The organism is Jannaschia sp. W003 (genome assembly GCF_025144335.1).
Classification (GTDB): domain Bacteria; phylum Pseudomonadota; class Alphaproteobacteria; order Rhodobacterales; family Rhodobacteraceae; genus Jannaschia.
Genome location: NZ_CP083539.1, coordinates 2,786,676 through 3,008,692, shown reverse-complemented (window position 1 = coordinate 3,008,692; position 222,017 = coordinate 2,786,676). Strand labels below are relative to the sequence as shown.

Genomic DNA, 222,017 nt, shown 5'->3' with positions numbered 1-222,017 from the left:
GCACGCTCGTCTCGGCCTCGTCGCTCGAGAAGGATCTCGGGATCGTGGGCAAGAACGACGTGGAGGCCGCCGCGAAGGTGGGCGCCGCGATCGCCGAGCGCGCGAAGGCGGCCGGCGTCGAGGACGTGTTCTTCGACCGCGGCGGCTTCCTGTTCCACGGCCGCGTCAAGGCGCTGGCCGAGGCGGCCCGCGAGGGCGGCCTGAAGTTCTGAACCCGGCAGGGGGCCGCGCGCGGCCCCCTCGATGGTCCGGGCCCCCGCGCGGGGCACCTGGGCTGACACAGACGGGGCGGGGACCACCCGCCCGACACGAGGAGATGCCGCATGGCAGGACGTGACGACAACCGCGGACGGGGCCGAGGCCGCGACCGCGACGAGAACCCGGAATTCGCCGACCGCCTGGTCGCCATCAACCGCGTGTCCAAGACCGTGAAGGGCGGCAAGCGCTTCGGTTTCGCCGCGCTCGTCGTCGTGGGCGACCAGAAGGGTCGCGTCGGCTTCGGCAAGGGCAAGGCCAAGGAGGTCCCCGAGGCCATCCGCAAGGCCACCGAGCAGGCCAAGCGCCAGATGATGCGCGTGCCCCTGAAGGACGGCCGCACGCTGCACCACGACATCGACGGCCGCCACGGCGCCGGCAAGGTCATCATGCGCACCGCCCCCGAGGGCACCGGAATCATCGCCGGCGGCCCGATGCGCGCCGTGTTCGAGATGCTGGGCATCAAGGACGTGGTCGCCAAGTCGATGGGCTCGCAGAACCCCTACAACATGATCCGCGCCACGCTCGACGGCCTCCGCAAGGAGCAGTCGCCGCGTTCGGTCGCGCAGCGCCGGGGCAAGAAGGTCGCCGACATCCTGCCCAAGGAGCTGGGCCCGAAGGTCGACGGCGAGCAGGCCCCCGTGGTCGAGGAGGCCTGATCCATGGCAACGATTCTCGTCAAGCAGGTCGGCTCGCCGATCCGCCGGCCCGCCGAGCAGCGCGCCACCCTCATCGGGCTGGGGCTCAACAAGATGCACCGTGTGCGCGAGCTGGAGGACACCCCCTCCGTACGCGGCATGATCAACAAGATCCCGCACCTCGTGGAGATCGTCGAGGAGCGCGGCTGACCTTGCCGCCCCCATGGACGAACGACATCGACGCCCCGGCCGTATCTGGCCGGGGCGTCGCTCGTTCGGGGGCATGGCGCGCGCGGTCATCCGATATCACTCGACAACGGCCCCGATCGGTGGGCTTCGGGGCACCATGACGGCCGACACCCTCTCCCCATCCCTCGCCGAACGCCGCTCGCTCGCGATCCAGCGCTACGAGATGATGGACGCCCCGCGCGAGAAGGAGTTCGACGACATCGCCCGGCTCGCCGGCGCGATCTGCGAGACGCCCGTCGCGCTCGTCACGCTGCTCGACACCGACCGGCAGTGGTTCGTGGCCGAGATCGGCGCGGGCTTCCGCGAGATGCCGGCGGGCGACTCGTTCTGCCAGCACGCGATCACCGCCGACGGCGTGGTGGAGATCCCCGACCTCGCCGCCGATCCGCGCACGCGGGACAACCCGCTGGTCCACGAGGGGCCGATGGTGCGCTTCTACGCCGGTGCCCCGCTGCGCACCGCGGACGGCGTCGCGATCGGCACGCTCTGCGTGCTCGACGTGGAGCCGCGCCGCCTGTCGGACCACCAGCGCGAGGCGCTGCGGGTGCTCGCCCGTCACGTCATGGCGCAGCTCGACCTGCGGCGGCAGCTCAAGCTGGCGGACACGCTGCGGGCCGAGGTCGATCACCGGGTCAAGAACTCGCTCGCCACGGTGGGCGCCTACACGCGCCTCAAGGCCCGCACGCTGCCCAAGGGCAACCCGACCCGCTTCGCGCTGTCGGAGGTCGAGCAGCGCATCGCCGCCGTGTCGATGGTGCACGAGGAGCTCTACCGCTCGGGCGGCGAGGGCAACATCGACCTCGACGCCTATCTCCGCCGATTCACCGAGCACCTCGCCCGCGTCGCCCCGCCGGGCATCGCCGTCGCGCCCGCGCTGCCGGGGCGCAGGCTTCCGGTGCCGTCGCGCGTGGCGGGCTCCGTCGGCGCGTTCGTGAACGAGGCGGTGAGCAACGCCTTCAAGCACGCCTTCCGGGACGGCGGCGGCCGCATCACCGTGAGCCTGCGCCCCATGCCCGCCGGCCGCTGGACCCTCGCGGTCGAGGACGACGGCGCGGGCATGGGCGACGAAGCGCGGACCACGGGCCTCGGAATGACGGTGATCGAGGCGACCGCGATGGAGCTGGGCACCAAGGTCGAGATGCGCACCGGCTCCGGGGGCACCACGCTCGCCGTGGTGCTGCCCGCCGCCTAGAGGCGCCCGATCACGAGGCAGCCGAGGGTGCGGCGCAGGGCGTCCGAGAGCTCTTCCACCGTCTCGGCGCCGACGAACAGCCCGCCCGTCCGGTCCGACAGGCACTTCGCCACCGTGTCGCCCGCGTAGCGCTGCTGGTCGGGGTTGTCCCAGGCGAAGAAGTCGCGCGCCGCGCGGAAGCCGATCACGTGGACCGTGAGGTCCGCCGCCTCGGCGGCCAGCCGGTCCGCGAGCGCGCAGGGGCGCCCGCCACAGGTCTCGTTGCCGTCGGTCACCAGCACCACGATGGCCGGCGCGCGGCGGTGGTCCATCGCCTCGGCCGCCGCCTCCACGGCCGCCGCGAGCGGCGTCAGCCCGGCGGGGACCAGCGCCTCCAGCTCCGCGCCCATGCGCGCCGCGGCGCGGGGCAGGGGGGCGAAGCGCAGGCTCACGCCGCCGCAGCTGTCCGCGCCGCCGGGGCCGTAGACGAACAGGCCGATGCGGCGCACCCGCTCCACGTCGGCCATGACCTCGGCCATGGCGCGCCGCGCCTCCTTGATGCGCGTGTTCGCCCCCGTCTCCATGGTGATCTCGCCCATCGAGGCGGAGCCGTCGAACACCACCATCGCATCCGTCGCGCAGTCCTGCGCCCGCGCGGGCAGGGCGGCGGCGAGGGCGGCGAGGACGAGGCGGCGCATGGGCCACGTTCGCGCGGGGCGGCGCGGGGATCAACCTTGCACGGGGCGCGCGGCGCGTGTAGGGCCGCGCGGTCCCCCGTCGGGGGGCGCACCACACCCATGCCGCGTCCGGTCCATTCGCTTCGGGGACCGCGTCCGGCCACAGGAGAAGCGAACATGATCCGTCTCAACGACCTGCGCGACAATCCCGGCGCCACCCACGCCCCCAAGCGCCGCGGCCGCGGCCCCGGCTCCGGCCTCGGCAAGACCGGCGGGCGCGGCATCAAGGGCCAGAAGTCCCGCTCCGGCGTCGCCATCAAGGGCTACGAGGGTGGCCAGATGCCGCTCTACCAGCGCCTGCCCAAGCGCGGCTTCAACAAGCCGAACCGCAAGGCCTACGCCGTGGTCAACCTGGGCAAGATCCAGGAGTTCATCGATGCCGGCAAGCTGGACGCGGCCAACGTCACCGAAGACGCACTCGTGGCCTCGGGCCTCGTGCGCCGCAAGCTCGACGGCATCCGCGTGCTGGGCAAGGGCGCGCTGACCGGCGCCGCCACGATCACCGTCACCGGGGCCTCCAAGGGCGCCCGCGAGGCGGTCGAGGGGGCCGGCGGCTCGCTCACCGTCACCGCGCCCGAGCGCGCCGAGGCGGCGACCGCCGAATGAGCCGAGGCGGCTCGCGCCGTTTGCGGTTGTGGCGCGCCCGCGCGCCGCATACCTAAACCCGGGTTTTCCGCGCGCCGTCCGGGTCCTTCCGGGCGGCGCGCGCACATCAGAGGGGGCCATCCATGGCATCCGCCGCAGAACAGATGGCCGCGAACATGAGCTGGGGCGCCTTCGGCAAGGCCAAGGAGCTGCGCGCCCGCATCCTGTTCACGATCGGCCTGCTGATCATCTACCGCATCGGCACCTACATTCCCGTGCCCGGCATCGACACGGTCGCCCTGCGCGACTTCGTGGAGCAGGCCGCCGCGGGCCTCGGGGGCGTGCTCAACGTCTTCACCGGCGGCGCCATCGGCCGCATGGGCGTCTTCGCCCTGGGCATCATGCCCTACATCTCTGCCTCCATCATCGTGCAGCTCATGACGGCCATGGTGCCGCAGCTCGAGCAGCTTAAGAAGGAGGGCGAGCAGGGCCGCAAGAAGATCAACCAGTACACCCGCTACGGCACCGTGGCGCTGGCGACCCTGCAGGCCTACGGCCTCGCCGTATCCCTGGAGTCGGGCGGCCTGGCGTCCGATCCGGGCTGGTTCTTCCGCGCCGCCTGCGTGATCACGCTGGTCGGCGGCACCATGTTCCTGATGTGGCTGGGCGAGCAGATCACCGCCCGCGGCATCGGCAACGGCATCTCGCTGATCATCTTCGTGGGCATCGTCGCCGAGCTTCCCGGCGCGCTCGCGCAGTTCTTCGAATCGGGCCGCACCGGCGCGCTCTCGACGGCCGTGATCCTGGGCGTCACGCTGATGCTGATCGCCACGCTGATCTTCGTGGTGTTCATGGAGCGCAGCCTGCGCAAAATCCACATCCAGTACCCGCGCCGGCAGGTGGGGATGAAGGTCTACGACGGCGGCTCTTCGCACCTGCCGATCAAGGTGAACCCGGCGGGCGTGATCCCGGCGATCTTCGCCTCGTCGTTGCTCTTGCTGCCCACCACCATCGCCACCTTCTCGGGCTCCGAGACCGGCCCGGTGATGGCGACGATCCTGGCCTACTTCGGCCCGGGCCAGCCGCTGTACCTGCTGTTCTTCGCGGGCATGGTGATCTTCTTCACCTACTTCTACACGCACAACGTGTCGTTCAAGACGGACGACGTGGCGGACAACCTCAAGAACCAGAACGGGTTCATCCCCGGCATCCGGCCCGGCAAGCGCACGGCCGACTACCTGGAATACGTGGTGAACCGCATCCTGGTCCTCGGCTCCGGCTACCTCGCGCTGGTGGTGCTGATCCCCGAGGTGGTGCGCAACGAGCTGGCGATCACGGCCTACTTCGGCGGCACCTCGATCCTGATCATCGTGTCGGTGGGGATGGACACCATCCAGCAGGTGCAGTCCCATCTGCTCGCGCACCAGTACGAAGGTCTGATCGAGAAATCGCAGCTTCGTGGTAAGCGCCGGGGCGCACGAAAGAAGGGGACCGCTCGTCGATGAACATCATTCTGCTTGGACCGCCCGGCGCGGGTAAGGGAACGCAGGCGCGCCGCCTGGTGGACGAGCGGGGGATGACGCAGCTCTCCACCGGCGACATGCTCCGGGCGGCCCGCACCTCGGGCACCGAGATGGGCGCGCGCGTGGCCGCGATCATGGACGCGGGCGAGTTGGTGACCGACGAGATCGTGATCGGCCTGATCGAGGAGCAGCTCGCCGGCGAGGCCGGGCAGGGCGGCGGCTTCATCTTCGACGGCTTCCCGCGCACGCTCGCCCAGGCCGACGCCCTGGGCGACCTACTCGATCGCCACGGCGTGGGGCTGGACGCGGCCGTGGAGATGCGCGTCGACGACCGCGCCCTCGTGGAGCGCATCGTGGCCCGCTCGACCTGCGGCAGCTGCGGCGAGGTCTACAACGACGTGACGCGCCCGATCCCCGCGGACGGGCGCTGCTCGAACTGCGGCGGCACCGAGTTCAAGCGTCGGGCCGACGACACCGCAGAGGCGCTGACCACGCGGCTCATGGAATACTACAAGAAGACCTCGCCGCTGATCGGCTACTACCACTGCAAGGGCAGCCTGCGGACGGTGGACGGGCTGGGCGAGATCGACGCGGTCGCGCAGGCTATCGCGGGCGTGCTGGAAGACAAGTCTTGACAGCCCCCGGGGGGCCTTGACCCTCCACGGAAAGCCTCATAGGTGACCCCACCGCCGGGAATCGCGAGGTTCCCGGCCGATCTCTTTTCGCCCCCGCCCCCGCGCGGGCGCGGTTGTGAAAAAAGGGCCTGGCATCACGGGCCCGCAACGAACAGGACGGACACTCTTGGCACGTATCGCTGGCGTCAACATCCCGACGGGTAAACGCGTTCCCGTCGCGCTCACCTATATCACGGGCATCGGCCCCTCCTCGGCCAAGCAGATCTGCGAGGCCGTGGGCGTCGACCAGACCCGCCGCGTCAACGAGCTGTCGGACCAGGAGGTCCTGCAGATCCGCGAGCACATCGACGCGAACTTCCAGGTCGAGGGCGACCTGCGCCGCGAGACGCAGATGAACATCAAGCGCCTGATGGACCTCGGTTGCTACCGCGGCCTGCGCCATCGCCGGAACCTTCCGGTGCGCGGCCAGCGCACGCACACCAACGCGCGCACGCGCAAAGGGCCTGCCAAGGCCATCGCCGGCAAGAAGAAGTAAGGACGCATCATGGCTCGTGACACCCGCCGCGGCGCGCCCAAGCGCAAGGAACGCAAGAACATCGCCACCGGGGTGGCGCATGTGAACTCGTCGTTCAACAACACCAAGATCCTGATCTCCGACGTCCAGGGCAACGCGATCGCGTGGTCCTCCGCCGGCACGATGGGCTTCAAGGGCTCGCGCAAGTCGACGCCCTACGCCGCCCAGATGGCCGCCGAGGACGCCGGCAAGAAGGCCCAGGAGCACGGCATGAAGTCGGTCGAGGTCGAGGTCCAGGGCCCCGGCTCGGGCCGCGAGAGCGCCCTGCGCGCCCTCGCCGCCCTCGGCCTGCAGATCTCCGCGATCCGCGACGTGACCCCGATCGCGCACAACGGCGTCCGCCCGCCCAAGCGTCGCCGGGTCTGATCCGCCACCCACGACCGAACCGGGGCCGCCACCGTGCGGCCCCGTGCCGCCGTTTGACACTACCTCGAGCGTTCCGCGCGCCGCCCCGCACGGAACAGGAATGGAGGGACAGGGCATGATCCACAAGAATTGGCAGGAACTGATCAAGCCGACGCAGCTTGACGTCCGCCCCGGCAACAACCCGGCCCGCCAGGCCACCGTCGTGGCCGAGCCCCTCGAGCGCGGCTTCGGCCTCACCCTCGGCAACGCCCTGCGCCGCGTGCTGCTCTCGTCGCTCCAGGGCGCCGCGATCACCTCCGTGCAGATCGACAACGTGCTCCACGAGTTCTCGTCCGTCTCGGGCGTGCGCGAGGACGTCACCGACATCGTGCTTAACCTCAAGGGCGTGGCCCTGAAGATGGAAGTGGAGGGGCCCAAGCGCCTCACCGTCCAGGCCAAGGGCCCGATGGTCGTCACCGCCGGCGACATCTCGGAGTCGTCGGGCATCGAGGTGCTCAACCGCGACCACGTGATCTGCCACCTCGACGACGGCGCCGACCTCTACATGGAGCTGACCGTCTCGATCGGCAAAGGCTACGTCGCCGCCGACAAGAACAAGCCCGAGGACGCGCCCATCGGCCTGATCCCGATCGACGCGATCTACTCGCCGGTCAAGAAGGTCTCCTACGAGGTGCAGCCCACCCGCGAGGGCCAGGTGCTGGACTACGACAAGCTGACCATGAAGGTGGAGACCGACGGCTCGGTGAGCCCGGACGACGCCGTGGCCTATGCCGCGCGCATCCTCCAGGACCAGCTGCAGGTGTTCGTGAACTTCGACGAGCCCGAGGCCGCCCGCTCCGGGGATGATGCCGACGACCTCGAGTTCAACCCGCTCCTCCTCAAGAAGGTGGACGAGCTGGAGCTGTCGGTGCGTTCGGCCAACTGCCTGAAGAACGACAACATCGTCTACATCGGCGACCTCATCCAGAAGACCGAGGCCGAGATGCTGCGCACGCCGAACTTCGGCCGCAAGTCCCTGAACGAGATCAAGGAAGTGCTCTCGGGCATGGGCCTGCACCTCGGCATGGACATCGTCGACTGGCCGCCCGACAACATCGAGGACCTGGCCAAGAAGTTCGAGGACAACTTCTGAGCTCCTGCGCCCCCCCCCTGCGGGGGGCGCGGCCAATGCCCGCGATGGCGGGGAACGACCGGGCATGACGCCCCAAGGTGAGGGTCCCGCCACGCAGGGGACCCCGGACAAAGCACAAGACGGAGAACCCCCATGCGCCACGCCCGCGGATACCGCCGCCTCAACCGCACCCACGAGCACCGCAAGTCCATGTTCAAGAACATGGCCGGCTCGCTCATCGTGCACGAACAGATCAAGACCACGCTGCCCAAGGCCAAGGAGCTGCGTCCGATCGTCGAGAAGATGATCACGCTCGCCCGCCGCGGCGACGTCCACGCCCGCCGCCTGCTGGCCTCGCGCCTTCACGACGACGCCGCCGTCGCCAAGCTGATGGACGTGCTCGGGCCCCGCTACGCGGACCGCCAGGGCGGCTACGTGCGCGTCCTGAAGGCCGGCTTCCGCTACGGCGACATGGCCCCCATGGCGATCATCGAGTTCGTGGACCGCGACGTCGACGCCAAGGGCGCCGGCGACCGGGCCCGCCTCGAGGCCGAGGACGCCGTCCTCGAGGACTGATCCGTCCGCACCCGATCCACGCCACCGCGAGGCCCCGCCGATCCCGGCGGGGCCTTTCGCGTTCCGCACCGGCGCAGGCACGGGCGCAAACCCCGGTGCAAACCTGCATGATCGACAAGGGGTTGGACCCGAAGCGCCGCCCGTTCATTAACTGTTAACCAGTCCCCGGTGTATTCGGCGCAACGCAGAGTTGATCCGACCGCGCCGATCCCATCGCCCGAGCAGGCCGAGACCGCATGTCCGAGAACCGCCAGCAGATGGACCGACTGCTCGCCGAGCTCCATGCGCTCGCGCCGGCCGGATACACCGCGGGCCTGCGCATCCGCTTCGGCACGCCGCTCTACCTTCGCAGCACCTACCCGCAGGCCTGGATGGACCGCTACGCCGCGCGCGGCTACGCGCGGCGCGACCCGATCGTGTTCTGGGGCGTCGGCAACACCGGCGTGATCCGCTGGTCCGAGATCGGCCTGCCCGACCCCTTCGGCATCTTCGCCGAGGCGCAGGCGCACGGGCTGGTCTTCGGCGCGGTCGCCGCCGTCGGGCGCGTCACCGCGCGCTCCGTGCTCGGCACGGCGCGGTCCGACCGCGAGCACACCGCCGAGGAGCTGGACGAGATCGGGCACCTCGCGCGCGCGCTCCACGAGACCGTGGAGGTGCCTCCCGCGCTGCCCCCCGGCGCGCTCGAGGCGCTGCGCCTCCTGGGCGAGCAGGGCGGCCCGCGCGGCATGGATCCCGAGGCGTTCGAGGCTCGGCTCGCCGACGCCCGCGCCCGGCTCGGAACCCGGACCTCGGACGAGGCCCTGAGGACGGCGAGGGAATACAGGCTCCTCTGACCTCCTTCCATCGCGAGACGGACCGGCTCCGGGTGCTCACCAGATCACCAGGCAAGAGAGGATATTGCCATGCAGACGACCACGCTCTCGTTCGACAACCTTCACAGCCACGGCTCGCTCTTCGCGGATCTGCTGCGCGCGCGGCACCGCACCTTTATCCAGGAGGCCCGCTGGGCCCTGCCCGAGGCGGGCGGCATGGAGTTCGACCAGTACGACACCCCCGCCAGCCGGTGGGTGGCCGTGCACGAGTTCGGCCGCATCCTCGCGGGCGTGCGCCTCACGCCCACGGTGCACCGCTGCGGCATCTACAGCTACATGATCCGCGACGCGCAGATGGGCCTGCTGCCCGACATCCCCGAGGACCTCCTGTTCGGCGAGGCCCCGGTCGCGCCGCACATCTGGGAGTCGAGCCGGGTCTTCGTGTGCAACGACGTGCCGGCGAACCTGCGGATGCGCGTGCAGATGCAGCTGATCGGCGAGATGGTGCGCTCGGCGCGCGAGCTGGGCGCCTCCGAGGTGATCGGGCTGATCCCCGCCGCCTCGCCGCGCCTCGCCCGGCGCGTGGGGCTGGACTGCCGCCCCGCGGGCCGGGTGATGGCGATGGACGGGGGCGAGAGCGTCTGCGTCACCATCTCCATGCAGACCAAGATGCACTGACCGGCCCGGGCCGTCGGGGCGGGGCGGCGCTGCGGGCTTTCCGCGGCGTCGCCTCCACCATATATGGTGGAAATGGCCGATCTGTTCGACAAGATGTCCCCCGGCGAGACCGGGGATGCGCCCGGCGCCGACGCGCCCCTCGCGGACCGCCTTAGGCCCGCCACGCTCGAGGAGGTGGTGGGGCAGTCGCACCTGCTCGGCCCCGACGGCGCGCTGACCGTGATGCTGCGCGGGCACCTGCCCTCGCTGGTGTTCTGGGGGCCGCCGGGCGTAGGCAAGACCACGATCGCGCGGCTGCTCGCGCAGCGCGTGGGCCTGCACTTCGTGCAGATCTCGGCGATCTTCTCGGGCGTGGCCGAGCTGCGGCAGGTGTTCGAGACCGCGCGCAACCGCCGCGCCAACGGGGCCGGCACGCTGCTCTTCGTCGACGAGATCCACCGCTTCAACAAGGCGCAGCAGGACGGCTTCCTGCCGCACCTCGAGGACGGCACCGTCACGCTGGTGGGCGCCACCACGGAGAACCCCTCGTTCGAGTTGAACGCCGCGCTCATGAGCCGGGTGCAGGTGCTGACCCTGCGCCGCCTCACGTTGCGCGACATGGAGCTGCTCTGCCAGCGGGCCGAGAAGGCGATGGGCCGGCGCCTGCCGCTGGACGGCCCGGCCCGCGAGGCGCTGCAGGAGATGGCCGACGGCGACGGCCGCGCGCTCCTGAACCTCGTCGAGCAGGTCGCCGCGTGGCGCGAGCGCGATCCCCTCGACCGCACCGCGCTGGCCGAGCGGCTGCAGCGGCGGGCGGCGCAGTACGACAAGTCGGGCGACCAGCACTTCAACCTCATCTCCGCGCTCCACAAGTCGGTGCGCGGCTCGGACCCGGACGCGGCCCTCTACTGGCTGGCCCGGATGCTCCGGGGCGGCGAGGACCCGCGCTACCTCGCGCGGCGCGTGACCCGGATGGCCGTCGAGGACATCGGGCTCGCGGACCCGCAGGCGCAGGGCATCTGCCTGCAGGCCTGGGAGACGTTCGAGCGGCTGGGCAGCCCCGAGGGCGAGCTGGCGATCGCGAACGCGGTGGTCTACCTCGCGCTCGCGCCCAAGTCGAACGCCGGGTACGCCGCCTACAAGTCGGCGCTGAAGGGCGCGGTCGCCACCGGCTCCGAGCCGCCGCCCAAGCACATCCTGAACGCGCCCACGCGGCTGATGAAGGACGAGGGCTACGGCGACGGCTACGCCTACGACCACGACGCGGCCGAAGGCTTCTCGGGGCAGAACTACTTTCCCGAGGGCATGAAGCGGCCCGTCTACTACATTCCCGTGGATCGGGGCTTCGAGCGGGAGCTGGGGCGGCGGCTGGACTGGTTCGTGGAGCAGCGGGCGAAGCGCGGGAAGGGATGACGGATCAGGCACTTGCGCCGGCTCGGCCGGGTTTCGCATGCGAAACCCCGCCGCGCCGGGACGGGCCGGGGAGGGGGGTGCCCCCCGTGCACCCCCCGTACACCCCCCGTGCATACGCCGGGGCGCCGGTCCGGGGGGGGGGCGGGCCGATGCCGGGACGCCGGGCGCGCGGGCGGGGCCGGCGCCCGCCCCCCGGTTGACACGGGCGGGGCAGGGGCAGATTTGGCGCCCCATGCTCGCTCCAACCCTCCAGGTCGCCCTCGGCGGCGCCGTCGGCGCCGCGCTGCGCTTCCAGCTCGGCCTCGCCCTCCTCCGGCCCGGCTTCCCGGTCGCCGTGCTCGCGGCCAACGTCCTCGGCTCGTTCCTCATGGGCCTCGCGGTCGTGTGGCTGGGGCAGCGGGGGCTCGCCGCGTGGCAGCCGCTGCTGATGACCGGGGTGCTGGGGGGCTTCACCACCTTCTCGGCCTTCTCGCTGGAGGCCTGGACGCTCTGGGAGCGGGGCGAGGCGGGGCAGGCGGCGCTATACGTGGCGCTCTCGGTGGCGCTGTCGATCGGCGCGCTGGCCTCGGGCGTCGCGCTCGCGAGGTCGGCGGCATGAGCGGGGTGCTGACGGTGCCCGTACGCGACGGCGAGGGCGGGCAGCGGCTGGACCGGTGGCTGAAGCGCCGCTTCCCGAAGCTGACGCAGGGCGCGATCGAGAAGATGTGCCGCCGCGGCGAGCTGCGCGTGGACGGGGGCCGCTGCAAGGCCAACACCCGCGTCGAGGACGGGCAGCAGGTGCGCGTGCCGCCCCTGCCGGACGCCCCCGATGCGGACCGCAAGCCGCGCCCGCGGCTGGCGGAGCGCGACGTGGAGCTGATGCGCTCGCTGGTGGTCTACGAGGACGACCACGTGATCGCGCTCAACAAGCCCGCGGGCCTGGCCGTGCAGGGCGGCTCGGGGCAGGCGCGGCACGTGGACGGCATGGCCGCGGCCCTGCAGGGGAGCCGCGAGGACCCGCCGCGCCTCGTGCACCGGCTCGACAAGGACACCTCGGGGCTGCTGCTGCTGGCGCGCGACCGGCGCACGGCGGCTTCGCTCGCCGAGGCGTTCCGCACCCGCGAGACGCGCAAGATCTACTGGGCCGTGGTAGCCGGCACGCCGAGCCCCCGCATGGGCACGGTGCGCTTCGGGCTGGTCAAGGCGGGCGGCTCCGACGAGCGGATGCGCGCGGTCCACCCCCGCGAGGTGGACGCGACCGAGGGCGCCAAGCGCGCCACCTCGGACTACGCGGTGCTGGACGATCTGGGGGGGCGCGCCGCCTGGGTGGCGCTGGTGCCCGTCACGGGGCGCACGCACCAGCTTCGCGTCCACATGGCGGAGATGGGCCACCCCATCGTGGGCGACGGCAAGTACGGCGGCCGCGGGCAGGAGAACCTGGGCGACGGCTGGGGCGCGATGCTGGGCGGCGAGATCAGCCGCAAGCTGCACCTCCACGCCCGCCACCTGTCGCTGACGCACCCCGCGACGGGGCGGCGGCTGCACCTCACGGCGCCGTTGCCGGAACATATGGCGCGCACATGGGATATGCTGGGGTGGCGGGCCGAGGACGTGCCCGCCGATCCGTTCGAGGACGCCGATGACTGAGCTTGCGATACTGGACGTCGACGGCACGCTGGTCGACAGCCTCGGGGTGATCCACGCGGCGATGTGCGGCGCGCTGCGCCACGTGGGCCGGCCCGCGCCGGCGGCGCGCAGCGTGAAGGTGCTGATCGGGCTGTCGGTGCCGCGCATGGTCGAGGCTCTGATGCCCTCGGGCTCCGAGGAGGAGTGGGACGAGGCCACGGGCGAGTTCCGCCTGCGCTACCGCGAGGGCGCCGACGAGCTGGGCGGTCTGGCGCCGCTGCGCGAGGGCGTGGGGGCGTTCCTGGACCAAATGGACGAGGCGGGCGTGGGGGTGGCGCTGGCCACCAGCCGCACGGAGGCCGGCGTGCACCGCCTGCTCGACGGGCACGGGCTGCGCGGGCGCTTCCGCTCGATCCAGTGCGGCGACATCCACCCCTCGAAGCCGCACCCCTCCGCGGTGCGCCGGGCGCTGGCCGACACCGGCGTCGCGCGCGGGCGGGCGGTGGTGGCGGGCGACACCTCCTACGACATGGAGATGGCGCGCGCGGCCAAGGTGCGGCCCTTCGGCGTGGGCTGGGGCTACCACGACGCCGCGGTGCTGCAGGCGGCCGGCGCGCGGGCCGTGGCCGCGGACTTCGACGCGCTGGCCGCGATGATCGTCGAGGCCGGCCGGTGAGCGAGTGGAAGGCGCGCCGGTTCTGGACCGCGGCCGGCGTGGAGCGGGTCGAGGGCGGCCACGCGGTGCGCCTCGACGGGCGGCCCGTGCGCTCGCCGCTGAAGTCCGAGCTGGTGGTGCCCTCGGAGGCGCTGGCCGCGGGGATCGCCGCGGAGTGGCAGGCACAGGGCGAGGTGATCGCGCCCCTGACGATGCCGCTGACGCGCGCTGCCAACGCGGCGATGGACAAGGTCGCGCCGCAGCACGGGGCGGTGGCGGACGAGCTGGCGGGCTACGGCGGCTCCGACCTCCTGTGCTACCGGGCCGAGGCGCCCGCGGCGCTGGTGGAGCGGCAGGCCGAGGCCTGGGATCCGATGCTCGACTGGGCGGCGGAGCGCCTCGGCGCGCGGCTGGTGGTGACGCGCGGCGTGATGCCGGTGGCGCAGCCCGCCAACGCGATCGAGGCCCTGCGCGCGCAGGTGCACCGCTATTCCGCGTGGGAGCTGACCGCGCTGAGCGAGTTCGTGACGCTGTCGGGCAGCCTCGTGCTCGGGCTCGCCGCGATCGAGGGCGCGCGCCCCGCCGAGGCGGTCTGGCCGCTCGGGCGGGTCGACGAGGAGTGGCAGGCCGAGCAGTGGGGCGCGGACGAGGAGGAGGCCGAGCGCGTGGCCCTCAAGCGCGCCGCGTTCCTGCAGGCGGACCGCTTCCTGGAGCTGCTGCGCGCGTCCTGAGGCTCGGGTGATTCCCCGCGCCGCGGGGGTTCCGCCGCGTCAATCGGCGCGCCGTTTCCCGTCGGCGGGGGAAGGCTTTGGCCCGTTCCCCCCGTTCATCCCTTGACCTCCCCGCCGCCTGTGCGTTTCTTCGCCCGCAGTGGATCGGGGCTCACCCGGTCCCACGGAACCAGCCCCCCGCAAGGGGGCGCGGCCCAGGTGCGGGAAACGCGCCGGGACCAACAGGAAGAGGTCTCTATGAACAAGTCCATCCTTCTCGGCACGATGGCCCTCGCCGGCCTCGCCGCCGCGGGCGCCTCGGCGGCCACGCTCGACGACGTCAAGGAGCGCGGCAAGCTGAACTGCGGCGTGACCACCGGCGTGCCCGGCTTCGCCGAGCCCAATGCCGACGGCGAGTGGCAGGGCTTCGACGTGGCCGTGTGCCGCGCCGTGGCCGCCGCCGTGCTGGGCGACCCGACCGCCGTGGAGTTCGTGCCCACCACCGGCAAGACGCGCTTCACCTCGCTCTCCTCGGGCGAGATCGACATGCTGGCGCGGAACACCACCTGGACCTTCAGCCGCGACACCGACCTGAAGTTCAACTTCACCGGCGTGAACTACTACGACGGCCAGGGCTTCATGGTCCCCGCCGACCTCGGCGTGTCCTCGGCCACCGAGCTCGACGGCGCCACGGTCTGCATCCAGACCGGCACCACCACCGAGCTGAACCTCGCGGACTACTTCCGCGTGAACGGCATGTCCTACGAGCCCGTGCCGATCGAGACCGGCGCCGAGGCCATCCAGCAGTACCTCGCGGGCGCCTGCGACGTATACACCACCGACCGTTCGGCGCTGGCCGCCCAGCGCGCCGGCTTCGAGACCCCCGACGACCACGTGCTGCTGCCCGAGGTCGTCTCCAAGGAGCCGCTCGGCCCGCTCGTGCGCCACGGCGACGACGACTGGTTCGACATCGTCCACTGGACGCTGATGGCCCTGATCGCCGCCGAGGAGTACGGCGTGACCTCCGAGAACGTCGAGGAGATGGCGTCGGCCGCGGGCGACAACCCCGAGGTGAACCGCCTGCTGGGCACCGAGGGCGAGCTGGGCGCGATGATCGGCCTCGAGAACGACTGGGCCAAGAAGGCGATCGCCGCCTCGGGCAACTACGGCGAGATCTTCGACGAGAACATCGGCGAGTCGACCCCGATCGGCCTCGCCCGTGGCCTGAACGCCCAGTACACCGACGGCGGCCTGATGTACGCCCCGCCGTTCCGGTAAGGCACACCAAGGCACGACTTCGGGCGCGGGGGGAGACCTCCGCGCCCTTTTGCGATAACGAGGACGGATACGCCCCGCACCGGGTCCAGACGGCCACGAAGGCCGTGCCGCGCGGGGGGCAACGGGGATGACACGATGGCGAGCATGAGCGATCCGCAGGGCGCGGATGGCCGGCCGGGGGGCTTCCGCCTCGGCCAGTTGATCAACGACACGCGATACCGCAGCTACACCTTCCAGATCGTCGCGCTCCTGGCGCTGATCGTCGCCTTCTCGTGGCTGGTGGCGAACCTCTTCGCCAACCTCTCGGCCCAGGGCCAGAACATCTCGTGGGACTTCCTGCTCTCGCCGGCGGGCTACGACATCAACCAGCAGCCGATCCCCTACGACAGCCAGGACACCCACCTGCGCGCCACCGTGATCGGGGCGATGAACACCATCATCGTCGCCTTCCTGGCCTGCCTCACCGCCACCGTCTTCGGCGTGATCGCGGGCGTCGCCCGCCTGTCGAAGAACTGGATCATCTCGAAGCTGATGGCCGTCTACGTGGAGATGTTCCGCAACATCCCCGTGCTGATCTGGATCCTCATCATCTTCACGGTCACCGCCAACATCTTCCCCCAGCCGCGCGACTTCCGCGGCGAGGAGGCCACCGCCTCCATGATCGGCGGGCTGGCCGCCGTCACCAACCGCGGCGTCTACGTGCCTGCCCCCTACTTCACGAACGGCATCGGCGCCCAGGAGATCGAGGCCGGCACCGAGATCACCATCGCCAACGGGGCCTCGGGCCTGAACTGGCTCGTGGTGCTCGGCGTGCTCGTCGGCTCGCTCATTGCGGCCCGCGCGCTGACGCGCTGGGCGGACCACAGGCAGGAGGCGACCGGCGTGCGGCCCGCCACCCTGTGGCCCCGGCTGGCGATCTGGATCGTGCCGATCGCCGTGACGCTCTGGGTGCTGGGCCTGCACTGGGACGTGCCCGAGCTGCGCGGCTTCAACTTCCAGGGCGGCCTGCTCGCCCGCAACTCGCTGATCGCGCTGTGGTTCGCGCTGTCGGTCTACACCGGCGCCTTCATCGCCGAGAACGTGCGCGCGGGCATCCTGGCCATCTCCAAGGGCCAGACCGAGGCCGCCGCCGCCCTCGGCCTGCGGCCGCGCCGGATCATGAACCTCGTGGTGCTGCCCCAGGCGCTGCGGGTCATCATCCCGCCGCTGATCTCGCAGTACCTCAACATCACCAAGAACACGTCGCTCGCCATCGCCGTGGGCTACATGGACCTGACCGGCACGCTGGGGGGCATCACGCTGAACCAGACCGGCCGGGCGCTGGAATGCGTGCTCCTGCTGATGCTGTTCTACCTGACGTTCAGCCTCGCGATCTCGGCGATCATGAACGTCTACAACAACTCCGTCCGCCTGAAGGAGCGTTGAAGTGAGCGACACGCACGCCCAATCCGTCGCCTTCGTGCGCCAGACCGTGATCCCGCCCGCGCCGCCGCCCGCCACCGAGGCCGGCGCCGTGAAGTGGGTGCGCGAGAACCTGTTCTCGACCTGGGCCAACGCGATCATGACCGTCCTCGGCGTGCTGATCGTGTTCTGGCTGCTCTCGGGCCTGATCCCCTGGATCGTGAACGGCACCTGGGAAGGCGAGAACATCCGCGACTGCCGCGAGATCCTGCAGGGCAACGGCGGCGGCTGCTTCGCCGTGATCGCCCAGCGGTGGGAGCAGTTCCTGTTCGGCTTCGCCTATCCCGAGGAGTTCTACTGGCGGCCGACGCTGGCCTTCGCGCTCCTCTTCGTGGCCGTGCCGCCCGCTCTCTTCCCGATGTTCCTGCCGCGCTGGACGCTCCTGGTCACCGCGCTCTACCCGTTCGTGGCCTACTGGCTGATCTGGGGCGGCTCGGCGCTCGGCCCGGTCGTGGCGGCGCTGGGGCTGATCGGCGGCTACTACGCCTTCGTCTCCGCCGAGCACCGTTTCGGCTTCTTCGCCGGCCTCGTCGCGGGCATCGTCGCCGCGGTCCTGATCTGGTGGATCGGCGGTGGGCTGGTCGAGGAGTTCGGCCGCCGGGTGCTGCGCCTCTCGCCCGTCGCCTCGCGAGACCTGGGTGGCTTCATGCTGAACCTGATCCTCGGCATCGTCTGCGTCTCGCTCTCGCTGCCCCTCGGCATCGCGCTGGCCCTCGGGCGCCAGTCGCGCCTGCCGTTCATCAAGGGCGTCTGCGTCATCTTCATCGAGTTCGTGCGGGGCGTGCCGCTCATCACGCTCCTGTTCGTCGCCAACGTGGTGCTGGCCTACTTCCTGCCGCCGGGCACCAACTTCGACCTGATCGTGCGGGTGGTGATCATGATCACCATGTTCTCGTCGGCCTACATCGCCGAGGTGATCCGGGGCGGCCTCGCGGCCCTGCCCAAGGGCCAGTACGAGGCGGCCGACTCCCTGGGCCTCGACTACGCCCAGGCGATGCAGCTCATCATCCTGCCGCAGGCGCTGAAGATCTCGATCCCCGGCATCGTCAACGTGGCGGTGGGCCTCTTCAAGGACACCACGCTGGTCTCGGTGATCTCGATGTTCGACCTCGTGGGCATGATCCGCGGGCCGATCCTGTCGTCCACCGACTGGGCGGGCGGCATCTACTGGGAGCCGTGGGCCTTCGCCTGCATCCTGTTCTTCGTCGTCTGCTACGGCATCTCGCAATACTCGCAGTGGCTCGAGCGCCAGCTGCGGACCGACCACCGCTAGGAGGTTCCCATGGCCGCTTTGGACACCAACCCCGCCGCGATGCAGGTGAGCGACGAGGTCGCCATCGAGATCCGCAACATGAACAAGTGGTACGGCTCGTTCCACGTGCTGCGCGACATCGACCTGACCGTGCAGCGCGGCGAGCGGATCGTGATCTGCGGGCCCTCGGGCTCGGGCAAGTCGACGCTGATCCGCTGCATCAACGCCCTCGAGGAGCACCAGCAGGGCTCGATCGTGGTGGACGGCACGCCGCTCTCGTCGGACCTCAAGAACATCGACAAGATCCGCTCCGAGGTCGGCATGTGCTTCCAGCACTTCAACCTGTTCCCGCATCTCACGATCATGGAGAACTGCACGCTCGCCCCGATCTGGGTGCGCAAGATCCCCAAGCGCGAGGCCGAGGAGACGGCCATGCACTTCCTGGAGAAGGTCAAGATCCCCGAGCAGGCCGACAAGTACCCCGGCCAGCTCTCGGGCGGCCAGCAGCAGCGCGTGGCGATCGCGCGCTCGCTTTGCATGCGGCCCCGGATCATGCTGTTCGACGAGCCGACCTCGGCGCTCGACCCGGAGATGATCAAGGAGGTGCTGGATACCATGATCCAGCTCGCCGAGGAGGGCATGACCATGCTTTGCGTGACCCACGAGATGGGCTTCGCGCGGCAGGTGGCGAACCGGGTGATCTTCATGGACGCCGGCCAGATCGTGGAGCAGAACGAGCCCGAGGCGTTCTTCAAGAACCCCCAGAACGAGCGCACCAAGCTGTTCCTGAGCCAGATCCTCGGGCATTGAGGCCCGGCGCGGGCGCGGGGACGCCCCCCGCGGCTACAGCAGCTTCGGCGCCGTGAAGGCGACCACGCGGCCCTCCCCCCACCGGGGAGGGCCGTCCCACGCCAGCACCGTGCAGGCGCCCGAGGGGTAGCGCGCGAAGGTGTCGCCGGTCGGCGCCTCGGCGGCGAGGCGGCGGGCGGCCGCGGCGATGCCCGGGTTGTGGGCGACCAGGAGCACGGTGCCCTCGGTGGGCAGGGCGGCGAGGATCGCTTCGGCGTCCGCGAGGTAGAGGTCGGGGCGCATCTCGGGCGCGAGGTCGAGGCCGAGCCCCTCGAAGGTCTCGCGCGTGCGCTGCGCGTCGGAGACCAGCGCGCGGTCGGGGCGGTGGCCCTCGCGGCGCATCCAGTTGCCCATCCGGCGGGCCGCCGCCACGCCGCGGTCGCTGAGCGGGCGCTCGTGATCCTCGGCGGCGCGGTCCCAGCTGCTCTTGCAGTGGCGGAGCAGGATTGCCTTCATGCGAAGTGCCTCATGTGGTGGGCCGATTGGGCGTCGGGGCGGGGCTGGGACAGGGGGCAGGCGCGGCGCGCGGCGCAGCCCCGGGCGAGGCAGTCGCCCTGCGGGCTGCCGAGCCACGCGCGGCAGGCGGCGACGTCGTAGCCCTCGCGCAGCGCGCCCACGGGGCAGGCGGTGCGGCAGGGGGCTGAGCAGTCCGTGCAGGGATCGGGGGCGGTGGTGGCGGCAAGGCCGGGGACCACGAGCGCGCCGCGGAAGCTGACGGTGAGGCCCTGCTCGGGGTGGACGAGCATGCCCACGGGCGAGAGGTGGCAGCCCGAGGCGAGCGCCCATCGGACGAAGGGGGCGGGGGGATCGCCGAACGGGAACCGGGCCTCGACGTCCAACTCGTCCGCCCACGCGCCGACGACCCGGGCGGACCAGCGGTCCACGGGGTCGGGGGCGCCCCATTCGGGGGATGCGGCCAGGGCGGACCAGAAGCGCGCGGGGTCGGGGCCGAGGAGGGCGATGCCGCCGGGGGCGACGCCGAGGAGTACGAGGGCGCGGGCGCGGGCGGCTGCGGCGAGGGTTTGTGCAAGGTCGCCCCGGGCTTGCGCCGGGGTCTTTGTCGTCGGTTGGGGGCGGTGGTGGGGTAGGGCGGGGTTGTTGAAGGTGCGCCCCTCGGCCGTCATGCCGCGCGCCGCCGGGGGCGGCGCGTTCGTCGCTTCGCTTGGTCCACTGGACCAACCGACCCCGTTCGCGGAACGGGGCCGCTCCTCACCCACCAGTATGACTCATGTGCCGGGACATGCGTCCCGAGACCTCCTGACGCGAGTAGTCGAAGTCGTGCCCCTTGGGCTTGCGCGCGATGGCGGCGCGGATGGCGTCCTCCAGCGGGCCGTCGTCCGCGCTCGCGCGCAGAGGGGCGCGCAGGTCGGCTTCGTCCTCCTGCCCGAGGCACATGAAGAGCTGGCCCGTGCAGGTCATCCGCACCCGGTTGCACGATTCGCAGAAGTTGTGCGTGAGCGGCGTGATGAACCCCACCTGCTGGCCCGTCTCCTCCAGCCGCACGTAGCGGGCGGGGCCGCCGGTGCGGTGGGCGAGGTCGGCGAGGGTGTAGCGCTCGGCCAGTCGCGCGCGCAGGTCCTCGAGCGGCCAGTACTGGTCGAGGCGCAGGGTGCCGCCCGTGCCGTCCGGCTCGCCGTCGCCCATGTCGCCCATGGGCATGACCTCGATGAAGGTGAGGTCCATGTCGCCGGCGCGACACCACTCCACGAGGTCGAACAGCTCGGATTCGTTGAAGCCCTTCAGCGCCACGGTGTTGATCTTGACCCTGAGGCCCGCCGCCTGCGCCGCCTCGATCCCGCGGCGCACCTTGTCGAGCGCGCCCCAGCGGGTGATCGCGCGGAACTTCGCCGGATCGAGCGTGTCGAGCGAGACGTTCACGCGCCGTACGCCGCAGTCGCGGAGCGGTTGCGCGAAGCGCTCGAGCTGGCTCCCGTTCGTGGTCAGCGTCAGCTCGTCGAGGCCGCCGCCCAGATACTGCGACATGCCCTCGAAGAAGCTCATGATGTTGCGGCGCACCAGCGGCTCTCCGCCGGTGATGCGCAGCTTGCGGACACCGAGGCGCACGAAGGCCGCGCACATGCGCTCCAGCTCTTCGAGCGTCAGCAGCTCCCGCTTGGGAAGGAACTGCATGTGCTCGGACATGCAGTAGGTGCAGCGGAAGTCGCAGCGGTCCGTCACCGAGACCCGCAGGTAGGTGATGGCGCGGGCGAAGGGGTCGATCAGCGGAGCATCCATTCCCCGAGCCTATGCCTCTGGCGCCATTGCCACAAGCGGGGCTGGAGGTCGGCGCCCGTCTCGCTAGAATGCGTCCCGCACCACCACCGGGATACCCTTCATGCGCATCGCACTCGTCGCCGCCTCCGCGGCCCTCCTGCTCGGCGCCTGCGCCGACACGTCGATCCTCCGCACCGGCGGCTCGGCCGCGCCGATCCGGCCCGTGCCCGAGGCCGCGCCCGCGCCCGCGACGCCGGCCCCGCCGCCCGCCTCCACCTCGTCGGTGCGCAACGTGCCCGCCGCCGGCACCACCGTGGTCGCCCCGCCGCGCGCCGTGACCTCCACCGTGGGCGCCTTGGACCGCGTGAGCGACGCCGAGAAGGCCGAGGCCAGGAACGAGGCCGCCACCGCGCCGGCCTCTGCGCTGGGCGCCGAGACGGTGTCGCTGGGCGATCCGGCCGATGCGGGCCTGTGGGTCAAGACCGGCCTCGTCTCCTCGGAGACCTCGGGCACCGTGACCGCCAGCTCGGGCGAGAAGATCGCCGTGACGCTGCGCCCGCTGGGCGGCGCGGGCGGCGCGCAGATCAGCCTGTCGGCGCTGCAGGGCCTCGGGCTTCCCCTCGCGGGGCTCCATCCCGTGACGCTCGCCCGGAAGTGATCGCGCCCACGATCCCCCGCCTCGCCCCCTGGGACGAGATGCGGGCGGCGTACCGTGCGCCCGTGCCCGAGCGGTTCAACATCGGCGCGGCCTGCCTGTTCGAGCGGGCCGCCGCCGAGCCGGACCGCCCGGCGGTGATCGACCTGAGCGGCGCGCGGCGGATCTGGACGTACGGCGACATGGGCCGCGCCGCCGAGGCGCTGGCCGCGCACCTCCATGCCGAAGGGGTGGGGCCGGGGGACCGGGTCGCGATCCTGCTGCCGCAGCGGGCCGAGGTTCTGGTGGCGCACTTCGCCGCCCACCGCCTCGGCGCCGTGTCGCTGCCGCTGTTCACGCTGTTCGGGCCGGAGGCGCTGGACTACCGCCTGCGCGACTCGGGCGCGGTGGCGATCGTGGCCGAGGCCGAGGGGCTGGCGAAGGTCGCGCCCCTCGACCTGCCCGCCTTGCGCGTCCGCCTCGACGTGGAGGCGCTGCCCGAGGGCGGCACGGTGCCGATAGCGGACACCGCCGCCGAAGACCCGGCGATGATGATCTACACCTCCGGCACCACGGGCGAGCCGAAGGGCGTGCTCCATGCCCACCGCTTCCTGCTGGGGCATCTGGCATGCGTCGAGACGGCGCTGGAGGGCTTTCCGCAGCCCGGCGACGTGGCGTGGACGCCCGCCGACTGGGCGTGGATCGGCGGGCTGATGGACCTGGCCGTGCCCGCGATGGCGTTCGGCGTGCCGCTGGTGGCGAAGCGCTTCGCGAAGTTCGACGCGGCCGAGGCCTACGCGCTGATGGCCGAGGAGCGGGTGACGGCGGCCTTTCTGCCGCCCACCGCGCTCAAGATGATGCGCCGCGCCTCCGCGCCCGACGGCCTATGCTTGCGCGCCGTGATGTCGGGCGGCGAGGCGCTGGGCGCGGACCTCCTGCAATGGGGCCGCGCGGCGCTGGGGGCACCGATCAACGAGATCTACGGGCAGACCGAGGTGAACCTCGTGATGGCGGCCTGCGCGGGCACGCAGGCGGTGGTGCCGGGCACGCTGGGCCGCGCGGTGCCCGGCGTCGAGGTCGAGGTGCAGGACGAGGCGGGGGGCGAGGTGCCCATGGGCGCGGTGGGCGAGATCTGCGTGCGCGGCTCCCTGGCGGCGTTCCTGCGCTACTGGCGCAAGCCCGAGGAGACGGCGGCCAAGTGGCGCGGGGGCTGGATCCGCACGGGCGACCTAGGCGAGCGGCTGGCGGGCGGGGTGATCCGCTACCACGCGCGGGGCGACGACGTGATCGCGTCCTCGGGCTACCGGGTCGGCCCCACCGAGATCGAGAGCTGCCTCGCCGCCCATCCCCGCGTGGTGATGGCGGCCGTGGTGGGCCTGCCGGACCCCGACCGGGGCGAGGCGATCACAGCCTTCGTTGTGGCCGAGGGCGCGACCGACGGGCTGGAGGCGGAGCTGATCGCCTGGGTGCGCGCGCGCCTGTCGCCGCACATGGCGCCGCGCGCGGTGCATTTCCGCGACGCGCTGCCGATGACGGCCACGGGCAAGGTGCAGCGGCGGGCGCTGCGGGGCGGGTGAGGCGTCGCGGCGCGGGAAGACCCGACCCGGCCGCGAACGCCCCCGTGCACGTGGGGGTACTTTTTGCCCGCCTCGGCGGCCGGGCCCGCGATCGCGCGGCGGGCGGCGGCGGCTGGCGCGGCCATCGGCCCCTCGGCCTGTTCCGCCCCCCAGCCTTCGCACGCAGATCCTAACGCGGGGTTAACGCCGCTCAGGCCGCCGGCATCCGCCGCTCCACGATCTCGGCCCACCACGAGCAGCCCGCGGGGATCGCGTCGTCCGTGAAGTCGTACTCGGGGTGGTGGACGGGGGCGGTGTCGCCGTTGCCCACGAGGATGTAGGCGCCGGGCCGCTCCTCAAGCATGAAGGCGAAGTCCTCGCCGCCCATCACCAGGGGCGCGTCGTCGCAGTCGCCCGAGACCGCGCGGGCGGCCTCGCGGGCGAACTCGGTGTGCTCGCCGTGGTTCACCATCACGGGGTAGTTGCGCTGGTAATCGACCGCGATCGTGCCGCCGAAGGTGGCGGCGACGCCCGCGGCGATCTCGGACAGGCGCCGCTCGGCGAGATCGCGCATCGCGGGGTCCATGGTGCGCACGGTGCCCTTGATGGTGGCCGCCTGGGGGATGACGTTGAACGCCTTGGACGAGGTCTCGAAGGCGGTGACCGAGACCACGATCTGCTTCACCGGGTCGGCGTTGCGCGACACGATGGACTGGAGCGCGGTGACGAGGTGCGCGCCCATCAGCGTGGTGTCCACGGTCTCCTGGGGCTTGGCGGCGTGGCCGCCCTTGCCCTCGAGCGCGATCTCGAACACGTCCGTGGCCGCGAAGAACGCGCCCTCGCGGATCGCGAAGGCGCCCACGGGGCGGCCGGGCCAGTTGTGCATCCCGTACACCTCCTGGATGCCCCAGCGGTCCATCATGCCGTCCTCGCACATCTCGCGGCCGCCGCCGCCGCCCTCCTCGGCGGGCTGGAAGATCACGACCACGGTGCCCGCGAAGTTGCGCGTCTCGGCGAGGTACTTGGCGGCGCCCAGGAGCATGGCGGTGTGCCCGTCGTGGCCGCAGGCGTGCATGGCGCCGGGGGTCTGGGAGGCGTGCTCGGCGCCCGTGGCCTCGTGGATCGGCAGGGCGTCCATGTCGGCGCGCAGGCCCACGACCTTGTCGCCCGCCTTGCCGCGGATCACGCCCACGACGCCGGTGCGGCCGATGCCCTCGACCACCTCGTCGCAGCCGAAGTCGCGCAGCTTCGCGGCGACCATCGCGGAGGTGCGGTGGGTGTCGAACAGGATCTCGGGGTTGCGGTGGATGTCGCGGCGCCACTCGGTGATCTCGGGCAGCATCTCGGCGAAGCGGTTGCGGACGGGCATGGCTGGTCTCCTTCGCGGGCATGAGTGGCGCGAGGAGGGGGGGCGGTGCAAGACGCCGCCCCCCGGGGGGCGCTATTGCGCCGCCTCGGCCCCTTTCGCGCCGTCGTTCGCGGCCCTGCGCTCCACGCGCACCGCCTCGCGCGAGCGGGGCGTCGCGTCCCCGGCCGCGGGCCAGCCCTCGCGCTGCCGGCCGCGCTGGCCGTCCACCGCCTCGGTCTGGTCGTGCCAGAGGGTCACCTGCGTCGGGAACGGCATGTCGATGCCGGCCTCCTCGTAGGCGGAGCAGACCGCCTGGATCACGTCCGAGAACACGTGGACCTGGTCCTTGCGGGGGCTCTTGGTCCACCAGCGGATGCGCACCACCTTGGCCGAATCCGCCAGCTCCCAGGCGAGCGCCTCGGGGCCGGGGTCGGCGAGCACGCCGGCCACGCCCTGCATGGCCTCCACGGCGATCCGGATCGCCTCGGCGAAGTCGTCGCCGTAGCCGATGCCGACGTCGTACTCCGAGCGGCGGGTCTCGAACGCGGTCTGCACCACCACCGGGTTGGTGTAGATGTCGGAGTTCGGGATCACCACGCGGCGGCCGTCGTAGGTGCGGATGAAGGTGGCGCGGGTCTCGATCTGCTCCACGGTGCCCTCGTGGCCGTGGGAGCTGATGATCTGGTCGCCCACTTCGAAGGGCTGGCGCACCAGGATCAGGATGCCGGCCAGCATGTTCTGCAGGATGTCCTTGAACGCGAAGCCGATCGCGACCGAGCCGATGCCGAGGCCCGCGATCAGGTCGCCGGGGCGCAAGGTGGGCACGACGATCGTGGCGGCCAGCAGGAAGCCCGCGATCCAGATGCCCCACTTCACGAGGCTGCCGCCGACCGAGCCGAGGTTCTGCCGGTCACGCGCCGCGGCGCCGCGTCGGATCGCCCAGGCGACCAGCCAGCCGAGGCCGACGAACAGCGCCAGCAGCACGAGGGCCACGGCGATGTTGGGCAGGAGGCGGAAGAAGCCGTCGAGCCAGGCGTCGAGCTTGTCGAAGATTAGCCCGGGATCGGCGTCGACCGCCTCCATCCCTTCCGCGCCCTCGTCCTCGGCGGGCAGCTCGGCGGCGGTGGCGTCGGTCTCGTCGGTCTGCGTCTCGTCTTCCATGCGGTCCCCCGGTGCGGCTCGGAGCACAACCGGGGGGCGGGGGAGGGGTTCCCGGCGGGGTTGCTTACGCGCGTGCCTTGTTCGGCGCGAGGCGCGAGCGGTGAGCCGAGGCCCCGGCGCAGGGCCGGGGCGCGGCACTCCGGGATCGACCCGCCCCCGGCCCTGCGCCGGGGCCCCGGGTCGCCGTGGGCGACACGTTGCAGAGCGAAGCGCCGGTGGAGGACAGGGGCCCCGGCGCACGGCCGGGGCGTGGGATATCGGGACCGACATGCCCCGGACCCGATCCGGGGCCTCCGGTTGCCGCGGCGATGCCGTTGCGGAGCGAAGCGCCAGCGGAACACACGGACCCCGGCGCAGGGCCGGAGCGCGGCGCCTCCTTACTCCGCCAGCGTCTCCACGGCCCGCCGCAGGAAGCGCTCGCCAGCCTCGAACTGCTCTACCGCGATCCACTCGTCGGGCTGGTGCGCCTGGGCGATGTCGCCCGGCCCGCAGACCACGGCCGAGTAGCCGCGCTCCTGGAACTGGCCCGCCTCGGTGCCGTAGGTCACGGTGTGCGTGCCGTTGTCGCCGGTGATGCGGCGCACGAGGCCCTCGGCGGTGCCCGACTCCTCGGGGGCCAGCGCCGGCACGCCCGCGCCGCGCTCCCACCGGACCCCGGCCTCGGGGCGGCGGGCCTTGAGCGCCGCATTCAGCTCCGCGAGGAACCGCTCCAGCGCCGCCGCGTGGCGCTCGAGGTCGTCGCCCGCGGGCACGCGGAAGCCGACGCTCAGGTGGCAGTCGCGCGCGGTGATGTTGTGCGCCGTGCCGCCCTGGATGGTGCCGACGTGGACCGTGGTGAAGGGCGGCTCGAACATCGCCGACACTGCGTTCGGCGCCTCTCCTTGGATCGCCGCGTTGCGGTCGTTGACCCAGGCCAGCACGTGCCCCGCCTCGTGGACCGCGGACACCCCCTCGGGCAGCTTCGAGGAGTGCACCTCGTAGCCGCGCAGGTGGATGCGGTAGATCACGGAGGCGTTGTGGCCCGTGACGGGGCGCAGCATCGTCGGCTCGCCGATGATGGCGGCCGCGGCGCGGGGCAGGTGGGCGGCCATCGCGTCGATCATGGGCGGGGCGCCGAGGCAGCCGACCTCCTCGTCGTAGCTCAGCGCGATCTGGAGCGGCCGCTTGAGGTCCAGCGACAGGGCGTGGGGCACCATGGCGAGGGCGAGCGCGTCGAACCCCTTCATGTCGCAGGTGCCGCGCCCGTAGAGCCGGCCGTCCGCCTCCGTCACCGCGAAGGGGTCGAAGCTCCAGTCCTGCCCGTCCACGGGCACCACGTCGGTGTGTCCCGACAGCACCAGCCCGCCCTCGGCCTCCGGCCCGACGTTGGCGTAGAGCGCGGCCTTCGTGCCGGTGGCGTCGGGCACCCGCACCGAGGCGACGCCGTGGCCGGCGAGGTAGTCCTCCACCCAGTCCACGAGGGCGAGGTTGGAGTCCCGGCTCACGGTGGGGAAGGCGACGAGGCGGTCGAGGATCTGGCGTGCGGATAGGCTCATGCGCCCGCGATGCGCCCGCTTTCCCGTCCGGTCAAGGCGGGCCGCGCCCTTGCGCCGGCGAGGGCTTGCGCCGCTGCGCGCCTCTGCTAGCGTTCCTGCAACGCCGCACGCGCAAGATGCGGCACGGACGCGGGCCGCGCCACTCGGCGGCCCGAAGGACAGGGAGCCGCGGATGCCGGAAGGCGCGCCCGCCGTGCTGGAGGTCAGGGGCCTGCGCACGGCCTTCTCGACCCGTGAGGGTTCGGTCTATGCCGTGAACGACGTCAGCTTCGACGTGAAACGCGGCGAGTTGCTCGGCGTTGTGGGCGAGAGCGGCTCCGGCAAGTCCGTCACCATGATGTCGCTCATCGGCCTCCTGCCCATGCCGCCCGCGCGGATCGAGGCAGGCGAGGTGCTGCTCGAGGGCGAGGACCTCCTCAAGGCCTCGCCGAAGCGCCTTCGCGAGGTGCGCGGCGGCGAGGTGGGCTTCGTGTTCCAGGACCCGATGACCTCGCTCAACCCCGTGTTCACCGTGGGCTTCCAGATCATGGAGCCGATCCGCCGGCACCTGGGCGCCTCGAAGCGCCAGGCCCGCGAGCGCGCCGTGGAGCTGCTGGAGCTGGTGGGCATCCCCGGCGCCCGCCAGCGCCTCGACGACTACCCCCACCAGTTCTCGGGCGGCATGCGCCAGCGGGTGATGATCGCCATCGCCCTCGCCTGCGACCCCAAGGTGCTGATCGCCGACGAGCCGACCACCGCGCTCGACGTCACCATCCAGGCCCAGATCCTGGAGCTGGTGCACAAGCTGCGCGACGAGCTGGGCATGTCGATCGTCTGGATCACCCACGACCTCGGGGTCGTGGCCCAGATCGCCGACCGCGTGCTGGTGATGTACGGCGGGCAGGTGGTCGAGAAGGCGCCCGTGCGCTCGCTCTTCCGCGACCCGCGCCACCCCTACACCCGCGCGCTCCTCAAGACGATTCCCTCCGTCACCGGCGAGCGGCAGCCCAAGCTGCAGGTGATCGAGGGCCAGCCCCCCATACTCGGCGACTTCCCCGAGGCCTGCCCGTTCCGCGACCGCTGCCCGCTGCGCTTCGAGCGCTGCGACCGCGAGAACCCCGCCCGCGAGATCGTCGCCCCGCGCCACGACGTGGCCTGCTTCCACCCCATCGCCCACACCGGCCGCGAGGGGGCGGCGGCATGAACGTGGTGAAGGACCGCACGCTGGTCGAGGTCCGCGACCTGAAGATGCACTTCCCCATACACGCCGGCCTCCTGCGCCGGCAGGTGGGCGCGGTGAAGGCGGTGGACGGCATCACCCTGAGCATCCGCGAGGGCGAGACGCTGGGGCTGGTGGGCGAGAGCGGGTGCGGCAAGTCCACCGCCGGCCGCGCCATCCTGCGCCTCTACGACATCACCGGCGGCGAGATCACCATCGACGGGCGCGAGATCGGCCACAGCTCGCAGTCGAGCCTCCGCCGGATGCGCCCCACCATGCAGATGGTGTTCCAGGACCCGCAGGCGTCCCTCAACCCCCGCATGACCGTGGCCGAGATCATCGGCGAGCCGCTGCGCGAGCACACGAAGCAGTCCAAGAAGCAGCGCCGCGAGCGCGTGCTGCACCTCATGGACCGCGTCGGCCTCAACCCCGCCTTCGCCGCGCGCTACCCCCACGAGTTCTCGGGAGGGCAGCGCCAGCGCATCGGCATCGCCCGCGCGCTGGCGCTGAACCCGAAGTTCATCGTCTGCGACGAGCCCATCGCCGCGCTCGACGTCTCTATCCAGGCCCAGGTGGTGAACCTCCTGGAGGAGCTGCAGGACGAGCTGGGCCTCACCTACCTCTTCATCTCCCACGATCTGTCGATGGTGCGCCACATCGCCGACCGGGTCGCCGTGATGTACCTCGGCAAGGTGGCCGAGCTGGCGCCGCGCGACGCGCTCTACGCCGAGCCGCTGCACCCCTACACCCAGGCGCTCCTGTCGGCCGTCCCCGAGCCGGACCCGATGCTGGCGGGCACCAAGCGCGAGCGCATCGTGCTCCAGGGCGACGTGCCCAGCCCCGCGAACCCGCCCGAGGGGTGCAACTTCTCGACCCGCTGCCCGAAGGTGATGGCGGTCTGCCGCCGCATCGACCCGGCCTTCCGCGAGGTGCAGCCCGGGCGCTTCGTCGCCTGCCACCTCCACGACCCCGAGCACGCGCCCCAGGGCGCGCCCGGGGTCACCCATACCGCGCCCGAGAACGCGGAAAACGCGCCGCAGAGCGCGACCGAGGCACGGGAACCTGTGCCGAGCACCCAACAAGGAGACACCAAATGAGACTCACCCACGCCCTTCTGGCGACGGCCGCGGCCTGCGTGCCGGCCTCGGCCTTCGCCGATGCCCACGAAGGCGAGCGCGGCCGCGACGGCCAGGTCAACATCATCTACTGGCAAGCGCCGTCCACGCTGAACCCGTTCCTGTCGGGCGGAACCAAGGACGTGGAGTCTGCCTCGCTCGTGCTCGAGCCCCTGGCGCGCTTCGACGAGACCGGCACCATCCAGCCGTGGCTCGTCACCGAGATCCCGACGGTCGACAACGGCGGCGTGGCCGAGGACCTCACCTCGATCACCTGGAAGCTGCGCGACGACGTCACCTGGTCGGACGGCACGCCCTTCACCTCCGCGGACGTGAAGTTCACCTACGAGTACTGCACCGACCCCGAGGGCGGCTGCGCGCAGATCACCAAGTTCGAGAGCGTCGAGTCGGTCGAGACGCCCGACGACTTCACCGTGGTGGTGAACTTCAAGGAGCCGACGCCCTATCCCTACACCGCCTTCACCGGCGGCGAGAGCCCGATCCTGCAGAAGGCGCAGTTCGAGCAGTGCAAGGGCGCCGCGGCCTCGACCTGCACCGAGCAGAACTTCAACCCGATCGGCACCGGGCCCTTCGTGGTCACCGAGTTCCGCACCAACGACGTGATCGCCTTCGAGGCGAACGAGAACTACCGCGAGGAGGGCAAGCCGGCCTTCGCCTCCGTGAACTTCAAGGGCGGCGGCGACGCCGACGCGGCTGGCCGCGCGGTCATGCAGACCGGCGAGTTCGACTACGCCTGGAACCTGCAGCTGGCGCCCGACGTGATCGCGCAGATGGAGGCGGGCGGCATGGGCGTGCCCGTGGCCGGCTTCGGCCCGCTGGTCGAGCGCATCATGCTCAACTGGACCAACCCCGACCCGTCGCTGCCCCCCGAGGAGCGCTCGGTCGTCCGTCCGCACCCGTTCCTGCAGGACCCGGCCGTCTACAAGGCGATGTCGATGGCGATCGACCGCCCGCTCCTGGTCGAGGTCGGCTACGGCCAGGCCGGCAAGGTCGGCTGCAACTGGGTGCCCGCCCCCGAGGCCTACGCCTCGACCTCGATCGACTGCTCCACGCAGGACCTCGAGGGCGCCAAGGCCATGCTCGAGGAGGCCGGCTGGGTCGACTCCAACGGCGACGGCGTGCGCGAGAAGGACGGCGTGGAGCTGCGCGTCCTCTACCAGACCTCGACCAACGCCGTGCGCCAGGACTTCCAGGCGCTCATCAAGGAGTGGTTCGAGGAGATCGGCATCGCGACCGAGCTTCGCAACGTGAACTCCTCGGTGTTCTTCGGCGGCGACGCCGGCAGCCCGGACACGTTCCAGAAGTTCTACGCCGACCTGGAGATGTACGCGAACACCTTCAACGGCACCGACCCGCAGGCGTATCTCGCCAACGGCCTGTGCGACAAGGCGCCGACGCCGGACACCCAGTGGCAGGGCGAGAACATCTCGCGCTTCTGCATGGAGGAGTACGACGCCCTGTGGAACGAGCTGTCGCGCACCGCCGACACCGCGGAGCGCCAGCGCATCGCCAAGGAGCTCAATGACATGATCGTGCTCAACGGCGGCATGATCCCCCTCGTGCACCGCGGCCGCCTCTCGGCCCACGCCAACTCGCTCGGCGGCGTGAAGCTGAACGTGTGGGACTCGGAGCTGTGGAACATCGCCGACTGGTACCGCCAGGGCGAGTGACCCCGCGCGCGGCGGGCCTCCGGGCCCGCCGCACCCGACACCGGGGCAGGGCGCACGCGCGCCCCGCCTCCACCAGACCGGACATGCCGATGCCCTCCGCGCCCACTCCCCTCACGGCCTCCGCGCCCGCGGCCCCCCGGGACGCGTGCCCGTGCTGACCTACACCTTCCGCCGCCTCGCCTTCGCGGTCCCCACGCTGCTGATCATCGCCGCCGCGATCTTCTTCCTGCTGGAGCTGGCGCCGGGCGATCCCATGGCCAACGTGCCCCTGACCGTTCCTTCCGAGGTCAAGGAGCAGATGCGCCAGGCCCTCGGCCTCGGCGAGCCGGCGCCCGTGCGCTTCATGCTCTGGATCCGCCAGTTCTTCTGGGTCGAGCCCCTCAACGTCGTGGACGCCCTGTTCGGCACGCAGTTCGCGGCCGGCGAGCTGCGTATCATCTCCTGGCAGAACCGCGCGCCCGTCTTCACCGCCATCGCCGAGCGTATCCCCCAGACCCTCTGGGTTGTCGGCACCTCCTACGTGGTCGCCATCCTGATCGCCGTGCCGATCGGCATCTACTCGGCCTACCGCCAGTACTCGCTGTTCGACCAGGCGGGCACGTTCATCACCATGGTGGGCTTCTCGGTGCCGCCCTTCTTCTCGGGCGTCCTCGTCATCATCATCTTCTCGGTGCAGCTCGGCTGGTTCCCGACCATCTACGACACCCGCCACGTGGTCGACGACTGGGACAGCTTCCTCGTGCAGGTCCGCCAGATGGTGCTGCCGGTGATGGTGCTGGCCCTCCAGATCACCTCGCAGCTGAGCCGCTTCATGCGCGCCTCCGTGCTCGACAACCTCAACCAGGACTACGTGCGCACGGCCCGCGCCAAGGGCCTCGTGGAGAGCCGCGTGATCCTCGTGCACGTCCTGCGCAACTCGCTCCTGCCGGTCGTCACCGTGATCGCACTGTACGTGCCGGCCATCTTCTCGGGCGCCATCATCACCGAGCAGATCTTCAAGGTGAACGGCATCGGCCAGCTCCTGATCACCGCGCTGCAGGCCAACGACTGGCCCATGGTGCAGACCCTGTCGTTCATCTTCGCCGTGCTGATCGTGGTCTCGAACTTGATCGCCGACCTGCTCTACGGCGTCCTCGACCCGCGGATCCGCTATGACTGACCCCCACGCCACCGATCCCCTGCCGCCGCCGGGCGGGGACGCCCGCGTCGTCGTCGCCTCGCACGAGCCCGGCCCCGAGATCATGTCCGTGCCCGTCGACCCCGGCGCCCGCTCCCAGTGGCGCGACGTGTGGGACCAGTTCCGCACCCACAAGGGAGCGCTGATCGGGGCGGGGGTGTTCCTCGCCATCTGCGCCGTGGTGGTGTTCGGCCCGTTCCTCTGGCCGCTCGACCCCACCGGCACGGACATCCGCGGCCGCAACCAGGGCAGCTCGCTCGCGCACCCCATGGGCACCGACCAGCTCGGCCGCGACATCTTCGCGCGCATGATGATGGGCGGGCGCATCAGCCTCGCCGTGGGCCTCACGGCCATGGCCCTGTCGATGCTGGTGGGCACGTTCCTCGGCGTGCTCGCCGGCTACTTCAAGGCCCTCGACGGCGCGCTCATGCGCCTCACGGACCTGTTCCTCGCCCTGCCGATCCTGCCGCTCCTCCTCGTCATGGTCGTCCTGTTCCGCGAGCCCCTCGCCGGCGCCTTCGGCATCGAGGCGGGCATCTTCATCCTCATGGTTTCCGCCATCGGCATCACCTCCTGGATGCAGACCGCGCGCATCGTGCGCGGCGACGTGCTTGCACTCAAGGAGCGCGAGTTCGTGCTCGCCGCCCGCTCCATCGGCACGCCCGCGCGCCGCGTGATCTCGCGCCACATGCTGCCCAACGTGCTCTCGCCAATTATGGTCTCGGCGACCCTGGGCATCGCGACGGCCATCATCACCGAGTCGACCCTGAGCTTCCTCGGCCTTGGCTTCCCGCCCGACTTCCCCACCTGGGGCCGCCTCCTGAACGACGGCGTGGCCTACCTGCAGCTCTACCCCATGCGCGCGGTCTGGCCGGGCCTCGCCATCAGCCTCGTGGTGCTGTCGATCAACTACGTGGGCGACGGCCTGCGCGACGCGCTGGACCCCCGCATCCGCGGGCGCTAGCCGAACAGTCAGAGGTCCGGCGGACCTTTGCCCGGCCAGCGCGCGGCCCCGCACCGGCGGGGCCGCCGGACGGGACGAAGGACTGCGCCGCGACGCGCATCGGCCCCGCGCACCGCAAAGCCCCCTCACACCCTCGTGCGCCCGGGGCGCGAAACCCTTCCCCCCGCCCATGCGCTTTCCCCCCGCACACCACCGAGGGAGACCGCACCGATGCTCACCCGACGCCGCTTCGCCCTGACGGCCGCCGCCGCTCTGTCCGCCACCGCCGCCCGCGCGCAGGTCACCGTGCCGCGCTACGACGTGCCGGCCGAGATGCTGCCCCGGCGCGTGCGCCTCGACACGGCCCTGCCGCCGGGCGAGGTCCACGTCTTTCCCGACAGCTTCCGCCTCTACTGGACGCAGGCGGACGGCACCGCGATCCGCTACTTCGTGGGCGTGGGCAAGCCGGGGCTCTACGAGGCGGGCCGCTTCTACGTGGGCGCCAAGAAGACCCTGCCGTCGTGGATGCCCACCCCCGGCATGATCGAGCGCGAGCCCGAGCTCTACGGCCCCTACGAGGGCGTGGGCCTGCCCGGTGCGCTCGACAACCCGCTCGGGGCGGCGGCGCTCTATCTCTTCGCGCCGGGGCGCGGCGACACCTTCCTGCGCATCCACGGCACCCACGAGCCGCACACCATCGGCACCGCCGTGTCGAACGGCTGCGCGCGGCTGGTGAACGACCAGATGATGGACCTCTACGCCCGGGTGCCGATGGACACGCCCGTCACGCTCCACCCGCGGCGGGGGTAGGGGAGGGGGCGTCACGCCACGGCCCTGCGCCGGGGTCCATGCCATCCGCCCGCACTCCGCTTCGCCACGAATATGCAAGCGCTGGCCAGAGGCCCCCGGTCAGGCCCGGGGCGTGACGGCCCGGACGAGGCGAGCCACGCCCCGCCCTCCGCGCCGGGGCCTCGGTCTCACATCCGCCAGCAGGCTCGTGAGCAGGGCGCTCCGACCGACGGCCGCGCTGTTGTCCTCATGCTCCGCCAGCGCCCCAGCGCGGGCGCTGGTGCGCCCGCGTTCGCGGCCCGATCGGTCCACTGGACCGACCGCCGGCCTTCGGCCGGACGGCCGCTCACCCCTCCCGCAACTTCTCCAGCCGCGCCATCAGGCTGGACGTGTCCCACCGTCCCCCGCCCATCGCCTGCACGTCCTTGTAGAACTGGTCCACCAGCGCCGTGCCGGGCAGGGGAGCGCCCACGTTCTCGGCCTCGCGCAGGCAGATCCCGAGGTCCTTGCGCATCCAGTCCACCGCGAAGCCGTGCTCGTACTCGCCCGCGAGCATGGTCTTGTGCCGGTTCACCATCTGCCACGAGCCAGCCGCGCCGCCCTGGATCACCTCGACCACCGCCTCGCCGTCCAGCCCGGCGGCCTTGGCGAAGGCCATGCCCTCGCTCAGGCCCTGCAGGAGCCCGGCGATGCAGATCTGGTTCACCATCTTCGTGAGCTGCCCCGCGCCCACGTCCCCCATGCGCCGGCAGGCCTTGGCGTAGGCCGCGATCACCGGCTCGGCGGCCGCATAGGCGTCCTCGGCCCCGCCGCACATCACCACGAGCTGCCCGTTCTCGGCGCCCGCCTGACCGCCCGAGACGGGGGCGTCCACGTATGCGATGCCGAGCGCCTCCGCTTCCGTGGCCAGCTCGCGCGTCACCTCGGCGCTGACCGTGGTGTGGTCCACGAAGATGGCGCCCCGCTCCATGCCCGCGAAGGCCCCGTCGTCCCCGAGGCAGACGCCCCGCAGGTCGTCGTCGTTGCCCACGCAGGCCATCACGAAGGCGGCACCCGCCGCCGCCTCGCGGGGCGTGGCGGCATGGGCGCCGCCGTGCTCGGCGGCCCAGCCTTCGGCCTTCGCGGCGGTGCGGTTGTACACCGTCACCGCGTGCCCCGCCTTCGCCAGATGCCCGGCCATCGGCCCGCCCATCACGCCAAGTCCCAGAAACGCGCACGCTGCCATGACGGCCTCCCTCTTTGCCTTCGTGTCCGCGCCCGTTAGACCGCCCGGATCGAGGCGAGGCAACGGGGACGATAGGCATGGAGCGACTGTTCCGCTGGACCTTCCGCATCGTGGTGGTGGGACTGATCGTGGCGGGCGCCGCGCTGGCGACGCTGCTGTGGCTCGCCTCGCGCAGCCTCCCCGATTACGAGCGCACCCTCGTGGTCTCGGGGCTGGAGGGCCGCACCGAGATCGTGCGCGACCTCCACGCGATCCCCCACGTCTTCGGCGAGAGCGACGCGGACGTGTTCTTCGGCATCGGCTACGCCCACGCGCAGGACCGCCTCTGGCAGATGACGCTGCTGCGCCGCACCGCGCAGGGCCGCCTGTCCGAGGTGTTCGGGCAGCGCACCCTGCGCACCGACGAGCTCCTGCGCCGCCTCGGCCTCTACCGCGCCGCGCGCCTGTCCGCCGAGGCGCAGGACCCCGAGACCGCCGCCATGCTCGAGGCCTACGCCGCCGGCGTGAACGCGCGCATCCGCTCCGTGAACGAGGACGCCGAGGGGCGGGGCGCGCCCGAGTACTTCCTGTTCCCGCCCGAGGTCGCCCCGTGGCAGCCCGCCGACTCGATCGCCATCGCCAAGCTCATGGCGCTCCAGCTCACCGGCGCCGCCGCCGAGGAGACCCTGCGCGCCCGCGCCTCGCTCGCCCTGTCCCCCGAGCGCCTGCGCGACCTCCACCCCGAGATCCCCGGCGACGGCACCGTGGTGCTGGCGGGCATGCGCGACATGTTCCCCACGCTGGACGCCCCCCGCCAGTGGGCCGCCGCCCCGCGCCCCGCACTCTGGCCCCTGGCCCCGCGCGGGCTGGCGGGCGCCTCGAACAGCTTCGCCGTGGCCGGCGACCGCTCCGCCTCCGGGGGCGCGCTCCTGGCCAACGACCCGCACCTCGGCCTCACCGCCCCCTCGATCTTCTACCTCGCGCGCCTCGAGCTCGAGACCGGCGGCGTGATCGGCGCCACGGTCCCCGGCATTCCCACGATCATGCTCGGCCGCACCGAGCGCCTCGGCTGGGGCCTCACCTCCACCTACCTCGACGACCAGGACATCCTGATCGAGCAGCTCGACCCCGACGACGCCGCCCGCTACCGCACCCCGGACGGCTTCGAGCCCTTCGAGACCGAGCGCTCCATCCTGCGCATCGCGGACGAGGCTCCCGTCACGCTCACGCTCCGCCGCACCCGCAACGGCCCCGTGCTGACCCCGGCCCAGTTCGACGTTGGCGCCGTCACGCCCCCCGGCCACGTCGCCGCCCTGTCCTGGACCGCGCTGTCCGAGGAGGACACCTCGCTGCGCGCCGCCCTCGGCCTCATGCGCGCGCAAAGCCTCGAGGACGCCCTCGACGCCGCCGCCCACGCCGTGGCCCCCGCCTTCAACCTCGCCGTCGCCGACGGCCGGCGCATCGCCATGACCGTGATGGGCCGCCAGCCCGACCGCGACCCCGCCCACCAGTCCGAGGGCCGCATCCCCGCGCCCGGCTGGATCGACGCCAACACCTGGCGCGGCCTGAAACCCGCCGACGCCAACCCCCGCTGGGTCGACCCCGAGGGCGGCCTCCTCGGCAACACCAACAACAAGCTGCTCGACGCGCCCTTCCCGGACCACATCACCTTCCACTGGGGCGACAGCCAGCGCGTCCTGCGCATGGAGGCGCTCATGCAGCAGCGCGAGATCCACACCCGCCAGAGCCTCGTGGACGCCCAGCTCGACACCGTCAGCCCCGCCGCCCGCGCGCTCCTGCCCCTCGTGGGACGCGACCTGTGGTTCACCGGCGAGGCCGCCGCGGAAGGAACCCCCGAGCGCCGCCGCCAGGTCGCCCTCGACCTCCTCGCCGCCTGGAACGGCGAGATGAGCGAGCACCTGCCCGAGCCGCTCATCTACGCCGCCTGGATGCGCGCCCTGCAGGACCGCCTCCTGCGCGACGACCTCGGCCCATTGGCCGCCGAGTACACCGCCCTCGAGCCCCTCTTCATCGAGCGCGTCTACCGCGACATCGACGGCGCCTCGGCCTGGTGCGACGTGATCCAGTCCACCGCGCAGGAGACCTGCACCGCCATCGCCCGCCTCGCCCTCGACGATGCCCTCCAGGACCTCGCCGAGCGCTTCGGCGCCCGGGTCGAGGGCTGGCGCTGGGGCGACGCCCACGAGGCCCGCCACGACCACCCCGTCCTGGGCGAGACCCCGTTCCTCGGCGGCCTCGTGAACATCCGCCAGAGCTCCTCGGGCGGCGACAACACCCTCCAGCGCGGCCGCACGGCGGGCACCGGCCCCGACCCCTTCGCGAACGTGCATGCGGCGGCCTACCGCGGCGTCTACGACTTCGCCGACCCCGAATCCTCGGTCTTCATCAGCTCGACGGGCCAGTCCGGCCACTTCCTGTCGCGCCACTACGACGACCTGGGCGTCCTGTGGCGCCGGGGCGAGTACATCCCGATGACGCTGGACCCGGAGCTGGCGCGGGCCGGGGCCGTGGGGGTGACGGTGCTGGTGCCGGGGTAGGGGGAAGCGGACGGCCCAGAGCTGCCGTTGAAGCGATACCGGGTATGCGGCGGCGCGGCCCGTCGAACCGGACTTTCGCTGCGCATGCGTCCTGCGGGTGCCGTCGGAGGTCAGGTGTGCGGAAAGAACGGACTCGAGCTACCGAGGCTCGATCGCTGGAAGAACACTCTTCACAGCGTTTGCTATGCCGCTTGAGCTATTTGCCGCAAGAACCCTGATAACCCACGATTCAAAGTTTTCCCTCCTGGTCCCTTTTAAAACTGACGCCAAAGTTGCGGTGATTCCTTTTTTGTTGTCGTAATAGCGCAGAAGTGCCGTCAAATCTTTCTGCTCTATAGCGGCCTTTATTTCTCGTGTTCGAGCTTCTACGACCTCAGAAACATCCAAATTTGCGGTGCGAGTATTGTAATCATGAATTAGCTCTTCACTTGATGTGGAGCCTGAGAAATCGAGCTTCTTCAGCATGCGATCAATACGCCTTTGACAATGACGGGCGACCACCTTGTCAATCTTTTCATCGCTATCGAGTAAGCCGAATATTCCGCTGGAAACATCATCGAGCTTCTTTTGCAAGTCAGTCCCAGTGAAGCCGTCAGATTTGGCAATCGCGGAGCAAACCACTGGAAGAGCTATAAGGTTCTCGATCTCCGATACAGGAATGACCTTAATTCCCAAATCTTCGAAATAAGCTACATCCTCATCGCTGTAGTCATCGCCATCCACGATACCAGAACATGTTACCCGGGTCAGACTTGCATTCGCACGCATTGAAACCACTGAATGGATGACTTCGGAGCAAGAAGACTTTGGAACAACTGTCCATTCTGGATAGCATGCGCGGTATATTGCGTAGTCAAGGCTATCATGCGTGCCCTCGACAAAAAGGATGGGGCGCCTGCTGCCCAGAATGAGTGTGACCAGCTCCTCTGGAAATCCGGTGTTCTCCGGAATCTCTTCAATCACCCAGTGGGGCTGAGGTGTAAAATCTCGAATGACATACTTTTTTGCTGATCGTGCAGCTGCGAAATCAAGGTCGTGAGTAATATATATAAATCCACAATCCCTCCGAGTGGCCTCTATTTCGTCCCATAGCTTCGCCATTATCGAACGATGAACGTGAAGCTCTGGTTCATCGACGATCAAGACTGTTCCTTCCGCTGCAACCAGTGCTTGACCTATCATGTAGAAGATTGCTCTCTCCCCATCACTCATATCGGAGGCGGGGTAGGCTTCACCAACGCCGCCGGCTGAAACTGTGATGTTATCCCCGGAGATGTGAAGTTGACGATGAGGAAGAAGGCGGTTCCAGATTTCGAGAAGCTTGTCGAACTTGGTAATTTCGAAGCTGTCTTCGCTTTGATCTGCGCCCGGCTTATGCCGATGATAGGCTTTCAAAGAGGTGTTAGACTGATCGGCAAAAAGCGCTTGGATGAGAAAATCGAAATCATTCAGCAGATGGGTCGCATCTTTACTGCCCCACCTGTGGCCGTGCCTATATTGCACGGTAGCATTGTTTGACGCGTTGCCGGTGTATCCAAATCGCAACCCGGAGAGCGCTTGCCTTTCGCTGATTTTTTGAACCTCAGGGTTCATCGAGAGTGCACGATGTGCGGACACGCGGTGTGCCGCATCTTCCAGTTTATTTTCGATATGAACTGTGAGACGCGTTTTTCCGCCACCGTTCGCGCCGACGAATATGACAGTCTCGCCTGGGTCGAACCTTACTGCGAGAGCTTCACCCAGGGTGGGAATAGTAAAATTGAAGGTCATAGTGCTCTGCGATTCGCTATTTTCTGGTACTGCTACCGAGGGCTTGGAGCCTTCACAACTGGCGCTGTTGCCTTTTTTATACCAGCGCACCGCTGTTTGACGATGCCAGTGCCGCGACGAGTCAATTCAGCGACAACCGGCAGCAAGCGATTGTCTTCTACTGGTCGTCCGCGAAAATGCAGATCGTGCGGCGATTCACTTCTGCCTTGGGCGTCTCAGGGTCCGCATACAGCTCAAAGCCGCCTTGCGGCGGTGCAGCGCCAAGTCCGAGTTCGGCGTGGTCTGAATGTCTGCTTCTTACCTGACAGCTTGGATGGCTCACTCCTGCGGCGAAGGTCGGCTGTCCGCCCCACCGCTCACCACCCCCTCACTCGAACTTCCACTCCTCCGGCACCTCCCCGCTCCCCGCCTTGTACGTGCGCCGTATCTTCCCGTACATCTCCTCGATCTCCTTGCCGTCGCGCGGGCGGGGCTTGTCCATCCAGTCCTCGCGGTAGCGCTCCAGCAGGTCCTCGTTCTCGATCAGACCCCCGAGCCGGCAGAGCATGAAGCTGCGCAGCACCCCGTTCATGCGCGGCCCGTACCCGTCGCCCATGGAGCGGAAGAAGCGCAGGACGTCCTCGTCCACGCGGATCGTCACCCGCCGCTTGCGCGCCGAGCGCCGGCGCCAGATCTCGGTCCACTCCTTGGGGAACCGCTCCTCGCGGGTGATCTTCGAGTGCATGTCCCACTCGAACCTCCACAGGATCTCCAGCATCTCGTTCAGGTGGTTCCGCTCGCGCTTCGTCGTCGCCATCGCCGTCCTCCGATCCGGAGCGGTTCTCGGCGCGCGCGGTTAACGGGGCGTGAACAGGGGGAGGCCGCGCGTCTGCACGGGGGGCGCACGGGGGGTGCACGGGGGGCGCCCCCCCTCGGGCGCTACTCCCAGCCCCGGGCCAGCAGCCCCGCCGCCTCGGGCGCGAAGTAGGTCAGCACGCCGTCGCACCCGGCCCGTTTGAAGGCTCCAAGTGCCTCCATCATAACCTTTTCCCCGTCGATCCACCCGTGCTGCGCCGCCGCCCGGATCATCGCGTACTCGCCCGACACCTGGTAGGCGAACACGGGGATGTTGAATTCCGCCTTCGCCCGCCGGCACAGATCGAGATACGGCATCCCCGGCTTCACCATCACCATGTCCGCGCCCTCGGAAATATCCCGCGAAATCATACGCATGGCCTCGTCCCCGTTCATCGGGTCGATCTGGTAGGTCTTCTTGTCGCCCGTGAGCGCGCCCGCCGCCCCCACCGCGTCCCGGAACGGCCCGTAGAACCCGCTCGCGAACTTCGCCGCGTAGCTCATGATCGCAACGTGCTGATATCCCTCGGCTTCCAGCGCCCCCCGGATCGCCGCCACCCGCCCGTCCATCATGTCCGACGGCCCCAGGACGTCCGCCCCCGCCTCGGCCTGCGCAAGGGCCTGTCTCACGAGCGCTTCCACGCTCTCGTCGTTGACCACCTCGCCCCCCCGCACGATGCCGTCGTGGCCCCGCGCGTTGTAGGGATCGAGCGCCACGTCGGTCATCACCAGCACGTCCGGGCAGGCGGCCTTGATCGCCCGCGTGGCGCGGTTCGAGAGGTTGTCCGGGTTCCACGCCTCCTCGCACCCGTCGGTCTTTAGCGCGGCGTCCGTGTAGGGGAACAGGCACACGGCGCGGATCCCGAGCGCCCGCGCGCCCTCCACCGCCTCCACGATCCGGTCCACGGAGCGGCGCACCACGCCGGGCATGGACGGCACCTCCTCGAGCACGCCCTCGCCGTCGCGCACGAACAGCGGCCAGATCAGGTCGTCGGCCGAGAGCCGCGTCTCGCGCACGAGCGCCCGCATGGCGGGGGTGCGGCGCAGGCGGCGCGGGCGGGCGGCGGGGAAGGGGGCCATGATGCGCTCCGGTCACATTCGCGCCCGTGGCTCGCACGGCCCGCGCGCGCCTTCAACCGCCCCACTTGCTCCCGCCCGTGCTCTCCGCGACAACCCCGCCCGGAGCGCGGGAGGCCCCTTGGATTTCTTCTTCATCGAGACGGCCTTCGAGGTCATCGACATGCGGTCGTTCTCGAACCTCTGGTTCTGGATCGCGCTGGCCGTGATGTGGTCCACCGCGTCCTACTGGGTGGTGGGCGTGCCGCTCGACCTCGTGCGCCGCGCCGCCAAGGGCGACCGCGCCGCGCTGGCGGACGCGCACCAGCTCGGCACGATCCACGCCCGCCGGCTGATCCACGTGGCCGCCGTGTCGGGGCTTCTGATGACCGGCTTCACCTTCTTCGTCCTCACCGCGCTGGCGCTGCTCGGCTTCCTCTACCGGGTGGAGTTCGCGCAGGCGGTGTTCCTCCTGCTGCTGCCCATGTCGCTCGTGGGCTGGCTCAACCTGCGCACCGCGCGCCGGGTCGCCACCGTGCCGCCGCCGCTCCTTCCGGGCCTGATGCTCGGGCACCGGCGGGTGGTGCAGGGGATCGGGGTGGTGTCGATCTTCGTGACCTCGATGTGGGGCATGTGGACCAACGTGAACGCGAACGTGCTCGGCGGCTGAGGGGCGGGGGCAGCGCGCGCGGTTGACACCGTGCCCCCTGCGGATACCTCCGCCCCCATGGATGACGCCCCCTCCGACCTCGCCACCGTGCCGCTGCCCGCGGGCCACATCCGCGCCGGCGGCGCCCCCGAGGGCTTCGACGCCCGCGCCGTGCTGCGCGAGCTGGAGCGCGGGCACCCCGTGGTCCACGTGGCGCGCGACGACAAGCGCATGGAAGCCATGGCCGCCGCGCTGCGCTTCTTCGCCCCCGGCACTACGACGCTGCGCCTGCCGGCCTGGGACTGCCTGCCCTACGACCGCGTCAGCCCCGCCGCCGACATCTCGGCCGAGCGCATGGCCACGCTCACCGCGCTGGCCCACGGGCTGGGCGGCAAGCTCGTCATCCTCACCACGCTGAACGCGGTCGCCCAGCGGGTGCCGGCGCGCGCGACCCTGAAGGGCGCGGGCTTCGCGGCCCGGCTGAACCAGCGCATCGACGAGGACGCGCTGCGTAGCTTCCTCGTGCGCATGGGCTTCACGCAGACGCCGACGGTCACCGAGCCGGGCGACTGGAGCCCCCGCGGCGGCATCATCGACATCTGGCCGCCCGGCCAGCCCGCGCCCGTCCGGCTCGACCTCTTCGGCGACACGCTGGACGGGCTGCGCCGCTTCGACGCCGCCACCCAGCGCACCACCGAGCAGCTCGACGCGATCGAGCTGGCGCCCGTCTCCGAGGTGCTGCTCGACGGCCCTGCGATCACGCGGTTCCGGCAGGCCTACCGCATCGAGTTCGGCGCCGCCGGCACCGACGATCCGCTCTACGAGGCGGTCAGCGCGGGCCGCAAGGCGCAAGGGGCGGAGCACTGGCTCAGCTTCTTCCACGAGACGCTGGAGACGCTGCCCGACTACCTGCCCGATGCCGCCTTCGTGCTCGACGACGGTGCGCTGGCCCAGCAGGCCGAGCGCTGGACGCAGATCGTGGACATGTACGAGAACCGGCGCGAGGCGCTGCGCTCGCGCGCCCGCGTGGACAGCGTCTACAAGCCCGCGCCGCCCCAGGGGCTGTACCTCTCGCCCGAGGCCTTCGAGGCCGCGCTGGCGAAGCGCCGCACGCTGCACCTCTCGCCCTTCGCCGCGGCCCCGGGGCCGGGCGTGGTGGATCTCGGCGGTCGGGTGGGCCGCTCCTTCGCGCCCGAGCGCCAGCGCGAGGACGTCTCGCTGTTCGGCGCGCTGGCCGAGCACATCGCCGCCCGCCGCGCCGAGGGCGCCGTCGTCATCGCCTCCTACTCGGGCGGCGCGCGCGAGCGGCTGGAGGGCCTGCTCGACGACCAGGGCGTCGCGGGCATGAAGCCCGTGCGACGCGCCGACGACGTCGCCAAGGGCGAGCTGGGCCTCGCGGTCTGGCCGTTGGAGCGGGGCTTCGAGGGGCCGCTCGGGAAGTCCCGTCTTACGGTCATCTCCGAGCAGGACGTGCTGGGCGAGCGGCTGATCCGCGGCCGCAAGCGCAAGCGCCGCGCCGAGAATTTCCTGACCGAGGCGCAGGGGCTGTCGGTGGGCGACCTCGTGGTCCACGTGGATCACGGCGTCGGCCGCTTCCTGGGGCTCGAGACCATCGAGGCGGCGGGCGCGCCGCACGAGTGCCTGGCGCTGGAGTACGCCGGCGGCGACCGCCTGTTCCTGCCCGTGGAGAACGTGGAGCTGCTCAGCCGCTACGGCCACGAGGAGGGGCTGCTCGACCGGCTCGGCGGCGGCGCGTGGCAGGCGCGCAAGGCCAAGCTCAAGGAGCGCATCCGCCAGGTCGCCGACCGCCTCATGCGCATCGCCGCCGAGCGCGCCCTGCGCCGCGCGCCCATCCTCGAGGCGCCCGCCGACATGTGGTCCGCTTTCGAGGCGCGCTTCCCCTACGAGGAGACCGATGACCAGCTCCAAGCCATCGAGGACGTGCGCGAGGGCCTGCGCTCGGGCCAGCCCATGGACCGGCTCGTGGTGGGCGACGTGGGCTTCGGCAAGACCGAGGTCGCCATGCGCGCCGCCTTCATCGCCGCCACCTCCGGCAAGCAGGTGGCCGTGATCGCGCCCACCACGCTGCTCGCCCGCCAGCACGCCAAGAGCTTCGCCGACCGCTTCCGCGGCTTCCCCCTCGTGGTGCGCCAGCTCTCGCGCTTCGTGTCCGCGAAGCAGGCCGCCGAGACGCGGGCGGGCATCCGGGAGGGCACCGTCGACATCGCCATCGGCACCCACGCGCTGCTGGCCAAGTCGGTGCAGTTCCACGACCTCGGCCTCCTCGTGATCGACGAGGAGCAGCGCTTCGGCGTGGGCCACAAGGAGCGCCTCAAGGAGATGCGCTCCGACGTCCACGTGCTGACCCTCTCGGCCACGCCGATCCCGCGCACCCTCCAGATGTCGCTCACGGGCGTGCGCGACCTCAGCGTGATCGGCACGCCGCCCGTGGACCGCCTCGCGATCCGCACCTACGTCTCGGAGTTCGACGGCGTCACCATCCGCGAGGCCCTCCTGCGCGAGCACTACCGCGGCGGCCAGAGCTTCGTGGTGGTCCCGAAGATCAGCGACCTGAGCGAGATGCAGGCCTTCCTGGAGGCGCAGGTGCCCGAGGTCAGCTTCGTGATCGCCCACGGGCAGCTCGCCGCGGGCGAGCTCGACGAGCGCATGAACGCCTTCTACGACGGCAAGTACGACGTGCTCCTGTCCACCACGATCATCGAGAGCGGCATCGACATCCCCACCGCCAACACCATGGTGATCTGGCGCGCCGACATGTTCGGGCTGGCCCAGCTCTACCAGATCCGGGGCCGGGTGGGGCGGTCGAAGACGCGTGCCTACGCCTACCTCACCACCAAGCCCCGCGCGAAGCTGACGCCCGCGGCCGAGAAGCGCCTGCGCGCGCTGGGCTCGATCGACGCGCTGGGCGCGGGCTTCAACATCGCCTCCCAGGACCTCGACATCCGGGGCGGCGGCAACATCGTGGGCGAGGAGCAGTCGGGCCAGAACGAGGTCGGGCACGAGCTCTACAACTCGATGCTGGAGGAGACGATCCGCAAGCTGAAGGCGGGCGACGCTGGGCTGGCGGACGCGCTGAGCGACGAGTGGTCGCCGCAGATCGCCCTCGGCGTCCCCGTCCTGATCCCCGAGGACTACGTGCCCGACCTCGACGTGCGCCTCGGCCTCTACCGGCGCCTGTCGGGGCTGGAGCGCAAGGTGGACCTGGAGGGCTTCGCCGCCGAGCTGATCGACCGCTTCGGCCCGCTCCCCCGCGAGGTGAACGTCCTGCTGCGCGTCGTGCGCATTAAGGCCATGTGCAAGCGCGCGGGCATCGAGAAGCTGAACGTCGGCGCCAAGGGCGCCACGGTTGAGTTCCACGGCAACCGCTTCGCCGACCCCGCGGGGCTGGTGGACTACCTGAAGTCTTGGAAGGGGGCGGCGCAGGTCAAAGGCGACCGCATCGTTATCAAGGCCGCCGCCGAGACCGAGGGCGAGCGCGTGAAGGGCGCCTTCGCCATCGCCCGCGATCTCGCGCGCGTGGCGCAGGGGGGAACCGCCGCCGCGGCGGGGGGTTGAGGCCCCGACCGGGGAGGGGCCGATGCTTGCGACGCTCGATGCGCGGGACGCCATCTACCTCGTGGTCGGTCTCGCCCTCTTCGCGCTGACCCTTCAACCCGCGCTGGGCAGCCGCCGCTGGTTCAACCTGCCCCTGTTCTACGTGCTGGCCGGAACACTGTTCGGCGGCATCGCGGTGATCCGCATCGACCCAGTGGCGGGCGGGCTGCAGGCCAAGGTGATCGAGCACGCCTCGGAGCTGATCGTGATCATCTCCCTGGCCGGCGCGGGGCTGGCCATCGACACCGTGGAATCGTGGCGCTCCTGGAACCCGACGTGGCGGCTGCTGCTGGTGACGATGCCGCTCACCATGGCGGCGGTGGCCTTCCTCGGCCACGCCTGGCTGGGGCTGACCCTGCCGGGCGCGCTGCTGCTGGCTGCCGCGCTCGCGCCCACGGACCCGGTCCTGGCCCGCTCCGTTCAGGTCTCGCCGCCCGGCCAGCGCGAGGAGCCGATGGAGGTCGCGCTCACCGCCGAAGCGGGGCTGAACGACGGGCTGGCCTTTCCGTTCGTTTACTTCGCCGTCCATGCCGCGGCCCTCGGCACGGGTGCCATGCTCGGCTCCGAGGCGTGGCTGTGGGACTGGATGTGGTTCGACCTGCTCTACCGCGTCGCGGCGGGCGTGGGCGTCGGCTTCCTCGTGGGGCGAGGCCTGTCCTGGGCGATCCTGTCGCGCTGGGGCGACGCCTCCACGGGGGCGTGGAACGCGGTGGTGGTGATCCTGGCCTCCACCATGCTGAGCTACGGCGCGGCCGAGGCGGTGGACGGCTACGGCTTCCTGGCCGTGTTCGTCGCCATGCGCTCGGGCCGCTCGCGCACCCGCGGCACCGAGGACGAGGGCTACGAGCGGTTCGCCCACCACGGCGCCGAGCAGCTCGAGGCGATCCTGCTCGCGGTGCTGCTGCTGTGGCTCGGCACGTTCATCGGCGGCGGCGCGCTGGCCGGGCTGCGCTGGCAGGAGGTGGCCTTCGCCTTGGCGCTCGTGCTGCTGATCCGGCCCGCCGCGGGGCTCGTGGCGCTGGTCGGCCTCGGGGGCGGGCTGAAGGGCAAGCGCAAGGTGGCGTTCTTCGGCATCCGCGGCATGGGCTCGGTGTTCTACATCGCCTACGCCCAGACCCACGCCGACTTCGTGTCGATCGACGCCGTGTGGCGCATCGCGGCCGTCACCATCGTGGCTTCGATCGTGATCCACGGCTACGCGGCGAACCTGCTGCTACCCGAGGACGAGCCGGACGAGGAGGTGCACCCCCACCGCCGCGGCGGGCGGCCCGGCGAGAACGGCTGACGAGCTACTCCCGCAGGCCCGCCGCCAGCCAGGATCCCACCGCCAGGAGCAGCGCCACGCCTGCCACGAGGGGCAGGGGCGTGCCGTCGAACATCAGCCCGATCGGCGTCGCCAGCACGATCGCCCCGAGGGTGGCCACGGCGCTGACGATCGAGGAGGCCGTGCCCGCCACGTGGCCCAGCGGCTCCATGGCGATGGCATTGAGGTTACCGATGGTCAGCCCGGCCAGCGCGAACGAGCCCACCTGCCACAGGAGGAACAGCGGGAAGCGCCCCGCCTCGGGGCCGAGGTGCCAGAGGGCCAGCACGACGAGGCTGAGCGCGAGGTGCGCCGCCAGCGCCCGGCGCAGCAGCCACAGCATGCCCAGCCGCTCCACCAGCTTGGCGTTCAGGAACGAGGCGCTGCCCGACACCAGCGCCACGGCGCCGAACCAAAGCGGGAACTCGTCGGCGCGCCCGAAGGTCGTCTCGTAGATCGGCTGCACCGACATGATGGTCGCGAAGAGCACCGAGAACACCACGCACTGCGCGGCCACGGCCCGGCGCACGTTCGGCAGCGACACCACCTCGCGCGCCGCCGCCATCTGCGGGCCGACCCGCAAGGAGCGCCTCCGCGCGGGCGCGAGCGTCTCGGGCTGGCGCAGGGCGAGCCAGAGGCTGGAGAGCGCCGAGAACAACACGAAGGACCAGAACACGCCGCGCCAGCCCGCGAGGGCGGCGATGCCGGCGCCGATGGAGGGCGCGATGGCGGGCACCAGCGTGAAGGTCATCATCACGAACGAGGCCACCCGCGCCATGCCGCGCCCGGCGTAGAGGTCGCGGATCATGGCCATCGCGGCCACGCGCGGGCCGGCCGCGCCGAGGCCCTGCAGCACCCGCGCCGCGACCACGCCCTCGAGCGTGGGCGCCACCGTGGCCAGCGCCGCGCCGAGGCAGTAAAGGGCCGCGCCCCCCAGCATCACCGCGCGCCGCCCCCAGGCGTCCGAGAGGGGACCGGCGAACAGCGTGCCCCCGCCCATGCCGAGCACGAAGCCCGACACCACGAGGCCCACGGCGTTCGGGGCACCGGGCGACAGCTCCGCCGCCATGGCGGGCAGGGCGGGCAGCATGGCGTCGATCGAGAAGGCGATGGTGGCGGCAAGCATCGCCATCAGCGCCACGAACTCCGGCATCGGCAACCGGCGCGCGGGCGCGTCCGTGAGGGCGGTCATGACGGGTCCGCGTCGTCCCGGACGCCCTGCTCGGCGAGCTGCCGCTGGAGGTCGTCGATGATGCCCTCCCAGCTCTCGGGGGGCTGCGCGCCCACCACCACGGCCTGGCTGGCGATCACGAAGGTCGGCACGCCGGTCACGCCGCGCGCGCGGGCGTGGGCGTCGCGGCCCCGGATGTCCTCGGCGTCGGCGTCCGAGGCGAGCAGGCGTTCCGTCATCGCGCGGTCCATGCCGCAACCCTCGGCCACGTCGAGCAGCACGCCATGGTCGCCGATGTCGCGTCCGGCCTCGAAGTAGGCGGCGAACAGCGCCTGCACCACGGGCGTCTGGCGTCCCTCCAGCCCGGCCCAGTGGATCAGGCGGTGGGCGTCGAGGGTGCTGGGCGTGCGCGCCATGCCGTCGAGGTTCAGCGACAGTCCGGCCTTTTCCGCGGCCTCGGCCACGGGGGCGTAGGCGCGCACCGCGCCCTCGCGCCCGCCGAACTTCCCTTCGAGGTAGGCACGCCGGTCCATGCCCTCGGGCGGCATGTCGGGGTTCAGCTGGAACGGGTGCCACTCTAGCGCGAAGGGGTGATCGGGGCGCGCCTCGAGGGCGCGGAACAGGTGGGCCTTGCCGATGTAGCACCAGGGGCAGATCGGGTCGGACAGGATGTCGAGCTTGAGCATGGGCGGCCTCGCGTGGCGAAGCGGCGAAGGTATGCTCCATCGCGGCGCGGCGAAACCCCCGCTTGCCCGCGGGCGGGCCGCCGTGCGAAGGGCGAGGGTCAGTTCCAGGTCCGAGGTCACGCATGACGACGATGGAGACGTTCGGCGCGGGCAAGCAGGATGCGCTCGCCCAGCTGGTCGACGAGGCGGAGTGGGTCTCGCTCGCGTCCACCGTGGGCGGCATGGGACGCTACGTGGTCGATCCGGCCGCGGGCGTGTGCCAGCTCGACACGGCGATGTCCTCGATCATCGGGACGGGCCCGGCGGGCACGCTGATGCCGCTCGAGGAGGCGCTGGGCAACGTGGCCGAGGCGGATGCGCCGCGGGTCCGCGCGGCGATCGAAGAGGCCGTGGGCGCGATCGGCGAGCCCGTGCGCGTCGAGTTCCAGTACGACCACCCCGACGGCCGGACGCTCAGCCTCGACAGTCACTTCCGCGCCGTGCGCGCCGGCGAGCGCACGCTGCTAGTGGGCCTGGCCCACGACGTCACCGACCTGCGCCGGGCGCGCGACACCTCGGAGATGCTGGCGCGCGAGATGGCGCACCGGCTCAAGAACGTGTTCGCGCTGGTGCAGGGCATGTTCAACATGGCCGCCCGCGGCGCCACCGACGTCGCCGCCCTGTCGGAGGGGTTCCGCGGCCGCCTGCAGGCGCTGGCGGCGGTGAACGCGCTGACCTTCGCGGGGCGCGAGCGGTCGGTCGCGCTCTCGGACCTCGTGGACGAGGTGCTGGGCCCGCTGGTGGAGGCCGGCCGCGTCGAGGTCCGCATCGAGCCGTTCGCGCTGAACGGCCCCGCGGCGCAGACCGTGGTGCTGGCGCTCAACGAATTGATGACCAACGCGGTGAAGCACGGCGCGCTGCGCGACGAGGGCGGCACGGTGCGCGTCGAGATCACGGTCGAGGGCCCCGACTTCGTGTTCCGCTGGCACGAGAACGCGACCCATCCCGTCGAGGCGCCCACGGGGCGCGGCGGCTTCGGGATGCGGGTGCTCCAGACCATGACCGTGGCGACCTTCGAGGGGCGCCCCACCTTCGACTGGCGCCCCGAGGGCCTGCGCTTCGAGTGCCACTGGAACGCCGCCGAGTTCAGCGACGTCTCCCTGGGCAAGCCGGGGAGCTGAGCCGCTAGCGCAGCTCCGCGCGGATCAGCTTGCCGTTCGGGTTGCGCGGCAGGCGCTCGCGCCGCAGCCACATGCGCGGCTGCTTGTAGCGCGCGAGGCGGGCCGCGGCGTGGGCGTCGGCGGCCGCCTGGTCGAGCGGCGGGCCGACGTAGTAGGCGGCGAGCACCGTCGCCCCGCCGTCGGTGCGAACCTCGCCCACCGCCACGTCCTCCACGGGCAGGCCCGCGAGCGCGGCCTCCACCTCCACGGGCGAGACCCGGTAGCCGCCGGGGTTGAGCATGGCGTCGGCGCGGCCCAGATGGCGGATCGCGCCGTCCCCGGCCTCCTCCACGAGATCGCCGGTGGGGAACCACTCGCCTTCGGGCGCCCGCGGCGCGCCGTCCTCCCAGTAGCCCAGCATCAGCCCGGGATCGCCGCGCCCGACCTCCAGGTGCCCGTCCCGCACCCGCGCCACGCGGCCCGGCTGGACGTGGCCGCTCCAGCCCTCGGGGGCGGGGCGGGCGGGGGAGCCGGACACGAAAGTGGAGCACTCCGACATGCCGAGCGCCTCGTGCACGTCCGTCCCCGTCGCCTCGCGCCAGGCCGCGCGCGTGGCCGGGGGCAGGGCCTCGCCGGCGCTGAGGCCGTGGCGCAGGGCGGGGAGGGGCGGGATCGCGCCGCGCAGGAGGCGGCGATAGACGCCGGGCGCGGCGGCAAAGATCGTCGCGCCGTGCTCGGCCATGAGGGTGGGCAGGGCCTCGGCGGCGGTATCAGGCGCGGGGATCAGCGCGGTGGCGCCGATGGCCCACGGGTCCAGGAGGCCCGTGCCCAGCGTGTAGGTCCAGTTGAACGCGCCCGCGTGGAGCATCCGGTCGCTCGCGCGCAGCCCGTACCAGCCCTCCCACATGGCGCGGCGCGCCAGCACGGCGCGGTGGGCGTGAGCCACGGCCTTCGGCGCGCCGCCCGAGCCGGAGGTGAACACGAGGTAGCCCAGCCGCTCGGCGTCGCCGCGCGGCCAATCCGCGAACGGCAGGGCGGGGCCGTCGAGGTCGGCCGCCTCCACGGCGCGCACGCCGGGCGGCAGGGCGATGCCCGGTTCGTGGACGGCAAGGGCAGGGGCGATGCGCTTGGCCATGGGGCCGATCTCGGCCTCGGTCAGCAGCGCCGAGGTTGGCACGGGCACCAGCCCCGCTGCGGCGCAGGCGAGGTGCGTGACGGGGAAGTCGGGCGAGTTGCCGAGGCGCAGCAGGACGCGCGCGCCCCCGGGCAGGCCGAGGGCCGCGAGCGCCCCGGCCCGCCGCTCCACCGCCCGGAGCAGCGCGCCGTGGGAGAGGCGCGGCCCGCCGCCGAGCACCTCCAGCGCGGGGTGGTCGGGACGCGCGCGCCCGGCATCGAGCACGTAGGCGGCGAGGTTGAAGCGGGCGGGGTCGCGTTCGGTCATGGGCCGAGAGGTGGCGCGCGGCGCGGGCGGGCGCAAGAACGGAAAACGGGCGCCCGAGGGCGCCCGTCCGGTCCCGTGAGCGGGTGGGATCAGTTCAGCGCGAGGTCGGTGATCTTCGGCGTCCAGGCGCCCTCGGGTGCCTCCGTGATCACCGGGTCCGAACCGCCCGCCAGCAGCGTGTCGACGGTGCGCTGGTAGTCGGCCTCGTCGAGCGCGCCGTTGGAGCCGGCGGTCAGCTTGGCGATCTCGCGCATCATGCGCTGCTGGTGCGCCTCGGTCTGCGCGCCGGTCTCGTCGTTCTCGAGCACGATGGCGGCCGCCTCGTCGGGGTTCTCCTCGGCGTACTTCCAGCCCTTCATCGAGGCGCGCACGAAGCGGACCATCTTGTCGGTGAACTCGGGGTCGGCGAGGTTCTCCTCCAGCACGTAGAGCCCGTCCTCGAGGGTGGCGACGCCCTGGTCCTCGTACTTAAAGGTCACCAGCTCGTCCTCGGAGACGCCCGCGTCCAGCACCTGACCGTACTCGTTGTAGGTCATGGTCGAGATGCAGTCCGCCTGGCGCTGCAGGAGCGGATCGACGTTGAAGCCCTGCTTGAGCACCTCGACGCCGTTCTCGTCCTTGCCGTCGGTCTCGAGCCCGAGCTGGGCCATCCAGGACAGGAACGGGAACTCGTTGCCGAAGAACCAGACGCCCAAGGTGCGGTTCGCGAGGTCCTCGGGGGACTCGATACCTACGTCGGCCCAGCAGGTGAGCTGCATGCCCGACGACTTGAAGGGCTGGGCGATGTTCACCAGCGGCAGGCCCTTCTCGCGCGCGGCGAGGGCGGCGGGCATCCACTCGACGGTCACATCCGCGCCGCCGCCCGCAATCACCTGCGTGGGCGCGATGTCGGGGCCGCCGGGCAGGATCGTGACGTCGAGGTTCTCCTCCTCGTAGAAGCCCTTGTCCTTGGCCACGTAGTAGCCTGCGAACTGGGCCTGCGTGACCCATTTGAGCTGGAGCGTGACCTCATCCATGTGCGCGTCCGCCATGGCGGCGGGGGCGGCCAGCGCCCCGAGGGCCAGCCCTGCGATCAGGTGTCTCATGTCGTCTCTCTCCCGGTTGTGGTGGCCCGTCTCTAGCGGCGGGCTCTCTGCGATGGATGCCAGAACGTCAGCCGCTTTTCGAGCGCGGCGATGGCGGCGTAGCTGAGCGAGCCCACGAGGGCGGCGGCCACGATCTCGGCCCAGACCATGGGCAGGTTCAAGCGCCCGACCTCGGTCGAGATGCGGAAGCCCATGCCGACGGTGGGGCTGCCGAAGAACTCGGCGACGATGGCGCCGATCAGGGCGAGCGTGGTGGCGATCTTGAGGCCGTTGAACACGAAGGGCAGCGCGGCGGGGATGCGGAGGTACCAGAGCGTCTGCGCGGTCGTGGCGGCATAGGTGTGCATCAGGTCGCGCTGCATCGCTCCGGTGTCGGCGAGGCCCGCGACGGCGTTCACGAGGACCGGGAAGAACACCATCACGACGACCACGGCGGCCTTCGACTCCCAGCCGAAGCCGAACCACATCACGAGGATCGGCGCGGTGCCCACGATCGGCAGGGCGGCCATGAAGTTGCCCACGGGCAGCAGCCCCCGGCGCAGGAAGTCGGAGCGCGCGACGAGGAGGGCGGCGCCGATGCCCGCGCCGCAGCCGATCAGCCAGCCGGACAGTGCGCCCTTGAGGACGGTCTGCACCACATCCTCCCACAGGGTGGGCAGGTTGAGGGCGACGGCCTCGGCGATCTGGGTGGGCGCGGGCAGGATCACCTCGGGCACCGCGAACAGACGCACGCCCGCCTCCCAGAGGATCAGCAGCGACAGGCCGAAGAGGGCGGGCGCGGCCCAGCGGCCGGGCCGGGTCCGCGCGAGGCGCACGTTTCCGGCCCAAAGCGCGGCCCAGAGGGCGAGGAGGCCGACGGCGCTCATCGGGCCAGCCCCATGCGGGCGAGGACCACACGCTCGATCAGCGAGAGCAATGCCACGAGGAGCGCCGCGACCAGGGCGGCGGCGAAGAGCGCGGACCAGATCTGCACGGTCTGCCCGTAGTAGCTGCCCGCCAGCAGCCGCGCGCCGAGGCCGCGCACGGCGCCGGTGGGCAGCTCGCCCACGATGGCGCCCACGAGGGCTGCCGCGACCGCGATCTTGAGCGAGGCGAAGAGGTAGGGGGCCGAGGCGGGCAGACGCAGGCTCACGAGGGTGCGCAGCTGGCTCGCGCTCCAGGTCCGCATGAGGTCGAGGTCGGCGGGCGAGGGCGCGCGCAGGCCCTTCACCATGCCCACCGTGACCGGGAAGAAGCTGAGATAGGCCGAGATCGCCGCCTTGGGCAGCAGGCCCTGCACCCCGATCGAGTTCAGGACCACGATGATCATGGGCGCGATGGCGAGGATCGGGATGGTCTGCGAGGCGATGGCCCAGGGCATCACGCTGAGGTCCATGACGCGGGAATGGACGATGCCGATGGCGAGCAGGATGCCCAAGCCGGAGCCGATGGCGAAGCCGAGCAGGGTGGGGGCGAGGGTGAGGCCCGCGTGGAACACGAGGCTGCGCTTCGAGGTCACCGGCAGGCCCACGGTCGAGGACCACAGCTCGGCCGCCACCTGATGGGGTGCGGGCAAGCGGGCGCGGTCCTGCGCGAAGGCGCGCGCCGTGGCCTCGGCGGGGTTGGCGAGGGCGATGGCGAGCCCGCCCATGGAGCGCCGCTCGGCGGCCGTCGCCGGGGTGACGGCGATGCCGGCGCGCTCGGCCTCGAGCACCGACTGCTGGGCGTTCATGGGGATGCAGGCGAGGTACCAGAGCGCGACGAGGCCGGCGACCACCACCAGCACGGGCACGAGGGTGTGGGTCATGGCCCGCACCCGCAGCGCCACGCGGCCCGAGCGGCCGATCCCCGCGGCGGGGGCGGAGAGCGGCGCGTCGGTCACCGGCTCCTCCAGCGGCGGATCAGGCGAACGGCGGAAACCACCGCCACCAGCAGCGCGAGCGCGTCCGTGACCGGGTTCCGCATCGCCGCGAAGCGCTCCGCAAACAGGAACACCGCGGCGGCCAGCAGCCCCAGAACGTCGCCGGCGGCGGAGCCCATGGCGCGGCTCATGCCGCCTCCATCCCCTCGCGCAGCCCTTCGCGGACGCGGTGGGCGACGGCGAGGAACTCGGGCGTGTCGCGGATGTCGAGGGGGCGCTCCGTCGGCAGCGGCGAGTCGATCACGTCGGTGATGCGCCCGGGGCGCGGGGACATGACCACGATCTTGGTGCTCAGGTACACCGCCTCGGGGATCGAGTGGGTTACGAAGAGGATGGTCTTCTGCGTGCGCGCCCAGAGCCGCAGCAACTCCTCGTTGAGGCGGTCGCGCACGATCTCGTCGAGGGCGCCGAAGGGCTCGTCCATCAGCAGGAGGTCGGCGTCGAAGCCGAGGGCCCGGGCGATCGAGGCGCGCTGCTGCATGCCGCCCGAGAGCTGCCAGGGATACTTGTTCTCGAAGCCCCCCAGCTCGACCAGCTCCAGCACCCGGCGCATCCGCTCGCGGCGCTCGGCCTTGGAGAAGCCCATGATCTCCAGCGGGAGCGTGACGTTCCGCCCGATGGTGCGCCACGGGTAGAGCCCGGCAGCCTGGAACACGTAGCCGTAGGCGCGCGCGCGGCGGGCCTCGTCGGGGGTCATGCCGTTGACCGCGAGGGTGCCGCCGGTGGGGGTCTCGAGGGCCGCCACGCAGCGCAGGAACGTGGTCTTGCCGCAGCCCGAGGGTCCGATGAAGGAGACGAACTCGCCGGGGGCCACGTCGAGGGAGACGTCGCGCAGTGCGTCGACGGGGCCGTCGCCGGTCTGGAAGGTGAGGTCGAGGGATTGGGCCGATACCACCGGGTTCACGTCTGCCATAGCTTACCTTCCGCGAACTCGATGCTGTTGCCCGCCGGGTCGCGCACGTAGATCGAGCGCGCGCCGTTCGGCCATGCGAAGTCGGCTTCGATGGCGACGCCCGACATCTCCAGCCGCGTGCGCCATTCGTCCAGCGCCGGCCCGTCCGCCCGGAAGCAAAGGTGACCCGGCCCCCGTGCCCCGTGGGGCGGGACCGGAAGCGCGCCCTCGCGCGGGGGCCGTTCGGTGGCGGCAGGGTCGAAGATCAGCACCACGCCCTCGCCGCAGCGGAAGAACACGTGCCGCCCCTCGACCTCCACAATTCGTTCCATCCCGAGCAGGCCGCCGTAGAAGCGCTTCGCGGCCGCGAGGTCGTCGGCATAGAGAGCGCTTTCAAGGACGGCTTCGGGGGGCACGGGATGCTCAAACCCCCGCCGGAATGTTCATCGGATCGCGCTCGATCTTCCTCGGCGTGTTCAGCGCCTTCCACCTCGACAGCGCCTTCGCCGCCGATGCGAACGGCGGCCGCCGAACGAATTTCCCCCGCCCCGGCTGGGGCTGCGAGTTCTGGCCCCAGGCCCAGATCACCTCGCCGCGGGACAGGGTGTAGCGGGGGGCGGCCTTCAGCTCCATGCCCTCGAACACGTTGTAGTCGATGATCGACTTCTGGGTGTTCACCGAGACGGTCCGGTGGATCGACGGATCCCAGACCACGATGTCGGCATGGCCGCCCACGGTGATGCTGCCCTTCATGGGGTAGATGTTCAGGATCTTGGCGATGTTGGTGGAGGTGACGGCCACGAACTCCTCGGGCGTCAGGCGCCCGGTCTCGACGCCCTGCGTCCAGAGCACGCCCATGCGCTCCTCCAGCCCGCCGGTGCCGTTGGGGATGCGGGTGAAGTCGTCGACCCCCATGCGCTTCTGCTCGTCCGAGAAGGCGGCGTGGTCGGTGGCGACCACCTGCAGCGAGCCCGAGGCAAGGCCGGCCCAGAGGGAGTCCTGGTGGTCCTTGGAGCGGAACGGCGGGCTCATCACCCGGCGCGCGGCGTACTGCCAGTCCTTGTCGAAATACTCGGTCTCGTCGAGCGTCAGGTGCTGGATCAGCGGCTCGCCGTAGACACGCATGCCCTTCTGGCGCGCGCGGCGGATCGCCTCGTGGGCCTGCTCGCAGGAGACGTGGACGATGTAGAGCGGCACGCCGGCGGCATCCGCGATCATGATGGCGCGGTTCGCGGCCTCGCCCTCGACCTCCGGAGGGCGCGAGTAGGCGTGGCCCTCGGGGCCGGTGATGCCGTCGGCGAGCAGCTGCTCCTGCTTGGCCGCCACGATGTCGCCGTTCTCGGCGTGGACCAGGGGCAGGGCGCCCAGCTCGGCGCAGCGGCGGAACGACGCGAACATCTCGTCGTCCTCGACCATCAGCGCGCCCTTGTAGGCCATAAAGTGCTTGAAGGTGTTGACGCCCCGCTCGCGCACCACGGTCTCCATCTCGGACCAGATGCGCTCGTTCCAGCCGGTGATCGCCATGTGGTAGGAGATGTCGGTGCAGATCTGCCGCTCGGACTTCCGGTCCCACGCATCCAGCGCGGACAGGAGCGAGCCGTCCTCGCCGGGCAGGCAGAAGTCGACCAGCATGGTGGTGCCCCCAGCGGCGGCGGCGAAGGTGCCGCTCTCGAAGGTCTCGGCCGCGGTGGTGCCCATGAAGGGCATCTCCAGGTGGGTGTGCGGGTCGATGCCGCCGGGCATGACGTAGGCGTCCGAGGCGTCGATGGTCTCGTCGCCGCGCAAGCCTTCGCCGATCTCGACGATGGTCTCGCCCTCGACGAGCACGTCGGCCTTCCACTGGCGGTCGGCGGTGACGATCGTGCCGTTCTTGATGACTTTGCTCATCCGAGCCCTCCTGTTCGCCCCCCGCCGGGGCCGTTCCGTGTTGCGATCGCGCCCCTAGCCGATGCAGTAGTGCCCGCCGTCGGGGCGGCGCACGGGGTAGAGCGTGCCGTCCAGCTCGTAGGCGTAGCACCCGTCGCGCTCACGCACGTCGGCCTGCGCCACGCCGCGGGGCAGCAGCGCATCGATGGCGAGGGGCAGGGGATAGTCGATGGGCACGTAGCCGGCCGGATCGAGCGGGCCGGACGGCGCCGGCACGCAGGCCGCGAGCGCGGCGGCGAGCGCGAGGCCCGCCGCCCCACGTCGCGGGGTCAGGCCGCGGCGCCGCGTTCGCACAGGGGCCGGCCGGGCGTCAGCTCCACCGGGAACTCCTGCCCTGACTGCCGGAAGTACCAGCAGCCGTCCCGCCGCAGCACGTCGCCGGACGGGACCGAGGCCGGCACGCGGCTCAGCACCACCTTCGGAACGGAGGTCCGCCCGGCCTCCACGCCGGAGGATCCCGCCGGCCCCGTCGGCGCCGGGGCGCCGCAAGCCGAGAGAAGGGCGAGCGCCGCGAGGGCGGGGAGGATTCGTGCTGTCATGGAAACGTCTCCGGTGGACCAGGCGCAGCAGCGCCGCGCAGAGGGTGGCAGGGCCGCGGATGCCGATCAACCGCGCGATCCTCAAGACACCACCTCGGCCGATTCCAGCACCGCGCCCAGCAGCACGTCGGTGCCCGCCTGCGCCCACTCCCGGCTGATCTCCTCGGCCTCGTTGTGGCTCAGGCCGTCGACGCAGGGGCACATGATCATGGCCGTGGGCGCGACCCGGTTGATCCAGCAGGCATCGTGGCCGGCGCCCGAGATGATGTCGCGGTGGGAGTGGCCCAGCCGCTCGGCCGCGGCGCGCACGGCGGCGACGCAGCCCTCGTCGAAGGCGACAGGGTCGAAGCCGCCGACCTTCTCCAGCTCGACCCCAAGGCCCATCTCGCCGCAGATGCGCTCGGCCTCCGCCTTCAGCCGCGCCTCCATGTCCTCGATCACCGCGAGGTCGGGCGAGCGGAAGTCGACCGTAAAGACGACTTTGCCCGGAATCACGTTGCGCGAGTTGGGGTGCACGTCGATGTGGCCCGCCGCGCCGACCGCGTGGGGGGCGTGGCTCAGCGCGATGGCGTTCACCGCCTCCAGGATGCGCGCCATGCCGAGGCCCGCGTCGCGGCGCATCGGCATCGGGGTGGAGCCGGTGTGGCTGTCCTTGCCGGTGACGGTCACCTGCGTCCACGACAGGCCCTGCCCGTGGGTCACGACGCCGATGTCGACGTCCTCGGCCTCCAGGATGGGCCCCTGCTCGATGTGCAGCTCGAACATGGCGTGGATGTCATCCCGGCGGGCGCCCACCTCCTCGGCGCCGCGCCAGCCGATGCGGTCTAGTTCGTCGCCGAAGCGTTTGCCTTCGGCGTCGGTGCGGTCCTCGCACCACCCTTGCGTGTGGACCCCGGCGAACACGCCCGAGGCCAGCATGGCGGGGGCGAAGCGAGTGCCCTCCTCGTTGGTCCAGTTGACCACCACGATGGGGCGGCGGGTCTTCACGTTCAGGTCGTTGAGGGTCCGCACGACCTCCAGCCCGCCGAGCACGCCGAGCACGCCGTCGTACTTGCCGCCCGTGGGCTGGGTGTCGAGGTGCGAGCCGACATAGACCGCCGGCAGGTCCTCGGTGCCCTCGCGGCGGGCGAACATGTTGCCGATGGCATCCACGCCCATGGTGCAGCCCGCGGCCTCGCACCAGCGTTGGAACAGGGCGCGGCCCTCGGAGTCGGCGTCGGTCAGGGTCTGGCGGTTGTTGCCGCCCGCCACGCCGGGGCCGATCTTCGCCATCTCCATGAGGCTGTCCCACAGCCGCTCGGCGTCGATCCGAAGGTTGCTCCCGTGCGCGCCGTCCATGCTGTTCCCCTCATATTTGACCGCTTGGTCAAATCGACGCTACCACGGGGCGGCATTCAGTCAACCGCCGCGCGCATCGCCGCGCACCGCGGGCTGGACGGGAGAGCCCGGGCAGGGAAGGATGGGGCCATGGACGACAGCGGCGGGGGCACTCGCATCCAGCGGCGCAACCGGGCGCGCATCCTCGACGCCGCCATCGAGGTGTTCGCGGCCGAGGGCTTTCGGGGCGCCACCCTCGACGGGCTGGCCAAGGCGGCCGGGCTGTCGAAGCCTAACCTCCTCTACTACTTCGCGTCCAAGGAGGCGGTGTACGTCGCCCTCCTCGACACGCTCCTCGACACTTGGCTCGATCCGCTGCGGGCACTGGATGCCGACGGCGAGCCGATGGCCGAGATGCTGGCCTACGTGCATCGCAAGCTGGAGCTCGCGCGCGACTACCCCCGCGAATCGCGCCTCTTCGCGGGCGAGATCCTGCGCGGCGCGCCGATGCTGGAGTCGGAGCTGCGCGACCTGCGGGCGATGGTCGACGAGAAGGCGGCCGTGATCGCGGGGTGGATGGAGGCGGGGCGCCTCGCGCGGCTCGACCCGCATCACCTCGTGTTCTCGATCTGGGCGCTGACGCAGCACTACGCAGATTTCGAGGCCCAGGTGCGCGCGGTGCTGGGCCGAAACCGCGACCCCTGGAGCGAGGCGGAGCAGGAGCTGGAGGTACATTTCCGGCGGGTGCTGGCGCCGTAGCGCCCAGCAGGCGGAACAAAGCCCGGAGTTTTCCGACCCTTGCCGTTCTCGGAACGGCGACAATCGCTTGCGGGCGCAATCGGGCCTCGATAATCAGGGGGAACGGCCCTACATCATGCTCGAGCGCGAGCCGAAGATCGGCGGTTCGGTCTTGATCCGCCCTCGACAACAGTGAGCTGCCCCATGAGACGTCTGCTGCCCGTGATCCTCGCATCGTTCGCCCTGCCGTCCGCGGCGGTGGCGGCGACGACCATGTCCGGCTCCTCCGACATCGTGTTCGTGGGCGCACCGGCGGGTGGGAACGCCGTCGGCGCCGCACCCGCCCGGGCGTCCGGAGTGGCAGGGTCCGCGAAGCGCGGCGGCGCGTCGTCCTCCTCGGTGGCGGGCCCCGTGGGCCGGACCGCCAGCCTGGGCGCCTCCGGCTCTGCGGGAGCGGGCGGAGGCCGCGGCGCGAGTGGTGGCGGTTCGGGCGGAGCGGGCGCTTCGGGTGGGGCCAACCCCGTGGCTGCGCTCGCCTCGAGCGGCGCCGGGACCGTCGGGACCATCGCTTCGGGCGGCGCGGGTTCGATCGGGGCGCTCGCTTCGGGTGGCGTCGCGCAGTCCCGTGCCAGCGATCCTGACAGCGACGGGCCCGTTGGCGGCGAGACCCCCTCCGATGTCGCGGGGGCAGGCAACGGCTCGGGTCTGACCGCGCCGGTCGACCTGCTCCTCGGTGGTCTCGCCGGCGGGCCGACCGCCGCCACGCCGAACCCGGCGGAGCTGGAAATCGGCTCGGCCGCCCCCCGCGACGCGGGCGTGCTGGCGCCGCTCCTGCAGCAGGTCGCCTTCGTCGGCGGCGATGCGGCAGCCGCGGACCCGGTGCAGGACGTGGTGCCCACCCCCGTGCCGATGCAGGCCGTGCTCGGCACGATGGACGACGCCGGGTTGTTCAAGGACGCGGGCTCGCTCTCGGCATCGGTCTCGCAGGCCTCGATCGTTGGCTTCTCGCCGGTTCCGCTGCCGGCGTCGGCGTTCCTGCTGCTCGGCGCGTTCGGCACGCTCCTCGTCGCGAGACGGCGCCGGACCGCCGCCACGGCCTGACACCAAAAGGCGCGAGGGACGGCCATGTGCCGTCCCCCACCGCCGGCGTCTACATCCGGCGCGCCTTCGCGCCCAGCTCCTCGGTGATTACCCGAAGCTCCGCCTCCAGCACCCGGTCCGAGAAGGCCGTGGGCGTGCGAAGAACTTGGCCCGCTTCCGCGTCGAGCACCCCGAAGGTCGCGCCGTCTATATCCGCGAACGTCTCCCCCATGATGCGCGCCACCGCGCCGGCCTGATCGCGGCGCAGGCGCGGCGCCTCGCGCCCGTAGACCGCGATCACGTCGAGCCGGCCATGGCGCCCCTCGATGGCGATCTCCGGTGCCACCTCGATCTCCAGCGCCCCGCCCGGCGCCCGCCACACGCCCGAGGGCGGCGGCACCATCCGGCCCCCCTGGCGGTCGAGCCAGTCGGCCACGCGCTCGAACACCTCGCCGTTGCGCCGGAGCATGGACTGGGTGGACGTCGCCTCGATCCCCTCCAGCGCCTCCCCGCGCCCGAGCCCCTCGATGGCGTAGGCACGCAGTGCGTCGCGGAACGGGGCGTAGAAGTCGAAGTCGCGGTGGCGGTGCCCGTCGAGCGATCGGAGCTGGTCGCCCACGTCGCGGGTGATCAGGCTGAGGAACGAGGAGAGCCGCAGCGTGAGACGGGGCCGCGGCTCGGGCGCGGGCCGGACGTGTCGCTGCTCGGGAGCGGAACGGGCCATGGAGTGAAAATAGGGGGCGGGACCCCCGCGTCGAGAGGTCGTCGTCCCGCCCCAGGGCAGGGCGGGCCGCGCGGCGGGTCCGTGCACGCTGCCCGAGGGATCGGGGCGAAAATCGACAGCGGAGCGGCGTCGTGGTAGGCTGACGCAGCGTCAACTACGGGTCGGCGCGATGGGGAGGACGATACCATGAAGATCAAGACGAGCCTAGTCGGCGCCTTCGCGTGCATTGCCGCTCCGCTCGCGTGGGCGGGGGAGATGACGGTCTCGGGCACCGGGCACGGCCAGGCCGACAACACCATGCACGCGGTCGCCGAGGGGCACATGCTCGTGGAGCTCCGCACGATCTACGACGATTTCCAGCTCGACGATCCCGCGAACCCGATGAACGGAATGACCGGACCGTGCTTCGGCGCGATGGAGGTGAAGGCCGGTGCCGTCGCGGGGGGCGGTCGCTGCCTCTACACCGACGCGGACGGCGACATGGTCAGCATGCAGTGGACGCCGAGCGGCCTCGGCGCGGACGGCGCGGTCACCGGCGACTGGTCGGTCACGGGCGGGACCGGCAAGTGGGTCGAGGCGAGCGGCAGCGGCGACTTCTCGTCGCTGACCGACCCGGGCACGGGACGGAACGTCAACACCGTCAGCGGGACGGTGACGCTGCCCTGACCGGGGCAGCCACGCCCGCCGGCGGGCGAACGCGGACGCGGCGCCCCCCTCCGAAGCGCCTCGCCTAGGCAAGTGGATCGCAGGTCGCCGGCCGGGGACCGGGCGGAACTACTCCGCGGCCACGCGCGTCGCCGGGTTGTTCGGGTGCGTGGTCCAGTCCGCCGGCTCGGCCTCCACGGTGCGGCCCGTGCGCGGGTCGACGGTGCCGGGCGCGAGGCGCTCCATGGTGATGCAGTCCTCCACGGGGCAGACGTCGACGCACAGGTTGCAGGCCACGCATTCGGCGTCGATCACCTCGAAGGTGCGGCCGGGGCCGACCCCGATGGCCTGGTGGCTGGTGTCCTCGCAGGCGGCGTAGCAGCGGCCGCACTTGATGCAGAGATCCTGGTCGATCCGTGCCTTGGTCACGTAGTTGAGATTGAGGTGCTTCCAGTCGGTGACGTTGGACACGGCGCGGCCGCGGAAGTCCTCGATTGAGGCATAGCCCTTCTCGTCCATGTATCGCTCGAGGCCCGCCGTCAGCTCCTTGATGATGCCGAATCCGTAGGTCATCGCCGCGGTGCAGACCTGCACGTTGCCGCACGACAGGGCGATGTACTCGGCCGCGTCGCGCCAGGTGGTCACGCCGCCGATGCCCGAGATGGGAAGGCCGCGCGTCTCCTCGGCGCGGGCGATCTCGGAGACCATGCTCAGGGCGATGGGCTTCACCGCCGGGCCGCAGTAGCCGCCGTGGGAGCCCTTGCCGTCGATGGTCGGCTCGGGCGCGAAGCTGTCGAGGTCCACGGAGGTGATCGAGTTGATCGTGTTGATCAGCGACACCGCATCCGCGCCCCCGCGCTTCGCCGCCGCGGCGGGCTTGCGGATGTCGGTGATGTTGGGGGTCAGCTTCACGATCACGGGCATGCGGGTGTACTGCTTGCACCAGCGGGCGACCATCTCGATGTACTCGGGCACCTGGCCCACCGCCGAGCCCATGCCGCGCTCGGACATGCCGTGCGGGCAGCCGAAGTTCAGCTCGATCCCGTCGGCGCCGGTCTCCTCGACGCGGGGCAGGATGGCGCGCCAGGCCTCCTCCTCGCAGGGCACCATGATCGAGGCGATCAGCGCTCGGTCGGGGTAGTCGCGCTTGACCGCCTTCATCTCGCGCAGGTTCACCTCCAGCGGGCGGTCGGTGATCAGCTCGATGTTGTTGAGGCCGAGCAGGCGGCGGTCGGCGCCGTGGATCGCGCCGTAGCGGGGGCCGTTGACGTTGACGACCGGCGGGCCCTCGGCCCCCAGCGTCTTCCAGACCACGCCGCCCCATCCGGCCTCGAAGGCGCGACGGACGTTGTACTCCTTGTCGGTGGGCGGCGCCGAGGCCAGCCAGAACGGATTGGGGGAGCGAATGCCCACGAAGTCGGCGGAAAGGTCGGCCATGGCGGTCTCCTCAGGCGGCGGCGATGGCGGCGCGGGGGGGCGCGGCCTCGGTGGCGGGGGGCGCCTCGTCGGGAACGAGGGCCAGCATGCGGATCAGGCGGCCCAGCTCCGGCAGCGTGGTCCAGTGGCGCGAGCGGAACGCGATGCGGGGGCGGGGCACCTCAGCGCCCTCCGCCCGAGGGCACGGGCATCCGATCATGGGGCGCCTGGCCATGAGGCGGGGCGTCGATGCCGCGCAGGGGCTCGCCGATCGCGGGGCGGTTGGCGGCCGGCCGGGCGCCGGTGAGCGCGGCGTGGATCGCCTCGGCGGCGTCGCGGCCTTGCGCCACCGCGGTGACGGTGAGGTCCTCGCCGCCCGCGGCGCAGTCGCCGCCCGCCCAGACGCCGTCGAGCGAGGTGCGGCCCGCGGCATCGACGGCGATCTTGCCGCCGTCGAGGGCGAGGCCTTCCACCGCCTCCAGCCGCTGGCCGATGGCGCGGAACATCTGGTCGGCGCGAACGGTGACGGTCTCGCCGGTGGCGGTCATGTCGGGGTTCAGCACGTCGAGCACCACGCCGCGCAGGCGCCCGCCCTCGGCCTCCAGCGCCTTCGGGGCCACGCCGAACATCAGGCGCACGCCGTGCGACGCGGCCAGATCCTGCTCCCAGCGGCTCGCGGGCATCTGGGCGCGGTCGCGGCGGTAGGCGATGGTCACGGTGTCGGCGCCGAGCAACTTGGACTGCACGGCCGCATCGACGGCCGTCATGCCGCCGCCGATCACCACGACGTGGCGGCCGATGGGCAGCTGCGTGAGGTCGTCCTGCTGGCGCAGGGCGGCGATGAAGTCGACGGCGTTCTCGGCGCCCGCGGCCTCCTCGCCCTCCAGCCCGAGGCGTCCGACCCCGGCGAGGCCGATCCCGAGGAACACCGCGTCGAAGTCCGCGCGAAGCTGCTGGAGCGTCAGCCCGTCTCCGATGGCGCGGCCCGTCTCCACGGCGATGCCCCCGATCTTGAGGAGCCAATCCACCTCGGCCTGCGCGTAGCCGTGGGGCGTCTTGTACTGGGCGATGCCGTACTCGTTGAGCCCGCCGGGCTTGGGCTTAGCGTCGTAGAGAGTGACGGCGTGCCCGTGCATCGCCAGCCGGTGCGCGGCGGCGAGGCCCGCGGGGCCGGCGCCGACCACGGCGATCCGCTTCCCGGTCTCGGGCGCGCGGGCGTAGGGGTGCTCGCCGCGTTCCATCATGGCGTCGGTGGCGTAGCGCTGGAGGCGGCCGATCTCGACCGGCTTGCCTTCCGCGGCCTCGCGCACGCAGGCCTCCTGGCACAGCGTCTCCACGGGGCAGACCCGGCCGCACATGCCGCCGAGGATGTTCTGGTCGAAGATGGTCTTGGCCGCCGCCTCGGGCTGGCCGGTCTGGATCTGGCGGATGAAGAGCGGGATGTCGATCGCCGTGGGGCAGGCGGTGACGCAGGGGGCGTCGAAGCAGAAGTAGCAGCGGTCCGCGGCCACGGCCGCCTCGTGGGGATCGAAGCGGGGATGGAGGTCGTCGAAGTTCCGCGCGAGGTCCTCCTCGCCCAGCCGCCCGGCCCGGATGCCGTCCAGTCGCATCGCCTCGGTCATGTCGCTCTCCCCGCGCTCCCGCTCCGATTGTGCTTGCCACAGTGCCACGATCCGATTTTTTATCAACTGGTAAAATTTCGGAGCGGAGAAGACCCATGCCCAAGGCTTACTGGATCGCCCACGTGACCGTGACGGACCCGGACCCCTACGCGCTCTACGCCAAGGGGGCGACGGCGGCGTTCGAGCGGTTCGGTGCCAGGGTGCTCGCCCGGGGCGGCGAGGTCGTGGGGCTCGAGGGCGAGAGCCGGCCCCGCAACGTGGTGATCGAGTTCCCCGACATGGCGACGGCGCGGGCTTGCTACGACAGCGAGGAGTACCAGGCCGCGCGCCGGCACCGGGAGGGGGCGGGGGACGCGCAAATCATGTTGCTGGAGGGGGTCTGACCCGGTCCGCCGGAGGCGGACGGATCGGTCCGGTGGACCGATCCGAGGGTCAGACGCGGAGGCACAAGCCGACGCTGGAGCAGGCCCGGTCCGCCGGAGGCGGACGGATCGGTCCAGTGGACCGATCCGAGGGTCAGACGCGGAGGCGCGAGCCGACGCCGGAGGGGCGGGGCTGCCGATCGAGCGACGCCACGCCCCGGACCCGATCCGGGGCCTCTGGCGTCCGCTAGTACTCCGTTCCGGAGCGGCGCCCTAGCGGATGACGGAGGCCCCGGCGCAGGGCCGGGGCGTGCGGGGTGGCGAGCGCGGCGCAGTCGGGCGATGCCGAGGGAGGATGGAGCGATCGCCGGCAAGTCCACGCCCCGGACCCGATCCGGGGCCTCGAGGCTCCGTTGGCGCTCCGCTCCGGAACGTCGTCGCTGCGGGTGACGGAGTCCCCGGCTCGGGGCCGGGGCGTGTGGGACGCGGAGAAAACGGAGCGCCTCGCTACCGCGTGATCGCATCCTCGCGCCGCTCGGGCAGGGGGTCCATCGTCAGCACCGGAACGGTCTGCTCCCCCACCACGTCGTGCCACGCGCCGTGGCGGGCGATGGGGTCGGCGGACGCGAGCGGCATCCGCATCATCAGCGCCGTGAGTCGGCGGGCGTAGGCGCGCTCGTAGGCAGCGAACTCGGTCACGGCCATGCGCGCGGCCAGCTTCGGCGAGTGGTACACCAGCCGCACCCGCCCCTCGCCGCCCTGGGTGCCCCACTGGGGCAGGAGCGGGCGCGTCACCGTCACGCGCTCGGGGGGCTGCTCCACGGGTGGCAGGTCGTGCGCCGCCGCGGGGGCGGCGAGCAGGGCGAGGATCCCGAGCGCGGCGCGCATCAGCGGTCGCGGCCCACGGGGGGCTCGGCCGTGCCGTCGTCGCCGAAGCGGCGGTCGTCGGACAGCGGGTCCTCGCCCTCGGGGATGTAGTCGCCCGACTCCAGCGCCGCGGCGTTATCGTGGGAGGGATCGGCGAAGGCGTCGGCGGGCATGGGGCCTTCAAGGAACTCGTGCAGGCGGCGCTGCACCATCTCCAGGTCGGTCTCGCCCTGCAGCGCGGCGATGCTCTTGGCCAGCGCGGCGGTGGAGCCGTCGGCGTCCTGCAAGTCGCCGTCCGTGAGGCCGGGATAGCGGCTCATCAGGGGGTCGCGGAAGGGCACCCAGTCTCGGGCGAAGTCCTGTCGGCTCATGTCTGCACTCCTTCGGCGGGCAACGTGTCGCCGGAACGGGGGGTTCCGGTCAAGCGAACATCGCCGCGAGGTCCACGGTGGAGGCCTGCCCGATGCTGTCCCCGTTCTCGGACAGGAAGGCGTCCGCCGCCCGCTCGCCCGCGGCGCGCAGCTGGTGGATCACCACCGCGGAGGGCACCACCTTCGTCGCCACCGAGAGCTGGCGCATCAGGGGATCGTCGGCGATCATGTGCACCAGCACGTCCTTCATGGCGCCCGCCGGCACGGTGCCCGCGCGCACGAGGCGCTGCACGAAGGCGATGGCGCGCAGCTCGCGCAGGAGCGAGGTGTTGAAGCTGATCTCGTTGATGCGGTTCTGGATGTCGCGCGCGGTGACGGGCAGCTCGGGACGCTCCAGCGGGTTGATGTTCACGATCAGCACGTCGCGCGGCAGGTCGGGCTCGAACAGCGGGAACAGCGCCGGGTTGCCGGTGTAGCCGCCGTCCCAGTAGTGCTCGCCGCCGATCTCCACGGCCGGAAACAGCGTGGGCAGGCAGGCCGATGCGAGGATGGCTTCGGGGGTGATCTCGGCGCCCGTGAAGAGGCGGATCTTGCCGGTCCGCACGTTGGTCGCCCCGACGAAGAGGCGGGGGCCGCGATCGGCGGCGCAGACGTCCTCGAAGCGCAGGCGCTCCACGAGACGGCGCAGGGCGTGCTCGCCCGCGGCCGGCGTGGCGTAGGGCGAGATCCCGCGCGAGACCATGTCGAACCACTGGTAGCCAGGCGAGCCCTCGATGGCGTAGGACACCGCGAGCGGAGAGAAGGCCTCCAGCCAAGGGGCGAGGCGCTCGTCGCGCAGCGCGCCGACCTCGCCCCAGAGCCAGTCGAGGTTCTCGCGCGCCGCCTCGCGCGAGCCGCGGGCGAGGCCGGCCTTCATCGCCGCGCCGTTCAGCGCCCCCGCGGAGGTGCCGGAGATCGCGGCGACGTCCACGCCATCGTCCCGCAGGAGGCGGTCGAGCACCCCCCAGGTGAAGGCACCGTGGGCGCCGCCGCCCTGGAGGGCGAGGTTGACGGAGGGGCGGCTCAAAGCGCCGTCCAGCCGCCGTCGACGCTGATCGTGGTGCCGGTGATCTGGGCGGCGTGCTCGGAGCACAGGAACAGGGCGGTCCCGCCGAGCTGGTCGGTGGTGGCGAACTCCTTGGACGGCTGGCGGGCGAGCAGCACCTCGCGCACCGCCGTGTCGCGGTCCATGCCGTACTTCTTCATGGTGTCCGGGATCTGGCTCTCGACCAGCGGGGTCATCACGTAGCCCGGGCAGATGGCGTTGGCGGTGATCGGCTCCTCGGCGGTCTCCAGCGCGATCACCTTGGTCAGGCCGACCACGCCGTGCTTTGCGGCCACGTAGGCGGACTTGAACGGCGAGGCGGTCAGCCCGTGGGCCGAGGCCACGTTGAGGACCCGGCCCCAGCCGGCCTCGCGCATCATCGGCACGGCCACGGCGGCGGTGTGGAAGGCCGAACTCATGTTGATCGCGATGATCGCGTCCCACTTCGCGGTGGGGAAGTCCTCGATGCCGGCCACGTGCTGGATGCCGGCGTTGTTCACCAGCACGTCGCAGCGGCCCGCCTTCTCGACCAGCGCGCGGGCGTCCTCGGCCTTCGACAGGTCGGCCTGGATGTAGCGCACTCTCGCCCCGGTTTCGGAGGCGAGGCTCTCGGCCAGCGCATGGTCCTCGTCGGTGTCGGTGAAGGAGTTCAGCACGACGTCGAGCCCGGCGGCGGCGAAGCTGCGGGCGATGCCCAGCCCGATGCCGGAGTTGGACCCGGTGACGATGGCGGTCTTGCCCCGGAGCGCGGCGTGTTCGGTCATGGCGGAGATCCTCGGAAGGGAATGGCAGTTGAATCCGCATTGCTATCTCGCATCCGCAGCATGAGTTCACCCCATTTTCTGCGGACCCGTCCCGATGAAGAGTGCCGTAGCGTCACGCGACTTCCAAGCAACCGAGCAGTTGACGGGAGTCGCGCATGGGGCGATTCGTTTCCGGTACCTCCCCCCTCGGGACGCGTATCCGAAGCGCTGCGACCGGAGCGCCGGTTCGGGGAAAAGTTCTGCCGCTGCCCATGCAACTGGCTGTAAAGCCAAAAAAAACGCCGGCACAAGGCCGGCGCTAAGTCATTGAGGCAGGTTTCATACAGGCAAGAAACCTATCGAGCAGTGCCTAGAGGTATAGACGTTCACGTCACGAAGTCCAAGCAAAAGTTTTGCAAGGCATTTTTGCGACGGATAGGGTCGGCGGCAGGAAACAAAGAGCAGGGAAACCCGAACATGTTCAATCATCTGCTGAGGGGTGCGGCGCTGGGCGCGGCGCTCGCGGGAGGGGCGCTCGCCGACAGTCACGGAATCGCCCTCTATGGCGAGCCGGCATTGCCTGCGGATTACGCGCACCTTCCCCACGTCAACCCCGATGCGCCGAAGGGCGGGCGCTTCGCGGACGGGCAGGTGGGCAGCTTCGACAGCCTCAATCCCCACATCCTCGCGGGCCGCGTGCCCTGGCAGCTGCGCTTCATCGCCTACGAGAGCCTCCTGGGCCGCTCCTACGACGAGCCGTTCACGCTCTACGGGGTGCTGGCCGAGGCGGTGGAGGTGGACGAGGACGCCACCGCGATCACCTTCACGCTCAACCCCGACGCGCGGTTCTCGGACGGCACGCCGATCACCGTGGACGACGTGATCTGGTCCTGGAACATCCTCGGGCAGGAGGGGGCGAACGGCCGCTACCGCTCGGCCTTCGACCGCGTCACCGCCGTGGAGCCGGTGGGCGAGCGCGGCGTGCGCTTCGAGATCGACGCGCCGGACCGGGAGCTCCTGATGACGCTCGGCCTGCGCCCTATCATGAAGAAGGCCCAGTGGGAGGGCCGCGAGGAGGCGTTCTTCAAGTCCGGCACCACCGAATGGCCGATCGCCTCGGCGCCCTACGAGATCACCGACGTCGACGCGGGCCGCTACGTGGAGCTCAGCCGCGACGAGGACTACTGGGGCGCGGACCTGCCGTTCCGCCGCGGCACGGACAATGTGGACACCATCCGCATGGAGTTCTTCGGCGACGCCACCGCCCATTTCGAGGCGTTCAAGGCCGGCGAGCTGACCACCATGCGCGAGACGAACGCGGCGAAGTGGGCGCGCGACTACGACTTCCCGGCGGTGCAGCGCGGCGACGTGGTGCTGTCCGAGATCCCGCACCAGCGTCCCTCGGGCATGACCGGTCTCGTGATGAACACCCGCCGCGCGCCGTTCGACGACTGGCGCGTGCGCCAAGCGCTGATCGAGGCGTTCAACTTCGAGTACATCAACGGCGTGCTCAACGACGGGGCCAACCCGCGCATCACGTCCTACTTCTCGAACTCGCCGCTCGGAATGGAGGCGGGGCCGGCCTCGGGCCGCGTGGCCGAATTGCTCGAGCCCTACGCCGACCAGCTCCTGCCTGGCACGCTCGAGGGCTACGAGCTGCCCGCGTCCGCGGGCGAGGCCTCGGACCGCGGCGGCCTGCGCCGCGCCACGAAGCTGCTCGAGGAGGCCGGCTACACCATCGGCGACGGCGGCCGCCTGCGCGACCCGGACGGCGCGGTGGTGACCTTCGAGATCCTGCTCAGCCAAGGATCGAGCGAGGTCCAGTCCGTGGTCGACATCTACACCGAGGCGCTGGAGCGCATCGGCATCGAGCCCACCGTCGCCACCGCCGACAGCGCACAGTACAAGGAGCGGCTGACGGACTACGACTTCGACATGACCTGGTACTCCTGGGGCCTGTCGCTGTCGCCGGGCACCGAGCAGCGGCTCTACTGGGGCGCGGACGGCGTGGAGACGCCGGGCTCGCGCAACATGATGGGCACGGACGACCCGGTCATCGAGGCGATGGTCGACGCCATGCTCCAGTCCGAGACGCGCGAGGACTACCTCGCGGCCGTGAAGGCGCTGGACCGCGTGCTGACGGCAGGCCGCTACGTGATCCCGGCCTGGCACAACCCGATCAGCTACATCGCCCACGACGCCGACTTCCGCTTCCGCGAGGACCGGCTGCCGATCTACGGCGACTGGATCGGCTTCCAGCCCGACGTATGGTGGTTCGCCGAGGAGTGATCGGCGCATGATCGCGAGGGGAGGGGGCGCCGGGCGGCGCCCCCTCTCATGTCCAGTGGTGCTGGTCGCCCCCCGGCAGCGCGGCGCGCGCTTCCAGCAGCGCCTCGGGGGGCAGGTCCTGGGCGGCGGCGGCGCCGATCACCCAGTCGTCGCGCCCGAGCACGAAGTCGAGCACGGCCCCGAGGAACTCCGGGTCCTCGGCCCGCGCGCCCATCTCGTTCGTGCCGATGCCGGTGCTGTGGGAGAACGCGTCGAGCAGCTCCTCGCCGGCGAGCCAGCCGAGCGCCCCGATCGCCACAACCTCCGCACGATCTCGCGCGATCATGACGTTCCCCCCTTCGCGAGTCGGTTACGATTTCTTAACCGTCTCGCATGGTATAACGGGCCCGCGCCACCCGGGAGACTTCGCCATGTCGGGCAGAATCCTCATCGTCGACGACGTCGCGACGAACCGCATCGTGATGAAGGTCAAGCTCGCGGCGGCGCGCTACGACGTGGTGCTCGCCTCCGACGGCGAGGAGGCGCTGCGGATCGCCCGCGCGGGCGGCGTGGACGTGATCATCATGGACGTGCTGATGCCCGGTGTCTCCGGGGCCGAGGTCTGCCGCCGTCTCCGCGCCGATCCCGCCACTGCCGCCGTGCCGGTGATCCTGATCACCGCCGTGAACGACGAGGCCTCGCGCCTCGACGGGCTCGAGGCCGGCGCCGACGAGTTCCTCGCCCGTCCCGTGGACGAGGTGGCGCTGCTGGCCCGCGTCCGCTCGCTCCTGCGCTCGCAGGAGGAGGAGCGGGAGTTCGGCGAGCGCGGCGGCCCCTGGCTCGGCGCCGAGTTCGGCTTCGATCCGCCGGCGCCCCTCGCCATGGGGGGCACCGCCGGCGGGGGGCTGGCCGAGGCGCCGGAGGCCTTCGCCCATCCGTGCGAGGACAAGGTCCTGGCGATCCGGCGCACGCCGGGACGGATCGCGGTGCTCTGCCACGACACGGACGAGGCGGGGGATCTCGTGGACGCGCTCGCCCCCGGCTTCGACGGCGCACCCCTCGCCATGGACCGCGACGGAGCGCTGGCGCTGCACGGCGACGCGGTTCCGGACGTGTTCGTGGTGGATGCCGACCTCGGCGGGCGCGGCGAGGGGCTGCGCCTCATGTCGGAGCTGCGCTCGCGCCACGCGACCCGCCGCGCGGCCTGCGTGATCGTGCTGCCCTGCTGCGACACGGAACGGGCCGCGACCGCGCTCGACCTCGGCGCCGCGGACGTGGCGCACCGGCCCGTGGTCCCGGCCGAGCTGTCCATGCGCCTGCGCACGCAGATCGCGCGCAAGCGGCGCGCCGACCGGATGCGGGCCTCGCTCGAGGAGGGGCTGCGGATGGCGGTGATCGATCCACTCACGGGGCTCTACAACCGGCGCTACGGGCTGCACCATCTCGACCGCGTCGCGACGCGGTGCCGAGGGCCCGAGGGGTCGGCCGGGGTGATCCTGCTGGACATCGACCACTTCAAGGCCGTGAACGACACCTACGGCCATCCCCGCGGCGACGAGGTGCTGGCCGCCGTCGCCGGCGCGCTGCGCGAGCAGCTGCGCGCCGAGGACCTCCTTTGCCGGATCGGCGGCGAGGAGTTCCTCGCCGTGCTGCCCGACGTCTCGCTGGAGCAGGCCCACGGCGTGGCCGAGCGGCTGCGGCGGGCGGTGGCCTCCACCTCGGTGCGCCTCGGCGACGGGCGGCGCCTCGCGGTGACGGTCTCGCTCGGGGTCACCACCGTCTCGGGTCCGGGCCCGGCTCCGGAGCGCGCGCTGGAGCGGGTGGACCGTGCGCTCTACGCGGCGAAGGCCGAAGGGCGGGACCGCATCAGCGTGGCGCTCGCCGGAGGGTGAACGCGGCCCCCTAGCGGGGCTGGCGGCGCGACAGGGCGGCCTCGACGCGGTCGGCGTAGGCGGCGCGGCGCTCGGGGTCCATCACCGCCACCACCTCGGCGAGCCGCTCGAAGCCGCGCGTCGCGAGCGCCCCCTGCAGCGACTGGCGCGCGTCCAGGGCGGCGCGGAAGGCGGCGGCGTCGAAGGGCTCGGCCCGGAGCGCGGCGAGCACCGCAAGTTCGCCCCGCGCGATCCGCCCCCGCGCCTCGCCGACCGGCCCGTCTCCGCGCAGCGCGTCGCGCAGCGCCTCGCGCGCTTCGGCATCCAGCCCGCGTGCGAGGGCGCCGATCTCGGGCGGCCCCCCGCGCGAACCCCGCGGCCCGTCCGGCCCACCGCGCCCCGGCGCGAGCCATGCTCCGACGAGCGCGCTCGCGACCAGGAGGTTCAGGGCGAGCGAGATCGCCAGGACCCACTTCCACCGCCGCCTCATTGCGCGTCCTCCGCAAGCGGGTCCCACCCGGCGAACACGTCCGCCAGGAGCAGGGTGCCGTCGTCGGCCGCCGTGGCCTCCGCGGTCTCGGCCCAGGGCGTGGGGGCCAGCACCAGCGAGGGGTTGGCGAGGCCGATCGCAAGGCCGCAGGCCGCCGCCAAGGGCAGGCCGGCGAGGCCCATGAGCTCGGGCAGGGCGAGGTGCCACCGGCGGCGCGGCGCAGGCGCGGGCGCGGTCTCCCGGGCGGCGTCCTCCAGGAGGCGGGCCCGGAACGCGGCGCCGAGCGGCACCTCGTCGGTGCCCAGCGCGGCCAGCGCGTCGTCGATCGAGCGATCATCCGTCATCGTGACCCAGCTCCTCCTTGCGCGGGGCGAGCAGCGCGGCGAGGCGCCGCTTGCCCCTGGCGACGAGGCTCTCCACGGCCTCGACGCCGATTCCCATCATGGCCCCGATCTCGGGGTTGGCGTAGCCCTCCACGTGCCGCAGCACCACCGCGTGGCGCTGGCGCTCGGGCAGGGCGGCCAGCGCGCCGCGCAGGGCGTCCTCGCGCTCGGCCCGCTCCAGTCCCGCCAGCGCCGAGGGCGCGGGATCGGGCGCCTCGGGCGCGGCCTCGAGTGGAGCCTCGCGGCGCAGGCGGCGCGCGCGGTCCACGGCGAGGTTCGAGGCCACGCGCCCGAGCCAGGTGCCCAGGCCGGCGGTGCCGTCCGCGTCCCACCGCCCGGCATGGCGCCAGAGCCGAAGGAACGCCTCCTGCACGATGTCCTCGGCCGCGGCGCGGTCGCCGCCGGTCATGCGCATCGTGAACGCCAGGAGGCGCGGGCCGAGCCGGTCCACGAGCTCGGCCGCAGCCGCCGCGTCGCCCGCAGCGGCCCGTGCGAGCAGCGCCGCTTCATCGTGCCTGTGATCCGGCATCCGCCCCCCGGGTGCGTGGGGGCGGCGGTGCCGCCCCCGGCTTCCTTAGCGGCGCGCGCCACGGTCGGTCCACTCCGACTCGGTGACGCGTCCGTCGCCGTCGGCGTCGAGCCGCTCGAACGCGGCGCCGTCCCGGCCGCCGCCGTCGCGCCCGCCGCCCCGGCGTCCGTCGCCCTTGCCGCCGCCGCGTCCGCGGTCGGGGCGGGCGTCCGCCAGCTCCTCGGCCGAGAGCGCGCCGTCGCCATCGGTGTCTGCCCGCTCGATGAGCCGGGTGGCCCGCTCGGCAACGCGCTCGCTGCCCATCGAGGCCAGCTCCTCGGCCGAGAGGCTGCCGTTGCCGTCCGCGTCGGCCGCGGCGAAGCGCTCGGCGATGGCGGCGTCGCGGGCGGCGCCGCGCTCGGCGTTGGTGACGCGGCCGTCGCCGTCGGCGTCCATCTCGGCCAGGCGGGCGGCGCGGAACGCCTCCATCTCGGCTTGGGTGATCGCGCCGTCGCCGTCGGCGTCGATCGCGGAGAACTCGGGCATCGCGCCGCGGCGGCCCTGGGCCTCGGCATCGAGGGTCGAGAGGCTCAGCGCCGCGGCGCCGGACAGCAGGGCGACGGTGAGGACGCGGTGAGTGAATCGCATGGGGTCGTCTCCAAATTCGGGGCCCGTCGTAGGCCGTTCGATGCCCCTCTCACGCCGGGCCCGCGCTGTTCCGTCGCTGTCCTTCGCAACTTTTTCGCCCGCCCCGCGCTGGTGGGGGACACCGACCGGAGGTAGCCTCGCGCCATGACCCATCCGTCCGACACCGACGCCCCCTCCGACCGCCCGCTGGGCCAGTCCCTCTGGCGCGGCTGGCGCCGCCGCTGCCCGCGCTGCGGCGAGGGGGCGATGATGCGGGGCTACCTGAAGGTCCGCGACGAATGCCCGGAATGCGGCGAGGCGCTGCACCACCACCGCGCCGACGACGGCCCGCCCTACCTGACGCTGCTGATCGTGGGCCACGTGGTCGGCCCGCTGATGCTGTGGGCCTACGTGCAGTGGGAGCCGTCGCCGCTGTGGTTCATCACGGCGTTCTCGGCGCTCTCGGTGGCCATGTCGCTGTGGTTCCTGCCGCGCCTCAAGGGCGTGATCGTGGCCGTGCAGTGGGCCAACCGCATGGGCGGCTTCGACCGCGGCGCCGAGGCGGAGCCCTACGAGGCATGACCACGATCCGCGACGCCGCGACCGTGATCCTGCTGCGCGAGGGGCCGGACGGCCCCGCGGTGCTGATGGGCCAGCGCGGGGCCTCGGCGGCGTTCATGCCCTCCAAGTACGTGTTCCCCGGCGGCGCGACCGAGCCGGGCGACGCGGAGGCGCGCTTCGCCCGGCCGCTCGCGGAAGCCTGCCGCGGCGCCCTCACCGACCGGGCCGGGACCGCGCCCGAGGCCGTCGCCGCGGCTGGGCTGCGCGAGCTGGCCGAAGAGACGGGGCAGGTGGTCGCGCGGCCCTGGAACGGCGACGGGCCGGGCTGCGCCTGGCCGGGCTTCGCGGGCCTCCTTCCGGACGCGGGCGCCCTGCGCTTCGTGTTCCGCGCGATCACCCCGCCAGGCCGCCCCCGCCGCTTCGACGCACGCTTCTTCCTCGCCGATGCCGGCAGCCTCGCCACCGATCCCGACGACTTCGGCGCCGCCGAGGACGAGCTGGCGCATCTCCACTGGGTGCCCTTGCGCGAGGCGCGGGCGCTCGACATGCCGTTCATCACCGAGGTGGTGCTCGCCGAGGTCGCCGCGATCCGCGAGGGCCGCGCGGCGCCGGGCGTGCCGTTCTTCGACAACCGCGGCGAGACCAGCGCCTTCCGCCGCTTGGGCGTCATGGACGCCTAGATCAGCAGCAGCGCCGCCACCGAGCCGCCCACCAGCGCCACGCCGGCCAGCTCGCGCGGGGTGCTGCGCTCGCCCAGCGCGATCCACGAAATGCCGAGCGAGAGCAGCAGCTCCACCTGGCCCACCGCGTTCACGAGGGCCGCCTGCTCCAGAGTGTAGGCGGTGAACCAGCCCAGCGAGCCCAGCATTGAGGTGGCCCCGATCGCGAGCGTGATGCGCCAGTCGCGCAGCACCCGCAGGAGGCCCTCGCGGTCGCGCCAGAGCAGCCACACCGCAAGCAGCGCAGTCTGCAGGAGGGTCACGAAGAACAGCGTGACGGCGGCGCGCAGCAGCGGCTCGGCCGCCTCCACGGCAAGCGAGGCGCCCCGGTAGGACACGCCGGATACGGCGAAGAACGCGCCCGAGCCGAGGCCGTAGAGCACGGCCGGGCTGCGCGCCGCCTCGCGCCACGCCACGCCCGCCGGCACCGACAGGAGCACCACGCCGCCCACGCCCACCGCCATCGCGGCGATCGCCGGGGCCGAGGGCAGCTCGCCGAGGAGCGCGAAGCCCACCGCCAGCGTCATCAGCACGGTGGTCTTCGAGAAGGCCATGCCCACCGCGAAGTTGCGCCGCGAGAACAACGCCACCACGCACATCGTCGCCAGAATCTGCGCCACGCCCCCCGCGGCGGCGTAGGGCCAGAAGCCCGCGCCCGTCGCGGGCAGGGCGCCGCCGCGCGCGTGGAACACGGCGAGCCCGGCGCCGAGCGCGAGGGGGGCGTAGAGGAAGCGCGCGAAGGTGGCCGCGGCGGGCCCCGCGCCGCGCAGGCTCAGGCGCCGCTGGAGGAAGAAGCGCAGCGCCTGCACCGTGGCGGCGAACAGCGTGGCGGCGACCCAGAGCGGCATGGCATCTCCGTGTCACGGCGAGCCGGGCGACGGAAGGGCGCGCGGGGGAAACGGTGGCGGTGGACCGGGTGCGGAGGGACCGAATCCGTGGACGCAGGCCGCATCGGCTGCCATGATCCTGCCACGATGTTGGTCCAACTCTGCCTCAAATGCCCCAAGTCGCCGTGAACATGCCGCAATCGCCCCGATCCACCATTGCCCGCCTCTGCACGCTGTGCGTCCGGCACCTCGCGCCGCGCAACCGCCGCGAGTGCGCGGCCATGGCCGCGGGGCTCGTGGCGCTGGCCCTCGGGCTGGGCGTCAGCCTGCCGGAAGGCCTGCGCACCTTCACCGCGCCGAGCACCGAGCAGCTGCGCGAGGTGGCGCTCGCGTCGGGCTGGCAGGGCTCGATCTGCCCCGACGGCTGGGCTGAGGCCCACGCGGCCACGCTCGACATGACCGAGTCCGAGATCTCCGCCTGGTACCTCGCCGAGAGCTTCCGCGCCTCGGACACGGAGGTGAGGCGCGGCGCGGCGGCGTTCTTCCGCAACCCGGGCGACTTCCGGGCCCGCAGCGGGCTGACGGCCACGGGCGCGCAGATCGCCCTGTGTATTGCCGAGTCCCGCCGGATGATCTGACCGCCCCGCACGGCGCCGGTTGACCGCCCCCGCGTCCCTGCCTCAAACCGCAGGGAAAGGGAGAGCGGCATGAGCGATGACGACGGGGCGCGCCAGGCGGCGCTGGACTACCACCGCTTCCCGAAGCCCGGAAAGCTGGAGATCCGCGCCACCAAGCCGCTGGAGAACGGCCGCGACCTCGCGCGCGCCTACTCGCCCGGCGTGGCCGATGCCTCGCTCGCGATCCGCGACGATCCGGGGGCGGCACGCGACTACACGGCGCGGGGCAACCTGGTCGCCGTGGTCTCGAACGGCACCGCCGTCCTTGGCCTCGGCGACATCGGTGCACTGGCCTCGAAGCCGGTGATGGAGGGCAAGGCGGTGCTCTTCAAGAAATTCGCCGGCATCGACTGCTTCGACATCGAGGTGGACGAGCGCGACCCCGAGAAGCTGGCCGCAATCGTCTGCGCCCTGGAGCCGACCTTCGGGGCGATCAACCTCGAGGACATCAAGGCGCCCGACTGCTTCGAGGTGGAGCGCATCTGCCGCGAGCGCATGGGCATCCCCGTGTTCCACGACGACCAGCACGGCACCGCCATCGTGGTGGGCGCGGCGGCGCTGAACGCCCTGCGCCTGACGGACCGCCGGTGGGAGGACATCAAGGTCGTCTCCACGGGCGGCGGGGCGGCCGGATTGGCCTGCCTCGACATGCTGCTCACCTTGGGCGTGCGCCGCGAGAACGTCTGGCTGTGCGACCTCCATGGCCTCGTCCACGAGGGGCGCGAGGTCGAGATGAACCCCAAGAAGGCGGCTTATGCCCAGCCCGGCGGGCCGCGGCAGCTGGGCGACGTGATCGAGGGGGCGGACCTCTTCCTCGGGCTGTCGGGGCCGGGCGTGCTGTCGGAAGCCCTGGTGGCGCAGATGGCGCCCCGGCCCATCATCTTCGCGCTCGCCAACCCGCGCCCCGAGATCGACCCCGTAGACGCGCGCCGCGCTGCGCCCGATGCCATCATCGCCACGGGCCGGTCGGACTTCCCGAACCAGGTCAACAACGTGCTGTGCTTCCCGTTCATCTTCCGCGGCGCCCTCGACGTGGGCGCGACCGAGATCAACGAGGCCATGAAGGTGGGCTGCGTGGAGGGCATCGCCGCGCTCGCCCGCGCCACTACCTCCGCCGAGGCCGCCGCCGCCTACCAGGGCGAGCAGCTGACCTTCGGGCCGGACTACCTGATCCCGAAGCCCTTCGACCCCCGCCTCATGGGCGTGGTAGCCTCGGCGGTGGCGAAGGCGGCGATGGAGTCGGGCGTGGCCGCGCGCCCCGTCGAGGACGTGGCCGCCTACAAGCGCCGGCTCGACCAGTCGGTGTTCCGCTCCGCCTTCGTGATGCGCCCCGTGTTCGAGGCCGCCGCCCAGGCCCAGCGCAGGATCGTGTTCGCGGAAGGCGAGGACGAGCGCGTCCTGCGCGCGGCGCAGGCGATCATGGAGGAGACCACGGACGTCCCCATCCTGATCGGCCGGCCGGACGTCATCGCCACCCGCGCCGCGCGCGCGGGCCTGATCCTGGAGCCCGGCGCCAACGTCGAGATCGTGAACCCCGAGAGCGATCCGCGCTACCGCGACTACTACGAGACCTACCACGCCCTCATGGCCCGCCGCGGCGTGGCGCGCGACCTTGCGCGCGCCGTCATGCGCACCAACTCGACGGCGATCGCCGCGGTGATGGTGGCGCGGGGCGAGGCGGACTCGATGATCTGCGGCACCTTCGGCCAGTTCCTGTGGCACCTGCGCTACGTGACCGATGTGCTAGGCCGCGACGGGCTGCACCCGGTGGGCGCGCTGTCGGTGATGCTGCAGGACCAGGGGCCGCTCTTCATCGCCGACACCCACGTCCATCAGGAGCCGACGCCCGAGCAGGTGGCCGAGACCGTGGTGGCCTCGGCCCGCCACGTGCGCCGCTTCGGGATCGAGCCGCAGGTGGCGCTGTGCTCGGGCTCGCAGTTCGGCAACCTCGACTCGCCCTCGGGCCGCTCGATGCGCGCGGCGATGGCGCTGCTCGACGCGCAGTCCGTGGACTTCCGCTACGAGGGCGAGATGAACCTCGACGCCGCCCTCGACCCCGAGCTGCGCGCGCGCTTCCTCGACGAGAGCCGGATCGAGGGGCCGGCCAACGTGCTGGTCTTCGCGTCCACGGACGCGGCGGGCGCCACGCGCAACGTGCTGAAGATGCGCGCGGGCGGGCTGGAGGTGGGGCCGGTGCTGATGGGCATGGGCAACAAGGCCCACATCGTGACGCCCTCGATCACGGCGCGGGGGCTCTTGAACATGGCCGCGCTCGCGGGGACGCCAGTGGCGCACTACGGTTAGCCCCGGGGGCTTCGCGCCCCCGGACCCCCGCGGAGTATTTTTGCCAAAGTGAAGAAGGCCCCCGATCCGCTGCACGGCGGACCGGGGCCGATGAAGCGAGGCTTCACCCTGGACGGCCATCGGCTCTCCAGCCTGTGCCGCAGGTCGGACGATGAGCACGAAAGATTAAGGCGCGGTGAACGCCCATTCATCCTGGCGTAAATACTCCGGGGTCCGGGGCAGCGCCCCGGCGCCGTCAGCCCCGCGGAACCTCCGCCCGGAACACCGTCCGCTGGTGCACCGCGTCCGGCCCGTCCACCAGCCGCAGCGTCCGCAGGTGCCCCCAGAGGCGCGCCAGCTCCGTGTCCTGGCACACGCCCGCCCCGCCGTGGAGCTGGATCGCCATGTCGCAGACCTCCAGCGCCACGCGCGGCACCAGCACCTTGGCGGCCGAGATGTAGGGCGCGGCGGCCTTCATGGCGCCGGTGCGGCGCTCGGCCTCGTCCATCTCCCACGCCGCGCGCAAGGTGGAGAGGCGGGCGGCGTCGATCTGGATGCGGGCCTCGGCGATGCGCTCGGCGTTGCCTCCCAAGGACAGGAGGTCCGAGCCGAAGGCCCGCCGCTCGCGGCCTCGCGCCACGGCGAGCGCCAGCGCCTTCTCGGCCATGCCGATCGCCCGCATGCAATGGTGGATGCGTCCCGGCCCGAGCCGGCCTTGCGCGATCTCGAAGCCGCGCCCCGGCCCGAGCAGCATCGCCTCGCCGGGCACCCGCACGTCCGTGTAGCGGATATGCATGTGGCCGTGCGGCGCCTCGTCGTCGCCGAACACGGTCAGCCCGCGCAGGATCTCCACGCCCGGCGTCTCGCGCGGGACCACGACCATGGAATGGCGCCCGTGGCGGGGGCCGTCCGGGTCGGTCACGCACATCACGATGTGCACCGCGCAGCGCGGGTCGCCCGCGCCCGTGGACCACCACTTCTCGCCGTTGAGCACCCAGCCGTCGCCGTCCGGCTCGCAGCGCATCGCGATGTTGGTGGCGTCCGAGGAGGCCACGTCCGGCTCGGTCATCAGGTAGGCCGAGCGGATGCGCCCCTCCATGAGGGGGCCGAGCCACCGCTCCTGCATCTCCTCGGTGCCGTAGCGGGCGAACACCTCCATGTTGCCGGTGTCGGGGGCGTTGCAGTTGAACACCTCGGGCGCGAGCCAGGAGCGTCCCATCTCCTCGGCGATCAGCCCGTAGTCCACGGTGTTGATGCCGGGGCCGCCGGGCAGGTGGGTGCGCCAGAGGTTCCACAGCCCCAACTCGCGCGCCTCGGCCTTCAAACTCTCGAGGATCTCGGTCTGGCGGTGCGAGTGCTTCCAGCGATCCCCGGCGGCGCCCGTCTCGCGGTGAAACTCGGCGTCGAGCGGCGCGATCCGCTCGCGCACCATCCGCCGCACTGCGTCGCGGATCGCGGCGCCCCGCTCGCTCGGTCCAAGGTTCATGGATGTCCTCCCTGTCGCGCGCACTCTTGCGGCCGGCGCGGGCGCACGCAACCCTGCCCCATGGACACCCGAATCCTCGAATGGCTCTCGGCCCGCCTCGACCGCCGCATCCGCGGCGCCGAGCGCTTCGGCACCGGGCAGTCGAACCCTACCTGGCGCCTCGACTCCGAGGGCGGCGCGCTGGTGCTGCGCGCCAAGCCCCCCGGCACGCTGCTGCCCCGCGCCCACGCCGTGGACCGTGAGTTCCGCGTTTTGCGCGCGCTCGAGGGGACGGACGTGCCCGTGCCCCGCGCGCTCCTGCTCGACGAGGAGGGCGGGCCGCTCGGCCGGGCGTTCTACGTCATGGAGCACGTCGAGGGCCGCATCTTCTGGGACCCGGCCCTGCCCGGGGAGGCGGACCGCACGGCGATCCTCGGCGCCACCGCCGACACGCTGGCGGCGCTCCACGCGATCGACCCCGAGGCGGTGGGCCTGGGCGACTACGGCCGGGCCGAGGGCTACTTCGCGCGCCAGACCGCGCTCTGGTCGAAGCAGTACGCGGCCTCGGTGGCCGAACCCGACGGCGCCATGACCGCACTGGGCGACTGGCTGGCGGCGCAGGCCCCCGAGGAGGCGGCGCCCGCGCTGGTGCACGGCGACTGGCGGCTCGACAACATGATCTTCGCCCCCGACGCCCCCCGGATCGCCGCCGTGCTCGACTGGGAGCTGTCGACGCTGGGCCACCCGCTGGCCGACCTCGCCTATCAGGTCATGCAGTGGAACCTGCCGCACGACTCGCCGCTCAGGGGCCTCAGCGGCGTGGACCGCGCCGCGGCGGGCCTGCCCTCGGACGCCGAGCACGTTGCGCGCTACGCCCGGCGGCGGGGCATCGAGGCGCCGGACCTGACGCCGTGGCTCGCGCTCGCCGCCTTCCGGCTGGCGGCGATCCTGGCGGGCGTGGGCGCGCGGGCCGCGGCGGGCAACGCGTCCAACCCCGAGCAGGGGCGGCGCTACGGCGCCATGGTACCCGAGGTGGTGCGGCTCGGCCTCGGCTGGACCCGCGTCTAGAGCGTGCGGCGCGGCGCGCCCCTCCGGTGGGCGAGGCGCGCCAGCACGTCCACGCCCATCTGCGCCATCAGCCCCAGCGTGTCGTTGGGCAGCCAGTTCTCGGCGATGCGTTCCGCCGCGTCCATGCGGTAGAAGTCCATGACCCGGAAACGGAGCGATCGCCCGGTCGCGGCGATGCCGAGATACTCGCCCCCGGTGTGCCGCAGCCCGACGTCGCCGCCGGTGGCGGCATAGGGCCCGTCCGAGAGGCGCACGAAGTGTCCCAGCCCCTCGGCCCCCGGAAAGGCGCGGCGGTAGGGGATCTGGTGGTGCGCGCGGAAGCCCTCGACCCCGCGCGCGGCCCCGATCGCGCCGCCCGCCCAGTAGGTGAACCCGTCGGCCCAGTGGCCCATGTCGATCTCGGCGACGTCCCGGCCTCGGAAGGTGTCCAGCCCCCGGTGCATCGCCAACACCTCCACCAGCGCGGCGCCGTCCTCGCCGGGCGCGGGCGCCATCCGCAGCCCGTCCTGCGTTCGCGGCGCGGGCCAGAAGCCCGGCGCGCCCAGCGGCGCGGCCATCGGCCACGCGCCGGTGCGGATCATCAGCCCCGCCAAGTCCCACACCAGCCACGAGGCGCGCACCCGGCCGCCCTCGATCCAGTGGGCCTCGCCGTAGTCCAGCGCCGCCACGCCGCCCGTGGGCGGGATGCCGGCGAGGGGCTCGCGGAAGGTGCCGACGTAGGAGCCGAGGCAGGCGACGAGGCGCGAAGGGCGCAGGTCGGTCCAGCGCGCGTCGGGGGCGTTGGCGCCTGCGAGGAAGATCGCGTCGCGGCGCTCGAGGTCGGGCAGGGCGCGGCGCAGCGCCTCCCAAGGGGCCGGATCGCCCCGCAGTCGTCCCCACGGGTGGCTCGCGTCGATCGCCACGTCGGGGGCCAGCACGCCGAGGTCGCCCCCCGCGAGGGCCTCCAGCGCATCGCGCGCCGCCCGCCGCTCCGCCTCGTCCATGCCGCCCCCTTGCATACGCATGCAACACGCTTGCCGCCGGCCGCGGGGCCTGTCTAGTCTCGCCGGAGCACAGGGGGACGCGATGGCCGGGATCCAGCTTAAGGGCGTCACGAAACGCTGGGGCGACTTCGTGGGTGTGCACGAGTTCGACCTCGACATCGCCGACCGCGAGTTCCTGGTCCTCCTCGGCCCGTCGGGCTGCGGCAAGACCACCACCATGCGCATGATCGCGGGGCTGGAGGAGCCGAGCTCGGGCGACATCGTGATCGGCGACCGTCGGGTCAACGACCTCGACCCCAAGGACCGCGACATCGCGATGGTGTTCCAGAGCTACGGGCTCTACCCGAACCTCACGGTCTACGAGAACATCCGGTTTCCGCTGAAGGTGCGGAAGGTGCCCAAGGCCGAGCACGACGAGCGCGTGCGCCGGGCCTCCGCGATGGTCGAGCTCGACGACTTCCTCCACCGCAAGCCCGCCGCGCTCTCGGGCGGGCAGCGCCAGCGGGTGGCGCTGGCGCGCGCCATCGTGCGCACGCCGCAGGTGTTCCTGATGGACGAGCCGCTGTCGAACCTCGACGCCAAGCTGCGGGTCTCGACGCGCGCCCAGATCAAGAACCTCTCCCACGAGCTGCAGGTCACCACGATCTACGTGACCCACGACCAGATCGAGGCCATGACGCTCGCCGACCGGGTGGTGGTGATGCGCGCGGGCGTCGTGCAGCAGGTGGGCACGCCCACCGCCATCTACGACCGCCCCGCCAACACCTTCGTGGCGGGCTTCATCGGCTCGCCGGCCATGAACCTCATAGAGGGCGTGGTGGAGGGCGGCACGTTCCGCTGCGCGGGCGCCGAGATCGCGGGCGTCGCGGCGCCCGAGGGGCCGGTGATCTGCGGCTTCCGCGCCGAGGACGCGAGCGTCTCGGAGACCGGCGCGGGGGAGCTGGCGGCGCCGGTCTACTCCATGGAGCTCCTGGGCGATTCCACTATGGTCACGGTGCGCGCGGGCGGCGGGCTGGTGGCGGTGAAGGCGGCCAAGGAGTTCCGGGCCGCGATCAAGGCGCCCTTCGCCGCCCACGTGCCGGCCGCGATCTGCCACTTCTTCGACGCCGCCACGGGCGAGCGGCTGGCGTGAGGCTGCCCATCGCGCAGGTGGATGCGTTCGCGCGCGGCCCCTTCACCGGCAACCCGGCCGCCGTGGTGGAGATGGACGCGTGGCTGCCCGACGCCACGCTCCTGGCCATCGCCGCCGAGAACAACCTCGCCGAGACCGCGTTCCTGCGGGGGCAGGGGGCTGAGCGCGACCTGCGCTGGTTCACGCCCGCGGTGGAGGTCGCGCTGTGCGGTCACGCCACGCTCGCCTCGGCCCACGTGGTGCTGGCCGACCCCGCGCTGGAGGAGGCGCGGTTCCGCACCCGCAAGGCGGGCACGCTGGTGGTGCGCCGCGACGGGGACGCGCTGCTGATGCGCCTGCCGCGCATCGCGGTAGCCCCGGTAGCGGCGCCCGAGGGGCTGGCCGCAGCGCTCGGCGCCGCGCCGCGCGAGGTGCTGCGCGGGCACTACGCCGCCGACGAATGGGACGAGGTGGCGGTGTTCGGCACGGAGGCGGAGGTGGCGGCGCTGGCGCCGGACTTTCGGGCGCTGAAGGTTCTCGGCGGAGGACAGGCGTCGCGCGGCGTGATCTGCACCGCGCCGGCGGAACGGGACGGGGACTTCGTGAGCCGCTATTTCGCGCCCGCCGCCGGCATCGACGAGGATCCGTTCACCGGGTCGGCGCACTGCCTGCTCGCCCCGTTCTGGGCCGGGCGGCTGGGGCGCGACGTGCTGGCCGCGCGGCAGATCTCGGCTCGCGTCGGATGGGCGGTGTGCCGGGTCGAGGCGGACGCCGTGATGCTGCGCGCCGAGGCGGTGACGTATCTGCGCGGCGAGATCGAGGTGCCGGGGTAGGGGGCGGGCAAGGCCGACGCGTCCCGGGCCTGACCCGGGATCTCTGGCCGCCCTCGGCGCTTCACTCCGCAGTGGCAGTGCGACGTCCGACGGAGGCTCCGGCTCAAGGCCGGGGCGTGGCCGGCGGGGTCGCCTCGTAGCGCAGCACCCCCGCCACGCCGCCGCCGCCGTCCGAGGGGTGGCGCCCGCCCTCCATCACCTCGACCGCGGCGAAGTCGAACGGCGACACCCCCTCCAGCACGGCAACGTTCACGCCCAGCTCACTCGGGTTCGAGCGGCGGCGGTGGTGGGTGTAGATGCCGCAGAGGCCACAGAACCAGTGCTCGGCCACGTGGGTGCCGAACTGGTAGAGGCGCAGGTGCTCGGCGCCCGCCACCACCTCCACCCCGTCCAGCGGCGCCGACACCGCGACCGCGCCGCGCATCCGGCACAGCGAGCAGTTGCACCGCCGCGCCGAGCGCAAGCCGTCCAGGAGGCGCACTCGCAGGCGCACGGCGCCGCAATGGCAGCGGGCGGGGTGGGGCGAGCGGATCTCGGGCATGCGGTCTCCGGCATGGACGCGGCGAGCGGCGCCGCTACCCTCGCACCCGAGTGCGGCACGGGGGAAGCACGGATGGAGACCCACGACATCCTCGTGGTCGGCGGCGGCGCGGCGGGCGCGACCCTGGCCGGTCAACTCTCGCGCACGCGCGACGTGGTGCTGCTGGAGGCGGGGCCGGGGGACCGGCACCCGCTGGTGTCGATGCCGTTCGGGCTGGTCTGGCTGATGGGCTCGCGCCGCGACTGGCGCTACCGCTCCGCGCCCCAAACCGCCTTGGGGGGCCGGAGGATCGCGATCCCGCGCGGGCGGATGCTGGGCGGCTCGGCCTCGATCAACTCCATGGTCTGGTTCCGGGGCCGGCGCGACGACTACGACGCCTGGGGGCCGGGCTGGGGGTGGGACGACGTCGCTCCCGCCTTCGAGGCCGTGGAGCGCGAGATGCGCCCCGGCCCGCTGCCCGACCCCCACCCCCTGGGCCGCGCGCTCGCCGGGGTCCACGGCGCGCCGCCCGACCCCGAGCGGGTCTCGTCGGGGCCGTTCCGGGTGAACATGGAGCGGGGACGCCGCCGCTCGCCGGTGCGGGCCTTCCTCGCCGGATCGCCCGCCCGCGTGGTCGCGAACGCCGAGGTCGCCGAGATCCTGGTCTCCCACGGCCGCGCCACCGGGGTGAGGCTCGCGGACGGGCGGCGGATCGGCGCCCGCGCGGGCGTGGTGCTCTGCGCGGGCGCGATCGGCTCGCCGACGCTGCTGCTGCGCGCGGGGCTGGGCGGGCCGGGGGTGGGGCGCAACCTGCACGACCACCCGGGCGTGATGGTGCATCACGAGGGACCGGGCTCGGGGCGGGGGCTGACGCTCGCGCAGATGCCCCTGTGGGCGGCGGCCCCCTTCGACTGGATGCTCCGGGGGCGCGGTCCGCTCGCCTCGAACACCGTGGAAGCAGGTGCCTTCCTCCCGCTGCGCCCCGGCGGCCCGCCCGAGGTGCAGGTGCACTTCCTGCCCTGCCGCGTCGGGCACGGCGCCCGCGCGATCGGCTGGGGCGCCGGATATTATGCGGATGTCTGCGTGATGCGGCCCCGCTCGCGCGGGCGCCTAACGCTCGACGCCGCCGGCGCCCCGGTGATCGACCTCGGCCTCCTCACGGACCCCGCCGACCGCAAGACGCTGCGCGCGGGCCTCCGCGCCCTGCGCCGCCTCCTCGCCACGGCCCCCTTCGGCCGCCGCCGCGCGCCCGAAGTCTGCCCCGGCCCGGAGGCCGAGGACGACGCCGCGCTCGACGCCCACATCGACGCCCGCGCCGGCACCGCCTATCACCCGGTCGGCACCTGCGCGCTGGGCGACGTCTGCGACCCGCGCCTGCGGGTGCGGGGCGTGGAGGGCCTTTGGGTCGCCGACGCCTCGGTGATGCCGCGCATCACCTCCGCCAACACCAACGCGCCCTCGATCATGATCGGATGGCGGGGCGCCCGCATCATCGAAGAGGACACCCGATGAAGGGATCGCGCCCCCCGCAGGCCGAGCTGACCCGCGACACCGACATGTCGAAGACCGCGGAGACGCGTCGCGTCATCGAGGGCATGGTCGACGGGCTGAACGACCACCGCATCGCCGACATGGGCGAGTTCTTCGCCGAGACCTTCCGCTGGATGGGCAACCGCGGCTGCGGCACCAAGACCGGGCTGGCCGAGTTCCAGCGCAACTGGCAGCGGCCCTTCCAGGCGGCCTTCGGCGACAAGGTCTGCATCGACGAGGCGCGGCTCTACATGGGCGAGTGGGCGGCCGCCTTCGGGCGCCAGGAGGCCACGCACCGGGGCCCGCTGTTCGGCATCCCGGCCACCGGCAAGCGCGTCACGATCCGCTACATGGACTTCTGGAAGGTCCAGGACGGGCGCATCCAGGACAACTGGGTGATGGTGGACCTCGCCGACGTGGCCGCGCAGCTCGGCGTGGACCTGTTCCGCGGCGAGGGCTGGGAGCGCTACGACCGCGGCGAGGCCGAGCCGCCCGAGGTGCCCGGCGCCTGAGCGGCCCCCCGCGGCGCGTCGATCACGGCGCGCACCGAGGCCGCGAGCGCGACCTGGCAGGCGGGCTTCGACAGGGCCATCGCGCCGGGAAAGCTGCGCTCCAGCTCGTTGCCGTCCGCGTGGCCGCTGTGGAACACCAGCGGCACGCCGCGCCGGGCCAGCGCCTCGGCCACCGGGAACACGTCGCCGTCGGGCAGGCGCACGTCCAGCACGGCGGCGTCGTGGGCGTCGTCTGCCTGCGCGAGGCCCTCGGCCACGGAGGCGGCCACGGCGACATGCGCGCCGAGGGACTCGAACTGGCTGCGAAGGCTCAGCGCGATCAGGAATTCGTCCTCCACCACGAGGATCCGGCGACCCTCAAGAACGTCCTGATCCATTCGATTCCTCTCCGGAGTATCCGCGGCGCGCTCCCCCGCGCCACACCCATGCATGGGGCGCGCCCGTGCCATCGTCAAGCCGCCGTTGCAATTTCGCAAGGGACGTCGCGCCTCATCCGAGGGCGAGGCCGACGATCACCGCCATCAGCCCCAGGGTGGAGAGCGCGAGCGCCGTGAGGTTCACCGCCACCAGCCGCCGGAGGCGCCGCTCCATGTCCGGGCCCGCGGCACCCTCGCGCCGGGCACGCGCGGCCACGGCCATGCAGTAGACCAGCCCGGCGAGGCCGAGCAGCGTGAGGAGGGCCCCGCCCCAGACGATCAGCTCCACCGTTCCCTCCGAGTTGCGTCCGGCGCGGGCGGGCGCTAACCCGCCCGCTCCAGGCAGGCAAGAGCAAGAGAGGGAGAGCCCCCGTGAGCGAGACCGCGACCGATCCCGACGCCTACGGCGTCACGGCCGACGAGCTGAAGCAGTTCATCGAGCGCGTGGAGCGCCTCGAGCAGGAGAAGACCGACATCGCCGAGGCGATCAAGGAGGTCTACGCCGAGGCCAAGGGCCGGGGCTACGACACCAAGGTGATGCGCAAGGTCATCTCCCTGCGCAAGCGCGAGCCCGACGACATCGCCGAGGAGGAGGCCATCCTCGACATGTACAAGGAAGCGCTTGGCATGCGCTGACGGGGCGGGGGGGGCGCCCCCTCTCCGCATTCCGCGCGGCGCGCGGTCCCCGTCAGGGACGCAGGAAGGTGATGCCCGGCAGCTCCTGTAGCGCCCGCACGTCGTCCTCGTAGGTCGCCGTGAGCTGCGCCACCAGCGCGTCGGTCCAGCCCGCGGTGGTGATCGGGGGCTCCACCACCTCCGGGTCCGCGTACTTGCCCAGGAACGCCGTCACCACCTTGCGCCAGGTGGAGCGCGTGCCGGGCGGGTTGTCGCGCAGGTAGGTGCGCAGGCGCCGCAGCCCCGGCTCCGTCATCACCCGCTCCAGGACCGCGTCGTCGCCGTCGAGCCGCTCCTCGACGCCCGACACCGCCTCAAGCACCGTGGGCAGCAGGAGGGGCAGGTCCTCGTTGCACCAGACCGTCAGCGGCACGTCGGGACAGGCGGCGCGGATGGAGCGGACCACGTCGGTCCAGCGCAGCCCCCCGAGGTCGTGGCCGCCCGTGAACTCCGCGAGGGTGCCCACAGTGGACGCCTCGAACACCGCGGGCACGAAGGTGGCGGGGTTGCGGATCGCCAGGAAGAACGCCGGCTCGTGGTCCGGGAAGAGGTCGCGCAGGAGGCGCGCGCGGGCGCCCGCGTCGCCGTAGAGCCGCCCCCCATCGAGCACCTTCGCGTAGATCCCGAGGAACGCCTCGTAGCTCAGCACCAGCCGCCGCGGGTCCGCGGCCTCGCCCAGCATCTCGACCAGCAGCTCGTCCTGCGCCTCGGAGGAGAAACCGCCGCCCCCGGCCGCCTGCGCGGCGCGGCGGATCGCGGGGCGGGCGCGGCGCGGCGGCGGCACGGCGACGCGGTGGCCGGACAGGATGCCCTCGTTGCGCTGCAGCGTCTCGAGGATCAGGTCCCCGTCGGTGCGGTGCGCCCCGAGATGGATGGCGATCTGCATGTGTCTCCTTCCCCTGTGTGCGGGCCTCCCACCGCGCCGGCGACGCATAGCCCGCTGGACAGGCGGCGGGCAATGACCTAGCCCCCGCCGCCATGTCCGACGGAAAGGCTCAGATACGCGGCGTGGCGGTGCCCTGGCCCGATCCGTGGTCGGTGGGCGCGGTCGTCGTCGCGGCCTTGGTGCTCGTCCCGATCCTGGCGGTCGCGGCCATGGCGCTGTTCCCCACTGAGAACCCCTGGCCCCACCTCGTCGCCACCACGCTGCCGCGCTACGCGGGCAACACCGTGCTGCTGATGGCCGGCACCGGCGCGCTGGCCGCCGCGGTGGGCACGGGCTGCGCGTGGCTGGTGGCGATGCACCGCTTTCCGGGGCGGGGCGCGCTGGCCTGGGCGCTGCTGCTGCCCCTCGGCGTGCCGGCCTACGTGTCGGCCTACGCGCTCGTGGACTTCCTGGACTACGCCGGCCCCGTGCAGACCGCGATGCGGGCGGCGTTCGGCTGGGTCGATGCCCGCGACTACTGGTTCCCGCCGGTACGCTCGCGCGGGGCGGCGGTGCTGGTGCTGGGCTTCGCGCTCTACCCTTACGTCTACCTCATGGCGCGCGCGGCCTTCGCGGAGCAGTCCGGCGCGGGGCTCGAGGTGGCGCGCGCGCTCGGGGCGGGGCCGTGGCGGCGCTTCGCGCGCGTCGGGCTGCCGCTCGCGCGCCCGGCGGTGGCGGCGGGCGTGGCCGTGGTGATGATGGAGACGGCGAACGACTTCGGCGTGGTCAGCTACTTCGGCGTGCAGACCCTCACCACGGGCATCTTCACGCTGTGGCTGCAGGCGGGCAACGCGGGCGGGGCGGCGCAGATCGCCTGCGTGATCCTGGTCGCCGTGGCGCTCCTGGCCCTCGTGGAGCGGGTCTCGCGCCGCCGCCGCCGCTTCTGGCAGACCGCGCGCGCGCAGCGGCCCCCGGTGCCGATGGCGCTTGAGGGGGCCGCCGCCTGGGCCGCCACCGTCGCCTGCGCCGTGCCCGTGGCGCTCGGCTTCGCGTTCCCGGTCGCGGTGATGGGCTGGCACGCGCTGGGCTCGGGCTGGCTGGCGCCGGGGCTGCTCGAGGCGCTCGGCAACACCGTGGGCGTGGCGGCGGCCGCCGCGGTCGTCACCACGGCGCTGGCGGTGTTCATGGTGCACGGCGTTCGCATGACCGGACGGGCCCTGCCGCGCGCGCTCCTGCCCGTCACCATGGTGGGCTACGCGGCGCCCGGGGCGGTGCTGGGACTGGGCGTGCTGGTGCCGCTGGCAGCCTTCGACAACCGGGTGGCGGACGGCGTTCTGGCCCTGACGGGGTGGGATCCGGGACTGATCCTGACGGGGTCGGCGGCGGCATTGGTCTATGCCTACGCGGTGCGGTTCTTCGCGATCGCGCAAGGATCGGTGGACGCCGCCCTAGGGCGCATCCCGCCGGCGTTGCCGATGGCGGCGCGCTCGCTGGGGCGGGGGCCGGGCGCGACGCTGCGCGCGGTCCACCTGCCGCTCATGCGGCGCTCGGTGCTGGTGGCGGCGCTCCTGGTGTTCGTGGACGTGACCAAGGAGCTGCCCGCGACGCTGCTGCTCAGGCCCTTCGGCTTCGACACCCTGGCCACCCGCGTGCACGACCAGGCCTCCCTGGAGCGGCTGGAGCAGGCCGCCCCGGCCGCCCTCGTGATCACGGCGGTGGGGCTGGTGGCGGTGCTGTTGCTCGCCCGCGCGGAGGGCGCTAGGGATGCTCCGGCGCCCCTATAGCTCAGCTGGTAGAGCACCTGATTTGTAATCAGGGGGTCGGGAGTTCGAGTCTCTCTGGGGGCACCGTCGCCGCGAAATCAGTGTTGAGGGTGCGCCCGTGCGGAGGGCGCCCCCCGTGCACCCCCCGTACGCCCCCCGTGCAGACGCCGGGCCGCCCCCTACTGCGCCGCGACCGCTTCGCGCGCGGGCTCGATGTTGTGGTTCACGCGGAAGAGGTTGTGCGGGTCGTAGCGGGCCTTCACGGCGCGCAGGCGCTCCATGTTCGCGCCGTAGGCCTCGGCGAGCCGGCCGGGCTCGTCGCCGGGCACGAAGTTCACGTAGACGCTGCCCGCCGAGAAGGGGGCCGTCGCGGCGTAGAGGTCGCGGGCCCACCGCAAGCAGGCCTTGTCCTTGGCCGGGTCCTCCCAGCGGGTGTGGACGTTCATGGTGAAGTGCGCGTTTCGCTGCGGGAAGGCGGTGGCGTCCGGGGCGACGCGGGCCATGGCGCCGCCCACGTGGGCGATGAAGATCTCGCAGGCCGGGTCGGGCAGATGGTCCACCGCGCCGAGGATGGCGTCGATGGCACCGTCCGAGAGGTCGGTGAAGTCGTGGCTCTTCCAGTAGTTCCGCGCGCCCGGCGTCAGCAGCGGATCGAAGGCCGCCTGCCAGCCCGCGAAGGGGTGGGGCGCGATCACGTCGGCGACGGGGTCGCCGAGGTTGCGGAGCGCGCGCATGGCCGCCTCGCCCTCGCGCATGTCGCCGGCGTAGCAGGCGGCGAGGATCAGCACCGGGCGGCCATGCCATGCCTCGGGCAGGAAGGGCAGGGGCGGGGCCCCGCGCATCACCGACCAGACGGTCAGCTCGTCGGGGGCCTCGCCGCAGATGCGGCGCACGGCGCGCAGGAGGTTCGGCGCATCCGCGATTGGATGGACCACGAGGCCCGACAGGACCTCGGGACCGACAGGGTGGGCGCGGAACTCGAACGAGGTGACCACGCCGAAGTTGCCGCCGCCGCCGCGGACCGCCCAGAAGAGGTCGGGGTTCTCGCGCTCGCTGGCGCGCAGGAGCCGGCCGTCGGCGGTGACGATGTCCACGGCGAGCAGGTTGTCCACCGTCAGGCCGTGCTTGCGGGTGATCCAGCCGAAGCCGCCGCCGAGCGTGAGGCCGGCGACGCCGGTGGTGGAGTTGATGCCTGTCGGCACGGCAAGGCCATAGAGCTGGGTCTCGCGGTCGAGGTCGCCCAGCAGGGCGCCGGGGTCGCACTGGACCACGCGCCGCTCGGAGTCGACGTGGACCGAGCGCATCTGCGACAGGTCGAGCAGGAGCGAGCCCTCCTCGCAGGCCAGCCCCGCGATCTGGTGGCCGCCGCCGCGCACGGCGATGCGCAGGTCGCCGTCGCGGGCGAAGCGCACGGCCGTCCGGATGTCGGCGGTGCCCAAGGCGCGGATCACGAGCCCCGGCCTGGGGTCGAACATCCCGTTCCACAGCGCGCGGGCCGCGTCGTAGCCGGCCTCGCCGGGGCGCAGCACGGCGCCGCGCAAGGTAGCGGCGAGGGCGTCGACCGCGTCGTCTCCGATCGCCGCGGTCCCGCCGTCGAGGGTGTTGAGGGTGATGGTCATGGTGCGTCCTCCCGGATCATGGGGCGAGGATGCGGGGCGCGGGTGCCTGCCGATAGTGCGGGGTCTGGACCCCGCGGTCCAGTTTCTGGACCGGAACGGCGGGGGCGGGATGTGGTAGAGTGCGGGCCGGGGGCCTTCGCCCCCCGGGGGACGGGCGATGCCGAATGCGGGCTACAAGCAGTTCTGTCCGGTCGCGATGGCGGCCGAGATCCTGTGCACGCGATGGACGGTGCTCGTGATCCGCGAGCTGATCGCCGGCTCCACGCGGTTCAACGACCTGCGCCGGGGGGTGCCGAAGATGTCGCGCACGCTGCTGGCACAGCGGCTGCGCGAGCTGGAGGAGCAGGGCATCGTCGCGCGGCGCGCGATCCCCGGCGACCGCATCCACAGCGAGTACCGGCTGACCGACGCGGGGCGCGACCTCCTGCCGGTCGTGGAGGCGTTCGGCCGGTGGGGGCAGAAGTGGGTGGAGTCGCGCATCTCGCTGCGCAACCTCGATCCGTCGCTCCTGATGTGGGACATGCGCCGCAACATCGACCCCGCGCCGCTGCCGCCGCGCCGCGCCGTGGTCCAGTTCCGCTACCCCGAGCTGCCGCCGGCGCAGCGCGACTTCTGGATGGTGGTGGAGCCGTCCGGCGAGGTGGACCTGTGCAGCGACGACCCGGGCTTCGAGGTGGACCTGATGGTGACCACGGACCTGCGCACCATGACGGCGATCTGGATGGGACTGACCACGGTGCGGGCGGAGCGCGCGCGCATCGCTTTCGACGGGGACGGCGCCATCGCGGCGCGCATGCAGACATGGCTGGGGCTGAGCCCGTTCGCGACGGCGGAGCGGGCAGCGTCGTAAGGCGCGGGTGGGTGACGCGGGGCGGCGCCCCGGCGCTGCGTTGGGGTATCGGCTTCCGGCCGGCGCCTCGGTCCGTCTCGATGGCGACGGGCTTTGGGCCAAGGCCCCGGCTCGGGGCCGGGGCGTGTCTCCGGTGTGGGCGTAAGCGCACGCTGTCGGACGTCATCCAACAGGGCCGCCGGCAGTGTCCGACTCCGCCCCGGCCTCGCGGCGGGGTCCCCGGTCGAAGGTCGCGCCTCCGTCGGGGGGCAGATGCGCGCGTGGCGGGCAGGGGCCCCGGCTCTGGGGGTGGGGCTCGTCCGTCAGTAGGTCGCGCGGCCCCCGCTCAGGTCGAAGGCGGCGCCGGTCGTGAAGCTGTTGGCGCGCGAGGCGGCGAAGGCGATGGTCTCGGCGGCCTCGTCGACCCGCAGGAACCGGCCGCGGGGGATCTTGGAGAGCATGTAGGCGATGTGCTCCTCGCTCATCTGCGCGAAGATGCGGGTGCGGGCGGCCGCCGGCGTGACGCAGTTCACGGCGACGTCCACGTCGGCGTGCTCCTTGGCGAGCGACTTGGTGAAGCCGATCACGCCGGCCTTCGAGGCCGAGTAGGCGGAGGCGTTGGGGTTGCCCTCCTTGCCGGCCACGGAGGCGACGTTGACGATGCGCCCGTAGCCGCGCGCGCGCATGCCGCCGACGACGGCGCGGTTGGTGTTGAAGGTGCCCGTGAGGTTCACGGCGATCACCTGCGCCCAGGCGGCGGGGTCGTATTCGTGGACGGGGGCGTTGGGGCCGGCGATGCCGGCGGCGTTGACGAGGACGTCGGCGGGGCCGAGGGCGGCCTCGGTGGCGGCGAGGGCGGCCTCGACACTCGCGAGGTCGGCGACGTCGCAGGGGAAGGCGCGGGCGCCGATGGCCTCGGCTGTCTGTCGCGCGAGGGCGAGGTCCATGTCCCAGAGGGCGACCCGGGCGCCCAGCTCCCGCAGGCGGCGGGCCACGGCCTCGCCGATGCCTTGCGCCCCGCCCGTGACCACCGCCACCTGATCCGTGAAGTCCATGCGCCGCCCTCCCCGGCGGAACCCTAGCGCGGGCGGGGATGGAGCGGAACCGCGCGGGCGCGGCGGGCGTAAGGTTGGCGAAGGAGGCCCAGCCATGACCCCCGCCCATTCCAACGCCCGGCCCTCGGCCGGCGACCGCGTGCCCCACGAGGTGCATCCCGACCGCTCCGACCTGCCGGGCGCGCGGCTGGCCAAGCTGGAGCGGCTCGCGAACAACCTCGACAGCCGGTACCGGGTGCCGGGCACCTCGATCCGGTTCGGGTGGGACTCGATCCTCGGCCTGCTGCCGGGGGTGGGCGACGTGGCCGCCCTCGGGCCGGCGGCCTACATCTGGCTGGAGGCGCACCGGCTGGGCGTGCCGGGGCGGGTGAAGGCGCGCATGGCGCTGAACACCGGGCTCGACTGGGCGGTGGGCTCGGTGCCGCTGGTCGGCGACCTGCTCGACGTCGGGATCAAGGCGAACCGGCGCAACGTCGCGCTGCTGCGCGCGCACCTGGAGCGGACCGGCGCGGTGCCCGCGGGCGGCGACAAGCCCGCCGACCTGTTCGACCCCTCGGCCTGACGCGGAATGCTCCGCAAGGTCCTCGCCGGGCTGGCCGCCGTGCTGGCCCTCGCCGCGCTCGCGGTCACGCTGCTGCCGCTGTCGCACTCCGCGGCGTGGTGGGTGCGGATGTGGGATTTTCCGCGTTATCACATCGCGCTCGCCGCCCTCGTGGCGCTGCTCCTGAGCCTCCTCCTGCCGCGGGGCGCGCGGGGCGTGTCGGTGCTGGCGATGCTGGGGGTGCTGGGCTGGCAGGGCTGGTGGATCTGGCCGCACACGCCGCTGGGCGCCGAGGAGGTGGCACTGGTGGAGGGGCAGGGGGTGCGGGCGGTCTCCCTCAATCTCCTGCAGGAGAACCGCGACCACGGCGCGGTGCTCGACTACCTGGAGCGCCACGACCCCGACCTCGTGCTCCTGATGGAGACCGACGCGGTGTGGGCCGAGGCGCTGGAGCCGTTCCTCGCGCGCTATCCCCACCGCGCGGAGCGGATCGCGGACGACTACTACGGCATGATCCTCGCCACGCGCCTGCCGGCGGACCGGATCGAGATGGCGTATCTGTCGGACGACGTGACCCCCGCCGGCGTGGCCGAGCTGAGCCACGAGGGGCGGCCCTTCACCTTCGTCGGCCTCCACCCGCGCCCACCGGTGCCCGACACCGACACCGATGAGCGCGACGAGCAGATAGCCAAGGCGGCGCTGCTCGCGCGGCGCGACGGGGTGCCCACGGTGGCGATGGGCGACTTCAACGACGTGTCCTGGTCGCGCACCGGCCAGCGGTTCCGCGAGCTGGGCGGCTACCACGACCCGCGCGCGGGGCGCGGCATCCTGGCCTCGTTCAGCGCCGAGAGCCGCATGATGCGCTTTCCGATCGACCACGGGCTGGTGACCGACGGCATCGCGCTGCACGGCTTCCGGATCGGCCCGGAGGTGGGGTCGGACCACTTCCCCGTCGAAATGCGCTTTTCGGTCGGGCGGGGGAACTGACCGCGGGGGAGGAACTGACCCACCCCCCCGGCGTTGACGCGGCAGCACAACCGGAGACCGCCCCATGTCCGACGCCCTGAGCTCCTCCCCGGATCGCGGCAAGCCCGCGCGCAAGGTCGACACCGGCCGGCCCGCGTCGAGCCGCCACGCCGACGAGCTGGAGCCGGGCCGGGGGCGCCATGCGGACGGCCCCACCAAGATCCCGATGCGGGGCTGGATCGACATCTTCAAGCGCGTGGTCGGCGAGATCGGCAAGGACCACGTCGGGCTGGTCGCCGCGGGCGTGGCCTTCTACGGGCTGCTCGCCATCTTCCCCGCCATCACCGCGCTGATGTCGATCGCAGGCCTCCTCTACGAGCCGTCGGAGCTGGTGAACTCGCTGGCCGGCGTGGCCGGGGTGGTGCCGCAGGACGTGGCGCAGATCGTGCTCGACCAGGCCGAGAAGGTTGCGGGCAGCCAGGAGGGCGGGCTCACCCTCGGCCTGATCCTCGGCCTCGGGCTGGCGCTCTGGTCGGCCTCGGCCGGTGTGGGCAGCCTGATCGAGGGCATCAACCTGGCCTACGACGAGCGCGAGACGCGCGGCTTCGTGAAGCTCAAGCTGATCACGCTGGGGCTGACGCTGCTGATGATCGTGGGCGTGATCGTGGCCGCGCTGCTGATCATCGCGGTGCCGGTGGTCCTCCAGTTCCTGGCCTTCGCGCCGGCGATGGAGACGGCGATCCAGCTCCTGAGCTACGTGCCGCTGGCGCTGATCGTGGTGACGGGCGTGGGCCTGCTCTACCGCTTCGGCCCGGCACGCGACCCGGCGAAGTGGCGCTGGCTGACGCCGGGGGCGCTGATCGCCTGCACGCTGTGGCTCGTGGCCTCGATCGGGTTCTCGATCTACGTCACCAACTTCGGATCGTACAACGAGACCTTCGGCTCCCTCGCGGGCGTCGTGGTCATGCTCATGTGGATGTGGATCTCGGCCTACGTGATCCTGATGGGGGCGGAATTGAACAGCGAGATCGAGGCGCAGACCGCGCGCGACACCACCACCGGACCGCGCGAGCCCATGGGCTACCGCGGCGCCGTCAAGGCCGACGAACTTGGCGCCGCGCAGTAGCGCCGGGGCCGCCGCCGAGGCGGCGAGCCACGTGGTTCACAACGCCGCGGATGCCGTGGCCGCCGAGCAGGCCGCCGCCGACGTGGTCCACGCGGTTCCCGGCGTGCCCGAGGGCGGCGTCGGCGCGCCGCCCGCAGCCTCGGCCGCGGCGCCCGAGAAGCGCACGCGCCATCCGCTGGCCGTGCCCGTCACCGGCATCTTCATCATCCTGCTGGTCCAGGCTCTGACCGTGGCGTCGGGGTTCCTCCTGCCCGTCACGGCCGCGGTGCTGGGCAGCCTCGTGCTGAACGGGCCCCGCCGGGGGCTGGAGCGGATCGGCATCCCCGCGCCGGTCACGGCGGCGGTGTTCACCACCTCGATCGGCGTGCTGCTGGCCATCGCCATCGCCATGCTGGCCGACCCGATCACCGAGTTCGTGAAGGACATCCCCACGCTGCTCGACGACGCCATGGACACGCTGACCGGTCCCGGCGGCCTTCTGGAGCCGTTCACCGAGGCCGCCGAGGCCACGCAGGAGGCGATGGGCAACGCCGCCGACCCGGCGCTGGCCGCCGCGCCCGGCGCGGTGCCCGGCGCCGCCCCGGCGGCGCCCGCGCCCGAGCCTGCGACGCCGGTGGAGGTGGTCGCCACGGGCGGCATCGCCACCACGCTCTTCGCCGCCGCGCCGGGCCTCCTGAGCCAGACCGTGTTCGCGATGTGCCTTCTGTTCTTCCTCGTGGCCTCGGGCGACCTGTTCATCCAGAAGGCCGTGCAGGTGGCCGACCGCTTCCAGGACAAGCGTGCCACGCTCAAGACCATCCGCACCATCGAGCGGGGCCTGGGCAACTACCTCGGCGCGATCGCCCTGATCAACGCCGGCCTCGGCGTGGCCATCGGCATCGCCATGTGGCTCTGGGGGCTGCCGAGCCCCTGGCTCCTGGGGATCATGGCCACGGTGCTGAACTTCATCCCCTTCGTGGGGGCGGTGGTGGGCGCGGGCGTGGCCGGGGTCACGGGTTTCGTCCACTACGCCGACCCGTGGTCCGCGTTGGGCGTCTTCGCCACCTACTACGCGCTGACCTCGTTCGAGGGGCAGTTCGTGACGCCCACGCTCGTGGGCCAGCGGCTGCGGCTCAACGTGGTGATGGTGTTCCTGTCGGTCGCCTTCTTCGCGTGGATCTGGTCGGTGGTGGGCATGATCGTCGCCGTGCCGATGCTGATCGTGGCCAAGGTCGTGTGCGACAGCATCCCGCGCTTCGCCAAGATCGGCCTGTTCCTGGGCGACGCCGAGGGCTTCATCCCCCGCGAGCGCGACGCGGGCGAGGAGGCGGCGAAGTAGGCGCCCGAGGCGCCCGGGGCGCTTGAAGCGGCGCCGGATGACGGTAGGGTACCCTCCAAGGGCCGCGCCACGGGAGGATGCGGCCCGCACAGGGAGAATCGCATGACCTACCGCTTCCGGGCGCTCCTCGCGGGCGCCGCCTTCTTCGTCGCCACCCCGGCCCTCGCCGTGGAGTGCATCGCCCCCGCCAACCCGGGCGGCGGCTGGGACTTCACCTGCCGCCAGATCGGCAAGATCATGACCGACATCGGCGCCGTGGACGGCCCCGTGCAGGTGACCAACATGGCCGGCGGCGGCGGCGGGCTGGCCTACCAGACCGTGGCCAACGAGCGCACCGACGACCCCGACCTGATCGTCGCCGCCAGCCAGGCCACCGCCACCCGCCTCGCCCAGAAGGCCTACGGCGAGTCCACGGCCGACCAGGTGCGCTTCGTGGGCGCCATCGGCGCCGATCCCGGCGTGATCGTGGTGGCCGCCGACAGCCCCTACCAGTCGCTGAACGACCTCGTGGAGGCGGTGAAGGCCGATCCCGGCTCGGTGGCCTTCGCGGGCGGCTCGGCGGCGGGCGGCTTCGATCACCTCAAGGTGCTGCAGGTGCTGCGCGCGGGCGGCTTCGACGACGTGCGGAGCGTGAAGTACATCGGCGTCGACGGCGGCGCGGACGCGATCACCCAGACCGTGGGCGGCTTCACCCAGGCGATGACCGGCGACATGAGCGAGATCGTGGGCTTCATCAAGGACGGGCAGGTGCGCGCCCTCGCCGTGCTCAGCGAGGAGCGGGTGCCGGGCTTCGACGACATCCCCACGGCCGTGGAGCAGGGCCTCGACGTGGTGGCCGTGAACTGGCGCGGCCTCTACGTGCCGAAGGACATCTCCGACGAGCGCTTCGCGGAGTGGGCCGAGAAGCTGCAGATGGTGGCCGACAGCGAGGAGTGGCAGGCGGCCATGGAGGCCAACGGCCTCGCCCCGTTCACCGTGGTGGGCGACGACTTCCAGGCGTTCATCGACGAGAACATCGCCGACACGGAAGCCCTGAGCCGCGAGATCGGCATCATCCAGTAGGCGGCAGCAAAGGGGGGCACGGCCATGACCCGTACGGGCGACCGCATCTTCGGCGTGGCCGTGATCCTCGGCGCGCTGGCCTTCGGGGCCAGCGCGCTGAGCCTTCCCGAGCCGTTCTTCTCGGACCCCCTCGGCCCCAAGGCGTTTCCGCTGATGGTGGCCGGGGTGAGCTTCCTGTGCGGGGCCGTGATGGCCCTGCGCCCCGATCCCGACCCCGACTGGCCGGGTCTCGGCACCCTGGGCAGCCTCGCGCTCGCCGCCGCGGTGCTGGTGGCCTACGCCTACGCCCTGAAGCCGCTTGGCTTCCTCGTGCCCACCGCCATCGCCGCGGGCATCCTGAGCTACCAGATCGAGCCGCGCCCCATCGGCGCCGTGCTCGCGGGGCTGGGCCTTTCGGCGGGCCTCTTCGTGCTGTTCCGCTACGTGCTGGGCCTCGGCCTCGTGCCCTTCCCGAACCTCTGACCGCCGGAGGGCACCGCGATGGACATCCTCTCGAACCTCGCCCTGGGCTTCTCGGTCGCGCTCAGCCCCTGGACGCTGATGCTGGCCGTGATCGGCTGCTTCATCGGCACCATCGTCGGGGCACTGCCGGGGCTGGGGCCGTCGAACGGCGTGGCGCTGCTGATCCCGATCACCTTCTCCATGGGGCTGGATGCGACGGCGGCGCTCGTGCTGCTGACGAGCGTCTACTACGGCGCGATGTACGGCGGGCGCATCTCGTCGATCCTCCTGAACATCCCCGGCGACGAGCCGGCCATGATGACCACGCTCGACGGCTACCCGATGGCCAAGGCCGGACGGGCCGGCGACGCGCTGGTGATCTCGGGCGTGGCCAGCTTCGTGGGCGCGCTCTTCGCCACCGTGGCCCTCCTCCTGATCGCGCCCGCGCTGGCGCGGGTCGCCTACCTTTTCGGCCCGGCCGAGTACTTCGCGCTCTACCTCCTGGCCTTCTCGACGCTGGGCGGGGTCGCCTCCAAGAACCAGGCCAAGGCGGCGCTGGCCTCCGCGATCGGCCTCGGCATCGCGATGATCGGCCTCGACAACTCCACCGGCATGGAGCGCTTCACCGGGGGCGAGCTGCACCTCGCCGACGGCGTGGACTTCCTGGTCGCCATCGTCGGCCTCTTCGCCGTGTCCGAGGTGTTCGTGTTCATCGAGAGCCACGGGCGCGGCTCGGCCATCGGCGTGAAGCTGGAGAAGGTGCGGATTCCCTGGGCCGACATCGCGGCCACCAAGTGGACCATGCTGCGCTCGAGCGTCGTGGGCTTCGTCGCGGGCGTGCTGCCGGGGGCGGGGGCGTCGCTGGGCTCGTTCCTGACCTACATGATGGAGAAGAGCATCGCGGGGCCGCGGGGCGGCTTCGGCACCGGGGTCGCGAAGGGCGTGGCCGCGCCGGAGGCGGGCAACAACGCCGCCGCCGGGGGCGCGCTGGTGCCCATGCTGACCCTGGGCGTGCCCGGATCGGGCACCACCGCCGTGCTGCTGGCCGTGCTGATGACCCTCAACATCACCCCCGGCCCGACGCTCTTCGCAGACCGGCCCGAGGTGGTCTGGGGCCTGATCGCCTCGCTGCTGATCGCCAACTTCGTGCTGCTGCTGATGAACGTGCCGATGGTGAAGGTGTTCGTGCGCGTCCTCTCGGTGCCGCCGGCGCTGCTGCTACCCGGCGTGATGATGGTCAGCTTCGTGGGCATCTACTCGCTGACGGGCAGCTACTTCGACCTCGTGCTGATGATCGGCTTCGGCGTCATGGGCTGGCTGTTCCGCAAGCTCGACATCCCCACCGTGCCCGTGATCCTCGGGATCCTCCTGGGCAACGCCATGGAGGACAACCTGCGCCGCGCCATGGTGCTGTCCGACGGCGAGGTCGGATTCCTGTTCTCCTCGCCCATCGCCATCGGCCTGTGGACGGCGGCCGTGCTGGGCTTCGTGGCGCCGCTGTTCCTGCGCCGCATCATCCGCAAGCCCGCGCGCCCCGAGGGCGGGGCCGAGGATCTGCCGGAGCCGACCCGTGCGGACTAGGGTGCTGGTGCCCGCGGGCGCGCTCGGCCTCGGCTGGGACGCGGGCGCGCTGGAGGGGGGGCTCGCGGCGGCACCCGACCTCATCGCCATCGACGGCGGGTCCACGGATTCCGGGCCGAGCTATCTCGGGCGGGGCGTGTCGAAGTACTCGCGCGGCCGCGTGAAGGCCGACTGGGCCGAGCTGGTCGCGGCGCGGGCGCGGCTGGGCGTGCCGCTGGTGATCGGCACGGCGGGCACCTGCGGCGCGGGTTCCGCGGTGGACTGGCTGGCGGAGATCACGCGCGAGATATTGGCCGAGACGGGCACGCGGGCGAAGGTCGCCCGGCTTTACTGCGACCGCGACCCCGCGGCGCTGGCCGAGGGCTGGGCCGACGCCCGCCCCCTGGACGGGGCGCCCCCGGTCGAAGCCGCCGACGTGGCCGCCTGCTCCAACGTGGTGGCGCTGGCGGGGGTGGAGCAGGTGGGGGCGGCGCTCGACACCGGGGCCGACATCGTGATCGCCGGGCGCACCACCGACACGGCGATCCTGGCGGCCCTGCCGATCATGCGCGGCGCGGACCCGGGGGCGGCGTGGCACGGCGCCAAGATCGCCGAGTGCGGGGCCCTGTGCACCTCGCACCCGTGGTCCGGGGCGATCCTGCTGGACGTGGACGAGCGGGGCTTCGAGATCGCGCCATGCCTCGCGGCGGCGCGGGCGACGCCGGAGTCGGTGGCGGCGCACATGCTCTACGAGAACAGCGATCCCATTCGGCTCCACGAGCCGGGCGGGCATCTCGACGTGTCGGCGGCGCGCTACGCGGCCCTCGACGACCGCCGCGTGCGGGTCGAGGGCGGGGTGTGGGTGCCGGGGCCCTACGGCGTGAAGCTGGAGGGCGCGCGGCGCACGGGGTTCGGGGCCGCGGCCCTGGCGCTGGTGCGCGACCCGGCGACGCTGCGGGGGCTGGACGCCTGGTGCGACTCGCTGATGGCCGAGGCGGTGCGGCGGCTCGGGGACCGGGCGGCGCGGCTGTCTCTCATGCGGATCGGGGTGGACGGGACGCTGGGGGCCTCGGAGCCCACGCCCGGGGCGCCCGTGGAGGCGGGCGTGATGCTCAAGGTGCTGGCACCCAGTCAGGACGAGGCGATGGAGGCGGCGCGGATCGTGAACCCGCTGCTGCTGCACCACTCCGTGGGGGAGGGGCCGATGCCGACCTTCTCGTTCCCGTTCTCGCCGCCCGAGATGGCGCTTGGCGAGCAGTTCGAGTTCGTGCTGCACCACGTCTGGCCGCAGGAGGACCCGATGGAGGGGTTCCGGCTGGAGGTGGAAGATGCCTGAGTTGGGTGAGCTGGCGCGGGTGCGCTCCAAGAACGCGGGGCCGTTCTGGCTGACGGTGGACCTGTTCTGCGCCGAAGGGGCCTACGAGCGGGTCGCGGCGATCCCGACGGAGGCCTTCGCGGCGCGGCTGGGGTGGGACGCGGGGAAGGTGCGGCGGTTCGACCTGCCGGCGCTCGGGGTGGTGAAGCTGTCGCTGCCGCGGCCCGTGGTCCAAGGGGCGTTCGAGGATCGGGACATGCACGGGGCCGCGTGGGGGGCGGCGCTGGAGGGGATGGTGGTTTGAGGACGTGACGGCCACGCCCCGGACGTGATTTGGGGCCTCTCGTGGCCGTCGGCATCATGGTCGTAGACGGAAGCGCGGGTGGATGGCGGAGGCCCCGGCGCAGGGCCGGGGCGTGTCGGGGCAGGACGCGACCGTACCGCTGCGAACCATCTATGCGGGGGGGGGGAGGTGGTGGGCGACCCTGGAATCGAACCAGGCGTGGCTCTCGCCGGCGGAGTTACAGTCCGCTGCCGCACCTTGCAGCACGTCGCCCAACGGGGGCCCGAATAGGGGGCGGGCGGCAGGGGGTCAAGCGGTGTTGTGGCGCGGCGGGGCGCGGGCGATAAGCGCCCATTCCAGCGGAGGCAGGGCATGGCGCAGAAGCCGAAATGGGTGGTCGGCAAGGAGCGCGAGCGGCGCGCCGCCGCGAACGCCACCGTGTGGCTGTTCGGCCTCCATGCGGTGCGCGACGCCTTGGAGAACCCCATGCGCGAGCGGCTGCGGCTGGTGGTCACGCGCAACGCGGCGGACCGTCTGGGCGACGCGGTGGCGCGCTCGGGTCTGGAGCCCGAGATCGCCGATCCGCGGCGCTTCCCGGTGCCGCTCGACCCCGGCTCGGTGCACCAGGGCGCCGCCCTGGAGGCGAAGCCGCTGGACTGGGGGCGGCTGGAGGACGTGGCGGACCCGGGCGGCGCGCGGCCCCCGCGGCTGGTGCTGCTGGACCGCGTGACCGACCCGCACAACGTGGGCGCCATCCTGCGCTCGGCGGAGGTGTTCGGCGCGCGGGCCGTGGTGGCGCCCTCGCGCCATGCGGCGCCCGAGACCGGAGCGCTGGCGAAGTCCGCTTCGGGGGCGCTGGAGCGGCAGCCCTACCTGCGGGTCGGCAACCTCGGCGACGCGATGGAGCGGCTGCGGGCGATGGGCTACGAGACCGTCGGGATGGACGGCGAGGCGCCCGAGACGCTGGACGAGGCCGCGCCGCAGGTGGCCGACCGGCCCGTGGCGCTGGTGCTCGGCGCGGAAGGCCCCGGCCTGCGCGAGCGCACGCGGGCCTTGTGCGACCGCATGGTGCGGATCGACCCGGCGGGGGCCTTCGGCAGCCTCAACGTCAGCAACGCCGCCGCGGTGGCGCTCCACGCGCTTCGCCGCTGACGGGGCGCGGATTCCCGCCACCCCCCCGCAGCCCTGCAACGACGCGCTTGCCGCCCGGAGTCCGACGTGGTCATCGGAGGCCGTGGCCCCTCCGGGGACGATGCGCGGCTTGCCGCGGGTCGGGAGGGGTCCGGGGAAACAAAAGAAAGAGCAGTATCGCCGGACGTCGGGCCGATGGGGGAATCGCGTAGCGCGAGGTCCCGGAGCACCGAACGGAACCGGACGCAATCCGTGCCCGAAGAAAAATTTCGGGACGCGGGAACCAACCGGGCGGGGCGCAGTTACCTCTTTGTCTGTGGAGAGACGGTCATTCGGAACCGCCGCCTCTCTGTTCACTGTCCCTCGTTCCGTACCTCGGGCCCGCGTCTTCATTGCCGCGGGCCTTTTTTTGCGCTCTGGGTGCGCCATGACCGCCGAAGACGCCCGGATCCTCGCGCTCCTGCGCCTGCCCGCCCGGGTGGCGATCGTGGGGGCCTCGCCCAACCCGGTGCGGGCCTCGCACTACGTGGGCACCTATCTCGCGCGGCGGGGCTACGCGGTGGAGGCGGTGAACCCGGGCCATGCGGGCACCGCGCTGTTTGGCCGCCCCTGCGCCGCCTCGCTGGCCGATCTGGCCGAGCCGCCCGACATCCTCGACCTGTTCCGGCGTGCCGACGCCGCGCCGGGCATCGTCGCCGAGGCGCTGGAGCGGTTTCCGGCGCTGCGCTGCGTCTGGTTGCAACTTGGCATCCGCAGCGCGGAGGCGGCCGGGATGTGCGCGGAGGCTGGCGTGGCCTTCGTGGAGGACCGGTGCCCCAAGATCGAGCTTCAGCGCCTCGGGGGCGAGCTCCGGCAGGGCGGGTTCAACACCGGGATGATCTCGTCGAAGCTGACGCGGTAGGGCGGTGCCCCGCCGGTGGGTCCGGCGGGGCGTCTCTTCAGCGCTCGTACTCGGGCAGGGCGTCGAGCTGCTCCTGGGTGGCGTCGATGTAGGCGCGCAGGCCGCCCTCGCCATCGAGGAAGGTCATCGCCTCCAGCGGGATCGCCACGTCGCGCTCGCCGAGGCCCAGGAAGCCGCCGATGCCGACGACGGCGAGCGAGGTCTCCAGCTGGTCCCCGCGGCTGTCGCCGGGGATGGTCCATTCGATGGTGCCAACCACCTCATCGGCGAGGTCGTAGACGTCGACGCCCTCGAGCTGCGGCAGGCGCAGGGTGTCGAACATCAGCGGCGTGTAGTCCTCGCGCTCGACGGCCGGCGCGTTGGGCAGGAGCGGCACGTCGCCGCGCGGCGCCTCGGCGGCGTTGTCCGCGACCACCACACCGTCGCCCTCGCGCTCGGCGTTGATCTCGGCGGCGGTCGGCTCGGGCTCGGTGGGGGCGTCGACCTCGGTGTCGACCTGGCCGTCGCGGATCACGGCGGTGGCGGGGGTGGCGGGGTTGTCGACCACGGTGCCCTCGTCGAGGTTGGGCAGGTTGGTCTCCGTGCCCTCCATGGTGCCGTCCGACAGGCCCGCGATGGCCGAGGGCTGGCTGCGGGTGTCCTCGGTGACGAGGTTCGGCGAGGACTGGGTGGTCATGCCCGAGCCCTCGTTGTCCACGTCGATCGTGCCCGCGGTGCGGCCCGCGAGGCTCTCGGTGGTGTCGAAGGGCGCCTCCTCGACCAGCTCGCGCTCGCCGCGCACGGCGAGCTGGGCGTCGGGGCCGCGGTCGAAGCCCTCAATGCGGCGGGCGTCGATCACGAGCGGGCGGCGGTCCACGCCGAGATAGCCGCCGGCGTCCACGATCACGGCGCGCAGGTGGCCTTCGGCGTTCACCACGACGCTCTCGATGGCGCCGATGGCGTCGTCCTCGGCGAGCTGGCCCGCCAGCAGGTCGGCCTGCGCCTCGGCAAGGTAGACGGGGCGGCCCACGAGGCGGCTCTCGGTGCGGACCTGGCCGTCGCCGTAGCCTTCGAGGAACGGCGAGGCGACGTGCTCGGCGGCGAGGGCGGGCAGGGCGGCGAGGACGAGCGCAGTGGTCGCGAGAAGCTGTCTCATGGGGCGGACTCCGGGGAGATGGGCGGCAGGGGATGCTGGCGGCGCAACGGGCGGGGCGGGGCGATGGTTCCCGCCCGCGCCGGCCCCCGGGGTCCCCGCGTCAGGCCGCCGGGCCGGTGCCCCGCGCGCGCTTCTCGGCCAGCCCCGACTGCGCCTCGCGGCGGCGCAGCTCGTCCCAGACCGCATCGGGGTGGACCCCGGCGGCGGCCAGCATGACCAGCATGTGGTAGAGCGCGTCGGCGACCTCGGAGGCGAGCGCGTCCCGGTCGCCGCGCACGGCCTCGATGATGGCCTCGACCGCCTCCTCGCCGAACTTCTCGGCGCACTTGGCCGGGCCCTTCGCGAGCAGCCTCGCTGTCCAGCTCTCCTCGGGGTCGGCGTCGCGCCGGGCCTCGATGCTGGTCCAGAGGCGGTCGAGGGGATGGGTCATGCGGGCCTCACGGGGATGCCGGCGGCGGCCATGTGGGCCTTGGCCTCGCCGATGGTGTGCTGGCCGAAGTGGAAGATCGAGGCGGCGAGCACCGCAGAGGCGTGGCCCTCGGTCACGCCTTCCACGAGGTGGTCGAGGGTGCCCACGCCTCCGGACGCGATCACCGGCACGTCCACGGCGTCGGCCACGGCGCGGGTCATGGCGAGGTTGAAGCCGGCGCGGGTGCCGTCGCGGTCCATCGAGGTCAGGAGGATCTCGCCCGCGCCCTTCGACGCGACCAACACGGCGAACTCCACCGCGTCGATGCCGGTGGGCTTGCGGCCGCCGTGGGTGAAGATCTCCCACCGGCCGGGCGCCACGGTCTTGGCGTCGATGGCGCAGACGATGCACTGGGCGCCGAAGCGGTCGGCGGAGCGGGCGAGCACGTCCGGATCGGCCACGGCCGCGGAGTTGAACGACACCTTGTCGGCGCCCGCGCGCAGGAGCGCGTCCACGTCCTCGGGGGTCCGCACGCCGCCGCCGATGGTGAGCGGCATGAAGCAGGCCTCGGCGGTGCGGGTGGCGAGGTCGTACATGGTGCCGCGGTTCTGGTGCGTAGCGTGGATGTCGAGGAAGCACAGCTCGTCGGCGCCCGCCGCATCGTAGGCGCGCGCGGCATCCACGGGATCGCCCGCGTCGCGCAGGCCCACGAAGTTGACGCCCTTCACCACGCGCCCGTCGGCCACGTCGAGGCAGGGGATGATGCGGGTCTTGAGCATGGGCGCGGCTTAGCCGGACGGGGGGGCGATGGGAAGGCGCGGGGGAACATCCCGCCGCGCCGCGCGTCGAGTCCCGAGCATAGCAGGAGATCCACCATGACCCGCACCCTCGCCGCCGCCACCGCGGCCCTCGCCATCCTCGCCGCGCCCGCGGTCGCCCAGAGCACCGTGGGCGAGGTGGTGGACGACACCATCGAGCGCATCCGCATGGAGCTGGACGATCTCGAGTCCGAGGCGTCCCCCGACGGCGTGGCCGAGACCATGGACCGCTTGGTGGCAGCCGTGGAGGAGGCCGGCGCCACGGTGTTCGCCCGCGTCGACCACGCGCAGGGGGCGCGGGACGTGGACATGGTGCTGCCGGAATCGCAGCTGCTGATCTTCGGCAACCCCCAGCTCGGCACGCCGGTGATGCAGGAGGACATCCTCGCGGGGCTCTACCTGCCGCTGCGCGTGCTGGTGCACGCCACGCCCGAGGGCAGTGTGCTGGTCTGGGAGGAGCCCGAGGAGCTGTTCGACGACCTCGAGGTGGACGACGATCTGGAGGCCATCGGCAAGATGGAGGACGCGCTGGAGATGCTGGCGAAGAAGGCCGCCGGGAGCTGACGCGCGGGGGGGCGCCGCGTCAGGCGTCCCCGTCCAGCATCCTGAGCGCCTCGGCGAGGTCGATGGCCCCGTCGTAGAGCGCGCGACCCGAGATGGCGCCCGCGATCGTGGCGCGGGCCTTCAGCGCGCGCAGGTCGTTCATCGACGAGACCCCGCCGCTCGCGATCACCGGGATCGAGACCGCGCGGGCGAGCGCGTCCGTGGCCTCGACGTTGGGGCCGCCCATGGCGCCGTCGCGGTCGATGTCGGTGTAGACGATGGCGGCCACGCCCGCGTCCTCGAAGCGGCGGGCGAGCTGGGTCGCGTCGACGTCCGTCTCCTCGGCCCAGCCGCGGGTGGCGACCTTGCCGCCCCGCGCGTCGATGCCTACGGCCACCTGGCCGGGGAAGGTCCGCGCGGCCTCGCGAACGAAGTCGGGATCCTCAACGGCGGCCGTCCCGAGGATCACGCGGCCGAGGCCCCGCTGGAGCCAGCCCTCCACGGTGGCCATGTCGCGGATGCCCCCGCCGAGCTGCGTGGGCACCGAGACCGCATGGAGGATCGCCTCGACCGCGTCGGCGTTCACGGGGCGCCCGGCGAAGGCGCCGTTCAGGTCCACGAGGTGGAGCCAGCGGCAGCCCGCGTCCTGGAACGCGCGGGCCTGGGCGGCGGGGTCGTCGTTGAACACCGTGGCGGCCTCCATCTCGCCGCGCAGGAGGCGCACGGCCTGGCCGTCCTTCAGGTCGATGGCGGGGTAGAGGATCATGGGCGCGGCTCCGTTGCTCGCGCGCGCTTTGGCCCATCGCGGCGCCGAGGAAAAGCGCCGCGTGCCGCTGCGTCGCGCTTGCGCGGTGCGCGGGCGGCGGCAGAGTGCCGGCACTTTGGGAGGAGTAACCGACATGAAACGCATCCTGACGGCCTTTGCGGCCCTCGTCCTGTCCGCCGGCGCGGCCCTGGCCGACCCCATCGAGGGCACCTGGCAGACCGAGGTCGACGACGGCTCCTACGCGCTGGTGAACGTGGTGCCCTGCGGCGCCGGCTTCTGCGGCGTGATCGCGCGCACCTTCAATAGCGCGGGCGAGTACGAGAGCCCCAACAAGGGCCGGCAGATCATCCGCGAGATGGTGGCGCAGGGCGGCGGCCGCTACGAGGGCCAGGTCTGGCGCCCGTCGAACGACAAGGTCTACGTCGGCAAGGTGGATCTCAGCGGCAACAGCATGGCCTTGCGCGGCTGCGTCGCCGGCGGCCTGCTCTGCGCGCGCCAGAACTGGACGCGCGTGCGCTGAGACGCGGACGGGGGCGGGACGGCCCGCCGCCCGCGCCCCCGGGGCGGCTGCCACATTGTGCCCGGGCGGATCACGCAATGGTCACGCCGCGGCCCCCCAGACGCACCGAATCGCATGATGGTTAAGGGCAACGGAACCTGTCCGATGGAGTCATCATGCAAGCGATCCGAGCCTTCCTCCTCGACGAGCACGGCGCCGTCACGGTCGACTTCGTTCCGCTCCTGAGCGTCTCCGTGGGCGCGACGCTGGCGGTGACCGGCGCGATCCGCGACGGGATCGAGGTGCAGGCGCTGGCGATCGACACCCAGCTCCAGTCCATCCGAATCGCCACCACGTTCGAGGAGTTCCGCGCGATGCGCGACCCGTTCGGCGCGACGCTCTCGGACAGCAAGGATGCGAGCTTCGAGGAAGATGCCGCCGAAGAGGGCGGGCCGGACGACGCGGGCGAGACGGACGACGGTGCGGAGACGGACACGGCCGGCGGCAACCCCGGCAACGACAAGGACGTCGGCAACGCGGGCGAGAACCCGAATGGGTCGGACGACTGGGGCGGCGGCTCGAACGGGATGTCGGACGCGGGCGGGTCGGACGGGTCCGATCCGGGATCGGACGACGCGGGCAGCTCCGGCGGCACGGGCAGCGGCAACCCCGGCAACGACAAGGACGTCGGCAAAGCGGGCGAGAACCCGAACGGATCGGACGACTGGGGCAGCGGCTCGAACGGAATGTCGGACGCAGGGGACGACGACACCAGCGGCGGATCCAACGGCAATTCCGGGAACAACGGAAACGGAAACGGCAACGGCAACAACGGTAACGGGAACAACGGCAACGGCAACGGCAAGAACAAGAGCTAGGCCGTCGATCGGCGGCGGGAGCCAGGGACCCGGCGGGCCCTGTCCACCGCCCGCGCGGCCCCGCCGAAGGCGCCCGGCGCGCGCCCTAGGGCCGCCAGCCGAGGAAGTTGGCGATGATGCGCAGGCCCGCGCGCTGGCTCTTCTCGGGGTGGAACTGCGTGCCGACCACGTTGCCCCGCGCGACCACGGCCGTGACGGCGCCGCCGTACTCCGCATGGGCCAGCCGGTCGGCCGGATCGTCCACCCGCATCGCATAGGAGTGGACGAAGTAGGCGTGATCGCCCGTCGCCACCCCTTCCAGCACGGGATGCGCGCGCTCCACCACCAGGTCGTTCCAGCCCATGTGCGGCACCTTCAGGCCCGGCGCGTCAATGCGGTCCACCGTGCCGGGCACCCAGCCGAAGCCCGGCGTGGTCTTGTGTTCGCGCCCGAGCGTGGCGAGCATCTGCATGCCCACGCAGATGCCGAGAAACGGCACCGCGCGGCGCTCCACCGCCTCGCGCAGCGCCTCCTCGATGCCGGGATTGCCAAGAAGCTCGCGGCGGCAGGCCGGAAAGGCGCCGTCGCCGGGCACCACGAGGCGGTCGGCCGCGGCGATGTCCTCGGGGCGCGAGGAGACCACGATCTGCGCTCCGCCCGTCTCGCGGGCCATGCGCTCGAAGGCCTTGGCGGCGGAGTGGAGGTTGCCGCTGGCCGCGTCGACGAGGACGCAGGCCACCCTAGAGCGCGCCCTTCGTGGAGGGCACCGCGTCGCCGGCCCGCGGATCGGGCTCCACGGCGGCGCGCAGGGCGCGGGCGACGGCCTTGAAGGCGGCCTCGGCGATGTGGTGGCCGTTCACGCCGCGCAGCACGTCCACGTGCAGCGTGATGCCGCCGTGGGTCGAGAGGGCCTGGAAGAACTCGCGCACGAGCTCGGCGTCGAAGGCGCCGATCTTGGCGTGGGGCAGGTCGAGGCCCCAGCCGAGCCACGGCCGGCCCGACAGGTCGAGCGCCGCGCGCACCAGCGCGTCGTCCATGGGCAGGTGGCATTCGCCGTAGCGGCGGATGCCGCGCTTGTCGCCCACGGCCTCCCGCAGGGCCTGGCCGAGCGCGATGCCGACGTCCTCCACGGTGTGGTGGTCGTCGATGTGCAGGTCGCCCTCGCAGGCGATCTCCATGTCGATCAGGGAGTGGCGGGCGAGCTGGTCGAGCATGTGGTCGAAGAAGCCCACGCCGGTGCGGCAGCGCGAGCGGCCAGTGCCGTCGAGCGCGATCTCCACGGTGATGTCGGTCTCGGCGGTGCGCCGCTCGATCCTGGCCGTTCGCATGGGCGGTCTCCTCGGGTCGGGGCGTCCTTAGGACACCGGACGATGGGGCGAAAGGCGGGCTGATCGTCCACAAAGTCGAAACGAAGGCTCCGAAAGTCATAATTTCTCTCAATTTGGACCGCACGGTTAACCCAAGCGCCGCCCACCACCCGCGCAACGGCGGATTCACACGAACGGATAGCCCTGCGGATGCCCGACCACTCGCTGCGTCTCTACTCCATCGACCCGTACGACGTGCTCTCGCGTCAGGACGGCGGGACGGCCGCGTGGACGGGGCCGGCCGTGGCCGACGTCCAGGCGACGGTGACGGACAACGCGGCGGGCGGCGAAGGGTCCGTGCTCACCGACGGCAACCGGGGCGAGACCGCCACCGTCGACGTCACCGTAGGCGGGATCGCCTACTCCGGCGTCAGCATCCAGGCCGAGGAAAGCTGGTCGCTGCGGGACACGGTGACGGGCGAGACGCTCACCGTCGTCACCTTCAACGTCGACGGGGGCGCGGAGTACCTGACCCTCGCCAGCGCGCCGTTGATCGAGGGCCGCACCTACCAGACGCTGGACTACGACAACTCGCCCAGCCTCGCCGAGGGCACGGGCTTCGCCTACGCGGACTACAACGACGGCACGGTCTCGGGCACCGCCGGCGACGACGTGATCGACCGCGGCTACGCCGGCGATCCCAACGGCGACCGGGTCGACGGCAACGACCTCTACACCACCGAGAAGGCGGAGCTGTCGTTCAAGTGGTCGCAGTACGCCGACGGCCAGAACCTCGCGGGCGGCGCCGTGCAGGTGGTGGACGGCGTGGAGGTCACGGTGACCTCCTCGGTGCCCGCCGGCTCCACCTTCACGGCCGACCGCAGCGAGACGACCTACACGCCGCCGGGCCAGCCGCACCCCACGAACTCCTCGGCGCGCTTCTACGCCAACGGCAACGCCACCGACACGCTGCTGCGGATCGACTTCGACAGCGCGGACCCCGCGGTCTCGACCGAGGTGCACAACGTGCGCTTCGTGCTCAACGACATCGACGGCGTGCAGGGCGGGGGCAACAACTTCCAGGACATCCTGACGGTCCGCGCCTTCGACGCCGAGGGCAACGAGGTCGCGGTCGCCTTCACGGTGCTGGGCAACGACTCGGTCTCGGGCAACACGATCACGGGCGCGATCGACAGCGACACGCCGGATCAGCCCGACGGCTCGGTGCTCGTGCAGATCGCGGGGCCGGTCACCGAGGTCACGATCGTCTACGACAACGGCGGCACCACGCAGCAGGCCGTCTTCCTGTCCGACATCTACTTCGACAGCGTGCAGACCCAGGGCAACGCCGACCGCATCGACGCGGGCGCGGGCAACGACTCGGTGTTCGCGGGCTCCGACGACGACACGGTGTTCGGCGGCACGGGCAACGACACGCTGCGCGGCGGCAGCGGGAACGACTCGCTGCTGGGCGGCGACGGGCGCGACTCGCTGGTCGGCGGCACCGGGGCCGACACCCTCGACGGCGGCGCGGACGCCGACACGCTCGAGGGCAACGAGGGCGCCGACCTCCTGCGCGGCGGCACCGGCGACGACAGCCTCTCGGGCGGCGGCGACGCGGACACGCTGGAGGGCGGCGACGGGGCCGACACGCTCGACGGGGGCACGGGCGCGGACGTGCTGCGGGGCGGGGAGGGGAACGACCGCCTGATCGGCGGCGGCGGCAACGACTCGCTGCAGGGCGACGCCGGGGCCGACACGCTTCTCGGCGGCGGCGGCAACGACACGCTCGATGGCGGCGACGGCGCGGACTCCCTGTCGGGCGACGCCGGTGCGGACCTGCTGATCGGCGGTGCGGGCGACGACACGCTGCTGGGCGGCTCCGAGGCCGACACCCTGCGCGGCGGCACGGGCGCCGACCGTCTGGACGGCGGCACGGGGGCGGACAGCCTCGCGGGCGAGGCCGGCAACGACACGCTGCTGGGCGGCGACGGCAACGACACGCTCGACGGCGGCACGGAGGCCGACAGCCTCGCGGGCGGGCTCGGCAACGACGTCCTGATCGGCGGCGCGGGCGACGACACCCTCGCGGGCGACGACGGCGACGACTCGCTCTGGGGCGGCACGGGAGCCGACCGCCTCGACGGCGGCGCGGGCGCGGACAGCATCTCGGGCGACGCCGGCAGCGACGTTCTGATCGGTGGCGTGGGCAACGACACGCTCGACGGCGGCGCGGATGCGGACAGTCTCGCGGGCGGGTTCGGCGACGACGTCCTGGTCGGCGGTGACGGCGACGACACCCTCGCGGGGGAGGACGGCGCGGATACCCTCGCGGGCGGCACCGGGGCCGACCGCCTGGACGGCGGCGCAGGTGCGGACAGCCTTGCGGGCGAGGCCGGCAACGACACGCTGCTGGGCGGCGACGGCAACGACACGCTCGACGGCGGCGCGGATGCGGACAGCCTCGCGGGCGGGCTCGGCGACGACGTCCTGATCGGCGGCGACGGCGACGATACCCTCGCGGGGGGCGACGGGGCCGACACGCTCTCGGGCGGCGCGGGCGGCGACTCCCTGTCGGGCGGTGCGGGCGCGGACAGCGTCGACGGCGGCGCGGGCGACGACACCGTCGACGTGGGCCGGGGCGACACCGCCACGGGCGGGGACGGCGACGACCTGTTCGTGATCGACGACGCCCAGGCGGGCACGGGGCCGATCCGCATCGTCGGCGGCGAGGGCGGCGAGACCCTCGGCGACACGCTCGACTTCCGCGGCAATTTCCAGCGGGGCTCGATCCGGTACGACGACACCGCCGACGCGGCCGGCGGCCTGTCGGGCACGGCGCGGCTGCTGGACGGCACGGAGGTCACGTTCAGCGAGATCGAGACGGTGATCTGCTTCGTGGAAGGGACGCGCATCGCGACCCCCGCGGGGCCGCGGCCCGTGGAGGACCTGCGCGAGGGCGACGCGGTGCTCACTCGCGACGGCCCGGCCCGGGTGCTCTGGCAGGGGTGCCGGCACGTGGCGGCGCGCCCCTGGCAGGCACCGGTGCGGATCCGGCGGGGGGCCTACGGGGCCTCTGCCGACCTGCTCGTCTCGCCGCAGCACCGCATCCTCGTGGGCGGCTGGCGCGCGCAGCTCCTCTTCGGCGACGCCGAGGTGCTGGCGCCCGCCCGGGCCCTGGTGGACGACCGGCACGTCACCTGGGACCGCCGCCCGGGGCACGTCGCCTACCACCACGTCGTCCTGCAGGGCGGACACGGCGTGCTCGACGCCCACGGGGTGGGGGCCGAGAGCCTGCTGCCCGGCGACGCGGCGCTGGAGAGCCTCGCGCCCCGCGCCCGCGCGCGCCTGCTGGAGTTGTGCCCCGGCCTGCGCGCCGGCGAGGGCGGCGTCCCGGCGCGGCCGATCCTGCGGACCCGCGACGCCCGCAGCCTCGCCGCCGCCTGAACGCCCTGCGGGGCACGTGCGGGCCATCTCGGTCGCTCGCGCGGGTGAGTGGGGCTTCGTCCGGATCATGCGCCCGCCGACGCGCGGCTGCCGCCAACGGAAAAGCCCCCCGGCCATCGCTGGCCGGGGGGCTTTTCCGTTGGAGCGGGCGAAGAGATTCGAACTCTCGACCCTTACCTTGGCAAGGTAATGCTCTACCCCTGAGCTACGCCCGCCCCGTTCGGTAGGGGCGAGATAGGCAAGGCGCTGGGGGGGTGCAAGAGGAAATTCGCGTGCGGCGGGGCGGTCGGACGGTTTCCCGCGGACACGCGCGGCTGCGCTCGTCCGCCTCTCCGGCCGGCCCCCCGGTGGGCCGGTCCCGAGCCGTGCGCGACGCGGCCGCATGGGAGGGAGGACGACGGGAAGGGGGCGCGGCATTCGAGGCCCCGCGCCCGTTCGGGTCGGTGCAGGCCGCTCGCATGGCGAGCCGGGACGGTGCGCCGATGCCGCGGTCGCGGCCTGCGGCCGCGGGGCGGAGGTCCAGTCCGTCCGGGCTTACCCGTCGGACTCGGGCGCGCTCTCCGCGTCGGACGCCACGCCGCTGATCTGGAAGTTGTCGAGCGCGTAGCTCTCGTTCTCGACATCCTCGTCGGCGGTGGAGCCGAAGCCGAAGGCGATGGAGTCGCCGGGGTCGTCCACGGAGATGGTGATCACGGTAATCGCGTCCTTCGCGGTGTCGTCGCCGCCGCCGCTCATGCCGCCGAAGTCCTCGTTCGAGGCCACGACGCGCGCCTCGACGGTGATGCCGGGCACGTTGGAGGAGGAGAACACCGGGTTGCCGTTGTAGGTGGTGACGCGGCCCACCTCGGCGCCGTTGATGTAGATCACCCCGTCCTCGCCATCGAGGCTGTCGAGCGAGAGCACGTCGAAGCGCAGGGTGGCGACCTTGACCCCCGAGCCCACGATGAAGTCGTGAGTCACGGACTCGCGCCCGCCCGAGCCGGCGATGGGCCCGAGCGCGAAGCCGAAGCCGTCGATGTCCACGGGCGAGGCGCCGGACCAGCGGCCGCCGTAGCCGCCGTCGAAGTCGTAGCCCACCGTGCCGGTCTCGCCCTCGCGGACGATCTCGCTCTCGGTCAGCTCCTCGGTCACGTCGTCGGCGAAGAACCCGAGCGCGGCGCCCACCTCGTCGTGCATCGCCACGGTGAGCGCCGTCACCAGGGCGCAGAGCACCACCCAGTCGACCGTCACGGCGCCGGACTCGTCGGCCCGGAAGTGGGAGGGGGAGGCGTGGGCGGGGCGGATGCGGAGGCGGGGGCGGCGCAGGGGAATCATCGACGGTCTCCGGGAGGCAATCCTTCCGGACCGTCCTGCCGGGACATTGCGGCATCCCGGCGCCGAGGAGGGGCCGGAGCGGTGGCATCGTCGCCGCACCCGGAACGGTGGCCCCGGGGGCTGGACCACCGTTTCCCAGACGGCGTCAGCCGAACTCGACGAGCAGGTCCTTGGCGTCGATCTGCGCGCCGGGGGCGACGTGCACCGCCTTGACGGTTCCGTCGCGCTCGGCGTGGAGGCCGGTCTCCATCTTCATGGCCTCGATGGTCAGCAGCATGTCGCCCTTGGCGACCTTGGCCCCCGCCTGCACCGCCACGCTCGCCACCACGCCGGGCATCGGTGCGCCGAGATGCGCGGGATTGCCAAGCTCGGCCTTGGGGCGCTTGGCCGCGCCGCCGCCGGCCTTGCGGTCGGGCACGCGGATCACGCGGGGCTGGCCGTTGAGTTCGAAGAACACGCGCGCCTCGCCGTCCTCCTGCGTCTCGCCCACGGCCTGCAGGCGGACGTTGAGCGTGACGCCCGGGTCGATCTCGGCCTCGATCTCGTCCATCGGCTCCATGCCGTAGAAGAACACCGGCGTGGGCAGGGCGCGCACGGGGCCGTAGGCCTGGTGGCGCAGGGCGTAGTCGGTGAAGACCTTCGGATACATGAGGTAGCCGTTCAGGTCCTCGTCATCGAGCGGCTCGCCGATCCTGGCCTCCGCCTCGGCGCGCACGGCCTCGAGGTCCACCGGCTTGAGGTGCTTGCCGGGGCGGTCGGCGAGGGGCTTCTCGCCCTTCAGGATCTTCCGCTGCAGCCCCTTGGGCCAGCCGCCCGGGGGCTGGCCCAGGCTGCCGCGCATCATGTCGATCACGGAGTCCGGGAACGAGACCTCCACGGCGGGGTCCTCGACCTCCTCCACCGTCAATCCTTGCGCCACCATCATCAGGGCCATGTCGCCCACGACCTTGGACGAGGGCGTGACCTTCACGATGTCGCCGAACATTCGATTCACGTCGGCGTACATCTGCGCCACCTCGTGCCAGCGCTCCTCGAGGCCCATGGAGCGGGCCTGCGCCTTGAGGTTGGTGAACTGCCCGCCGGGCATCTCGTGGAGGTACACCTCGGACGAGGGCGCCTGCATCCCGCTTTCAAAGGCCACGTACTGGGCGCGCACCGACTCCCAGTAGTCCGACATCCGCCGCACCGCGCCGATGTCGAGGCCCGGGTCGCGGGGCTGGCCCTTCAGGGCCTCGAGGATGGTGCCGAAGGTGGCCTGGCTGGTGTTGCCCGAGAAGGCGTCCATGGCGACATCCGCCGCGTCCACGCCAGCCTCGGCGGCGGCCAGGATCGAGGCGCAGGCGATGCCCGCCGTGTCGTGGGTGTGGAAGTGGACCGGGATGCCGACCTCGTCCTTCAGGGCGCGGATCAGCACGCGGGCCGAGGCGGGCTTGAGGAGGCCCGCCATGTCCTTGAGGCCGAGCACGTGGGCGCCCGCGGCCTCAAGCTCCCTCGCCATCGAGACGTAGTACTTCAGGTCGTACTTCGCGCGGTCCGGGTCGAGCACGTCGCCGGTGTAGCAGACCGTGCCCTCGCAGACCTTGCCGCTCTCGATCACGGCGTCCATGGCGACGCGCATGTTCTCGGTCCAGTTGAGGCTGTCGAACACGCGGAACACGTCGACGCCGGTCTCGGCGGCGCGGGCGACGAAGCTGCGCACCACGTTGTCGGGGTAGTTGGTGTAGCCCACCCCGTTCGAGGCCCGCAGCAGCATCTGGGTCAGCAGGTTGGGCATGGCCGCGCGCAGGTCGCGCAGGCGCTGCCAGGGGCATTCCTGCAGGAAGCGGTAGGCCACGTCGAAGGTGGCGCCGCCCCAGCACTCCACCGAGAACAGCTCGGGCAGGTTGGTGGCGTAGGCGGGCGCGGCGCGCACCATGTCGATCGAGCGCATCCGCGTCGCCAGAAGCGACTGGTGCCCGTCGCGCATGGTGGTGTCGGTCAGCAAGAGGCGTTCGCGGCCCAGCATCCACTCGGCCAGCCCCTCGGGGCCGGACGCCTCCAGGATCTGGCGGGTGCCGTCGGGGGGCGTCTCGCGCAGGCGCTCGGGCGCGCGGGGGGCGCGGATGTCGGCGGGCGGGCGCGGGCGCCCTTCGGTTTCGGGGTGCCCGTTCACGGTGACGTCGGCCACGTAGGTCAGCAGCTTCGTGGCCCGGTCGCGGCGGGGGCGGAAGTCGAACAGCTCGGGCGTCTCGTCGATGAACTTGGTGGTGTACTCGTAGGCCAGGAATTTCGGATGCTTGAGCAGGTTGATCACGAAGTCTATGTTCGTGGCCACGCCGCGGATGCGGAACTCGCGCAAGGCCCGGTCCATGCGGGCGATGGTGGCCTCGGGCGTCTTGGCCCAGGCGGTGACCTTGGTGAGCAGCGAGTCGTAGTAGCGCGTGATCACCGCGCCCGAGTAGGCGGTGCCGCCGTCGAGGCGTATGCCCATGCCGGTGGCGGAGCGGTAGGTGGTGATGCGGCCGTAGTCGGGGATGAAGTTGTTGGCCGGGTCCTCGGTGGTGACGCGGCACTGCATGGCGTGGCCGTCCAGCAGCACGTCGTACTGCGAGGCGACGCCGGTCGCCTCGGTCAGCGACTTGCCTTCCGCGATCAGGATCTGGGCGCGCACGATGTCGATGCCCGTGACCTCCTCGGTCACGGTGTGCTCGACCTGCACGCGGGGGTTCACCTCGATGAAGAAGAACTCGCCGGTGTCCATGTCCATCAGGAACTCGACCGTGCCGGCGCACTCGTAGCCCACGTGCTCGCAGATGCGCTTGCCCAGGGAGCAGAGCTGCTCGCGCTGGGCGGGCGAGAGGTAGGGGGCGGGCGCGCGCTCCACGACCTTCTGGTTGCGGCGCTGCACCGAGCAGTCGCGCTCCCACAGGTGGTAGGTGTTGCCGTGCTTGTCGCCGAGGATCTGCACCTCGACGTGGCGGGCGCGCTCGATCATGCGCTCGAGGTAGCCCTCGCCGTTGCCGAAGGCGGCCTCGGCCTCGCGCCGGCCCTCCAGCACCTTCTCCTCCAGCTCCTCCTCGGAGCGGATGGGCCGCATGCCGCGGCCGCCGCCGCCCCAGGAGGCCTTGAGCATCAGCGGGTAGCCGACCGCGGCCGCCTCGCGGCGCACCGCGTCCATGTCGTCGCCCAGCACCTCGGTGGCGGGGATCACGGGCACGCCGGCCTCGATGGCGACGCGGCGGGCGGAGGCCTTGTCGCCGAGCTGGCGCATCGTCTCCGCCCGCGGGCCGATGAACACGATGCCGGCCGCGGCGCAGGCGTCCACGAAGTCGGGGTTCTCGCTCAGGAGGCCGTATCCGGGGTGGATCGCGTCGGCGCCCGCGGCCTTGGCCACGCGGATGATCTCGGGGACCGAGAGGTAGGCCTGCACGGGGCCGAGCCCCTCGCCGATGCGGTAGGCCTCGTCGGCCTTGAAGCGGTGGAGGCTGAGCTTGTCCTCCTCGGCGTAGACGGCGACGGTCCGCTTCCCCATCTCGTTGGCGGCGCGCATCACGCGGATGGCGATCTCGCCGCGGTTGGCGATCAGGATCTTGCGGAAGTCGGGCATGGGGCGGTCTCCGGGGTTCGCACGCTTCGGTAACGGCTTCGCTGCGGTGCGGCAAGGCGGCGCAGGCGGACTGCCGCCTAAGTTCCCGTCGTGACTGGATAAAATGACGCAGGGTGGGAACGGGACGGGGCGCCTGCGGTTGGGGCCGGTAACGTCATATTGGAGATCTCCCATGTCCAAGACACTTGTTTCCGCAGCCGCCCTGCTGCTGCTCGCCGGTCCCGCGCTGGCCGACGCCCACATGGCCGACATGACCTCGTTCGACGCCAACGCCGACTCCATGCTCGACATGGACGAGTTCGGCCAGGCCGACGCCGAGATGGGCTTCGCCGCCTACGACAGCGACGCCGACGGCATCCTCTCGGAGGAGGAGTTCAGCGAGTACGAGATGCGCCGCGACGCCGCCATGCAAATGGGCATGGACGACGCCGACGGCGACATGGACGAGGACGAAGAGATGATGGGCTTCGGCGCCTACGATCTCGACGCCTCGGGCGACGTCTCGATGGACGAGTTCAACGAGGCGGAGTTCGCCCGCTTCGACGCGAACGCCGACGGCATGCTCGATGCCGACGAGTACACGGCCTACTCGGGCGAGCGCACGAACATGACCATGGAAGACGGCGAGATGGAGTCCGGCACCGACGGCTGACCGGCCCCCACTCCGCGGCGGGCGGCCCGGTGGCCGCCCGCCGACGGCGGAACGCACCGGGAACGCGCCCTTTCCATGGGGCGCCGCCCGGCCTACCTTCGCCGCCATGACCCAGATCGACGATTCGGACGCCTTCGAGGCCGCCAGCCTGTCCGCGCGCGCGATGGCGCAGCGCCCCGCGCCCTATCTCGACGGGCTGAACCCCGCGCAGCGCCAGGCGGTCGAGACGCTCGACGGCCCCGTGCTGATGCTCGCAGGCGCGGGCACCGGCAAGACGCGCGCGCTGACCGCGCGCATCGCCCACCTGCTCACGCAGGGAAAGGCGCGCCCCAACGAGATCCTCGCCGTCACCTTCACCAACAAGGCCGCGCGCGAGATGCGCGAGCGGGTGGGGAGCATGATCGGCGACGTGGCCGAGGGCATGCCCTGGCTCGGCACCTTCCACGCCATCTGCGTCAAGCTCCTGCGCCGGCACGCCGAGCTGATCGTCTCGCGCCAGGCCGATCCGCTCCTGCAGGGCGCCGAGCGCGAGCTGCACCTGCGCTCGAACTTCACGATCCTGGACACCGACGACCAGATCCGCCTGCTCCGCCAGCTCATCCGCGCCGCGGACATCGACGACAAGCGCTGGCCGCCGCGGATGCTGGCCGGGATCATCGACCACTGGAAGAACCGCGCCTGGACCCCGGACAAGGTGCCCGCCCACGAGGCCGAGGCCTTCGACGGCAAGGGCGTCGCGCTCTACCGCGCCTACCAGGACCGGCTGCTGTCGCTGAACGCCGTCGACTTCGGCGACCTGCTGCTCCACGTGATCCGCATCCTGCAGGAGCACGACGACGTGCTCGCCCAGTACCGGCGCTGGTTCCGCTACATCCTCGTGGACGAGTACCAGGACACCAACGTCGCCCAGTACCTCTGGCTGCGCCTGCTCGCGGGCGGGCACCGCAACATCTGTTGCGTGGGCGACGACGACCAGTCGATCTACGGCTGGCGCGGCGCCGAGGTGGGCAACATCCTGCGCTTCGAGAAGGACTTCGAGGGCGCCGCCGTGGTGCGGCTGGAGCAGAACTACCGCTCCACGCCCCACATCCTCGCCGCCGCCTCCGCGGTGATCGCCGGCAACAAGGGGCGGCTGGGCAAGTCGCTCTGGACCGACGCCGAGGAGGGCGAGAAGGTCCGCCTGATCGGCCACTGGGACGGCGAGGAGGAGGCCCGTTGGATCGGCGAGGAGGCCGAGGCCATGACCGGCGGCACCCGCGGCATGGCGCCCCACTCGCTGGACAACATGGCGATCCTCGTGCGCGCCGCCCACCAGATGCGCGCCTTCGAGGACCGCTTCCTCACCATCGGCATGCCCTACCGGGTGATCGGCGGCCCGCGCTTCTACGAGCGCCTGGAGATACGGGACGCGATGGCCTACTTCCGCCTCGTGGTCTCGCCCGACGACGACCTCGCCTTCGAGCGGATCGTGAACACGCCCAAGCGCGGGCTGGGCGACAAGGCGCAGCAGACGATCCAGCGCATGGCCCGGTCCAACGGGGTGGGGCTGCTGGAGGGCGCCAAGCTCTGCGTGCGCACCAAGACCATCGGCGGCAAGGGCGGCAAGGCCCTGGGCGAGCTGTGCGACGGGCTCGACCGCTGGCGCGGCGAGATGCTGGAGGGGCGCGACCACATCCGCCTCGCCGAGGAGATCCTCGACGAGTCCGGCTACACCACCTTCTGGCAGAACGAGAAGACGCCCGAGGCGCCGGGCCGGCTCGAGAACCTGAAAGAGCTGGTCAAGGCGCTTGAGCAGTTCGAGAACCTGCAAGGGTTCCTGGAGCACGTGTCGCTGATCATGGACAACGAGGCCTCGGGCGAGGACGAGCCCAAGATTACGCTGATGACGCTGCACGGCGCCAAGGGGCTGGAGTTCCCGGTGGTGTTCCTGCCGGGCTGGGAGGACGGGCTGTTCCCATCGCAGCGGAGCATGGACGAGTCGGGTGTGAAGGGCCTCGAGGAGGAGCGGCGGCTCGCCTACGTCGGGATCACCCGCGCCAAGGAGGTCTGCACGATCTCCTTCGCGGCCAACCGGCGCGTCCACGGCCAGTGGCAGTCGGCGCTGCCCTCGCGCTTCATCGACGAGCTGCCCGCCGAGCATGTCGAGGTGCTGACGCCTCCCGGCCTCTACGGCGGCGGCTTCGGCGCGGCCGGCATGGCGGCGGCCCAGCGCTCGGCCATGTCGGGCGGCGTCGAGAGCGACCTCGAGGACCGCGCCCGGAAGGCGGACGTGTACAACTCGCCCGGCTGGCGGCGCCTCCAGACCAATGCGGCGCGCCCCGTGCGTCAGCCCACCGAGGCCAAGAACCTCGTGATCGACGCCACGGCCGTGTCGGCCTTCACCACCGGCGACCGCGTCTTCCACCAGAAGTTCGGCTACGGCGAGGTGATGGGGGTCGAGGGCGACAAGCTGGAGATCGAGTTCGACAAGACCGGCTCGAAGAAGGTGGTGGGGCGGTTCCTGCTGCCCGCGGAGCAGGCGGGGGACGTGCCCTTCTGAGGGCGTCCCCGGCGGCTCCGGCATCCGGACACGAAGACGGCGACGCCCCAGGGAGGTGAGGCGCCGCCGCTCGTGTGGACGGCCCGCCCCGATTTGGGAGGAGAGGGCGGCCGTCCGGCCGGCGTCGCACCAAGGGAGGAAGGCGCTTCACCGGTATCTGCGGTCCCGCCTCGGCGGGCCCGTGCCCCTCGCGGGGCGATGCGGGGCCCGGCGACGCACCCAAGGGAGGAGGGATGCGCCGCCGGTCCGCGGTTTCCGGCCCCATAGGGAGGAGGGGACCGGAAGAGGGTGCGACGACGCCCGAGGGAGGGCGGGCGTCGTCGCTTGCGGCGCGCCCGGCCCTCAGGGAGGGGAGGGCGTGGGGGGCGCGCCGTGTTCGGTCAGGCCCCGTAGGCGGCCTCGTGGGCGATGGCCCGGATCGAGGAGCGCGCGATGCCGAGGTCGGCGAGGTCGCGGTCGCTCAGCGAGGCCAACTCGTTGAAGGTCTGGCGGTACACGCGCTGCTTCGCACGATGGACGCGGTACTCGGCGAGGCGGGCCTCGACGCGCTCGCGGATCGAGACCGGAAGGGCGGAGGTGAAAGTCGTGGTAGAAGTCATGAGAGACCCCTTTGGTTGCTCGGGCCATTCTTCGGACCCTGCGGCGTGCCATGCGCATCGTCGCTTCGATGACCGAGAGATGGGGCGAATGCTGCGGCTGCACAATCGGTGGATCGTCAATGCCGCCATGCAGCATCCGCATGGGTGAAGAGGCGCGAACCGCAGGAAGAAACACGTTTACCTAGAGTTGGTTAACGATCGACGTTGATGCAGCGGCGGCTTTGCGATTTGCGGCCCTCCCAGGCAACCAGATCATGGTGCCCGGCGTTCGGGCGCCTTGCCGAACCCATGGGCAGGCGGCGGACGGATCGGGACACGGCGCGCCCGCGCTCGGACCCGGCGCGGCCGTGGGGAGGGCAGGGGTCGGGCGGCCCTTGCCCTCTGCGCGCGCGCGGCCCAAGTGCGCTTCCGCCAGGAGGGAACCGACATGGCCACCAAGGACGACGTGCTCGCGGCGCTGGATCGCATCACCACCCCCGCGGGCGAGAGCCTCGTGGCACTCGACGTGGTGCGCGCGGTCACGGTCGAGGCGGGGCGCGTGCGCTTCGTGATCGAGGCGCCCTCGCCGGAGGTCGCGCGCGTGATGGAGCCGGTGCGCGCCGCCGCCCAGGCCGCGGTGGAGCGGCTGCCGGGCGTCACCTCCGTGCAGGCCCTGCTGACCGCGCCCACCCAGCAGAAGGCGCCGCCCCAGCTCAAGGTGGGCGGCCATCCCACCCCGCAGGATGGCCCAAAGCGGGTGGCGAACGTGGCCCGCATCCTCGCGGTCGCCTCGGGCAAGGGCGGCGTGGGCAAGTCGACGATGGCCTCGAACCTCGCGGTGGCGCTGGCGCGGGGCGGGCGGCGCGTGGGCCTCCTGGACGCGGACGTCCACGGCCCCTCGCAGCCGCGCATGATGGGCGCGAGCGGCCGGCCGGCCTCGCCCGACGGCAAGACCATCATCCCGCTCCTGGCCCACGGGGTCACGCTGATGTCGATCGGCCTGATGCTCGACGAGCGCAAGGCGGTGATCTGGCGCGGGCCGATGCTGATGGGCGCGCTGCAGCAGATGCTGGGGCAGGTGGCCTGGGACCATCACGGCGGCCCCCTCGACGTGCTGGTGGTGGACCTGCCGCCGGGCACCGGCGACGTGCAGCTCACCTTGTGCACCAAGGCCGTGGTGACCGGCGCGCTGGTGGTGTCGACGCCGCAGGACGTGGCCCTTCTCGACGCGCGCAAGGCGCTCGACATGTTCGCGACGCTCAAGACGCCCGTCGCGGGGCTGGTCGAGAACATGAGCCTCTTCCACTGCCCCGCGTGCGGCCACGAGGCCCACGTGTTCGGCCACGGCGGCGTGGCGCGCGAGGCCGAGGCGCTGGGGCTGCCGTTCCTCGGCGCGCTGCCCATCGACCTCGACACAAGGCTGGGCGGCGACTCGGGCCGGCCGGTGGCCCTCGGGGACGGGGCCATGTCGGACGCCTTCGCCAAGCTCGCGGCGCGGCTGGTGGACGACGGATTCGCCTGACGGCGCCCTCCGGGGGGCACGCCGTGGGACGGCATCCCACCCCCTCGCGGCGACGCGCGGAGCGCGAATCACGGTGCCGTGATTCGCGCTGACGGGCGCCTTCGGCTTAACCGCATGACGGCATGGCGTTTTCTTTCGGGGGCGGGGTCGGTGCAGGATCGGGGCCGTTAAAGCAACCCGTTCAGAAGCGCCATCGGCGAAATGTTGCTGCCCGCGCAAACCGCCCTTCGCGCATCTGAAGGGGCAAAAACCCGCGTCACTAAATCCCGCTTAACCGAATTGCCAGTTCTACCACATGTTGTGTCTCAGAGGGTCTTGCACGGCCTTACCCACAGCTTGTGGACGACTGCGGTGGAGCAAAGTGGCAAATTTAGGGTAGCAATACCGGCTCCGGAGTGGCATCACTGCCATACGAGAACGGGGCCACGAAGAGGCGACAGACCTCCACCCCACACGACCCCAGAGGCGGGACGACACAGGCGACCCCCACACGTCTTCGGACGGTGAACGATCCGACGCGCGCAGCAGCAGTAACCCCCCAGGTGACAGCGCGCGAAGGACAACGGTCCCCATCGGACCAGCGGCGGGCCGGGTATTGGCAGATACCTGGTCCGCCGCACTTCATTCCGGCCCCCGCGCGGGGCCAGCGAAAGCGAGGGCATGGGCCAGAGGTTCCGCGGAACGGACACCCACAAGGTGGATGCGAAGGGTCGGGTCTCGATCCCGGCCGACTTCCGCCGGGTGCTCGATTCCGGCGACCCCGAGCGCGAGCCCGGCCAGAACCCTTCCGTGATCGTGCTGTTCGGCGACACCCGGAACCCTTGGTTCGACTGCTACACGGCCGCCGCCATGGAGGAGATCGACGCGCTCATTGAGGAGATGGACGACGGCGATCCCGACCGCATCGTGCTCGAGGAGTACTTCTACGCCAACGCGCTCACGATCCGGCTCGACGACGCGGGCCGCCTGGTCCTGACGCGCGCCCTGCGCGAGCGCATCGGCATCACCGACCAGGCCTGCTTCCAGGGCCGCGGCAAGACCTTCCGCATCTTCTCGCCCGACGTGCCGGGCGAGGCGGTGAGCCAGCTCGGGGCGCGTCTCGCCGACATGCCGCGCGAGCGCTCCATCGCCTCGCTGCTGCCCTCGCGCCGCGGCCGCGCGCCGGCGGAATGAGCGACGCGCCGCACGTTCCCGTCCTCATCGGCAGCATCCTCGACGCCTGCGCGCCGATCCGCGGCACCTGGGTCGACGCCACCATGGGGGCGGGGGGCTACGCCCGGGCCCTGCTTGCAGCGGGGGCGGAGCGGCTGATCGGCATCGACCGCGACCCGCTGGCGCACGCGCTCGCCGAGGCGTGGGCCGACGAGCGGGTCGCGCTGCACCGCACCGTGTTCTCGCGCATGGACGAGGTGGCGACGGGCGTCGACGGCGGGGTGGTGCTGGACCTCGGCGTCTCATCGATGCAGCTCGACCGCGCCGAGCGGGGCTTCTCGTTCCTGCGCGACGGCCCGCTCGACATGCGCATGGGCGGGGGGGGGCCGAGCGCCGCCGACGTCGTGAACGAAGCGTCCGAGGCGCAGCTCGCCGACATCCTCTTCCGCTACGGCGAGGAGCGCGCCGCCCGGCGCATCGCCCGTGCCCTTGTGCGGCGCCGCGCCGAGCGGCCTTTCGAGCGCACCCTCGACCTCGCCGACGCCGTGGCCGCCTGCCTGCCGCGCCCCAAGCCCGGCCAGAGCCATCCCGCGACCCGCGCCTTCCAGGCGATCCGCATCGCCGTGAACGAGGAGTTCGACGAGCTGCACCGCGGGCTCGAGGCCGCCGAGCGCGCGCTCGCGCCGGGCGGCTGGCTGGCGGTGGTGACGTTCCACTCGCTCGAGGACCGCGCCGTGAAGCGCTTCCTTGCGGACCGCTCCGACGCGGGCGGCGGCGGCTCGCGCCACGCGCCCGCGCGGGGCCCGCGCGAGCCGGCCTTCGAGGTGCCCCTGAAGGCGGTCGCGGCCGACGCGGCGGAGGTCGCGGGGAATCCGCGGGCGCGCTCGGCCCGGCTGCGTGTTGCCCGGCGGACCCACGCGCCGGCCGGCGGGGTGGAGCGGCGCGCCTTGGGCCTTCCCGATCCGGTCCGCCTGGCGCAGGACTGAGCCCATGCGCCACGTCCTCTATGCCCTTTCCGTCCTCATGGTCGTCGCCCTCGCGTTCTGGGCCTACAACGAGGGCTACAAGACCCGCGCCACCGCGCGCGACGTGCAGCGCCTCAAGATCGAGATCGGCCGCCGCCACGAGGAGCTGGCCGTCTTGCGCGCCGAGTGGGCCTACCTGAACCGCCCCGAGCGCCTGCGCGAGCTGGCCGAGATGAATTTCGAGCGCCTCGGGCTGATGCCGCTGACTGCGGAGCACTACGGTCTGGTGGAGCAGGTGGCCTACCCGGCGCCGGTGCCCGCGACCCTGCCCTGGGACGAGGCCGGCGCCGCGCTGGGCGAGAAGATAGGCGGCATCGCCGTGCTGCGGCACGAATACGGCGCCGACGCCGCCCCGGCGCTGATCGCGCCGCCCACGCTGGCCGACGATGGGGAGCAGTTGCCGTGATCACCGTGCCCACGCTTGCTCCTTACGTCGAGCCGCTGCTCGCGCCGTTCCGCCGGCGCCCCGCCGCGCTGCCCGACGACCCCTTCCGCCCCGTCGCCCCGCGCGTGCCCCGCGCCGCACCCCCGCCAGCGCCCGCCGCCCCCCGCGAGGCGCCCGAGCGGGTGCGCGCCCGCGCCGAGCGGCGCCTGCGCTTCACCGCCGGCTGCTTCCTCGTGGCCTTCATGACCGTGGGCCTGAAGATGGCCACCATCGCCGCCTCCGAGGCGCGCGAGCCGGTCTCGGGAGGCACCCTCGGGGCGGGCATCGCCTCGGACCGCGCCGAGATCACCGACCGCGAGGGCCGGGTGCTGGCCTCGAACGTCAACGCCACCGCGCTCTATGCCCAGCCGCACTTGATGGTGGACCCGCTCGCCGCCGCCGAGGGGCTGGCGCGCATCTTCCCGGACATGGAGGCCGAGCGCTGGCACCGCCGCTTCACCTCGGGCGCCAAGTTCATCTGGCTCAAGCCCAACATCTCGCCCGAGCAGCAGCAGGCCGTGCACGACCTCGGCGAGCCGGGCCTCCTGTTCGGCCGCCGCGAGATGCGCCTCTATCCCAACGGTCCCCTGGCCGCCCACGTGCTCGGCGGCGCCCGCTACGGCGCGCAGGACGTGCGCGCCGCCGAGATCGTGGGCATCGCGGGCGTGGAGAAGGTGTTCGACGACTACCTCTCGGACCCCGCCAACGAGGGCGCGCCGCTGCGCCTGTCGCTCGACCTCGGCGTGCAGAGCGCGGTGGAGCGGGTGCTGGCCTCGGGCATGCGGATCATGAACGCCAAGGGCGCGGCCGCGATCCTGATGGACGCGCACACCGGCGAGATCATCTCGCTCGCCAGCCTGCCGGACTTCGACCCGAACGACCGCCCGCGCCCCGCCCTCGAGGGCGATCCGGGTGACTCGCCGCTGTTCAACCGCGCGGTGCAGGGGCTCTACGAGCTGGGCTCGACCTTCAAGATTTTCACAGCCGCCCAGAGCCTCGAGCTTGGGCTGGCCAACGCCGGCACCCTCGTGGACACGTCCGCGCCCCTGCGCATCAACCGCCACCCGATCCGCGACTTCCACGACTACGGCCCCGAGCTCAGCGTCACGGACGTGATCGTGAAGTCTTCGAACCGGGGCACCGCGCGCATGGCGCTCGACATCGGTGCCGAGCGGCAGCAGGCCTTCCTGCGTTCCTTGGGCTTCTTCGACCCCTCGCCGGTGGAGCTGACCGAGGCGCCGGGCGCCAGGCCGCTGGTGCCCTCGCGCTGGCCCGACATCACGACGGCGACCGTCAGCTACGGACACGGGCTCTCGGCCTCGCCGCTGCACCTCGCCGCGGGCTACGCCTCGCTCCTGAACGGGGGCACCCGCGTGCAGCCCACGCTGCTCGCCCGCACCGGCGCGCCCGAGCCGGGGCCGCGCGTGGTCAGCCGGCGGGTCTCGGCGGAGGCGCGTCACATGCTGCGCCAGGTGGTGCTGCGCGGCACGGCGTCGCTCGGCGACGTGCCCGGCTACCAGGTGGGCGGCAAGACCGGCACCGCCGACAAGCCCAAGCACAACGGCGGCTACTGGGACGACAAGGTCATCACCACCTTCGCCAGCGCCTTTCCGGCGCAGGACCCGAAATACGTGCTGGTGGTGACCCTCGACGAGCCCGAGATCGAGGCCGCCGGCGAGCGGCGCCGCACCGCCGGCTGGACCGCGGTTCCCGTGGCCGCCGAGGTGGTGCGCCGCGTCGCGCCCCTGCTGGGCCTGCGTCCCGAGTTCGATCCCGGCGCCGACAGCTTCGCCGCCTATCTGGCCTCGGCGCCCGCCCGGTAGTGGACGGCACGGGGCCGGCGGGGTAGGCGGGCGGCGACATGGGCAAGACATTGAGCGAACTGGGCCTCGCGGGCCCCGAGGTGACGGTCGAGGGGCTGGCCTCCGACAACCGGCGCGTGCGCGCGGGCGACCTGTTCGCCGCGCTTCCGGGCGGCACGGTCCACGGCGCGCGCTTCGCGGCGGACGCCGTGGCGCGCGGCGCGGTGGCCGTGCTGACCGACCGCGAGGGCGCGGCCGCGCTCGACCTCGCCGTCCCCGTGATCGCCGTCGAGGACCCGCGCGCGGCCCTGGCCTTCGCCGCGGCCCTCATGGCGGGGCGGCAGCCGGCCACCGTGGTCGCCGTCACGGGCACCAACGGCAAGACCTCCGTGGCCGCCTTCACCCGGCAGCTCTGGGAGGCCATGGGCCTCATGGGCGCCAACATCGGCACCACCGGCGTGGAGGGGGCCTTCTCGGCGCCGTCCTCGCACACCACGCCCGACCCGATCGCGCTGCACCGCCTGCTGGCGCAGATGGCCGCCGCGGGCGTGACCCATGCCGCGATGGAGGCCTCCAGCCACGGGCTCGACCAGCGCCGCCTGGAGGCGGTGCACCTGGCGGCCGCCGGCTTCACCAACCTCACCCAGGACCACCTCGACTACCACGGCACCATGGAGCGCTACCTGGAGGCCAAGGCGGGCCTCTTCACGCGCCTCTTGCCGGGCGACGCGGTGGCCGTCATCAACCTCGACGATCCCCACGGGCCCGACCTCGCCGCCGAGTGCGAGAGCCGCGGGCAGGAGGTGATCGGCGTGGGCCGCAACGAGGCGGCGCGCATCCGGCTGACGGGCCAGCGCTTCGACGCCACGGGGCAGGAGGTGCTGTTCCGCTGGCAGGGCCGCGCCATGCAGGCGCGCCTCCAGCTGATCGGCGGCTTCCAGGCGGCCAACGCGCTCCTGGCCGCGGGCCTCGCGATCGCCGCCGGCGAGGACGCCGAGACCACCTTCGCGGCCCTGCCGCGCCTGCGCGGCGTGCGGGGCCGGATGGAGCTGGCCGCCAGCCGCGAGAACGGCGCAGCGGTGTTCGTGGACTACGCCCACACCCCCGACGCGGTGGAGACCGCGCTCCAGGCGCTGCGGCCCCACGTAATGGGGCGCATCGTCGCCGTGGTCGGCGCGGGCGGCGACCGCGACCGCGCCAAGCGGCCCCTGATGGGCGCCGCCGCGGCGGCCCACGCGGACGCGGTGATCGTGACCGACGACAACCCCCGCTCCGAGGACCCCGCCGCGATCCGCCGCGCGGTGATGGAGGGCGCGCCGGACGCGCTGGAGGTGGGCGACCGGGCCGAGGCGATCCTGCGCGGCACCGCGATGCTGGAGCCAGGCGACAGCCTGCTGGTCATGGGCAAGGGCCACGAGACCGGCCAGACCTTGGGCGACATGGTGCTGCCCTTCGACGACGCCGAGCAGGCCAGCATCGCCGTGGCCGCCCTCGAAGGGCGCATCGCGTGACGCTCTGGCATGCCGCGGATGCCGCCCGCGCCACGGGCGGCCGCACCGGCTCGGACTGGAAGGCGGGGGGGCTGTCCATCGACACCCGCTCGATCCGGGAGGGTGACCTGTTCGTGGCCCTGAAGGCCGAGCGGGACGGGCACGACTTCGTGGCCGACGCGCTCGCCAAGGGGGCCGCGGCGGCGCTGGTGTCCCGCGTGCCCGAGGGCGTCGATCCCGCGCGCCTCCTCGTCGTGGACGACGTGCAGGCGGGGCTGGAGGCGCTGGGCCGGGCGGGCCGGGAACGCACGCGAGCGAAGGTCGTCGCCGTCACCGGCAGCGTCGGCAAGACCTCCACGAAGGAGATGCTGCGCCACTGCCTCGCGCGGCAGGGCCGGGTCCATGCCGCCGTGCGGAGCTTCAACAACCACTGGGGCGTGCCGTTGACGCTGGCGGGCACCCCCGAGGACGCCGACTTCGCCGTGATCGAGATCGGCATGAACCACCCCGGCGAGATCGCGCCCCTCGCCCGGCAGGCCCGGCCGGACGTGGCCGTGGTCACCAACGTGGCGCCGGTCCACCTGGAGGCGTTCGAGGACGTCCGGGGCATCGCCCGCGAGAAGGCCGCCATCTTCGAGGGGCTCCCCGAGGGCGGCACGGCCATCTGGAACGCCGACCTCGAGACCTCTGCGATCCTCGCCGAGCGCGGCACCGTGAGCTTTGGGCGCGCGGGCGACTGGCGCCTCACGGACGTCGCCGCCGGCCCCGACTCCGTGGCCTGCGCCGCCGAGACGCCGGTGGGGCCGCTCGCCTTCCGCATCGGCGCGCCGGGCGCGCACTTCGCCATGAACGCCCTCGCCGTGCTCGCGGCCTGCCATCACCTCGGCGCCGACGTGGCGCGCGCCGCGCTGGCGCTGGCCGACTGGACCCCGCCCGAGGGCCGGGGGCGCCGCCATGCCGTGCGGCTCGGCCCCGACGCGGCCCCGGTCGACCTGATCGACGACGCCTACAACGCGAACCCCGCCTCGGTGGGCGCCGCGCTCGACCTCTTGGCCTCGGCCCCCGTGCCGCGCCACGCCCGGCGCGTGGCGATCCTGGGCGACATGCGCGAGCTCGGTCCCACCGGTCCCGCGCTCCACGCCGCGCTGGCCGACCACGACGGCCTCGCCATGCTCGACGAGGTCCACACCGTGGGCCCGCTCATGCGCCACCTGCACGACGCCCTGCCCGCCGACGCGCGGGGCCACCACGCCGACACCGCCGAGGCGCTGGTCCCGTATCTGCGCGACCTCGTTCGCCCCGGCGACGCGGTGCTGGTGAAGGGCTCGCTCTCCATGCGCATGGCCGCCCTGGTCCGGGGCATCCGCAACCTCGAGGAGATCTAGGATGCTCTACTGGCTCGCGGACCTCAGCGACGGGGGCGGCCCGCTCAACCTGTTCCGCTACATCACCGTGCGCGCCGGCCTCAGCTTCTTCACCGCGCTGGTGTTCGGCTTCCTGTTCGGCCAGCCGCTGATCGACCTGCTGCGCCGGAGCCAGGGCAAGGGCCAGCCGATCCGCGACGACGGCCCCGAGTCCCACTTCGCCAAGGCCGGCACCCCCACCATGGGCGGCGTGCTGATCCTCGGCGCGATCTCGGTGGCGACCCTGCTCTTCGCGCGACTCGACAACCCCTATGTCTGGCTCGTGCTGTTCACCACCATCTGCTACGGCGCGATCGGCTTCGTGGACGACTACGCCAAGGTCTCGGCGGGCAACACGAAGGGGGTGCCGGGCCGCGTGCGGCTGGTGCTCGGCTTCGCCATCGCGCTGGTGGTGGCGCTGGTCGCCACCTGGGCGCACCCGCCCGAGCTGTCGGGCCGCCTCGCGTTGCCCTTCGTGAACGAGTACGTGCTCAACCTCTCCTGGGCGTTCATCCCCTTCGCCATGGTTGTGATCGTGGGCAGCGCCAACGCCGTGAACCTGACCGACGGGCTGGACGGCCTCGCGATCATGCCGGTGATGATCGCAGCCGGGAGCCTCGGCGTGATCGCCTACGCCGTGGGGCGCACCGACTTCACCGAGTATCTCGGCGTCCACTACGTGCCCGGCACGGGCGAGCTCCTGATCTTCTGCGCGGCCCTCATCGGCGGCGGCCTCGGCTTCCTGTGGTACAACGCCCCGCCCGCGGCCGTGTTCATGGGCGACACCGGCTCCCTCGCACTAGGCGGCGGGCTCGGCACCGTGGCCGTGGTCACGAAGCACGAGCTGGTCTGGGCCATCATCGGCGGCGTGTTCGTGGCCGAGGCGCTGTCGGTGATCGTGCAGGTGCTCTACTTCAAGTCCACGGGCCGCCGGGTCTTCCTGATGGCGCCGATCCACCACCACTTCGAGAAGAAGGGCTGGGCCGAGCCGCAGGTGGTGATCCGCTTCTGGATCATCGCCCTGATCCTCGCCCTCGTCGGGCTGGCCACGCTGAAGGTGCGCTAGGGGCTTGCGCCCCCGCCGCCCGCGCGCTTCCACTCGCCCCCATGATCCGCCTCCGGAACCCCCTGATCGACCGCACCGCGCCTCCGCAGCGCTTCGGCACGCGCGCCGCCCGTTGGGGCGCGCTGGCCTGCGCCGTGGGCTTGGGTGTGATGCTCGCGCCGGTGGCGAGCGGGTGGCGCGCCGCCGGGGCGGGCGAGCCGGCGCCCGCGGGCGGGAGCGCGTGGGCGGACCTGCGCCGCGCGGGCTGGGAGATGGCGGCGCGATGATCCCGGTGCGCGGGTTCCAGGGCGCCACGGTCGCCGTGCTCGGGCTGGGGCGCTCAGGCCTCACCGCCGCCCGCGCCCTGCGCGCCGGGGGCGCCGAGGTCGTCGCCTGGGACGACGGGGCAGGGGGGCGCGACGGCGCCGCGGCCGAGGGTTTCGCGCTGCGCGATCTCAGTCAGCCCGGGGCGCTGGACGGGGTCGCCTGCCTCGTGACCTCGCCCGGCATCCCGCATCTCTATCCCCGCCCGCACCCGGCCATCGCCGCGGCCTGGGCCGCCGGCGTGCCGGTCGACAACGACGTCGGGCTGTTCTTCCGCTCGCTCGGCCACGACGGCCACGCCCCCCGTGTGGTCGCGATCACCGGCTCCAACGGCAAGTCCACCACCTCGGCGCTGCTGCACCACGTGCTGCGCGAGGCGGGCCGCACCGCCCACCTCGCCGGCAACATCGGCCGCGGCGTGCTCGATCTGGACCCCCCCGAGGAGGGCGAGATCGTGGTGCTGGAGCTGTCGAGCTACCAGACCGAGCTGGCCCGCGCGCTGACCCCGGACGTGGCCGTGTTCACCAACCTCTCGCCCGACCACCTCGACCGCCACGCGGGGCCGGGCGGCTACTTTGCGGCCAAGCGGCGCCTGTTCGCGGAGGGCGGACCCGACCGAGCGATCGTGGGCACCGACGAGGCCGAGGGCGCGTTCATGGCCAACCAGCTCGCGGAAGGCCCCGCCGACGACCGGGTGATCCGCGTGACCAAGGAGAAGCCGCAGGGGCCGGGCTGGCAGGTCTCCACCGCGAAGGGGTGGCTGGCGGAGTGGCGCAAGGGGAGTCAGGTCGCGGCCGTCGACCTGCGCGACGTGCCGGGCCTGCCGGGGCGCCACAACCACCAGAACGCCGCCTGCGCCTTCGCGGCTGCGCGCGCGCTGGGCCTCGGGCCGCGCGACATCGAGGCGGGGCTGCGCTCCTACCCCGGCCTGCCGCACCGATCGCAGCACGTCGCGGAGCGTGATGGCGTGCGCTACGTGAACGACAGCAAGGCCACCAACGTCGATGCGGCCGCCCAGGCGCTGCAGGCCTTTCCGCGCATCCGCTGGATCGTGGGCGGACTGGAGAAGGAGGGCGGGCTGGAATCCTTGCGCGCCCACTACGGCCACGTCGCCAAGGCCTACGTGATCGGCCGCGAGGCGGCGCGCTTCGCGGTGGACCTCGGCCCGGGGCTGGCGCTGGAGGTCTGCGGCGACATGGCCACCGCCGTGGCCCGTGCGACCGCCGAGGCGGAGCCGGGCGACACCGTGCTGCTGGCCCCCGCCGCCGCCTCGTTCGACCAGTACGACAGCTTCGAGCGCCGGGGCGAGGACTTCGCCGCCCGCGTGCGCGCCGCACTGGGCGAGGACCCGTGACCGATCTCCGGACCCCGGCGCGGTGATCGACGCGCGCCCGGCGGGGCACGTGATCGGCTGGCTGCTGGTGATCCTCGGCGGCTCGATGCTCGTGCCGCTCGCCGCCGACCTCGTGGAGCGCGAGGGGCACTGGCCCGCCTTCCTGCAGGCCAGCGTCCTGACGGTCGTGACCGGCATGTGCCTCGCGCTTGCCAACAGCAACGCGGTCCGCGACCGGCTGACGCTGCAGCAGACGTTCCTGCTGACCGTCGGCGTCTGGGTGGCCCTGCCGATCTTCGCCGCGCTGCCCTTCGCGCTTGGCGCCACCGGGGCCACCTTCACCGACAGCTTCTTCGAGGCCATGTCGGGGCTGACCACCACCGGCTCCACTGTGCTGACGGGGCTCGACGACCTGCCCGCGGGCCTCCTGCTGTGGCGCGGGCTGCTGCAGTGGTTCGGCGGCATCGGCATCATCGTCATGGCGATGGTGTTCCTGCCCGAGCTGCGCGTGGGCGGGATGCAGATGTTCCGCTCCGAGGCGTTCGACACCATGGGCAAGGTGCTGCCCCGCGCCGCCGAGATATCGGCGCAGATCTCCACGATCTACGTCGCCATCACGGTCGCCTGCGCGCTGGCCTACGGGGCCGCCGGCATGGGCGCCTTCGACGCCGTGGTCCATGCCATGACCACCGTCAGCACCGGGGGTTTCGCGAACTACGACGCCAGCTTCGGCGCGTTCAAGGGCTCGATCGAGTACATCGCCACGCCGTTCATGCTGGCTGCGGCGATCCCCTTCGTGCTCTACGTGCGGCTGGTCGCGGGCGAGGCCCGGCCGCTGTGGCACGACCCGCAGGTGCGCGCCTTCCTCGGCTTCTACGCCGCCGCCGCGGCGGCCTGCTGGGCGGCCGTGGTGTGGTTCCACGAGACCCCCACCGAGATCGCGTTCCGCGAGTCGGTCTTCAACGTGGCCTCGATCCTCACCGGCACCGGCTTCGCGAGCGTCGACTACATGCGGTGGGACGGCTTCCTCGTGTCGATGTTCTTCTTCCTGGGGCTGGTCGGGGGCTGCGCGGGCTCGACTTCCTGCTCGGTCAAGATCTTCCGCTACCAGATCCTGTTCGCGGCCACGAACGCGCAGATCAAGCGCATCCACTCTCCCCACGGCATCTTCCGGCCCCGCTACGCCGGCAGGCCCGTCACCGACGACGTGCTCAACTCGGTGATGACCTTCTTCGTGCTGTTCGTGGTCTCGCTGGGGATGTTCTCGGTGGCGCTCGCGCTGACGGGGCTCGACTTCGTGACCTCGGTCTCCGGCGCGGCCACGGCGCTGGCCAACGTCGGCCCCGGCCTCGGCGCGACCATCGGGCCGGCGGGCAACTTCGCGCCGCTCAACGACCCCGCGAAGTGGGTCCTGATCGCGGCCATGCTGACGGGGCGGCTGGAGCTGATGGCGGTCTACGTGCTGTTCACGCGCCGCTTCTGGATGGCCTGACCGGCGCTACTCCCAGCAGGTCACCAGCGCGGTGATCGCCGCGGTCCGCTCGCGCAGCGCCTCGGGGCGCAGGCTGCCCGCGGGCGCGGCTGCTTCGGGCGAGACGCCCGCCTCGGCCAGGACGGGAAGGATCGCGCGCGCCGGCAGGGCCAGCGCGGCGCCGCCCGGCAGGGCGCGCGAGGGGTCTTTCGGCAGCAGCATGGCCGCCACCGTGCCCTCGCCGTCCAGCACCGGCCCGCCCGCGTCGCCCGGCTCGGCGCCGAGCGGCAGGCGGAGGAGGCGCGCCGCGCCGTCCGTCGCGGCCTCCAGCGTGCCGCGGCTCACCGTGGCCGCGCCGAGCATGCCGCCGAACGGGAAGCCGCCCACGGAGACGTCGGCGCGCGCCGCACCCTCCTCGGGCGCGAACCGCGCGACCTCGGCGGGGGCGATCGCGGCAGCGGGGCGCAGCACGGCCACGCCGCCCGCGCGGGCGGCCACGGCCGCGTCGTAGCCGCCCTCGATCGTCACCCGTCCGCAGCCCTCGACCGTGGCCGCTGCCGTGGCGACCGCGCCGGAGCGGTCCACCCAGAAGCCCGCGGCGGAGCGGAGCGGCCGGCGCACGTCGAGCCCGGCCAGCGCGTCGAGTCCTTGCGTCCCGCCCGCGGGAAGCGGCGCCGAGGGCAGAGGCGCGCCGGTGCTGCGCAGGCTGGCGGCCATCGCTTCGACCGCCCGCTCCGCCTCGGCGGCGCGCTCCGGCGGCCAACTCAGCGCGAAGCCGACGACGTGGCCCCCGTCGAGCTTCGCGCGCACCTCGGTGGTGCGGTCCGCCGCCTCGCCGCGGATGCGGAACGCGCCCGCATCGCGCGCGCGCGGTCCCTCGGGGGGCACGAAGGTCAGCGTCTGCATGATCTCGTAGAGGCCGCCGAGGCTCGCCGGGTCGCCCGCCTGGCTGATCAGCACCATCCGCACGCCCGACTCGTCCTCGGGCGCGTAGTGCACGAACGGCGCCTCGACGCGGTCGAAGCGCACCAGCCCCATCGGCGCGGTCAGCGCGACCCCCGCCTCGGGCACCTCCAGCGGCTCCAGCCCCACGGCGGCCTGCGCGGCGCGCCAGTCGTCGAGCAGCTCCGCGCGCTGGCGCGTGGTCAGCACGCCCGTGGGCTGCAGCCCGCGCGCCGTCTGCCACGCGGCCATCGAGGCGCGGGTGCCGCGCCCGAAGCTGCCGTCGATCGCGGCGTCGTAGAAGCCGAACCAGCGCAGCGCCCGCTGCAGCGCCTCGCGCGCGGTGCCGTCCAGCGCCGCCTCGGAGGCGAGCGCGGCGCGGGTGTCCTCCTCGGGCGGGGCGGCGTCCGGGGCCGCGGGCGCCGCGGGGACGGGCAGGGGGGTGGTGGCGACGGCATCCGCGGCGGAGGCCACGCCCGCGGGCCAGAACCGCTCGCCGAAGTTGCCGCCGTCGCTGACGAAGCTGTCGCGCGGGATCAGGTTCTGGGCGCGGAACTGGTCGAGCGCGGCGTCCGCGGCCTCGGGCGAGGGGTAGGGGCCCAGCGCCAGCCCGTACCAGCGGCCCGGAAGCGAGAAGCCGTTCACGTTCGGGAACAGGCCCGCGTAGCCCCGCGCCCGGCTCTCGGCCTCGGCGAGCGAGGGCTTCGCCTCGATCTGCACGAACGCCGTCTGCGCGCTCGCGGCGCCGGCGGCGAGGAGGTGGAGGGCGAGCAGCAGGGAAACGATCCGCATCGGACGGGCCTCGCAAGGGGGAACACGCGCGGGCACCTTGCGTATCGAAGCCCCGAGGGAAAGGGGTGGGGCAGGCGGTGGCCGGCCGCCCTGTTGCGCGCACGCCGCGCGCGGCGGCGGGCTTTCGCCAATGCCGCCCGGATGGCGGCGCGTTGACCCGGCCGGGCCGCGCTCCTACACCGCGCGGCGACACCGATCCGAGGCCGTTCCCATGTCCGAAGCCCCGCGCTCCTTCCAGGAGATCATCCTGCGCCTCCAGGGTTACTGGGCCGCGAAGGGCTGCGCCGTGCTGCAGCCATACGACATGGAGGTCGGCGCGGGCACCTTCCACCCGGCCACCACCCTGCGCGCGCTTGGGCCGCAGCCCTGGGCCGCCGCCTACGTGCAGCCCTCGCGCCGCCCCACCGACGGGCGCTACGGCGAGAACCCGAACCGGCTGCAGCACTACTACCAGTACCAGGTGCTCATCAAACCGAGCCCGCCCGACCTGCAGGAGCTGTATCTCGGCTCGCTCGAGGCGATCGGCATTGACGCCTCGCTCCACGACATCCGCTTCGTGGAGGACGACTGGGAGTCGCCCACGCTGGGCGCCTGGGGCCTCGGCTGGGAGGTCTGGTGCGACGGCATGGAGGTGTCGCAGTTCACCTACTTCCAGCAGGTCGGCGGCCACGACTGCCACCCGGTCTCGGGCGAGCTGACCTACGGGCTGGAGCGGCTGGCGATGTACGTGCTGGGCGTGGACCACGTGATGGACATGGCCTTCAACGACCCCTCGGCCCCGATCCCGCTGCGCTACGGCGACGTGTTCCTGCAGACCGAGCAGGAGTTCGCGCGCTGGAACTTCGACGTGGCCGACACCGCGGTGCTCCTGCGCCACTTCGAGGAGGCCGAGGCCGAGTGCCGCGCCATCCTCGGGCAGCCCGCCGAGGACCCGCGCACGGGGCGGCGCATCGTGATGGCCCACCCGGCCTACGACCAGTGCATCAAGGCCAGCCACATCTTCAACCTCCTGGATGCCCGCGGCGTGATCTCGGTGACCGAGCGGCAGAGCTACATCGGCCGGGTCCGCGCGCTGGCCAAGGCCTGCGCCGACGCGTTCCTCCTGACGCCCGCGGGCGGGCACGCCGCCGCCTGACACCTCGCGTTAGGGAATGGCGTCGTATCCCGCCCGGGCCGACCCCCGGAGCGCCGCCCATGCCCAGCCCCACAGCCGCCGCCCCCGCCGCCATCGACCCCGCCGCCGAGATCGCCGGGCGCGTGCAGCGCACGAAGCGCCGCGTGGCGCGCCAGCGGAAGCTGGCGCGTGCCGAGGGCATGATGCAGGGCCTGCTGCGCCTCCTGGGGCCGGGCGACGTCGCCGTGGACTGCGGCGCCAATGTGGGCGCCGTGTCCGAGCGCTTCGCCGCCACGGGCGCCGCCGTGCTGGCCCTCGAGCCGGACCCCGTCGCATTCCGCGCCCTGCGCGCGCGGATCGGTGACGCACCTGGCGTCCACCTCGTGAACGCCGCCGCCGGGACCGCGGCGGGGCGCGCCGTGCTGCACCGCTCCGCTCGCTTCGACGACGATCCCCTGGCGGGCACGGTCGGCTCGACGCTGGTGGAGGGGGTTCGGGCGGCCGAGGTGGGCACGGGCGTGGGCGTCGAGGTCGAGGTTGTGGACCTGCCCGCCACCCTGGGGGCGCTCCTCGACGGGCGGGCGCCGGACGTGGCGCCGGGCCTCGCGCCGGGACGCCTCGCGCTGCTGAAGATGGACGTGGAGGGCGCCGAGATCGCGCTCCTGCGCGCGCTCCACGCCCGCGGCCTGCTCGCGCGCATCCCCGCCACGGTGGTCGAGACCCACGAACGCAAGTTCCCCGCCCTGCGCGGGGACTTCGCGGCCCTTCGCCGCGAGATGGCCGAGGCGTTCCCGGACGGGCGGGTGTTCCTCGACTGGGTCTGACCCGCTTCCTTGCCCCCGCACGGCCCCCGTCGTAGAGGGCCGCCCGGACCCCGAGGAGGCGCGTGTGGGCAAGGTCGTCGTCATCGCTCTGCTGCTCGCCTGCCTGATCGGCGGCGCGGGGCTGTGGTACTCGCAGGCCTACGCCTACTGGGACCGGGTCGAGGGCCCGGTGACGCTCACCCTCGAGGAGGAGGGCCGGCGCGTGCCGCTCGCCGCCTGGGACGTGGAGGCCATCGTCTCGCGCTCCTCGCCCCTGGGCTTCCGCGCCTGCTTCACCCACGACGTGCCGCCCCACGAGGCGCCCGACCGCCCGCGCCCCGCGCCCACCGTCGCCCCCGGCTGGTTCGACTGCTTTGACGCCGCCGCCATCGCCGCCCTGATCGAGAGCGGCGAGGCCACCGCTCACACCGCCTGGACCGACGCCGCCTACGGCGTGGACCGCGTCGTGGCGCTCGCCCGCGACGGGCGGGGGTGGGCGTGGCACGAGCTGAACGACTGCGGCGCCAAGGCCTACGACGGCTCCGCCACCGCCCCGGCCTGCCCGGACCGTGCGACCTTCCAGCCCCTCGAGGACCGCTGAATGCCCGACCTCCTGATCGAGCTCTTCTCCGAGGAGATCCCCGCCCGCATGCAGGCGAAGGCCGCCGACGACCTGCGCCGCCTCGTCACCGACGGGCTGGTCGAGGCGGGCCTGACCTACCGCGGCGCCACCGCCCACGCGACGCCCCGACGCCTCGCGCTGGCCGTGGAAGGCCTGACCGACCGTAGCCCCACCACCGTGGAGGAGCGGCGCGGCCCCAAGGTCGGCGCGCCCGACAAGGCGGTCGAGGGGTTCCTGCGCGGCGCCGGGATCACGCGCGACCAGCTCGAGACGGCCAGCGACAAGAAGGGCGAGCACTACGTCGCGCGCATCACCCGCGAGGGCCGCGAGGCGCCCGCCATCGTGGCCGAGGTGCTGGAGGCGGCCGTGCGCGGCTTCCCCTGGCCCAAATCCATGCGCTGGGGTGACGGAACCTTGCGCTGGGTCCGCCCCCTGCGCCGCATCCTGTGCATCCTGTCGAACGAGGAGGGGGCCACGGTCGTGCCCCTCGACATCGACGGCATCGAGGCGGGCGACGTCACCGAGGGCCACCGCTTCATGGCGCCAGGGCCGATCCGGGTCTCGGGCTTCGACGACTACGCCGCCAAGCTGCGCCGCGCCCACGTGATCCTCGACGCCGAGGAGCGCATGGAGATCATCGGGCAGGAGGCCCGCAACCGGGCCTTCGCCGCAGGGCTGGAGCTGGTCGAGGACGAGGGCCTGCTGCGCGAGGTGGCCGGGCTGGTGGAATGGCCCGTGGTGCTGATGGGCCGGATCGAGGAGCGCTTCCTCGCGCTGCCGCCCGAGGTGCTGCGGACCTCCATGAAGGAGCACCAGAAGTTCTTCTCGGTGCGCGACGGCGAGGGGCGCATCGTGCGCTTCATCACCGTTGCCAACCGCGAGACCGCCGACGACGGGGCGACGATCCTCGCTGGCAACGGCCGGGTGCTGGCCGCGCGCCTCGCGGACGCGCTGTTCTTCTGGGAGAACGACCTCGCGGTGGCGAAGGCGGGGATGGGCGCGTGGCTGGAGAAGCTGCGGAGCGTCACCTTCCATGCGAAGCTCGGGTCGCAGGCCGAGCGCATCGAGCGCATCGCCGCCCTCGCGCGCGAGATCGCGCCCGCGGTGGGCGCCGACCCCGCGCAGGCCGAGCGCGCGGCGCGGCTGGCCAAGGCCGACCTGTCGTCCGAGATGGTCTACGAGTTCCCCGAGCTGCAGGGCCTCATGGGCCGCCGCTACGCCGAGGCGGCGGGCGAGGCCCCCGAGGTCGCGGCCGCGGCGCAGGAGCACTACCAGCCCCTCGGCCCGTCCGACGACGTGCCCACCTCGCCGGTCAGCGTGGCGGTGGCGCTGGCCGACAAGATCGACACGCTGGCGGGCTTCTGGGCGATCGACGAGAAGCCCACGGGGTCGAAGGACCCCTATGCGCTGCGGCGCGCGGCGCTGGGGGTGATCCGGTTGGTGTTGGAAAACGGGTTGGCGTTCCCGCTCTGGGGGCCGATGCGCACCGCCTTCACCGCCCACGGCGTGCGTCCACCAAACCCGGATGATCCTGATGACTATTCCGGCATGGCCGAGCCGATCGAACTCGAAGGGTTCTTGAGGGGCTTCCTCCACGACCGCCTCAAGGTCCACCTTAAGAACGAGAATATCCGTCACGACGTGATCGACGCCGTGCTGACCGGCGAGCGGACCGACGACCTCGCCGACCTCGTGGGCCGCGCGCGCGCCCTGAACGACGTGCTCGCCACCGAGGACGGCGGCAACCTCGTGCAGGGCTACAAGCGGGCGAAGAACATTTTGACCCAGGCCGAGGCACAGGACGGCGTCGAGTACTCCTACGGCGGCGAGCCGAAGCTGGCGGAGACGGACGAGGAGCGCGCGCTCTTCGCCGCGCTCGATGCGGCCGGCCCACGCATCGACGCAGCCCTAGGCTCGGAGGACTACCCCGCCGCCATGGCCGAGCTGGCCCGCCTGCGCGCGCCCATCGACGCCTTCTTCGAGGCCGTGCAGGTGAACAGCGACAACGCCGTGGTGCGGCGCAACCGGCTCAACATGCTCTCCACCATCGTGCGCACCTGCGAGCGCATCGCCGCCCTCGACCGACTCGCCTGAGGATCGCGGCGGGGGCGCAACGCCCCCGCGCACTCCATGACGCTGGGGAAATTAACGTTTTGTGCATCGGCGGACGCCATGTAGCGTTGGCCCGACCCTTTCGCTGCAACGCGGCAACGCTATATGCTGCGTGTGCGAGGTAACTGACATGCTCGAGACGCCCGGCTTCACCGAGATCACCCCGACCGCGGACATCGCGGCGAACCGCTTCGGCCGCCGTGCCAAGTGCCTCCAGCGGCTCGTGCGCATGGGCCTGCCGGTGCCGCGCACCGTGGCGATCCCGTTCCGCACCGTGCGCGAGATCGCCGAGGGCGGCATGCCCGACCTCTCGACCATGCTCGCGCAGTTCGACACCCGGCCGCTTTTGCTGTCCGTCCGCTCCTCGTCCGAAGCGGCAGACTGGGGCGGCCCCGGCGCCGTGCTGGGCCTCGGCATGAACGACGCCGTGCACCAGTGGGGCCGCGAGACCTTGGGCTGCGAGCAGGCCGACCGCTTCTACCTGCGCTTCATCCGCAGCTTCGCGATCGAGACGATGCGCCTCGACGAGGCCCCGTTCCTGGATGCCGAGACCCCCGCCGAGGCCGTCCGCATCTACGAGGAGGAGGCCGAGGCGCCGTTCCCCCAGGACGTCCGCGACCAGCTCGCGGCCGTGCTCCGCTCCATGGCCCGCGCCTGGGAGGGCACCTCCGCCCGTCTCCTGCGCCAAGCCAAGGGCGCGCCCGCCGACGCCGGCCTGGGGCTGGTGGTGCAGCGCATGGTGCAGGGCATGGGTGCGGGGCAATCCGGCTCGGGCGTGGTGCAGTTCGTCTCGCCCGTCACCGGCGAGCCGCAGGTCACGGGCCGCTACCTCGGCCAGGCGCTGGGCCGTGACGCCCTTCGCGCTGGCGAGAAGGCCATGTACCTCACCCGCGACCCGCGCGGCCCCTCGCTCGAAGAGCTGCTTCCGGAGGTCTTCGCGGAGCTCTGCGAGGCCGGCGCCCAGTGCCGCCGTCGCCTGCGCGAGGAGATGCAGGTTGAGTTCACCATCGATCAGGGCCGGCTCTACATCCTCGACGCGGTGCGCTGCCCCCGAGACGCCCGCGCCACCGTGGCCATCGCTGCCGGGCTGGCGCGCGACGGCATCATCCCGCGGGCCGAGGCCGTGAGCCGCGTGACCCCCGCCACCATCGGGCGCCTCCTCCACCGCCAGATCGCCCCCGAGGCCGAGCGCGCCGTGCTCGCCCGGGGCATCGCCGCATCCCCTGGTGCCGCCTCGGGCCGCGTCGTGTTCGAATCCGCCGAGGCGCAGGCCGCGCTCGCACGCGACGAGCCCTGCATCCTCGTGCGCCGCGAGACCACGCCCGACGACGTGCGCGGCATGCATGCCGCCGACGGCGTGCTGACGGAGCGCGGCGGCATGACCTCCCACGCCGCCGTCATCGCCCGCGGCCTCGGGCTACCTTGCGTGGCCGGCGCCACCTCGGTGCAGGTCGACGACCGCCTCGGGACCTTGCGCTTCCCGGACGGCACCGTGCTGCGCGCGGGCGACGAGATCACCCTCGACGGCACCGCCGGCGAGGTGCTGCGCGGGCGGGCCGAGATGCTGGAGCCGCAGCTCGACGGCGCCTTCGGCGACCTGATGTCCTGGTCCGACCAGATCCGCGACATCGGCGTGCGCGCCAACGCCGACACCGTGGGGGACGCGACGCTCGCGCGCTCCTTCGGCGTGGACGGCATCGGCCTGTGCCGCACCGAACACATGTTCTTCGACGAGGCGCGCCTCACGGTGATGCGCGAGATGATCTTCGCCGAGAACCCGCAGGACCGCGCCGCCGCCCTCGAACGCCTCCTGCCCATGCAGCGCGACGACTTCACCGAGCTGTTCCGCATCATGGACGGCCTGCCGGTCTGCATCCGCCTGCTCGACCCGCCGCTGCACGAGTTCCTGCCCTCCGAGGGCGAGGGCATCCGCGCGCTGGCCGAGGCGCTGGACCGCCCGATCTCCGAGGTGCGCGCGCGCATCCGCTCCTTGCAGGAATACAACCCGATGCTGGGGATGCGCGGCGTGCGCCTCGGCATCTCGGTGCCCGAGATCTACGAGATGCAGGCCCGCGCCATCTTCGAGGCCACTGTGGACGCCGTGGCGCAGGGCGCGGTGATCGTGCCCGAGATCATGATCCCGCTCGTCACCGCCCGCAAGGAGGTGGAGCTGGTTTCGCGCCGCATCGAGGCCGTGGCCGCCGCCGTGAAGGCCGAGCGGGGCGCGAAGTTCGGCTACCGCCTCGGCGTGATGGTCGAGACGCCCCGCGCGGCCCTTCGCGCCGGCGAGATCGCCGAGACGGCCGCGTTCCTGAGCTTCGGCACCAACGACCTGACGCAGATGACCTATGGCCTCAGCCGCGACGATGCGGGCCGCTTCATGTCGGCCTACGTCAACGAGGGGGTCTATCCCGAGGATCCGTTCCAGACGCTCGACGTGGACGGGGTGGGCGAGCTGCTGCTGCTCGGCGCGCGGCGCGGACGCGAGGCGCGCGCGTCGGTGACGCTCGCGCTGTGCGGCGAGCACGGCGGAAACCCCGAATCGATCGCGTTCTGCCGCCTCGCGGGGTTCGACTATGTGTCCTGCTCACCGTTCAGGGTGCCGATCGCGAAGCTCGCGGCCGCTCAGGCGACGCTTCTGGCACGCGGAGATGCGGGCTGACGGCAGGGTTCTGCCGGAACCGTCCTGTCGATCGGCGAGAATCCGCAATTTCACGGCGCAAGCACATCCTTAAAGGCGAGTAAGGTTTCCCCGCCCCGTTGCGTTATGGCCACGCGCCTGCCAAGTCCCCGCCCACAGACAAACGGGGTTGGACGGTAACGGTTCCATAAGGCGAAAACGCTAGGCCGGCACCGTCCGAACGGATGGGGAATACCACATGCGCTTCGAAATGCGCGCGGCCGCCTTGGCCGTGATCGTCGCTCTGCTGCCCGTCGCAGCGAGCGCGCAGTCCACCTTCGCCACGGACAGCGAAATCCAACGGATCGAGACGGTCATGAGTTCCCGCGGAACCGACGGATTCATGCGGATGGCCTCGCTGGTCGAGGAGGAGCCCCGCGGCTCGCTGCTGGACCGCCGCGTCCGCCCGCTCACCGCCCCCGCCGGGGACGACCGCGACGACGACCTGCCCATGACGCGCACCGCGCTTGCCGACATGGACCGCGCCACCGGGAACGCCGAATGGCGCTGCCTCACCGAGGCGATCTACTTCGAGGCCCGCGGCGAGCCGATCCCCGGCCAGTACGCCGTGGCCGAGGTGATCCTGAACCGCGTCGACAGCCGCCGCTACCCCGACACGATCTGCAAGGTCGTGAACCAGGGCACCGGCCGCCTCCACGCCTGCCAGTTCTCCTACACCTGCGACGGCCTGCCCGAAGCGATCCACGAGCGCGACGCCTGGGAGCGTGCCGGCAAGATCGCCCGCCTCATGGTGGACGGCGCCCCCCGCGCCCTGACCGCGGACGCCACGCACTACCACGCCGACTACGTGGATCCCTACTGGGCCAAGGTCTATCCGCGCACCGCGCAGGTCGGCATCCACATCTTCTACAAGCAGATCCCCGGCGCCTGAGCGCCGCGGTCCATCCTGCGACCCCCAGGGCCCCCGCGAGCGGGGGCTTTTTATTTGCGCGCGCCCCGGGCACGACGGTGAACTGAAGCCCGCTTCCGAGGACGCCCCATGCCCCACGCCGCCGATCGCATCTTCCTGCGCGAGCACCTGCGCGAGGTGGAGATCGGCGCCTTCCAGGAGGAGCGGGGCCGCCTCCAACGCCTGCGCTTCGAAGTGGTGGCCGAGGTGCGCGCGGACGCCGGCGCCGTGGCCTCCGACGACGTGGACGGCATCCTGAGCTACGACACCCTTCTGGCCGCCATCGACGCCGAGCTCGGCGCCGAGCGCCTGCGCCTCCTGGAGACGCTGGCCGAGCGCATCGCCGCCCGCGTGCTGGCGCACCGCCGCGCCGAGCGGGTGTCGGTGCGCATCGAGAAGCTCGACCGCGGGCCCCACGTCCTCGGCGTGGAGATCGAGCGCGCCCGGGGCGAGGCAGAGGCCGCCACCGGGGACGCGCCGCCGCGGCCCGTCGTCGTGCTGCTCGACGCCGGCGCGCTGGACGACGCGGCGCTGGGGGCGCGGCTGGACGCGCTGGCCGAACGCGCGCCCGTCCTCGTCCTGCCCGTGCCCGCGCCGGGGCTGCCCGGGGCCGCCCATCCGGCGGCGCAGCGGCGCATCGACCTTCTGGCCTACGAGGTGGCTGGCTGGCAGCTCGCCGGGCGCGACCCGCGCTGCCTCGTGGTGTCCTCGCGCACCGAGCTGGACCACGCGCTGCGCACCCGTGCGCTGACGGTCTGGGCGCCCGCGCGGATGGTGCGCGACGCGACCCGGCCGCCCGAGGACGTGGCGCCCGAGACGCTCGCGCGCTGGATCGCCACCGACCTCGGTGCGGTGGCGGTGGAAACATGACCCACGCCCTGCCGATCCCCGGCCCCGAGGGCCTGCCCCTCGCCGGCGGCCCGGTGCGCTTCGCGAAGGCGCGCCTCCTGCGCCGCGGACGCCCGCCAGAGACGGTTTCCGCCGAGAGCCTGCCCGACGCCCTCCTCGCGCGCCTGACCGCGCCGCGCCCGCCCTTCGCCGGCCTCCCCCACGACCGGACGCGGATCATGGGCATCCTCAACGTCACGCCCGACAGCTTCTCGGACGGCGGGCGGCACTTCGCGCCCGAGGCCGCCGCCCGCGCCGCCGCCGCGATGGAGGCCGCGGACCTCGTGGACGTGGGCGCCGAGAGCACGCGCCCCGGCGCCGCCCCCGTGGAGGCGGACGAGGAGTGGCGCCGCCTCGCCCCCGTTCTGGAGATGCTGGGGGGCCGCCGCGTCAGCGTCGACACCCGCCGCGCCGAGACCGCGCGCCGCGCGATCGGCGCCGGGGCCGCGGTGGTCAACGACGTGTCGGGTGGCACCTTCGACCCCCATATGCTGCGAACCGTGGCGGACTCGGATGCCGCCCTGTGTCTGATGCACGGTCCCTTCGACCCGGCTGTCATGCAGGACGCGCCGCGCTACGACGACGTGGTGCTGGACGTGTACGACTTCCTCGAAGCCCGCCTGGGTGCGGCGCGGGCGGCGGGCATCCCGGACGGGCGCCTCATGGCCGACCCCGGCATCGGCTTCGGCAAGACCGAGCCGCACAACCTCGCGCTCCTGCGCGCGCTGCCCCTGTTCCACGGCCTCGGCGTGCCGATCCTGCTGGGCGTCTCGCGCAAGGGCTTCATCGGACGTGTCGGCGCCGCGCCACAGTCGGACCGCCGCATGCCCGGCACGCTGGCGCTGACGCTGGACGCCGTGCGCAAAGGGGTGCAATGGCACCGCATCCACGACGTTCCCGAGATCGCGCAAGGGCTTGCGCTGTGGCGGGCCGTCCAGGAGGAGGACTGAGGCGATGGGTCTTTTCGGCACCGACGGTGTGCGCGGGCGCGCCAACCAGGGCAACATGACCGCCGAGACGGCGCTGCGCCTCGGCGCCGCCGCGGGGCGCTACTTCCGCCGCGAGGGCGCGAACCAGCGGCACCGCGTGGTGATCGGCAAGGACACGCGCCTGTCGTGCTACATGCTCGAGAACGCGCTGACCGCCGGCCTGACCTCCACCGGCATGAACGTGCTGCTGATGGGCCCCGTGCCCACCCCCGCCGTGGGCCTGCTGGCCCGCTCCATGCGCGCCGACCTGGGCGTGATGATCTCCGCCTCGCACAACCCCGCCGAGGACAACGGCATCAAGTTCTTCGGCCCCGACGGCTTCAAGCTGTCCGACGAGGCCGAGGCCGAGATCGAGCGGCTGGTTGAGGAGGGCGTCGCCCCCGCGCAGGCCGCCAACATCGGCCGCGCCACCCGGATCGAGGACGGGCGCGGGCGCTACGTGGAGTACGTCAAGACGACCATCCCCGCCGGCATGTCGCTGGAAGGCCTCAGGATCGTGGTCGACTGCGCCAACGGCGCCGCCTACCGGGCCGCGCCCACGGTGCTGGCCGAGCTGGGCGCCGAGGTGATCCCGATCGGCATCGCCCCCGATGGCGCCAACATCAACCGCCTGTGCGGCTCGACCCACACCGAGGCCTGCGCCGAGGCGGTGGTCGCGCACCGGGCCGACCTGGGCATCTCGCTCGACGGCGACGCGGACCGGGTGATGCTGCTCGACGCGCGCGGCCGGGTGGGGGACGGCGATCAGATCATGGCCCTCTTCGCCGAGCGCTGGGCGGACGAGGGCCGCCTCCAGGGGCCGGCGCTTGTGGCCACGGTGATGTCGAACCTCGGGCTGGAGCGGTTCCTGAACGCCCGCGGCATCGTGCTCCACCGCACCAAGGTGGGCGACCGCCACGTGGTCGAGGCCATGCGCAAGGGCGGCTTCAACCTCGGCGGCGAGCAGTCGGGCCACATCGTGATGACCGACTACGCCACCACCGGCGACGGGCTGATCGCAGGCCTCCAGTTCGCGGCCGAGATGGTCCGCACCGGCGCCACCGCCGAGCAGCTGATGCACAACTTCGAGCCGGTGCCGCAGAAGCTTGAGAACGTGGTCTACGAGGCCGGCTCCCAGCCGCTCGACGCGCCCGCGGTGAAGCGGGCCATCGCCGACGCCGAGGCGCGGCTGGTGGGCAGCGGGCGGCTCCTGATCCGGGCCTCGGGCACGGAGCCCAAGATCCGCGTCATGGCCGAGGCCGAGGACCCCGACCTCCTGAACGCGGTGATCGACGAGGTGGCGGACGCGGTGCGCGGCGCCGCCGCCTAGAAGAGCGCCCGCAGGGTCCGCCACTGGCTCGCCGCCAGGCCGCCGAGGATCAGCGCGAGGGCGAGGAAGAAGCGGCCGGGCAGGGCCTCGGACAGGACCAGCCAGCCGAACACCATGGACCAGACGGGCACCTGGTAGTTCACCAGCGTCATGAAGCTGGGGCCGGCCGAGCGGATCACCTCGACCCGCAGGAGCGCGGCCAGCGCCGTGGGCACCAGCCCAAGGAACACGATCGCCGCGGCCACGCCCGGGGGGGCGCCGCCGGGCACGCCTTCGACCACCAGCATCGCCGGGACCAGGATCGCGGCGCCCACGATCAGCGTCAGCGCGCCGAGCCAGATGCCGTCCACGGGCGGGCAGCGGCGGGTCAGGATCGAGCCCGCGGCGTAGCAGACCGTGGCCGCGAGGCAGGCCAGCCGGCCCAGCGCCTCGAGGTCGCCCCCGGCCGCCGCCAGCGTGCCCGGGCCGAGCAGGATGGCGGCGCCCAGGAGGCCCATCGCGAAGCCCCCCGCCTTTCGCCAGGTCAGCCGGTCGCCGGGCACCAGCCAGTGCGCGAGGGGCAGCACGAACAGGGGCAGGACCGCCATCGTGAGGCCCGCGAAGGCGGAAGGAACGTGCTGCTGGCCCCAGGAGAGCAGGAAGAAGGGCAGGGCGGCGGTGGCGATCCCGATCAGCACCACGAACAGGGCCAGGGAGCGCGAGGGCCGGGGCAGGGGGCGCCCCATGAGGGCTGCGAGACCGGCGAGCGCCACGGCGCCGAGCGTGGTGCGCGCGGCGGCCACCGTGACGGGCCCATAGCCGCCGAGGGCGATCTTCACGACCATGAACGTGCCGCCCCAGATCAGCCCGAGGGCCAGCACGGAGAGGTAGTTGGCGCGGGTGGGCGCGGAGACGGGAGCGTCGGTGGTGACCATGGGTCGGAGCTAGGGCGCGGAGGCGCGCTTGCCCATCACCGGGGCGCGTTTGCAGGGGGCGGCGCACCGCCCCCTGCTATTTTTATGTCCGTGCAAAGTACTGTATTTGCGAAGAAAAAATAGGGAATCGTCAGTTCCGCGCCTTGTCCACCATCTTGCCGTCCGAGATCCACGGCATCATCTCGCGGAGCTTCTCGCCGACGCGCTCGATCTGGTGCTCGTCGTTGAGGCGGCGGGTGGCCTTGAACGAGGGCTGGCCGACGCTGTTCTCCTGCATGAAGTCGCGCACGAACTTGCCGGTCTGGATGTCGCGCAGCACCGCCTTCATCCGCGCCTTGGTCTCGTCGTAGGGCAGGATGCGGGGGCCGGAGACGTACTCGCCGTACTCGGCGGTGTTCGAGATCGAGTAGTTCATGTTGGCGATGCCGCCCTCGTAGATCAGGTCCACGATCAGCTTAACCTCGTGCAGGCACTCGAAATAGGCCATCTCGGGCTCGTAGCCCGCCTCGACCAGCGTCTCGAAGCCCATGCGGATCAGCTCCACCAGACCGCCGCAGAGCACCGCCTGCTCGCCGAAGAGGTCGGTCTCGCACTCCTCGCGGAAGTTGGTCTCGATGATGCCCGAGCGGCCGCCGCCGATGGCCGAGCAGTAGGACAGGCCGATCTCCAACGCCTTGCCGCTCGCGTCCTGATGGACGGCCACGAGGCAGGGCACGCCGCCGCCCTTCTGGTACTCGCCGCGCACCGTGTGGCCGGGGCCCTTGGGCGCCATCATGATGACGTCGACGCCTGCCTTCGGCTCGATCAGGCCGAAATGCACGTTGAGCCCGTGGGCGAAGGCGATCGCGGCGCCGTCGCGCAGGTTGTCGTGGACATATCTCCGGTAGGTCTCGGCCTGCAGCTCGTCGGGCATGGTGAACATGATCAGGTCGCACCAGGCCGCGGCCTCCTCGATGCCCATGACCTTGAGGCCCTCGCCCTCGGCCTTGGCGCGGCTCGGCGAGCCCTCGCGCAGCGCCACGACCACGTTCTTGGCACCCGAGTCGCGCAGGTTCAGCGCGTGGGCGTGGCCCTGGCTGCCGTAGCCGAGGATGGCGACCTTCATGTCCTTGACGAGGTTCACGTCGCAATCGCGGTCGTAGTAAACGCGCATGGTGTCTCTCCTGTCCGATGCTGGGGGCGGCTTACGAGGCGCTGCGCGCGGAGGCCACCGGGGCGGGGGTTTGCGGGGCGGGGCGTTCCGAGGTAGCCATTCGCGGAATCGGCCATTCCGGGATATGTCATGCTCGACGCCACCGACCGCGCCCTCCTGCGCCACTGGCAGGCCGAACCCGAGGCGCAAGTCACGGAACTGGCGGCACGAGTGGGGATCAGCCAGTCCCACGCCTCGCGCCGGATCGAGCGCCTGCGCGAGACCGGCGTCCTGCGCGGCGTGCACGGGGTCGTCGACTGGCGCGCGGCGGGCTGGTCGGTGGAGGTGAGCTTGCGCTTCACGCTGGAGAAGTCCGACCCGCGGGCGCTCGATGCCTTCCTGGCGGCGGCACGCGAGATCCCGGAAGTGGTGGAGATCCAGACGTTTCTGGGCCGCGTGGACGTGCGGCTGGCCGTCGTGGCGCGCGATCTGGCAGACTGGCAGCGCATCTGGCGGACGCGCATCCTGGCGCTTCCGCACATCGCCGAGGTGGAGCCGCTGATGCATGTGGCGCAGGTGAAGACCGATGCGATCCTGCCCGTCTAGGCGGCGAATGGCGGCGGGGGGGCGCCGGGCGTGCACCCCCCGTACACCCCCCGTGCAGACCGGGGGCGTCGGAGGGGGCTCTGCCCCCCGGCGCGTTCGCGCAGGGCTTCGCCCGTTCGCGGGCGGATCGGTCCACTGGACCGATCCCGGGAAGCCCGCGAACCCCGGAGGTATTTTGGAAGCAAGGATCGGGAGCGGAGGGTGATTGCGCTCGACGAGACCGACCGGGCGATCCTGCGGGTGGTGCAGGGGAACGCGATGCTGTCGGCGGGGGCCGTGGGGCGCGCGGTGGGGCTGAGCCAGCCGGCCACGTGGCGGCGGCTTCAGCGGCTGCGCGAGGCGGGCGTGCTGGCGGGGCGGGAACTGAGCCTCGATCTGGAGAAGTTGGGCTTCGGGGTGACGGTGTTCCTCGGCGTGAAGCTGGCGGCGCGGGCGCGGGTCGGGGTCGAGGACTTCGAGCGCGCGGTCTCGGCCATTCCCGAGGTGCGCCGGGTGGAGCACGTGCTCGGGCGCTACGACTACCGCCTGCGGGTGGTGGCGCGCGATCTGGCGGACTTCGAGCGGGTGCTGCGGCGGCGGGTGATGGCGCTGCCGGGAGTGGGCGAGATCGAGGCCAACGTGATGCTGAGCGAGGAGCGGCGGCCGGGGCCTTTGTGACCGTTGGGAGGGGGACGGTTCGAGGGCCAGTCCGCGTTCCGCGCCCCGGGCCTGACCCGGGGCCTCTGGGTGCCGTTGGCGCTTCGGGTCGGGGTGGGGCGACGGTGGCTGGCGGAGGCCCCGGCGCAGGGCCGGGGCGGGTGGCGCTGACGGAGGGGTGGCACTCCGCGACCGCCCCCCGCGCCGTCTTGCCCACCGCGGCGCGCCCGTGGCACCACCGACGCACAACGGAGGTCCGCCATGGCACTGCTCGACGACGTCGATCCCGAGGGGCTCGAGGAATTCTCGGTGGTCTTCACCGACCGCTCGCTCAACCACATGTCGAAGACCTTCCAAGAGGTCATGCGCGACATCCACGGCGGCCTGCGCCGGGTCTACGGCGCGGACCACGTGGCCGTGATCCCCGGGGGCGGCACCTTCGCGATGGAGGCCGTGGCGCGGCAGCTGGGCCAGGGCGCGCGGGCGCTGGTGGTGCGCAACGGGTGGTTCTCCTACCGCTGGAGTCAGATCATGGAGGCGGGCGCCTTCACGGAAGGCGTCGAGGTGATGAAGGCCCGGCAGGAGGGCAACGACAGCCGCTCGCCCTTCGCGCCCGCGCCCATCGAGGACGTGACCGCGCGCATTCGCGAGACGAAACCGGACGTCGTGTTCGCGCCGCACGTGGAGACCTCGGCGGGCGTGATCCTGCCCGACGCCTACATCCGCGCGATGGCGGAGGCGGCGCATGAGGTCGGCGCGCTGGTCGTGCTCGACTGCATCGCCTCGGGCTGCGTGTGGGTCGACATGCGGGCGGCCGGCGTCGACGTGCTGATCTCGGCGCCCCAGAAGGGGTGGAGCGCCTCGCCCTGCGCCGGGCTGGTGATGCTGAGCGAGGCCGCGCGCGAGCGGGTCGAGGCGCGGCGCAGCGACAGCTTCTCGATCGACCTCGCCAAGTGGCTGTCGATCATGGACGCCTACGTGGGCGGCGGGCACGCCTACCACGCGACCATGCCGACCGACGCCCTGCGGGTGTTCCGGGATGCCATGGCGGAGACGGTAGGCTTCGGGCTCAAGCGCGCCTGCGAGGCGCAGTGGGCGCTGGGCGACCGGGTGCGGGGGATGCTGGCCGCCAAGGGCCTTCGCTCGGTCGCGGCCGAGGGGTTCGGGGCGCCGGGCGTGGTGGTGACCTATGCGCCGTCCGACGAGGTGAAGTCGGGGGCGGCGTTCGCGAAGCGCGGCGTGCAGATCGCGGCGGGCGTGCCGCTGCAGTGCGACGAGCCGGCGGACTTCGCCACGTTCCGGCTGGGGTTGTTCGGGTTGGACAAGCTGCGGGACGTGGAGGGGACCGCGGGGCGGCTGGGGCGGGTGCTGGACGACGTGTTTCCGGGGTAGCGGGTATCGCCGGGGCTCTGCCCCGGACCCCGAGGTATTTGCGGCCAGAGGAAGGTTAGGGACGCCCCGGACTTGATCTGGGGCCTCTGGTTGCCGTCGACGATGGCCGCGGAGCGGAACGCTCGTGGATGGCCGAGGCCCCGGCGCTAGGCCGGGGCGTTGGGCGCGGGGCGTCAGGACGTGCCGAGGCCCATCCGCATCGCCAGCCGCCGCAGCGCTGGAATGTCGTGGAGGGCGCCGACCCCTAGCGCGCGCAGGCCGCCCAGGCCGCCCGACATCGAGGCGCGGTTGAGGGCGTCGATGCCGGCGAGGCGCAGGGCGACGTCGCCCCGACGGGCGCGATCGTAGCGGCGGAGCATGGCGTCCGTGCCGATCGCCTCGCGGTCGGCGCAGAGGTCGCGCAGGGCGGCGACGTCGGCGAGCGAGGTGTTCAGGCCTTGCGCCCCGATGGGCGGCATGGCGTGGGCGGCCTCGGCGGCGAGCGCCACGCGGCGCGCGGTGATCCGGTGCGCGGCGCGGGTGCGGATCGGCCAGCCCTGGGGCTTCGAGACCACGTCGAGCGCGCCCATGATACCGGCCGAGCGGTCCTGCACCTCGGCGGCGAAGGCGGCCGGGTCGAGCGCCTGGCGGCGGCGCTGCGCCTCGGCGCGGTCCATCCACACCACGGCGGAGCGGTGGCGCCCCTCGCGGTCCGGCAGGGGGACCAGCGTGAAGGGGCCGCCGGAGCGGTGGACCTCGGTGCTGACGCCCTCGTGGGGGGCGGCGTGGGCGACCGCGAAGACGAGGGCGGTCTGGCCGTAGTCGAGCGTGGTGGCCTCGATGCCCGCCGCGTGGCGCACGGGGCTGTCGCGTCCGTCGCAGGCGAGGAGGAGGCGGGCCGCGAGCTTCGTGCCGTCGGTGAGGGTGACGCGGATGCCGCTCTCGCGGGCGAAGAGGGAGGCGAAGCCGGTGCCAAGGCGGAGGTCGACCGCGGGCAGGGCCTCGGCGCGGGCGAGCAGCTCGCGGCGCAGGAGCCAGTTGGGGAAGTTCCAGCCGAACTGCGCCTCGCCCACGTCGCCGGCCTCGAAGTCGCGCGCGACGGGCGGCTCGCGCGAGGCGTCCACGATGCGCATGACGCGCAGCTCGGTGCCGTGGGGGGCGAGGGCGTCCCACGCGCCGGCGCGGTCGAGCAAGGCGCGGGCGGGCTGCAGGAGGGCGACGGTGCGAAGGTCGGCGCCGGGCAGGTCCTCGCCGGTGACGGGGGGCGCCGGGTCGAGGAGCGTGACGTGGATGCCCTCGGCGCCGAGCGCGCAGGCGGCGGCGAGGCCGGCGGGGCCGGCGCCCGAGATCGCGATGTCGGTGACGAAGTCCATGCCCCGGACCTAGGGCGCCGCGGCATCAGGCGCCAGCGATGCGGCGAAGGAACGCGGCGAGGTCGGGGGCGTGGTGGTGGACGTGATCCCCTTCCGCGCGCGCGGGGGCGACGTGGACCGTGGCCATGCCGCTCTCGTGGGGGACGAGGAGGTTGCGGGCGCTGTCCTCGAACATCGCCGCCGCCCGGGGGTCGAGGCCGTCGAGCGCCCAGACCGCCTCGAAGGCGGCGCGGTCGGGCTTGGGGTGGAGGCCCGCCTCCTCGACGCCGTGCACCGCGTCCCAGCCGTCCGCGAGGCCGCGCGCCTCCAGCACCCGGCGGGCGTAGGCGGCCGTGCCGTTGGTATGGACGATGCGGCGCCCGGGAAGGGCGGCGAGGACTTCGGCCAGCGCGGGGTCAGGCCGGAGCGCGCCGAAGTCGATGTCGTGGACGTCGGCGAGGAAGGGGTGCGGGTCGATGCCGTGCTCGCGCATGAGGCCGGCCAGCGTGGTGCCGTGCCGCTCCCACCAGGAGCGGCGGAGGCGCGCGGCCTCGGCCTGCGTCACGCCGAGCAGGTCCACGATCCACCGCTCCATGCGCGCCTCGATCTGCGGGAACAGGGGCGCGGCGGGGGGGTAGAGCGTCTCGTCGAGGTCGAAGACCCAGGTGCGGACGTGGGCGAAGGCGGGGTGCATGGGGGCCGCGTAAGCCCGGCGCGGTTGCGCCGCAAGCCCGCGCCCCGGTAGGGTCCGGCACCATCCGGAGTGTCCCGCCGCCCATGCCGCCGCCCGCCGACGCCTATGCCATGATCCTCGACGCCATCGACCGCGGGCTCTACCGGCCCGGCGACCGGCTGGTGGAGTCCGAGCTGGCCGAGCGGCTGGGGGTCTCGCGCACGCCGATCCGCGAGGCGCTGCAGCGGCTGGAGACCCAGAGTCTCCTGCGCCGCGAGGGGCGCTCGCTGATCGTGGCCTCCTTGGGCCACGACGAGATGGCGGAGCTCTATGCGGTGCGCACGGAGCTGGAGGCGCTGGCCGCGCGGCTGGCGGCGCGCCACGCCGCGCCCGAGGAGATCCGGGTGCTCGCGGCGATGGCCGCGGAGGACCGGGCGCTGCTGGGCGACGCCGCGGCCCTGTCGCTGGCGAACCGGCGGTTCCACATGCAGATCCACCGCGCGTCCCACAACCGCTTCCTCGTGCAGCAGCTCGGCATCGTGCACCGGTCGATGGCGCTGATGGCGACCACCTCGCTGGCGGTGCCGGGGCGGGACGCGGCGGCGCTGGCGGAGCACGACCGCATCGTGGCCGCGATCGCCCGGCGCGACGAGGAGGGCGCCGCGGAGGCGCTGCGCCGGCATCTCTCGGAGGCGTTCGAGGTGCGGCTGCGCCACCTCGCCGAGGCCTGACGCTAGCTCAGGCGGCGCGGGCGAGGCGGAGGGGGCGCACCGGGGCCGGGGCGGGCGGGTCGGCCGTGTCCGCGCCCGCGTCCGCGTCGGCTCCGCCGAAGGCTCCGTGGGCCGTCTTCTCCCAGTGGAACGGGCGCAGCACCAGCTCCACGGCGGCGCGGGCCACGGCGAGGGTGGCGAGCGGGAAGTAGAGCTCCATCGTGGGCACCCAGCGGCGGAGGGGGCGGTGGTGCTCGGCCCGGAGCGCGGCGCGGCCCACGGCGATGTTGAGGAGCGTCATGGCGGGCATGGCGACGGCGAGGCCCCAGGCGAAGCCCTCGGGCATCCCGCGCGCGACCGGGTGGGGCACCCCGAAGGTCATCACGAGGGTGGACCACATGAAGGGCAGGAACGCCGCGTTCAGGATCGCGCCGAGGAACAGGGCGTGGAAGCCCAAGCTTCGCCGCCAGCCGAGGTCGCGCAGGAGCGCCACGGGGCGCGCGGCGTGGACCGACCAGGTCATCATGTAGCCCTTCATCCAGCGCGAGCGCTGGCGGACCCAGGCGCCTGGCGCGGCGGCGGCCTCCTCCATGGTCGTGACGCCGATCACCTCGGTGCGGTAGCCGGCGCGGGCGAGGCGCACGCCGAGGTCGGCGTCCTCGGTGACGTTGTGCGCGTCCCACGCGCCCGCCGCCTCGAGCGCGCGGCGGCGGAAGAACGGCATTAGGTAGCAAACGCACCATCGACGTGGGTGATCGCGCAGGTGTAGAACGTTACTATCTCTACATGACCCAACATACAGTTAGCGGCCTGCTTTCGAAGCGTGATGAGATCATGGGAGAGCTAGTTGCGCTGCGGCAGCAACAAGCTGAGTTATTCAACGATGTCTCGGCGATCGACCGTGTTCTTGACGCCCTTGGCTATGAAGGTAATCTCGAGTCGCGACAGCCTAGGCAGGCACGGCTTGTAATATTTGCGCGAAATGAACTCCGCCAATTTCTTCTCCGAGAACTCCGAAAAGGGGAGCCTCTAACCAGTCGGGATTTGTCTGAGCGAATATGCCTCGAAGAAGGGAAGGATATTCGGGATCAGAGAATGGTCATTGAGGTAACGAGGCGTGTTTCTAAGGCAATGCGATTATTGAGGGAGCGAGGTATCGTTAATGGAGAGAAAGACAGTGCGCGTAGATACGTGTGGACCTTGAAGTGAGCACAATAGGAACTGTACCTTGTCGGAGTCCGTTCGGATGGTAGAACCTGCACATACGAATGACTACAAGCTCACCGACGAGCATAAAGAGAAGTTTAAATCGTGGATAAATGAACGAGCTACTTTGATAGGTAAGTGTAGCATTTGCGGCGCACGTTCGTGGACCGTGCTTCCAGACTTCATTCAGCTAAACCCGTACAAGGGCGGCAACGTGATCCTCGGAGGTACTGTATATCCAAATATTGGATTGGTTTGTTCTAATTGCGGCAATACTCATTTGATTAACGCTATAGCTGCGGGGATTTTAGACTCCGGAAATGATATTGCGGAGCAAATGCGTCGGTGGACGCAGGATGACTGATTCTGAGACTGAATCGAGGGAAGTCGAACAAGCACGTGCGCTTGACGTACATCGACCGATGGGTGCCCTATTATCCCATACTCACATCGAGAGGCGTCTGGAAACAGTCGCAGTGACACGAGACGATGTTGCAAACGTCAAAGTGTTCGATGGCCTAGCAGCAGTCGCGGGAGGGTTCGGTATGTTCCTGCTATCTGGATCTGGCTGGGTACTTGCGGAGAGGTGGCTTAGTTCCACGAACCAACGTTGGGACGCTTTTGGTGGCTTCTGCCTTGCAGCCGCTATTTTCGGTGTGTTCTGCATTCTGGGCGGCGCATATTTCCATGCAAGAAAGCGCGCCATAATTGATTCCTTATTCTCCTCGGATCAGAATACTCGGTAGAGGTATTAATCCTCAACCTAGCCAGAAATTCAGGTCATCGTTCACTACTTGCTTTGCGCTGCCAGTATCCCTTCCAAGTCCGGCTAACGCCGTGAGCCAGCGCCAGACTGGTAGCGCCACGTAGCTGCGCACCATTGCCTGCACGGCGGTTGTCCTCCCGCCACGCCATCTCACCCGCGTAAGCAGCGAGGTACTTGCCTGAGATATGGTGGTGAACGCCCACCTCCGCGCGACGAAGGCGAGAGAAGAACGATTCGGCTGAGTTCGTGCAGGCCCCGTCAGCCGAGTATGCTTCGTTGTGGTTGATCCGCCGGGTGTCGAACTCGATGTGAAAGTCATCCCAAGCAGCCGCCTCGTCCGCGAAGACAACAGAACCGTCCTCGATGCGGTTGCGAAGGGTATCCACCGCGTCCGCTTCTCGCGCTTTGACCACCACGAACGTCCGCCCCCGACGCTCACGTCCGACTACCACCACGCGGCGCTTCGAACTCTTGTTCTCCTTTCGGCGGCGATCTACCCGATGGAGGCGCCGATTGTTCGGGCGGACATGACCACCGAAGTAGGCGCCATCGACCTCTACCTCACCTTTGAGGTCGCTGATTTCCGCCTGATAGTCAGCCATCGCCTCCCTGATCTTATGGGCCAGGACGAAGGCGGTTTTGTACTGCACCCCTAACTCGCGAGAGAGCTGCAAAGCCGGGACACCCTTCGCTCCGTTGACGAAGATCGCCAGAGCTAGGAGGATGTCGCGGAACGCCAGCTTCCGACTGGCGAAGATCGTGCCGCTCGTGACGCTGAACTGGTGATAGCATCCTCGGCACTTATACTTTCGCCGCGTAGTTATCGCGTAGGGTTCAAGGGCACCGCATCGGGGACAGAACGGCTGCCCATCAGTTTCCTGCCAGCGAATTTGGCAAAACAACGCATACGATTCCTCCTCGCCCATCCGGGCGACCCGGCTTACGGGAAGGTCCCGTGCCTTGGGTGAAAGGAGGAAGTGTTGCATGATCTCCTTGCCAACGATTTTCGTTGGCGTTGGTGATATGCGTTGCCCTTACTTGAGTCAACGGTTTTCGTTGACGTTGACTATGTATGGACGGTGCGCCATCAAGCATCCATGACTCCTGAGCAGTGTCGCGCAGCGCGCGGTTGGTTAGATATCTCGCAGGGCGCGTTGGCCGAAGCTGCGTCGGTTTCCCTCTCGACCGTACGAGACTTTGAGAAGGGGCGCCGGACGCCTGTGGTTAACAATTTGAAGGCGATGAAATCAGCGCTGGAAGGCCGGGGGATATCGTTTCTTGAAAGCGGCATAACTGGGCCACCTTCCACGATTGTGAACGTTGACCAGTAAGGTAGCCGTAGCTAGTGTAGGGCATCTGTGGAGGCAGGGGGAATCGAACCCCGCCGGGCGCCCTGCAAGTGACACCGCCATCACCCGATGGACTGCCCCCGTAGATGCTCGCCCGCGTCAGCGGGTCATTTGCCATCCCCCTGCGCGGCTTCACGGCCTTCCGCGAGGTTGGGGTAAGGTTGGGGCGACGATCTGGGTCTATGAGTCGGTTCGTCGTCCCACTCCGGTGGAAGACTGTACTCCTTAGTAACGTCATCTTTGAGCAAGCGGCCTATGTCGAATAAGCGGCAGCATTCCTTTCCGATTTGCTTCTCGTGAAAGTCTCGACCGAACCTTTCTCGTGCGAGGCTTTCGATCATGGGAGGGCGCAAGGGCTGTCCGGAATCGCGGAGAACCGTTTCGATCATTACTCCAACAGTGATCTTGCCCTGTTCCACTTCCGCGCTGCTAAGAGTCTCCGGAGGTTTTGGGATACGCGGTTTCGGTCGCGCCCTTGCGGTCCCCCGTAGACGGGCGAGCACGCTACTGACGTGATCCAATTCTTCTATCTCGCTTTTGTTTAGCGAAATTTGCTTCTGCGAATTCTCGATATCCTGCGCAAGCTGTTCGTTCAGCTTCGCAAGTTCAGTTCGTCTGCGGTCAATCCTAACAGAATCGTCCAACGTACCCTCCCTTGGGTTCGAGGTAATCCGAACGCTCCATCGCAGCAACAAGAAATCGAGAAAAGTTCAATATTATCAGCTACATATGCTATCATATGGGCAAGCATATGTGACATTGGATTGCTAAAGCATTGATTCTGAATGGTTGGTGCTTTTGCTACCTAATGCCGCGGAAGAACACGGTGGTGCCGCCGAGGGGCACCACGAGGCCGAGCCGCGCGATGCCGGGCAGCACGAGGCGGAACCAGGTCGCGTACTCGATGGCGAAGCAGCGGGCCATCCAGTTGCGCGAGGCGTTGTAGTAGTCGAGCCGGCCCTGGAGGCAGGCGAGGTCGGGGCCCGCGGCCTGGAAGCGCCGCGCGACGCGCAGGAGCGTGTCCGCCTCGGGGGCGTCCTCGGCGTCGAACACGCCCACGAAGTCGCCGCGCGCGAAGTTCAGCGCGTAGTTCATGGCGCGCGGCTTGGTGCGGGGGCGGCCGTCGGGCACGGGGACGGCGCGCATCCACGCGGGCAGGGCGGCGTCCGCCAAGGCGGCGCGGGTGGCGCGGTCGCCGGCCTCGACCACGAGCAGGACCTCGAGCGCGGAGCGGGGGTAGCGCAGCGCCTCCATGCGGCGCAGCAGCGCGGGCACGATGCGCGGCTCGTCGTGGAGCGGCACCAGGATCGAGAGGCGGGGCAGGGGGGCGGCGGCCTCGCCGCGCCGGGTCCGGAAGGCCGGGCCGGGGGCGCGGCGCAGGGCGCGGAGGGCGAGGAGGCGCAGCGCGAGGTTCGCGGCCATGGCGGCGAGCCCGGCGAGGGTGGCGGCCTGGACCGCGGCGGCGGGGGCGAGCACGAAGGCGGCGGCGGCGAGCACCGCGGCGCCGGTCACGAGGGTGCCGGCGCGGCTGCGCTCCCAGTCGCGGCAGCTCATGGCGCGCGGGGGGCGGCACTCGGCGCGGCGGGCGAGCGCGGGGCCCATCGCCTCGCCCATGCGCCGCTCGACGGCCGCGCGCGAGGCGACCGCGAAGCGACAGGGCAGGAGCGCGGGGGGCAGGGCCGCGCGCAGCTCGTCCATCCGCTCCGGCGCGGCGGTGGCGATCAGCACGGCGCCCCCGACGCGGCCCACGGGCACGGCGCGGAAGCGCACCGCGAGGGCGGGGGGCATCCTCCGCACGAGGGCCAGCGCGGCGGCGCCCGCGTCGGGCAGCGCGTGGAGGCGGCCCAGCCCGAGCTGCTCGGCCAAGGCGTCGAGCACGGCGCCCTCGGGGGCGATGCCGTGGGCCACGAGGATCTCGCCCAGCATCGCGGCTTCGGCGAGCTGGAGGTCGAGGGCGCGGGCCAGCTCGCCCGGGGTGACGACGCCCCGCGCCAGGAGGATCGCCCCGAGGGTGCGGCGCAGGCCGGTGGAGGCCAGGGCCACGGGCCGGAGAGATCGCGAGGGCGGCAGGGCGGTCATGGCGCCGACCCTGCGCGGCGGTGGTTAACGCGGCGTTAAGCCGCCGCGTCGTCCTTGGCCCGGTCCATGGCGGCGGCGAAGTCGTCGAACAGGTAGGCGCTGTCCTGCGGCCCCGGCGAGGCCTCGGGGTGGTACTGCACCGAGAACACGGGGCGCCCCGACAGGCGGATGCCGCAGTTCGAGCCGTCGAAGAGCGAGACGTGCGTCTCCTCGACGCCCGCGGGCAGGGTCTGGGCGTCCACGGTAAAGCCGTGGTTCATGGAGGTGATCTCCACCTTGCCGTCGCGGCGGCGCTGCACGGGGTGGTTCGCGCCGTGGTGGCCGTGGTTCATCTTCACGGTCCGCGCGCCCAGCGCCATGGCGAGGAGCTGGTGGCCGAGGCAGATGCCGAAGACCGGCAGGCCGCTGTCCACCATCTCGCGGATCACGGGCACCGCGTACTCGCCGGTGGCGGCCGGATCGCCGGGGCCGTTCGAGAGGAACAGGCCGTCGGGGTTCAGCGCGCGGACCTCCTCGGCGGTGGCGGTGGCGGGCAGCACGGTGACGTCGCAGCCGACGTGGGCGAGTGAGCGCAGGATGTTGCGCTTGGCGCCGTAGTCGATGGCGACGACGCGGTGGCGGGCATCCGGGCGCGGGGCCGCGAAGCCCTCGCCCCAGGCCCACTTACCCTCGCCCCAGGCCCACTTGCCCTCGCCCCAGCGGTAGCTCTGGCGGGTCGTCACTTCCTTGGCGAGGTCGAGGCCCACGAGGCCGGAGAAGCCGCGCGCCTGAGCGACGAGGGCCTCCAGATCGAAGTTTCCCTCGGGGTCGTGGGCCAGCGCCACGTGGGGCGCGCCCTGCTGGCGGATCGCGCGGGTGAGGCGCCGGGTGTCCACGCCGCCGATGCCGATGCGGCCCCGGCGGGCGAGCCAGGTGCCGAGGTCCTCGGCGGCGCGCCAGGACGAGGGCGCGGTCGGGTCCCAGCGCACCACCATGCCGGCCGCGACCGGGTCGGCGGTCTCGTCGTCCTCGGGGGTGACGCCGGTGTTGCCGATGTGGGGGAAGGTGAAGCACACGACCTGCCCGGCATAGGACGGATCGGTCATGATCTCCTGGTAGCCGGTCATGGCGGTGTTGAAGCACAGCTCCGCGGTGGCGGTGCCGACGGCGCCGAAGCCCATCCCGTGGAACACGGTCCCGTCGGCGAGGGCGAGGCAGGCGGTTGGGTGCGGCATCGCGGGACCTCCGGGGGGCGTGGGCAAACGCCGGGCGATCTATGCGGCGGGCGCCGCGGGGTCAAGGCGGGGCGCCGGGCGGGGGGGGGCGTTGAACCGGGCCGCGCGGAGCGGTATCGGGGCCTTCACGCATCGTGCGGGGGAGTGGCACATGGACTTGCGGACACGTCTGAGCGAGGCCCTGAAACGGGCCATGAAGGACAAGGACGCCACGCGGCTGGGGACGCTGCGGCTGATCAACGCCGCGCTGAAGGACCGCGACATCGAGCTGCGCGCCGAGGGGCGCGAAGTGGGCGACGCCGAGGCCACCGCGATCCTGGCCAAGATGGTCAAGCAGCGGCAGGAATCGGCCCGCGCCTACGAGGAGGGCGGCCGCCTGGAGCTGGCCGAGGCCGAGCGCGCCGAGATCAAGGTGGTCGAGGAGTTCCTGCCCCGCCAGCTCTCGGAGCGCGAGGCCGAGGCGGCGATCGCGGCGGCGATCTCGGAGACCGAGGCCAGCTCGATCCGCGACATGGGGCGGGTGATGGCGGCGCTGAAGGCGCGCCACGCGGGGCGGATGGACTTCGGGGCCGCGGGCGCGGCGATCAAGGCGCGGCTGAGCTAGGGGCGACGGTCAGGGGGCTTTGCCCCCAGCGAGCTTGTGCTCGCTTCCCCCAAGGTATTTTGGAAACGAAGACGAGGGGCGGGGTTTCTACGCCGCGCTTCGGTGTCTTGGACGTCGCTGGCGTATTTGACGCTAGGACGACCCTGCAAGCAGCCTGACCCCAAATCGTTGCGGAAGTGGTGTCGGGAACGCCTCCCGCGCCCCTCAGAGCTGCTCGACGGTGGCCTTCTCGGTCGAGAAGGCGAGGAAGCCGGCGATGGGCTCGGCGGCCGCCTCGCTCGGGGCCTCGTAGCTCCAGGCGATGTCGTCGATGCGCGCGGACTGGCCCACGTAGGAGTAGTAGGTGGCCTCGCCCTTCCCGTCGGCGCGGGTGGTGGTGGCGGAGCGGTCCAGCAGCGCCATCGCCACGTCCTCGCGCGGGAAGTAGACCACGGGGGCGCGATCGCCCTCGTGGAGGAGCACGGCGTTGCGGCTCTCGACCACCACGCCGTCGGGGGTGCGGACGGTCCAGGCGCCTTCGGCGGGGGTGATCTCGATGCGGGCCATGGGCATTCCTCCGGGCGTGAAGCGCGCACCCTAAGCGCAACGCGGCAGTGGGGGCAACGGGGCGGATCGGGGGGGCTAGAGCGGCGCGCAGGCGCGCTCCAGCCACGCGCGGTCAGCGCCGTCCACGCGGGGGCCGACCTTCGCGAGCACCTCGGCGTGGTAGCCGTCGAGCCAGGCCCGCTCCTCGGGACCGAGCAGATCGGCGACCACGAGGCGGCGGTCGAGCGGCACCCAGGTCAGGCACTCGAAGCGGAGCATGGGGCGGTCGCCCTCGCGCCCGCCTTCGGGGGCGGGGCGGACCACGGCGAGGTTCTCGAGCCGGATGCCGTAGTGGCCCTCGCGGTAGTAGCCCGGCTCGATCGACAGGATCATGCCGTCCTCGAGGGGGACGTCCGACACGCGGCTGATGCGCGCCGGCCCCTCGTGGACGCCGAGGAAGACGCCCACGCCGTGGCCCGTGCCGTGGCCGTAGTCGCGCCCCTCGGCCCAGAGCGGCGCGCGGGCGAGGGCGTCGAGGTGGCACCCGGCGACGCCGTGGGGGAAGCGCGCGCGGCTGAGCGCGATCAGTCCCTGCAGCACGCGGGTCGCGTCGTGCGCGGCCTCGGCGGGCAGGGTGCCGAGCGCGATCGTGCGCGTCACGTCGGTCGTCCCGTCCTCGTACTGGCCGCCGGAGTCGACCAGCAGCACGCCGTCGCGGTCCAGCGCGCGGTCGGTGTCCTCGTTCACGCGGTAGTGGACGATGGCCCCGTTGGGGCCGCTGCCGGCAATGGTCTCGAAGGCGATGTCGTGGAGCGCGTCGGTCTCGCGGCGGAAGCCCTCTAAGGCGTGCACCACGTCGATCTCGGTGGCGCCCTCGGGGCGGTCCTCGTCGAGCCAGCGCAGGAAGCGGCACATGGCGGCGGCGTCGCGGAGGTGCGCCTCGGTGGTGCCGGCGATCTCGGCCGCGGTCTTGCGGGCCTTGGGCAGGGCCACGGGGTCGGCCATGGCGACCGGCTCGGGGATGAGGTCGCGCAGGGCGACGGGGCAGGTGGCCGGGTCGTAGCCGGTGGGGCCGAGACCGGCGAGCAGGGCGGGCAGGTCGTCCCACGCGACGGCGCGCACATCGGCGCCCAGGTGCTCCGCCACGGGGGCGAGCTTGGCTGGGTCGCAGACCACGTCCACCGAGGCGTCGGCGTGGACGATCGCGGCGGCTTGCACGATCGGCGTGCGGGCGATGTCGGCGCCGCGCAGGTTCAGGAGCCAGCAGACGGCGTCGGGCTGAGTGGTGACGAAGGCGCGGGCCTTGCGCGCGACGGCGTCGGCGATCTCGCGGCGCTTCTCGGCGTGGGGGCGCCCCGCGAGGCGTTCGGGCCAGGCACGGGCGGGCGCGGCCGGCGGGGCGGGGCGGTCGGTCCAGACGGCGTCGACGCCGTTGGGCACGGGCACGGTCTCGATGTTCGAGACGGCGGCGAGGGGCTCCAGCTCCTTGGGGGTGTGGAGCCAGGGGTCGAAGCCAACGCGGCCACCGTCGGGCAATGCCTCTCGCAGCCAGTCGGCGAGCTTCGTGTCGGGCCAGAGCACGGTCTCGAAGAGGGCCGCGTCGGTCTGGGCGCGCACCTGCACGGTGTAGCGCCCGTCGGTGAACACCGCCGCCCGGTCCCGCAGGATCACCGCGAAGCCCGCCGATCCGGTGAAGCCCGTGAGCCAGGCGAGCCGCTCGTCGCAAGGCGCGACGTACTCGCCCTGGAAGCGGTCGGCGCGGGGGACGAGGAAGGCGTCGAGGTCGCGTGCCTCCATCCACCCGCGCAGCGCGGCCACGCGGGGCGCGGCGGTCTCGGGGCTGGTGGCGACGTCGAAGCTCTGGAGCTGGGTCATGGGGCGGCCTCCTCGGGGGAGGCTTAGGGGGCGGGGGGGCGGAGGCCAACCCGCACCTGGGCGCTCATGCGGCGTTGCGCGACACGTCCCGGCCGTGGGGGGCGCGGAAGTCGATCCGGGGGCCGACGGGGACGATGCCGGTCGGATTTATGCTTACGTGGCTGCCGTAGTAGTGGCGCCGGATGTGGTCCATGCGCACGGTCCCCACCACGCCGGGCACGGCGAAGAGGTCGCGGGTGTAGGCCCAGAGGTTGGGGTAGTCGACCAGCCGGCGCAGGTTGCACTTGAAGTGGCCGTGATAGACCGCGTCGAAGCGCACCAGCGTGGTGAAGAGGCGCCAGTCGGCCTCGGTGATCCGCTCGCCCGCGAGGTAGCGGGAGCGGGCGAGGCGGTCCTCCAGGAACCGCAGCGTCTCGAACAAGGGCTCGACCGCCTCCTCGTAGGCGGCTTGGGTGCGGGCGAAGCCGGCCTTGTAGACGCCGTTGTTGACGGTCTCGTAGATGCGCGCGTTCAAGGCGTCGATCTCGCCGCGCAGGGCCTCGGGGCGGTGGTCGGAGCGCGCGGCGCCGCAGCCGTCGAAGGCGTGGTCGAGCATGCGGATGATCTCGGCGCTCTCGTTGGACACGATGGTGTGGCGCCGCTTGTCCCAAAGCACGGGCACGGTGACGCGGCCGGTGAAGCGGGGGTCGGCCTCGGTGTAGACGTCGCGGAGGTACCGCTTGCCCAGCACGGTGTCGGGGACGACGCCGTCTCCGTCCGCGAAGGTCCAGCCGTCGTCGCCCATGTGCCAGTGGACGACCGAGAGGCCGACGACGTCCTCCAGCCCCTTGATCGTGCGGAAGATCAGCGCGCGGTGGGCCCAGGGGCAGGCGAGGGAGACGTAGAGGTGGTAGCGGCCCGGCTCGGCCTCGAAGCCGCCCTCGCCCGAGGGGCCGGGGCTGCCGTCCGGGGTGATCCAGTTGCGGAACGTGGCGGCCTTGCGCTCGAAGCGCCCGCCGTCGCCGGAGTTCGTGCTGTCGCTGTGGATCCACTGTCCGTCGTCGAGGTGGCCCATCGGTCGTCTCCCTGAGGCGGTGCGTCGGGGCGTCAACGCGCGAGGGGGGCGGAGGGCGATGTGGAGGGGCGCAGAGGGGGTGTGCGGGGCGGGAGCGAGCGCCTTCGCCGTGGAGGGGTGCGCCCGTGGTGGGCGGAGGCCCCGATGCAGGGTCGGGGCGGGGTGCGCCGTTCGGGACATGGCACGCCCCGGACTTGATCCGGGGCCTCTGGTGGACGTCGGCGCTGCCGTGGCGGAGCGGGACGCCCGTGGTGGGCCGAGGCCCCGGCTCGAGGCCGGGGCGCGGTGCGCGATCTGCCTCGGTTCCGCCCTACGCAACCCGACGGCGGGGCCGGGCGGCGGCGCGGGCGCGCTTCTTGGGGTCGGCGTCGAACAGGGCGGCGAGCTGCTCGGTCATGGCGCCCGCCAGCTGGTCCACGTCGGTGATGGTGACCGCGCGGCCGTAGTAGCGGGTCACGTCGTGGCCGATGCCGATGGCCAGCAGCTCCACCGCGCGGCGGCGCTCCACCATGGCGATCACGTCGCGCAGGTGCTTCTCGAGGTAGTTGGCCGGGTTCACCGACAGGGTGCTGTCGTCCACGGGGGCGCCGTCGGAGATGACCATCAGGATCTTGCGCGCCTCGGGGCGGCCGACCATGCGGCGGTGCGCCCATTCGAGGGCTTCGCCGTCGATGTTCTCCTTCAGCAGCCCCTCCTTCATCATCAGCCCGAGGTTCGGGCGGACCCGCCGCCAAGGCGCGTCGGCGGACTTGTAGACGATGTGGCGCAGGTCGTTGAGGCGGCCGGGCTGGGCCGGGCGCCCGTCCTTCAGCCACTGCTCGCGGCTCTGCCCGCCCTTCCAGGCGCGGGTGGTGAAGCCCAGGATCTCCACCTTCACGCCGCAGCGCTCCAGGGTGCGGGCCAGCACGTCGGCGCAGATCGCGGCGATCGAGATGGGGCGCCCGCGCATGGAGCCGGAGTTGTCGAGCAGCAGCGTGACCACGGTGTCGCGGAACTCGGTGTCGCGCTCCATCTTGAAGCTGAGCGGCGTGGTGGGGTTGGCGACGACGCGGGCGAGGCGGCCCGCATCCAGGATGCCCTCCTCGAGGTCGAACTCCCAGGAACGGTTCTGCTGCGCCTGGAGACGCCGCTGGAGGCGGTTGGCGAGGCGGCTGACCGCGCCCTTCAGGGGCTCGAGCTGCTGGTCGAGATAGGCGCGCAGGCGCTCCAGCTCGGCGGGCTCGGCCAGGTCGGCGGCCTGCACCACCTCGTCGTGGGCATCCGAGAACACGCGGTAGTCGGGGTCGGCATCCGAGACGGGCGCGGGGGCGGGCGGCTCGGCGGTGGGGTCGGCGTCCTGCTCGGCCTCCTCGCCGGTCTCCTGGTCGGCCATGTCGTCCATCGAGACGTCGGCCTGGGAGGGGTCCTGCTGCTCCTCCTGGGCGTTCTCGGGCGAGGCGTCGGCCTGCTCGTCGTCGTCGTCCTCGCCGGTGCTGTCGGGCTCCTGCTCTTCCTCCTCGCTCTGGCCCTCCTCGTCCTCGGAGTCGTCGTCCGCGTCCGGGTCGTCGCCGAGCTGGTCGCCGTAGCCGAGGTCGTCGATGAGCTGGCGGGCGAGGCGCGCGAAGGCGGCCTGGTCCGAGAGCACGTCGCCCACGGCGTCCGCGCGGTCCCCGACGCTCTCCTCGATGAAGCCCGACCATAGGTCGAGCACGTTCTGGGCGTCGGCGGGCAGGGGGCGCCCGGTGGCCTTCTGCCGCAGCCAGTAGCCGGCGGCGGCGGCGAGCGGGGCCTGCGCCTTGTCGGCGATGTCGCCGTAGCCCTTGCGCCGGGCCTCGGTGCCGATCTTGTGGTTGATGTTGCCCGCGGTGCCGGGCATCTGGCCCGCGCCGGCGGCCTCGCAGCGGGCGGTCTCCATGGCATCGTAGAGCTCGCGCGCCATGTTCCCCTGGGGCAGGTAGCGCGCGTTGACGCCCGCGTCGTGGTGGCGGTGGCGCAGGGCGAAGGCGTCGGCGGTGCCGCGGGCGAGCATCACCTCGTCGCGGGTCATGCGGCGCGTCACCTGCGGCAGGCGCACGGCCTCGTCGGTCCGCCCCGGCGGGTCGACCGAGAAGCTGACGCCCAACTCGCGGTCGTCGGCCAGCACCTTCGTGGCCTCGGCCAGCGCCTTCTTGAACGGATCGGCCGGGTTGTCGGGCTGCTTCGCGGTGGGCTTGCTCATGCCCCCGTATGTAGCCGCGGGCGGGCGGAGCGCAATGCGGCGCGAAACCATCGCGGGAACAGGGGGTTGGGTGGGTGCGCGCTGGCGGGCCAAGGGCTTGCGGCGCATCGGAAAACCCCAGGGAGAGACACCATGAACGCACTTCGCATCCTTCTCGCCGGCGTCGCCGCCACCGCGCTCGCCGCGCCGGCCGTGGCCGAGCAGCACACCGCCGCCACCGACGGCTCCACCGCGGGCGAGATGCGCTGGGAGGACGTGTCGCGCCCCCGTGTCTCGATCGTGCGCCGCGGAGCCGACGGCTCGGTGGTGTTCGGCAACGGCACCGCCGAGGACGCGGCGCCGGGCGCGAACGACCCCTCGCTGGCCCGCCAGATCGAGCGCGCCGACGGGCCGACCACCGGCGCCACCGACACGGAGGAGGCGCGCGAGACCGCAGGGACGATCCGCGAGGCCGACGCGCCCACGATGGGCGAGACCGACGCGGGGGACGGGGCCGGACGCCGGATGGCCGGGGACGCCACCGGCGAGGCCGACGGGATGGCCCCGGACGACATGGCGTCCGGCGGGATGCACGGCGAGATGCACGGGATGATGCACGGTGGCATGGACGGCTTCGACATGGAGGAGTTCGCGCGCGAGATGTTCGAGCAGGGCTACCGGCAGGGCTACGTGGCGGCGATGACCCGCGCGCGGGCCGACATGGGCCGGATGCGCGAGCGCGCCGAGAGCCGGCAGACCCGCCGCGAGCAGCGCGACCAGGCCCGGATGCGCCGCGCCGCCGAGGCGCGCGCCGCGCAGCAGGCCGAGGCCACGCGCCGGATGCTCGACGGGTCGGGCGGCGGCGATGCGCCGATGCGGGGCGAGGCGATGGGCGGCGCCACGATCATCGTGCTGCCCGAGGGCATGAGCCCGCAGCAGTTCGTGGAGCAGCTCGGCCGCCAGTCGCGGTGACGCGAAGGCCCCGCGCGCATGGCGTGCGGGGCCCGTTCACGGTCGGCGGATCGGTGTCCGGTCGGCGCGGCGCTCAGGCCAGCGCGGTGCTCGCGGCGCTCTCGGGCAGCTCCTCGCCAAAGCAGCGCTGGTAGAACTCGGCCACGGTCTCGCGCTCCAGCTCGTCGCACTTGTTCAGGAACGTGAGGCGGAACGCGTAGCCCACGTCCCGGAAGATGGTCGCGTTCTGGGCCCAGGCGATCACGGTGCGGGGGCTCATGACCGTGGACAGGTCGCCCGCCATGAAGGCGGTCCGCGTCAGGTCGGCCACGGCGACCATGCGGCTCACGGTCTTCCGGCCCTCGGCGGTCTGCCACTCGGGGTTCTTGGCGAGCACGATCTCGCACTCGGCGGCCTGGGGCAGGTAGTTGAGCGTCGCCACCATTGACCAGCGGTCCATCTGCGCCTGGTTGATCTGCTGGGTGCCGTGGTAGAGGCCCGTGGTGTCGCCGAGGCCGACCGTGTTGGCGGTGGCGAACAGGCGGAACGACGGGTGCGGCGTGATGATGGCGTTCTGGTCCATCAGCGTCAGCTTGCCGTCGTGCTCCAGGACGCGCTGGATCACGAACATCACGTCGGCGCGGCCGGCGTCGTACTCGTCGAACACGATGGCGACGGGGTTGCGCAGCGCCCAGGGCAGGATGCCCTCGTGGAACTCGGTGACCTGCACGCCGTCGCGCAGCTTGATGGCGTCCTTGCCGATCAGGTCGATGCGGGAGATGTGGCTGTCGAGGTTCACGCGCACGCAGGGCCAGTTGAGGCGGGCGGCGACCTGCTCGATGTGGGTCGACTTGCCGGTGCCGTGGTAGCCCTGGATCATCACCCGGCGGTTCCAGCCGAAGCCCGCAAGGATCGCCAGCGTGGTGTCGTGGTCGAAGCGGTAGGTCGGGTCGATCGCGGGCGTGCGCTCCGAGGGCTCCTCGAAGCCCTTGACCACGAGGTCGCTGTCGATGCCGAACGTCTCGCGGACGGACACGTCGCGCGTGGGTTCCGCGTCCATGATGATGCCGCCGTCCGCCATGTGCCGTCTCCTCGATGCCGCCCGTGCGGGTGCAACATAAAGGCCGCAGGTTCAAGGGCAACGCCGGGGCGGAGGGGACGCGATGGCGGGCGGCCGCTAGACGGGAGGGCGGGGCGGACACGGAGCGCGGCATGGCGACGCGGGAGGACATCGAAGGCTGGCTCGCGCGCGCCGCGCTCGGCGACCGCCGGGCGTTCGGCCCGCTCTACGACGCCACGTCGGCCAAGATGTTCGGCATCTGCCTGCGCCTCCTCCACGACCGCGCCGAGGCCGAGGACGCGCTGCAGGAGGTCTATGCCAAGGTCTGGCGCGGGGCGGGGCGGTATGCGGCCAACGGCCTGAGCCCGATCACCTGGATGGCGGCCGTCGCGCGCAATCACTGCATCGACCGCTTGCGCGCGGCCCGCGCCCGCGGCGAGCGCGGCGGCGCGCGCGGCGAGATGCCCGACGAGGCGGCCCTGGCCGACGGGCGCCCCGGCGCAGAGGACGCCGCCGTGGCGCGCGGCGAGGCGGCGCGGGTGGTGGAGTGCCTTGGGCAGCTCGAGGAGAAGCGCGGCGAGGCGGTGCGGCGCGCCTATCTGGAGGGCGAGACCTACGCCGAGCTGGCGGCGCGCTTCGGGGTGCCGCTCAACACCATGCGGTCGTGGCTGCGGCGCAGCCTGATCGCCCTGAGGGAGTGCCTGGAGCAATGAGCGCCGCCGTGCCCCCCCGCCCCTCCGACGACGACCGCGCGCTCGTGGGCGAGTACGTGCTGGGCCTGCTGGAGCCGGCCGTCGCGCGCGCGGTCGAGGACCGCCTCGCCGCGGAGCCCGCGCTGCGCGCGGAGCGGGCGGCCTGGGAGGAGGCGCTGCTGCCGGTGGCGGAGGCGCCCGAGGCGGCGCCCCCCCGCGCCCTGCGGCGCCGGGTCGAGGCCGCGGTGTTCCCCGAGGAGGCCCGCGCCCGCCGCCGCGCGCCCTGGGGACTGGCGGCACTCTTGGGCGCGCCTGCCGCGGCGGCCGTACTCTTGGCGGCGTTCTTCTTCGCGGAGCCGGCGCCCGTGCCCTTCGTGCCCACGCACGCCGCGAGCCTCGCCGCCGAGGATGGCTCGCTCGCCCTCGAGGCGCGCGCCGACGGGCGGCGGCTGGAGGTCGTGCTCGCGCGCGGCGCGGCGCCCGAGGGACGGGACCTGGAGATCTGGCTGATCGCGGGCGGCGCGGCGCCGGTCTCGCTCGGCGTGGTGGGCGGGGACGGCACGCTGCGCGCCGCGGTGCCGGGGGCGCTGACCCCGGGCGCGGTGCTGGCGGCGAGCGAGGAGCCGCCGGGCGGCTCGCCCACCGGGGCGCCCACGGGCGCGGTGCTGGCGCTGGGGACGGTCACGCAGCTGTGACCGCGATGCGCGAGCGCGCATGCGCTTTTTCGTCTCCCGTGCGCAACCTGCGCGATCTCGCTTCGTGACTGCGACTGAACCGGCGGAGGACGCGCCGGTCGATCCAACGGAGGAGACCCCCATGAACACCACCCTCGCCGGCCTCGCCGCCGCCGCCACCGCCCTCGTCGCCACCGCCGCCTCGGCCCAGATGCAGAACCCCACCGTGGGCGGCGCCGAGATGTTCGCCGACAAGACCATCGTCGAGAACGCGGTGAACTCGCCGATCAACACCACGCTGGTCGCCGCGGTGCAGGCCGCCGACCTCGTGGACACGCTCAGCGGCCCCGGCCCCTTCACGGTGTTCGCGCCGACGAACGCCGCCTTCGAGCGCATCCGCGACGCGGATCTCAACGATATGCTCAAGCCCGAGAACAAGGCGTTCCTGCAGCAGGTGCTGACCTGCCACGTGGTGTCGGGCGAGGTCATGGCCGACGCCATCGCCGGCATGATCGCCTCGAGCGGCGGCTCGCACCCCGTGGAGACGCTGGGCGGCTGCACGCTGAACGCCAGCCGCGACGGCAACCGGATCATGCTCACCGACGAGAACGGCCGGGTCGCCAACGTCGAGATCGCCGACGTCGACCAGTCGAACGGCGTGATCCACGTGATCGACCGCGTGCTTCTGCCGAAGCAGTGATCCGACCCATCCGCCCGGCTCCGGCCGGGCGGTGACGGGGCCGCGTTCGGCCCCGGCGCGCCTCCGGCCGTCCCCTGGACCGGAGGCGCTCGCCTGTCCGGGGGTAAGGACATCCGCCATGGGCCGGTGACGCCGCTTCGGCTATCCTCGCCCCCGTGAAGCGCATCGTGATCCTGTGCGACGGCACCTGGAACTCGCCCGACATGACCCACCCCACCAACGTGGTGCGTCTGGCGCGGGCGCTCGCGCCCGAGGCGCGGGATGCGGACGGCACACCGGTGGCGCAGGTGCCGATCTACCTCGAGGGCGTGGGGACCGGGCGCCGGGGCGTTACCCGCACGACGCGCCTCGTCGACCGGGTGCTCGGCGGGACCATGGGGATGGGGCTGCTCGACACCGTTGCCGAGGCCTACCGCCATCTCGTGTTCCTCCACGAGCCGGGCGACGAGGTCTTCGTGTTCGGGTACTCGCGCGGGGCGTTCACCGCGCGCTCGCTGGTGGGGCTGATCCGTCACGCGGGCCTCATCGAGCGCTCCGAGATGCACCGCCTGCCGGAGGTGAGCCGCCGCTACGCCGCGCGCTCGCGCGATCCGGACGAGGCCCGGCAGGCGGCGAACGCGCTGCGCCGCGCCGAGACCGGCCGCCGCGTCTCCGTGGACGCCCGCGACCGCGACCGCCTGCGCGCCCTGGCCGGGGGCGGCGGGCCGGACGCGGCGCGCGCGGCGCGGGCGCTCGCTGCGACGAGGGACGCGGTGCCGATGCGGATCGCGTTCCTCGGGGTCTGGGACACGGTGGGGGCGCTGGGCGTGCCGGGCTGGTTCACGGCCGCGCCGCTCCTGAACCGGCGCCACCAGTTCCACGACACCGCGCTGAGCGAGCTGGTGCTTTCGGCCCGCCACGCCGTGGCGCTGGACGAGCGGCGGCGCTCCTTCGCGCCGACGCTCTGGAGCAACCTCCACATCCGCAACGGGGCGCGCGTGGGCACGCCCTACCGCGAGTGGTGGTTCGCGGGCGATCACGGCGCGGTGGGCGGCGGCGGCGAGATCACCGCGCTGTCGGCGCTCGCGCTCCTGTGGCTGATGGAGGGGGCCGAGGCGGCGGGGCTGCGCTTCGCGCCGGGCGCCTGCGAGGCCATCGCCGCGGAGGCCGATCCCTTCGGCCCGCTGCGCAACTCGGCCGCGCCCGCGGGCGGGCCGGTGGCGGCGATGATGCGGCGCTTCGGACGGGACCGCGCGGGGCCCGCCGTGGTGGAGGGGCTGCATCCGTCGGTGCGCAGGCGCTGGGCGAGGGCGGGCGACCCGCCGGACTGGCCCTACCGCCCCGGCAGCCTCGCGCGGCTGCGCGCGGCGCTGGACGCGCCCGAGGGGGGCGGCTGACGCAGGAGCGGCGCAACTTCGCGCCGGCCGCGCCCGTGACTGCGGGCGAGGGGCGCGAGACCCCGCACGCGGGCGCCGCGGCCCCCGAACCGGTGGCGCCTCGCGAACTGGCCCCCGTCCGCCTCGTGCGGCGGGGGCGACTTCGCAGTCACTTGAAGCTGCGGCTATCCTTGATCTGGTCCCAGGCCCAGACGACCTCGCCGAGCTGCTCCTCCTGGGAGCGGTCGCCGCCGTTCATGTCCGGGTGCAGCACCTTGATGAGCTTCTTGTAGGCCTTGCGGATCTCGGTCTTGTCCCAGCTGTCCTTGGCCTCGAGGATCTCCAGCGCGCGCTTCTCGGTGGGCGGCAGCTTGCGGCCCGCGGAGACGCGGCCCGGGTTCTGCGTGGCGTTTCCGCCGAGCACCTGATGCGCGTCCTCGATGCCGAGGCGCGCCCAGGCGCGCTGCTCGACGCTCTTGCGGAAGGGCTGGGTCTTGCCGCGGTCCAGCTCCTCCTGGGCGGCGATCTCGGCCTCGGTCTGGCCGTCGAAGAAGTTCCACTTCTGATTGTACTCGCGGACGTGATCCTTGCAGAACCAGTAGAAGTCGTCCTTCGTGTCGCGCGACTTGGGCGCGCGGTACTGGCCGCGCTCCTCGCATCCAGGGTGCTCGCACTCGCGCTGCGAGGTCTCGATCGCCCCCGACATGCCCCGCCGGCCACGGGTGTTCCGCTTCTTGGCGCTGCTCACGCGCATGTCGAAGCCGAACGGATCACTCTTGCTCATCGGGTCCCCTTCCGGTCGCAGGCGGCATACTCTAGTCATCGGGTCGCCGAGGCCAAGGGCAAAGAACGGGTTTGTGCCATGATGGAAGCGACGATCCGCCAGCGCCTGGAACAGGCCTTCCCGGGGGCCGAGATCGCGGTGCGCAACGACAGCGCGCGCCACGCCGGGCACAGCGGCGACGACGGCTCGGGCGAGAGCCACTGGCACGTCCTGATCCGCCACGAGTCCCTCGCCGCGCAAGGGCGCGTGGCCCGGCACCGGGCCGTGCACGCGGCGCTCGGCGACGTGATGGGGCGCATCCACGCGCTCGCGCTGGACGTGGCCGGGTAGGCTACTCGGCGGCGTGGCCGGGGGGGCGGCGGCGGGCGAGGATGTGGACGACCTCGGCGTCGTCGATGGCCTCGTCCTCGAAGCCGAGCCACTCCGGGGACGGCAGGCGCAGGGGCGGCGGCGCGGGCGGCGCGAGGGCCGCGACGGCGACGGGCGGCGCCACGGCGCGGCGGAACACCAGCAGCGTGTGGTAGCGCAGCTCCTTGGCCAGGAGGCCCACGCGCTCCTCGGCGGGCAGGGTGTCGGCGCGCACGAACTCCCAGCCCTCGCGGCCCATCCTGTTGAAAAGGCGCGTCATCGCCAGCGCGAAGCGGGCCTCGCCGGAGCGCACGCCGCGGGCGCGCTCGCCCTTGCGGGGGGCGGGAACGACCCGGTACTCGAAGGTCTGGAGTGGCTCGGACGCATCCATTTGAGGCGAATGTGAGGCGCGGGGGCGCAAGAGTCACCTCCCCTCGGCGGAAACGTGCCGTTTCGCCGGGGCGCGTCCGTGCCCCGCCGGGAGGGGGGCGCCCCCCGTGCACCCCCCGTGCATACGTGAGGACGCCGGGGCTCTGCCGTCGCCTCCGGGCTCGAACCGATGGCGCCCGAAGGCGACCGCCGAGGTCCTTGCAGCAAGGTGAGGGAGGGAAGGCCGGGGGCGGGCCTCAGGGGCGGACGATCTCGTGGCCGGCGGCGCGCAGCTCGGCGGCGAGGCGGGCGATGTGGGCGGGGCCGACCTCGCAGCAGCCGCCGACGATCGTGGCGCCGCGCGCGACCCAGGCCATCGCGTGGGCGGTGTAGGCGGCCGGATCGAGATCCTCGCGCACGCCCAGGGCGTCCACGGTGCCGCCGATGGCGAGGTCGTCGGCCTTCACGAAGCCGTTGGCGTAGGCGCCGAAGGGGACGCCCGCGCCCTCGATCAGCGGCAGTCCCCGCGCGATGGCCTCGGGGCGCGAGCAGTTGAGCAGGATCGCCTCGGCGCCCTCCTCGAGCGCGGCATCGCGCCCCGCCTCCAGGGGCTCGCCGGAGCGCAGGCGGGTGCCGTCGGCATCGTCGACGCTCAGGGCGCACCACGCGCGGGCGCCGGCCTCGCGGGCGGCGCGCACGCTCGCGCGGGCCTCGCCGGCGGCGCTCATGGTCTCGGCGAGCATGACGGCGCAGTGCGGGGACTGGAGCGCCACGATGCGGCGGTAGGTGCGGAGGGCCTCGTCGAACGCCGGCCCCGCCTCGGGGTGGTAGGAGCCGCCCAGGGGGGGCAGGCAACCGAGCAGGGCGGCGTCCACGCCCTCGGCGGCGCGCGCGGCTTCGGCGATCTCCACGGCGCGGCGCTGGAGAGTCTCGAACAATTCGTCGGCCTCGGGCCCACCCATGTGCCGGGCGAGGCGCTCGGGCGTGGCGGAGTAGCTGTTGAGGGTGATCGCCGTGGCGCCGGCCTGCAGGAAGTCGCGGTGCGCGGCCTCCACGATGCCCGGCTCGCGCTGCATCACGGCGGCCGACCAGAGCGGCGAGGGCGGCTCGGCGGAGCGGTGCACCAACTCCTGTCCCATGCCGCCGTCGAGCAGAACGACCTGTGCCATGCGCGCGTCTCCCGTGGTTCCGCCCGGCACCTAGCGGAACGGCCCGCGGTTGCAATCGGGGAGCGCTACCGCAGGAGGGCGCGCAGCTGCACCTCGCGCAGCACGAGCGGCGCGCCGGTGCGGCGGCGGGCGTCGAGCGCGTCGGCCACCTTGCCGCCGTGGCGGGCGTGGCACCAGAAGGGCGTGCCCTCGTCGCCGATCACCACCGCCGCGATCCCGTCCTCGACGCCGCGCGCGACGCGGGCCCCGGCGCGGGCGAGCCGCTCCACCATCAGGCGGCGGGGGCCGCAGGCGAAGGTGCCGGAGAGCGCGACGCGCAGGCCGCGCAGCGAGCGGGGCGGGGCGCGGTCCTCGACGACCGGGGCGAAGGCGGCGCCGGCGATCCCGGTCTCGCCGAAGCGGTCCACGAGGAGCGCGGCGACGAGGCGGGCGATGCGGTGCCCTTCGAGGGGGGCGATGCCCTCGGCCAGGGCGTCCGACACGGCGAGGCGCAGCGCTGCGATGCGCGGGTCGGCCGTGAGGTCGTGGGGCGAGTGCAGCGCGCGGGCGAGGGCGCGCGCGGCGTCCGCGCCCACCGGCGCGGCGGCGAGCGCGGCGCAGCGCCCGAGGCGGCGGGCGGCGTCGGAGCGCGCGCAGCGCGGGTCGGTCCCGGCGACGCGGTGATCGAGGCCGCGGGCGAGCGCCTCGGCCATGGCACCGCCGCCGCGCAGCGCGGGCGCGGCGTCGAGCAGGGCGAGACCGGCCTCGTCGCGCGCGGCGCGGGCGACCACGCGCGCCTCTTGTACGAGGCGCGCGGCGCCGATCCGGGCCGCGCGCCCCGAGGCCGCCGCCTCCGCGAGGTAGCCGGGGAGCACGCAGGCCGCGGGCTCCGTCGCCGGCACGGGGCGGGGGACGGCGGCGTGGGCGAGCGTGGCGGCGGAATGGCGGGTGGCGGCGTTCATGGCGGCTGGCTCCTCCGGGTCCGGTCGGGCCGGAGGGTGCGGCGAAAGAGGTTAAGGCGCCGTGAACGGCCCCCTCACGCGCCGCCCGCGAACAGCATCTGGTCGCCGCCGAGGGTCGGGCGGCGGGTGGGCAGGGTGGCGGGATCGGCGCCGCCGAGCACGAGGGCGGCGTCGCGGAAGAAGCCGGGCGAGAGGAACCACCAGTTGTGCGACACCACGCGCCCGCGCGCGGCGGGCGCCACGTCGCGGTGGTACTGCGCGCCGCAGCGCACGTCGTGGAACGGCGGGCGGGCCGGCTCGATCAGCCCCGCGCGCCCGGCCCGCGGGCGGTTGCCGTGGACCACGCGCGCGATGCGCAGGATGCCGTCGTGGGGGCAGTGGTAGTTGGTGAAGCGCTTGGCGCGCGCGGCGATGCCCCGGCCCCAGGGGGCCTGCCGCTTGAGCTGGGCCGCGTCCACGTCGGCGGCGGTGAAGAGGAGGTTGCGCAGCGTCCAGCGCGGGCCGCCCCCGGCGAGGGCGTGGGCCGCGAGGTAGCATCCCATCGAATGGGCTAGGACCGAGACGTCGCCGCCCGCCACGTGCGCGAGCAGGGGGCGGATGCCGTCGGCGACGAGGCCCGGCGCGATGCGGGCGGCGTCCTGCCGGTCGTAGTCGTAGCCGTAGACCACGCCGTCGCTGGCCCAGTCGAAGCCCGCCACGGCGCCGCGGAATCCGCCCGCCTTCAGCCCCCGCTCGACCGACAGGAGGCGCTCGAACATCGCCGGCTGGCGGGTGTTGTAGCCGTGCACGTAGAGCACCAGCCCGTGGGCGCCCGCGGCGCGCTTGGCGTGGGCGAGCCAGCGGCCGCGCTCGACGAAGCCCACGGACCAGGCGCCGCCGCGCCGTTCGACCCACAGGTGGTGGGTGCGATCCGAGACGGCGTTGCCGAAGCGGCGCGCCGTGTCGTCGAAGCGCCGGCGCGAGAGGACGAGGGTCATGGCGCGGCTCCGAGTTTGCCGGGGCCGAGCGTAGCGCGAGCGGGGGCTTGCGCCAAACCCCGCATGCGGGGGTGGCGGGGCTACTCGGCCAGCTTGCGCGCCACGATCTCGTTCACCGCCTTCGGGTTCGCCTTGCCGCCCGTGGCCTTCATGACCTGGCCCACGAACCAGCCCGCGAGCTTGGGGTTGGCCCGCGCCTTCTCGACCTGCGCGGGGTTGGCCGCGACGATCTCCGCCACGGCGGTCTCGATGGCGCCGGTGTCGGTGACCTGGCGCATGCCGCGGGCCTCGACGATGGCCTCGGGGTCGCCGCCTTCGGTGTAGACGATCTCGAACAGGTCCTTGGCGATCTTGCCGGAGATGGCGTCGGAGCGGATCAGCCGGATGATCGCGCCGAGCTGCGCCGGGGTGACGGGCGAGGCGTCGATGCTGCGCTCGTCCTTCTTGAGGCGGCCGAAGAGGTCGTTGATGACCCAGTTCGCGGCGAGCTTGCCGTCGCCGGCCTCGGCCGCGGTGGCCTCGAAGAAGGCGGCGTCGGCGGTGTCGGCGGTCAGCACGCTGGCGTCGTAGTCGCTGAGGCCGAACTCGGCCATGAAGCGGGCCTTCTTGGCGTCGGGCAGCTCGGGGAGCGCGGCGCGGATGTCGTCGACCCACTCCTGTTCGATCTCGAGCGGCAGGAGGTCGGGGTCGGGGAAGTAGCGGTAGTCGTGCGCCTCCTCCTTGGAGCGCATGGAGCGGGTCTCGCCGCGGTCGGGGTCGTAGAGGCGGGTCTCCTGCACCACGCTCTCGCCGCGCTCGAGGAGGGCGATCTGGCGGCGGGCCTCGTGGTCGATGGCGGCCTGGATGAAGCGCAGCGAGTTCATGTTCTTGATCTCGCAGCGGGTGCCGAGGTGGGCGAAGTCCTGGGTTTCCTGGTACCGCTCGTACTGGCCCGGACGGCAGACCGAGACGTTCACGTCGGCGCGCAGGTTGCCGTTCTGCATGTTGCCGTCGCAGGTGCCCAAGTAACGCATGATCTGGCGCAGCTTGGTCACGTAGGCGGCGGCCTCCTCGGGGCCGCGGATGTCGGGGCGGGAGACGATCTCCATGAGCGCCACACCGGTGCGGTTGAGGTCCACGAAGCTCATGGCCGGGTCCATGTCGTGGATCGACTTGCCGGCGTCCTGCTCGAGGTGGATGCGCTCGATGCGCACCGTCCGCGCGGTGCCGTCGCCCATCTCCACCCGCACGGCGCCCTCGCCGACGATGGGGTGGTAGAGCTGGCTGATCTGGTAGCCCTGCGGCAGGTCCGGGTAGAAGTAGTTCTTGCGGTCGAAGGCCGACCGCAGGTGGATCTCCGCCTCCAGCCCGAGGCCGGTGCGGACGGCCTGCGCCACGCAGTACTCGTTGATGACGGGGAGCATGCCGGGCATGCCGGCGTCCACGAAGCTGACGTTGGCGTTGGGCTCGGCGCCGAAGCGGGTCGAGGCGCCCGAGAAGAGCTTCGAGTTCGAGGCGACCTGGGCGTGGACCTCCATGCCGATCACCAGCTCCCAGTCGTCGCGCTCGCCGGCGATCACCTTGGGCTTGGGCGTGGGGCGGGTGTGGTCGAGCATGGGACGGGCCTCCGGGGGTTCGGGGCGCGGTTTAGGCCGGGGGGCGGGGTGGGGCAAGGTGAGGGGCGGTCCGGCGGAGCCGGGGATCGGTCCGGGGGACCGATCCAGCCCCAAGCGCGCGAAGCGCCGGGACGGGGGGCGATAGGTCCGGGACGCGGGCGCGTGGATATGCGCGGTCACACCCCCGACTTGATCCGGGGCGTCTGGCGGACGTCGGCGCCGTCGTTGCGGGGCGAAGCACGTGGGGAGGGCCGAGGCCCAGGCCCGAGGCCGGGGCGTGGTGCGCCTCGCAAGGCGCGCGCCTTGCCGGCCTTCGGCGCCGCTCGTGCGGCGCCAGGGCCGGGCGAGTGGCCCGCGCCCGCCGGGGAGGTGCGGGCGCGGGCGGGCCGCCGCGGGGGAGGGCCGCGGCGGAGGGCGTGGCTCAGGCCGCGTCGAGCGCGTCCCGAGTGCGGGCGAGGGTGGGGTAGTCCACGTAGCCCTCGGCGCCGCCGCCGTAGAAGGTGGACTGGTCGGGCTCGTTGAGGGGCGCGCCTTCCGCGATCCGGCGCGGCAGGTCGGGGTTGGCGATGAAGAGGCGGCCGAAGCTGACCGCATCCGCGCGGCCCTCCGCGATCCACTCGGCGGCGTCGGCCGGCTCAAAGCCGCCGTTCACGACGAAGGGGCCGTCGAAGGCGGCCCGCATGGCCTCGGTCACGCCCTCCACCCGGTCGCCCCCGCCGTGGGTGTTGGGGCGCACCACGTGGAGGTAGGCGAGGCCCTTGCCGGCGACCGCCTTCGCGGCGGCCTCGTAGGTGGTGCGGGGGTCGCTGTCCTCGCTGCCGCCGGCGCCGCCGGTGGGCGAGAGGCGGATGCCGACGCGGCCCGCGGGCAGCTCCTCGCGGAGCGCGTCCACGATCTCGACCATGAGGCGCAGACGGTTCTCGAGCGAGCCGCCGTAGCGGTCGGTGCGGCGGTTCACGCCGTCGCGGATGAACTGGTCCACGAGGTAGCCGTTGGCGGCGTGGAACTCGACGCCGTCGAAGCCCGCGGCCTTCGCCTGGCGGGCGGCATGGCGATAGTCCTCGATGACGCGCGCGATCTCGTCCGTCTCCAGCGCGCGGGCCTCGGAGTGGGGCACGGTGGGGCCGTCGGGGTGCAGGTCGCCCACGAAGGCCTCGCCCTCGGGCGTCCAGGCGCTCGAGGAGACGGGGGCGCCGCCGTCCTGGAACACGCCGTGGCTGATCGCACCCACGTGCCAGAGCTGGCAGAAGATGCGCCCGCCGGCGTCGTGTACGGCGCGGGTCACGAGCCGCCAGCGCTCGACCTGCTGGTCCGAGTGGATGCCGGGCGTCCAGGCGTAGCCCTGGCCCTCGGGGCTGATCTGGGTGGCCTCGGAGACGATGAGGCCCGCGCCGGCGCGCTGGGCGTAGTAGAGCGCGTGGAGCGCGGTCTGGGTGTTGCCGTCGGGCTCGGAGCGCGAGCGGGTGAGGGGCGCCATCAGGACGCGGTTCGAAAGCTCGATGTCGCCCACCGCGAGGGGGGCGAGCAGGGCGTCGGCGTGGACGGCGTGGGTGTCGGGCATGGGGAATCCTCGGAAAGACGTCGGTCGCCACCCCAGCGCTTTGCCGCACCGCAGCGTTCCCTGCGCTCGCGCACAGCGCCCTGCGCACGGATGCGGGCGGGCGGGAAAGCGCCCGTGGCGGCGCCTTCCGGGCGCAGGGGTTCCGAAATTCGAAACGCGGGTGGTATGCAACGGGGAATCGGCGTCCTCGGTGGACGCGATGCTGCGATGCGGCACGAACGGGCGAGGGGCCGCGAGGCATGGCGACACGGACATTGCGGATGCTGGGCACGGCGCTTGCCCTCACGGCGGCGCTGGGCGCCGCGACGGGCGCGGCCCGGGCCGAGCCACTGGACGGACCGGTCGCCGCCGCGGACGGGCCGGCGGCGCTCTCGACGCGGACCGGGCCCGCCTCGGCGATCGCGCCGATGGCCAGCATGCGCCCCGCGCTGCGTCCGCGAACCGTCGCCCCCGAGGAGATGCCGGACCTGCGCTGGGACCACGTGAAGGGCTCCGCCCGCTGGACGCAGGCCGCGATGCGCGCGCTGGACGGCCACGGCGAGAAGCTGCTCGACGTGGTGCCCGGCGACGTCGAGAGCTGGTGCCCAGCCTACCCGGACGCGGACCGCTGGTCGCGCAAAGCGTTCTGGGCAGGCCTCCTGAGCACGCTGACGAAGCACGAGAGCACCTATCGCCCCACCGCGGTGGGCGGCGGCGGGCTGTGGTACGGGCTGGTGCAGATCCTGCCCTCCACGGCGCGGCTGTATGGCTGCCAGGCGCGGTCGGGCGAGGCGCTGAAGGACGGCGCGCTCAACATGAGCTGCGCGGTGCGGATCATGGCCCGCACGGTGTCGCGCGACGGCGTGGTCAGCCGCGGCATGCGCGGCGTCGCCGCCGACTGGGGACCGTTCCACTCGGCCAAGAAGCGCGAGGACATGCGCCGCTGGCTCTCGCGCCAGCCGTTCTGCCAGGGGCTGCACCGCTCGGCGCGCCCCGTGGCGCGGCCCGAGGGGCTGGGCGAGACGCCCGGCGAGGGCTTCGCGGTGCCGCTGTTCGTGTCCTGGGAGCTGGACCGCGAGCTGTCGGCCGCGCCCGCCGTGGTGGCGCTGGACGGCCGGGACGGCTGACGGCGCCTAGAGGACCAGGAGCCAGCCCGACACCGTCACCACCGACGCCGCCGTGCCGATCAGGACCGACGAGGCGCTGATGCGCACCGCGCGCCCGTGCATGGCGGCGAAGAGGTAGCTGTTGACGCCCGGCGCCATGGCGGCGGTCAGCACGGCGGCGCGGAAGGCGTCCTCGGGCAGTTGCAGCAGGCGGCCCATGGCGAAGGTCCAGGCGGGGTGGAGGAGGAGCGCGATGCCGACGCAGAGCGCGATCCCGCGCCAGTCGCCCTCGGGGCGGTACTGGACCAGCACGCCCCCCAGCCCGAACAGGGCAGCGGGCAGGGCCGCGGTGGCGGCGAGCTGGAGGGGCTGCTCCAGCACGTAAGGGAGGGGCAGGCCCGAGAGGTTGACGGCGAGGCCCAGGGCCACGCCGATCATCAGCGGGTTGCGCGACATGGAGCGGGCGACGGCGCGCACCCCGCCCGAGAGCCCCGCGCCGCCCGCGCGCACCGCCTCCATCGCCGAGACGCCCACGAGGTAGCAGAAGGCCGCGTGGAGGGCGACGATGGCGAAGATCGGGGCGAGGGCGTCCTCCCCATAGGCGCGCTCGGCGATGGGCAGGCCGAGCAGCACGGTGTTGGCGAACATGGCGGCGAAGCCCACGGCCACGGCGTCCTCGGCCCCGCGCCGCAGCCACAGGCGCATGCCGGCGACGCCGGCGGCGAAGCACAGGAGGCTGCCGGAGTAGTAGGCGACGAGGAGCCGCCAGTCGAAGCCCGCCGCGAGGTCGAGCCGCGCCATGGCGAGGAGCAGGAGGCAGGGGATCGCGAAGCGCTGGGTGAAGGCCATCAGCCCGTCCACCTGCGGGGCGGTGAAGAACCCCCGCCAGACGGCGACGTAGCCGGCGCCGATCAGAACGAACACGGGCGCGACGACGCTCAGGACGGCGAGCACGGGCGTCCCTTGTCTCTGCTCCGCAGGTACCTCGGGGGGGCCGCAGGCTCCTCGGGATCGGTCCGGTGGACCGATCCGCCTGCGGACGGGCGAAGCCCCGGACGGAGCGCAGCGAGCGGGGGCGGAGCCCCCACCTCACCCATCCGGCAGCTCGATCACCATGCCGTCGAAGGCGGGCGTGACGTGGCCGGGCGTCTCGGCGTCGACCGTCTTCCAGTCGAGGTCCACGTGCATGTTGGTGAGCACCGCGCGGCGGGGGGCGATGCGCTCGATCCACGCGAGCGCCTCTCCGAGCGAGAGGTGCGAGGGGTGGGGCGTGCGGCGCAGGGCGTCGAGGATCCAGACCTCGAGGCCGCCGAGCAGCCATTCGGCGCCCTCGGGGATCTCGTTCACGTCGGGCATGTAGGCGAGGTCGCCGATGCGCAGCCCGAGGGCGGGGATGTTGCCGTGGTCCACAGGGATGGGGTTCACGGTGACCGTGCCGCCGGGGCCCTCGATGCCCACCGCGCCGTCGAGAGGGTGGCGGTCGAGGATGGGCGGGTAGGAGGAGCCGGGGGGGGTCTCGAAGGCGTAGCCGAAGCGGGTGCGCAGGGCGTCGAAGGTGGGCTCGTCGGCCCAGACGTCGAGGCGCCGGCGGCGGTTGAAGGCGATCATCCGCAGGTCGTCGATGCCGTGGACGTGGTCGGCGTGGGGGTGGGTCCAGACCACGCCGTCGAGCTCGCCCACGCCGGCGGCGAGGAGCTGCTCGCGCATGTCGGGCGAGGTGTCCACGAGGACGCGGGTGGTGCCGGCGTCGGTGACACGCTCGACAAGGAGGGAGCAGCGGCGGCGGCGGTTGCGGGGGTCGGCGGGGTCGCAGTCGCCCCAGTGCCCGCCGAGGCGCGGCACGCCGCCCGACGAGCCGCAACCGAGGATCGTGAAGCGCAGCGTGGCCATGGGGGGCTACATGCGGCGAAGGGGAAGGAGGGGCAAGGGGCGGCTCGGAGCGGATGCCAGTGGCATTCGCTCAGCCCCTTGCGCGGCCCCGCACCAGCGGGGTCGCCGGGGGTGAGGCTCGGTGCGTCCCGCCCCGGCCTCGCGCCGGGGTCTCCGGGTGGGGTGGTGATTAGGTCTGGGATCGGGCGCGGCCTTGGGGTGCGTGGCTGCCGGGGCGCTCCGCTCCGCAGGAACAGAGACGGTGGTTGGTGGAGGCCCCGGCGCAGGGCCGGGGCGGGGCGGTCTCTTTGGAAGGGGCGCGTCGCCTCAGGCCACCAGCTTCGGGAACAGGCGCTCGACGTTGCGCTCGGTGGCCTCGGCGAAGGCGTCCGGCGCGAGGCCGAACACCTCGGCGCCGACCGCCGCCGTGTGCGCCACGAAGGCGGGCTCGTTGCGCCTGCCCCGGTGCGGGGGCGGGGCGAGGTAGGGGCTGTCGGTCTCGACCACGATCCGGTCGAGCGGCGCGTCCGCGAAGATCGCCCGCAGGTCCGCGGAGCGGGGGAAGGCGGCGATGCCGGACATGGAGAGGTAGAAGCCCAGGTCGAGGGCCGCCTCGGCGAGGGCGCGCGAGGACGAGAAGCAGTGCATGACGCAAGAGTAGGGGCCGGCGCGGTGCTCCTCGGCGAGGATGCGGGCCATGTCGGCGTCGGCGTCGCGGGCGTGGATCACGAGGGGCAGCGCGGTGCGGCGCGCGGCCTCGATGTGGATCCGCAGGCTCTCCTGCTGCTGGGCCTTCGAGTCCTCGGTGTAGTGGTAGTCGAGGCCGGTCTCGCCGATGGCGACCATCTTGGGGTGGGCGGCCAGCGCCTCCAGTGCCTCCACGGTGGCCATGGGCTCGTCGGCCACGCTCATGGGGTGGGTGCCGGCGGCCCAGAACACGGGGGCATGGGCGTCGGCGAGGGCGCGCACCTGCGGAGCCTGCCGGAGCTTCGTGCAGATCGTCACCATGCGGTGGACCCCGGCATCCGAGGCGCGGGAGATAAGGGCGTCGATCTCGCCCTCGAACTGCGGGAAGTCGAGGTGGCAGTGGCTGTCGGTGAGTTGCATGGGCGCCGAGCTATGGCGCGGGGGCCGCGCGCGCAAGTCACAGGGCGCGCGCGGTCTCGTCCACGGCGGCGAGCTGGTCCCAGACGATGGCGGCGGGGTCGACGTTGACGCCGGCGGCGTGGGCGGCGCGGCGCTCCAGCCATTGCGCGCGCTCGGCCCAGAGGCGCGCGGCGGCGTCGTGGGGGGCGAGGCGGCGGAGCGTGGCGGCCTCGCCGGCCACGGCCTCGGGGGGCGGGCCGAGGAGGCCCGCGCGGGCGGCGCGATGGAGGAGGCGCTGGATCGCGTCGAGGGTTCCGGCGAGGCGCTCGGCCCCGCCCCGGCCCGCGTGGGCGTCAGCGAGGCGGCGGGCGTCGGCCCGGTCCATGGGCGGGGCCGAGAACAGGCGCACGAGCGCGGCGTAGGTCTCGGCGGCGCCCCCGGCGAGGGCGATGGCGGCACCCACGGAGCCTTCGGCGAGGGCGGCCAGCGCCGGGTCGGGGTCGGCGGCGCCGGTGGCGCGCACCGCCTCCAGGAGGCCGGGCGGGTCGAGGGGGGCGAGCCGCAGGGTGCGGCAGCGCGAGCGGATGGTGGGCAGGAGGCGCGCGGGCTGGTGCGAGACCAGGAAGAACGTGGTGCGGGCGGGCGGCTCCTCCAGGAGCTTCAGGATCGCGTTCGCGGCGGAGCGGTTCAACGCGTCGGCGTCGTCCACGATCACGGCGCGATGGCCGTCCGCGGACAGGCCGAGGAAGGGGTCGAGGCGGCGGGCCTCGTCCACGGTGATCTCGGCGCGCAGGCGGCCGCGCTTCTCGTCCCAGGGGCGGCGGAGCAGGAGGAGGCGCGGCTCGGACAGGGCGCGGATGCGGGCGAGGTCGGGGTGGTCGCCCGGCTCCAGCGTGTCCGCGGGGCGGGGCGGATCGGTGAGGAGGAACCGCGCGATGCGCCAGGCGAGGGTGGCCTTGCCGACGCCGCGCGGGCCGGCGAGCAGCCAGGCGTGGTGGGGGCGGCCGCCGTTCCAGGCGGCGAGGAAGGCGCGCTCGGCGTCCTCCTGCCCGATGAGGCGCGCGGTGTGGCGCGGGTGCGGGGCCTCGCCGAGGCGGTCGGCTTCGAGCGGCTCGGTCACAGCGCGGCCATCACGCGGGCGTGGACGGCGTCCGCGTCGCCCGCCGCGTCCACCACGCGGACGCGCGCGGGGGCGGTCTCGGCGAGGCGGAGGAAGCCAGTGCGCAACGCCTGTTGGAAGGCGAGGCCGAACTCCTCGAAGCGGTCCTCGGCGCCGCCGCGGCCCGCGGCGCGGGCGTGGGCGGCGGCAGGGTCCAAGTCGAGCACGAGGGTGCGGTCGGGCTCGCGGGCGATGGCCAGGTCGTGGAGGGCGTCCACGAAGGCGCGCAGGTCGCCGCGCGTCGCGCCCTGGTAGACGCGCGTGGAGTCGGCGAAGCGGTCGGTGACCACGGTGGCGCCGCGCGCAAGGGCGGGCTCCACGGTGCGCTCCAGGTGGTCGCGGCGGGCGGCGGTGAACAGGAGCGCCTCGGTCTCGGGGGACCAGCGATCGGGCGCGCCTTCGACCAGGAGCCGGCGGATCGCCTCGGCGCCGGGGGCGCCGCCCGGCTCGCGGGTGAGCACGACCTCGCGGCCCCGGGCGCGCAGGGCCTCGGCGAGCAGGCGGGCCTGGGTGGACTTGCCGCAGCCGTCGATGCCTTCGAGCGAGATGAACATGGGGCGGGCCTAGCAGGGGCGGGCGGCGGGGGCGAGGCGCGGGATGGCGGGCGGCGCGCCCCGGACCCGGGCCGGGGTGCCGCTGAGGGGCGGAGCGCTGGTGGGGGCGGAGCCCCGGCGCGGGGCCGGGGCGTGCGCCGCGGGATCAGCCGTCGGCGGGCTCGACCGTCTCGACCTCGTCGGTCCGGGTGTCGACCTCGACGGGGACCTCGGTCTCGCCGTCGCCCTCGAGGCGGCTCATGGCCTCGCCGATCAGGCGGCCCGCGACGGTGCCGCCGGCGATCTGGATGCGGCGCAGGGGGCCGGCGCGGGCGACGTCCGCGGCGGTGACCAGCGGCACCGACCACGGCGCGAGGTCGGGGTGCTTGAGGGTCAGCGTCGCCACCTGCGTGCCCGCCGCGATCGGGGCCACGAGGGGGCCGTCGTAGCTGATCTCGCCCGTGAGCTGGTCGCCGCCCACGCGGGGCAGGAGCATGGTCAGCTCCTCGGCGGGGCGCAGGGGCACGGTGGCGCTCTCGCCCATGAAGACCTCGGCCTCGATAACGGGCGACTGGTCCTCGAACAGGGTGGTCTCGGCGAACTGGCGGAAGGCCCAGTTGACGATGCGCTCGGACTCCTCGGCGCGCTCGCGCTCGCTGGTCAGGCCCGAGATCACGAAGGTGACGCGGCGGTCGTCCTGCACGGCGGAGCCCACGAGGCCGTAGCCCGCGGCCTCGGTGTGGCCGGTCTTGAGGCCGTCGGCGCCGATGTCGAGCTTCAGGAGCGGGTTGCGGTTGTAGCGGTTCGAGGGCGAGCGGCCGTCGAACTCGAACTCGGTCTCGGCGAAGTAGGGGTAGTACTCGGGGAACTCGGTGACGAGGCGCTCGGCCAGCAGGGCGAGGTCGTGCATCGACATCAGGTGGCCCTCGGCGGGCCAGCCGTTGGAGTTCTTGAAGGTGGAGTTGGTCATGCCCAGCTCGCGCCCGCGCTCGGTCATCATGCGCGCGAAGCCGCGCTCGGTGCCGTCGGGGCTGAGGGCCTCGGCGAGGGCGGCGCTGGCGTCGTTGCCCGACAGGACCACCACGCCGCGGATCAGGTCCTCGACCGAGACCCGGTCGCGGCTGTCGAGGAACATGGTGGAGCCGCCGTAGGCCGCGGCCTCGGGGCTGACGGGCAGCTCGTCGTCGAGCTGGAGGCGGCCGTCCTGAAGCGCCTCGAACACCATGTTCAGCGTCATCAGCTTGGACATGGAGGCCGGCGGCAGGGCCTCGTCGGCGTTCACCGACAGGAGCACCTGTCCGGTGTTGTGGTCGATCACGACGGCGCTGGTGGCCTGGGTCTGGAAAGCCTGGGCGAAGGCCGCCGCGGGAAGGGCGGCGGCCAGCAGGGCGGCGATCGTCGGCATGTGCATGGTGGAGATCCCTTCTCGTTCCGGCCCCATATAGGAGCTTAGCCGCCGACGGGGTAGGCGTCCGAGAAACCGAGGTCGCGGGCCTTGCGCAGCACCGCGGCGCGGTCGCCCGAGGAGGTGGACGGCCCGAGGATCACCCGCCAGAAGGCGCGGCCCCGGCTCTCCTCCTCGAGGACCGTGGGCACGATGCCTGCCTGGCGGAACGCCTCGGCGGTGTTGCGGGCGTTCTCCTCCTGGCTGAAGATCCCGACCTGGACGTAGGGCTCCGGGATCGCCGAGGGGGCGCTGCCGAGCGAGGCGGTGCGCACCGGCGCGGCGGGCGCGGGCGCCGTGGGCCGGGGCGCTGCGGCCACGGCGCGGCCTTCCGCGCGGGCCTTCGCCTCGGCGGCCTCGGTGGCGGCCACGGCGCGGCGCACGCGCTCGGCGAGCGAGGGGGCGGCGGGCTCGGCGGGCGCCGCGGCGGCGGGGACGGTCGCGGGTGCGGGCGCGGGCGTGGGGGTGCCGTCCACCTCGGCCACGGCGGCGGCGATGCGGTCCATCGGGGCGGCGGCAGCAGCGGCGGCGGCGGGCACGGCGGGGGCGGCCGGCGCAGCGGGGGCGTCGAGCGCCGTGGCGACGACCACCGGCGCGGCGGCGGTGGCGGCGGTGTCCGCGGCGGGGGGCACCGCCTCGGACGCGTCGGCCACGGTCTCGGGCACCTCGCGCTTGCGCAGCGCCACCGCGGAGATCGTCTCGGGCTGGCCCGCCGCGATGCCGAGCGCGGCGGCCGCATCCGACGAGAGCTGCAGCGCGGGACCGGCGCCGGCGTGCTCGCGCTTGAACAGGGCGCCGATCACGGACTTCCCGTTCGCGGCGTTGCGGATGATGATGCGCTCGGGGTCGCGCACGTTCGGCGCGGCGACCCAGACGCCGCCGAGCGAGGGGCGCCCGTCCCACAGGGCGCGGTCCTGGACCGAGAAGACCTCGGGGGCCTCCACGTCGCGGGCTACGAGCGTGCCGCCCGCGCTGCCCGCGGTGGCGGGCGCGGTGCGGGTGGCGTCGGCGCCGGGAAGGGGCAGCCCCTGGCAGCCCGCCAGGAGCGCGGCCAGGGCCACGGTGGATAGGATGCGGAAGGGCGTTGCCCCCCGGCTCGCGATGGATGCCTGCGTCACTCGATGCCCCGTGTTCTGCCTGTTCGGTCGCCCGTTCGCCGGGTCTTGCCGTCCGGGCAGCGTAAGCGAATCGCCGCCGCGCTGTCACCCCCGCCGCGAGGGCGCGGGGCGGCGGGCGCGGGGGGAATGTGGCTTTTGCGTATCGCGCCCGGGGCGCGGGGGCGGGATCAGGCCGCGCCGCGCCCGGCCTCACGCGCCGCGGTCTCCACGAGGGTGGGGATGCGCTCACGGAAGCGGAAGTAGCCCGCCGTGCAGCCCGGCCAGGCGTCGCGGTCCCAGGGGCGCAGCGCACGCACGAGGGGGACGCCGAGGCGCGCCTCGAGCCGGTCGAGCTTCGTGCGCAGCGGCCCGCAGGGGGCGTAGGGCGCGACGACCTGGTCCAGCCGCTCGGCCGCGGCCCAGCGCACCACCGCCTCCACGTCGCCCGTGGCCGCGTCCGCGCGGCGGACGGGCCCGGGGAGCCGGGCGAGCGCGTCGTCGGCCAGCGCCTGCGCGAAGTGGCGCACCCGGTCGGACACCACGAGGGGCGAGCGGTCCTCGGGGGCGATCAGCGCCGCGGCGGCGACGGGGCGCAGACCATCTCGCAGGAGGAAGTCGGGGTGGAGATCGTCCTCGTGCAGGAGGAGGCCCGCGCGCGGGCTGGGCCGCCACGCGCCGCCCTCGGGCACGGGGCTGGGCGCGGGGTTCGCGGGCCCTTCGGAGACGTCCGCGCGGGGGGCGAGGCGGTGGCCGAGGGCCTCGGCGTCGAAACGGCCGCCGGTGTGGCGGGCGATGTTGCCGGCGCGCGCCTGGTACACCTTGCCGGGGGTGTGGAGCCCGCCGACCCAGCGCCAGCTCAGGGTGTTCGAGGCCGGGTCGCCATCGAGCAGGTGGCGCAGGAAGTGGTCGGCGCCCAGCTCCCACGGCAGGCCGAGGGTGTGCATCCAGATCGAGGCGAACCACATGCGGGCGTGGTTGTGCAGGTAGCCGGTCCGCACGATCTCGGCGGCCCAGTGGTCGAACGGCGCGATGCCGGTGCGCCCGTGGCAGGCGTCGTCCCAGGCGCGGCGCAGGCCGGATTCGGTGGCGAGACGGTGGCGGGCGGCCTCCAGCCCGGCGCGGTAGGCGTCCCAGACCGTGGGGCGGCGCTCCAGCCAGCCCTTGAAGTAGGTGCGCCAGCACAACTCGCCCACGGCCTTGGCGGCCGCCTCCGGGCCGTGGCGCGCGACGATGGCGGCGCAGGCCTCGGCCTCGGTCACGGCGCGGTGGCGCAGGTAGGGCGAGAGGGTCGAGACGTGCGGGTGCCCCGGCACGTCGTCGCCGCGGCGCGCGGCGTAGTCCGCGCCGGCGCGCGGCACGAAGGCCGCCAGCCGCGCGAGGCCGGCGGCGCGCGCGGGCGGGAACAGCGGATCGGGCGCGTCGGGGTCGGGGCGAGGGGCGTCCGGCCCGTCGGTTGCGGCAGCGTGGCTCATGGGGTCGAGGTAGGGCCGCGCGCGCCGATTGCGAGGGCGCGCGCACGATTCGAATCCGCGTAAACCCCGGAAACACAACGCAAAAGCGCCTTGCGGACGAGCGAAGGCCCCCGCGGGCGGCGGGGGCCTTGCGATCCGTCCCGCGGGCGGCGCGCCGTCAGGCGGAGGCGTTCTCCTCGGCCTTGTCGGCGTGGATCAGCAGCGGCGCGGCGTCGCGGCGCGCGGCCTCCTCGTTGACGACCACCTCCTCGACGGTCTCCAGCCCCGGCAGGTCGAACATCGTGTCGAGCAGGATGTCCTCCATGATGGAGCGCAGGCCGCGAGCGCCGGTCTTGCGCTCGATGGCGCGCTTGGCGATGGCGCGCAGGGCGTCGTCGGTGAAGGTGAGCTGCACGCCCTCCAACTCGAACAGGCGCTGGTACTGCTTGACCAGGGCGTTCTTGGGCTGGGTGAGGATGGTCACCAGCGCGTCCTCGTCGAGGTCCGTCAGGGTGGCGATCACCGGCAGGCGGCCGACGAACTCGGGGATGAGGCCGAACTTCAGGAGATCCTCGGGCTCGAGCTGCTTGAGGGACTCGCCCACGGTCTGCTCCTCGGGGGCCTTCACCTCGGCGCCGAAGCCCATGGAGGACCCCTTGTTGCGCTGGGCGATGATCCGGTCGAGGCCGGCGAAGGCGCCGCCGCAGACGAACAGGATGTTGGTGGTGTCGACCTGCAGGAACTCCTGCTGGGGATGCTTGCGCCCGCCCTGCGGCGGAACGCTCGCGACCGTGCCCTCCATGATCTTCAGCAGGGCCTGCTGCACGCCCTCGCCCGAGACGTCCCGCGTGATCGAGGGGTTGTCGGACTTGCGGGTGATCTTGTCGACCTCGTCGATGTAGACGATGCCGCGCTGGGCGCGCTCAACGTTGTACTCGGACGCCTGGAGCAGCTTGAGGATGATGTTCTCGACGTCCTCGCCCACGTAGCCCGCCTCGGTCAGCGTGGTCGCGTCGGCCATGGTGAAGGGCACGTCGAGGATGCGCGCCAGCGTCTGGGCCAGCAGCGTCTTGCCGCAGCCCGTGGGGCCGATCAGCATGATGTTCGACTTGGCCAGCTCGATGTCGGACTTCGAGGAGTGGTCGAGGCGCTTGTAGTGGTTGTGCACGGCGACCGAGAGGACGCGCTTGGCGTGCTCCTGGCCGATCACGTAGTCGTCGAGCACCTTGCAGATGTCGCGCGGCGTGGGCGTGCCGTCGGAGGCCTTGAGGCCGGCCTGCTTGGTCTCCTCGCGGATGATGTCCATGCACAGCTCGACGCACTCGTCGCAGATGAACACGGTCGGTCCCGCGATCAGCTTGCGCACCTCGTGCTGCGACTTGCCGCAGAAGCTGCAGTAGAGGGTGTTCTTGCCGTCGCCGCCGGAGTTGCCTTGGGCCATGATCCGCCTCCTCGTCGCCCGCGCTCGGGCAGCGGGACCGGACGTCCCGCCTCGTTGTCGTTGGTGCTCGGGGTCCAAACTACGGGTCCGAGTCCGAGGGCACAATGGCGAAACGCCCCGGCCCGCCCGGCGCCGGCGGAGGTGCCGCAGGGGCGCCGCACCCGGCGGCGAGGGGCCGCCGATGCGCCCGGCGGCCCCCCGCGTGCGATCGTCCGGCGGCCCCCGGAGGGGCCGCGAAGGCGCCGTGCTAGGACTTCGGCAGCTTCTCGGCGTCGGTCTTGGCGGCGGCCTCGGCGCGGTTCTCGACGATCTCGTCGATGTGGCCCCAGTCCTTGGCCTCCTGCGGCGACATGAAGCGGTCGCGCTCGAGGGTGCGCTCGACCTCCTCGTAGTCGTTGCCGGTGTGCTTGACGTAGATGTCGTAGAGCTGCTTGCGGATCTTCTCGGTCTCGCGGGCGTGGATCAGGATGTCGGTGGCCTGGCCCTGGTAGCCGCCCGAGGGCTGGTGGACCATGATCCGGCTGTTGGGGAGCGAGAAGCGCATGCCCTTCTCGCCGGCGACCGAGAGCACCGAGCCCATGGAGGCGGCCTGGCCCACCACCAGCGTCGAGACGGCGGGGCGGATGTACTGCATGGTGTCGTAGATCGACAGGCCCGACGTCACCACGCCGCCGGGGCTGTTGATGTACATCGAGATCTCCTTGGTCGGATTCTCGGCCTCGAGGTGCAGGAGCTGCGCCACCACGAGCTGGCTCATGCCGTCGTGCACGGGGCCGTTCACGAACACGATCCGCTCCTTCAGGAGGCGCGAGAAGATGTCGTAGGCCCGCTCGCCGCGGCTGGTCTGCTCGACCACCATGGGCACGAGGTTGTTCTGGAAGTGGTCGATCGGATCGTGCATGCGGGGGTCCCTTCGGCGGCCCGCGCGGAAGGCGGGGGCCCGTGTCGGAGAGGACAGTATGACCCGCACCGGAGGGGTTCAAGGCGGGGGCGGGCGGGGCGTTGACCGCGCCGCGGGGGCGGCCATAACGTCAGCCATGACTTACGACCGCATCCTCGCCGCCCTGGCCGACCCCACCCGCCGCGCCGTGCTGGACCGCCTGCGCGACGGCCCGCGCCCCGTGGGCCGCATCGCCGAGGGGCTGCCCGTGTCGCGCCCCGCCGTCTCGCAGCACCTCAAGGCGCTTCTGGAGGCGGGGCTGGTGGAGCGCGAGCGGCAGGGCACGCGCAACCTCTATGCGCTGGCGCCGGGCGGCGCGGAGCCGCTGGCCCAGTGGCTCGGCGCGCTCGTGGAGCGGCGGCGCGCGCCCGAGGGCGGCTTGCGCCGCGAGGTGGTGGTGCCGATGCCCGCGCCCGAGGCCTGGGCGATGCTGACCGAGGATCTGAGTCTGTGGTGGCCCGTGGGCCAGGTCTCGCAGTCGGCGATGGGGGCGGGGGCGCTGCCGCAGGCGGTGACGCTGGAGGCGGTGCCGGGCGGGCGCCTGCGCGAGGTGCTGTTCGACGGCACGGAAGGGGTCTGGGCCGAGGTCGAGGAGGCGGGCCCGCGCAAGCTCGCCTTCCGCTGGCGCCTCGGCGTGCCGGGCCGGGTGGAGTGGACGGCGGTGCGCGACCCCGGCGGGGCTCGCGTGGCCGTCGAGCACGACGACGCCGCGGCGGCCTTCATGTGGGACCTGGTGCTGGTGGAGCGCTTCGGCGCCGCAGCGCGGGCGAGCCTGTCGAACTTCTAGGCGGAACACGCCCCGGCCCTGCGCCGGGGCCTCCGGGTGCCGCCTGGGCGAACAGGAAACGCGGGGTGCTTCCCCGGACGGAAGCGCGCCGGTTCACCCACCGTGCCCGATCGATGCCGAGGCCCCGGCGGAGGGCCGGGGCACGGTCCTACCGCTGCGTCCAGAGCTTCTCGCGCTTGAGGCGGTTGCGGACCTGCTGTTCCTTGCGGGGCAGGTCGCCCCGGTCGAACAGGGCGCGGGCGCGCCAGCCCTTGGGCTGGTAGATGAACTTGCGGAACGGATCGTAGCGCTTGAGCACCTTCTTGACCGGGTTCGTCCGGGCCGCCTCCTCCACGCAGGCGATCACATGGTCGGGCGCGGTGGCGTACATCAGCGGCACGTGGCGCCAGTGGAAGGTGTGGGTGCCGTCGAGGATGCCGTCCGCGATGCCGCCGCCCGCGCCGGGGCGCCCGCCGCCCAGCTCGTGGACCGCGAGGGGCAGGGCGGCCTGGTCGAGCCAGGGGTCAAGCGGCTGGCAGGCCAGCTCCGGGATGCCGCCCTCGCCCGCGCCCTCGCGGATCAGGAGGGCGGCGGCCTCGAAGGCCTCGCCGAAGCGGGCCGCGGAGGCGCCGAAGAACCAGCCGGCGTTGAAGTAGAGGTAGCGGCGCCAGTGGCCGTGGGGCCAGGCGCGGTCGAGGCTGGTCTCCAGGTCGAGGCCCCGCGCCGCGTAGAGCGCGGCCCAGACGTCGTGGACGGTGGGGCCGTAGATCTCCTCGGTAGGCCAGGTGTTCTCGCGCTTCATGGAGGCCGAGGGGCGGGCGGGGTCGATGGCCACGTCCGCCAGCTCGCCCGTGACCACGGTGTCGCTGTCGAGGAACAGGAACGGGCGGTCGCCCAAGGCATGGAGCGCCTCGATCTTGTTGCCGTGCGGGTAGGCGGCGCCGAAGTGGCGGCTCTCGAAGGGCACCCACTCGGCGCCGTGGTCGTCCAGCAGCGCGCGCAGCTCGGCATCGTCCACGCGCGGGTCCTCGGGCCAGAGCGGCCCGGGCTGCGGCTCGGCGAGGAGCAGCCGCCCGGACCAGCGCGGGCTGGCGTGGCGCAGCGTAACGGCGAGCAGCGCCGCCTCGAAGGCCAGCCGTCCGCGCTGGGCGACGAGGACGACGTCGAGGTCCATCAGTAGGGGAACGGGTTGGCGCGGTTCGCGTCGTCGATGGCGTCCAAGAGGGCCGGGTCCAGTTCCACGTCCTGCGCCCGCAGCCCGTGCTCGAGCTGCGCGGCCGTGGTCGCCCCGAGGATCGCCGAGCACCGGAACGGCCGGGTCTGCAGCCAGGCCAGCGCCATGTGCACCGGGTCCACCCCGTGCTCCGCGGCGAGGGCGTGGTACACCTCGACCGTGGGCTGGGCGCGCTCGGTCCAGCGGCCGCCGAGGTTCGCGTTGACCGAGCGCCGCGAGTTCGGGGGCACGGCGCCGCCGCGGTACTTGCCCGTCAGCATCCCCGTCGCCAGCGGCGAGAAGGCCAGCATCGTGACCGCCTCGTGGACCATCATCTCGGCGAGGTCGGTGTCGGCGTGGCGGTGCATGAGCGAGTACTCGTTCTGCAGCGACACCGGGCGGGCCGGGCCGTCGCCGGCGAGCCGGATCCACTGGTCCATGCCCCAGGTGCTCTCGTTCGAGAGGCCGAAGCCGCGGATCGTGCCGCGCTCCACCTCGCGCTCCAGCGCGCCCACGCAGTCGGCGACGTCCTGCGCGATCGCGGCCCGCTCGCCCTCGGGGCGGTAGCCCCACATCTTGCGGAACTGGAACGAGCCGCGGTTGGGCCAGTGGAACTGGTAGAGGTCGATCGTCTCGACCCGCAGGCGCTCCAGCGACTCCCGGATCGTCGGCGCGATGGTCTCGGGCGAGATCGGCGCGCCGCCGCGCGCGGGCGAGCCCTCGCCGCTGTGCTTGGTGGCGACCTTCAAACGGCCCGGGTTCTCCGCCAGCCAGCGGCCGCAGATCGCCTCGGTGACGCCCAGGGTCTCCTTGCGGACGGGGTTCACGGGGTAGAGCTCGGCCGTGTCGAGCCAGGTGACGCCCGCGTCCGCCGCCATCGCCATCTGGCGGTGCGCGTCGTCCTCGGGGGTCTGGGTGCCGAAGGTCATGGTGCCGAGCATGATCTCCGAGATCGTGCCGGCCCCGAGGGGGATGTGTCGCATTCAGATGTCCAGGTCGAGCCAGACCGGCACGTGGTCGGACGGCTTGTCGCGCGCCCGCATGTCGGCCTGGATGGTGCAGCCCGTCATGGCGTCGGCCACGGCGGGCGAGAGGAGGAAGTGGTCGATGCGCAGGCCGTGGTTCCGGTCGAACGCGCCGCCCTGGTAGTCCCAGTAGCTGTAGTGGCCCGGCTGGCCCGGGTGGCGCGCGCGGAAGGCCTCCGTGAGCCCGAGGTTCACCAGCCGCCGCCACGCCGCGCGCGTCGGGGGCAGCATGAGGGCGTCGTCCTTCATCACCTGCGGGCGGGCGACGTCGATGTCCTGGGGCAGCACGTTCCAGTCGCCGCACATCAGGAAGGGCGTCTCCTCGGCCAGCAGGGCCTCGGCGCGGGCGTGGAGGCGCTCCATCCAGGCGAGCTTGTAGTCGTACTTCGGCCCCGGCGCCGGGTTGCCGTTGGGCAGGTAGAGGCCGCAGACGCGCACGGCGTCGCGCTCGCCGATCGCCGTCGCCTCGATGTAGCGGGCCTGCTCGTCGGCGTCGTCGCCGGGCAGGCCGAAGGCGACGTCTTCGAGCGGAACCTTCGAGCACAGGGCGACGCCGTTGAACCCCTTCTGGCCGTGGGTGTGGAGCGTGTAGCCCGCGTCCTCCACCAGCGCGCGCGGGAAGGCCTCGTCGGTGGACTTGATCTCCTGGAGCACGGCGAGGTCGGGGGCGTCCTCGTCCCGCAGCCAGCGCTCCAGCCCCTCGGCGCGGGCCTTCACGCCGTTGATGTTCCATGTCGCGATCCGCATGGGGGACGGCTTAGGGGAGGCCCCGCGGGATGTCACGGGGGCGCGGCGGGGGATGGAGCGCGACGTCTGTATGCCGTGGTATGCACTTGCGCGGAGCGTGCTTCTGGGGCATGGGGGCGCCAACCCCCCTCGACCCGGAGATCCCCATGACGATCCAAGTCGGAACCGACACCGCGAAGACCCGCCGCACCCTCGACGTGGGCGGCCAGTCCTACGCCTACTACTCGCTCGATGCCGCCACCGAGGCAGGCCTCGGCGACTTCGCCAGGCTGCCCGCGGCCCTCAAGGTGGTGCTGGAGAACATCCTGCGCTTCGAGGACGGCGGCGCCACCGTGTCCGTGGACGACGTGAAGGCCTTCGCGAAGTGGGCGGAGGCGGGCGGCAAGAACCCGATCGAGATCGCCTACCGCCCGGCGCGCGTGCTGATGCAGGACTTCACCGGCGTGCCCGCGGTCGTCGACCTCGCGGCCATGCGCGACGGCATCAAGGGGCTGGGGGGCGATCCGCAGAAGATCAACCCGCTTAACCCCGTGGACCTCGTGATCGACCACTCGGTGATGATCGACGAGTTCGGCAACCCGCGCGCGTTCCAGATGAACGTGGACCGCGAGTACGAGCGCAACATCGAGCGCTACCAGTTCCTGAAGTGGGGCCAGCACGCGTTCCAGAACTTCCGCGTGGTGCCCCCCGGCACCGGCATCTGCCACCAGGTGAACCTCGAGTACCTCAGCCAGACCGTCTGGACCGACCGGGATCAGAGCGGCGCCGAGGTGGCCTACCCCGACACGCTGGTGGGCACCGACAGCCACACCACCATGGTCAACGGCGCCGCCGTGCTCGGCTGGGGCGTGGGCGGCATCGAGGCCGAGGCCGCGATGCTGGGTCAGCCCGTCTCGATGCTGATCCCCGAGGTCGTGGGCTTCGAGCTGACGGGCCGCATGCTTGAGGGCACCACTGGCACCGACCTCGTGCTGAAGGTCGTCGAGATGCTGCGCGCCAAGGGCGTGGTCGGCAAGTTCGTGGAGTTCTTCGGCGAGGGACTGGACCACCTGCCGCTGGCTGACCGCGCCACCATCGGCAACATGGCGCCCGAGTACGGCGCCACCTGCGGCTTCTTCCCCGTGGACGCCGAGACCCTGCGCTACCTGGAGATGACGGGCCGCGACAAGGACCGCATCGCGCTGGTGGAGGCCTACGCCAAGGCCAACGGCATGTGGCGCGGCGCGGACTACCGCCCCGTCTACACCGACACGCTGCACCTCGACATGGGCACCATCGTGCCCGCCATCTCCGGCCCGAAGCGCCCGCAGGACTTCATCGCGCTGGATGGGGCCGCCAAGGCGTTCGGCCAGTACGTGAAGGGCATCCGCAACGGCAAGGACACCTCGGCCAACGCCGAGATCCGCTGGGAGGGCGAGGGCGGCGCACCCGAGCCGGTCGACATCCCCGGCGACGAGGGCTTCCACGCCCGCGGCTTCATCCACGGCGGCGACGCCGACCGGAACCAGGTGCACGACGGCACCATCGTGATCGCCTCGATCACGTCCTGCACCAACACGTCCAATCCTTACGTCATGATCGGCGCCGGCCTCGTGGCCCGCAAGGCGCGCGAGCGGGGGCTGACCCGCAAGCCGTGGGTCAAGACCTCGCTGGCGCCCGGCTCCCAGGTCGTCTCGCACTATCTGGAGGCCGCCGGCCTGCAGGAGGACCTCGACGCGCTGGGCTTCAACCTCGTGGGCTACGGCTGCACCACCTGCATCGGCAACTCCGGCCCGCTGCTGCCCGAGATCTCGAAGGCCATCAACGACAACGACGTGATCGCCACCTCGGTGCTGTCGGGCAACCGCAACTTCGAGGGACGCATCAGCCCGGACGTGCGCGCCAACTACCTCGCCTCGCCCCCGCTCGTGGTGGCCTACGCGCTGGTGGGCGACATGAACGTCGACATCACGAAGGAGCCGCTGGGCCAGGACCGCGACGGCAACGACGTGTTCCTGAAGGACATCTGGCCCGAGGCCTCGGAGATCGCCGAGCTGGTCGAGCGCACCGTCACCCGCGCCGCCTTCCAGGAGAAGTACGCCGACGTCTTCAAGGGCGACGAGAAGTGGCAGTCGGTCGAGGTGCCCCAGCAGGAGACCTACGACTGGCCCGCCGGCTCCACCTACGTGCAGAACCCGCCCTACTTCCAGGGCATGGACCCGAACCCCGGCGCCATCGAGGACGTGCGCGGCGCGCGCGTGCTGGGGCTCTTCGGCGACATGATCACCACCGACCACATCTCGCCCGCGGGCTCCTTCAAGGAGACCTCGCCCGCCGGGCAGTACCTGCTCGAGCGGCAGGTGCCGGTGCGCGAGTTCAACTCGTACGGCTCGCGCCGCGGCAATCATCAGGTGATGATGCGCGGCACCTTCGCCAACATCCGCATCCGCAACGAGATGCTCGATGGCGTGGAGGGGGGCTACACCCTCGGGCCGGACGGCAAGCAGACGTCGATCTTCGACGCCGCGATGGCCTGGCAGGAGCAGGGCACCCCGCTCGTGATCTTCGCGGGCGAGCAGTACGGCGCAGGGTCCTCGCGCGATTGGGCCGCCAAGGGCACGGCGCTGCTGGGCGTCAAGGCGGTGATCGCCGAGTCGTTCGAGCGCATCCACCGCTCCAACCTCGTGGGCATGGGCGTGATCCCGTTCGAGTTCACCGGCGGCGACACCCGCACGTCGCTCGGGCTCAAGGGCGACGAGCAGGTCACCATCGAGGGGCTGGCCGACGTGAAGCCCCTGCAGGAGGTCGAGGCCCGCATCACGATGGGCGACGGCACCGAGAAGCGCATCACGCTCAAGTGCCGGATCGATACCGCGGTGGAGATCGACTACATCAAGAACGGCGGCGTGCTGCACTACGTGCTGCGCAACCTCGCGCAGCAGCCCATGGCGGCCGAGTAGCGCGAGGGGGCCGGCTCCCCTCCGGGGGCCGGCGCCGCATGTCGCACCGGACGGGGCCCCGCGGGGCCCCGTTCGCGTTCGGGGGGCTTCGCACGATACGGGGGCGGTGGGTCGCCCGCGCCGCGGTCACGCATCGTTGACGCGGCCCGCGCTGGCGCAGCGGGGGTGGGGGGCGTAGGTCGAGGGGGCACACAGCCCATGCAGGTCCCATGCGTCTCGTCGCCCTCGCCGCCTTCGCCCTCTCCGCCACCCAGGCGGCCGCCGACCCGGTCGTGGTCGAGCTGTTCACGTCGCAGGGCTGCTCGTCCTGCCCGCCCGCCGACGCGATGCTGGGCCAGCTGACGGAGCGGCGCGACGTGCTGCCGCTGTCGCTCCACGTGGACTACTGGGACTGGATCGGCTGGCCCGACACCTTCGCCGTGCCCGCCCATGCCGAGCGCCAGCGCGGCTACGCGGCGGGCGTGGGGTCGAGCGTGCTCTACACGCCGCAGTTCGTGGTGGGCGGCTCGGGGATCGTGGCGGGCGCCAAGGGCATGGCGCTGGCCGACACCGTGCAGGCGCATCTGGCCGCACCGCGCGAGGTGCTGGAGATCGAGGGCGACACGCTGGTGATGCAGGCCGCGGGCCAGCCCGCCGAGCTGGTCATGGTGGAGGTCGAGCCCCTGCGCCGCGTCGCCGTGCCCCGCGGCGAGAACGCCGGGCGCGAGCTGGTCTACCACAACATCGTGCGCGCGTGGACGCCGATGGGCTCCTGGGACGGCGCCGCGGGCCGCCGCGCCCTGCCGCCCGCCTCGGAGCCGGACCGCATGCGCGTGGTGCTGGCGCAGCGCATGGGCGCCGACGGCCGCCCCGGCGCGATCCTCGGCGCCGCCGCGGACCGCTAGGCAATGCCCGGTCCGATCCGCGCGGTGCTGTTCGACAAGGACGGCACGCTCACCGACTTCCGCGCCACCTGGGAGGGATGGGTCGCCGCCCTCGTGCGCGACCTGGCGCTGGAGGCCGGCGTGCCCGCCGCTGCGCTGCGCGCCGCCCTCGGGCTGGACGACGCGGGCCGCCTGCGTGCCGACGCCCTGTTCGTGACCGCGCCGTTCCCGGTGACGCTGGCCGCCCTCGCCGAGGCCGCCGCGCATGAGCCCGCGCGCCTGCGCCGCTGGCTCAGGGCCCGCCCCGGCCCCGCGCGGCAGGTGCCCGTGGGCGAGCCGGCGCGGCTCCTCGCCGCTCTCCGCTCCACCGGGCTTTCGCTGGGCGTGCTGACCAACGCCGACCGCGTCTCGGCGCGCGAGGACCTGGAGGCGATGGGGGCATGGCCCCATCTCGACGCGCTGGTGGCGGCCGACGACGGCCACGGCGCCAAGCCCGAACCCGCCGGCGCGCTGCACTTCGCCGCCCAGGCGGGGCTCGATCCGGCCGAGGTGCTCCTGGTCGGCGACGGGCTGGCGGACCTCCAGGCGGCACGCGGCGCGGGCATGCCCTTCGCGGGCGTGCTGACGGGCACGCGGGGGCCGCACGAGTTCCCGGGCGCGGCAGCGGTGCTCGCGGACGTCCACGCGCTGCCCGACTGGCTCGCCGGCCGCCCTTAACCCGATCGCAATCCTTGCCTGCGATGTCCGCCCCGAACGGAGCGGGGTGCGGGCGTGCACGGGATCATCTGCAAGACGGTCGAGACGTTCCTCGTCTCGCGCCACGGCGAGCGGCGGTGGGACGAGATCCTCCGCGCCGCCGGCACGGACGTTCGCAGCTTCGAGACGGTGCGCGTCTACGATGCCGCGCTGCTGCCCCGCATCCTCGCCGCCGCCTCCGGGACGCTGGGCGTGCCCGTGCGCCTCCTGCTCGAGGACATGGGCCATTGGCTCTGCGTCCACCCCCCGCTGGAGCCCGTGCGCCGCTTGTTCCGCTTCTCGGGCACTACCTTCGAGGAGATGCTGTTCGGCCTCCACGAGGTGCGCGCGCGGGCGCGCATGGCGCTGCCCGACCTCGACATGCCCGCGCTCTCGCTCGCGGACCGGGGCGGGGGCACCTACCGCGTGATCTCTCGCTGGCATCAGCCCGGCGCGGCGGCGGTGGTGATGGGCATCCTGCGCGCCATGGCCGACGACTACGGCGCGCTCGCGCTCGTGACCTTCGAGCGCGGCGCGCAGGAGGGTGCGCTCTGGCGGGAGTGCATCTCGGTGCAGCTCCTCGCGGCGGAGCATCAGCCCCCCCGCAGCTTCAGCCTCGGGGGCGCCGCATGACCGACGCCGTTCCCCTGTCGCCCGAGGCGCTGGACCTCCTGATGCCCATGCACCTGCGCTACGACGCGGGCGGACGGATCGTCCACGCGGGGCCGGGGCTGGAGCGGATCGCCGGCCCGCTGTGCGACCGCGCTCTCGCTCGCGTGGTGCGCCTGCGCCGTCCCCGCGCGGCGGCCACGCCCGCCGTGCTGGGCGAGCATGCGGGGCGCCGCCTCGTGGTCGACCTCGCCACGCCGGTGCCGGGCGAGGACGGCGCGCCGCGGCAACGGATGCGCGCGGTCGCGGTTCCTCTGGGCAGTGGGGGCGGCGTGCTGCAGCTCGCGCTCGGCGCGGACCTCGCGCCGGCGGTCGGGCGCCATGCGCTCTCGGCGTCGGACTTCTCGCCCGTCGATCCGGTGCTCGACATTCTCTACCTGCTGGAGGCGCAGTCGCTCGTGCGCGGCGAGATGCGCAAGCTGGCCACGCGGCTCGACCGGTCGCTGCGGCTGGCCGAACGGGAGGCCGTCACCGACGGCCTGACCGGCCTCGCCAACCGCCGCGCGATGGACCGCCGTCTCGGCGCGCTCGCCGCCTCGGGCGCGGAGCCGTTCGGCGTGATGCATCTGGACCTCGACCACTTCAAGACCGTCAACGACACGCTCGGCCACGCCGCGGGCGACGCCGTGCTCGCCGAGGTCGCGGCGGTGCTGCGCCGCGAGACGCGCAGGGGCGACCTGCTCGCGCGGGTGGGGGGGGACGAGTTCGTGGTCGTGTTCCCCGACTGCGCCGACCGGGAGCTGCTCGCCGGCATCGCGCGGCGCATCCTCGCCGGCCTCGCACGCCCGATCCCGTTCGACGGGCGGGAATGCCGGGTCTCGGGCAGCATCGGCATCGCGCTGTCCGGGGACTACGCCGCCCCGGAGCCCGAGGCGCTGCTCGCCGATGCCGACGCGGCCCTCTACCGCTCGAAGCGGGCAGGGCGCGCGCGCTACGCCTTCCACCGCGGCGGCGAGCCCGTCGCGCACGATCCCGCCGCCGCGCTGCCCCCGCCCGTCCGCCGGACCACGGACGCGAACCGGCCGCCGGCCTGACCGGGCGGCGTAGGGAGGCCCGAAGCCGAAGGTTCCAATAGGGATGCGCGAGCCACGATGGCGGAGGGACGGGGCGGCTTCGACGGTGCTCCTCGTACCGGCAAAGCGGATGGTGTGAACCGTGGCACGGCACCCGGATTGTGGCATGGACGGCGCCCGGGCGGTCGATGCGACGGCGACCCGGAGCGCAGTACGAGGGCCACCTAGGCTGATAGCGTGGATCGCGCCGCGCAGGGTCCCGAACGGGGGGCGAACGTCCGCCGATCCTCCCGAGACGGGGCGCGGGCGACCGCTGATCGCCTCTGCGGTCGGACCGGCCACGTCCGCCCCGATCGAGACGTTCGGGCGAATGGACTCCAAGGCATCCAGACGCACCACGGCGCCGGAGATCACGACGACGCATCGGTAATGCGAGGGGAACCGTGGCAGCCCGTAGGGGAATCGAACCCCTCTTTCCAGGTTGAAAACCTGGCGTCCTAACCGATAGACGAACGGGCCGCGCTTGGTGGGGCGGGGATAGGAAATCGCCCCCGGGGGTGCAAGCGGTTTTTCGGGGGGTCGCGCGGCGGAAATCGCGGGCGTCAGCCGCTCGCGGGCGCGGCGTCGTCGAGCTTGAGCTGAACCGTCTCGCGGCCCTGCCAGCGGTTGATCTCGAGCCGGCCGGCGACGTGGAGGGGACGGCCCTCGGCGGCCAGCGCATGGAGCGCGGGGGCCGCGCGGAAGGCGATGGCGTCGAGGCGGATGCGCCCGTCGGCGAAGGTGATCTTGAGGTGGCCCTCGCCCACGGGGCGCGAGGCGGCGACCCGCAGGTCGGGCAGCGCGAAGCGCGGGGCGGGGGCGCCCTGGCCGAAGGGGCCGGCACGCTCCAGCATCGCCACGAGGTCGGGCGTGGCGGCGCCGGGCATCAGCGTGCCGTCGATGCGCAAGCTGCCCGGCTCGCCCAGTCCCGCGCCTTGGCGCGCCACCAGCTCGCCGAGGCGCTCCATCGCGGCTTCCAGCTTCGCGCGCTCCACCGTGAGGCCCGCGGCCATGCGGTGCCCGCCGCCCTTCACCAGGAGGCCCTCGGCCGCCAGCCGCTGCACGGCGGCCCCGATGTCCACGCCCGCGACCGAGCGCACCGAGCCCTGGCCCAGCCCGTCCTCGCGCAGGCCGATCACCACCGCGGGGCGGTGGGTCGCGTCCTTGAGGCGCGAGGCGACGATGCCCACCACGCCCGGGTGCCAGCCCTCGCCGGCGGCCCAGGCGAGGGGGCCGCCGCGCGCCTCCGCCTGCGCGCGGGCATCGTCACCGATGCGCGCCTCGATGGCGCGGCGCTCGCGGTTCAGATCGTCCAGCCGGGCGGCGAGGGCGGCGGCCTCGGCCTCGTCGTCGGTGGACAGCAGGCGCGCGCCGAGGTCGGCGGCGCCCACGCGGCCGCCCGCGTTGATGCGGGGGCCCAACAGGTAGCCGAGGTGATAGCTCGACGGCGGCCCGTCCATGCGCGCGACGTCGGCCAAGGCCCGCAGGCCGGGGCGCGCGCGGCGGCCCATCACCGCGAGACCCTGGCGCACCAGCGCGCGGTTCACGCCCGTGAGGGGGGCCACGTCAGCGACCGTGGCCAGCGCCACGAGGTCGAGCATCGCCATGAGATCGGGCACGGCGGCTCCCGCCGCGCGCCGCTGACGGTTCGCTTCCACGAGGCACAGGAACACGACGGCGGCGGCGCAGAGGTGCGAGAGCGCGCCGTCCTCGTCCTGGCGGTTCGGGTTCACGACCGCATGGGCGCGGGGCAGGGTCTCGGCCCCGAGGTGGTGGTCGAGCACCAGCACGTCCGCCGCCGCCGCCGCCTCCAGCGCCTCGAAGCTGACCGTTCCGCAGTCGACGCAGACCACGAGGTCGTGCGCCTCGGCCAGCCGCGCCATGGCGGGCGGGTTGGGGCCGTAGCCCTCGTCGATGCGGTCGGGGACGTAGAGCGTGGCGCGATGGCCCAGCCCCCGCAGCCACCACTGGATCAGCGCCGCCGAGGCGCCGCCGTCCACGTCGTAGTCGGCGAACACGGCGATGCGCTCGCGGCGCTCGGCGGCATGGGCCAGACGGGCGGCGGCGCGCTCCATGTCGCGCAAGCTGCGGGGGTCGGGCAGCAGGGCGCGCAGGGTGGGGGCGAGGAACGCCTCGGCGGCATCGGGCAGCACGCCCCGGCGCGCGAGGTGCTGGGCGAGGGCGAGCGGGTGACCCGCCTGGGCCAGCGCCTCGGCCAGCCGCTCGGCCTCGGCGTCCGGGCCGATCCAGGCGCGATCGTTCGCGGAACGTGTGACCCCGAGATAGCTCATCGCCGCCCCATGCCCCGGCGGGGCGGGGCGGCGCAAGGCGGGCTCAGGTCGGGTTGCGGTAGGTCATGCGCCGCACCGAGCCGGTCTTGGAGCGCATCAGGATCGTCTCGGCGGTCAGGAAGCCCGGCTCGCGGCGGATGCCGGCCAGGATCGAGCCGTCGGTGACGCCGGTGGCGGCGAAGATCACGTCCTCGGTCACCATGTCGTCGCGGGTGTAGACCCGGTCGAAGTTGGTGATGCCGGCCTTCTCGGCACGGCCCCGCTCGTCGTCGTTGCGGAAGGTGAGGCGGCCGAACATCTGGCCGCCCATGCACTTGAGGGCCGCTGCGGCCAGCACCCCCTCGGGCGCGCCGCCCGAGCCCATGTACATGTCGATGCCCGTGGTCTCGGCCTCGGCGCAGTGGATCACGCCGGCCACGTCGCCGTCGGTGATCAGGCGAATGGCGCAGCCCGTGGTGCGCAGCTCGGCGATCATCTCCTCGTGGCGCGGGCGCTCAAGGACGCAGACGGTGATGTCCTCGGTGGAGCAGCCCTTGGCGGCCGACAGCGCGCTGACGCGCTCGGCCGGCGACATGTCCATGGTCACCACGCCGCGGCGGTAGCCGGGGCCGATGGCCAGCTTGTCCATGTAGACGTCGGGCGCGTGGAGGAGCGTGCCGCGCGGGGCCATGGCGATTACGCACAGGGCGTTGGGCATGTCCTTGGCGGTGAGGGTGGTGCCCTCCAGCGGGTCGAGCGCGATGTCGACCTCGGGGCCGGAGCCGGAGCCCACCTCCTCGCCGATGTAGAGCATGGGCGCCTCGTCACGCTCGCCCTCGCCGATCACCACGGTGCCGCGGATGTCGAGGAGGTTGAGCTGATCGCGCATGGCGTTCACGGCGGCCTGGTCGGCGGCCTTCTCGTCGCCGCGCCCGATCAGGCGGGCCGAGGCGAGGGCGGCCGCCTCGGAGACGCGGGCCAGCCCCAGCGACAGCATGCGGTCGTTGAAGTCGTGCTTGGGCATGGGGGCGGTCTCCGGACGTTGGGTCAGGGGCGGAGTAGCCCGCCCCCGCCCCCCGGGGAACCCTCCGTTTGCGCTAAACCCCTTCCGAGGACTTCGCCCAGAGGTTCAGCGCGGCGTCGTCCGAGGCCTTCTCGATGGCCGCGAGCTCGCCTTCGGTGAACTCGAGGTTCGCCGCCGCGCCCGCGCAGTCCACGATCTGCGAGGGCTTCGACGCGCCGATCAGGGCCGAGGTCACGCGCCCGCCGCGCAGCACCCAGGCGATGGCCATCTGCGCCAGGGTCTGGCCCCGCGCCTCGGCCACCGCGTTCAAGCGGTTCAGCCGCGCGACCACGTCGTCTGTGACCATCGCCGGGTCCAGCGACTTGCCTTGCGTCGCCCGCCCCTCGGAGGGGATGCCGTTCAGGTAGCGCCCCGTCAGGATGCCCTGGGCCAGCGGCGTGAAGGCGATGCATCCCATTCCCTCGTCCTCGAGGGTGTCGAGCAATCCGTCGCGCTCCACCCAGCGGTTCAGGAGGTTGTAGGACGGCTGGTGGATCAGGCAGGGCGTGCCCAGCTCGCGCAGGATGCGCACGGCCTCGCGGGTGCGCTCGGAGTTGTAGGACGAGATGCCCGCATAGAGCGCGCGGCCGGAACGGACGATGAAGTCCAGCGCGCCCATCGTCTCCTCCAGCGGCGTGTCCGGGTCGAAGCGGTGGGAGTAGAAGATGTCCACGTAGTCGAGGCCCATGCGGCGCAGCGAGGCGTCGCAGCTCTGCACGAGGTACTTGCGGCTGCCCCACTCGCCGTAGGGACCGGCGTGCATCTCGTAGCCCGCCTTGGAGGAGATCACGAGTTCCTCGCGCCAGCCGGCGAGGTCGGTGCGGAGGATCTCGCCGAAGGCCTCCTCGGCCGATCCCGGGGGCGGGCCGTAGTTGTTGGCGAGGTCGAAGTGGGTGATGCCGTGGTCGAAGGCGGTGCGGCAGAGCGCGCGCTTGGTCGCGTGCGGCGTGTCCTCGCCGAAGTTGTGCCACAGGCCCAGCGACACGGCGGGCAGTTTGAGCCCCGAGCGCCCGACGCGGCGGTAGGGCATGGCGTCGTAGCGGGACTCGGCGGGGCGGTAGGGGATGCGATCTCTCATGCGGCGGACCTAGCGCGCCCGCCGCATCCGGTCGAGCCGCCTAGTCGCCGAGGATCTGCAGCGCCACCGGGTCGCCCGCCACCACGCCGGTGCCCGCCATGCCGCGCAGCGCCTCGGCCAGGGCGGCGGGCGTGCAGGGATGGGTCACGATCAGCACGGGCGCCTCGGGGCCGGGGTGGTCGTACTGGCGCATGCGGTCGATCGAGATGCCCGCCTCGCCCAGCACCGTCGCCACCCGCGCCAGCGCGCCCGGCTCGTCGCGCAGGGCCATCCGCAGGTAGTGCGCGCAAGGCGTCGCGGCGGGCGCGCGGGGCGCCGACGCGAGCCCCGCGGCGGGCTGCCCGAAGGGCGGGGGCACGGTGCCGCGGGCGATGTCGCAGACGTCGCCCATCACCGCGCTCGCGGTCGGCCCCTCGCCGGCGCCGGCGCCGCGCAGCACGATCTGGCCCACGGCGTCGCCCTCGATCACCACCATGTTGGTGGCGCCCTCGAGCTGGCCCAGCGGCGAGGCGGCGGGCACGAGGGTGGGGCGCATGGACTGTTCGATGCCCTCGGGCGTGGCGCAGGCCACCCCGAGGAGCTTGATGCGGTAGCCCATGTCCCCGGCGCGGCGGATGTCGTCGATCGAGATGCGCTCGATGCCCTGCAGCTCCACGCCCCCGAAGTCCACGCGGCTGCCGAAGGCGATGGCCGATAGGATCGCCAGCTTGTGGCCCGCGTCGATGCCGCCCACGTCGAGGGTCGGGTCGGCCTCCAGGTAGCCCAGCGCGCGGGCCTCCTCGAACACCTCGGCGTAGGCGAGCCCCTCGGCCTCCATGCGGGTGAGGATGTAGTTGCAGGTGCCGTTCATGACCCCCATCACGCGGGCGACGGCGTTGCCCGCCATGCCCTCCAGCAGGGCCTTCACGCAGGGAATGCCGCCGGCCACGGCGGCCTCGAAGCGCAGCGCGGCGCCGTTCGCCTCGGCCAGTTCCGCCAGCGCCTGGCCGTGGATGGCCAGCATCGCCTTGTTGGCGGTGACCACGGGCTTGCCGGCCGAGAGAGCGGCCTCGGTGGCGGCCTTGGCGGGGCCGTCGGCGCCGCCCATCAGCTCCACAAACAGGTCCACGTCGTCCCGGCGGGCGAGGGCGACGGGGTCGTCCTCCCAAGCGTAGCCCGAGATGTCGATGCCGCGATCGCGGTCGCGGGTCCGGGCCGACACCGCAGCGATCTCGACCGGGCGCCCGATGCGGGCCTCCAGCATGGCGCGGTGCGCCTCGACGATGCGCACCACGCCCACGCCCACGGTTCCGAGGCCGGCGATGCCGAGGCGGAGGGGGGTGGTCATGGGCGCGCTCCTCTTGGGGTCGCGGCCTGCTATCGCGGGGGGGCGCCGCACGCAACGGCGCGGCGGCGGGTCAGACGGGCACGGCGCGCAGGGCCTCGGCCCGCTCGCGCAGGCGCCGTCCGCGGGCATCCAGGTCAGCCTCCGCGGGCGCGGGCACGGTGCGGGCGCGCAGGCGCCGGCCCTCCGCGCGCAGGGCGTCCAGCCCCGGCGCGGGGACGCGCGCGGCGCGCAGCCGGGCGCCCCGCGCCTCCAGCTCCGCCGCGGCGGGGGCGGCGCGCGACGGGCGCTCGGCCTCGGCCAGCAGCGTGCCGAGGGGCACCAGCACGGGGTAGGGCTCGCGCCGCGCCGCCTCGGAGATCGCGCCCTCCACGGGCGGCAGCTCCGCGCAGGCGGCGAGCACGAGGAGGAGGGCGAGGGCGCGCATGGCCGATCCTTAGGCGCGGGGCGCGCGCGCGGCAACGCGCTTGGAACTGAACGGACGTTCAGTTAATTCGGGGCATGGCCAGACCCCAGGGCAGCGATGCGGGCGTGACGGGGCCGCGGGTGCGCGCCGCGGCGGAGCGCCTGTTCGCGCGCCACGGCTATGCCGCCGTCTCCATGCGCGCCATCGCCTCCGAGGTCGGGATCGGCGCGGGTGCGCTCTACCACTACACCCCCGACAAGCAGGCGCTGCTGTTCGACATGATGCGCGAGCACCTCGACGCGTTGCTGGGCGCATGGGCCGAGGCCGACCCCGGGGGCGATCCGGTGGCGCGCCTCGACGCCTGGGCACGGTTCCACGTGGGCTTCCACCTCGACCGGCCCGAGGCGGTGGTCGTGGCCTATGGTGAGCTGCGCAACCTCGCGCCCGGCAACTTCGCCGTCATCGAGCGCCTGCGCCGCCGCTACGAGGCGGTGCCCGAAGCGATCCTGCGCGCGGGCGCGGAGGCGGGGCTCATGCGGGTGCCCGACATCCATCTCGCGGCGATGGGGTTGATCGCGATGCTGACCGGCGTGAACACCTGGTTCCGGGCCGGGGGGCGGCTCGCGCGCGGCGAGGTGGAGCGCATCCACGCCCGCATGGCGCTGGCCTCCGTCGGCGCGCGAGATCTTCGCGAAGATCTCGTCGGAGCGGAGCCTTCGTGAAGGCTCCGCCGCGCACTCTTCGCGAAGAGTGCGCCCCCGCTCAGAGGTCGGGGTAGATCGGGAACCGCGCGGTCAGCTCGGCCACTTTCGCGCGCACCGATGCCTCCACCTCCGCGTTGCCCTCGGCCCCGTTCGCGGCCAGTCCGTCGACCACCTCGCAGATCAGCGCGGCCACGGTGCGGAACTCGTCCTCGCCGAAGCCGCGCGTGGTGCCCGCCGGCGTGCCGAGCCGCACGCCCGAAGTAACGGTCGGCTTCTCGTCGTCGAAGGGGATGCCGTTCTTGTTGCAGGTGATGTGCGCGCGGCCCAGAGCGGCCTCGGTCTCGTTGCCCTTCACGCCCTTGGGCCGCAGATCGACCAGCATCAGATGCGTGTCGGTGCCGCCCGTGACGATGTCGAGCCCGCCGGCCATCAGCCCCTCGGCCAGCGCCACGGCGTTGGCGACGACCAAGCCTTGGTAGTCCCGGAAGCCGGGCTGCAGCGCCTCGCCGAAGGCCACGGCCTTGGCGGCGATCACGTGCATGAGGGGGCCGCCCTGGATGCCCGGGAAGATCGCCGAGTTCACCTTCTTGGCGACCGCCTCGTCGTCCGTCAGGATCATGCCGCCGCGCGGGCCGCGCAGGGTCTTGTGGGTGGTCGTCGTGGCGACGTGCGCGTGGGGGAAGGGCGAGGGGTAGTGCCCCGACGCCACCAGCCCCGCGAAGTGCGCCATGTCCACCAGGAGCCAGGCCCCCACGGAATCGGCGATCTCGCGCATGCGGGCGAAGTCGATGATGCGCGGGATGGCCGAGCCGCCGGCGATGATCATCTTGGGCTGGTGCTCGGTGGCGAGCGCCTGGACCTGTTCGTAGTCGAGCCGCATGTCCTCGCGGCGCACGCCGTACTGAACGGCGTTGAACCACTTGCCCGACTGGTTCGGGCGCGCGCCGTGGGTCAGGTGCCCGCCCGCATCGAGCGACATGCCGAGGATGGTGTCGCCCGGCTTCAGGAGAGCGGTGAACACGCCCTGGTTGGCCTGGGAGCCGGAGTTGGGCTGCACGTTGGCGAAGCCGCAGCCGAACAACTCCCTGGCCCGCGCGATGGCCAGCTCCTCGGCCACGTCCACGTACTGGCAGCCGCCGTAGTAACGCCGGCCCGGATAGCCTTCGGCGTACTTGTTGGTCATCACGCCGCCCTGCGCCTCCATCACGGCGCGGCTGACGATGTTCTCGGAGGCGATCAGCTCGATCTCGTCGCGCTGGCGCCCGAGTTCCTGCTCGGTGGCGCGGGCGATCTTGGGGTCGGTCTCGGCGAGGCCGCGGGTGAAGAAGCCGGCGTCGCGGTGGGGGGCGTTCATGGGCGGGTCCTCCTCGGGTTGCGCGGCCCATACACGGGGCGGGCCGAGGCGTGAAGCGCGCATTGCGGCGCAGGGGGCCGCGACGCTTGCCTTTCTCGGCGCCCGCGGCCCACGGTGCGACCGAGCCGCCACCCGGAGAGCCCATGCGCGACGCGCCCAGAATCGCCTTCCTGGCCTCCGACGCGCCCGACGCGCAGGCGGCGCTGGACACCCTCGCGGCGCGCTACGGGCAGCACGCGCCCGAGGCGGCGGACGTGATCGTGGCCCTCGGCGGCGACGGGTTCATGCTGCACACGCTCCACGCGACCCAAGGCCTCGACGCCCCGACATACGGAATGAACCGCGGCACCGTGGGGTTCCTGATGAACGGCTACGGCGAGGACGACCTGCTCTGGCGCCTGGCTGCCGCCGAGGAGGCGGTCACCAACCCGCTCCGAATGACGGCCACGCGCACCTCCGGCGAGGTGGTCGAGGCGCTGGCGATCAACGAGGTCTCGATGCTGCGCGCCGGCCCCCAGGCCGCGCGGCTGCGGATCGTGGTGGACGGGCGGGTGCGCATGGAGGAGCTGGTCTGCGACGGCGCCCTCGTGGCCACGCCCGCCGGGTCGACCGCCTACAACTACTCGGCGCACGGGCCCATCCTGCCCATCGGCGCGGGCGTGCTGGCGCTCACGGCGATGGCCGCGTTCCGGCCCCGGCGCTGGCGCGGCGCGCTGCTGCCGCAGTCGGCGCGCGTGCGCTTCGACGTGCTCGACCCCGCGAAGCGCCCGATGATGGCCGAGGCCGACTCCCGGGCCGTGCAGGACGTGGTGCGCGTCGAGGTGCGGTCCGACGAGAGCGTGTGCCACCGCCTCCTGTTCGATCCCGGCCACGGGCTCGACGAGCGGCTGCTGCGCGAGCAGTTCACCTGAGCGGGAGCGCCGCCGCCGCCGCGAACCGGATCGCCGCATGGTCGATCGCGGTAGCGCTGCTGGTGCTGGCGCTGAAGGCCGCGGCCTTCGCGCTGACGGGCTCGGTCGCGCTGCTGTCGGACGCGGCCGAGAGCGTGGTCAACGTCGGCACGGCGCTCGCCACGTGGTGGGCGCTGCGCGTCGCGGCGCGGCCGCCCGACGACCGCCACCCCTGGGGGCACCACAAGGCCGAGGTCGTGGCCGCCGTGGGGGTCGGGGTCCTGATCGTGCTCTCGGCGCTCCTGATCCTTCGCGAGGCGTGGGAGGCGGCGCGCGCGCCCCTACCGCTGGTCGCGCCGTGGGACGGCATCGCGGTGAACGCCGCGGCGGGGGCGGTGAACGGGCTGTGGTGCCTCGTGCTGTTCCGCGCCGCCCGCGCCGCGCGCTCGCCCGCGCTGCGCGCCGACGCGCGCCATCTGCTCGCCGACGTCGCCTCCTCGGCCGGGGTCACGGCCGGCGTGGCGCTGGCCGCGGTGCTCGGGCGCGGCTGGATCGACCCGGCCCTGGCCGCGTTGGTGGCGCTCAACATCCTGTGGTCGGGCTGGCGCGTCCTCGCCGAGTCGCTGGCCGGGCTGATGGACGAGGCGGTGCCCGAGGATCTGCGCGCCCGCCTAGAGGCGGCGATCGCGGAGGCCGGCGCGGGCGCGGTGCAGGCCCACGACCTGCGCACCCGCCACGCGGGGGCGGCCGCCTTCATGGAGTTCCACCTCGTGGTGCCCGGCGACTGGACCGTGGCGCGCGCCCACGCCCTGTGCGACCGCATCGAGGCGGCGCTGCGGGCCGAGGCGCCCGAGCTGCGCGTCACGATCCACGTCGAGCCCGAGCACAAGGCCAAGGCCCCCGAGGACGCCATCGTGATCTGACGGCGCGGCGGCGGTTGCCCCCCGGCCCGCCGCGCCGCTACATGCGCGCCGATCCAGGAGACCCCCATGCCCCGCACGCTCATCACCTCGGCGATCCCCTACATCAACGGGATCAAGCATCTCGGGAACCTCGTAGGGAGTCAGCTTCCCGCGGACCTCTACGCCCGCTGGTGCCGCCTGCGGGGCCACGAGGTGCTGTTCCTCTGCGCCACCGACGAGCACGGCACCCCCGCCGAGCTCGCCGCCGCCAAGGCCGGCAAGCCCGTGGCCGAGTACTGCGCCGAGATGTGGGCGGTGCAGCGGGACCTCGCCGAGGGCTTCCGCCTGAGCTTCGACCACTTCGGCCGCTCGTCGAGCCCGCAGAACCACCGCCTGACGCAGCACTTCGCGGGCAAGCTTCACGAGAACGGGCTGATCGAGGAGCGCACCGAGCGGCAGGTCTACTCGCACGCTGACGGCCGCTTCCTGCCCGACCGCTACGTCGAGGGCACCTGCCCGAACTGCGGCTACGAGCGTGCGCGCGGCGACCAGTGCGAGAACTGCACCAAGCAGCTCGATCCCACGGACCTGATCGACCCCCGCTCCGCCATCTCCGGCTCGACGGACCTCGAGCAGCGCGAGACCAAGCACCTCTACCTGCTGCAGTCGAAGCTCCGGGACGAATTGGACGCCTGGATCGACGCGCAGACCGACTGGCCGATCCTCACCACCTCGATCGCCAAGAAGTGGCTGCACGACGGCGACGGGCTGCAGGACCGGGGCATCACCCGCGACCTCGACTGGGGCATCCCCGTCAAGCGCGGCACCGAGGACTGGCCCGGCATGGAGGGCAAGGTCTTCTACGTCTGGTTCGACGCGCCCATCGAGTACATCGCCTGCGCCGCCGAATGGGTCGATGCGGGCAAGGGCACCGACTGGGAGCGGTGGTGGCGCACGGACCGGGGCGCCGAGGACGTCCGCTACGTGCAGTTCATGGGCAAGGACAACGTGCCGTTCCACACCCTCGGCTTCCCGGCCACGATCATCGGGTCGGGCGAGCCGTGGAAGCGCGTCGACTACCTCAAGGCGTTCAACTACCTGAACTACGACGGCGGCCAGTTCTCGACGAGCCAAGGCCGCGGCGTCTTCATGGACCAGGCCCTCTCGATCCTGCCGGCCGACTACTGGCGCTGGTGGCTGCTGAGCCACGCGCCCGAGAGCAACGACTCGGAGTTCACCTGGGAGGACTTCCAGCGCTCCGTGAACAAGGATCTCGCGGACGTGCTGGGCAACTTTGCCTCCCGCGTCACCAAGTTCTGCCGTTCCAAGTTCGGCGAGGAAGTCCCATCAGGCGGCGCGCCGGGCGAGGCGGAGCGTGCGCTGGCCGAGCGCATCGACGCCGGGCTGGCCAGGTATGCGGCCCACATGGACGCGATCGAGGTCCGCAAGGCCGCGGCCGAGCTGCGGGGCCTGTGGGTCATGGGCAACGAGTACCTGCAGGAGGCCGCGCCCTGGGCCGTGTTCAAGACCGACCCGGAGCGGGCCGCGATGCAGATCCGCACAGCCCTGAACCTCCTGCGCCTCCATGCGGCGATCTCCGCGCCGTTCATCCCCGACGCCTGCGAGGCCATCCTCGCGGCCCTGAAGCTGGAGCGTGCGCACATGCCCGCGGGCGCGGACGAAGCGCTCGCCGCGCTGCCCCCCGGCCACGCCTTCGCCGTCCCCGAGAACCTGTTCCGCAAGATCGAGGACGCCGAGCGCGCCGACTGGGAGACGCGCTTCGCCGGCACCCGCACGTGAGGCTCGGCCACGTCGCCCTCCTGGTGCCCGACTACGACGAGGCGCTCGCGTTCTTCGTGCACGGCCTCGGCTGGCGCTGCACCGCCGACGAGGCGCAGGGCGCGAAGCGCTGGGTCACGGTGGCGCCGCCCGGCGGGGGCGCGGGGCTGGTGCTCGCTCGCGCCGAGGGCGCGCAGGTTTCGGCGGTCGGCGCGCAGTTCGGGGGCAGGGTGGGGCTGTTCCTCCACGCGGACGACTTCGCGGCCGCCGCGCAGCTCATTGAGGCGGCGGGTGGCCGATTCGAGGAGGCGCCCCGCCACGAGCCCTACGGCACCGTCGCCGTCTGGCGCGACCCGTGGGGCAACCGCTGGGACCTCGTCTCGCCTGCCGATTGACCCCGGTCCGCGGACGATCCCGCCCGTCCGGGGGTCATCGTCCGCGGCCGCGGAACGCGGGGCGGCGCAGTCTTGACCGCACCGTCATCCTCGCGCCTCTTTCCCCGCAAGAGGGGTGGGGGAAAGGGCGGCCGAACGGCGCCCCGGTCCGCCCGAAACGGACCTGCGAGGACGGACCATTGCCCACATCGCTCATTCTGGCCGCGCTGTTCGCGGGCATTCTCGGCAGCTTCCTGATCGGCGACGACGATGATGCCCCCGCCGACGACGCTGCGCCCGATGCGGGACCGCCCGATCCGGTCGACGACCTCTCCGGCGGCGACGCCCTCGAGGACGATCCCGAAGTCCCCGAGGACGATCCGGACGCCGTCGAGGACGATCCCGATCCGGTGATCGACCTCTCGGGCGACGACACGCTGACTGGCGGACCCGGTGACGACCGTCTCGCGGGCGGCCCCGGGGACGACCTGCTGCGCGGCTTCGGGGGCGACGACCTCCTGTTCGGCGGCCCCGGCGAGGACACGATCGCCGGCGGCGACGGTGACGACGTCCTCGACGGCAACACCGAGGCCGACCGCCTGTTCGGACGGGGGGGCGACGACGTGCTCGGCGGCGGGGCCGGCGACGACCTCCTGGACGGCGGGGGCGGCGACGACGCACTGGCCGGCGGCACCGGGGCCGACACGCTGCTCGGAGGCGGCGGCGCCGACACGCTCGACGGCAACGGGGGCAACGACCGACTCGAAGGCGGCGACGGGGACGACGAGCTCGCCGGCGCCGCGGGGGCGGACGCGCTGTTCGGCGGCGACGGGGCGGACACGATCCTTGGCGGCGAGGGCGACGACCTGCTCGCGGGCGAGCGCGGCTCGGACCTGCTCGACGGCGGCGATGGCGACGACATCCTGAACGGCATCGAGGAGGTGGGCGATCTGTCCTTCACGAACGTGGCAGATGCCGGCGACACGCTGCGGGGCGGCGCGGGCGACGACCTTCTGCTCCTCGGCGACGACGACGTGGCTACCGGCGGCTCGGGCGCGGACACGTTCGTTGTTGGCGACTGGATCGAGGGCGACCGCACCGCCGTCGTGACCGACTTCGAGCCGTCGCGCGACGTGATCGAGATCCTCAGCCGCGACTTCGCCGACGCCGTGCTCGAGATCGTCGAGGAGGACGGCGACGCGCTCCTCATCCTCGACGGGCAGGAGGTCGTGCGCCTCGAGGGCGTTGATCGCTTCCCGGTCTCGGCGCTCCGGTTCGCGCCGCTCTGACGTCCGGTGGAACCGACCGGCGGGCGGAACGTTGTGCGAACATCTCCAACGAGGATTCGCATCATGGCCGACGAGATCACCGACACCCCCAAGCAGGACGCCCCCGGAAACGCCCAGAAGGATCCCGACAACTGGACCACGGGCGACGAGGCGATGACCGGGGCGCAGGCCTCCTACCTCAAGACCCTCTCCGAGGAGGCGGGCGAGGCGTTCGACCCCTCGCTGTCGAAGGCCGAGGCGTCGAAGCGCATCGACGCGCTGCAGGACAAGACCGGCCGCGGGAACTAGGCGGCCGCGTTGCCCGCCGGGCGAGGGCGCGCTAGGCCTCTTCCTGAATCATCAGGGGGGAGCCATGCGCGCTTTCGTGTTTCCGGGGCAGGGCGCCCAGACCGTCGGCATGGGCCGTGACCTGGCCGAGAGCTACCCCGCGGCCCGCGCCGTGTTCGACGCCGTGGACGAGGCGCTGGGCGAGAAGCTGAGCGCGCTGATCTGGGAGGGCGACGCGGAGACGCTCACCCTCACGCGCAACGCCCAGCCAGCGCTGATGGCGACCTCCATCGCCGCCCTGCGCGCGCTGGAGGCCGAGGGCGTCACCGTGGCCGATCACGCCGGCTACGTCGCGGGCCACTCGCTCGGCGAATACTCCGCGCTGGTCGCCGCCGGCACATTGGGCCTCGCCGACGCCGCCCGCCTCCTGCGCATCCGCGGCGAGGCCATGCAGGAAGCGGTTCCGGCCGGCGAGGGCGCCATGGCCGCGCTCCTCGGCCTCGACGTGGAGGCCGCGCGCGCCGTGGCCTCGGACGCCGCCGAGGGCGAGGTCTGCGAGGCCGCCAACGACAACGACCCCTCGCAGGTCGTGATCTCGGGCCACCGCGCCGCCGTGGAGCGCGCCGCCGCCCTCGCCAAGGAGCGGGGCGCCAAGCGCGCGGTGATGCTGCCCGTCTCCGCCCCGTTCCACTGCGCGCTGATGGAGCCCGCCGCGCGCCGCATGGCCGAGGCCCTGGGCGCGGTCGAGATGCGCGCCCCCGCCGTGCCGCTGGTGGCCAACGTCACCGCCGAGCCGGTCTCCGACCCCGCCGCGATCCGCGACCTCCTGGTCCGTCAGGTGACGGGCGCCGTGCGCTGGCGCGAGAGCGTCGCGCGGCTGGCCGCGGACGGCGTCACCGAGACCTGGGAGATCGGCGCGGGCAAGGCCCTGACCGGCATGATCCGCCGCATCGACCGCAGCCTCGCCACCCGCACGGTCGGCACCCCCCCCGAGGTGGCCGACGCCGCCGCCACGACGAAGGAATGAGCATGTTCGACCTCTCTGGAAAGTCCGCCCTCGTCACCGGCGCCTCGGGCGGCATCGGCGCCGAGATCGCCCGAACGCTCCACGCCGCGGGCGCCACCGTGGGCCTCTCGGGCACCCGCGAGGACCCGCTGCAGACCTTGGCCAAGGAGCTGGGCGAGCGCGCCCACGTGCTGCCCTGCAACCTCTCCGACGCGGACGCGGTCAACGCGCTGCCGAAACAGGCCGCCGAGGCGATGGGCGCGGTGGACATCCTCGTGAACAACGCCGGCGTCACCCGCGACAACCTCTTCATGCGCATGAGCGAGGAAGAGTGGTCCACGGTCATCGAGGTGAACCTCACGGCCGCGTTCCGCCTGTCGAAGGGCGTCCTGCGCGGCATGATGAAGAGCCGCTGGGGCCGGATCGTCAACGTCTCCTCGGTGGTGGGGGCGACCGGAAACCCGGGGCAGGGCAACTACGCGGCGTCCAAGGCCGGCCTCGTGGGCATGTCCAAGAGCCTCGCCTACGAGGTGGCGAGCCGGGGCATCACCGTGAACGCGGTCGCGCCGGGCTTCATCGCCACGGCCATGACCGACAAGCTCTCGGACGACCAGAAGGCGAAGATCGACGGCCAGATCCCGGCGGGTCGCATGGGGAAACCCGAGGAGGTGGCCGCCGCCGCGCTCTACCTCGCCAGCCCCGAGGCGGCCTACGTCACCGGCACCGTGCTGCATGTGAACGGCGGCCTCGCGATGCTCTAGGCGGCGTGCCCCGGGGGCGATCCGCGCCCCGGGCCTTTACGTTTGCCATCGCGGAAGCCCATGATATAGGGCGCCCACCGCGGCGCGAGCCGCCTACAGATAGC

213 protein-coding genes and 4 tRNA genes (1 of these 217 only partly in view) are annotated in these 222,017 nt (G+C 72.7%); 119 read left to right on the top strand and 98 right to left on the bottom strand.

Features of this window, described 5'->3' with window-relative positions; translation table 11 throughout:
* The 4 genes from rplR to K3554_RS14855 all read left to right on the top strand — a co-directional run.
* Nucleotides 1-212, top strand: partial view of a 50S ribosomal protein L18 gene (gene rplR, locus K3554_RS14870; RefSeq protein ID WP_259941639.1) — the 3' portion only. 148 nt of this gene lie to the left of the window's left edge; only the last 212 of its 360 coding nucleotides appear in the window; the start codon falls outside the window, past its left edge; the stop codon is at nucleotides 210-212.
* A gap of 111 nt (nucleotides 213-323) precedes the next feature.
* Nucleotides 324-914, top strand: a complete 591-nt coding sequence (gene rpsE / locus K3554_RS14865; protein WP_259941637.1) for a 30S ribosomal protein S5 — start codon at nucleotides 324-326, stop codon at nucleotides 912-914.
* 3 nt (nucleotides 915-917) lie between these two features.
* Nucleotides 918-1,103, top strand: a complete 186-nt coding sequence (gene rpmD, locus K3554_RS14860) for a 50S ribosomal protein L30 (protein WP_259941635.1) — start codon at nucleotides 918-920, stop codon at nucleotides 1,101-1,103.
* Between the two features lie 136 nt (nucleotides 1,104-1,239).
* Entirely contained in the window at nucleotides 1,240-2,334 is a 1,095-nt protein-coding gene (locus tag K3554_RS14855) for a sensor histidine kinase (protein WP_259941634.1), read from the top strand.
* On the opposite strand, the gene K3554_RS14850 is transcribed toward K3554_RS14855, so the two are convergent.
* Nucleotides 2,331-3,011: a VWA domain-containing protein gene (locus K3554_RS14850; protein WP_259941631.1), complete on the bottom strand. Its 681-nt coding sequence runs from the start codon at nucleotides 3,009-3,011 to the stop codon at nucleotides 2,331-2,333. The two genes, K3554_RS14855 and K3554_RS14850, sit on opposite strands and share 4 nt — an antisense overlap.
* Before the next feature lie 156 nt (nucleotides 3,012-3,167).
* Between K3554_RS14850 and rplO the strand changes: the two genes are divergently transcribed.
* The 18 genes from rplO (at nucleotide 3,168) to K3554_RS14760 (ending at nucleotide 19,073) form a co-directional block, all read left to right on the top strand.
* Complete coding sequence (gene rplO, locus K3554_RS14845) at nucleotides 3,168-3,656, top strand: 50S ribosomal protein L15 (protein WP_409197322.1); 489 nt, start codon at nucleotides 3,168-3,170, stop codon at nucleotides 3,654-3,656.
* A gap of 122 nt (nucleotides 3,657-3,778) precedes the next feature.
* Complete coding sequence (gene secY / locus K3554_RS14840) at nucleotides 3,779-5,140, top strand: preprotein translocase subunit SecY (protein ID WP_259941628.1); 1,362 nt, start codon at nucleotides 3,779-3,781, stop codon at nucleotides 5,138-5,140.
* The gene (locus K3554_RS14835) at nucleotides 5,137-5,793 is read left to right on the top strand and encodes an adenylate kinase (protein WP_259941625.1); all 657 of its coding nucleotides are present in this window, start codon (nucleotides 5,137-5,139) and stop codon (nucleotides 5,791-5,793) included. Before secY ends, K3554_RS14835 begins: the two co-directional genes overlap by 4 nt.
* 166 nt (nucleotides 5,794-5,959) lie before the next feature.
* On the top strand, nucleotides 5,960-6,328 hold the full coding sequence (gene rpsM / locus K3554_RS14830) for a 30S ribosomal protein S13 (RefSeq protein ID WP_259941622.1): 369 nt from the start codon (nucleotides 5,960-5,962) through the stop codon (nucleotides 6,326-6,328).
* 9 nt (nucleotides 6,329-6,337) lie between these two features.
* Nucleotides 6,338-6,733: a 30S ribosomal protein S11 gene (rpsK, locus tag K3554_RS14825; protein ID WP_259941621.1), complete on the top strand. Its 396-nt coding sequence runs from the start codon at nucleotides 6,338-6,340 to the stop codon at nucleotides 6,731-6,733.
* A gap of 115 nt (nucleotides 6,734-6,848) precedes the next feature.
* Nucleotides 6,849-7,865 (top strand): DNA-directed RNA polymerase subunit alpha, encoded by a 1,017-nt coding sequence (locus K3554_RS14820; protein ID WP_259941620.1) that lies wholly within the window; start codon nucleotides 6,849-6,851, stop codon nucleotides 7,863-7,865.
* 132 nt (nucleotides 7,866-7,997) lie between these two features.
* Complete coding sequence (rplQ, locus tag K3554_RS14815; RefSeq protein ID WP_259941618.1) at nucleotides 7,998-8,420, top strand: 50S ribosomal protein L17; 423 nt, start codon at nucleotides 7,998-8,000, stop codon at nucleotides 8,418-8,420.
* A gap of 236 nt (nucleotides 8,421-8,656) precedes the next feature.
* Nucleotides 8,657-9,253, top strand: coding sequence for an autoinducer binding domain-containing protein (locus K3554_RS14810; RefSeq protein ID WP_259941616.1), 597 nt, complete (start codon nucleotides 8,657-8,659; stop codon nucleotides 9,251-9,253).
* Nucleotides 9,254-9,322: 69 nt separating this feature from the next.
* Nucleotides 9,323-9,910: an acyl-homoserine-lactone synthase gene (locus K3554_RS14805; protein ID WP_259941615.1), complete on the top strand. Its 588-nt coding sequence runs from the start codon at nucleotides 9,323-9,325 to the stop codon at nucleotides 9,908-9,910.
* Between the two features lie 72 nt (nucleotides 9,911-9,982).
* On the top strand, nucleotides 9,983-11,302 hold the full coding sequence (locus K3554_RS14800; protein ID WP_259941613.1) for a replication-associated recombination protein A: 1,320 nt from the start codon (nucleotides 9,983-9,985) through the stop codon (nucleotides 11,300-11,302).
* Nucleotides 11,303-11,534: 232 nt separating this feature from the next.
* Nucleotides 11,535-11,900, top strand: a complete 366-nt coding sequence (locus K3554_RS14795; RefSeq protein WP_259941611.1) for a CrcB family protein — start codon at nucleotides 11,535-11,537, stop codon at nucleotides 11,898-11,900.
* Complete coding sequence (locus K3554_RS14790) at nucleotides 11,897-12,928, top strand: RluA family pseudouridine synthase (RefSeq protein WP_259941608.1); 1,032 nt, start codon at nucleotides 11,897-11,899, stop codon at nucleotides 12,926-12,928. The genes K3554_RS14795 and K3554_RS14790 overlap by 4 nt, the downstream gene beginning before the upstream one ends.
* Entirely contained in the window at nucleotides 12,921-13,583 is a 663-nt protein-coding gene (locus K3554_RS14785; RefSeq protein ID WP_259941606.1) for an HAD hydrolase-like protein, read from the top strand. The genes K3554_RS14790 and K3554_RS14785 overlap by 8 nt, the downstream gene beginning before the upstream one ends.
* On the top strand, nucleotides 13,580-14,293 hold the full coding sequence (locus tag K3554_RS14780; RefSeq protein WP_259941602.1) for an ATP12 family chaperone protein: 714 nt from the start codon (nucleotides 13,580-13,582) through the stop codon (nucleotides 14,291-14,293). Before K3554_RS14785 ends, K3554_RS14780 begins: the two co-directional genes overlap by 4 nt.
* A 237-nt stretch (nucleotides 14,294-14,530) precedes the next feature.
* Nucleotides 14,531-15,550, top strand: coding sequence for an amino acid ABC transporter substrate-binding protein (locus tag K3554_RS14775; RefSeq protein WP_259941600.1), 1,020 nt, complete (start codon nucleotides 14,531-14,533; stop codon nucleotides 15,548-15,550).
* A gap of 135 nt (nucleotides 15,551-15,685) precedes the next feature.
* Nucleotides 15,686-16,975 carry an amino acid ABC transporter permease gene (locus K3554_RS14770; RefSeq protein ID WP_259941598.1) on the top strand — a complete coding sequence of 430 codons (1,290 nt, stop codon included), beginning with the start codon at nucleotides 15,686-15,688 and terminating at the stop codon, nucleotides 16,973-16,975.
* 1 nt (nucleotide 16,976) lies between these two features.
* A complete protein-coding gene (locus K3554_RS14765; protein ID WP_259941596.1) occupies nucleotides 16,977-18,284 on the top strand; it encodes an amino acid ABC transporter permease in 1,308 nt (435 codons plus the stop codon).
* A 39-nt stretch (nucleotides 18,285-18,323) separates the two neighbouring features.
* Complete coding sequence (locus tag K3554_RS14760) at nucleotides 18,324-19,073, top strand: amino acid ABC transporter ATP-binding protein (protein WP_259945973.1); 750 nt, start codon at nucleotides 18,324-18,326, stop codon at nucleotides 19,071-19,073.
* A 33-nt stretch (nucleotides 19,074-19,106) separates the two neighbouring features.
* On the opposite strand, the gene K3554_RS14755 is transcribed toward K3554_RS14760, so the two are convergent.
* The 3 genes from K3554_RS14755 to moaA form a co-directional block, all read right to left on the bottom strand.
* Nucleotides 19,107-19,568: a histidine phosphatase family protein gene (locus K3554_RS14755; protein WP_259941594.1), complete on the bottom strand. Its 462-nt coding sequence runs from the start codon at nucleotides 19,566-19,568 to the stop codon at nucleotides 19,107-19,109.
* Nucleotides 19,565-20,236, bottom strand: coding sequence for a ferredoxin (locus K3554_RS14750; RefSeq protein WP_259941593.1), 672 nt, complete (start codon nucleotides 20,234-20,236; stop codon nucleotides 19,565-19,567). The genes K3554_RS14755 and K3554_RS14750 overlap by 4 nt, the downstream gene beginning before the upstream one ends.
* A gap of 85 nt (nucleotides 20,237-20,321) precedes the next feature.
* Nucleotides 20,322-21,347 (bottom strand): GTP 3',8-cyclase MoaA, encoded by a 1,026-nt coding sequence (gene moaA, locus K3554_RS14745; protein ID WP_259941591.1) that lies wholly within the window; start codon nucleotides 21,345-21,347, stop codon nucleotides 20,322-20,324.
* Between the two features lie 100 nt (nucleotides 21,348-21,447).
* Here moaA and K3554_RS14740 point away from each other — a divergent pair, with 100 nt between their 5' ends.
* Together K3554_RS14740 and K3554_RS14735 are read left to right on the top strand one after the other, a co-directional pair.
* The gene (locus K3554_RS14740) at nucleotides 21,448-21,984 is read left to right on the top strand and encodes a hypothetical protein (protein WP_259941590.1); all 537 of its coding nucleotides are present in this window, start codon (nucleotides 21,448-21,450) and stop codon (nucleotides 21,982-21,984) included.
* On the top strand, nucleotides 21,981-23,537 hold the full coding sequence (locus K3554_RS14735; protein ID WP_259941588.1) for an AMP-binding protein: 1,557 nt from the start codon (nucleotides 21,981-21,983) through the stop codon (nucleotides 23,535-23,537). Before K3554_RS14740 ends, K3554_RS14735 begins: the two co-directional genes overlap by 4 nt.
* A gap of 190 nt (nucleotides 23,538-23,727) precedes the next feature.
* Here the strand turns inward: K3554_RS14735 and K3554_RS14730 are convergent, their stop codons facing one another.
* The 3 genes from K3554_RS14730 to argE form a co-directional block, all read right to left on the bottom strand.
* Nucleotides 23,728-24,885, bottom strand: coding sequence for a M20 aminoacylase family protein (locus K3554_RS14730; RefSeq protein ID WP_259941587.1), 1,158 nt, complete (start codon nucleotides 24,883-24,885; stop codon nucleotides 23,728-23,730).
* Between the two features lie 72 nt (nucleotides 24,886-24,957).
* Nucleotides 24,958-26,025 (bottom strand): mechanosensitive ion channel family protein, encoded by a 1,068-nt coding sequence (locus K3554_RS14725; RefSeq protein ID WP_259941584.1) that lies wholly within the window; start codon nucleotides 26,023-26,025, stop codon nucleotides 24,958-24,960.
* Nucleotides 26,026-26,402: 377 nt separating this feature from the next.
* Nucleotides 26,403-27,560, bottom strand: coding sequence for an acetylornithine deacetylase (gene argE, locus K3554_RS14720; RefSeq protein ID WP_259941581.1), 1,158 nt, complete (start codon nucleotides 27,558-27,560; stop codon nucleotides 26,403-26,405).
* A 172-nt stretch (nucleotides 27,561-27,732) separates the two neighbouring features.
* Here argE and K3554_RS14715 point away from each other — a divergent pair, with 172 nt between their 5' ends.
* The 6 genes from K3554_RS14715 to K3554_RS14690 all read left to right on the top strand — a co-directional run bounded on the left by K3554_RS14715 (nucleotide 27,733) and on the right by K3554_RS14690 (nucleotide 34,494).
* Nucleotides 27,733-28,743: an ABC transporter ATP-binding protein gene (locus K3554_RS14715; protein ID WP_259941580.1), complete on the top strand. Its 1,011-nt coding sequence runs from the start codon at nucleotides 27,733-27,735 to the stop codon at nucleotides 28,741-28,743.
* Nucleotides 28,740-29,855 (top strand): ABC transporter ATP-binding protein, encoded by a 1,116-nt coding sequence (locus tag K3554_RS14710; RefSeq protein ID WP_311200339.1) that lies wholly within the window; start codon nucleotides 28,740-28,742, stop codon nucleotides 29,853-29,855. Before K3554_RS14715 ends, K3554_RS14710 begins: the two co-directional genes overlap by 4 nt.
* Nucleotides 29,852-31,564 (top strand): peptide ABC transporter substrate-binding protein, encoded by a 1,713-nt coding sequence (locus K3554_RS14705; protein ID WP_259941579.1) that lies wholly within the window; start codon nucleotides 29,852-29,854, stop codon nucleotides 31,562-31,564. Before K3554_RS14710 ends, K3554_RS14705 begins: the two co-directional genes overlap by 4 nt.
* A 151-nt stretch (nucleotides 31,565-31,715) precedes the next feature.
* Complete coding sequence (locus K3554_RS14700; protein WP_259941576.1) at nucleotides 31,716-32,723, top strand: ABC transporter permease; 1,008 nt, start codon at nucleotides 31,716-31,718, stop codon at nucleotides 32,721-32,723.
* A gap of 82 nt (nucleotides 32,724-32,805) precedes the next feature.
* Nucleotides 32,806-33,705, top strand: a complete 900-nt coding sequence (locus tag K3554_RS14695; protein ID WP_259945970.1) for an ABC transporter permease — start codon at nucleotides 32,806-32,808, stop codon at nucleotides 33,703-33,705.
* Nucleotides 33,706-33,915: 210 nt separating this feature from the next.
* Nucleotides 33,916-34,494: a L,D-transpeptidase gene (locus tag K3554_RS14690; RefSeq protein WP_259941574.1), complete on the top strand. Its 579-nt coding sequence runs from the start codon at nucleotides 33,916-33,918 to the stop codon at nucleotides 34,492-34,494.
* A 325-nt stretch (nucleotides 34,495-34,819) separates the two neighbouring features.
* Here the strand turns inward: K3554_RS14690 and K3554_RS14685 are convergent, their stop codons facing one another.
* Entirely contained in the window at nucleotides 34,820-35,698 is an 879-nt protein-coding gene (locus K3554_RS14685) for an NAD(P)-dependent oxidoreductase (RefSeq protein WP_259941573.1), read from the bottom strand.
* 77 nt (nucleotides 35,699-35,775) lie between these two features.
* Here K3554_RS14685 and K3554_RS14680 point away from each other — a divergent pair, with 77 nt between their 5' ends.
* Nucleotides 35,776-38,235: a penicillin acylase family protein gene (locus K3554_RS14680; protein ID WP_259941572.1), complete on the top strand. Its 2,460-nt coding sequence runs from the start codon at nucleotides 35,776-35,778 to the stop codon at nucleotides 38,233-38,235.
* A 138-nt stretch (nucleotides 38,236-38,373) separates the two neighbouring features.
* Here the strand turns inward: K3554_RS14680 and K3554_RS14675 are convergent, their stop codons facing one another.
* The 3 genes from K3554_RS14675 to hemB all read right to left on the bottom strand — a co-directional run bounded on the left by K3554_RS14675 (nucleotide 38,374) and on the right by hemB (nucleotide 41,919).
* Entirely contained in the window at nucleotides 38,374-40,095 is a 1,722-nt protein-coding gene (locus K3554_RS14675; RefSeq protein WP_259941570.1) for an ATP-binding protein, read from the bottom strand.
* 277 nt (nucleotides 40,096-40,372) lie between these two features.
* A complete protein-coding gene (locus tag K3554_RS14670; protein WP_259941567.1) occupies nucleotides 40,373-40,801 on the bottom strand; it encodes a BrnA antitoxin family protein in 429 nt (142 codons plus the stop codon).
* Nucleotides 40,802-40,923: 122 nt separating this feature from the next.
* On the bottom strand, nucleotides 40,924-41,919 hold the full coding sequence (gene hemB, locus K3554_RS14665; RefSeq protein ID WP_259941564.1) for a porphobilinogen synthase: 996 nt from the start codon (nucleotides 41,917-41,919) through the stop codon (nucleotides 40,924-40,926).
* 118 nt (nucleotides 41,920-42,037) lie between these two features.
* On the opposite strand from hemB, the gene K3554_RS14660 reads away from it, so the two are divergent.
* From K3554_RS14660 to K3554_RS14650, 3 genes are read left to right on the top strand one after another with little or no spacing between them, the layout of a single operon-like run.
* Nucleotides 42,038-42,565, top strand: a complete 528-nt coding sequence (locus tag K3554_RS14660) for a component of SufBCD complex (protein ID WP_259941560.1) — start codon at nucleotides 42,038-42,040, stop codon at nucleotides 42,563-42,565.
* A 57-nt stretch (nucleotides 42,566-42,622) separates the two neighbouring features.
* A complete protein-coding gene (gene mfd / locus K3554_RS14655; protein WP_259941556.1) occupies nucleotides 42,623-46,120 on the top strand; it encodes a transcription-repair coupling factor in 3,498 nt (1,165 codons plus the stop codon).
* Between the two features lie 22 nt (nucleotides 46,121-46,142).
* Nucleotides 46,143-47,444 (top strand): cation:proton antiporter, encoded by a 1,302-nt coding sequence (locus tag K3554_RS14650; protein WP_259941553.1) that lies wholly within the window; start codon nucleotides 46,143-46,145, stop codon nucleotides 47,442-47,444.
* A 4-nt stretch (nucleotides 47,445-47,448) separates the two neighbouring features.
* Here the strand turns inward: K3554_RS14650 and K3554_RS14645 are convergent, their stop codons facing one another.
* Both K3554_RS14645 and K3554_RS14640 read right to left on the bottom strand, forming a co-directional pair.
* The gene (locus K3554_RS14645; protein WP_259941552.1) at nucleotides 47,449-48,654 is read right to left on the bottom strand and encodes an MFS transporter; all 1,206 of its coding nucleotides are present in this window, start codon (nucleotides 48,652-48,654) and stop codon (nucleotides 47,449-47,451) included.
* A complete protein-coding gene (locus K3554_RS14640) occupies nucleotides 48,651-49,319 on the bottom strand; it encodes a DsbA family oxidoreductase (protein WP_259941551.1) in 669 nt (222 codons plus the stop codon). The genes K3554_RS14645 and K3554_RS14640 overlap by 4 nt, the downstream gene beginning before the upstream one ends.
* 122 nt (nucleotides 49,320-49,441) lie before the next feature.
* Here K3554_RS14640 and K3554_RS14635 point away from each other — a divergent pair, with 122 nt between their 5' ends.
* Nucleotides 49,442-50,479: a sensor histidine kinase gene (locus K3554_RS14635; RefSeq protein WP_259941549.1), complete on the top strand. Its 1,038-nt coding sequence runs from the start codon at nucleotides 49,442-49,444 to the stop codon at nucleotides 50,477-50,479.
* A 4-nt stretch (nucleotides 50,480-50,483) separates the two neighbouring features.
* On the opposite strand, the gene K3554_RS14630 is transcribed toward K3554_RS14635, so the two are convergent.
* The 11 genes from K3554_RS14630 to K3554_RS14580 all read right to left on the bottom strand — a co-directional run bounded on the left by K3554_RS14630 (nucleotide 50,484) and on the right by K3554_RS14580 (nucleotide 59,579).
* Nucleotides 50,484-51,899 (bottom strand): class I adenylate-forming enzyme family protein, encoded by a 1,416-nt coding sequence (locus tag K3554_RS14630; protein WP_259941548.1) that lies wholly within the window; start codon nucleotides 51,897-51,899, stop codon nucleotides 50,484-50,486.
* 89 nt (nucleotides 51,900-51,988) lie between these two features.
* On the bottom strand, nucleotides 51,989-52,984 hold the full coding sequence (locus K3554_RS14625) for an ABC transporter substrate-binding protein (protein ID WP_259941545.1): 996 nt from the start codon (nucleotides 52,982-52,984) through the stop codon (nucleotides 51,989-51,991).
* Between the two features lie 32 nt (nucleotides 52,985-53,016).
* A complete protein-coding gene (locus K3554_RS14620; protein WP_259941543.1) occupies nucleotides 53,017-53,850 on the bottom strand; it encodes an ABC transporter permease in 834 nt (277 codons plus the stop codon).
* Nucleotides 53,847-54,770 (bottom strand): ABC transporter permease, encoded by a 924-nt coding sequence (locus K3554_RS14615; protein WP_259945968.1) that lies wholly within the window; start codon nucleotides 54,768-54,770, stop codon nucleotides 53,847-53,849. Before K3554_RS14615 ends, K3554_RS14620 begins: the two co-directional genes overlap by 4 nt.
* 71 nt (nucleotides 54,771-54,841) lie before the next feature.
* Complete coding sequence (locus K3554_RS14610) at nucleotides 54,842-55,015, bottom strand: hypothetical protein (RefSeq protein ID WP_259941541.1); 174 nt, start codon at nucleotides 55,013-55,015, stop codon at nucleotides 54,842-54,844.
* A complete protein-coding gene (locus K3554_RS14605; RefSeq protein ID WP_259941539.1) occupies nucleotides 55,012-55,797 on the bottom strand; it encodes an ABC transporter ATP-binding protein in 786 nt (261 codons plus the stop codon). Before K3554_RS14605 ends, K3554_RS14610 begins: the two co-directional genes overlap by 4 nt.
* Nucleotides 55,785-56,192, bottom strand: a complete 408-nt coding sequence (locus K3554_RS14600) for a VOC family protein (RefSeq protein ID WP_259941535.1) — start codon at nucleotides 56,190-56,192, stop codon at nucleotides 55,785-55,787. The genes K3554_RS14605 and K3554_RS14600 overlap by 13 nt, the downstream gene beginning before the upstream one ends.
* A 7-nt stretch (nucleotides 56,193-56,199) precedes the next feature.
* Nucleotides 56,200-57,663 carry a dihydropyrimidinase gene (hydA, locus tag K3554_RS14595; protein WP_259941530.1) on the bottom strand — a complete coding sequence of 488 codons (1,464 nt, stop codon included), beginning with the start codon at nucleotides 57,661-57,663 and terminating at the stop codon, nucleotides 56,200-56,202.
* A 54-nt stretch (nucleotides 57,664-57,717) separates the two neighbouring features.
* A complete protein-coding gene (locus K3554_RS14590; protein ID WP_259941527.1) occupies nucleotides 57,718-57,996 on the bottom strand; it encodes a hypothetical protein in 279 nt (92 codons plus the stop codon).
* On the bottom strand, nucleotides 57,972-58,241 hold the full coding sequence (locus tag K3554_RS14585) for a hypothetical protein (protein ID WP_259941525.1): 270 nt from the start codon (nucleotides 58,239-58,241) through the stop codon (nucleotides 57,972-57,974). The genes K3554_RS14590 and K3554_RS14585 overlap by 25 nt, the downstream gene beginning before the upstream one ends.
* An 81-nt stretch (nucleotides 58,242-58,322) precedes the next feature.
* Entirely contained in the window at nucleotides 58,323-59,579 is a 1,257-nt protein-coding gene (locus tag K3554_RS14580; RefSeq protein ID WP_259941523.1) for a Zn-dependent hydrolase, read from the bottom strand.
* A gap of 129 nt (nucleotides 59,580-59,708) precedes the next feature.
* Here K3554_RS14580 and K3554_RS14575 point away from each other — a divergent pair, with 129 nt between their 5' ends.
* Entirely contained in the window at nucleotides 59,709-60,317 is a 609-nt protein-coding gene (locus tag K3554_RS14575) for a TetR family transcriptional regulator C-terminal domain-containing protein (protein ID WP_259941521.1), read from the top strand.
* 183 nt (nucleotides 60,318-60,500) lie between these two features.
* On the top strand, nucleotides 60,501-61,397 hold the full coding sequence (locus K3554_RS14570; RefSeq protein ID WP_259941518.1) for a VPLPA-CTERM sorting domain-containing protein: 897 nt from the start codon (nucleotides 60,501-60,503) through the stop codon (nucleotides 61,395-61,397).
* Between the two features lie 49 nt (nucleotides 61,398-61,446).
* On the opposite strand, the gene K3554_RS14565 is transcribed toward K3554_RS14570, so the two are convergent.
* Entirely contained in the window at nucleotides 61,447-62,100 is a 654-nt protein-coding gene (locus K3554_RS14565) for a hypothetical protein (protein ID WP_259941516.1), read from the bottom strand.
* A 186-nt stretch (nucleotides 62,101-62,286) separates the two neighbouring features.
* On the opposite strand from K3554_RS14565, the gene K3554_RS14560 reads away from it, so the two are divergent.
* Nucleotides 62,287-62,766 carry a hypothetical protein gene (locus K3554_RS14560; RefSeq protein ID WP_259941514.1) on the top strand — a complete coding sequence of 160 codons (480 nt, stop codon included), beginning with the start codon at nucleotides 62,287-62,289 and terminating at the stop codon, nucleotides 62,764-62,766.
* A 108-nt stretch (nucleotides 62,767-62,874) separates the two neighbouring features.
* Here K3554_RS14560 and preA read toward each other — a convergent pair whose 3' ends face one another.
* Genes preA through K3554_RS14545 form a run of 3 tightly spaced genes read right to left on the bottom strand, consistent with a single transcriptional unit; the run spans nucleotide 62,875 to nucleotide 65,783 of the window.
* On the bottom strand, nucleotides 62,875-64,182 hold the full coding sequence (gene preA / locus K3554_RS14555) for an NAD-dependent dihydropyrimidine dehydrogenase subunit PreA (RefSeq protein WP_259941511.1): 1,308 nt from the start codon (nucleotides 64,180-64,182) through the stop codon (nucleotides 62,875-62,877).
* Nucleotides 64,183-64,192: 10 nt separating this feature from the next.
* Nucleotides 64,193-64,342: a hypothetical protein gene (locus K3554_RS14550; RefSeq protein ID WP_259941507.1), complete on the bottom strand. Its 150-nt coding sequence runs from the start codon at nucleotides 64,340-64,342 to the stop codon at nucleotides 64,193-64,195.
* A 1-nt stretch (nucleotide 64,343) separates the two neighbouring features.
* A complete protein-coding gene (locus tag K3554_RS14545) occupies nucleotides 64,344-65,783 on the bottom strand; it encodes an NAD(P)-dependent oxidoreductase (RefSeq protein ID WP_259941504.1) in 1,440 nt (479 codons plus the stop codon).
* Nucleotides 65,784-65,878: 95 nt separating this feature from the next.
* Between K3554_RS14545 and K3554_RS14540 the strand changes: the two genes are divergently transcribed.
* Nucleotides 65,879-66,166: a DUF1330 domain-containing protein gene (locus K3554_RS14540; RefSeq protein WP_259941501.1), complete on the top strand. Its 288-nt coding sequence runs from the start codon at nucleotides 65,879-65,881 to the stop codon at nucleotides 66,164-66,166.
* Between the two features lie 486 nt (nucleotides 66,167-66,652).
* Here K3554_RS14540 and K3554_RS14535 read toward each other — a convergent pair whose 3' ends face one another.
* The 4 genes from K3554_RS14535 to K3554_RS14520 are packed head-to-tail and all read right to left on the bottom strand — an operon-like array spanning nucleotide 66,653 to nucleotide 69,231.
* A complete protein-coding gene (locus K3554_RS14535) occupies nucleotides 66,653-67,033 on the bottom strand; it encodes a hypothetical protein (RefSeq protein ID WP_259941498.1) in 381 nt (126 codons plus the stop codon).
* Nucleotides 67,033-67,383 (bottom strand): hypothetical protein, encoded by a 351-nt coding sequence (locus K3554_RS14530; RefSeq protein WP_259941495.1) that lies wholly within the window; start codon nucleotides 67,381-67,383, stop codon nucleotides 67,033-67,035. The genes K3554_RS14535 and K3554_RS14530 overlap by 1 nt, the downstream gene beginning before the upstream one ends.
* A 49-nt stretch (nucleotides 67,384-67,432) precedes the next feature.
* Nucleotides 67,433-68,449: a patatin-like phospholipase family protein gene (locus K3554_RS14525; RefSeq protein ID WP_259941492.1), complete on the bottom strand. Its 1,017-nt coding sequence runs from the start codon at nucleotides 68,447-68,449 to the stop codon at nucleotides 67,433-67,435.
* Nucleotides 68,446-69,231 (bottom strand): 3-hydroxybutyrate dehydrogenase, encoded by a 786-nt coding sequence (locus tag K3554_RS14520; RefSeq protein WP_259941489.1) that lies wholly within the window; start codon nucleotides 69,229-69,231, stop codon nucleotides 68,446-68,448. Before K3554_RS14520 ends, K3554_RS14525 begins: the two co-directional genes overlap by 4 nt.
* Nucleotides 69,232-69,687: 456 nt before the next feature.
* Between K3554_RS14520 and K3554_RS14515 the strand changes: the two genes are divergently transcribed.
* Nucleotides 69,688-71,499: an extracellular solute-binding protein gene (locus K3554_RS14515; protein WP_259941488.1), complete on the top strand. Its 1,812-nt coding sequence runs from the start codon at nucleotides 69,688-69,690 to the stop codon at nucleotides 71,497-71,499.
* 46 nt (nucleotides 71,500-71,545) lie between these two features.
* Here K3554_RS14515 and K3554_RS14510 read toward each other — a convergent pair whose 3' ends face one another.
* The gene (locus tag K3554_RS14510) at nucleotides 71,546-71,824 is read right to left on the bottom strand and encodes a DUF3572 domain-containing protein (RefSeq protein WP_259941486.1); all 279 of its coding nucleotides are present in this window, start codon (nucleotides 71,822-71,824) and stop codon (nucleotides 71,546-71,548) included.
* Nucleotides 71,825-71,909: 85 nt separating this feature from the next.
* On the opposite strand from K3554_RS14510, the gene K3554_RS14505 reads away from it, so the two are divergent.
* Nucleotides 71,910-73,370 (top strand): diguanylate cyclase, encoded by a 1,461-nt coding sequence (locus tag K3554_RS14505; RefSeq protein WP_259941484.1) that lies wholly within the window; start codon nucleotides 71,910-71,912, stop codon nucleotides 73,368-73,370.
* 10 nt (nucleotides 73,371-73,380) lie between these two features.
* Here the strand turns inward: K3554_RS14505 and K3554_RS14500 are convergent, their stop codons facing one another.
* Genes K3554_RS14500 through K3554_RS14485 form a run of 4 tightly spaced genes read right to left on the bottom strand, consistent with a single transcriptional unit; the run spans nucleotide 73,381 to nucleotide 75,378 of the window.
* Complete coding sequence (locus K3554_RS14500; RefSeq protein WP_259941482.1) at nucleotides 73,381-73,839, bottom strand: periplasmic heavy metal sensor; 459 nt, start codon at nucleotides 73,837-73,839, stop codon at nucleotides 73,381-73,383.
* Complete coding sequence (locus K3554_RS14495; protein ID WP_259941481.1) at nucleotides 73,836-74,183, bottom strand: hypothetical protein; 348 nt, start codon at nucleotides 74,181-74,183, stop codon at nucleotides 73,836-73,838. The genes K3554_RS14500 and K3554_RS14495 overlap by 4 nt, the downstream gene beginning before the upstream one ends.
* Nucleotides 74,173-74,751, bottom strand: coding sequence for a sigma-70 family RNA polymerase sigma factor (locus K3554_RS14490; protein ID WP_259941479.1), 579 nt, complete (start codon nucleotides 74,749-74,751; stop codon nucleotides 74,173-74,175). Before K3554_RS14490 ends, K3554_RS14495 begins: the two co-directional genes overlap by 11 nt.
* A 45-nt stretch (nucleotides 74,752-74,796) precedes the next feature.
* Entirely contained in the window at nucleotides 74,797-75,378 is a 582-nt protein-coding gene (locus K3554_RS14485; RefSeq protein ID WP_259941477.1) for an EF-hand domain-containing protein, read from the bottom strand.
* A 144-nt stretch (nucleotides 75,379-75,522) separates the two neighbouring features.
* Between K3554_RS14485 and K3554_RS14480 the strand changes: the two genes are divergently transcribed.
* Nucleotides 75,523-75,939, top strand: coding sequence for a DUF983 domain-containing protein (locus K3554_RS14480; RefSeq protein ID WP_259941475.1), 417 nt, complete (start codon nucleotides 75,523-75,525; stop codon nucleotides 75,937-75,939).
* A complete protein-coding gene (locus K3554_RS14475) occupies nucleotides 75,936-76,598 on the top strand; it encodes an NUDIX hydrolase (RefSeq protein WP_259941472.1) in 663 nt (220 codons plus the stop codon). The genes K3554_RS14480 and K3554_RS14475 overlap by 4 nt, the downstream gene beginning before the upstream one ends.
* On the opposite strand, the gene K3554_RS14470 is transcribed toward K3554_RS14475, so the two are convergent.
* A complete protein-coding gene (locus tag K3554_RS14470) occupies nucleotides 76,595-77,485 on the bottom strand; it encodes a DMT family transporter (RefSeq protein WP_259941470.1) in 891 nt (296 codons plus the stop codon). The two genes, K3554_RS14475 and K3554_RS14470, sit on opposite strands and share 4 nt — an antisense overlap.
* A gap of 149 nt (nucleotides 77,486-77,634) precedes the next feature.
* On the opposite strand from K3554_RS14470, the gene K3554_RS14465 reads away from it, so the two are divergent.
* Both K3554_RS14465 and K3554_RS14460 read left to right on the top strand, forming a co-directional pair.
* On the top strand, nucleotides 77,635-78,102 hold the full coding sequence (locus K3554_RS14465; RefSeq protein ID WP_259941468.1) for a hypothetical protein: 468 nt from the start codon (nucleotides 77,635-77,637) through the stop codon (nucleotides 78,100-78,102).
* Between the two features lie 69 nt (nucleotides 78,103-78,171).
* Nucleotides 78,172-80,445 carry an NADP-dependent malic enzyme gene (locus K3554_RS14460; protein WP_259941467.1) on the top strand — a complete coding sequence of 758 codons (2,274 nt, stop codon included), beginning with the start codon at nucleotides 78,172-78,174 and terminating at the stop codon, nucleotides 80,443-80,445.
* 235 nt (nucleotides 80,446-80,680) lie between these two features.
* On the opposite strand, the gene K3554_RS14455 is transcribed toward K3554_RS14460, so the two are convergent.
* Nucleotides 80,681-81,910, bottom strand: a complete 1,230-nt coding sequence (locus tag K3554_RS14455) for an acyl-CoA dehydrogenase family protein (RefSeq protein ID WP_259941464.1) — start codon at nucleotides 81,908-81,910, stop codon at nucleotides 80,681-80,683.
* A gap of 60 nt (nucleotides 81,911-81,970) precedes the next feature.
* Between K3554_RS14455 and K3554_RS14450 the strand changes: the two genes are divergently transcribed.
* Nucleotides 81,971-82,957, top strand: coding sequence for a phosphotransferase family protein (locus K3554_RS14450; RefSeq protein WP_259941462.1), 987 nt, complete (start codon nucleotides 81,971-81,973; stop codon nucleotides 82,955-82,957).
* On the opposite strand, the gene K3554_RS14445 is transcribed toward K3554_RS14450, so the two are convergent.
* Complete coding sequence (locus tag K3554_RS14445; RefSeq protein ID WP_259941459.1) at nucleotides 82,954-83,961, bottom strand: ester cyclase; 1,008 nt, start codon at nucleotides 83,959-83,961, stop codon at nucleotides 82,954-82,956. The two genes, K3554_RS14450 and K3554_RS14445, sit on opposite strands and share 4 nt — an antisense overlap.
* Before the next feature lie 61 nt (nucleotides 83,962-84,022).
* On the opposite strand from K3554_RS14445, the gene K3554_RS14440 reads away from it, so the two are divergent.
* The gene (locus K3554_RS14440; protein WP_259941456.1) at nucleotides 84,023-85,072 is read left to right on the top strand and encodes an ABC transporter ATP-binding protein; all 1,050 of its coding nucleotides are present in this window, start codon (nucleotides 84,023-84,025) and stop codon (nucleotides 85,070-85,072) included.
* Nucleotides 85,069-85,884, top strand: a complete 816-nt coding sequence (locus K3554_RS14435; protein WP_259941453.1) for a PhzF family phenazine biosynthesis protein — start codon at nucleotides 85,069-85,071, stop codon at nucleotides 85,882-85,884. The genes K3554_RS14440 and K3554_RS14435 overlap by 4 nt, the downstream gene beginning before the upstream one ends.
* 103 nt (nucleotides 85,885-85,987) lie before the next feature.
* Here the strand turns inward: K3554_RS14435 and K3554_RS14430 are convergent, their stop codons facing one another.
* A complete protein-coding gene (locus K3554_RS14430) occupies nucleotides 85,988-86,425 on the bottom strand; it encodes a GFA family protein (protein WP_259941450.1) in 438 nt (145 codons plus the stop codon).
* Between the two features lie 72 nt (nucleotides 86,426-86,497).
* Between K3554_RS14430 and K3554_RS14425 the strand changes: the two genes are divergently transcribed.
* A complete protein-coding gene (locus K3554_RS14425) occupies nucleotides 86,498-87,916 on the top strand; it encodes a GMC family oxidoreductase (protein WP_259941448.1) in 1,419 nt (472 codons plus the stop codon).
* On the top strand, nucleotides 87,913-88,446 hold the full coding sequence (locus tag K3554_RS14420; RefSeq protein ID WP_259941445.1) for an ester cyclase: 534 nt from the start codon (nucleotides 87,913-87,915) through the stop codon (nucleotides 88,444-88,446). Before K3554_RS14425 ends, K3554_RS14420 begins: the two co-directional genes overlap by 4 nt.
* Here K3554_RS14420 and K3554_RS14415 read toward each other — a convergent pair.
* Nucleotides 88,401-88,823, bottom strand: a complete 423-nt coding sequence (locus K3554_RS14415) for a response regulator (protein WP_259941442.1) — start codon at nucleotides 88,821-88,823, stop codon at nucleotides 88,401-88,403. The genes K3554_RS14420 and K3554_RS14415 overlap by 46 nt on opposite strands.
* A gap of 112 nt (nucleotides 88,824-88,935) precedes the next feature.
* On the bottom strand, nucleotides 88,936-89,151 hold the full coding sequence (locus tag K3554_RS14410) for a hypothetical protein (protein ID WP_259941440.1): 216 nt from the start codon (nucleotides 89,149-89,151) through the stop codon (nucleotides 88,936-88,938).
* A gap of 83 nt (nucleotides 89,152-89,234) precedes the next feature.
* On the opposite strand from K3554_RS14410, the gene K3554_RS14405 reads away from it, so the two are divergent.
* Entirely contained in the window at nucleotides 89,235-89,498 is a 264-nt protein-coding gene (locus K3554_RS14405; RefSeq protein ID WP_259941438.1) for a DUF2312 domain-containing protein, read from the top strand.
* A 52-nt stretch (nucleotides 89,499-89,550) separates the two neighbouring features.
* Here the strand turns inward: K3554_RS14405 and K3554_RS14400 are convergent, their stop codons facing one another.
* The gene (locus K3554_RS14400) at nucleotides 89,551-90,423 is read right to left on the bottom strand and encodes a hypothetical protein (protein WP_259941437.1); all 873 of its coding nucleotides are present in this window, start codon (nucleotides 90,421-90,423) and stop codon (nucleotides 89,551-89,553) included.
* A 92-nt stretch (nucleotides 90,424-90,515) separates the two neighbouring features.
* On the opposite strand from K3554_RS14400, the gene K3554_RS14395 reads away from it, so the two are divergent.
* Nucleotides 90,516-92,186: an iron ABC transporter permease gene (locus K3554_RS14395; protein WP_259941434.1), complete on the top strand. Its 1,671-nt coding sequence runs from the start codon at nucleotides 90,516-90,518 to the stop codon at nucleotides 92,184-92,186.
* A tRNA-Thr gene (locus tag K3554_RS14390) sits at nucleotides 92,177-92,249 on the top strand. Before K3554_RS14395 ends, K3554_RS14390 begins: the two co-directional genes overlap by 10 nt.
* A 95-nt stretch (nucleotides 92,250-92,344) precedes the next feature.
* Here the strand turns inward: K3554_RS14390 and K3554_RS14385 are convergent.
* On the bottom strand, nucleotides 92,345-93,784 hold the full coding sequence (locus tag K3554_RS14385) for an FAD-binding oxidoreductase (protein WP_259941431.1): 1,440 nt from the start codon (nucleotides 93,782-93,784) through the stop codon (nucleotides 92,345-92,347).
* A gap of 157 nt (nucleotides 93,785-93,941) precedes the next feature.
* Here K3554_RS14385 and K3554_RS14380 point away from each other — a divergent pair, with 157 nt between their 5' ends.
* Nucleotides 93,942-94,634: a helix-turn-helix domain-containing protein gene (locus K3554_RS14380; protein WP_259941428.1), complete on the top strand. Its 693-nt coding sequence runs from the start codon at nucleotides 93,942-93,944 to the stop codon at nucleotides 94,632-94,634.
* A 302-nt stretch (nucleotides 94,635-94,936) separates the two neighbouring features.
* Here the strand turns inward: K3554_RS14380 and K3554_RS14375 are convergent, their stop codons facing one another.
* Nucleotides 94,937-95,668: an SDR family NAD(P)-dependent oxidoreductase gene (locus K3554_RS14375; protein ID WP_259941427.1), complete on the bottom strand. Its 732-nt coding sequence runs from the start codon at nucleotides 95,666-95,668 to the stop codon at nucleotides 94,937-94,939.
* 94 nt (nucleotides 95,669-95,762) lie between these two features.
* Between K3554_RS14375 and K3554_RS14370 the strand changes: the two genes are divergently transcribed.
* The 9 genes from K3554_RS14370 to K3554_RS14330 all read left to right on the top strand — a co-directional run bounded on the left by K3554_RS14370 (nucleotide 95,763) and on the right by K3554_RS14330 (nucleotide 104,301).
* A complete protein-coding gene (locus K3554_RS14370; RefSeq protein ID WP_259941425.1) occupies nucleotides 95,763-96,230 on the top strand; it encodes a DUF4112 domain-containing protein in 468 nt (155 codons plus the stop codon).
* Nucleotides 96,231-96,236: 6 nt separating this feature from the next.
* Nucleotides 96,237-97,196, top strand: a complete 960-nt coding sequence (locus tag K3554_RS14365; RefSeq protein WP_259941422.1) for an endonuclease/exonuclease/phosphatase family protein — start codon at nucleotides 96,237-96,239, stop codon at nucleotides 97,194-97,196.
* A gap of 64 nt (nucleotides 97,197-97,260) precedes the next feature.
* Entirely contained in the window at nucleotides 97,261-98,301 is a 1,041-nt protein-coding gene (locus K3554_RS14360) for a YihY/virulence factor BrkB family protein (protein ID WP_259941419.1), read from the top strand.
* 31 nt (nucleotides 98,302-98,332) lie between these two features.
* Nucleotides 98,333-99,619, top strand: coding sequence for an AI-2E family transporter (locus K3554_RS14355; protein WP_259941418.1), 1,287 nt, complete (start codon nucleotides 98,333-98,335; stop codon nucleotides 99,617-99,619).
* 102 nt (nucleotides 99,620-99,721) lie between these two features.
* Nucleotides 99,722-100,681: a tripartite tricarboxylate transporter substrate binding protein gene (locus K3554_RS14350; RefSeq protein ID WP_259941415.1), complete on the top strand. Its 960-nt coding sequence runs from the start codon at nucleotides 99,722-99,724 to the stop codon at nucleotides 100,679-100,681.
* Nucleotides 100,682-100,705: 24 nt separating this feature from the next.
* On the top strand, nucleotides 100,706-101,143 hold the full coding sequence (locus K3554_RS14345) for a tripartite tricarboxylate transporter TctB family protein (protein WP_259941413.1): 438 nt from the start codon (nucleotides 100,706-100,708) through the stop codon (nucleotides 101,141-101,143).
* Between the two features lie 18 nt (nucleotides 101,144-101,161).
* Nucleotides 101,162-102,703, top strand: a complete 1,542-nt coding sequence (locus K3554_RS14340) for a tripartite tricarboxylate transporter permease (protein WP_259941411.1) — start codon at nucleotides 101,162-101,164, stop codon at nucleotides 102,701-102,703.
* Nucleotides 102,693-104,018: a DUF1446 domain-containing protein gene (locus K3554_RS14335; protein WP_259941409.1), complete on the top strand. Its 1,326-nt coding sequence runs from the start codon at nucleotides 102,693-102,695 to the stop codon at nucleotides 104,016-104,018. The genes K3554_RS14340 and K3554_RS14335 overlap by 11 nt, the downstream gene beginning before the upstream one ends.
* A complete protein-coding gene (locus K3554_RS14330) occupies nucleotides 104,011-104,301 on the top strand; it encodes a DUF4387 domain-containing protein (protein ID WP_259941407.1) in 291 nt (96 codons plus the stop codon). The genes K3554_RS14335 and K3554_RS14330 overlap by 8 nt, the downstream gene beginning before the upstream one ends.
* Nucleotides 104,302-104,470: 169 nt before the next feature.
* Here K3554_RS14330 and K3554_RS14325 read toward each other — a convergent pair.
* Nucleotides 104,471-104,554 (bottom strand) — tRNA-Tyr (locus K3554_RS14325).
* Between the two features lie 98 nt (nucleotides 104,555-104,652).
* Between K3554_RS14325 and K3554_RS14320 the strand changes: the two genes are divergently transcribed.
* Both K3554_RS14320 and K3554_RS14315 read left to right on the top strand, forming a co-directional pair.
* Nucleotides 104,653-105,432: an RNA methyltransferase gene (locus tag K3554_RS14320; RefSeq protein WP_259941406.1), complete on the top strand. Its 780-nt coding sequence runs from the start codon at nucleotides 104,653-104,655 to the stop codon at nucleotides 105,430-105,432.
* A gap of 406 nt (nucleotides 105,433-105,838) precedes the next feature.
* Entirely contained in the window at nucleotides 105,839-106,312 is a 474-nt protein-coding gene (locus K3554_RS14315) for a CoA-binding protein (RefSeq protein ID WP_259941405.1), read from the top strand.
* Nucleotides 106,313-106,349: 37 nt separating this feature from the next.
* Here K3554_RS14315 and K3554_RS14310 read toward each other — a convergent pair whose 3' ends face one another.
* The 3 genes from K3554_RS14310 to hisF form a co-directional block, all read right to left on the bottom strand.
* Nucleotides 106,350-107,447 carry a hypothetical protein gene (locus K3554_RS14310; protein WP_259941403.1) on the bottom strand — a complete coding sequence of 366 codons (1,098 nt, stop codon included), beginning with the start codon at nucleotides 107,445-107,447 and terminating at the stop codon, nucleotides 106,350-106,352.
* 100 nt (nucleotides 107,448-107,547) lie between these two features.
* Nucleotides 107,548-107,877, bottom strand: a complete 330-nt coding sequence (locus K3554_RS14305; RefSeq protein WP_259941401.1) for a phosphoribosyl-ATP diphosphatase — start codon at nucleotides 107,875-107,877, stop codon at nucleotides 107,548-107,550.
* Entirely contained in the window at nucleotides 107,874-108,635 is a 762-nt protein-coding gene (hisF, locus tag K3554_RS14300; RefSeq protein WP_259941400.1) for an imidazole glycerol phosphate synthase subunit HisF, read from the bottom strand. Before hisF ends, K3554_RS14305 begins: the two co-directional genes overlap by 4 nt.
* A 96-nt stretch (nucleotides 108,636-108,731) precedes the next feature.
* Here hisF and K3554_RS14295 point away from each other — a divergent pair, with 96 nt between their 5' ends.
* Nucleotides 108,732-109,238, top strand: a complete 507-nt coding sequence (locus tag K3554_RS14295; RefSeq protein ID WP_259941398.1) for a DUF302 domain-containing protein — start codon at nucleotides 108,732-108,734, stop codon at nucleotides 109,236-109,238.
* Nucleotides 109,239-109,257: 19 nt separating this feature from the next.
* On the opposite strand, the gene hisA is transcribed toward K3554_RS14295, so the two are convergent.
* Entirely contained in the window at nucleotides 109,258-109,983 is a 726-nt protein-coding gene (gene hisA / locus K3554_RS14290) for a 1-(5-phosphoribosyl)-5-[(5-phosphoribosylamino)methylideneamino]imidazole-4-carboxamide isomerase (protein WP_259941396.1), read from the bottom strand.
* Nucleotides 109,984-110,116: 133 nt separating this feature from the next.
* Between hisA and K3554_RS14285 the strand changes: the two genes are divergently transcribed.
* Both K3554_RS14285 and K3554_RS14280 read left to right on the top strand, forming a co-directional pair.
* On the top strand, nucleotides 110,117-110,503 hold the full coding sequence (locus K3554_RS14285) for a DUF2147 domain-containing protein (protein ID WP_259941395.1): 387 nt from the start codon (nucleotides 110,117-110,119) through the stop codon (nucleotides 110,501-110,503).
* A 155-nt stretch (nucleotides 110,504-110,658) separates the two neighbouring features.
* Entirely contained in the window at nucleotides 110,659-111,360 is a 702-nt protein-coding gene (locus K3554_RS14280) for a hypothetical protein (protein ID WP_259941394.1), read from the top strand.
* A gap of 85 nt (nucleotides 111,361-111,445) precedes the next feature.
* Here K3554_RS14280 and hisH read toward each other — a convergent pair whose 3' ends face one another.
* Together hisH and hisB are read right to left on the bottom strand one after the other, a co-directional pair.
* Entirely contained in the window at nucleotides 111,446-112,078 is a 633-nt protein-coding gene (gene hisH / locus K3554_RS14275; RefSeq protein ID WP_259941392.1) for an imidazole glycerol phosphate synthase subunit HisH, read from the bottom strand.
* Nucleotide 112,079: 1 nt separating this feature from the next.
* Nucleotides 112,080-112,667 carry an imidazoleglycerol-phosphate dehydratase HisB gene (hisB, locus tag K3554_RS14270; protein WP_259941390.1) on the bottom strand — a complete coding sequence of 196 codons (588 nt, stop codon included), beginning with the start codon at nucleotides 112,665-112,667 and terminating at the stop codon, nucleotides 112,080-112,082.
* 189 nt (nucleotides 112,668-112,856) lie between these two features.
* On the opposite strand from hisB, the gene K3554_RS14265 reads away from it, so the two are divergent.
* Nucleotides 112,857-116,093 (top strand): Hint domain-containing protein, encoded by a 3,237-nt coding sequence (locus K3554_RS14265; protein WP_259941387.1) that lies wholly within the window; start codon nucleotides 112,857-112,859, stop codon nucleotides 116,091-116,093.
* A 140-nt stretch (nucleotides 116,094-116,233) separates the two neighbouring features.
* Here K3554_RS14265 and K3554_RS14260 read toward each other — a convergent pair.
* From K3554_RS14260 to pyc, 3 genes are all read right to left on the bottom strand, one after another.
* A tRNA-Gly gene (locus tag K3554_RS14260) sits at nucleotides 116,234-116,308 on the bottom strand.
* Nucleotides 116,309-116,627: 319 nt separating this feature from the next.
* The gene (locus K3554_RS14255) at nucleotides 116,628-117,407 is read right to left on the bottom strand and encodes a hypothetical protein (RefSeq protein ID WP_259941385.1); all 780 of its coding nucleotides are present in this window, start codon (nucleotides 117,405-117,407) and stop codon (nucleotides 116,628-116,630) included.
* 145 nt (nucleotides 117,408-117,552) lie between these two features.
* Nucleotides 117,553-120,993: a pyruvate carboxylase gene (gene pyc / locus K3554_RS14250; RefSeq protein WP_259941382.1), complete on the bottom strand. Its 3,441-nt coding sequence runs from the start codon at nucleotides 120,991-120,993 to the stop codon at nucleotides 117,553-117,555.
* 172 nt (nucleotides 120,994-121,165) lie between these two features.
* Between pyc and K3554_RS14245 the strand changes: the two genes are divergently transcribed.
* Nucleotides 121,166-121,645 carry a hypothetical protein gene (locus K3554_RS14245; RefSeq protein WP_259941380.1) on the top strand — a complete coding sequence of 160 codons (480 nt, stop codon included), beginning with the start codon at nucleotides 121,166-121,168 and terminating at the stop codon, nucleotides 121,643-121,645.
* A gap of 106 nt (nucleotides 121,646-121,751) precedes the next feature.
* Nucleotides 121,752-124,184, top strand: a complete 2,433-nt coding sequence (locus tag K3554_RS14240; RefSeq protein WP_259941378.1) for an ATP-dependent helicase — start codon at nucleotides 121,752-121,754, stop codon at nucleotides 124,182-124,184.
* Between the two features lie 380 nt (nucleotides 124,185-124,564).
* On the opposite strand, the gene K3554_RS14235 is transcribed toward K3554_RS14240, so the two are convergent.
* Nucleotides 124,565-124,783 (bottom strand): DUF1127 domain-containing protein, encoded by a 219-nt coding sequence (locus K3554_RS14235; protein WP_259941376.1) that lies wholly within the window; start codon nucleotides 124,781-124,783, stop codon nucleotides 124,565-124,567.
* Nucleotides 124,784-125,210: 427 nt separating this feature from the next.
* Here K3554_RS14235 and K3554_RS14230 point away from each other — a divergent pair, with 427 nt between their 5' ends.
* The 11 genes from K3554_RS14230 to K3554_RS14180 all read left to right on the top strand — a co-directional run bounded on the left by K3554_RS14230 (nucleotide 125,211) and on the right by K3554_RS14180 (nucleotide 137,774).
* Nucleotides 125,211-126,284 (top strand): Mrp/NBP35 family ATP-binding protein, encoded by a 1,074-nt coding sequence (locus K3554_RS14230; protein ID WP_259941374.1) that lies wholly within the window; start codon nucleotides 125,211-125,213, stop codon nucleotides 126,282-126,284.
* A 660-nt stretch (nucleotides 126,285-126,944) separates the two neighbouring features.
* Nucleotides 126,945-127,457: a division/cell wall cluster transcriptional repressor MraZ gene (locus tag K3554_RS14225; RefSeq protein ID WP_259941373.1), complete on the top strand. Its 513-nt coding sequence runs from the start codon at nucleotides 126,945-126,947 to the stop codon at nucleotides 127,455-127,457.
* Nucleotides 127,454-128,422: a 16S rRNA (cytosine(1402)-N(4))-methyltransferase RsmH gene (gene rsmH, locus K3554_RS14220; protein WP_259941371.1), complete on the top strand. Its 969-nt coding sequence runs from the start codon at nucleotides 127,454-127,456 to the stop codon at nucleotides 128,420-128,422. The genes K3554_RS14225 and rsmH overlap by 4 nt, the downstream gene beginning before the upstream one ends.
* 4 nt (nucleotides 128,423-128,426) lie before the next feature.
* The gene (locus K3554_RS14215) at nucleotides 128,427-128,867 is read left to right on the top strand and encodes a hypothetical protein (protein ID WP_259941370.1); all 441 of its coding nucleotides are present in this window, start codon (nucleotides 128,427-128,429) and stop codon (nucleotides 128,865-128,867) included.
* Nucleotides 128,868-128,971: 104 nt separating this feature from the next.
* Nucleotides 128,972-130,708, top strand: a complete 1,737-nt coding sequence (locus K3554_RS14210) for a peptidoglycan D,D-transpeptidase FtsI family protein (RefSeq protein ID WP_409197357.1) — start codon at nucleotides 128,972-128,974, stop codon at nucleotides 130,706-130,708.
* Between the two features lie 38 nt (nucleotides 130,709-130,746).
* Nucleotides 130,747-132,198: a UDP-N-acetylmuramoyl-L-alanyl-D-glutamate--2,6-diaminopimelate ligase gene (locus K3554_RS14205; RefSeq protein ID WP_259941367.1), complete on the top strand. Its 1,452-nt coding sequence runs from the start codon at nucleotides 130,747-130,749 to the stop codon at nucleotides 132,196-132,198.
* A complete protein-coding gene (gene murF / locus K3554_RS14200) occupies nucleotides 132,195-133,562 on the top strand; it encodes a UDP-N-acetylmuramoyl-tripeptide--D-alanyl-D-alanine ligase (protein WP_259941366.1) in 1,368 nt (455 codons plus the stop codon). Before K3554_RS14205 ends, murF begins: the two co-directional genes overlap by 4 nt.
* 1 nt (nucleotide 133,563) lies before the next feature.
* Nucleotides 133,564-134,646, top strand: a complete 1,083-nt coding sequence (gene mraY / locus K3554_RS14195) for a phospho-N-acetylmuramoyl-pentapeptide-transferase (RefSeq protein WP_259941365.1) — start codon at nucleotides 133,564-133,566, stop codon at nucleotides 134,644-134,646.
* 41 nt (nucleotides 134,647-134,687) lie between these two features.
* Nucleotides 134,688-134,912, top strand: coding sequence for a hypothetical protein (locus K3554_RS14190; protein ID WP_259941364.1), 225 nt, complete (start codon nucleotides 134,688-134,690; stop codon nucleotides 134,910-134,912).
* Nucleotides 134,909-136,303: a UDP-N-acetylmuramoyl-L-alanine--D-glutamate ligase gene (gene murD / locus K3554_RS14185; RefSeq protein ID WP_259941361.1), complete on the top strand. Its 1,395-nt coding sequence runs from the start codon at nucleotides 134,909-134,911 to the stop codon at nucleotides 136,301-136,303. Before K3554_RS14190 ends, murD begins: the two co-directional genes overlap by 4 nt.
* Before the next feature lie 22 nt (nucleotides 136,304-136,325).
* Entirely contained in the window at nucleotides 136,326-137,774 is a 1,449-nt protein-coding gene (locus K3554_RS14180) for a TrkH family potassium uptake protein (protein WP_259941358.1), read from the top strand.
* A 6-nt stretch (nucleotides 137,775-137,780) separates the two neighbouring features.
* Here the strand turns inward: K3554_RS14180 and K3554_RS14175 are convergent, their stop codons facing one another.
* Nucleotides 137,781-139,487: a peptidoglycan-binding protein gene (locus K3554_RS14175; RefSeq protein ID WP_259941356.1), complete on the bottom strand. Its 1,707-nt coding sequence runs from the start codon at nucleotides 139,485-139,487 to the stop codon at nucleotides 137,781-137,783.
* 211 nt (nucleotides 139,488-139,698) lie between these two features.
* Between K3554_RS14175 and K3554_RS14170 the strand changes: the two genes are divergently transcribed.
* From K3554_RS14170 to glmM, 9 genes are all read left to right on the top strand, one after another.
* A complete protein-coding gene (locus K3554_RS14170; protein ID WP_259941355.1) occupies nucleotides 139,699-140,622 on the top strand; it encodes a glycine--tRNA ligase subunit alpha in 924 nt (307 codons plus the stop codon).
* A 59-nt stretch (nucleotides 140,623-140,681) separates the two neighbouring features.
* The gene (locus K3554_RS14165) at nucleotides 140,682-141,425 is read left to right on the top strand and encodes an FkbM family methyltransferase (protein WP_259941354.1); all 744 of its coding nucleotides are present in this window, start codon (nucleotides 140,682-140,684) and stop codon (nucleotides 141,423-141,425) included.
* A 64-nt stretch (nucleotides 141,426-141,489) separates the two neighbouring features.
* A complete protein-coding gene (locus K3554_RS14160) occupies nucleotides 141,490-142,005 on the top strand; it encodes a DUF6446 family protein (protein ID WP_259941352.1) in 516 nt (171 codons plus the stop codon).
* Nucleotides 142,006-144,120, top strand: coding sequence for a glycine--tRNA ligase subunit beta (gene glyS / locus K3554_RS14155; protein WP_259941350.1), 2,115 nt, complete (start codon nucleotides 142,006-142,008; stop codon nucleotides 144,118-144,120).
* A 148-nt stretch (nucleotides 144,121-144,268) separates the two neighbouring features.
* Nucleotides 144,269-146,800, top strand: coding sequence for a pyruvate, phosphate dikinase (locus K3554_RS14150; protein ID WP_259941349.1), 2,532 nt, complete (start codon nucleotides 144,269-144,271; stop codon nucleotides 146,798-146,800).
* A gap of 217 nt (nucleotides 146,801-147,017) precedes the next feature.
* Nucleotides 147,018-147,710, top strand: coding sequence for a cell wall hydrolase (locus tag K3554_RS14145; RefSeq protein WP_259941348.1), 693 nt, complete (start codon nucleotides 147,018-147,020; stop codon nucleotides 147,708-147,710).
* A gap of 108 nt (nucleotides 147,711-147,818) precedes the next feature.
* Entirely contained in the window at nucleotides 147,819-148,598 is a 780-nt protein-coding gene (locus K3554_RS14140) for a dihydroneopterin aldolase (protein WP_259941347.1), read from the top strand.
* A complete protein-coding gene (folP, locus tag K3554_RS14135; RefSeq protein WP_259941345.1) occupies nucleotides 148,595-149,566 on the top strand; it encodes a dihydropteroate synthase in 972 nt (323 codons plus the stop codon). Before K3554_RS14140 ends, folP begins: the two co-directional genes overlap by 4 nt.
* 4 nt (nucleotides 149,567-149,570) lie before the next feature.
* Nucleotides 149,571-150,914 carry a phosphoglucosamine mutase gene (gene glmM, locus K3554_RS14130; protein WP_259941343.1) on the top strand — a complete coding sequence of 448 codons (1,344 nt, stop codon included), beginning with the start codon at nucleotides 149,571-149,573 and terminating at the stop codon, nucleotides 150,912-150,914.
* On the opposite strand, the gene K3554_RS14125 is transcribed toward glmM, so the two are convergent.
* Complete coding sequence (locus tag K3554_RS14125; RefSeq protein WP_259941341.1) at nucleotides 150,911-151,828, bottom strand: DMT family transporter; 918 nt, start codon at nucleotides 151,826-151,828, stop codon at nucleotides 150,911-150,913. The two genes, glmM and K3554_RS14125, sit on opposite strands and share 4 nt — an antisense overlap.
* 130 nt (nucleotides 151,829-151,958) lie before the next feature.
* Complete coding sequence (ilvC, locus tag K3554_RS14120; protein ID WP_259941339.1) at nucleotides 151,959-152,981, bottom strand: ketol-acid reductoisomerase; 1,023 nt, start codon at nucleotides 152,979-152,981, stop codon at nucleotides 151,959-151,961.
* 129 nt (nucleotides 152,982-153,110) lie between these two features.
* On the opposite strand from ilvC, the gene K3554_RS14115 reads away from it, so the two are divergent.
* The 3 genes from K3554_RS14115 (at nucleotide 153,111) to K3554_RS14105 (ending at nucleotide 155,594) form a co-directional block, all read left to right on the top strand.
* On the top strand, nucleotides 153,111-153,566 hold the full coding sequence (locus K3554_RS14115; RefSeq protein WP_259941337.1) for an Lrp/AsnC family transcriptional regulator: 456 nt from the start codon (nucleotides 153,111-153,113) through the stop codon (nucleotides 153,564-153,566).
* A gap of 201 nt (nucleotides 153,567-153,767) precedes the next feature.
* Nucleotides 153,768-154,223, top strand: a complete 456-nt coding sequence (locus K3554_RS14110) for an Lrp/AsnC family transcriptional regulator (protein ID WP_259941334.1) — start codon at nucleotides 153,768-153,770, stop codon at nucleotides 154,221-154,223.
* A 240-nt stretch (nucleotides 154,224-154,463) separates the two neighbouring features.
* Nucleotides 154,464-155,594, top strand: coding sequence for an aminotransferase class V-fold PLP-dependent enzyme (locus tag K3554_RS14105; protein WP_259941332.1), 1,131 nt, complete (start codon nucleotides 154,464-154,466; stop codon nucleotides 155,592-155,594).
* 173 nt (nucleotides 155,595-155,767) lie between these two features.
* On the opposite strand, the gene K3554_RS14100 is transcribed toward K3554_RS14105, so the two are convergent.
* Together K3554_RS14100 and K3554_RS14095 are read right to left on the bottom strand one after the other, a co-directional pair.
* A complete protein-coding gene (locus K3554_RS14100; RefSeq protein WP_259941330.1) occupies nucleotides 155,768-156,946 on the bottom strand; it encodes an FAD-dependent monooxygenase in 1,179 nt (392 codons plus the stop codon).
* Between the two features lie 25 nt (nucleotides 156,947-156,971).
* The gene (locus K3554_RS14095; protein ID WP_259941328.1) at nucleotides 156,972-157,619 is read right to left on the bottom strand and encodes a pyrimidine 5'-nucleotidase; all 648 of its coding nucleotides are present in this window, start codon (nucleotides 157,617-157,619) and stop codon (nucleotides 156,972-156,974) included.
* Between the two features lie 83 nt (nucleotides 157,620-157,702).
* Here K3554_RS14095 and K3554_RS14090 point away from each other — a divergent pair, with 83 nt between their 5' ends.
* Entirely contained in the window at nucleotides 157,703-158,329 is a 627-nt protein-coding gene (locus K3554_RS14090) for a GntR family transcriptional regulator (RefSeq protein ID WP_259941326.1), read from the top strand.
* A gap of 7 nt (nucleotides 158,330-158,336) precedes the next feature.
* Here the strand turns inward: K3554_RS14090 and K3554_RS14085 are convergent, their stop codons facing one another.
* Together K3554_RS14085 and K3554_RS14080 are read right to left on the bottom strand one after the other, a co-directional pair.
* Complete coding sequence (locus K3554_RS14085; protein ID WP_259941325.1) at nucleotides 158,337-159,032, bottom strand: glycosyltransferase family 2 protein; 696 nt, start codon at nucleotides 159,030-159,032, stop codon at nucleotides 158,337-158,339.
* Between the two features lie 1,262 nt (nucleotides 159,033-160,294).
* Entirely contained in the window at nucleotides 160,295-161,269 is a 975-nt protein-coding gene (locus K3554_RS14080) for an IS1595 family transposase (protein ID WP_259945966.1), read from the bottom strand.
* Between the two features lie 108 nt (nucleotides 161,270-161,377).
* On the opposite strand from K3554_RS14080, the gene K3554_RS16870 reads away from it, so the two are divergent.
* Nucleotides 161,378-161,611, top strand: a complete 234-nt coding sequence (locus tag K3554_RS16870) for a helix-turn-helix domain-containing protein (RefSeq protein WP_409197321.1) — start codon at nucleotides 161,378-161,380, stop codon at nucleotides 161,609-161,611.
* Nucleotides 161,612-162,430: 819 nt separating this feature from the next.
* Here K3554_RS16870 and K3554_RS14075 read toward each other — a convergent pair.
* Nucleotides 162,431-163,672 carry a glycosyltransferase gene (locus K3554_RS14075; protein ID WP_259941322.1) on the bottom strand — a complete coding sequence of 414 codons (1,242 nt, stop codon included), beginning with the start codon at nucleotides 163,670-163,672 and terminating at the stop codon, nucleotides 162,431-162,433.
* 71 nt (nucleotides 163,673-163,743) lie between these two features.
* On the bottom strand, nucleotides 163,744-164,922 hold the full coding sequence (gene carA, locus K3554_RS14070; protein WP_259941320.1) for a glutamine-hydrolyzing carbamoyl-phosphate synthase small subunit: 1,179 nt from the start codon (nucleotides 164,920-164,922) through the stop codon (nucleotides 163,744-163,746).
* A 151-nt stretch (nucleotides 164,923-165,073) separates the two neighbouring features.
* On the opposite strand from carA, the gene K3554_RS14065 reads away from it, so the two are divergent.
* Nucleotides 165,074-165,526: a GatB/YqeY domain-containing protein gene (locus tag K3554_RS14065; protein ID WP_259941318.1), complete on the top strand. Its 453-nt coding sequence runs from the start codon at nucleotides 165,074-165,076 to the stop codon at nucleotides 165,524-165,526.
* Between the two features lie 204 nt (nucleotides 165,527-165,730).
* Here K3554_RS14065 and K3554_RS14060 read toward each other — a convergent pair whose 3' ends face one another.
* From K3554_RS14060 to cobT, 4 genes are all read right to left on the bottom strand, one after another.
* A complete protein-coding gene (locus K3554_RS14060) occupies nucleotides 165,731-166,072 on the bottom strand; it encodes a DUF427 domain-containing protein (protein ID WP_259941316.1) in 342 nt (113 codons plus the stop codon).
* A gap of 75 nt (nucleotides 166,073-166,147) precedes the next feature.
* Entirely contained in the window at nucleotides 166,148-167,926 is a 1,779-nt protein-coding gene (locus K3554_RS14055) for an aminopeptidase P family protein (RefSeq protein WP_259941315.1), read from the bottom strand.
* Between the two features lie 64 nt (nucleotides 167,927-167,990).
* Nucleotides 167,991-168,980, bottom strand: a complete 990-nt coding sequence (locus tag K3554_RS14050) for a glutathione S-transferase family protein (protein WP_259941314.1) — start codon at nucleotides 168,978-168,980, stop codon at nucleotides 167,991-167,993.
* A 310-nt stretch (nucleotides 168,981-169,290) separates the two neighbouring features.
* Entirely contained in the window at nucleotides 169,291-171,177 is a 1,887-nt protein-coding gene (cobT, locus tag K3554_RS14045; protein ID WP_259941313.1) for a cobaltochelatase subunit CobT, read from the bottom strand.
* A gap of 132 nt (nucleotides 171,178-171,309) precedes the next feature.
* Between cobT and K3554_RS14040 the strand changes: the two genes are divergently transcribed.
* Nucleotides 171,310-172,128, top strand: coding sequence for a hypothetical protein (locus K3554_RS14040; RefSeq protein WP_259941312.1), 819 nt, complete (start codon nucleotides 171,310-171,312; stop codon nucleotides 172,126-172,128).
* 73 nt (nucleotides 172,129-172,201) lie between these two features.
* Here the strand turns inward: K3554_RS14040 and cobS are convergent, their stop codons facing one another.
* Nucleotides 172,202-173,188 carry a cobaltochelatase subunit CobS gene (cobS, locus tag K3554_RS14035; protein WP_259941307.1) on the bottom strand — a complete coding sequence of 329 codons (987 nt, stop codon included), beginning with the start codon at nucleotides 173,186-173,188 and terminating at the stop codon, nucleotides 172,202-172,204.
* A 131-nt stretch (nucleotides 173,189-173,319) separates the two neighbouring features.
* Between cobS and K3554_RS14030 the strand changes: the two genes are divergently transcribed.
* The 4 genes from K3554_RS14030 to K3554_RS14015 all read left to right on the top strand — a co-directional run bounded on the left by K3554_RS14030 (nucleotide 173,320) and on the right by K3554_RS14015 (nucleotide 176,609).
* Nucleotides 173,320-173,880 (top strand): sigma-70 family RNA polymerase sigma factor, encoded by a 561-nt coding sequence (locus K3554_RS14030; RefSeq protein WP_259941303.1) that lies wholly within the window; start codon nucleotides 173,320-173,322, stop codon nucleotides 173,878-173,880.
* Nucleotides 173,877-174,554: an anti-sigma factor domain-containing protein gene (locus K3554_RS14025; RefSeq protein WP_259941301.1), complete on the top strand. Its 678-nt coding sequence runs from the start codon at nucleotides 173,877-173,879 to the stop codon at nucleotides 174,552-174,554. Before K3554_RS14030 ends, K3554_RS14025 begins: the two co-directional genes overlap by 4 nt.
* 121 nt (nucleotides 174,555-174,675) lie before the next feature.
* On the top strand, nucleotides 174,676-175,233 hold the full coding sequence (locus K3554_RS14020; protein ID WP_259941299.1) for a fasciclin domain-containing protein: 558 nt from the start codon (nucleotides 174,676-174,678) through the stop codon (nucleotides 175,231-175,233).
* Nucleotides 175,234-175,388: 155 nt separating this feature from the next.
* Nucleotides 175,389-176,609, top strand: a complete 1,221-nt coding sequence (locus K3554_RS14015) for a DUF2235 domain-containing protein (RefSeq protein ID WP_259941296.1) — start codon at nucleotides 175,389-175,391, stop codon at nucleotides 176,607-176,609.
* Nucleotides 176,610-176,757: 148 nt separating this feature from the next.
* On the opposite strand, the gene K3554_RS14010 is transcribed toward K3554_RS14015, so the two are convergent.
* Nucleotides 176,758-177,372: a J domain-containing protein gene (locus K3554_RS14010; RefSeq protein ID WP_259941293.1), complete on the bottom strand. Its 615-nt coding sequence runs from the start codon at nucleotides 177,370-177,372 to the stop codon at nucleotides 176,758-176,760.
* 78 nt (nucleotides 177,373-177,450) lie between these two features.
* On the opposite strand from K3554_RS14010, the gene K3554_RS14005 reads away from it, so the two are divergent.
* A complete protein-coding gene (locus K3554_RS14005) occupies nucleotides 177,451-177,702 on the top strand; it encodes a BolA family protein (protein ID WP_409197320.1) in 252 nt (83 codons plus the stop codon).
* Nucleotide 177,703: 1 nt separating this feature from the next.
* Here the strand turns inward: K3554_RS14005 and K3554_RS14000 are convergent, their stop codons facing one another.
* The 6 genes from K3554_RS14000 to K3554_RS13975 all read right to left on the bottom strand — a co-directional run bounded on the left by K3554_RS14000 (nucleotide 177,704) and on the right by K3554_RS13975 (nucleotide 184,332).
* Complete coding sequence (locus K3554_RS14000; protein ID WP_259941290.1) at nucleotides 177,704-178,111, bottom strand: DUF4177 domain-containing protein; 408 nt, start codon at nucleotides 178,109-178,111, stop codon at nucleotides 177,704-177,706.
* A 235-nt stretch (nucleotides 178,112-178,346) separates the two neighbouring features.
* Nucleotides 178,347-179,258: a homocysteine S-methyltransferase family protein gene (locus K3554_RS13995; RefSeq protein WP_259941288.1), complete on the bottom strand. Its 912-nt coding sequence runs from the start codon at nucleotides 179,256-179,258 to the stop codon at nucleotides 178,347-178,349.
* A 65-nt stretch (nucleotides 179,259-179,323) separates the two neighbouring features.
* On the bottom strand, nucleotides 179,324-180,199 hold the full coding sequence (locus K3554_RS13990; RefSeq protein WP_259941287.1) for a hypothetical protein: 876 nt from the start codon (nucleotides 180,197-180,199) through the stop codon (nucleotides 179,324-179,326).
* A gap of 74 nt (nucleotides 180,200-180,273) precedes the next feature.
* Complete coding sequence (locus K3554_RS13985; protein WP_259941286.1) at nucleotides 180,274-181,176, bottom strand: alpha/beta hydrolase; 903 nt, start codon at nucleotides 181,174-181,176, stop codon at nucleotides 180,274-180,276.
* 80 nt (nucleotides 181,177-181,256) lie between these two features.
* The gene (gene gatB / locus K3554_RS13980) at nucleotides 181,257-182,771 is read right to left on the bottom strand and encodes an Asp-tRNA(Asn)/Glu-tRNA(Gln) amidotransferase subunit GatB (protein WP_259941285.1); all 1,515 of its coding nucleotides are present in this window, start codon (nucleotides 182,769-182,771) and stop codon (nucleotides 181,257-181,259) included.
* Nucleotides 182,772-183,192: 421 nt separating this feature from the next.
* Nucleotides 183,193-184,332, bottom strand: coding sequence for an alkene reductase (locus K3554_RS13975; RefSeq protein ID WP_259941282.1), 1,140 nt, complete (start codon nucleotides 184,330-184,332; stop codon nucleotides 183,193-183,195).
* Nucleotides 184,333-184,571: 239 nt separating this feature from the next.
* Between K3554_RS13975 and K3554_RS13970 the strand changes: the two genes are divergently transcribed.
* Entirely contained in the window at nucleotides 184,572-185,438 is an 867-nt protein-coding gene (locus K3554_RS13970; protein WP_259941279.1) for a lytic transglycosylase domain-containing protein, read from the top strand.
* Nucleotides 185,439-185,444: 6 nt separating this feature from the next.
* Here the strand turns inward: K3554_RS13970 and K3554_RS13965 are convergent, their stop codons facing one another.
* The 10 genes from K3554_RS13965 to K3554_RS13920 form a co-directional block, all read right to left on the bottom strand.
* Nucleotides 185,445-186,371, bottom strand: a complete 927-nt coding sequence (locus K3554_RS13965) for an AEC family transporter (RefSeq protein WP_259941277.1) — start codon at nucleotides 186,369-186,371, stop codon at nucleotides 185,445-185,447.
* A 135-nt stretch (nucleotides 186,372-186,506) separates the two neighbouring features.
* Nucleotides 186,507-187,307, bottom strand: a complete 801-nt coding sequence (locus K3554_RS13960) for an MBL fold metallo-hydrolase (RefSeq protein WP_259941276.1) — start codon at nucleotides 187,305-187,307, stop codon at nucleotides 186,507-186,509.
* 306 nt (nucleotides 187,308-187,613) lie between these two features.
* The gene (locus K3554_RS13955; RefSeq protein WP_259941274.1) at nucleotides 187,614-188,393 is read right to left on the bottom strand and encodes a TatD family hydrolase; all 780 of its coding nucleotides are present in this window, start codon (nucleotides 188,391-188,393) and stop codon (nucleotides 187,614-187,616) included.
* Nucleotides 188,394-188,430: 37 nt separating this feature from the next.
* Nucleotides 188,431-189,492 carry a DNA polymerase III subunit delta' gene (locus K3554_RS13950; RefSeq protein ID WP_259941271.1) on the bottom strand — a complete coding sequence of 354 codons (1,062 nt, stop codon included), beginning with the start codon at nucleotides 189,490-189,492 and terminating at the stop codon, nucleotides 188,431-188,433.
* The gene (gene tmk, locus K3554_RS13945) at nucleotides 189,489-190,085 is read right to left on the bottom strand and encodes a dTMP kinase (RefSeq protein WP_259941269.1); all 597 of its coding nucleotides are present in this window, start codon (nucleotides 190,083-190,085) and stop codon (nucleotides 189,489-189,491) included. The genes K3554_RS13950 and tmk overlap by 4 nt, the downstream gene beginning before the upstream one ends.
* 145 nt (nucleotides 190,086-190,230) lie before the next feature.
* Nucleotides 190,231-191,469, bottom strand: coding sequence for a D-alanyl-D-alanine carboxypeptidase family protein (locus K3554_RS13940; RefSeq protein WP_259941267.1), 1,239 nt, complete (start codon nucleotides 191,467-191,469; stop codon nucleotides 190,231-190,233).
* A gap of 44 nt (nucleotides 191,470-191,513) precedes the next feature.
* Entirely contained in the window at nucleotides 191,514-192,569 is a 1,056-nt protein-coding gene (locus K3554_RS13935; protein ID WP_259941266.1) for an SPOR domain-containing protein, read from the bottom strand.
* 224 nt (nucleotides 192,570-192,793) lie between these two features.
* Nucleotides 192,794-194,077 (bottom strand): FAD-binding domain-containing protein, encoded by a 1,284-nt coding sequence (locus tag K3554_RS13930; RefSeq protein WP_259941265.1) that lies wholly within the window; start codon nucleotides 194,075-194,077, stop codon nucleotides 192,794-192,796.
* Between the two features lie 157 nt (nucleotides 194,078-194,234).
* On the bottom strand, nucleotides 194,235-195,497 hold the full coding sequence (gene clpX / locus K3554_RS13925; protein ID WP_259941263.1) for an ATP-dependent Clp protease ATP-binding subunit ClpX: 1,263 nt from the start codon (nucleotides 195,495-195,497) through the stop codon (nucleotides 194,235-194,237).
* 247 nt (nucleotides 195,498-195,744) lie between these two features.
* Complete coding sequence (locus K3554_RS13920; protein WP_259941261.1) at nucleotides 195,745-196,398, bottom strand: ATP-dependent Clp protease proteolytic subunit; 654 nt, start codon at nucleotides 196,396-196,398, stop codon at nucleotides 195,745-195,747.
* A 136-nt stretch (nucleotides 196,399-196,534) separates the two neighbouring features.
* Here K3554_RS13920 and K3554_RS13915 point away from each other — a divergent pair, with 136 nt between their 5' ends.
* The gene (locus K3554_RS13915) at nucleotides 196,535-197,224 is read left to right on the top strand and encodes a metalloregulator ArsR/SmtB family transcription factor (RefSeq protein WP_259941259.1); all 690 of its coding nucleotides are present in this window, start codon (nucleotides 196,535-196,537) and stop codon (nucleotides 197,222-197,224) included.
* A 148-nt stretch (nucleotides 197,225-197,372) separates the two neighbouring features.
* Here K3554_RS13915 and K3554_RS13910 read toward each other — a convergent pair whose 3' ends face one another.
* From K3554_RS13910 to xth, 3 genes are read right to left on the bottom strand one after another with little or no spacing between them, the layout of a single operon-like run.
* On the bottom strand, nucleotides 197,373-198,377 hold the full coding sequence (locus K3554_RS13910; RefSeq protein ID WP_259941257.1) for a hypothetical protein: 1,005 nt from the start codon (nucleotides 198,375-198,377) through the stop codon (nucleotides 197,373-197,375).
* Nucleotides 198,377-199,399, bottom strand: a complete 1,023-nt coding sequence (locus K3554_RS13905; RefSeq protein WP_259941255.1) for an aldo/keto reductase — start codon at nucleotides 199,397-199,399, stop codon at nucleotides 198,377-198,379. Before K3554_RS13905 ends, K3554_RS13910 begins: the two co-directional genes overlap by 1 nt.
* Complete coding sequence (xth, locus tag K3554_RS13900) at nucleotides 199,400-200,188, bottom strand: exodeoxyribonuclease III (protein WP_259941252.1); 789 nt, start codon at nucleotides 200,186-200,188, stop codon at nucleotides 199,400-199,402.
* A 146-nt stretch (nucleotides 200,189-200,334) separates the two neighbouring features.
* Here xth and acnA point away from each other — a divergent pair, with 146 nt between their 5' ends.
* The 5 genes from acnA (at nucleotide 200,335) to K3554_RS13875 (ending at nucleotide 206,428) form a co-directional block, all read left to right on the top strand.
* On the top strand, nucleotides 200,335-203,127 hold the full coding sequence (acnA, locus tag K3554_RS13895; RefSeq protein WP_259941250.1) for an aconitate hydratase AcnA: 2,793 nt from the start codon (nucleotides 200,335-200,337) through the stop codon (nucleotides 203,125-203,127).
* A gap of 209 nt (nucleotides 203,128-203,336) precedes the next feature.
* Nucleotides 203,337-204,011, top strand: a complete 675-nt coding sequence (locus K3554_RS13890; RefSeq protein WP_259941248.1) for a thioredoxin family protein — start codon at nucleotides 203,337-203,339, stop codon at nucleotides 204,009-204,011.
* Nucleotides 204,012-204,014: 3 nt separating this feature from the next.
* A complete protein-coding gene (locus K3554_RS13885) occupies nucleotides 204,015-204,707 on the top strand; it encodes an HAD family hydrolase (RefSeq protein WP_259941245.1) in 693 nt (230 codons plus the stop codon).
* A 54-nt stretch (nucleotides 204,708-204,761) separates the two neighbouring features.
* Complete coding sequence (locus tag K3554_RS13880) at nucleotides 204,762-205,358, top strand: heme NO-binding domain-containing protein (protein ID WP_259941242.1); 597 nt, start codon at nucleotides 204,762-204,764, stop codon at nucleotides 205,356-205,358.
* Nucleotides 205,355-206,428 carry a GGDEF domain-containing protein gene (locus K3554_RS13875; RefSeq protein WP_259941239.1) on the top strand — a complete coding sequence of 358 codons (1,074 nt, stop codon included), beginning with the start codon at nucleotides 205,355-205,357 and terminating at the stop codon, nucleotides 206,426-206,428. The genes K3554_RS13880 and K3554_RS13875 overlap by 4 nt, the downstream gene beginning before the upstream one ends.
* A gap of 423 nt (nucleotides 206,429-206,851) precedes the next feature.
* Here K3554_RS13875 and K3554_RS13870 read toward each other — a convergent pair.
* The 6 genes from K3554_RS13870 to K3554_RS13845 form a co-directional block, all read right to left on the bottom strand.
* Nucleotides 206,852-206,926 (bottom strand) — tRNA-Glu (locus K3554_RS13870).
* A gap of 83 nt (nucleotides 206,927-207,009) precedes the next feature.
* On the bottom strand, nucleotides 207,010-208,737 hold the full coding sequence (recJ, locus tag K3554_RS13865; RefSeq protein ID WP_259941238.1) for a single-stranded-DNA-specific exonuclease RecJ: 1,728 nt from the start codon (nucleotides 208,735-208,737) through the stop codon (nucleotides 207,010-207,012).
* Nucleotides 208,738-208,780: 43 nt separating this feature from the next.
* Nucleotides 208,781-209,740, bottom strand: a complete 960-nt coding sequence (gene glpX / locus K3554_RS13860) for a class II fructose-bisphosphatase (protein ID WP_259941236.1) — start codon at nucleotides 209,738-209,740, stop codon at nucleotides 208,781-208,783.
* 73 nt (nucleotides 209,741-209,813) lie between these two features.
* Nucleotides 209,814-210,845, bottom strand: a complete 1,032-nt coding sequence (mgrA, locus tag K3554_RS13855; RefSeq protein WP_409197356.1) for an L-glyceraldehyde 3-phosphate reductase — start codon at nucleotides 210,843-210,845, stop codon at nucleotides 209,814-209,816.
* Between the two features lie 52 nt (nucleotides 210,846-210,897).
* A complete protein-coding gene (locus K3554_RS13850) occupies nucleotides 210,898-212,184 on the bottom strand; it encodes a homoserine dehydrogenase (RefSeq protein ID WP_259941230.1) in 1,287 nt (428 codons plus the stop codon).
* Nucleotides 212,185-212,254: 70 nt separating this feature from the next.
* Nucleotides 212,255-212,608 carry a hypothetical protein gene (locus K3554_RS13845; protein ID WP_259941228.1) on the bottom strand — a complete coding sequence of 118 codons (354 nt, stop codon included), beginning with the start codon at nucleotides 212,606-212,608 and terminating at the stop codon, nucleotides 212,255-212,257.
* A 74-nt stretch (nucleotides 212,609-212,682) separates the two neighbouring features.
* Between K3554_RS13845 and K3554_RS13840 the strand changes: the two genes are divergently transcribed.
* Nucleotides 212,683-213,309 (top strand): TetR/AcrR family transcriptional regulator, encoded by a 627-nt coding sequence (locus K3554_RS13840; RefSeq protein WP_259941225.1) that lies wholly within the window; start codon nucleotides 212,683-212,685, stop codon nucleotides 213,307-213,309.
* Nucleotides 213,310-213,349: 40 nt separating this feature from the next.
* On the opposite strand, the gene glyA is transcribed toward K3554_RS13840, so the two are convergent.
* Nucleotides 213,350-214,645: a serine hydroxymethyltransferase gene (gene glyA, locus K3554_RS13835; protein WP_259941222.1), complete on the bottom strand. Its 1,296-nt coding sequence runs from the start codon at nucleotides 214,643-214,645 to the stop codon at nucleotides 213,350-213,352.
* A gap of 143 nt (nucleotides 214,646-214,788) precedes the next feature.
* Here glyA and K3554_RS13830 point away from each other — a divergent pair, with 143 nt between their 5' ends.
* The 8 genes from K3554_RS13830 to fabG all read left to right on the top strand — a co-directional run bounded on the left by K3554_RS13830 (nucleotide 214,789) and on the right by fabG (nucleotide 221,913).
* Nucleotides 214,789-215,556, top strand: a complete 768-nt coding sequence (locus K3554_RS13830) for an NAD kinase (protein WP_259941221.1) — start codon at nucleotides 214,789-214,791, stop codon at nucleotides 215,554-215,556.
* Between the two features lie 59 nt (nucleotides 215,557-215,615).
* Complete coding sequence (locus K3554_RS13825; RefSeq protein ID WP_409197355.1) at nucleotides 215,616-216,458, top strand: cation diffusion facilitator family transporter; 843 nt, start codon at nucleotides 215,616-215,618, stop codon at nucleotides 216,456-216,458.
* Between the two features lie 66 nt (nucleotides 216,459-216,524).
* A complete protein-coding gene (metG, locus tag K3554_RS13820) occupies nucleotides 216,525-218,237 on the top strand; it encodes a methionine--tRNA ligase (protein WP_259941217.1) in 1,713 nt (570 codons plus the stop codon).
* Nucleotides 218,234-218,611 carry a VOC family protein gene (locus K3554_RS13815; protein WP_259941215.1) on the top strand — a complete coding sequence of 126 codons (378 nt, stop codon included), beginning with the start codon at nucleotides 218,234-218,236 and terminating at the stop codon, nucleotides 218,609-218,611. Before metG ends, K3554_RS13815 begins: the two co-directional genes overlap by 4 nt.
* Before the next feature lie 179 nt (nucleotides 218,612-218,790).
* Nucleotides 218,791-219,879 (top strand): calcium-binding protein, encoded by a 1,089-nt coding sequence (locus K3554_RS13810; RefSeq protein ID WP_259941213.1) that lies wholly within the window; start codon nucleotides 218,791-218,793, stop codon nucleotides 219,877-219,879.
* Nucleotides 219,880-219,942: 63 nt separating this feature from the next.
* The gene (locus K3554_RS13805) at nucleotides 219,943-220,167 is read left to right on the top strand and encodes a DUF3072 domain-containing protein (RefSeq protein WP_259941211.1); all 225 of its coding nucleotides are present in this window, start codon (nucleotides 219,943-219,945) and stop codon (nucleotides 220,165-220,167) included.
* 64 nt (nucleotides 220,168-220,231) lie between these two features.
* On the top strand, nucleotides 220,232-221,173 hold the full coding sequence (gene fabD / locus K3554_RS13800) for an ACP S-malonyltransferase (protein ID WP_259941209.1): 942 nt from the start codon (nucleotides 220,232-220,234) through the stop codon (nucleotides 221,171-221,173).
* A gap of 2 nt (nucleotides 221,174-221,175) precedes the next feature.
* Nucleotides 221,176-221,913, top strand: a complete 738-nt coding sequence (gene fabG / locus K3554_RS13795; protein ID WP_259941206.1) for a 3-oxoacyl-[acyl-carrier-protein] reductase — start codon at nucleotides 221,176-221,178, stop codon at nucleotides 221,911-221,913.
* The last annotated feature ends 104 nt before the right edge of the window (nucleotides 221,914-222,017 follow it).

Coding starts and splice junctions, on each gene's coding strand:
- rpsE (WP_259941637.1), top strand. CDS start 324: ATGGCAGGACGTGACGACAACCGCGGACGGGGCCGAGGCCGCGACCGC.
- rpmD (WP_259941635.1), top strand. CDS start 918: ATGGCAACGATTCTCGTCAAGCAGGTCGGCTCGCCGATCCGCCGGCCC.
- K3554_RS14855 (WP_259941634.1), top strand. CDS start 1,240: ATGACGGCCGACACCCTCTCCCCATCCCTCGCCGAACGCCGCTCGCTC.
- K3554_RS14850 (WP_259941631.1), bottom strand. CDS start 3,011: ATGCGCCGCCTCGTCCTCGCCGCCCTCGCCGCCGCCCTGCCCGCGCGG.
- rplO (WP_409197322.1), top strand. CDS start 3,168: ATGATCCGTCTCAACGACCTGCGCGACAATCCCGGCGCCACCCACGCC.
- secY (WP_259941628.1), top strand. CDS start 3,779: ATGGCATCCGCCGCAGAACAGATGGCCGCGAACATGAGCTGGGGCGCC.
- K3554_RS14835 (WP_259941625.1), top strand. CDS start 5,137: ATGAACATCATTCTGCTTGGACCGCCCGGCGCGGGTAAGGGAACGCAG.
- rpsK (WP_259941621.1), top strand. CDS start 6,338: ATGGCTCGTGACACCCGCCGCGGCGCGCCCAAGCGCAAGGAACGCAAG.
- K3554_RS14820 (WP_259941620.1), top strand. CDS start 6,849: ATGATCCACAAGAATTGGCAGGAACTGATCAAGCCGACGCAGCTTGAC.
- rplQ (WP_259941618.1), top strand. CDS start 7,998: ATGCGCCACGCCCGCGGATACCGCCGCCTCAACCGCACCCACGAGCAC.
- K3554_RS14810 (WP_259941616.1), top strand. CDS start 8,657: ATGTCCGAGAACCGCCAGCAGATGGACCGACTGCTCGCCGAGCTCCAT.
- K3554_RS14805 (WP_259941615.1), top strand. CDS start 9,323: ATGCAGACGACCACGCTCTCGTTCGACAACCTTCACAGCCACGGCTCG.
- K3554_RS14800 (WP_259941613.1), top strand. CDS start 9,983: ATGGCCGATCTGTTCGACAAGATGTCCCCCGGCGAGACCGGGGATGCG.
- K3554_RS14795 (WP_259941611.1), top strand. CDS start 11,535: ATGCTCGCTCCAACCCTCCAGGTCGCCCTCGGCGGCGCCGTCGGCGCC.
- K3554_RS14790 (WP_259941608.1), top strand. CDS start 11,897: ATGAGCGGGGTGCTGACGGTGCCCGTACGCGACGGCGAGGGCGGGCAG.
- K3554_RS14785 (WP_259941606.1), top strand. CDS start 12,921: ATGACTGAGCTTGCGATACTGGACGTCGACGGCACGCTGGTCGACAGC.
- K3554_RS14775 (WP_259941600.1), top strand. CDS start 14,531: ATGAACAAGTCCATCCTTCTCGGCACGATGGCCCTCGCCGGCCTCGCC.
- K3554_RS14770 (WP_259941598.1), top strand. CDS start 15,686: ATGGCGAGCATGAGCGATCCGCAGGGCGCGGATGGCCGGCCGGGGGGC.
- K3554_RS14760 (WP_259945973.1), top strand. CDS start 18,324: ATGCAGGTGAGCGACGAGGTCGCCATCGAGATCCGCAACATGAACAAG.
- K3554_RS14755 (WP_259941594.1), bottom strand. CDS start 19,568: ATGAAGGCAATCCTGCTCCGCCACTGCAAGAGCAGCTGGGACCGCGCC.
- K3554_RS14750 (WP_259941593.1), bottom strand. CDS start 20,236: ATGACGGCCGAGGGGCGCACCTTCAACAACCCCGCCCTACCCCACCAC.
- moaA (WP_259941591.1), bottom strand. CDS start 21,347: ATGGATGCTCCGCTGATCGACCCCTTCGCCCGCGCCATCACCTACCTG.
- K3554_RS14740 (WP_259941590.1), top strand. CDS start 21,448: ATGCGCATCGCACTCGTCGCCGCCTCCGCGGCCCTCCTGCTCGGCGCC.
- K3554_RS14730 (WP_259941587.1), bottom strand. CDS start 24,885: ATGCCCGTCCGCAACCGCTTCGCCGAGATGCTGCCCGAGATCACCGAG.
- K3554_RS14725 (WP_259941584.1), bottom strand. CDS start 26,025: ATGGAAGACGAGACGCAGACCGACGAGACCGACGCCACCGCCGCCGAG.
- argE (WP_259941581.1), bottom strand. CDS start 27,560: ATGAGCCTATCCGCACGCCAGATCCTCGACCGCCTCGTCGCCTTCCCC.
- K3554_RS14715 (WP_259941580.1), top strand. CDS start 27,733: ATGCCGGAAGGCGCGCCCGCCGTGCTGGAGGTCAGGGGCCTGCGCACG.
- K3554_RS14710 (WP_311200339.1), top strand. CDS start 28,740: ATGAACGTGGTGAAGGACCGCACGCTGGTCGAGGTCCGCGACCTGAAG.
- K3554_RS14705 (WP_259941579.1), top strand. CDS start 29,852: ATGAGACTCACCCACGCCCTTCTGGCGACGGCCGCGGCCTGCGTGCCG.
- K3554_RS14695 (WP_259945970.1), top strand. CDS start 32,806: ATGTCCGTGCCCGTCGACCCCGGCGCCCGCTCCCAGTGGCGCGACGTG.
- K3554_RS14690 (WP_259941574.1), top strand. CDS start 33,916: ATGCTCACCCGACGCCGCTTCGCCCTGACGGCCGCCGCCGCTCTGTCC.
- K3554_RS14685 (WP_259941573.1), bottom strand. CDS start 35,698: ATGGCAGCGTGCGCGTTTCTGGGACTTGGCGTGATGGGCGGGCCGATG.
- K3554_RS14680 (WP_259941572.1), top strand. CDS start 35,776: ATGGAGCGACTGTTCCGCTGGACCTTCCGCATCGTGGTGGTGGGACTG.
- K3554_RS14670 (WP_259941567.1), bottom strand. CDS start 40,801: ATGGCGACGACGAAGCGCGAGCGGAACCACCTGAACGAGATGCTGGAG.
- hemB (WP_259941564.1), bottom strand. CDS start 41,919: ATGGCCCCCTTCCCCGCCGCCCGCCCGCGCCGCCTGCGCCGCACCCCC.
- mfd (WP_259941556.1), top strand. CDS start 42,623: ATGGATGACGCCCCCTCCGACCTCGCCACCGTGCCGCTGCCCGCGGGC.
- K3554_RS14650 (WP_259941553.1), top strand. CDS start 46,143: ATGCTTGCGACGCTCGATGCGCGGGACGCCATCTACCTCGTGGTCGGT.
- K3554_RS14645 (WP_259941552.1), bottom strand. CDS start 48,654: ATGACCGCCCTCACGGACGCGCCCGCGCGCCGGTTGCCGATGCCGGAG.
- K3554_RS14640 (WP_259941551.1), bottom strand. CDS start 49,319: ATGCTCAAGCTCGACATCCTGTCCGACCCGATCTGCCCCTGGTGCTAC.
- K3554_RS14635 (WP_259941549.1), top strand. CDS start 49,442: ATGACGACGATGGAGACGTTCGGCGCGGGCAAGCAGGATGCGCTCGCC.
- K3554_RS14630 (WP_259941548.1), bottom strand. CDS start 51,899: ATGACCGAACGCGACCCCGCCCGCTTCAACCTCGCCGCCTACGTGCTC.
- K3554_RS14625 (WP_259941545.1), bottom strand. CDS start 52,984: ATGAGACACCTGATCGCAGGGCTGGCCCTCGGGGCGCTGGCCGCCCCC.
- K3554_RS14620 (WP_259941543.1), bottom strand. CDS start 53,850: ATGAGCGCCGTCGGCCTCCTCGCCCTCTGGGCCGCGCTTTGGGCCGGA.
- K3554_RS14615 (WP_259945968.1), bottom strand. CDS start 54,770: ATGACCCACACCCTCGTGCCCGTGCTGGTGGTGGTCGCCGGCCTCGTC.
- K3554_RS14610 (WP_259941541.1), bottom strand. CDS start 55,015: ATGAGCCGCGCCATGGGCTCCGCCGCCGGCGACGTTCTGGGGCTGCTG.
- K3554_RS14605 (WP_259941539.1), bottom strand. CDS start 55,797: ATGGCAGACGTGAACCCGGTGGTATCGGCCCAATCCCTCGACCTCACC.
- hydA (WP_259941530.1), bottom strand. CDS start 57,663: ATGAGCAAAGTCATCAAGAACGGCACGATCGTCACCGCCGACCGCCAG.
- K3554_RS14585 (WP_259941525.1), bottom strand. CDS start 58,241: ATGACAGCACGAATCCTCCCCGCCCTCGCGGCGCTCGCCCTTCTCTCG.
- K3554_RS14580 (WP_259941523.1), bottom strand. CDS start 59,579: ATGGACGGCGCGCACGGGAGCAACCTTCGGATCGACGCCGAGCGGCTG.
- K3554_RS14575 (WP_259941521.1), top strand. CDS start 59,709: ATGGACGACAGCGGCGGGGGCACTCGCATCCAGCGGCGCAACCGGGCG.
- K3554_RS14570 (WP_259941518.1), top strand. CDS start 60,501: ATGAGACGTCTGCTGCCCGTGATCCTCGCATCGTTCGCCCTGCCGTCC.
- K3554_RS14565 (WP_259941516.1), bottom strand. CDS start 62,100: ATGGCCCGTTCCGCTCCCGAGCAGCGACACGTCCGGCCCGCGCCCGAG.
- K3554_RS14560 (WP_259941514.1), top strand. CDS start 62,287: ATGAAGATCAAGACGAGCCTAGTCGGCGCCTTCGCGTGCATTGCCGCT.
- preA (WP_259941511.1), bottom strand. CDS start 64,182: ATGGCCGACCTTTCCGCCGACTTCGTGGGCATTCGCTCCCCCAATCCG.
- K3554_RS14545 (WP_259941504.1), bottom strand. CDS start 65,783: ATGACCGAGGCGATGCGACTGGACGGCATCCGGGCCGGGCGGCTGGGC.
- K3554_RS14540 (WP_259941501.1), top strand. CDS start 65,879: ATGCCCAAGGCTTACTGGATCGCCCACGTGACCGTGACGGACCCGGAC.
- K3554_RS14535 (WP_259941498.1), bottom strand. CDS start 67,033: ATGCGCGCCGCGCTCGGGATCCTCGCCCTGCTCGCCGCCCCCGCGGCG.
- K3554_RS14530 (WP_259941495.1), bottom strand. CDS start 67,383: ATGAGCCGACAGGACTTCGCCCGAGACTGGGTGCCCTTCCGCGACCCC.
- K3554_RS14520 (WP_259941489.1), bottom strand. CDS start 69,231: ATGACCGAACACGCCGCGCTCCGGGGCAAGACCGCCATCGTCACCGGG.
- K3554_RS14515 (WP_259941488.1), top strand. CDS start 69,688: ATGTTCAATCATCTGCTGAGGGGTGCGGCGCTGGGCGCGGCGCTCGCG.
- K3554_RS14510 (WP_259941486.1), bottom strand. CDS start 71,824: ATGATCGCGCGAGATCGTGCGGAGGTTGTGGCGATCGGGGCGCTCGGC.
- K3554_RS14505 (WP_259941484.1), top strand. CDS start 71,910: ATGTCGGGCAGAATCCTCATCGTCGACGACGTCGCGACGAACCGCATC.
- K3554_RS14500 (WP_259941482.1), bottom strand. CDS start 73,839: ATGAGGCGGCGGTGGAAGTGGGTCCTGGCGATCTCGCTCGCCCTGAAC.
- K3554_RS14495 (WP_259941481.1), bottom strand. CDS start 74,183: ATGACGGATGATCGCTCGATCGACGACGCGCTGGCCGCGCTGGGCACC.
- K3554_RS14490 (WP_259941479.1), bottom strand. CDS start 74,751: ATGCCGGATCACAGGCACGATGAAGCGGCGCTGCTCGCACGGGCCGCT.
- K3554_RS14485 (WP_259941477.1), bottom strand. CDS start 75,378: ATGCGATTCACTCACCGCGTCCTCACCGTCGCCCTGCTGTCCGGCGCC.
- K3554_RS14480 (WP_259941475.1), top strand. CDS start 75,523: ATGACCCATCCGTCCGACACCGACGCCCCCTCCGACCGCCCGCTGGGC.
- K3554_RS14475 (WP_259941472.1), top strand. CDS start 75,936: ATGACCACGATCCGCGACGCCGCGACCGTGATCCTGCTGCGCGAGGGG.
- K3554_RS14470 (WP_259941470.1), bottom strand. CDS start 77,485: ATGCCGCTCTGGGTCGCCGCCACGCTGTTCGCCGCCACGGTGCAGGCG.
- K3554_RS14465 (WP_259941468.1), top strand. CDS start 77,635: ATGCCCCAAGTCGCCGTGAACATGCCGCAATCGCCCCGATCCACCATT.
- K3554_RS14460 (WP_259941467.1), top strand. CDS start 78,172: ATGAGCGATGACGACGGGGCGCGCCAGGCGGCGCTGGACTACCACCGC.
- K3554_RS14455 (WP_259941464.1), bottom strand. CDS start 81,910: ATGAACCTTGGACCGAGCGAGCGGGGCGCCGCGATCCGCGACGCAGTG.
- K3554_RS14450 (WP_259941462.1), top strand. CDS start 81,971: ATGGACACCCGAATCCTCGAATGGCTCTCGGCCCGCCTCGACCGCCGC.
- K3554_RS14445 (WP_259941459.1), bottom strand. CDS start 83,961: ATGCGTATGCAAGGGGGCGGCATGGACGAGGCGGAGCGGCGGGCGGCG.
- K3554_RS14440 (WP_259941456.1), top strand. CDS start 84,023: ATGGCCGGGATCCAGCTTAAGGGCGTCACGAAACGCTGGGGCGACTTC.
- K3554_RS14430 (WP_259941450.1), bottom strand. CDS start 86,425: ATGCCCGAGATCCGCTCGCCCCACCCCGCCCGCTGCCATTGCGGCGCC.
- K3554_RS14425 (WP_259941448.1), top strand. CDS start 86,498: ATGGAGACCCACGACATCCTCGTGGTCGGCGGCGGCGCGGCGGGCGCG.
- K3554_RS14420 (WP_259941445.1), top strand. CDS start 87,913: ATGAAGGGATCGCGCCCCCCGCAGGCCGAGCTGACCCGCGACACCGAC.
- K3554_RS14415 (WP_259941442.1), bottom strand. CDS start 88,823: ATGGATCAGGACGTTCTTGAGGGTCGCCGGATCCTCGTGGTGGAGGAC.
- K3554_RS14400 (WP_259941437.1), bottom strand. CDS start 90,423: ATGCAGATCGCCATCCATCTCGGGGCGCACCGCACCGACGGGGACCTG.
- K3554_RS14395 (WP_259941434.1), top strand. CDS start 90,516: ATGTCCGACGGAAAGGCTCAGATACGCGGCGTGGCGGTGCCCTGGCCC.
- K3554_RS14385 (WP_259941431.1), bottom strand. CDS start 93,784: ATGACCATCACCCTCAACACCCTCGACGGCGGGACCGCGGCGATCGGA.
- K3554_RS14380 (WP_259941428.1), top strand. CDS start 93,942: ATGCCGAATGCGGGCTACAAGCAGTTCTGTCCGGTCGCGATGGCGGCC.
- K3554_RS14375 (WP_259941427.1), bottom strand. CDS start 95,668: ATGGACTTCACGGATCAGGTGGCGGTGGTCACGGGCGGGGCGCAAGGC.
- K3554_RS14370 (WP_259941425.1), top strand. CDS start 95,763: ATGACCCCCGCCCATTCCAACGCCCGGCCCTCGGCCGGCGACCGCGTG.
- K3554_RS14365 (WP_259941422.1), top strand. CDS start 96,237: ATGCTCCGCAAGGTCCTCGCCGGGCTGGCCGCCGTGCTGGCCCTCGCC.
- K3554_RS14360 (WP_259941419.1), top strand. CDS start 97,261: ATGTCCGACGCCCTGAGCTCCTCCCCGGATCGCGGCAAGCCCGCGCGC.
- K3554_RS14350 (WP_259941415.1), top strand. CDS start 99,722: ATGACCTACCGCTTCCGGGCGCTCCTCGCGGGCGCCGCCTTCTTCGTC.
- K3554_RS14345 (WP_259941413.1), top strand. CDS start 100,706: ATGACCCGTACGGGCGACCGCATCTTCGGCGTGGCCGTGATCCTCGGC.
- K3554_RS14340 (WP_259941411.1), top strand. CDS start 101,162: ATGGACATCCTCTCGAACCTCGCCCTGGGCTTCTCGGTCGCGCTCAGC.
- K3554_RS14330 (WP_259941407.1), top strand. CDS start 104,011: ATGCCTGAGTTGGGTGAGCTGGCGCGGGTGCGCTCCAAGAACGCGGGG.
- K3554_RS14320 (WP_259941406.1), top strand. CDS start 104,653: ATGGCGCAGAAGCCGAAATGGGTGGTCGGCAAGGAGCGCGAGCGGCGC.
- K3554_RS14315 (WP_259941405.1), top strand. CDS start 105,839: ATGACCGCCGAAGACGCCCGGATCCTCGCGCTCCTGCGCCTGCCCGCC.
- K3554_RS14310 (WP_259941403.1), bottom strand. CDS start 107,447: ATGAGACAGCTTCTCGCGACCACTGCGCTCGTCCTCGCCGCCCTGCCC.
- K3554_RS14305 (WP_259941401.1), bottom strand. CDS start 107,877: ATGACCCATCCCCTCGACCGCCTCTGGACCAGCATCGAGGCCCGGCGC.
- hisF (WP_259941400.1), bottom strand. CDS start 108,635: ATGCTCAAGACCCGCATCATCCCCTGCCTCGACGTGGCCGACGGGCGC.
- K3554_RS14295 (WP_259941398.1), top strand. CDS start 108,732: ATGACCCGCACCCTCGCCGCCGCCACCGCGGCCCTCGCCATCCTCGCC.
- hisA (WP_259941396.1), bottom strand. CDS start 109,983: ATGATCCTCTACCCCGCCATCGACCTGAAGGACGGCCAGGCCGTGCGC.
- K3554_RS14285 (WP_259941395.1), top strand. CDS start 110,117: ATGAAACGCATCCTGACGGCCTTTGCGGCCCTCGTCCTGTCCGCCGGC.
- K3554_RS14280 (WP_259941394.1), top strand. CDS start 110,659: ATGCAAGCGATCCGAGCCTTCCTCCTCGACGAGCACGGCGCCGTCACG.
- hisB (WP_259941390.1), bottom strand. CDS start 112,667: ATGCGAACGGCCAGGATCGAGCGGCGCACCGCCGAGACCGACATCACC.
- K3554_RS14265 (WP_259941387.1), top strand. CDS start 112,857: ATGCCCGACCACTCGCTGCGTCTCTACTCCATCGACCCGTACGACGTG.
- K3554_RS14255 (WP_259941385.1), bottom strand. CDS start 117,407: ATGATTCCCCTGCGCCGCCCCCGCCTCCGCATCCGCCCCGCCCACGCC.
- pyc (WP_259941382.1), bottom strand. CDS start 120,993: ATGCCCGACTTCCGCAAGATCCTGATCGCCAACCGCGGCGAGATCGCC.
- K3554_RS14245 (WP_259941380.1), top strand. CDS start 121,166: ATGTCCAAGACACTTGTTTCCGCAGCCGCCCTGCTGCTGCTCGCCGGT.
- K3554_RS14240 (WP_259941378.1), top strand. CDS start 121,752: ATGACCCAGATCGACGATTCGGACGCCTTCGAGGCCGCCAGCCTGTCC.
- K3554_RS14235 (WP_259941376.1), bottom strand. CDS start 124,783: ATGACTTCTACCACGACTTTCACCTCCGCCCTTCCGGTCTCGATCCGC.
- K3554_RS14230 (WP_259941374.1), top strand. CDS start 125,211: ATGGCCACCAAGGACGACGTGCTCGCGGCGCTGGATCGCATCACCACC.
- K3554_RS14225 (WP_259941373.1), top strand. CDS start 126,945: ATGGGCCAGAGGTTCCGCGGAACGGACACCCACAAGGTGGATGCGAAG.
- rsmH (WP_259941371.1), top strand. CDS start 127,454: ATGAGCGACGCGCCGCACGTTCCCGTCCTCATCGGCAGCATCCTCGAC.
- K3554_RS14215 (WP_259941370.1), top strand. CDS start 128,427: ATGCGCCACGTCCTCTATGCCCTTTCCGTCCTCATGGTCGTCGCCCTC.
- K3554_RS14205 (WP_259941367.1), top strand. CDS start 130,747: ATGGGCAAGACATTGAGCGAACTGGGCCTCGCGGGCCCCGAGGTGACG.
- mraY (WP_259941365.1), top strand. CDS start 133,564: ATGCTCTACTGGCTCGCGGACCTCAGCGACGGGGGCGGCCCGCTCAAC.
- K3554_RS14190 (WP_259941364.1), top strand. CDS start 134,688: ATGATCCGCCTCCGGAACCCCCTGATCGACCGCACCGCGCCTCCGCAG.
- murD (WP_259941361.1), top strand. CDS start 134,909: ATGATCCCGGTGCGCGGGTTCCAGGGCGCCACGGTCGCCGTGCTCGGG.
- K3554_RS14175 (WP_259941356.1), bottom strand. CDS start 139,487: ATGCGGATCGTTTCCCTGCTGCTCGCCCTCCACCTCCTCGCCGCCGGC.
- K3554_RS14170 (WP_259941355.1), top strand. CDS start 139,699: ATGTCCGAAGCCCCGCGCTCCTTCCAGGAGATCATCCTGCGCCTCCAG.
- K3554_RS14165 (WP_259941354.1), top strand. CDS start 140,682: ATGCCCAGCCCCACAGCCGCCGCCCCCGCCGCCATCGACCCCGCCGCC.
- glyS (WP_259941350.1), top strand. CDS start 142,006: ATGCCCGACCTCCTGATCGAGCTCTTCTCCGAGGAGATCCCCGCCCGC.
- K3554_RS14150 (WP_259941349.1), top strand. CDS start 144,269: ATGCTCGAGACGCCCGGCTTCACCGAGATCACCCCGACCGCGGACATC.
- K3554_RS14145 (WP_259941348.1), top strand. CDS start 147,018: ATGCGCTTCGAAATGCGCGCGGCCGCCTTGGCCGTGATCGTCGCTCTG.
- K3554_RS14140 (WP_259941347.1), top strand. CDS start 147,819: ATGCCCCACGCCGCCGATCGCATCTTCCTGCGCGAGCACCTGCGCGAG.
- folP (WP_259941345.1), top strand. CDS start 148,595: ATGACCCACGCCCTGCCGATCCCCGGCCCCGAGGGCCTGCCCCTCGCC.
- glmM (WP_259941343.1), top strand. CDS start 149,571: ATGGGTCTTTTCGGCACCGACGGTGTGCGCGGGCGCGCCAACCAGGGC.
- K3554_RS14125 (WP_259941341.1), bottom strand. CDS start 151,828: ATGGTCACCACCGACGCTCCCGTCTCCGCGCCCACCCGCGCCAACTAC.
- ilvC (WP_259941339.1), bottom strand. CDS start 152,981: ATGCGCGTTTACTACGACCGCGATTGCGACGTGAACCTCGTCAAGGAC.
- K3554_RS14115 (WP_259941337.1), top strand. CDS start 153,111: ATGCTCGACGCCACCGACCGCGCCCTCCTGCGCCACTGGCAGGCCGAA.
- K3554_RS14105 (WP_259941332.1), top strand. CDS start 154,464: ATGGCACTGCTCGACGACGTCGATCCCGAGGGGCTCGAGGAATTCTCG.
- K3554_RS14100 (WP_259941330.1), bottom strand. CDS start 156,946: ATGGACTTCGTCACCGACATCGCGATCTCGGGCGCCGGCCCCGCCGGC.
- K3554_RS14095 (WP_259941328.1), bottom strand. CDS start 157,619: ATGCACCCCGCCTTCGCCCACGTCCGCACCTGGGTCTTCGACCTCGAC.
- K3554_RS14090 (WP_259941326.1), top strand. CDS start 157,703: ATGCCGCCGCCCGCCGACGCCTATGCCATGATCCTCGACGCCATCGAC.
- K3554_RS14085 (WP_259941325.1), bottom strand. CDS start 159,032: ATGCCGTTCTTCCGCCGCCGCGCGCTCGAGGCGGCGGGCGCGTGGGAC.
- K3554_RS16870 (WP_409197321.1), top strand. CDS start 161,378: ATGACTCCTGAGCAGTGTCGCGCAGCGCGCGGTTGGTTAGATATCTCG.
- carA (WP_259941320.1), bottom strand. CDS start 164,922: ATGCCGCACCCAACCGCCTGCCTCGCCCTCGCCGACGGGACCGTGTTC.
- K3554_RS14065 (WP_259941318.1), top strand. CDS start 165,074: ATGGACTTGCGGACACGTCTGAGCGAGGCCCTGAAACGGGCCATGAAG.
- K3554_RS14060 (WP_259941316.1), bottom strand. CDS start 166,072: ATGGCCCGCATCGAGATCACCCCCGCCGAAGGCGCCTGGACCGTCCGC.
- K3554_RS14055 (WP_259941315.1), bottom strand. CDS start 167,926: ATGACCCAGCTCCAGAGCTTCGACGTCGCCACCAGCCCCGAGACCGCC.
- K3554_RS14050 (WP_259941314.1), bottom strand. CDS start 168,980: ATGGGCCACCTCGACGACGGACAGTGGATCCACAGCGACAGCACGAAC.
- cobT (WP_259941313.1), bottom strand. CDS start 171,177: ATGAGCAAGCCCACCGCGAAGCAGCCCGACAACCCGGCCGATCCGTTC.
- K3554_RS14040 (WP_259941312.1), top strand. CDS start 171,310: ATGAACGCACTTCGCATCCTTCTCGCCGGCGTCGCCGCCACCGCGCTC.
- cobS (WP_259941307.1), bottom strand. CDS start 173,188: ATGGCGGACGGCGGCATCATCATGGACGCGGAACCCACGCGCGACGTG.
- K3554_RS14030 (WP_259941303.1), top strand. CDS start 173,320: ATGGCGACGCGGGAGGACATCGAAGGCTGGCTCGCGCGCGCCGCGCTC.
- K3554_RS14025 (WP_259941301.1), top strand. CDS start 173,877: ATGAGCGCCGCCGTGCCCCCCCGCCCCTCCGACGACGACCGCGCGCTC.
- K3554_RS14020 (WP_259941299.1), top strand. CDS start 174,676: ATGAACACCACCCTCGCCGGCCTCGCCGCCGCCGCCACCGCCCTCGTC.
- K3554_RS14010 (WP_259941293.1), bottom strand. CDS start 177,372: ATGAGCAAGAGTGATCCGTTCGGCTTCGACATGCGCGTGAGCAGCGCC.
- K3554_RS14005 (WP_409197320.1), top strand. CDS start 177,451: ATGATGGAAGCGACGATCCGCCAGCGCCTGGAACAGGCCTTCCCGGGG.
- K3554_RS14000 (WP_259941290.1), bottom strand. CDS start 178,111: ATGGATGCGTCCGAGCCACTCCAGACCTTCGAGTACCGGGTCGTTCCC.
- K3554_RS13995 (WP_259941288.1), bottom strand. CDS start 179,258: ATGGCACAGGTCGTTCTGCTCGACGGCGGCATGGGACAGGAGTTGGTG.
- K3554_RS13990 (WP_259941287.1), bottom strand. CDS start 180,199: ATGAACGCCGCCACCCGCCATTCCGCCGCCACGCTCGCCCACGCCGCC.
- K3554_RS13985 (WP_259941286.1), bottom strand. CDS start 181,176: ATGACCCTCGTCCTCTCGCGCCGGCGCTTCGACGACACGGCGCGCCGC.
- gatB (WP_259941285.1), bottom strand. CDS start 182,771: ATGCTCGACCACACCCGCCCCACGCCCAAGCCCAAGGTGATCGCCGGC.
- K3554_RS13975 (WP_259941282.1), bottom strand. CDS start 184,332: ATGCCCGACACCCACGCCGTCCACGCCGACGCCCTGCTCGCCCCCCTC.
- K3554_RS13970 (WP_259941279.1), top strand. CDS start 184,572: ATGGCGACACGGACATTGCGGATGCTGGGCACGGCGCTTGCCCTCACG.
- K3554_RS13960 (WP_259941276.1), bottom strand. CDS start 187,307: ATGGCCACGCTGCGCTTCACGATCCTCGGTTGCGGCTCGTCGGGCGGC.
- K3554_RS13955 (WP_259941274.1), bottom strand. CDS start 188,393: ATGCAACTCACCGACAGCCACTGCCACCTCGACTTCCCGCAGTTCGAG.
- tmk (WP_259941269.1), bottom strand. CDS start 190,085: ATGTTCATCTCGCTCGAAGGCATCGACGGCTGCGGCAAGTCCACCCAG.
- K3554_RS13940 (WP_259941267.1), bottom strand. CDS start 191,469: ATGCCGACGATCGCCGCCCTGCTGGCCGCCGCCCTTCCCGCGGCGGCC.
- K3554_RS13930 (WP_259941265.1), bottom strand. CDS start 194,077: ATGAGCCACGCTGCCGCAACCGACGGGCCGGACGCCCCTCGCCCCGAC.
- clpX (WP_259941263.1), bottom strand. CDS start 195,497: ATGGCCCAAGGCAACTCCGGCGGCGACGGCAAGAACACCCTCTACTGC.
- K3554_RS13920 (WP_259941261.1), bottom strand. CDS start 196,398: ATGCACGATCCGATCGACCACTTCCAGAACAACCTCGTGCCCATGGTG.
- K3554_RS13915 (WP_259941259.1), top strand. CDS start 196,535: ATGACTTACGACCGCATCCTCGCCGCCCTGGCCGACCCCACCCGCCGC.
- K3554_RS13910 (WP_259941257.1), bottom strand. CDS start 198,377: ATGGACCTCGACGTCGTCCTCGTCGCCCAGCGCGGACGGCTGGCCTTC.
- K3554_RS13905 (WP_259941255.1), bottom strand. CDS start 199,399: ATGCGACACATCCCCCTCGGGGCCGGCACGATCTCGGAGATCATGCTC.
- xth (WP_259941252.1), bottom strand. CDS start 200,188: ATGCGGATCGCGACATGGAACATCAACGGCGTGAAGGCCCGCGCCGAG.
- acnA (WP_259941250.1), top strand. CDS start 200,335: ATGACGATCCAAGTCGGAACCGACACCGCGAAGACCCGCCGCACCCTC.
- K3554_RS13890 (WP_259941248.1), top strand. CDS start 203,337: ATGCGTCTCGTCGCCCTCGCCGCCTTCGCCCTCTCCGCCACCCAGGCG.
- K3554_RS13885 (WP_259941245.1), top strand. CDS start 204,015: ATGCCCGGTCCGATCCGCGCGGTGCTGTTCGACAAGGACGGCACGCTC.
- K3554_RS13875 (WP_259941239.1), top strand. CDS start 205,355: ATGACCGACGCCGTTCCCCTGTCGCCCGAGGCGCTGGACCTCCTGATG.
- recJ (WP_259941238.1), bottom strand. CDS start 208,737: ATGAGCTATCTCGGGGTCACACGTTCCGCGAACGATCGCGCCTGGATC.
- glpX (WP_259941236.1), bottom strand. CDS start 209,740: ATGCCCAAGCACGACTTCAACGACCGCATGCTGTCGCTGGGGCTGGCC.
- K3554_RS13850 (WP_259941230.1), bottom strand. CDS start 212,184: ATGACCACCCCCCTCCGCCTCGGCATCGCCGGCCTCGGAACCGTGGGC.
- K3554_RS13845 (WP_259941228.1), bottom strand. CDS start 212,608: ATGCGCGCCCTCGCCCTCCTCCTCGTGCTCGCCGCCTGCGCGGAGCTG.
- K3554_RS13840 (WP_259941225.1), top strand. CDS start 212,683: ATGGCCAGACCCCAGGGCAGCGATGCGGGCGTGACGGGGCCGCGGGTG.
- glyA (WP_259941222.1), bottom strand. CDS start 214,645: ATGAACGCCCCCCACCGCGACGCCGGCTTCTTCACCCGCGGCCTCGCC.
- K3554_RS13830 (WP_259941221.1), top strand. CDS start 214,789: ATGCGCGACGCGCCCAGAATCGCCTTCCTGGCCTCCGACGCGCCCGAC.
- metG (WP_259941217.1), top strand. CDS start 216,525: ATGCCCCGCACGCTCATCACCTCGGCGATCCCCTACATCAACGGGATC.
- K3554_RS13805 (WP_259941211.1), top strand. CDS start 219,943: ATGGCCGACGAGATCACCGACACCCCCAAGCAGGACGCCCCCGGAAAC.
- fabD (WP_259941209.1), top strand. CDS start 220,232: ATGCGCGCTTTCGTGTTTCCGGGGCAGGGCGCCCAGACCGTCGGCATG.
- fabG (WP_259941206.1), top strand. CDS start 221,176: ATGTTCGACCTCTCTGGAAAGTCCGCCCTCGTCACCGGCGCCTCGGGC.